Origin of the sequence: Paenibacillus sp. Root52 (genome assembly GCF_001426865.1) — a bacterium.
Lineage (GTDB): Bacteria > Bacillota > Bacilli > Paenibacillales > Paenibacillaceae > Paenibacillus.
Genome location: NZ_LMFO01000001.1, coordinates 923,280 through 1,153,965, shown reverse-complemented (window position 1 = coordinate 1,153,965; position 230,686 = coordinate 923,280). Strand labels below are relative to the sequence as shown.

Below are 230,686 nucleotides of genomic sequence, written 5' to 3'. Positions count from 1 at the left end.
CGTGTATGGCCTCAATGCCATCTTCCGTAACGGCACCTGTCGAGAGAAGGGTATGGGGATCAACCGTTGTGAAGCAATATGCATCATAAGGTATCCGAGTTTGGATATGTTGGAGAGCAGCCTCGCGGTAAGTACGAGAGGTCCAGGTTTCTTTTTCAAGATTGGTGATGGATTGCTCTTTACGTCCGATATGTACGTTCATTCTTGTTGCTCCTTTCCCCTAAGAATCCCAATGTTCTGGGATAGGAGTGCGTGGATCACGCTTCTATAATGAAAGTATATCAGTTAACACCATATTTAACACGGGAACGAAGAGAACAGGGATGACGGGAAGAGCTAAGCTAAGGATCTCTCAAGTGAGAAGGCTACTTCAAATGCATGCGTTTCTTCTAAACGTTTACTGTCATGAAGCAATGTCGGATGCAACGATCTTCCTCGTTTGTTAATTATAGATTCTCAACAAGGAGTGTAAAGCACATATGAGAGAAAAAGATGATTCACAACGAATGAGCTGGGATACAGCGGACGAGAATCGTTACGAACAATCAATAGCGATGAAAATCCCAGGTTATGCACACATGCATGACCTAATGGAACGGCTGCTTGCTGCTTCGCTAATGGATCAATCACAAGCTAGATTGCTTATTGTTGGAGCCGGTGGAGGGAAAGAGGTGACACTGCTTGGACGTCGTCATCCTGAATGGTCTTTTACAGGTATAGATCTATCAGAACCAATGCTTCAACTTGCTGCAAGACGGGTCGCCGAATTGAAGTTGGAATCTAGAGTAGACCTTCGCATGACTTCCATTGAAGCGATGTCGGAAGAGGCGATGTACGATGGCGCGACCTGTATGCTAATGCTTCATTTTGTTCAGAGCCTGGAAGCGAAAAAGAGGTTACTGCATAGTCTTGCAGCTAAACTCAAGCCTGGATCACCACTCCTTATTGCTGCAGTTAATGCCGACCTGCATTCACCTGCCTATGCAACGATAATGAACGCTTGGCGAGAACATATGCTTCTTGCCGGAATAACAGTGGATGAATGGGAACGATTCGCTGATTCCTTAGGTCAAGAGTCAGATCCTATATCATCTGAGGTGATGATTCAGTTGCTACAGGAATGCGGGTTTACCGATATTACACGATATTTCGGGTCGTTCTGGGTGGAGGGCTGTTATGCAAGACGCATCTAAGGTTGAAACGCTTAAGGATCAAATTTGGGTAGTAGGTGGGTATGGACAGGTTGGGCAAATGATATGTATTCAGCTAGGGCAAGCTTTCCCTGGAAAGGTATGGGCTGTGGGTCCGAGGTTGAATCGGGCTGAGGAATTCAGTCGATCTACGAATGGAGCTGTCCTTCCGCTCCAACTTGATGTAAGAGAGCATATCGATCCTGTGATGTTAGCTACGGTTAAGCTTGTGGTGATGTGTGTAGATCAGATGCATACTCATTTTGTCGAAGCATGTGCGGAGGCAGGAACAGATTATATGGATATTACAGCGAAATACGATTTTTTGGCTCAAGTAGAACGATTAGACGAACATATGCAGGCTAAACAAGCGACGGCGATGTTGAGTGTTGGGCTATCACCAGGAGTCACCAATCTACTCGTTCGTGAAGCTGTAGATGGCATGGATCAGACGGATGACGTAAATATTACGGTGATGTTAGGTCTTGGTGAAAAACATGGAAAAGCAGCCGTGGAGTGGACGGTGGATCAAATGAATACGACATATCAGGTTACCCAGAAGGGAGAGTATGCGGAGGTAGATAGTTTTGACGACGGCAGATGGGTTGATTTTGGAGAACAACTTGGACGTAGAAAAGCGTATCGATTTAATTTCTCCGACCAGCATGTCGTAGCTCGTACATTACAGATTCCAACGGTTTCTACCAGGCTGTGTCTGGACTCTCGATGGATTACAAGAGCGATGTCACTTGCCAAACGTGTAGGGATATTCCGATTGTTGCGTATTTCTTCGATTCGTAATGCTACGGTTAAGGCATTTGGTCTGATTCCAGGCGGCGAAGAAATGTATGCTGTTAAGGTCGACGCAAAAGGATGGACGAATGGAAAACCTATTGTAATGGAGCAGCTTATTGTTGGACAGCGCGAAGCGGATGTGACGGCAGCGGTTGCAGCAGCTACGGCGGAAAAGATGTATCAAGAGAAGCTTTCCCCCGGTGTATTTCATATCGAGCAGGTGCTCTCCATTCAGGATATACAGCGTGTGCTTCATACACCACTCCAGATTACAACGAGGATTAGTTAGTATATAGGCCGATTTTGCTCAACCCCTTCGACTTCTGTTATCATAACTTCAAGATGATGTGAGGACGGAGGGAGATCATGAGCACGATTGCTGTATTACCTTATTACAAAATACAGAGAGAATTGACGAGTCTCGCACAGGAAATCGTATCCAGTGACCGTTCGATGATCCTATACGAAGACAAGATTGTAACTCAGTATCGCGAGTTTAAGATTACAGAAGTGTTCGACATGTCCTTTCGCAGAATGGGGAATGAGGGTGGTTTCTTTTATCTGCATACAAGCACTGGGGTTTATCCATATATGGTCAAAATCGATCCCAAGCCCTTCATTCAGAAATTTCGGACAATAACATCTAAGCGATTAACCTAAGAACAATCTTATTGGCGTACTTTCACAAAAGACCGCAAAGTGAGGGATCGTCGATGATTGCTCGTATCCTATTTCTTTCTTGACCTTCACGTTACGTTAAGCCTTATCCTCAGTTTGGAAGATCAACACCAAACGAAGAGGAGCTGTAAATAGAATGAGTATCTTGATTAAGCAAGCGATGATTATGACGATGAACGATAACGATGCCCCCTTTATGGGGGATATTCGTGTTGAAGGAGATCGGATTGTTGAGATTGCGACTCATATCACGAGTCAACCGGGAGATGAAGTGATTCATGGAAAAGACATGCTCGCTATGCCTGGACTAATAAATGCACATCAACATTCTCCCATGAGTTTGTTGCGCGGTTTCTCGGATGATCTGAAGCTTATGGATTGGCTAGATCGCAAAATGCTGCCTGCAGAAGCAAATATGACTCCTGAAGATATATATTGGGGCGCGCAGTTGTCCCATGCTGAGATGATTAGGTCTGGCACAACAGCGTATGCCGATATGTACGTACACATGAATGAGATAGCAGAGGCTGTGACGTTAACCGGGATTCGAGCTTCGTTAACACGTGGCATGGTGTTTATGGAAGATGATGGTGGGCGCAGGCTGCAGGAAGCCATTGATCTTGTTAAGCGTTGGTCGGGTAAGGCGGAAGGACGAATCACAACCATGTACGGGCCGCACTCCCCTTATACCTGTGCACCGGAACCACTGCGGGATGTAATTACCATGGCAGAGAAAGAGAATGTCCCTATCCATATACATTTGGCTGAGACAAGAGAAGAAGTGATCAAGATACAGGAACGATACGGGGTAACACCAACCGAATATCTTAAGAATCTAGGGATGTTCGAACAGGCTCATGTGCTGCTAGCTCACGCTGTTCATTTGGATCGACAAGATGTTGAACGGTTAAAAGGAATGCGTGGAGGGGTATCTCATAACCCAGTGAGTAATCTGAAGCTCGGCTGCGGCATTGCCCCTATAACCGAAATGATGGCGCAAGGGATTCAAGTCGGACTTGGCACGGACGGGGCAGGAAGTGCGACAACGGTTGATATGTTCGAGGAAATCAAGGCAGCGACCTGGTTGCAAAAACTCGATTACGGTGATCCTACACGTTTACCGGCAGGCAAGGTGCTACAGATGGCTACCCGTGGGAGTGCAGGGTTGTTAAATCTGGAAGAGCAGGTGGGGGTATTGGAAGTAGGACGCAAAGCGGATATCATTTTAATAGATCTGTCAAAACCACATCTGCAACCTGTGCATAATCTGGAGTCCCTAGTGGCCTACAGTGTGAATGGTGCGGATGTAGATACAACCATTGTAAACGGTGAAATCTTGATGAGAGGCAGACAGCTACTTACGATTGATGAAGAAATACTATTTCACGAGGCTCGTACACGCGCTAAACGGATTGTTGAAGGAATCTAAAATATCTACTGGAAAAATAATTTAATGGAAATAAATGCCTTTTATAGAACCTGGATTATAAATTAAGCGTCTCGAACATACCGTTCGCGGCGCTTTTTGTCGTTATTGGTTGGAAAATGCAGAAATTTGATGTTCAGAATTGGTCCAGAATTGCTCACTATACTGAACATATAGTTGTTCAAATTTGAAGGTTAATCAAGGAGGAACATGAACGTGAAGGGGAAAACAGACAAAAAACAACTTGCTCCGTTGATGAAAAAAAGCATGTTAACTGTGCTCGGATTAAGTATAGCTTTACCGTTTGGTGGATCGCTTCCTCAGGCTACTGCTGATGCTGGGCCTGAGCAGGTTTTTATTAAGGGATCTGTTTTGAACGATAGAATTGTATGGTTGAACAATTCATCAGATAACTTTGATACGGGATTGACAGATATTTGGGTTAATCATTCAGAGGTTTCTATTGACCTAAGCCAACACTTCCCAATTAATTATTTTAAGGATTTCTCTGCGAGTTCAGATAATCCTCAAGTCGCACAGGCTTATGTATCAAATAATCGACTGTATGTAATCCCATCTAAGGCGGGAACTGTGAATATTAAGTTGACTGCAAGACATGCCGTGTCTGATGAAGAGGTTTCGGACTATATTAGACTTTATGTTAATAAGCAAGGCGATGTTAACAATGACGGAAAAGTAAATTCAACAGATGCAGTTGAAATTCTTCGTTACATCCGAAATGAAGTGGTACAACGCTCTAGTATCTCCAACCTAAGACTTAACAGGTTAGACGTGGATCGGGATGGAGAAGTGCAATGGTCAGACGCACGTATCCTGATGGAGAAATATACGATCAAGCAGTTAGGTGCGGAGAATAAAAATGTTGTGTTGACATTTGAACAGGCGACTGATGCTCCTTATGCACTAAATGGGAAAATCATGGGTGACATGAACATAGGAAGTGTATTGACGAGTAGGTTCGAGTATTATGATTTTGATAATCCTACCGATGCGCCAGGAAATACCATTTATCAATGGTACCGGTCATCCGATGCTGAAGGGTTGAATAAAACGGAAATTGCTCAAGCGACCACTAGGGATTATACAATTACGTCAGAGGACGAGAACAAGTATCTCTTTTTAGAGAGTACACCGTTTACTTCATTTGGTAGAAAAGGTAATAAACTGCTTATCCCAGCCTCGGGGTCTGTAACTAAGGACGGGTTGAATGATTTTATCCAAAGCCTTAGTCCGCCAAATGGTTCCGTTGGTGTGGAAGTGAATGGAACGATAGAGGTTACTTATAAGAAAACACTAAATCCATACGCTATGGATGAATTTATGATAAAAGAGTTATCTTCGGGTAATATAGTTGCAACATATAGCGGTTCCTAAGATTATGAAATAATAGGCAATAAATTAATAATAACCTTGAAAAACTTGTTACCTAATACCTCATACTCGGTTGAAATCCCACAACATGTAATATATGTTTTGAACGAAGACGATCTTCCTACTGGTGCAGTGAGTACAGGTTTCCAACCAGGCGAAGTTCCGTGGACATTTAAAACGAAAGAAGGGGAACAGTCACCTCCTTGATTAAGCATTTTAACGTGTTAAAAAAACTTAATTCTAAGATCTTAATTTTATATAAGTAGCTTAAGCATGTAATTGTTATATCAATATAATCACGGAGGTTATCACATGATTCAACCGAGTAAGAAGCGTGCAAAAGTCAAAAGAACGATGTCTGGCTTAATTGCTCTCTCGCTCTTTTCATCACTCGCATTGCCGAGTATCGCAGGAGCAGCACCATCCGAGTCGTTTAAGATTCAAATTGATAATGTCAGCGTACAAGTAGGACAGTCGGTTCATGTGCCTGTAACTTTGAAAAAACCAGAACGCAATGAGGTAACCAGTTACAATATGCAGGTTGACTATGATTCAACTGCTCTGGAAATTGTTCGCATCACCCCGAAATATGGAAATAATGAGTTTCCTGGCTGTGCAGAGGACACGGAAGGTTGCTTCCAGTATTTTTATGATAATCAATCCGGTTTTGTTCGGATCATCTGGGCAGATTTTACGGGTGGGGAACACAACATTTCCTCCGAACAGCAACTTTTTGATATCGAATTTAAGGCGAAGAGCAATGCCACCTCAGGTGTCAAACAGCTCACCATTCAAAATGACTCTGAACATTGGAACTTCAGTAATTCAATCTATCAACAACCTGCTGAATGGTCAGGCGGAGCGATTACGATTACAGGTGGAGGTTCATCTGGTGGTGGGAATTCGGGCACGCCTACACCGTCCAACCCGTCTACACCACCTACATCGTCTACAGGCGGAACACCTTCTACAAGTACAACATCGCCGGCAGCTACAACGACTCCTACAACGCCTGCAGTAACCAAAGGTGTAGATATTTATGTCAATGGACTGAAACAGGAGCAGTCGGCAACGGCTTCCACATCAACTATTGGTAATCAGGTGACGACTACTGTGAAGGTGGATAATGAGAAGGTTATTACTCAAATCGGCAGTGGCCTAAGATCGGTCATGCTCCCAATTACCGGTACAGGTGCTGACAAAGTAGTTGGTGAACTGAATGGTAAACTGGTGAAAGCGATGGATGGAAAAGATGCAGAGCTTATCCTCCAAACGGATTTTGGTACGTACACACTTCCGGCGAACCAGCTGGAAATTGATCGACTTGCGTCTGAACTAGGAGCAGGTTCATCACTAGACAATATCGTTATTCAGCTGACGGTTTCCAAAAGCTCTGAAACCACTAAAGCCATTGTGGAAGCAGCGGCAGCCAAACAAAGTAACACAAACATCGTTGGTTCACCTATCGATTTTGAAGTTAGAGCAACTGTAGGTGAGAAGCAAGTTCAAGTGAATCAGTTCGACACGTATGTAGAACGCACAATTACACTACCAGATGATATTGACCCTACCAAAATCACGACCGGAGTAGTGCTGCTATCTGATGGAAGTGTGTTACATGTACCTACCAAAGTAAGTAATACAGACGGTCACTATTCGGCTGTTATTAACAGTCTGACCAATAGCACGTACGCATTGGTGTATCATCAGGCCACATTTGACGATATCGCATCACATTGGAGTCGTAACGATGTGGAGGATCTCGCGTCCCGTATGATTATCCAGGGAACATCAGAAGGTACTTTTGCGCCAGATCGCAGCATTACACGTGCAGAGTTCACGGCAGTTCTTCTGCGTAGTCTTGGGTTGCATACTCCAAAAGGAACAGAAGCGATTGCATTCTCGGATGTTTCGGAGAGTAGTTGGTATGCGGATGAAGTGCAGACGGCGGTTTCCTATGGTCTAGTGAACGGTTATTCAGATGATAGCTTCCGTCCAAGTGGTGTTATTACACGCGCAGAAGCGTTAACGATCATATCTCGTGCCATGAATTTAGTGGAATTGGAACAAGCTTCCTCATCTGAGACGGCAGCGTTGTTAAGTTCCTATACCGATGGAAATAGCGTACAGACGTGGGCTGCAGATCCGGTGGCATCAGCCATTAAACAAGGCTTGGTAGAAGGCAGTGACGGCAAATTAATGGCGAGTTCATCCATTAGTCGTTCTCAAACTGTAGCTATTGTTAAACGTCTCTTGAGCAAGGCAGGGCTTATTTAAGTAAAAGAGTATGCTTAATATACTTGATAGAATTTAAAGAGAGTGCTCGTCCCGATAGGGGCGAGGATTTTTTTGTTCCGATGTAGTAAAGGGTCACAGTTACACGTTGCCCAATCATATTGCGTTTGTCGAAGCAGCAGGACATCTGATAATATAGAGTAGGTGAATCCGATTCGCAACTCTTATGAATTATTTGTATGTAAAGAGATAGATAGAATCATTCCGATGAATATCAATCCCTGATTAAATCAACTATAGAAACTGATAAATGGTTTAATATGGAGAGATTTGTAGTAAAGCTGCTCAAAGCACATCGTGCATTCAGGCTGTGCCAGGTACATGTCTGCTAATGTATGTGAATAGTTGAACATAACAATACTTATATAATCTTATCTCAGAATCTATTGAAGAATGGAGCCGTCCGATGAAATATCGCAATATGGAAGATTGTATTAACGATCTGGAGCAGCATGGACATCTGATTCGTGTGAAGGAAGAGGTTGATCCGGATCTAGAGATGGCAGCGATTCATATGAAAGTGTTTGAAGCTCAAGGGCCTGCGTTGTTATTTGAACAGGTAAAAGGTTCTAAGTTCCGGGCACTTTCCAACCTTTTTGGCAACATGGAACGCAGTAAATTTCTATTCCGTGAGACGCTTGAAGGTGTGCAACGTGTCATGGAGGTACGGGGAGACCCGATGAAAGCCTTGAAAAGGCCTTTTGCCCATATGGGGACAGCTCTCGCTGCTTGGCAAGCGTTGCCTAAGCAAAAATCGATTAGCTTGCCGGTGTCTGCTCAGGAGATTCAAATCTCTGATTTGCCATTGATTAAGCATTGGCCGATGGATGGAGGCGCATTTGTTACGTTGCCGCAAGTCTATTCGGAGGATCCAGACAAACCAGGCATTATGAACTCTAACTTAGGGATGTACCGTGTACAGCTTAGTGGCAATGAGTATGAAATGAACAAGGAGATCGGATTGCATTACCAGATTCATCGGGGAATCGGTGTGCATCAGGCGAAAGCGGTCAAAAAGGGAGAGCCATTAAAAGTTAGTATTTTCATCGGTGGACCACCTGCGCATACGTTATCTGCTGTAATGCCGCTGCCCGAAGGACTTAGTGAAATGACCTTTGCCGGACTGCTTGCCGGACGCCGTTTCCGCTATAGTTACAAGGATGGTTATTGCATCAGTAACGATGCTGATTTTGTTATTACAGGAGACATTTATCCTGGAGAAACGAAACCTGAGGGACCCTTCGGTGACCATCTTGGATACTATAGTCTCACACATGAGTTCCCACTAATGAGAGTGCACAAGGTGTATGCTAAACCGAATGCGATTTGGCCATTTACTGTCGTTGGTCGTCCACCTCAGGAGGATACGGCATTTGGTGACTTGATTCACGAAATAACAGGTGACGCAATCAAGCAGGAGATTCCAGGTGTTAAAGAAGTACATGCCGTCGATGCTGCGGGTGTACACCCGCTCTTGTTTGCAATCGGAAGTGAGCGCTATACACCGTACCAAGTGGTCAAACAACCAACAGAGCTACTGACCATCGCTAACCGTATTCTGGGCACAGGACAGCTTAGTTTAGCGAAGTATCTATTTATTACAGCTGAGGATCAACAACCGTTGAGCACCCATCGGGAGGTTGAATTCCTGACTTATATCTTAGAGCGGTTAAATCTGAAGAGAGATATCCATTTCTATACGAATACAACAATGGATACACTCGATTATTCGGGTACGGGCTTGAATAGCGGGAGCAAGGTTGTTTTTGCAGCTTATGGAGATCCAGTCAGAGAGTTGTGCAAGGAAGTGCCTGAGACATTGAAGGGAATCCGTGGCTATGAAAATCCTCAACTGGTCATGCCGGGAATTGTGTCCTTGCAGACATCGCCGTTCATTAGTTATGAAGATACTGTGAAGGAAATGGATGCATTTACGACATTGCTGAAGGAGAAGGGGGACATGTCTTCGTGTCCAATGATTATTTTGTGCGACGATAGCACATTCATCAGCGAGAACCTCAGTAATTTCTTATGGGCAACATTTACCCGCAGTAATCCATCCCATGATATGTACGGGGTTAACAGCGGATATGAGAACAAACATTGGGGTTGTGACCAGATCATTATTGACGCACGTGTGAAGCCACATCAAGCTCCGCCACTCATTGCTGATCCAGCGGTAGAGAAAAGAATAGAACGCTTATTTGCCAAAGGTGGAAGCCTCGCTTCCATTAAGATCTAATCAACTTAATTGAACTCGATGAGCAGTCCAAACACTTCATTTGGGCTGCTTCTCACATACATAAATGAAGGCGCTTAACATTATATAGCTAATTCGCGGTTAATTAGCATTTTTATCGTAATGCGCATGAGAATAAAGTCTTAGATATTCGTGTTTCCCGTTGTGATTAAGGTCATAAGAACTATGGATAAAATGGTCGAAAAACTCGATATAAAGAAGTAGAGGGATTTTTGGAACCCATGTTACGTGGGAGCCGTTGACTATAAATGAAACATTCAGGGGGAATACCGAGTTGAGAATCCATATTATGAACCTGCAAGACGGGGATCGTCTGACTGCTGACACGTTTAGCGATGCAGGATTACACGTTTTGGGTCAAGGGACTGTACTAAAAAGTGAGGATATTACCTTACTGATGCAGCACCGTGTGGACTATGTGGATATCGAACCACGCGAGGAAGAAATTACAGAAGCTGAATTTTTTGCAGCCGCTGCGGTACATTCGACTAGAATGAATGGAGATATACCTCCCGAAGAAGAAATGAAATCGCAATTTGTGCAAACCGTACATAATTATCAATCTGCTTTTCTTGAGGCGCTCACTGTGGGGAAATTTAACGCCACGATGGTAGACGATGCACTACAGCCAATGGTTGAAGGTTTGGATGAGCAAAAGGACGTTGTTCACTTGCTGATGATGCTGGAGCGGGACGATGTAAATAACTACACACATTCCATTCAAGTTGGATTGTTGTCCTTCTATATGGCTACTTGGTTGGGATACTCCCCAAAAGAATGTTACCAAATTAGCCGCGGGGGATACCTGCACGATATCGGGAAATGCAAAGTATCTCATCGCATCCGGAGTAAGACGGAACCTTTAACACCAGATGAGCAGTTAGAGTATCAGCGCCACACCATCTATGGGCATGACATTATTAAGAGCTCCATGAGAGATGAGGCAACAGCCCTTGTTGCACTCCAGCATCATGAACGTGAAGATGGCTCAGGATATCCAATGCAGATCAAGAAAGACGAGATACATCCATATACCCAAATCGTCTCAGTAGCGGATGTTTACATCAGTATGAGATCAGGGGATTTCGGAAGTAGTAATCCAAACTTGATCAACAATCTGCGCGATATTTATTCCATGGGCTTCGGTAAATTGAATGAAAAGCCAGTTCAGGCGTTAATGCAGCATTTATTACCTAACTTTATTGGTAAACAAGTGTTGCTTAGCAATGGAGAGAAGGGGGTTATTGTTATGAATAATCCATCTGATATCTTCAAGCCATTGATTAAAGTGGAATCAGAGCAGTACCGCGACCTGTCCAAGGAACGTAGTCTCTCGATCGACGACTTAATTATTAACAGCTAATTTCAGCAAATTAGGAATGATAGATAAGAAGTTGAAAGAGTCTCCTGTATAATCGGGAGGCTTTTTTTGCATCATTTAATTTTTCAGCTATTACATTGTTCTTCCAACCGAGGAACGGTATACTTTCCCTGAACCTTATGATTCTATCAACGAAGTTCACCCTCATTCAGCGTATTATTGTGAACATCCAAAAGGGGAGATCTACTTGATTCAAGTTGTAACGGAGATAACCATTAACGCGCCAATTGAGCGATGCTTCGATGCTGCTCGTGACATTGATTTACATACGCAGACCGTATGGGGACATACCCGTGAACAAGCAGTTTCGGGGGTGACTACAGGTCTTATTGGGGATGGAGATACGGTAACTTTCGAAGCGACACATTTAGGAGTACGTCAGAGATTGACCTCTGAGATTGCAGAGTATGAGCGTCCCTATCGTTTTGTTGACCAGATGCTGAACGGTGCTTTCAAAAGTATGCGTCATGAACATAGCTTCACCCAGCTGGATGACCAGACTACACGTATGATCGATACGCTTAAATTTGAGGCGCCTCTTGGTGTTCTGGGTTGGATTGCTGAACGAATTGTATTGAAACGATATATGACGGCATTCTTAGAGAGTCGAAATCGGAAGTTGAAGACCATTGTGGAGTCAGGTTATGTCATACCCGTCTATAATGACAATAGTCAAATATGAATATACGGACAAATAAAAGTAACTAAGGAGCGATCTCTTATGGAAAATGGATATTTTGTCGGCTGGGGAACACTTGCTTTGATTAATGCCGGACTTGCACAAGGGAAAAACAGAAGTGGTTTAAACTGGTTCCTGCTTTCCCTGTTGCTTGGTCCGTTAGCAACGCTATTTCTCGTTTTATCGAGTAAATATTAGACGCCGAGTAGTCAGTCAAGATGAAACGTATTACTTTTAACCATGAGTGGCTTGCCTTGTTGCGAAAAGATCCCAGATCCAAAATACGAGAGCAGCGGCGCTCACCCCTGCACCTAAACAGCATACACCGATCCAGCCTGTTAAGGCGTACATCTGCGTAGAAGCGATGGAACCGACGGCACTTCCGATGGAATAAAAGATCATATATGCAGCAGTTAAACGGCTCTGTGCCTCAGGACGTACTGCATAAATGAGACTTTGATTCGTTACATGTACGGCTTGCACGGATAGGTCAAGAAGAATTACACCTACGATCAGATACCCTAGCGAATGATGGATATAGCTAATAGGCAGCCAGGATGCAAGCAAAATAAGTAGCGAAATTCCAGTGGTCTTTTGCCCAAGACCTTGGTCTGCGAGCTTACCAGCCCGTGTAGCTGCAAGTGCACCGGCTACACCCGCAAGCCCGAATGCGCCAATCGCCGTGTGAGAAAGGTTGAACGGTGAATCGCTTAGAGGCAAAACCATGGAAGTCCACAATATACTAAAGGCTGTGAATACGAGCATGGCTAACACTCCGCGTACACGCAAGATGCGCATGTCACGATACAATTGAAGGACAGACAACAGTAACGTGCCATAGCGAAGTGTAGCTTTGGTGGATTGCTGTCTGGGCATGATCAGGCTCATAGCGACCACTCCCAGCAAGGTTAAACTGGCAGAGAAGAGATAGACCGATCGCCAGCCGAGCCAATCGTTTAACACGCCGGCAACCGTTCGAGCCAACAAAATACCAATAACAATTCCGCTCGTAACCAAACCTACAATATACCCGCGCTCCGAAGGGGAGGCAAGGGAAGCCGCAGAGGCAACGAGAGTTTGTGTAACGACAGCCAGCAGGCCAACGATGGCCATGCCAATAAATAAAACAGAGCTTGACCCAGCTGATCCAACAACAACTAAAGCGAGTATAGATAGGGACATTTGCACGATGATTAGTTTTCGTCGATTCAGAAGATCTCCTAAAGGAACCAGTAACAACAAACCTATGGCATAACAGATTTGCGTTACTGTTACTACAATGCCTATGGAAGAAGTGGTGATGTTAAACTCTTGAGCCATGGAATCGAGTAGAGGCTGAGCATAGTAGATGTTCGCGACCGCAAGACCGCTGCATAATGCAAATAATAAAGCGACCATTCGGGAGATACCGGGTTGTTTTTGTGAGGTGAGTTTTATCGGTTGAGCTGAGGTATTCATAATAGACTCCTTTTTGAGATAGTAAAATATGTATTCAATATAATGTACTGATCGGTACATAATATTTATGTAAAACATACTCCACATTTCAGAAGGAAGTCAATTGATTTATTATTTTACTGTAAATTGAACTAGATAAAATGATAACCTTGTTTGACATGTACTACAGTGAAAGATATATTTTTATTTATACCTATCGATATAAAAAAGAGGTGTTGAAATGGCAAGACAGCGGGAATTTGATCTCGATCGAGCGCTTGACGCTGCAATGCATATTTTTTGGGATAAAGGATACGAGGCTACGTCACTTAGTGACCTTACAACAGGCATGGGGATTCAGCGCCCCAGCTTATATGCTGCGTTTGGAGATAAGAAGGAATTGTTTGAAACGGCACTACGCAGGTATACAACCCAGCATGCAGCGAAAGTTCGGGCGATGCTCCAACAGGGAGAGAGTGTGATAGAGGCGTTTCGGAGAATCTTTGAGCATATTGGGTCTGAGGGGGATGTTACTGATCCTCGGCATGGTTGCTTTTGCATTAATACGATGGTTGAACTCGCACCTCATGATCCCAAGTTTGCGGTTCTGACACGTGAGCATCAGATGTATCTGGCTGTGCTTTTTCAGGAATTGATTGAGCGCGGTCAGCGTTCCGGGGAGATCTCCAGTCATCTACATGCCACTTCTATTGCACAGTCACTCGTTGTGTCGATGATTGGGTTGACCGTCATGATGAAATCAGCACCTGATCGTTCATTCGTCGAGCAAAGCATTGAGGCCACATTATTATGTTTGAAGAGTAACGGGGTCTAAACTCAGACTGCTTGTAGAAGGGATATTCCGATGTCTTATGCAGAAATGAACCAAAATAACACCCAAAAATGGAATAATATGAAACCATATGTATAATTAAACGTAAATACATATATAGACACTCGGTTTACTTGTCAAACGATTCAATAGATTAAATACATACCAGAAGGAGTGATAAGATGCAGGTGGTCTGGCAACGAAGTCTTCTTGTTGCGTATTATTTGATCTGGGTTCTAGCACTTGCTACAGGCAAAATAGGCTTACTATCATTTATTTTAACGACATTTTTCATACTTGCTTTGTATGCGATAGTTTTCTCATTATCTACTACTGACCAATTTAAGCTAGACCAGTTTGTATACAAATTACGTGCAGTGATCCAAGTGACGGTAGCCGTGATCCTGACGAGCCTTCTCGTTAAATTAATATTCCTGTTCGTGTGAGAGTCGGAAGCATATTCCGACTCTTTGTTCTGTGGTTATCTTTTATGAGGGTCGGTAGTACGAATCATGGCAAGACTGGATTCTCGCACGATTAGACGTGGTTCAAATTGAATATGTTCATAATCCTGAGTATGGCGGTCTCGAATTCGTTTTAATAGCAATTCAGTCGCTAGTCTAGCAACCTCCTCACCCATAATGGAAACAGAACTAATCTGCGGCGATGTGACTGTAGTCCATTGGTTATTATCTACACCTACAACAGCAACATCCTCTGGTACACGTACTCCGAGCTCTTTGAAGCGATTCACAAGCCCGATGGCAACCATGTCATTAATGGCGTACACCGCATCCGGCATATGAGTTAATCCATAGAAATAGTCTGCCGCATTGGCTCCTGTGTTCAATGAGAAGTCTTCCCCGAAGTATACGAGAGAGATATCGACTTGCCCAAGTGCCTGTTCGTAAGCTCGATAACGTTCCTCAATAATATCTTTGGGCGCTCCGGCATATGCGATTCGTGTCCGGCCGATCTTGATCAGATGCTCCATCACGAGCTTTCCTTCCGGCTTGGACAGTGAAACGATATCTGCTTTCATACCTGGTTCGAGTTTTTTGCCATAATTAATCAGAGAAATAGGCAGTGGAGCCTTATCGATAAGATTTGGCAAGGTTTTCGGATAGGCGAGTGGCATGAATATAAGTCCGTCAACATGCAGTTTTTTGATCGTGCGAATCGTTTCTAGCTCTGTGCGTGCATTACCGGCGGTGTTAATCTGAACAACATGGTAGCCGTGCTGCTTCGCTGTTTGTTCAACCGACCAAGATATTTCAGGAATGATTGCGTTGCGAATATCAGGCACAACTAGTGCAATCTGATTCGTCTGACGGATCTTCAGACTTTGTGCAGACGTATTCGGAACAAATCCTAATTCTTCGATAGCTTGCATGATCCGATCTCTCGTCTTGCTGCTAATGCCTTCGGAATTGTTGATGGCTCTGGATACCGTCGCGATGCCTACACCTGCGTGTTCGGCAACATCCTTAATCGTGACTTTTTGATCTTTACCCATGATGATATGACCTCACTTTAATTAACGGAAACGATTCCTGATATATGATCAATAAACGATTTTTTTTTGCCTACTTTATGATTATATCACTTGTACGTATGTTGCAATACATGCTTGCAGAGAAGCTATGCTGAAAAATGGCTTCCATCCTGGTATAGCTAGTGCTATAGCTGATTGAAAAACAGCCTAATAGTCACAGATAAGTTACCGATACCTGAGATGTGAGTTAAATTAAAACGCAAAAAAAATCATGAAATCGACATATTTCTGGGCAAATATGTTTGACAGCGTATTTAAACTATGACATATTTAACTACGGAAACGTTTCCGATTATAATATACACTTTATCATCTAGGAGATGAACAAAATGAAAGCATTACGTTGGCATGGTGTCAAAGATTTACGTCTCGAAAAAATTGAGGAACCCCGTCCTAACCAAGGACAGGTAAAAATAAAAGTAGAATGGTGCGGTATTTGTGGTAGTGATCTGCACGAATATACGGCAGGGCCTATTTTTATACCTGCTCAAGCACCGCATCCGCTAACAGGGGAACAAGCTCCTATCGTTATGGGGCATGAGTTCTCAGGACAAGTTGTTGAAGTGGGTGAAGGAGTAACTCGTTTCCAAGCTGGAGATCGGGTAGTGGTTGAACCAATCTATGCATGTGGTCATTGTGAAGCATGCAATCAGGGCAGATATAACCTTTGCGATCAAATGGGCTTCTTGGGTCTTGCAGGTGGGGGTGGAGGATTCTCCGAATATGTGACAGCGGCCGAGAACATGGTCCATTCCATTCCAGATGCGATCTCCTATGAGCAAGGGGCTTTAGTAGAACCTTCCGCTGTTGCTCTGCACGCGGTTCGTCAGAGTAAACTAAAAGTTGGGGATACTGCCGCTGTGTTCGGCGCGGGTCCGATTGGGCTATTGGTGATCGAAGCTCTCAAAGCATCGGGTGCCTCCGATATATATGTAGTGGAGTTGTCAGCTGAACGCAAGGCAAAAGCTGCAGAGCTTGGTGCGATTGTGATCGATCCTACCGAGTATGATGTGGTGACCGAGATTCATTCACGCACAGCAGGTGGAGTCCACGTAGCGTACGAAGTAACGGGAGTTCCGAAGGTACTTCAACAAGCTATGGACACGACTCGAATTGGCGGCGAATTGATGATCGTTAGCATTTTTGAACAGGAAGCACCGATTCAGCCTAACTCTATCGTAATGAAAGAACGCACAGTGAACGGGATTATTGGTTACCGTGATGTATTTCCAGCGGTAATTAGTCTGATGGAGAAGGGCTTCTTCCCAGCAGATAAACTGGTTACCAAACGAATTTCACTTGATGATGTCGTCGATCATGGTTTTGAAGCATTGTTAAAAGAGAAGAATCAGGTGAAAATTCTAGTCAAGGCTGAATAAAAAAAGAAACAATACCATTCTCCAGCAGCGATTTGTATTAATCGATAAGCAACTTTCGGTTAGTGCAATATTGCTCCCGCTCAATGCTCCGGTTAAACGACGTATGGACAACCCATCTCAGCATGTGGTTGTCTATTTTTTTGCACAAAACGGGCGAAATTTGTTGCGTAGGTGTATACTTCAACATAATATACAAAGATACATTTTGTATCATCACAAATTGAAGATATTTAAAATGAAGGAGGAAGAGGGTATGCAGAGTGGAACGAAATGGACAGCTCTGATTCTGTCTGTCGTCGCAGGTGTAGGTGGAATGATTATCGGCAGCACAAAATTGAAAAATAATACTTCTGCAAGTGTACAGCCAAGAGCTGAACGTGCCGTTACCAATGCAACGAGCAGAACTGCAGCAGCTGTAATGTCGACGGATGTAACTGCTGTGGTTGAATCCCTGGGTAAGCCGTTCAAGAAAGCTCCATATGCTAACAATGTCTGGGATCTGCAGCTCTACAGGGGAAAGATTTATATGGGACATGGAAACAGCAGTAACGTAGGGGTAGCCCCTAATGCTGGCCCAATCCCTGTGATCTATTATGATACGATAACTTCAACCTTTCAGACTCAGACGGTGAGTAGTAGTAATCCAGGCATTCTACCCACGACGAAGATGTTCGTAGACGAAGAACAGATTGATATATACAAAGTGCTCGATGGTAAGTTGTTCATCCCAGGTAATGATTCGGACGGAGAGAGCTGGGGGCTAGGTAACTTCTATCGATTGGACGGCGAGATCTGGACTAAATATCGTAATTTACCACTTGGCGTACATGTGTATGATCTAGCCTCGTATAGAGGTAAGCTGTTTGCTGCCTTGGGTACAGAAGATAAACCGACGGTTCTCATTTCACATGACCAAGGAGAGAGTTGGCAGCATTACGGAACAATTAATACGTATGGGTATAGAGCGTATACGTTGTTTCAAATCGGTGGCAAGTTATATGCATCGGGCATGATGTATCCGGCGAACAATATTTGGGGAGATAGAACCTATATTCTAGAGATTAATACAAATCTTCAAAAGAGAGATGTTGTTATCTATGGAAGTAGAATGTTGCCTGGTCTAACGTATCAACTTGGAACAACCCCCTACAATCGAATAGGGAAGAATGTAAACTTCGATAACAAATTGTTGTATATCGCAGGTCAGGTCTTTAATGACGGACAATTGACGCCAAGATCATTAAATGTCATGACAGCGATCAATCAAGCACGACGTGTTATTTTGCCGGATACTGCTGCACTGCCAACTGACGTACTCGCGCGTGAGGGTAAGGCATATGTGCTGACGTATACTAGACAAAATTTGAACTATATTAATCGTGTATATGAGACGACGGATCTAGTGACGTGGACTGAAATTCTTTCTTTTGAACAGGATACGTATGCAAGGTCGTTTGAGGAGAGTGAAGGAGACTTTTACTTTGGCCTCGGAACTGATCCGGACGTACTCTCTGCTTCTTCGGGTAAATTGCTTAGAGTGAGACGCGACAATATTGCTATCAATTCTAATTAAATCATTAACAGGGATATTATGGATTATATAATATGCTTCATCCACATTATTGGTTACGGGAGAACAGCCGATAATCCAAACAGCGAGCAGGTATATTACAGCAGATCTACGTAAGATGGACAAATTGCTGTGAAGTCTGCTCTATTTTTTATTTCAAAAAATAACAATCAACAACCTTAAAAGCGTGAACGAAAGATCAAGATCCCAGAAGAATTCTAATAAAACCAATGAACAAAATAAAAATGTAAAATCTAAAAAACTAAATAAACCACAAAAAGACCAATTCATCCAATAAATCAAAAAACAAGCAACCTAAAAAACAAACCAACGAACCAACGAACCAAAAGAAAATGGGTTAATATCTCTCTATACTAATTATTTCAACATATGAAAAATTCAGAATAGAAAATGATAATCGCTCCTCACTTTCTTATCCTCATCACCTTCCATCGCACACGCGCATTGAAAAAATACAAAAAAGTACCATACCGCACCTAGTTATGCAAAGCTTTTTTTGTGGCAACTTGTTCTTGGACAACCTATTTGAATCGTTGGTGCGATTTCTGTCCACGGTATTTTGAAAATAGTACACCTTATGATAAGGTTATGCCTGAAAAGCAATGCAGTACATACCACTTATCTAGGGAGGATGAACATCCTTGAATCACAGCAAATCACACTCCAACACCATACTCACACATCTAGCCAAACGATATATGTTATTGCTAATCCTCAGCTTATGTGTGCTATTAACCGCTTGCGGACAAACGAATACATCGGCTACATCACCAGAATCGAATTCGGGAACTAGCGATAGCGCATCACCTTCGCCTGAATCAAATAACAATCCGACTAATGGAGAAGGAAATGGAGCCGACTCGGACACAGACGAGGATACGCAGACTGAATCTGATCAAGTGACTCCACCGCAGGAGGAACAAGACCCGGTGAAAGAACAGCTTAGCCAACTGTCATTAGAAGAGAAGATTGGGCAGATGATTCTCGCTGGAGTACAGGGTACGGAGCTTGATGATCAAGGCAAGAAAATGATCTCCGATCAAAAGGTAGGCGGCATTATCTTCTATGCCAATAACGTTACAACTCTTGATGCCACAGCTAAGTTTATACAGTCCATTAAGCAGGCCAATCGTTCCAATCCAGTACCAATCTTCATGAGTGTGGATCAGGAGGGTGGCAAAGTGAGCCGTATGCCCGATTCTGTGGAGTCCATTCCTTCGAATCGTACAGTTGGAGACACCAATCAGGCCAAACTGGCAGAAACGATGGGTCAATTATTAGCTAGACAAGTAAAACTCGTTGGCTTTAATCTTGATTTTGCTCCAGTGCTTGATGTGAACAGTAATCCGAAGAACCCGGTTATCGGTGATCGTAGCTTCGGTAGTTCTGCAGATCTTGTCGCTAAGATGGGTGTGGCGGAGATGAAGGGGCTGCGCAGTGAAGGCGTCATTCCCGTCGTGAAACATTTTCCTGGTCATGGGGATACGTCCGTAGATTCTCATCTGGATCTGCCGGTGGTGAACAAAACGTTGAAACAACTTGCAGAGCTTGAATGGATTCCATTCCAAGCGGCCGTGAAAGAACAAGCAGAAGCCGTTATGGTAGCACATATTCTGTTCCCTAAGCTTGATCCAGATCATCCAGCTTCCTTGTCAGATGTCATTATCGGTGAACACTTACGAGGCAAATTCGGCTATGATGGAGTAGTAATTACGGACGATCTAAGTATGGGAGCGATTGCTAAGAACTATAAGCTGAATGAAGCTGCAATAACGACAGTACAAGCCGGAAGTGATATTCTGCTTGTAGCTCATAGCTATGAAAGTGCCAAGACGATCTTTGATACACTTTTGAATGCAGTACGAAGTGGTAAAATTGCAGAGTCCCGAATTGATGAGAGTGTATATCGGATTCTATCACTGAAGCAACACTACAAACTTTCGGATGAACAGCAAGCTTCTGGCAACCTGAAGCAATTGAATGCAGACATCAAGGATTGGCGTAATGAGGTCAATATGCAGAAGTGAAGCTAAGCATTAGATAAGGAAAGGGCAGTGATCGCAATAAGCCCTTTCCTATTTATAATTTGATTACTGGTTAGAGGTGATGCCCAATATGTACACGGTATTAATTATTGAAGATGATCCCAAAATCGCTGGTCTGTTGAAATCTCATATTGAGCGATATGGAGATAGAGCAGTCATTGTTGAGGATTTTGAACTGGTTCTACAGCAGTTTGAGCTGCTTCAACCTCATGTTGTTCTAATGGATATTAACTTACCGAGTTATGACGGATATTACTGGTGTCGTCAGCTCCGTTCACTCTCGACTTGTCCAATCCTGTTCATCTCGGCGCGGAGCGGCAAGATGGATCAAGTGATGGCACTAGAGAATGGTGCTGACGATTATATTACGAAGCCGTTCGAGCATGAGATTGTAATGGCTAAGATTCGAAGCCAGCTTCGACGGGTGTATGGGGATTATGCTACTCGCCATGAGGAACGCAAAGTGGAGTTGCATGGTTTAACGATTTTCTTGGAGAGTATGGAAATGCAGTTGGGTGAACAGAAGGTACAATTGACGAAGAAGGAGACGATATTGCTCGAAACGTTATTGCGTCGTAGTCCGAAATTAGTCAGTCGAGAGACAATATTAGAAAAGTTATGGGACGACTCCTTCGTAGATGATAACACGCTTAGCGTCAATGTCACTCGTGTGCGGAAGCGATTGAATGAGCTTGGCATTACGGATGCGTTGGAAACTGTACGTGGGTCGGGTTATCGGCTGAATAGTAATTGGAAAGACATCGCACAACCATGAAATTATTCATTAAAGAACATATTGCGTTAACCTGTTGGGTAGTTGGGATGTTATTCACTGTGGTGGCGGTATTCTGGTACGATGGTTATGATCATGGGTTAACCGCAACTTATGCCGTATTTCTTGGTCTCATTGTGTATATTGGTTATTTAACGTATCGCTATATGTCTCATCGTGCATTTTACACTCGGCTGTCTCAACCGATGGATTCATTAAAAGAGTTCGTTCCGCTTTCTGCATCGGTGCCTTTGTCAGCCGCATTGGCCAAATTACTAGATTCGCAATATAGTCATTATCATACGGATTTGCACCGAATGGAGAAGCGTAAGCAGGAATACGTAACGTTCATGAACCAATGGATTCATCAGATGAAAACTCCGCTGTCTGTCATCGAATTAACAATTCAGGATCATGAGGATGATGACCCGCGTCTCAGAAGTATTCGGGAGGAAGCGGATCAGATGAGACGCAGTCTGGAAAATGTTCTATATGTTGCTCGTCTCGAAACATTTGAACAGGATTTTACGGTAGAACCTGTATCGCTTAAAGCGGCGGGGGAAGCTGCGATTCACGAGTTAAAGCGCTTCTTTATTCGCAATCATGTCTATCCGGAGATGCAGATAGATCCATCTATTGTGGTGCAATCTGATGCCAAATGGATACGGTTCGTTCTCGTCCAGCTATTATCCAATGCGATTCAGTATTCAACGGGCAATGGGCAGAAAATATATGTACGAGCTTACGAGCTCGAAAGTTCAATCATGCTTGAAGTGCAAGATCATGGGGTGGGCATTCCCACATCAGATCTCAAACGGGTGTTCCAGCCTTTCTTTACAGGAGAGAATGGCCGACATTTCAAAGAATCTACGGGTATGGGGCTATATATCGTAAAAGAAGTGTTGACCCAGATGAATCATCAGATTGAATTGCAATCCGTTCAAGGAGAAGGCACAACCGTGAAGATTATATTTAATACATGAAGCTATGGAGCTCAATATACTGGATTTCATATCAGAACTAAAAACCATGTGTGAAATGAAAAGACGTCCGAAACTCTGTGAGAGGAAACGGCGTCTTTCTTTTTATTTTCTGAATGAGACGGTATTGAACCGTAACCTTACATTATTGTCATGTAGATGAAAGGTTAAGCCATAGGAGAAAAACAGCGGTTCGGATAGACTGAATGTATAAGTTGAAGGAAAGAGCTATGGAATGGAATGAACATTCAACATGCTTAATCCAACGTAATGAGATACAGGTTAAGAGGAGTGGTTATCTGATGGAAATATGTTCAGTGCAACAGATTAGCAAAATTTATAAAGGTATTGTCTCACATGAAGCATTATCAGGTATCGATTTAAGTATTCAAGAAGGAGAGTTTGTAGGTATCATGGGACCATCGGGTAGCGGGAAAACAACGCTGCTGAACATGATCTCCACAATTGATCATCCAACATCAGGGGAGCTTCGGATCGCAGGGCAGAATCCGTTCCAACTAGGGCACGACGAGCTCGCATTGTTCAGGCGTAGACAGTTGGGATTTGTCTTTCAATCCTTCAATTTGTTGAACACACTGACCGTGAAGGAGAATATTGTATTGCCTCTTACCTTGGATGGAGTTGCCCTTCATGAGATGAATGAACGTGTTGCCCAACTTGCAGAGAAGCTGGGAATCACGGCAATTCTGGATAAGCGCACATATGAAATCTCTGGTGGTCAAGCTCAGCGTACGGCAATTGCACGAGCACTAATCCATACACCCAAGCTGATTCTGGCTGATGAACCGACAGGGAATTTAGATTCTAAGGCTGCCCGAGACGTCATGGAAATGTTAGAACAGCGCAATCGGGAGGATCAAGCGACGATGTTACTGGTTACCCATGATGCTGTGGCGGCGAGTTACTGCAGTCGGGTTGTATTTATCAAAGATGGCAAGTTGTACAACGAGATACATTACGGCGATAATCGAGCGGCTTTTTACCAAAAGATTATTAATGTTTTATCCCTAATGGGAGGGTCAGGACATGAATTTTCGCCAGTTCGCTATTAATAATGTCGTTCGGAACAAAAGAATCTATCTGGCTCATTTCCTGAGCAGTACATTCTCTGTCATGATCTTTTTTATCTATGCCTTGTTATTATTTCACCCCGATCTAAGCGAGGGGTTGAAGGGCTCAAGTGAAACGGTCACATCGCTTGCTAATCAAGGATTTATTATTGCTGAGTTCATTATATTTATCTTCTCGTTTCTTTTCTTGTTGTACTCCGTGGGTTCATTTCTCAAGACACGCAAAAAGGAATTTGGTATTTTCCTGATCCTAGGCATGACGCGCAAGCAGATGAATCGGCTTTTATTTATGGAAAACATGTGTATCGGTCTTGCCGCCATCATCACAGGAATTGGGCTGGGCCTAATATTCGGCAAGTTGATTTTACTGATCTGTAGCTCTATGTTAGCTGTGGAAAATGGTTTGCGTTTCTATTTACCCTTGAAGGGTATGGCACTTACGATGGGCGCATTTCTATTGCTGTTCGTGGTCATCGCCTTATCTTCATCGCTGCTCATTCGCAAAGGGACACTGATTGACCTTGTCAAATCAGAGGAAAAACCAAAACCAGAGCCAAAGGCTTCTCGCTTGCTGGCATGGTTGTCCGTGGCTTTGATCGGTGGAGGATATGCGGGCGTGTTCACTTTTGTATGGGGATCGTATTCGTTTCCGATACTGTTCGGAAGTGTACTGTTGGTCATCGTAGGTACGTACCTGCTATTCACCCAACTGAGTGTGTATATCATCCGAGCACTTAAGCGTAATCAACGACTATTTTTTCGCAAAACGAATTTGCTGTTTCTATCTGAGCTTACCTATCGGATGAAAGATAATGCCATTATGTTCTTTATGGTGAGTGTCATCTCAGCTTCGTCCTTCACAGGCATTGGAACGATGTTAGCTATTGCTGATCCGGGTCTGTCCTCCATGACGAATCCATATGCATTCACGTATATGAATTCATGGAATACCGATGTGGCTGAGAAGCAACTTAATCAGATTGAGGAGTCATTAATTGAACATGAAGTACCTTATGTTCGAGGTAGTTATGAAACCCTTTATGAGAACAATAACGGTAATCTAATCAAGTTAAGTCAATACAATTATTTAGCGAAGGCACTTGGTTACGAAGAGAGAGAACTGAAGCAGGATGAAGTATTTCTCACGCCAGGCAATCTAACGGAGCGTAAAAAGTTGCGTGCACAGATTGATTCAGGCTTCTCACCAACGGAAATGAATCTGGAGGTGGAAGAGCAGCATGAACAGGTTCGATTAACTGCTCCAGGTACCGAGATCGTTATTCCTGTAGAATATGAAATGAATCTGTATGTCGTTTCCGATGAGTTGTTTGACAAGATTAAGCGGGCTTACTTTGAAGAAGCCAATTTGGACGAAACGTTCTACTCTAACCGAACAACCCAATTTGTCGTTACCGATTGGATGGGAACACGCAGCTTCGCTCCTGAACTCATCGAATCCCTTAGATCAGAGCCGCTGGATCACGGTTACTTCTCGGTTAGCGCTCTTGTTGTAGATTGGCTGAATTCGAAGCAGACGAATGGGATCATTCTTATTCTGAGCGGATTGATTGGCATCGTATTCTTTACTTTTGCTGCAAGCTTCACGTATTTCCGGCTATATGCAGATCTGGAGCGGGATGAAGAGCAGCACCGTATGATTGGCAAAATGGGATTAAGTCGCCCAGAGCTTCGCCGAATGGTCACACGTCAACTATTACTGATGTTTTTCCTGCCCATTCTGGTTGCGATCATTCACAGCTCCGTCGCTTTTATCGCATTGCAACAATTGGTCGATTTCTCCGTAGTGGGGTATACACTTCGAATTTTCTTGGTGTTCTCCTCCATGCAAGCTCTATATTTTGTACTTGTACGCTGGCGTTATCTACGCAACATGTATACGAAGTTGTCCTAGGGCTAGTTATAAACTTTACTTAAGGACATCTTTTATTGCTTAACGTATACGCACACATATGTAACATCTTCACAACCAACACCAGACCTGCGTTTGGTGTTGGTTGACTTTCATAAGCAATGCGAAGTACTATTTTCTTAGATACATATTGTATCATTCAAAAAGGGATGCGAACAGTTCCTTTGAAGGAGGATTTAGTTTGAGCATAACCATGTCTCGGGGACAAGCTTACATACACCGATTGAATGATGGACGTAGCGTATGGCTAGATGGTGATCGAATTCATGTAACCAATCATTCTGCGTTCCAAGGCACATTACAGACGATTGAAGGCCTCTTCAATCTGGTGGATGAACCAGAATCAAGAGATACCGTAGCATATTGGGACGAGAACATCGGTGGGTATGTGCATCGAGCCTTTCAAGTACCACGGTGTGGGGAAGATCTTCGCCAACGTGCCGGTGCATTTCGGTTGTGGTCTGAACGTACGTATGGCGTCATGAGTCGATTATCCGATTATGCTCGCTCACGTCTGACGGGGTGGTATGCAACTCGGGATGCCATGGCTATTCATGACACCTATTATGCGGACAAAATATCCAAGTATTACGAAGAAGCGAAACGCCATGATCTGTTCCTGACGATTGTGCAGCGTGATCCACAGATGAATCGTTCTTTACCGATAGGTGAAGATGAGGATGCGATGCTACGCATTGTACGAAAGAACGAAGAGGGCGTTGTGATCCGGGGTGCTAAGATGATTGCGACTGCGGCTCCGTATGCCGACGATATTCTTATTTATCCTGTACAACGTATTCCTGGGGATAAACCGGAGCTGGCTCACATGATGATTGTGCCTTTGAACAGCCCGGGCTTGCACGTCTTATGCAGAGAATCGTTCGCTGCAACGGATAAGCAGTCTTCTCACCCATTAAGTCATCAATATGATGAGATGGATGCCGTCTTATTTTTTGAAGATGTATTGGTTCCTTGGGAACGTGTGTTACTTCATCAAAATCCAGAAGCGGTATGGCAGATCCGTTGCAATGAAGCCTCATCAAGTCTAGCCTACCACCAAAGTGTCATTCGTCTGTATTCCAAACTAGAGTTCGTTACAGCCATCACCTCTTCCATTGCCCAAGAAATTGGCGTGGACTCCTTCCTCAATGTGCAAGAGCAGTTGGGAGAGATGATCAGCCAGATGCAGACGATTGAGGGATTAATTATTGCTGCGGAAGCAAAAGCCAAGCCGGATGAGTACGGAAATTGGCTCCCTGAATTCAAGTACATTGAAACTGCGCGGAACTTGGGCAACCGATATTATCCACGTTCCATCGAAATTTTGAAAACAATCGCCGCAGGTGGACTTATTCAGATTCCATCCGGAATGCCGGGTACGAACAAGCCCTTGGAGCATATGATCCATCAGTATTTAGGTGGTGTGACGATATCGGCACAGGAGAAAACAAGACTCTTTCAACTGGCTTGGGAGCTTACGGGAAGTCCGCTGGGTGCCAGACATGATCTATATGAGCGCTTCTATGCAGGTGACCCACTCCGCAACCGTGCGAATCAGTATATACAATATGACAAACAGCACTTGGTTGATCGAGTCAAGCCTTGGCTGAAAGCATAATATAACGTCCTAAGCTGTGACTTTACTAACGATTTCGTTTGAAGCAGTCACATCGTAGAGCAAGATTCAACCGCCTGGGTTTACGAACCTGGGCGTTTTATTTAGATTATCTTTAGAAAGGGTTTAGGTTGTATTAAGAGACGTAGGTTATAGTAGGTATATGAACATTCTAACTTAATACTGAAATGAGAGGGAACGTATGAGATACACATTGTTGATTGCAGATGACGAACCCGAAATTGTGGAACTGCTTCAACTGTATTTGGAGAAGGACTACAACATTTTAACCGCTGCAAATGGAGAGGAAGCATTACAGTGCATACATTCGGGCCCAATTGACCTGGTTATCTTGGACATAATGATGCCTGTATTGGATGGTCTACAGTTGATCAAACAGATCCGGGCTACCTATCATATGCCAGTACTCTTTTTGTCTGCGAAGAGCCAGGATCATGACAAGATTTTGGGACTTGGACTAGGAGCTGATGACTACATATCCAAACCATTTAACCCACTTGAGATCGTGGCTAGAGTCGAGGCTTTGTTAAGACGGGTCAACCAGTTTGATGCAATGGAACTCTCGGCACCTCAAGAGGCGACCCGCACGCTTGGTGAGCTATCCCTTGATCGTTCCAAATGTATGTTGTATCGCTCGGGACGACCTGTGACGTTGACCTCAACAGAGTATAAAATTGTGGACCTGCTGTTAGAACAACCGGGCAGAGTATTTACCCGCAAAAAAATATACGAAGCTGTGTGGGGAGAGTACTATGCTCATGAAGACAGTACCATCATGGTACATATCAGCAACATTCGCGAGAAGATCGAGCGTGATTCCAGGCAACCCGAATATTTGAAGACGATAAGGGGATTAGGATACAAAATTGAAGCGCCTATGGAAAACTAGAGAAAAGAGACCGCTGCATACGTCCCTGACACTGGACTTTCTGTTATTTAACTTCTTTTTGCTATTACTCGTACTGGTTGTATACATTATCGTATCCCTTGATGTCGTTGATTTTCGCATCTCTGATCATATCGTTGATCCCGATCTGAATGTAGAAGCACATGTGTATGTGGCTGAATTGGAGAAGGTGAGCAATCAAGATGGGTCCGACATAACATCCAGTATTGAGACGCAGCGGCTGGAGGATAGCGGTGGATGGTTAGAAATTTTGAATGCAGACCGCTCCGTAATCCGTTCGGTAGGCAATAAGAAGGACACAATTAACCAGTACGCAGAATCCGAGTTATTCGCCAAGTTAGAAAACCGCAGCGACCAGCCCTATTATTATTCCATTTCCCCATTCATGGCTGAGGGAGAAGCAACATACCTTTTGCTCAAACTTCCACGCGATCTGGTAAGCATTCGAATGAATGATAACCAACTGATTACGAATCTGAAGCATCCCTTGCCCTTTTACATCTTGGTGGGTATTGGACTTCTGCTCGTGCTGACGATTGTATACAGCTACTGGGTTGCCAAGCGAATTAAGAAACCACTTCGAGTGTTATCGCTGGGGCTTACCCAAATGATTCGGGGGAATTACAGTACACGCATGTCCATTTCTGCTGAGAAGGAGTTTGTACAGATTGGTGAGACCTTTAACTTTATGGCAGATGTGATTGAGAAGACGTCGGCAGAGAAACGTTACGCGGAAGAGAGCAAGCAGCGACTCATCGTGGATCTTTCGCATGATCTCAAGACACCGATTACCTCTATTCAAGGTTATGCTCAGGCGCTGGTCGAAGGTCGTGTTGGTGATGCAGAGAGACAACAACGCTATCTGGGCTACATTCACAATAAATCTGTACAAGTTGCACGAATGATCCAAAATATGCTGGAACTGCTCAAGGTGGATTCACCCGACTTCCATATGAACATCAAGCAGCGGGAGATTGGGGAATTTGTGCGTGAGATTATGGCCGATACGTATGGTGAAATCGAGCAAAATCAGTTCGTACTGCATGTCCTCGTACCAGATGAAGAGATCTATGCCCGGTATGATCCGGAGCTGTTATCTCGAGTCATCCAGAACTTGATTACGAATGCACTTGCATATAATCCAAGAGGTACAGAATTACGCGTAGAGTTGATCCCACAGGAAACGTATGTGTCCATTGAAGTCGCTGATACTGGGGTAGGTATACCTCAGGAATTATGGGCAACGATATTTGATCCGTTTGTCCGAGGGGATGCAGCGAGATCGGGAACGGGCGGAACTGGACTCGGGCTCGCTATTGCCAAACGTAATACAGAGAAAATGGGTGGACACCTAACGTTGTCACAGCGAGGACGGGAAACAACCATCTTCACCATTGTCATACCAAAATAAAAGAGATGTGGCCGATCTGTATACGATTTCCACATCATGTATAGAGGGCTCGCCATACACTCGCACATTAGAAATGGGAATTTGGAGGGGACATATTGTTAAAAGTGAAAAACTCATTTGTTCGATTCAGCATTGCATTAGCTCTTGTGCTGATCAACATCTATCTATTATCCAAAGTGAGCTTCATATTCCAGCCATTAGTTACGATGATTACGGTAATTACTGTGCCGATGATGCTTTCCGTGTTCTTTTATTATCTGCTCAGGCCCTTGGTCAATTATATGGAGAGAAAGAAGCTTAACCGAACGGCCAGTATCCTGCTGATCTATCTGATCTTTGGCATTCTGATTGTGCTGTTTGTCGTGGGGCTGTGGCCATCATTGCGTCAGCAATTGATTAATCTGGTAGAAAATGCGCCAAACCTGCTTAATTCACTAAGTGTTCAGCTCAAAGCATTAGAACAAAATGGTGTAATTACAACTTTGTTCCCGGATAATTCAACGCCGTTCTCTCAAATTACCGAATACATCAATAAAGGATTCAACTTCGTGACGGACTACGTTAGTGGTCTCATCTCGCTCCTTTCCAGTTTTGCAATTATCCTGTTCACCTTCCCGATCATTCTGTTCTACATGCTGAAACAAGGAGAGAAGTTTGGTCGTATCCTCGCATCAATTGCGCCCAAGCGTTTTCAGAAGGACAGTCGTGAAGTGGTACTGGAGATCGATCAGGCGCTCAGTGGATTTATCGTAGGACGAGTGCTTGTAAACCTGGCATTAGGTGTATTAATGTATATAGGTTTTCTTATCATCGGTTTACCTTACGCACTGCTGCTGACCGTCATTGCTGTCATTATGAACTTTGTTCCATTTATCGGTGCGATCGTATCGTCGATCCCCATTGTGATTATGGGACTGGTCGTATCGCCGTCTGTGGCGATCTGGTCACTCATTATCATTCTTGTTGCTCAGCAGATTCAAGATAATCTAGTTGCTCCGTATGTATTCGGCAAAAAGCTGGATATTCACCCGCTCACAACCATAATTTTGGTACTCGGTGCGGGGGACTTGGGCGGAATTATAGCTATTCTTATCATTATTCCGTTCTATATGATTCTCAAAATCTTGTTGGTACGTATCTACAATTTGTTCTTTAAGGAAAAGTGGCAAAATGCCTAGGGAGTTTCAGACACGACCTAATTCAAATTCATATGAATGGAGCGATCCGCATGACTGAAATCGTACCTGTAACCTATAATGAACCCGAATATATTGAACCTCAGCCAGCTCTGATCGGTGCAGTCCATATCGCTACAGATGTTGTATCCAAAATTGTAGGCATAGCTGCACAGACAACCGCGGGAATATCGTCTATGTCTGCTGGCATAACGGAAGGCATTGCCAAGAGCATTAGTGGCAAGAGCCTGCAAAAAGGAATTGATGTGGTTGTAAAAGAAGAGCGTGCATCGATTCAATTAAGAATTGTTTTGCAATATGGTTGTCGTATGCATGAGGTCTGCCGTGAATTGCAGCATAATGTGCAGCAGGCTGTAGAGAATTTCACCGGACTATTCGTTGACGAAATTAAGGTTCATGTAGTGGGAGTATCCATGCAGGAACAGCAGGTGTAAACGAGGTTTAATTGTGATTCGGTACCCGGTTAATACCATCTAAAGTTCAAATTTTAAAGTATTCGCTCGAATACGAGAAACAGCACATTCCCTTTAACTACGAAGTGGGGAAGGTGCTGTTTTTTGTTTGCGATATTGAGTTGGAGATTGTCCCATGACCTTTTTGAACATTTTGGAAAAGAGCAATTGATCCAGATACCCGACTGATCGAGAAATGTCACCAATACTTAGGCTGGGATCAAGCGTCAATTCAGCCGCTCTTCGCATGCGATAATTCACCAGGTAGGATTGAATGCTGCTTCCGATCAGATCTTTGAAGAGTGAGCAGAGGTAACTTCGTTGTAAGCCTACATGAGAAGCAATCGCTTGAACCGTAATCGCATTGGCATAGTTCATCTCAATAAAATCAATCACCTGCGTAACATACGTATCTTTCGTGTAATCCTGCACGACGGGATGACTTGTCTCACTAGCTTGATCAATCAGCACCGCGAAGAATTGATATAACAAGCCGGTCATACTAATTTCCCAGCCTTTATGTGTATTTCTAGAGCTGATCATGCGATGCAGACACGAGCGCAGTTCATCATCATTATGCAGCTCGAAGATTGGACGCTGTTCAGACAGGCAAGCTTGTTGTATTAGAGAAACTACATTGCTACCTTGAAAAGCCACCCAGCTATACTCCCATGGTTCGTTTTGGTCAGCTTCATAAGAAACGACGGAGTGAGGCACAATGAGAAATCCTTGTCCTTTGTGCAACTTGTAGGTTTGCCCTCCAACTTGGAAGGTGCCTTTGCCATTCAGAATATAATGAATTTTGTAGTAATCACGCATCGCTGGGCCAAAGCTGTGCCCAGGTGTGCAAGGTTCGGTGCCATAATGGAGCAGCTGCAGCTCCTCGAATTGATTGTTCTTGAACATATATGTAATCACTTTAGGTCACTCCTGTTCCGAAGGATATATCATGCATTTTAACATATATATATGAGCAATGTATGCTTAATTGTTTTATTCGGTATAGCATCGAATGATGATATAACAATCATTTTGCCATACGTAGGTAGTGAAATGCCATATGGTTTTCGGTGGGGATTGTCTAAGATAAAAAGGTGATCAACAATAACGCATAAGCAGAAATGAGAGATACGGATGACATACACTGCAAATAGTGAACGATATAATGAAATGAATTATGTCCGCTCCGGTAAATCCGGAATTAAGCTGCCTCAGATCGCACTAGGATTATGGCAAAATTTTGGCGACAATCGTACCATGGATGTTCAGACAGAAATGATCCTTCGTGCCTTCGATCTGGGCATTAATCATTTTGATCTAGCTAACAATTATGGACCACCTCCTGGATCGGCAGAGGAGAACTTTGGTGTTATCTATAAAAAGCATCTGCGTCCTTACCGGGATGAACTGCTGATCTCAAGCAAGGCGGGATATCATATGTGGGAAGGGCCATACGGCGAATGGGGTTCTCGCAAAAACTTGATTGCCAGCCTTGATCAGAGTCTCAGCAGAATGGGACTTGAGTATGTCGATATTTTCTACCACCACCGTCCAGACCCGGAGACACCAGTGGAAGAGACAATGGCTGCTCTTGATCATATAGTAAGACAAGGCAAAGCCCTATACGTGGGACTGTCCAACTATAATGCTGAGCAGACCCAAGAAGCGGTTACCATTCTTCGCCGTCTGGGCACACCATGTCTGGTTCACCAGCCGAACTACTCCATGCTGAATCGCTGGATTGAGGATGGTCTTCAGGATGTATTGGACGAACAGGGCGTTGGTTCGATTGCATTCTGCCCTCTTGGCCGTGGACAGTTAACGAATAAATATGTTGAGAAGATTACAGCGGAACGAGCGAATCCAACAGGCAATCTGAAAAAAGAAGCCTATACGGACGAACGCATTGCCAAGTTTGAGGCGCTTCAAGCGGTTGCTGAGCGTAGAGGTCAGACGATATCCCAGCTTGCGCTGAACTGGATTCTACGTGGCAACCGTGTAACCTCAGCTCTAATCGGTGCAAGTCGGGTGACACAGATCGAAGAGAATGTGGCAGCTCTCAAGGCACCGGAATTAACAACAGAAGAGCTGAATGAGATTGATCGCATCTTGGACGGAATTGGGAATTACCCTTGGTAATCTGATCGCAAAGTGAGATTGTAAAGAGTGAGATCGTAATTGGAGAGCGCCTTTCTATGGAGAGAAAGGCGCTTTTGGTTATAAACATTTGAATTTGGTGTAACATGTTAATAATGAGCTAATAACAGCCGACAAACAGGCTGTTATTTTTTTATTTTTGTAATGAGAATTCAGTTCATAGCACCTGGTCCTAGGATTTGAGGTATAATATATAGATGCTTTACATTTTGAAACATGAAGGAGAGGCTCCATTTGAACTTTGAACAGTGGATTTCGCCTGAAAGCTATAACCTGACATCCGAGATGGAGAATCACCCGTCAGATCGGATTGCACTTAGATGGCTCAGCGATCATCAAGAGTTGGAAGAGATCACATACGGTGATTTATTTAAGCAAGCCAACCGTCTTGCTGGTGGATTACGTGACTTAGGACTAGAGAAGGGTGATAGAGTACTGGTCATGGTACCACGTCGTATTATTGCCTATGTCATTTACATTGCTTGCCTGAAGCTGGGCATTGCAGTTATCCCTTCTTCCGAGATGCTGCGCGCTAAGGACTTGGAATATCGTCTGCGGCACTCTGAAGCCCGTGGAGTTATTGTGTGGTCTGAGACAACAGCAGAAGTGGAGAAGATGAACGCAGACCTGCCATCACTCGCACACCGGATCGTTGCATCACCTCATGGTGAAACTGACGTACCGGCTGAAGGCTGGCTGAATGTGGAGCAGTTAATGCAAGGTCAGTCGGATGAGATGGCTGCGGTAGAAACACACCGAGATGATATCGCCATCCTTGCTTATACCTCAGGAACAACTGGTAATCCCAAAGGAGTTGTACATAGCCATGGTTGGGGATATGCTCACCTGCGGATCGCTTCTTCATTATGGCTGGATATCCAACCATCAGATACAGTGTGGGCAACCGCAGCACCTGGATGGCAAAAATGGATCTGGAGTCCATTCCTGTCTGTTCTCGGAAGAGGTGCAACAGGTCTAGTCTACAACGGATCATTCCAGCCTAAGCGATACCTACATCTAATGCAGGAACATGAGATCAGTGTGCTCTGTTGTACACCGACGGAATATCGACTAATGGCAAAAACAGATGATCTGGGACATTATGACTTGTCCAAGCTCCGTAGTGCCGTATCTGCTGGTGAGCCGCTTAATCAGGAGGTTATTGAGATCTTCCAGCGTCATTTCAACCTCACGATTCGTGACGGATATGGACAGACTGAAAGCACGTTGCTTATTGGAAGCTTAAGCGGTGCGCCTACTCGAATTGGCTCCATGGGTCAATCCATCACACCAGGGCTGATTGAGATTATTGATGAAGATGGACAGCCACAGCCAACAGGACAAGTTGGAGATATTGCGGTGCACAAAGATATGCCTGCCTTGTTCCACGAGTATTATCAAGATGCAGGACGCAAGGAAGCCAGCCAACGGGGCGATTATTTTGTAACAGGAGATCGCGCACGTAAGGATGAAGAAGGCTACTTCTGGTTTGAAGGTCGTAGTGATGACATTATTATCAGCTCAGGGTATACGATTGGGCCATTTGAAGTCGAAGAAGCCCTTATGAAGCATGCCAGCGTGAAGGAATGTGCGGTGGTGGCGAGCCCAGATGAGATCCGAGGACATGTGGTGAAAGCTTTTGTCGTTCTTAGAGATAAATCATTGGCTTCATCAGAACTGGTGCGTGAGTTGCAAAACCATGTCAAAGAATGGACAGCACCTTACAAATACCCACGTAAAATTGAATTCGTCACTGATCTGCCGAAAACAAGCTCAGGTAAGATTCGCCGAATTGAACTGCGTGAGCAGGAAAAACGAAACGTATAACTGAGATCTAGGATACTTTAAAATCTTGAAACAGGAGTGAATAAATTCATGAGCGCATTTGAACAATCTTTTGAAAAATCGCTAGAACAATACGCCGAGTTGGTAGTCAAAGTCGGTGTGAATATTCAGAACGGACAAGACCTGTTGGTCACTGCACCAATCGAGACTTTAGAGTTTACCCGTTTGATCGTACAGAAGGCATATGCGGCCGGTGCGAAGTATGTGCAAGTAGACTTTGATGACGACAATATTACTCGCAGCCGTTTCGAGCACGGTTCGGATGATAGCTTTGATTACTATCCTGCTTGGAAAGGCGACATGATGGAACGATTCGCCGAAGCAGGTGGAGCGACATTAACGATTAAAGTACCTGACCCTGAGCTGTATAAAGGTATTGACTCAGACAAGGTTTCCCGTGCAACAAAGGCTGCTGCGGAGGCACGCAAAGGATATTCCAAATACACGCGTAACCATGAAATTAGCTGGTGTCTGATCAAAGCGCCAACGAAGGCGTGGGCTAACAAAGTATTTGCCGATATTCCAGAAGAAGATCGCATTAACGTGATGTGGGAAACGATCTTCAAAATGAATCGTGTGGATGGCGGCGATGCTGTACAGAACTGGAGAACACACCTGGATACACTCAATACCATGAGCGATTTGCTGAATAAAAAAAATTACAAGAGTTTGCACTACCGGGCACCAGGAACCGACTTGAAGATTGAACTCGTCGACAACCACATCTGGGGCGGTGGCGGCAGCGAAAATAAACAAGGGGTCTACACCGTGGCCAATATGCCGACGGAAGAGGTATTCACAATGCCTAAGCGCAGTGGTGTGAATGGTTATGTTAGCAGTACCATGCCGCTGAATCTGAACGGACAGCTTGTAGACCAGATGCGAATTACGTTTAAGGATGGACAGGTTGTTGCTTATACAGCAGCATCTGGTGAAGAGCATCTGAAAAACCTGTTTGCTACAGATGAAGGTGCACGCTATCTAGGTGAAGTAGCACTGGTGCCACATGATTCTCCAATTTCTAACCTGAATCGCATCTTCTACAACACCGGTATTGACGAGAATGCTTCCTGTCATTTGGCTGTCGGAAGTGCATACCCGTTCAACATGAAGAATGGCACGTCTATGTCCAATGAAGAATTGCTTCAACATGAATGCAATGTGAGTCTGACACATGTGGACTTCATGATCGGCTCTGCAGAGCTTGATATTGATGGTGAATTACAGGATGGAACGATAGAACCGGTATTCCGCAAGGGTAACTGGGCATTCTAATTGCTTCATGAATTAATTACATGATAGTACGAGAGTACTGATAAAAGATTATTAATATAAGAGATTTTGTATAAGGATATTGCTATAACCGTGTTAAGGGAGAAGTGACTTCGGTAAACGAAGTCACTTTTTCTATTTCTATTCATTTGTGAGCTTAACGAAAAAGCAATTAAATAGAGTTACCGTCCTGCTGACATACAAGAGTTTAGACCAGCTTTACAGGTACACAAATCTCACAGAAATGATTTTTCAGAAGCTGATAGCGATATCGTTCCATAACCGGTTTGGTATGATCGAGCGTGTGATGATTTTTTTGCAAATGGGGGATGATCTCATTCCATGCTTGCTGTATATCCTCTGCCGTATGTTTGACCTTACAGATCAGGTACTCACCGCCAGACAGCTCACTCATTTCGACAGCATCAGAATGCACAAGCTTAAGTTTAGTCATGACAATAGCCGCATCGTATCTACAATGCTGTGCAGGTGTGCTAGCCGGGTCATCCTGCGGAATGCCGAGTAGAATAGCTGATTCGGTAAGTAACTCCTGATCATTCGCCCAATGCTTTAACCTATCCATAGCCTCTACATTGGCTGCCCCGTAAGGGCCGACCTGACGGACATAAGCAATGCGATACGATTGCAGCGTTTCGAAATACATTTCCATTGGATAGCTTCCTCTCTATATTGATTTCTGTTACATGCTGGATGTTAACATGTTATAAAAAAAATTACATAACTATTTTTGGATAAATGAAGAGGATGCTCTAAAATGGAATTTAAGACTTCTCACGCATTGCTTCCTTTCAAAGGACATCATAGAATAGGGAAGATATGTTATTCAGGATTAATAGGATTATAGTTGAGGGGAGAATCCAGTTATGGATATTACCAAGGCGTTCACGGATGAACCGTTTAGACAGTACATATTGGAGCATTTTTGTGACCAGCGTGGATATATACAAGAAAGTGATGTTTCTGAGGTGAAAACGTTAAAGTTGTCCAAAATTAACGTGAGTAATCTTCATGGGATTGAATATTTTGTAGAGCTTCTAGAACTTGATTGTTCGTATAATCAACTAACCAGTCTGGATCTAAGTCATAACGACAAGTTGAATAGGTTAGATTGCAGAGAGAATCAGCTGCTCGCACTGGATCTCCACGCCAACACAGATTTGGAAGTACTCCATGTTAGTTTTAATCGACTTCGGAAGCTGGATTTATCTCATAATCACAAACTCGTCGCTGTCGAATGTCATTGGAATATGCTATCTAATTTAAACTTAGATGCTCTACATCAGTTAAAGGAGCTTAGTTGCAGCTATAATGCACTTTTTTCCCTTGAGCTTGCACACAACAAACAATTACAGCGGGTCGATTGTGCACATAATTATATGTTGGAGCTTGATCTAACTGCATGTACTAATCTGGTAGAGCTCCATTGTAATCATAATCATATTAAGAAGCTGAATCTTCGATCCAATCTATTCTTGGAGAGTGTTCGGTGCTTTAATAACCACATTGACGAGCTGGATCTTAGCCAGAATGAGCATTTGGTTGAACTATATTGTTCTGAAAATAAATTAAAACAGTTGGATTATCGTCATAATCTGAAGCTAGAGAGACTCCAATATGCAGATAATCTAATCGTGGAAGAAAATCATGAAATCCATGGTATGGGTGTATTCCAATATGACGCTACAATGGTTAACTATCAGATGCCTGTGCTTATTCAGGAAAATGAGCTTGTAGTTACGGTTCAAGTCTCTACCAAGGCCGAGATGCAAGAGTTATCGACTTATATTGAAGAAGTATGGAGACAGTGGGATCTGCTCTGTGCCCGTGCACTTGAGATGATTGCTGAGGCACATCCTGATGAAGATGTGAATGAATTAGTCTTGGCTGATGCTGAATTCCAGCCAGACCGTTTTTTACGTTTAGGTTATGACGCGGGAGAGACCCCAGCCGGGCAATTATATATCTATGTCGAGTTTAATGATGATCTGGAGATTGCAAACGATCTAGTCTATGAAACGTATTGAGGACATCCATGATTAAAATTGATAGATCATGTATGAAAGTAGAACACGATGTGATCTTTCTGTATCCAAAAAGGCTATTCCCAGATGTGTGCAATCTGGTGAATAGCCTTTTATTTGAATGAGTTAGAAAATCGGGTTAGCGTGCGGTGGTCAATTTGCCTTATTCGGCATTCATTTTGTTGAAGCTAACATATTCATGAATCGGTTTACGATACCCACGAGGGCGCTGCTTCGCTTCGGACTTTTTGCCCATGGTGATCAGCATCGCAGGTACGTAATGTGCGGGAATATCCAAGCTACGTTGCAGTTCTTCAGCATCAAAGCCAATCATAGGGCAGGTGTCCCAGCCACGATCCTGAGCGATCAGCATCAATTGCATGGCAGACAGGCTGGCATTACGAATCGCATCCTCACGTTGGAAGAACTTGCCACGTGATTCATAAAATTCGGTGACGCTCTGCGATTCCTGTTCATATTGGAACGGGGTGAGTGCCCCGAGATTCAGCAGACCTTCGTTGATTGTGCGAATATGGTGGTGTGCGTTGACATCGCCTAAGACAACAATAACAGCCGAGGCTGTTTTTACTTTATATTGCTGGGAAGCTTCATATACTTTCTCTTTCTGCGTTGCATCTGTAATCACCAAATAATGCGTATGCTGCAGGTTGAAGGCAGAGGGTGCGAATTTATTTAACGCGAACATTTCTTGCAATTCAGCTTCCGAAATCTCAACACCTTCTTCAAAAATAACGGCGGATCTACGTTCTTTGACCAATCTCTCCAGCTCACTCATGGTAGGTTACCTCGCTTATGTATGTTTTATAAACTGACTATAACACACTTAGTTACTTTATGTAAGTATTATTTTCGAATAAGACAAGGTGGGTTTGCCATATTGTAAAATAAAACAGTCTGAGGTGATTCATGAAAACCTTCATTACACGTCTAAAAACAATGAATGCTCATCCTGAATTCCGGGTGTATGTCATTGAATCCTCTGCTATAAAACGTTTTTTCGTCTTGGAAATTATCTTAGGAACCGTCGTATATAATCTCGCTCTGTACTTATCTCATAATGCATTGTTAGCTGGTGTTGGTTCCTGGGCAGGAACTGAAAGTGTGAAACGATTCCCCGTAGTGTTCAAAAGACTTGCTTTTGCATGATTTGCTGTGATGACAAGGGATGAACGAGGAGTGCGTGATTTGGTGTATGTATGAAAATGAATTAGAAGAGCAAGAAGAGCAAGAAGAGCAAGAAGAGCAAGAAGAGCAAGAAGAGTATACAACTCTTCTTGCTCCCATCATAGCCGATCTATATGAGATGATGAGGATGGGGAATGTCACACCATCATCATCTGGATAATCTTAATGAATGTGTCTGGTGTTGCTGAGCTTATTTGGCACGCTCTAAATATTGTTCAAGCGTCAGTTTCTGACTTGTAATTTCACCTGCGATATATACGCCGACATAGCGTACATGCCATGGCTCATACGAATAACCTGTTAATTTTTCCTGATCTTTGCCATAACGAATAATGAATCCGTATTTGTGCGCATTAGCTTTTAGCCACTTACCTTCTTTGGTATTGCCAAAGCTTTGCTGTAGATCGTAACCAGCAGAAGCGCTGGATATATCCATGGCAAGTCCAGTCTGATGCTCACTCTGACCTGGACGAGCGCTTGTTTTATTCGCAACGGCTTCACCTTTAATACTCGCATTACGGTCAAAGATAGACTTCTGAGTTGCATAGGAACGGTACCCTGACACAGCTTTGATATCTATGCCGTCTTTTTTTGCAGCAGCAAACAATTTCTCGATCGCAGTCGCGGCAACCTTACGCATTTGCTTCTTCGGGCTGGAACCAGAGAAACTAAAAGGAATATTAGGCACAACCAGATCTTGAGGTGTGTAAGTAGAAGGTAGATTTCTCTTTTTGTTAACAAGCACAACCGTGCTAGAAACATTCGTTACAGTTGCTACATTTTTAACGGTTTTGATCGTACGTCCTGGTGCATTATCATGCAGAAACTGTGTGAAGCTAGAGCTTGCAGCTGATGCTACTGGAGTCAGTGTATGATTTAGTGGAAACGTAGTAAATGCGGAGCCGGCTACTACAGAGCCAACAAGTATAGTAGAAATAATGGATTTGCGAGATAAAGATTTCATGATGTGTGTTCCTCCTCGGTTATATCAATCTATATACCGAGTATACTAGAGGATTATATCCATAGGTTCTCCAATTGTTTCCGAGTTGTAAACAAAGTTGATTAATCTTCTATTTTGTTCTGAGAGTAGAGATAGAATTGGATTTGATAGGATTGAAGTCTTCCCAGGTTGAGTAGAGGAAAAGAAAAGTGGATAAAGGAGATGCATAAAGATATAAAAAGACGTTGCAATAATTGCAACGTCTTTTGGGTGCGAATGCACATCATCGCACTTCACTTAATGGACTGAGTGGTTATTTCAATGAACAAGCGTCGGATGCGCTTGAACTGCCAGCGGCTACAGCACGGATATCTCTCACACGCACGTTGCTGCTAAGTACACCAGCATCACTGCTTAATGTGAATGAGGCGTAATTCTGCTCTGTGTCCAGTTTCATCTGCTGTTCAAGGTTCAATTGCTGTTTCGGATCAACATAGAATGGAACCAGGTTGGTCTCAATCTGTTCATCTAGTGCAGCGGGTTCATCGATAAGCAAAATAACAATGATTCCATTACAGCCGCATCCTTCGGTATCATAAAATACTTTGAAATATCCGGGCTGATCATTCAAGCTCTCAGTTAGCCGAGCAGCAGCAAGATCTGTAATTTGAATATGCATATCCTTACACTCCTTTATAGGTTGACCGCAGTCATGAATGTAAATGGTTGAAACTTACTTCTTCTTTCATTATACCACTTTGACAAAGAATCAACGCAATTTTTTGGTCATGAGCGTGAAAACGGAGGGTATTTAGTATTGAGCCTGATATTTATTAAAGGTTCAGCAAGCTTGCTTGCCGAAGTATGGAGTAAACGGATGTAGAGCATAGAAAGGATGAGAATTCATGACATTAAATTTACTTCAGCGTCAGGCAGGGACATGGACAACAGAACCGGTCGCTAGTCGGATGGAAGGTGAACGACTTATTGTAGAAGCGAAAGAAGGAAGTGACTTTTGGGAGAAAACCTATTATGGATTCGTTCATCAAAGTGGACATGCCTTACTTGAACCTTGGGAGGGCAACGAGGCGATTGAGGTTTCATTTGATTTGAACTCATTTACGGAGTTGTATGATCAAGCAGGGCTGATGCTCTGGCATGGTTCGAATCAATGGATCAAGGCGGGTGTGGAAGTAAACGACGGTGTGGTTCATGTTGGAGCGGTTGTCACCGATGGCTACTCGGATTGGTCGTTATCTCCTGTGCCCGAATGGGGTGGAAGGATTGTTACGATTCGCGCATCGTATCATAACGAAGCTGTGGTTATTCGTGCCCGCACGGATGAGCATGCATGGCGAACGATTCGGGTTGCAAGATTCGCGTACTCTGAGAACAAACAAGCAGGGCTATTTTTGTGCTCACCGAAGCGTGCAGGATTTGAGGTTGCATTTACGAAGTGGAGATCAACAGCACCTGATGAGGATTTGCACACCGACCCGCCTATTTTAGATTGAATGAATGGAATATGGATAAACTCAAAAAAAGACGGTGCTGGATAGCCCCGTCTTTGTGTTTGCATTTTGTATGCATGATCGTTACTTATCTATAACAATAGAACATGAAGAAGAGTGCACACAATCTGCACTACTTTTGATTCGAATCTTTAGCTTCGGAATGGGAGTCTGCGTTACCCTCATTGCTCTCCTCTGCTTCGTTCAACTCACGCATGCGCTCCTCATAATCGTCAAGGAACCATAGTGGATCCATATTGTCTTCTTCACCGTTATAATTAATCAGTACTTCGTCACCAGCTTGAATGTCCGTATACGCATAAAAATCAAATGTATGATTTTCGAAGTTGATCTCATAAGTCGCGTTTGGTTCGTAAGAGTGGTTAATCAAGCTTCCATATCCAAGCAAGATGGCTGTGTGATTAGCCCCATATTCGAATACGTAATCTTCAAGAATTGTTTTCTCAATATGTTCATGATCCTCGTTAGGATAAGGGACAACCGGTGCCTGATGGAACAACTGTCCTTTAGGAATATTAACGGTAGCAAAAACCCCGCGGTTGAATTCGCCATCACCTAATTTGGATTGTTTTACTTCAATCATTATGTTCACCTAATGCTCTGCCTAGAGCTCCGTTCTTATTAATAGTTTAAGGTCAAATTTTACCCCATCTCATCTTATATGGCAAATGCTAGCCTGTGTACGTTATGATCGGATGAATTCATAAGATGAAACTGTCCAATAGAAGACATCTAACTTAAAATTTTGAAAAGTTGACGTTGAGTTGTACAGGATAGAACGCTTATAATATACAAGAATAAGTCTATATAGAAAAGGTGTCATGAATGAGTATATTAAATGTGGAAAAATTAAGTCACGGTTTCGGTGACCGTGCTATCTTTACTGATGTCTCTTTCCGCCTCCTAAAAGGCGAACACATTGGTTTAATCGGAGCCAATGGTGAAGGTAAATCAACCTTCATGAACATTATTACGGGCAAACTCCAGCCAGACGAGGGCAAGGTGGAATGGTCCAAACGGATGCGTGTAGGTTATTTGGATCAGCATGCCGTATTAAGCAAAGGACAATCCATCCGTGACGTACTTCGCGGTGCGTTCCAGTATCTGTTTGATATGGAGCAGGAAATGAACGACATGTATGGCAAAATGGGAGATGTCACTCCAGAAGAACTTGAGCAACTGCTTGAGGATGTGGGTACAATCCAAGATACGTTGACAAATCAGGATTTCTATATGATCGATGCTAAAGTGGACGAGACAGCACGTGGTCTTGGTCTTACAGACATTGGCTTGGATAAAGACGTTAACGATCTAAGTGGTGGACAGCGCACAAAGGTATTGCTTGCTAAGCTGCTGCTTGAGAAACCAGACATTTTGCTCTTGGATGAGCCCACGAACTATTTGGATGAGCAACACATCGAATGGCTGAAACGTTACTTACAGGAATACGAGAATGCCTTCATTCTGATCTCGCATGATATTCCATTCCTGAATAGTGTAATTAACTTGATCTATCATATGGAAAATCAAGATCTGACTCGTTATGTCGGAGACTATGACCATTTCCAAGAAGTCTATGAGATGAAGAAACAACAACTGGAGTCTGCTTATAAGCGTCAACAACAGGAAATTGCTGACCTCAAAGACTTTGTTGCTCGCAACAAGGCAAGTGTGGCAACGCGGAATATGGCGATGTCCAGACAGAAGAAGCTTGATAAAATGGACGTAATTGAGTTGGCAAAGGAAAAACCGAAGCCGCAGTTTAACTTCCGTGATGCAAGAACTTCCGGCAAGCTTATTTTCGAGACGAAAGGGCTTGTGATTGGTTATAATGAACCCTTATCCAGACCGCTTGATTTGCGTATGGAACGTGGTCAGAAGATTGCACTTGTCGGCGCAAACGGAATCGGTAAAACGACACTGATGCGCAGCATTTTGGGAGAGATTCAAGCTCTGGAAGGTACTGTCCAACGTGGAGAACATCTGGAGATTGGATACTTCCAACAAGAAATGAAGGACGCAAACTACAATACCTGCATTGAAGAGATCTGGCAGGAGTTCCCTTCGTATACGCAGTTTGAAGTACGTGCTGCTCTAGCGAAATGCGGATTAACTACGAAGCATATCGAGAGTAAAGTTGCCGTACTTAGTGGTGGGGAAAAGGCTAAAGTTCGTTTGTGCAAGCTGATTAACAATGAAACCAATCTACTTGTACTCGATGAGCCGACGAACCATCTGGACGTTGATGCGAAGGAAGAATTGAAACGTGCACTCAAAGCATACAAAGGCAGTATTTTGCTGATCTCTCACGAACCTGAATTTTACCGTGACGTGGTTACCGAAACGTGGAACTGCGAATCATGGACTACAAAGGTATTCTAGAGTCCGAAACAGAAAAGTTGTCTGAGAAAATAACCGTTCAACTTGAATTAGAGTTGATGAACAACGTAAACCATCATTGGAATTGGATCAGTCCCATGCCAATGATGGTTTATTTTTTTACCAAAAAACAATGGAAAACAATAAGTGAAATGGTAGTACAGTTTCTCAAAGCATCCATTTCACTCAGTGAATAACGCATAAAACCATCCTTAGATCGAAAGGGTGGTTTTGTTGTTTTTTGTCCTTTATTAGAGAAACTGATAAATGGTATAAAATCATTGAAATTGACCCTCAACCATTGGGTGTGATAGGTTCAATGTAGTAGAAATTTATTAATATGATCATTTTAGTAGGAATTAAAATCGAAGCAATGCGTGAGGTGGACAATGGTGGAACTACAAGTGACAAACAGCCCTTTTAATCAGGAACAGGTGGAATTGCTCAATCGCCTTCTTCCGACTCTGACCGATGGTCAACGGGCTTGGCTGAGCGGATATATAGCTGCACAACAAGGAAACGTAGCAGGGGCGTCGGGTTCAATTGCAACTCAGGCTGTTCAGACGACAAGCCTTGTGACTGAAAATACACCTGTTGCGTCAAAAGAAGTAACGGTGCTCTTTGGCTCTCAAACAGGGAATTCCAGTGGACTATCCAAGAAATTGGTTAAAAAGCTCGAAGAACAGGGGCTGCAAGTTACCTTATCTTCTATGGGAGATTTCAAACCGAACGGACTGAAAAAAATCGAGAATCTCCTAATCGTGGTGAGTACGCATGGTGAAGGTGAGCCACCTGATAATGCGATCCCATTCCATGAATTCCTGAACAGCAAACGAGCGCCTAAGCTTGATAGCTTGCGTTACTCAGTTCTGGCTTTGGGAGATACGTCATATGAGTTCTTCTGCCAGACGGGCAAAGATTTCGATAAACGTTTGCAGGAGCTTGGCGCTACACCACTTGTCCCACGTGCTGATTGTGATGTTGATTTTGACGAACAGGCTGCAGAGTGGATGAACGATGTATTGGCTTCATTAAGTACTGCAGCGACTTCGGCCGGATCAGTGACGAGTGAAGCAGTCGTAGCTGCAGTTAGCGGCGGTGAATCTGAATTTAGTCGGACGAATCCTTTCCAAGCAGAAGTGCTGGAAAATCTTAATTTGAATGGCAGAGGATCGGATCGTGAAACACGCCATGTAGAATTGTCACTTGAAGGTTCGAATCTGAATTATGAGCCCGGCGACAGTCTAGGCGTATTCCCAGAGAACCACCCTCGCCTTGTTGATGAATTGATTGCTGCGATGGAATGGAACGCAGATGAGCGTGTTGCTGTGAACAAAGCAGGTGATCAGGTATCACTTCGTGAAGCAATATTGCGTCATTTCGAGATTACTGCAGTGACCAAACCGGTAGTTGAGCAATTAGCTAAATTAAAACCAGAGAGCGCTCTGTCTGCTCTGCTTGCAGATGATTCAGAGTTCCGCAAAGTGATGAACAGCTGTGATCTGCTCGATATCGTTCAGGATTATGGACTGCAAGGCATTCCGGCTGGGCAGTTTGTAGCGGTATTGCGGAAGATTCCAGCGCGATTGTATTCGATAGCTAGTAGTTCCAAGTCATTCCCGGATGAAGTGCACCTTACAGTGCGTGCAGTTCGTTATGAATCACGTGGAAGAGAACGCTACGGTGTATGTTCCGTACATCTGGCTGAGCGCATTGAAGCAGGCGACTCACTACCAATATATATTCAGCACAATCCTAACTTTAAACTGCCGGAGAATCCCGATACCCCAATTATTATGGTAGGCCCCGGTACAGGCGTGGCTCCATTCCGATCTTTCCTCGGGGAACGTGAAGAGACTGGAGCGGAGGGTAAATCGTGGTTGTTCTACGGTGATCAGCATTTCTCTACAGACTTCCTCTACCAGACGGAGTGGCAACGCTGGCTCAAAGACGGTGTTCTCACGAAGATGGATGTAGCCTTCTCGCGTGATACGGAGCAGAAAGTTTATGTACAGCATCGCATGTTGGAGCACAGCAAAGAGCTGTATCAGTGGCTTCAAGAAGGTGCGAGTGTGTATGTTTGCGGAGATGAGAAAAGGATGGCTCATGACGTTCACAGTGCACTTGCAACGATTCTGGAGCAAGAGGGCGGTCTAACTCCTGAGCAAGCAGCGGAATATCTGACAAGATTGCAACAGGAGAAACGTTATCAGCGGGACGTGTATTAATTCATACATTGTTACAAGGGCACCCCGTAGAAACGAGAGGAGAAAGCAGCATGGTTTATAATAATTTACTTAACCCACAGCGCACGAACAGTGATGTGGAAGATATAAAGATCAAAAGTGATTACTTGCGCGGAAGTCTTACTGAAACGCTTGCAGATCGCATTACCGGTGCGATTCCTGAGGACGACAACCGTTTGATGAAACATCACGGTAGTTATATGCAGGATGATCGTGACCTTCGTAATGAACGTAATAAGTCGAAGCTTGAGCCTGCTTATCAGTTCATGCTACGTGTCCGTGCTGCGGGCGGAATCGTAACACCTGAACAATGGCTTATGATGGATCGTGTTGCGCACAAATATGCGAATAACACAATTCGGTTGACCACACGTCAATCCTTCCAGCTGCATGGCGTATTGAAATGGGATCTCAAAAATACGATTCGCGAAGTAAATGACTCCTTGCTGAGCACACTTGCTGCATGTGGGGACGTTAACCGGAATGTGATGTGCAATCCGAATCCTAATCAGTCGGATGTTCATGCAGAAGTATACGAATGGGCTTGTCAGGTGAGTAATCATCTTGACCCTCGTACTCGTGCATATCACGAGTTGTGGTTGGATGGAGAGAAAATCATTGATTCCCAGGAGAACGACGAAGAAGTCGAGCCAATCTATGGAAAAGTATATTTGCCACGTAAGTTCAAAATTGGTATTGCCGTTCCACCATCTAATGATGTAGATGTATTCTCACAGGATCTTGGTTTTATCGCGATTGTGGAAAATGGAAAACTTCAAGGCTTCAACGTCTCTGTCGGCGGTGGCATGGGGATGTCTCATGGTGATTCCAAAACGTATCCGCAGGTGTCTAAGGTGATTGGATTTTGTACACCGGAGCAGATGATCGATGTTGCTGAGAAAACAGTGACGATTCAACGCGATTACGGGGATCGTGCCGTGCGTAAACATGCGCGATTCAAATACACGCTGGATGACCGCGGAGTAGAATGGTTTGTCGAGGAATTAAGAAGCCGTCTGGGCTGGAGTCTGGAAGCGGCACGTCCATTCCATTTTGATCATAATGGGGATCGTTATGGTTGGGTGAAGGGCAGCAACGGTAGATGGCACTTTACGCTATTCATTCAGAATGGTCGGGTGAAAGATATCGATGGATATCCTCTCATGACGGGTCTTCGCGAGATTGCTAAGATTCATACAGGAGATTTCCGCCTGACTGCCAATCAGAACCTGATTATCGGTAATATCAGCAGCCAGAAGAAGAAAAAGATCGAAGCATTGATTCAAGAGTACCATCTAACTGACGGAGCACACTACTCAGCGCTGCGGAGAAGTTCGATGGCTTGTGTGGCACTGCCAACCTGTGGTCTTGCTATGGCTGAATCCGAACGTTATCTTCCATCCTTGATCGATAAGCTGGAGCCGATTTTGGATGAAGCGGGTCTGCGAGACGAAGAGATTGTTGTTCGTATGACAGGTTGCCCGAATGGCTGTGCAAGACCCATGCTTGCAGAGATTTCGTTTATTGGTAAAGCGCCTGGTAAATACAACATGTATCTCGGTGGCAGCTTCACTGGACATCGTTTGAATAAATTGTATAAAGAAAACATCGGCGAAACCGAAATACTGGAGACGCTGACTCCGATGATTAATCAATATGCGACACAGCGTAATGAAGGCGAGCATTTCGGTGACTTTGTTATCCGTGCAGGTTATGTTAATGAGGTGCTGGATGGACGACAATTTCATGCTTAACTGCATCCGAAATATTGCACGATAGATCCGAGCGTTTTCTTGTCACTTGAAACGTAAGAAGCATTCCTTCACGGAGTGCTTCTTGTTGTGTTTAACCAAATCTAGAAAAATAAACAAAAATGATATGACCGCTATAAAGCGTGGAATCAGAGGAACAACCGGGGCTAAACTTTAAACTCAGATCAATAACAGTCGTCGTTTTTCCCATTATTTCGTGGGTATTAACTTGTTGAACTACGCTCAACAAGATATAATGACAAAGTAGAAAGCAGATTACATGTTGAAAGTGAGCGGAAACGATATGGGTCGTAAATGGAATAATATTAAGGAAAAAAAAGCTTCAAAAGATGCAAACACGAGCCGGGTCTACGCCAAATTCGGTGTTGAGATCTATGTAGCTGCCAAAAAAGGCGAACCAGATCCGGAAGCGAACCGTGCACTGAAAGTCGTGCTGGAACGTGCGAAGACGTATAATGTACCCAAAGCTATCATTGACCGTGCGATGGAAAAAGCAAAAGGCAGCGGGGATGAAAACTATGAAGAACTGCGTTATGAAGGTTTCGGTCCTAATGGTGCAATGGTAATTGTAGATGCACTGACCAACAACGTGAATCGTACAGCGCCAGAAGTGCGCTCTGCGTTTAACAAAAACGGCGGAAACATGGGTGTCAGCGGTTCTGTGGCATACATGTTTGATCCAACGGCTGTAATCGGTGTAGAAGGTAAGAATTCCGAGGAAGTGCTGGAGATCTTACTTGAAGCTGACGTAGATGTTCGTGACATCGTGGATGAAGACGATGCGGTAATCGTCTATGCAGAGCCAGATCAATTCCACGCTGTGCAAGAAGCATTCAAAGCTGCTGGCGTAACTGAATTCACGGTTGCCGAGCTGACGATGTTGGCGCAGAATCACCTTGAACTTCCAGAGGATGCACAAGTACAGTTCGAGAAGCTGATTGATGCCTTGGAAGACCTCGAAGATGTTCAGCAGGTCTACCATAACGTAGAGTTTGCAGAGTAAGCTGCAGATTCAAGTATAGCTGTATATTTGAAAGGACGGATCATTGATTACAATGATCCGTCCTTTTTCTGTCTACTCATGACTACTAATAGCTGTTATACATATATCGGTCGTCATCTAGTATTAGCTACAACATGGCAACTTGATGAAGTGAACGTTGAAGACGATCATCAATGACTTTGGTTGCTTGGTGCTGAAGTACGCGAGGACTTCATTGAACCGCCGAATTTAAACAGGATAATCCCACCCACAATGACAAGAACGCCGATTAATTGATTCCACGAGAATGGGATCTGCTCTAAGCCAAACCATCCCATGGCATCAAATAGAAGTGCGAAGCTTAACTGGGAAGTTAGTACAATTGAAATGGCATACGTTGGGCCTAAGAGCTTCATGCCTTGCACAAGACAAAATACCACACCAACGCCGATCGCTCCGCTAAGCCAGTACCAGGGCTGCATATGCTGGAGACTGAACGTATTTTTACCCTCCACTAGGATAGAGATTAGAAACGAAGCCAAAAAGCCGGTAAACAGTACCATAGTCGTTGTAGACCAGGAGCCAGTACGCTCATTGACTTTACTATTAAAGATGGTCTGTAAACTGACAAGTGCGCCTGCTAGCAGAGCAAGCAAAATACCTGTAATCATCATAGGTTGTAATGCTCCTTATTCATAAATGTTATGACCCGCCACTTCCCGTAGACCTGCCCGATCTTTGACGAGGATAAAGCCTTGGTTACGCTCAATGAGACCATCCGTACACAGTTTTTGAATAACACGATTCAAATGCCGATAACTTGTGCCGATCAGATTCGCGATATCCGTTAAATTGAAAGCATCCAATTCTTCATGAAATACGGTACCATCTTCCTCGGTAGAGATGGAGAGAAGGTAACTGGCTAACCGAACTTCCACAGGATACATCAGGTTAAAGTTAGAGAAGTTGGAGTCGATATAAAACTTGTGGGAGATGATTTTTAGCAGAAATTTGAGCATGGGTGCGTATTCGCCAGCATATCCAGCCAGATAACGATAATGGATACGCAGCATAACTACGGGTGAGACCGCTTGAACCGTGTTAACAATGTTACTCTCCCGAACATATTCGACATCACCAACAACTTCCAAGGGTGTCTTGAAACAGAGCACTAATGTTTTATCTTGAGCCGATGTAGTGAAGATTTTGATCTTGCCTTCAACCAGCACATATAAATATTCGGAGGCCTCTCCTTCACGACAGATGAGTTCGCATTTCTCAAAATGACATAACGTCATATGTTCACGCAGTGGCTCGTAAAATACCGTCTCCAGTTGATACTGTCTAAGATAATGAAGTAATTGTTCGTTATGTTGGATTTCTTCCATTAGGTATCACCCCCACCGACCTAAACTAGCTAACTATAGCTTCATGATAATGACTCCTGTGATCATAAGTACAATGCCCAGAAACTGTGGTAGTTTCATCTTTTGCTTCACCACACCAAACCATCCATTACTATCTACTAGAAACGTTAACGTCAATTGTGCAATCAACAGAGCAGAGATGGTGAAGGTCACACCCATTTGCTGAATCGCTGATACTTCACTGAATATAATGACAGCACCGAATGCGCCACCTGCGAGATATAACGGCTTCACTTGCTTGAGTCCCTGTACGTTAGCATCACGTACAACGATCAAAATAAGCGCAGCCAGAATGAATCCGGTGAGCTGGGTAATTGTAGCGGCTTGCCATGTACCAATGTCTGTACTAATCCGAGTATTCGCAACTCCTTGTAGCGTAATACAAGCGCCGCCTAATATTGCAAAAATAATTCCTCTCATGGTTGTACTCTCCTTATCCTGCATGTTACAACAGTTCCAGTTCAATGTAGACTGTCGATAAACTTCCGAATTCTATTAAATGACAAATCAGCTCTGTAAGCCAAGGACAAATGTCCTGAGCTTCAAAGTTACAGCATTTAGATTACACGAAGAGAAAACAAAAAGCCACTCACAAGGAGGGCTTTGGTTGACATTCCAGTTCAATTGAAGGTGAATTTATTTACATATAACAACTTGTTATAACACTTTAAATATGGGTTGATCCGCTACAAAATGAATCGGTACAGTAGGGAACACTGTAGATAATCTGTCAGCCAAAAGTTTCATACCAGACGTTTCACTCTCCGCATGTCCCATCATAATAAGTGCCTTCTCTTTCCCTTGTTGTACAGCGTCTCGTACATATTCTGGGGTCTCCCACTCGAAACCTTCGCCTGCAATGATAAGATCAAGCTCTTCATTCTGAAATAGAGGGATGGTCAGAGACCCATTACCGCGAAACCCGACAAGGACTGCTGCACGCTTACAATCCATGGTTGGGCTACCAGCAACGCGTACGTATTCAAGACCTAAGGTTTTCTTCATATGGTGAGCGATATCCTGAACCGTTGTACCACCCGGAAAAGAAAGAATGTCAGCTTCCGGTCTGTGTTGCTCTACATAAGCTGACCATCCCAACGCCTGAATCAATCCTTCCGTAATGCCGTCTGGCTGGTATCGATGAATAGCATCATGACAGCGATATATCGCAACATTTGCTTCCTGAATTAAAGTTCTTTTGGCTTCATAGACAGGGTCATTCTTGAGCCAATCCGTCTGGCTGTGATGGTTGTAGAAGGGAGGTTCATGGGCAATGATCAGATTGGCATTCAATCGAACGGCGTGTTCAATCACATGATGTGTTGGCATGAAGGTGACAAAAATGCCTTGTACGTCTTGATCAGCTGAACCAATTAATAGTTGATCAACTGTATTTTCCGGTAACGTTATGTCTGTCGTGAGATGTTGAATTACATCTTGAATGGTTAATTTCATATGTATAATTCCTCCAGTGACAGGTGATATGAACAGTGTATCATGCGAGGGTAGAGTCAACTACCCTCTAAGTGAGACGAACTGGAGATTGTTTGCTGGTTTACTTAGATGAGCGTGAGCATTCATAGTCCAGAATTCAGGAGGTTTGTTTCAATGCGGAGACCCTTGGATAATGAATGAGTTAAGGATGTTTTTTGCATTTGGAGATGCAGGTTGGATTCAAATTTAGTCTAAGCTTATGGTAACAACCGTAAATCGAATGTCAGCTGACATGCCGGGGATTGGTGTAGTTTTCTCACGCAAGAAAAAGTATACTAGCATAGTATCTTTGTCGGATAAAATGGAATATCTAATCCTATCTAAACTGATATTACTTGCAATAAGTCTTATTTATTGATGAAGAGAACTTATAAAAAAGGATGATGATTTTCATGACAACAAGCAATCTTATGGAACGTCTCAAAACAGAGACCGCTCATTATCATAGACAAATTGAACTTAACCCTTATGCCAAAGCGATAATGAATCAAACGATAAGCTTGGGAGAATATAAGCAATATCTGGAGAAATTCTACGGGTTTATTAAACAGATTGAAGAACAGGCTGTGAACATGCCTTTTTGGAATAATATAGGTCTTGATATCGAAGTCAGAGGTAAAACGGCTCTTCTGGAGAACGATTTGCGCAATTTAGGTTCAAGTGAAGAAGACATTCGCAATCTGCCTTTGTGTGAGCAATTGCCGGAGATTTCTTCTCCTGCTCAATTGTTCGGCTATTTCTATGTAATTGAAGGTTCTACGAATGGTGGTCAGATTATGACCAAGCGATTGTCGCAGTTTTTGCCCATTGAGGCTGACCGTGGTCTTGCTTATTTTAACGCTTATGGCGAAGACACCAGAACGAGATGGAAAGAGTTCATGGAGCTTCTGCTTCAATCTGTGTCGAAGACGGAAGAGCATGACGAGATGGTGCATACATCTTCTGAGACATTCCGCTTATTGGATCAGTGGATTAATACAGCAGATTAAGTGACAGTTATCGTAGAAGAATAACTGTAATGGAGGGGATTTATAATTCATGACCGAATCGAATTCTAGCAAAGAAAACAAACGGTTAAACCGTACGCTGCTGAGCCAGGGCACGTATACGAATGATCCTATAGATTTAAATAATTGCGATAAAGAGCCCATTCACATTCCGGGTTTTATCCAGCCGCATGGTGTGCTCTTGGCGGTGAATACCACTCATACACCTACTATTGTTCAATGTAGCCAGAATACCGAAGAATATCTTGGTCTAACTACAGATGAGATTTTGGGACTTCCACTTGAATCATTGGTTGGTAAGGAAAGCCTAAGAGATTTGATGAGCTGCACCTTCAATGCCGCGGTTACATCCGACCTACAGTACATGGACGTAACGGTGGATGTATCTGGAGAGCTACGAACTTTTTTGACAGTTATACATGAGAGTGAAGGTTTATTAATTCTGGAGATGGAACCATCCAATCCTGACGAGAAGGCTGATGTAGAGACCAGTGATTATTTGTGGATTTCACGTTTTTTTGGACGGATCAAGAGCACAAGTAACCGCACGCAGGCTAGTCAGATTGCAGCAGAGCAAGTGAAGGAAATGCTAGGGTACGATCGGGTTATGATTTACGAGTTTGATGAAAAATGGAACGGAAAAGTTATTGCTGAGGCACGCGAAGAACATCTGGAACCTTTCCTCGGACATCACTATCCTGCATCGGATATCCCTAAGCAAGCTAGGGAGCTGTACCTGCGTAACTGGTTGCGTACTATTGTAGACGTGAATTATCAACCGGTAGAGATTGTGCCATTGCTTCAACCTTTGACAGGTAAACCTCTTAACTTAAGCTTATCCGTGCTTCGAAGTGTATCACCTTTACACATTGAGTACTTGCAGAATATGGGTGTGGGTGCTACGGTGACGATCTCTCTCATCAATGACAACCAGTTATGGGGGTTGATTACGTGTCATCATTATTCACCAAGGTATGTACCGCATCGCATTCGTAACCTGTGTAATTTCCTGGGGGCATTTTTCTCCAGCGAATTGTTCCAACGTCATCAACTGGACGAGTATCAGGCTGAGATTCATACACGTGAGCAAGCTGCACGAATCTCGAATATTTTTATAGGCAATACAAGCCCAGCAAGAGTGGTGGAGGAATTACAAGGTGAGCAGCAAACCTTGCTTAATCTTATGGGAGCTTCGGGAGCAGCCGTTTGTTATCAGGACAAGTTACTGCTCTATGGGGATACACCAACTTGGGAGCAGGTGAGGGGACTCGCAGCATGGCTGGCGGGTGAGTCTGAGGACTATAGTTATCATACGTCCCAGCTTAGTTTAGAATATGAACCAGCTAAGGCGTATAAGGAAAAAGCATCCGGGATTGTATATGTCGCTATATCCCCAGGCCAGCATCACTACATCATCTGGTTCCGGCCAGAAGTCGTGCAGTTGGTCGATTGGGCAGGAGACCCGGCCAAAGCGGTGATCAAAACGGATGATGGGATTCGATTGTCTCCACGAAAATCGTTTGAGAAGTGGAGAGAAGTTGTGCAATCAACATCCTATCCTTGGACAGCTAAAGAACTTAATGTTCTGCCATTGCTCAAAACGATCGTACGACGTCAAACCGAGAATCAGTTGGTACAGGCTGAGGAACAGGCATTGCAGAATGCCCGTATTTTGCGTCAGAATGAGCAGCGATATTTGCAGTTGATGGATTTCTCGCCCGTGGCTTTCCTTACGTTAACAGATGGGAAAATAATATACTGTAATAGCCCTGCAGCCGAGCTACTTGGGTTTGAGACGACCAAAAGCCTCATTAGTATGGACTTTAAGAAACTGGTACCGGAGAAGACGCAAGGAACGCTGCAGAAAAGCATTGATGAGTTACAACTCAACAGCACACAGCTGTTCACGAACCAATTGTATTTCGTTACAGCCACGGGAACATCGCTGCTGCTTGAGATCACTCTTGCTTCGGTAACACATGGAGGGAAGCCATCATTAATGGTGCTCCTTAACAGTGGTGCTTCGCATCATGATCATGATCAGGATCATTATAATCAAACAACACATCAGCTACAGAATGTCCTCAATACGGATCCATTAACGGACATGCCGGTTCAAGCGATATTTAAATTGCAGCTCCAGGATGATTGGGATGAATGCTTGCGTGATGACTGTAGCTTAGGATTGCTGTTTATTGATATTGATGATTTTCGTTCATATAATGCGACGTATGGCTTACAAGGCGGGGATCTGTGTCTGCAATGGATAGGCGAAGTGCTCACCGTTGTATGCGAGCAATATGATGCCTTAATCTCTCGCTTACAAGGGGGAACCTTCATGTTGAAGCTGAAGGGAACGACTTCTGACCGTTCTGCTGAACTTGCAGAAGAGATTAGACAACATGTGCTAGCGCTGCAAATTCAGCGTGATTTATCGGATCCTAATGAAATCGTAACGGTTAGTGTTGGAGGAGCGGTATTGGTTCCTCAGGAGCAGTTAACGATATCTGATCTGATCGAGAGGGCTAGTCAGGCGCTGCTACAAGCCAAAAGGGAAGGCAAAAACCGTGCTGTAGTCGTTTAGAATCTTATGAGATATGGCGTTTGAACTGGCAACAGTTCAGGCGTCATTTTTTGTTCACCATTGGAATAGGACAAGTGTTATAATGAGCGGTATGGATACACTTGTTCGTATTATCTACAAGAGGATGGGGTGGAGCATGAAGCAATGGAAGACAATTCAAGACAATTGGAATTTACCGAGATTGATTTAAGTGAGGATGTTAGTACAACTGAAGTTCCTATACCTGATCGATCAACTTTGGCTCGCGCTTCTTTGGATAAACAAGTGACGAACGGGGGCGTTTTGTCCTCGGAGCGAAGGTTCGCTGAGGAAGCACGACAATATGTTGAATTGTGCGGAGAAGAGACCCCATTTGTACCTTTTATGAGTTACTGGCCAACCTATGGTGTGATGAGTGAGTCACAACGAAGCTGGTACTTCTACTGGCGAACTGAAGTACGTGCCGAACGATATCCGGATACGGACTTATCGTATCTTTTTGTACACATCTACGAGTTAATTAATGGTATTGGATGGCAAGATCCAGAGTGGGGATATGAGCAATTAAAACGATTATGGGTTAATTATCGGGAACGATTCCCTCAACTTGATGTATACATGCAGGATTGGCTTGTCGACTATGGGTTCGTGCATCAAGTGCATATGTCGTTAACTGAGATTATGGATATCACAAGTGGTTTTCTTCCAATGGAGATATCAGATATGGAGCTACATCGATTGCTGACGAGCGACATGTCGAAATTATCGTTACAATTACTTAGCAGATATTATGAGTATGACATCACACTCAGTAAATTTTATAGAGACCAAGGTCAGATTGCATTGGAACGATATATTCCACAAGTGATGGTTGTAATGGAATCCTATCTGCAACGAACGCGTGGAATAGGCTTGATTGATCATTTGCAGTTGACGAAGGAGAAGAGCATCCAACGTACGTTATTTCGCAAAGCCGTTTATGATGATACGTTATATGGGAAATCGATTGAACTTACTTTTGTTCCTATTGGTGAAAGTGCTCCGTTCTGTTCATTGGTTACGAGGGTTTTCCGTTGTACTGAGAATAAACTACGGGAATTACTCGGTTTCAGAGGCAGATTGCGTGGCAAGACCCTCGATACGGAGTTTGCTCAAGTCATTGAGCGATATTTAGAAAAGGTATTTGCTGCTGAGCAGGAAGAGCTTAAGGAAAAGCCAACGGTTCGGATTGATCTGGAGAAGCTTGCCGTTCTTCAGCAGGAGAGTGACTACGTTCGAGAAGCTCTTATGATAGACGAGCAAGCATATTCGGATGACAAGCTTGCGCTAGACAACCAACTTCTGAATCAACACCAAGGGATGCAAGTAATCGGGGAACAAGTAACATCTAAACTAGAGGAATTCAGTACATCTCCTCAGCCAGAGGATGTCAACGTACAGCGTACAACGGAAACTATGGCATCCTACGATGGTAGTACCGATATGGAGACACAAGAAGAAGACTTCACTTTAAAATGGGAGGATTCTTTCATCGCTGAATTGGATGATGAATGGATTCTTTTCGCAAATGAGATAGCTCCGCGACATGTGCAGGCGATATATGCATTATTAGGTGATGAACCTGACAGTGAACTGATGCAGGTGGCTGAGCGGAATGGTACCATGCCTGCGCTTATGCTTGATGAGATAAACGATGTAGCTATGGAAACGATCGGCGATCTACTCATTGATAACGACCGGATTGTTCCGGATTATATAATCGTGTTTGAACATGTGAAGAGGTGATATGTAATGACAGAACTTAAAATACCGAAACGAGTCACAACTGCTCTTGTCAATTCTTTAACGGCTGGTGTTGTGCCGCGGATTGGATTGGAGCAGATTGCGGTTGGTCGGAAGCCTGAAGTAGAGGCTATTTTGCGAGATATGGATAATATCGCAGAAGGCGGAGCTGCTTTTAAACTGATTACAGGTCGATATGGTAGTGGCAAAAGCTTTCTTCTGCAAATGATTCGCAATTATGCGATGGATCGTGAGTTTGTCGTGGCAGACGCCGACCTGTCTCCTGAGCGAAGACTTGTGGGAACCAAAGGTCAAGGACTGGCCACATATCGTGAGCTGATGACCCGCCTGTCTACGCGTACACGACCGGATGGCGGCGCATTGGAGCCAATTTTACAGAAATGGATTGCAGCATTACAACAACAAACGATGCAAAATAACGGATTAAGACCAGACGATCCAGCACTTGCTTTGCAAGTAGAGCAGCAGATCTATGCCGTAACGAATGAGATGCAGAATCTGGTTCATGGATTTGATTTTGCTAAAGTGTTGGCTTCGTACTGGAACGGCTATAAGCTCGGTGACGATGACCAGAAGCAAGCAGCTCTGCGCTGGTTAAGAGGGGAGTATGCAACCAAGACAGAAGCTAAGAAAGAACTGTCTGTTGGGGTGATCATTGACGATGATAACTGGTATGACTACTTCAAATTATGGTCTGAATTTATTGCCAAGATCGGATATAAAGGTTTGCTGCTGTTTATCGATGAGGCAGTTAATCTGTACAAAATTACAAATAGCGTATCGCGTCAGAGTAACTATGAGAAGCTGCTCACGATGTTTAATGATACGATGCAAGGTAAGGCCGAGCATCTGGGCATTTTTGTAGGAGGAACTCCACAGTTTGTGGAGGATGAACGTAGAGGATTATTTAGTTATGAGGCGCTTCGCTCCAGACTAATTGACGGCCGGTATGCAGCAAGAGATTATGCGAATTATACAGGGCCTATTTTGAAGCTATCCATGTTATCTCATGAGGAAATTCTAATTCTGCTACAGAAGCTTCGCCAGATTCATGCCTTACATTTTGGATATACTGCAAGTTTGCGCGATGAAGAATTAGTTGATTTTATGCAAATGGCAGTTAACCGACTTGGTGCCGATGAGATGCTCACGACCCGTGAAGTGGTGAGAGATTTTATGGATGTGTTGCACACGCTGCATCAGAATCCGGAAGTGACGTACACGCAATTGCTTGGAGAGCGAGCTGTTAAACCCGAAGGATCGGGTAAAGCTGGCGGTTCATCATCTACGGATGAGCTGGATGACTTTCTCGCGGAATTTGAGTTATGAGCGAAGCGAACCCTTTTTATCGATTGGCGCCGTTTGTACAGGAATTTATATATAAAAAAAGGTGGGAGTCTCTTCGTCCAGCCCAGATCGAAGCGTGCAATATTTGCTTTCATACTCCGCATCATATGTTGATTGCGGCGGGCACAGCCTCTGGCAAGACGGAAGCAGCTTTTTTTCCTGCGTTAACTGAATTGTATGAACGTCCATCCAAATCGGTTGGGATTTTGTATATTGGGCCTCTGAAAGCCTTGATTAATGATCAATTTGAGCGGCTGAAGGATTTGTTGTCTGAAGGTCATATTCCAGTGTGGCATTGGCATGGAGATGTTGCTCAAGCGGAGAAAACACGTTTGGTGCGAAATCCGTCGGGTGTACTCCAGATTACACCGGAATCACTAGAAGGTCTGTTGATGAATCGACCGAATGCGATCCCAGCTCTGTTTCATGACTTGAGATATATCATTATTGATGAAGTGCATGCCTTCATGGGAGCGGATCGGGGAATACAGGTACTGAGTGAGCTGGCTCGCATTGAACGTATGGCAGGGTGTAAGCCTCGCCGTGTTGGCTTGTCCGCAACTCTCAGCGATTACGATGCGGCGACTGCCTGGCTTGCTGCTGGAACAGATCAGGGCGTAGATGTTGTCTCTTCACCCGGTGGTCGAAAATTGCGCCTTCGAGTTGAACATTTCTCGTTCCCGGATGCACGTGATGAAGAGCAGGCAGAACATCTGCATAATGCTCGTAAAGCCTATTATGATTTTATTTACGAGAGTACCCATCGCAAGAAGGCGTTAGTCTTCACCAACAGCCGGACAGATGCGGAAGTTACCATTCTTGAGCTACGGCGAGTTGCAGCAAGAAGGCAGGAGCGTGATGTATTCCACGTACACCATGGCAGCATTTCAGCGATGCTAAGAGAAGAGACGGAGGCTGCGTTACGCACAGGAGCAGGACCGGCGGTAGCCGCTGCAACCGTAACACTGGAACTCGGCATAGATCTTGGAGAACTTGAGCGAGTTGTGCAGCTTGGTGCGCCTTACAGTGCGTCGAGTTTTGTTCAACGACTAGGACGATCGGGTCGCCGGGATGATATGGCTTCAGAGATGTTATTCGTGTGCCCAGAGGAAGAGGCGGAGGATGCTGAGCTTCCTGCATGTATGCCGTGGACGTTACTTCGTGCGATTGCAGTCATTGAATTATATGTGAAGACGAAGTGGGTTGAACCACTTGAGGCTCGTAAAATGCCGATGGGGGTACTCTACCACCAAACGATGAGTATGCTCAAAAGTATGGGGGAAGCCGAACCAAGAGAGCTGGCAGATGCTGTCCTCTCGCTTGCACCTTTTACACAAATCAACCGCAGTCAGTATGATGTATTTCTAAATTATCTGATTGATACCGATCATTTGCAGTGGACAGAAGAGCAGACGTTAATTATTGGATTAACGGGTGAGAAAACGGTAAATAATTATCGTTTCTACGCCGTCTTCAAGGATGATGAAGAGTATAAAGTGTTGAATGGTTCGGAAGAAATAGGCTCCATTACGACTGTGCCGCCACCAGGCTACTGCTTCTCTCTTGCAGGGAAGCTGTGGAAGGTCGAAGAGGTGGACCGCAAACATAAGTCGGTATATGTTAAGTCTGCGAAAGGCAAAGTGGATACATTATGGCTCGGCGCAGGCGGCGATATTCATACGATGGTGATTCAGAAAATGAGAGAAGTGTTGTCCAGTTCAGTCATCTATCCGTACCTGTCACCGCAGGCAGTGAATCGACTAGAGCGAGCGCGTAGGTTGGCTCGCGAGACTGGACTACTGAAGCAAGTCGTTATAGCGGCAGGCGGCGATTCTCATTATGTGTTGCCATGGGTGGGTAGCAAAGCATTCCGTACATTGGAGCGACTTATGAAGCATAATCTATCAACCAAGCTAGCGTTAAGGTCTGTGGTGCCTATGGAGCCTTATTATTTTGTAGTCTCTGGTCAAGTAGATGCACGCACATTGTTAGCTGAAATTATGAGTGAATGTCGTGCAGCTGAAGATGCATCTGCGTTGCTTGCTGAGGATGAATCGCCATACCTTGGTAAATACGATGAGTTTGTAGCTCCGCCATTAATTCGCGATGCCTTTGCGGTGGATGGTTTAGATCTGCGTGGACTACAAGCAGGCTTACAGCAAACGCTGGAGTGGAATATAACGGATGTATAACGTATATAAGGCGTAAGAGGTTACACAACTTCAGTATCCATTTCTAAATTTGTAAAACAGGGTTGACACCATCTCACCTCCCATGTAATATATGAAAAGTCGTCACAGAAGAACACATCACAAAAGCATATTCATTTCGTATAACCTCGCAGGCCAAAAGTGTACACAGGGCGAGGGTCTCTACGGGAAGCCTATACTTCCTAACTACGATGCCAAGGGATTCATGTATCCCTTGCACGTAGTTAGGATTTTTTGCATTTTGGATGTTTCTTTCTAAGCAGGGGTTCTTAGGGATCTGGAGAGAACAGGTGTCTTTCAAGATTGTTCTGTCCCAAGTGACAAGTAAAGAGACTTCATTCTTTTGAAATCGATATTGTTGGAACATCAGGAGGTTTGTTCATCAATGAAATATTATGTATCTGTTCTTGCGGGAGCAATGAGTTACGGCATATTATCCACGATCGTGGTTTTGGCTTATGGTGAAGGCTATAAGTTAGGTGAGGTTGTGGGTACACAACTGATTACAGGGTTCATTCTTTCGTGGATGCTGGCACTATACACAAGATTCAACATAAAACGTAAACAAAATAACGCAGGTAAATCACCAATTGCACCAGCTCATGTTTTTCAAAAATTAACGTGGAAACAGCGTCTAATGCTCATGGCGGCCGGCACACCGACCGTAATTACTGGATTGGTGTATTATCAATCACTACGATACATTCCGGCATCGCTTGCCATTATTCTATTGTTTCAATTCACATGGATTAGCGTATTGATTCAGGCCGTAAGCAAGCGGCAGCGTCCGAATAAAGTCACCCTATTCACACTAGTTATACTCTTTGGGGGGACATTGCTGGCTGCAGGTTTCCTCGAACAGGGACTTGCTGAATTTAATGGTCTAGGGATTGCGCTGGGACTTATGGCAGCTGTAAGTTACTCTTTATTTGTTCTATTCAGTGGAAAAGCAGTTCCGTCAGCGCATCCTGCATTTCGCAGCGCATGGATGGTGACTGGAGGTTTGGTTCTGCTATGCATCCTGTTCCCACCGACGTTCTTGTTTAATGGCTTGATCTGGAGCCAGCTGCTCGTCTTCGGTTTATTGCTCGGATTCTTCGGAGCTTTTATCCCACCAGTACTGTTCGCCATTGGCGTTCCGCATATTGGGGGGGATATGGCAGGCATACTAGGTGCGGTAGAACTTCCGGTTGCAGTGCTGCTCTCGGCGATTGTTCTTCATGAGCATGTTAGCGTGTTGCAATGGTTCGGGGTTATTGTGGTGTTACTTGGCGTTGCCTTGCCTGAGTTGCACAAGCTAAGGGTAAAACGAACCTCGCCATCATATTCATGAAATAGTCATTTTTATTAAAATGAAACGAGTTTTTCTTACGAAGCCTGAGAAATCAGGCTTTTTTTGATATATAAATTTAATATTTGATTGGAAATGTGTGACTGCTCCGGCATTGAAGCTGGCTATAGCCCACTGGAGTCATTTTAATTTTGAGATGAATCAGGTATGCTTAGAACGTATGCTTGAGCTATGAATGATGGAAAGAGGAGCGTTGATATGAATAGTTGGATCCGTAAAGCATGGCCAATGTTAACATTGGGTCTTGCTGTAGTTGTTTTACTTGGTTCGTTTCTAGTGTATTTTATGGGTAAAGATATGTCCCCGGGTTCGGAAAGTGCCAAAGCTGCGAGTGCAGCTAAAGTCGAGACAGCAGAAGATCTGCAGGGATTTGAAGTTATTGATGTGAGTGTAAGTAACGACGGTTTTGGCCCTGATGTCATTGAAGTAAAGGCGGGGGTTCCGACCAAAATTAATTTTATCCTTACTCGGCAAGTTACACATGTTAAGTCATTGCTATCCAGTGATCTTGGCATGGATCTATACATGCAAAAGGGTGATAATTACTACACGGTCGATCCTGATTTAAAACCAGGTGAATACCAGATTAATTGCGGAATGTATATGATTTACGGGAAAATTAAAGTTGTCTAGAATGAAGGAGCAGGGTTCGGGTAACCGAATCTTTGCTCCTCTTTTGCATGCATGATATCATGGTAGAGTCATATATTCCATCTGGAGGTGCAAATATGAAAGCGCTATTTATTGGAGGCACAGGAACAATCAGTACGGCCATTACAACTCAACTTGCTGAGCAGGGATGGGAGCTATATCTCATCAATCGAGGGAATCGCAATGCCAACCTTCCTGCGGAAGTGAAGGTATTGCAAGCAGATATTAATGACGAAGCACGAGTAGCAGAGCTGATTGCCGATCTGAATTTCGATGTGGTGGCAGACTTTATTGCATTTGTACCCGCGCAGTTGGAGCGAAATTATCGGCTGTTCAAGGATAAAACAAAACAATTTATATTTATTAGCTCCGCATCAGCATATCAGACCCCGCTTGCAGATTATCGGATTACGGAAGGCACGCCATTATCTAATCCGTATTGGGAATATTCTCGCAACAAGATTGCTTGTGAGGAATATCTATTGAAGCAATATCGGGAGCAAGGATTTCCTATAACGATTGTACGCCCAAGTCATACGTATAACGAGCAATCCGTACCTTTAGGTGTTCATGGTGCGCAAGGTAGCTGGCAGGTGCTTAAGCGTATGCTTGATAATAAACCGGTGATTATTCATGGCGATGGCACGTCACTGTGGACCATCACGCACAATAGCGATTTTGCAAAAGGCTTCATCGGTCTGATGGGCAACATCCATGCAATCGGAGAGTCGGTACATATTACGTCAGACGAATCCGTCACGTGGAATCAGATTTATGAGATCATTGCGAGTGCGCTGGGCGTTAAGCTTCATGTCGTTCATGTATCCTCTGAGTTCTTGGCTGCCTGCAGTGATCAGGATCTTCGAGGAGGACTACTTGGCGATAAGGCGAACACTGTTGTCTTTGATAACAGCAAGCTCAAAAGGTTGGTTCCAGAGTTCGTAGCAACCACGCGCGCGGATCAAGGCATTAGAGATACTGTTGAGTATATGCTGGCTCATCCTGAGCTCCAAACAGAAGATCCAGAGTTCGATGCATGGTGCGACAAGGTTGTCGGTGTGCTGGATGAAGCGTTACTGAAGATCAGAAACGAAGTATAAGGGGGATAGACATGACCCAGAATAGCCATCGATTAATCAAAGAAATTAAGAAGACTGTAATGCTGGATTATTTACTGCATGTTCCCAACTCTGTTACAGAGTCAAACGAGCTTTGGCCCGTCATTTTATTTCTCCATGGCTCCGGTGAGCGTGGAACGGATCTGAACAAGCTTCGGCAGCACAGCCTTCCTCACATTGTAGAAAAGGATGAAGGTTTCCCCTTTATCGTTATCTCGCCTCAATGTCCAGAGGACGAATTCTGGGCAAATGAAAAAGAAGCTGTGAAAGGCATTGTAGAATATGTGTTGGCCAATTATGCGGCCGATCCGAAGCGAGTATACCTTACCGGTTTAAGCATGGGAGGATATGGTGCATGGCATCTTCCTGCGGACTTTCCGGACGTTTTCGCGGCTGTAGCACCAATCTGTGGAGGCTGTAATCCGGCTAAGGCGGAGGTATTACAAGGATTGCCTATCTGGGCTTTTCATGGCGCCAAGGATGACGTGGTGCCGCTCTCGGAATCACAAGGAATTGTGGATGCACTTCTTGCTTTGAACGCTGATGTTAAACTTACCGTTTACCCTGAAGGTGACCACGATGCTTGGACTGAAACGTATAACAATCCTGATCTATACAAGTGGTTTCTTCAACATTCGTTGTAACCCATCTTAGTTATATATGAGTTGACTACCCAACGATTAAGTATTTACATTCGTTAAGTGAATCGTTATAATCAAGAAAAAAATGACACTGGTTAGGGGAGGCACCCCAGCAGAGGACTTAGTCCTTTGTTGGGGTGCCTCCTTTTTTTGGTGTACCCAAAGGAGAGCAGAAGCTTGGCTAAATCGAATAAACGTGTGAAGAAACAAGCAGAACAGCTTACCAAAGTCGTGCTTGCATTTGCTTTATTATCTCCTCATGCCTTGACCTGTGAGATCGGTTCAACCGTAGTGATGGCGGAAGCTGTAGAGACAATTAGTGTTGTATCAGATACGGCTAGTATGAAGGCTGTTCAGTCCTCCAAAGTAAAGGTGGAGATGAATAGTGATGGCAAATACAGGATTGTACTACTACCTAATACCAATGTTTTTTATGGCGGAGATACAGGCAATGTATCCACTATTATTGACCATAATGGCACAGCTATTAATTTCAAATCCTTACCGCTCAACTATTATCGAGTCCAGAACAATGTAATCGAGATGTCAAGGCAAAAGGATAACGTGGAGTATATTTTGCGGGTATCCATCGTTAATGCAACCTCGCAAGGGGGCTATATGAAGGTTGAGCTGGAAGCCGTTAATCGCAGTGGTTCGACGATGAATCTCGGAGGAACGTTTTATTGGGATACGATGGTGAATGGCAATGATGCTTCGCCGTTTGAGGTGATTGAGAACGGTTGGCGCAATTATAGTGGAGGCGTTCAGGTCACAGCCTTTTATGCGAATACGTACAATGTAGTGGATGCAGATCGAATCTTCATGGGTCAATACAGTAGTCCAGATAGTGCCCGGCTTACAGGAGGTCAGCACCCTTCGACGTTTGTCTCAGGACAAACCGTAACGGCGAGTGATACAGCTGCACAATTCTGGTGGGAAGGTAAGGCAGTAGCTAATCAAAGCTCACGCAAATTTTCAACCATTGTAGGCATTGGTCCCAAGAATGCCCCACCCTCGTTTGCCTTGACTGCACCTTCAACGGGTCAGACGTATTATAAGGGAGAACAGCTTCAGATTGTTGGTACAACCCGAGATACCGATGTTGGAGATCTGTTGACGGTCAAATGGTCGATAGACGGAGGAGAAGAGAATACGTTGACACAGATCCGAGCTACGGGAGCTAATCAGAGTTTTAATACAACGTATACTTTGCCTAATACACTGAGCGATGGGACACACACGTTGCAGGTATGGGTTATGGATGACAAAGGAGGCGTGTCTTCGGCAGGAACGGTACATTTTACGGTTCGGAGTTTCGTCGTTCCCGGGACACCGACGTTTAACTCGATCAACAATAACAGTCTACTTGCAAGTTGGGATAAAAAGACGAATGATTCATCGGTTACATACGAATTGAAGAATATAACAACCAATCAGAGCTACGACACAGGTTCACTACATAGTCGGCAGATCACAGGACTGACACCGAATACGAATTATAGTTTCGCGGTACGTGCCAAGAATTTAAGCGGTACCTACACAGGCTTTTCAAGCCCAACTAATGTATATACACATGCCAATATTCCAGCAGATGCAAATGTAGTCCAGTCAGGAAACTCCGTTACAGCGAGTTGGAGTGCCAATGGTAATCCTGCTGGGACGAAATACAAAACTGAAATTCGTACATCAAGTGGGCAAGTACTCGCTACAGGAGAGACGACCAACATACGAGCTGACCTTGCATTGACAGGATTAGCTGATGGTGAGTATGAGGTTTTTGTTGCCGCTGTCAACGGTGCTGGCATTCAGACAGCCTTTCAGTCAGCAGGTCAGATCATGAAGGATACGACAGGGCCAACAGCTCCAACGATTGTTATAGATCCTTCTTCATGGACTAAGGATGATGTACGGATCACGATTACGCCAGGAAGCGACACGTTAAGCGGTATTATGAAGACGCAGGTTAAGGTTGGTCTAGAAGAAGATTGGCGAGATTACGACGAGCCTTTTCGCGTTTCTTTTGAAGGAAAGTCGGTCATTACATCAAGAAGCATTGACACATTCGGTAATATCGGACAGGAGAGCTCGGTGTGGGCGAGAGTAGATCGTACTGCTCCAACACCTCCTGTTATCTCATTAAATCCTCCAGGGTGGACGAAGTCTGGGGTAACGGTAACTTTGACGGAAGGTAGAGATGAAGCAAGTGGTATTGCCGTCACGGAGTATAGATTAGGCAGTGAAGGAGCATGGATTGCTTATGATGAACCTTTTACGATTGATATAGAAGGTATTACCGAGGTTCAAGCGCGTAGTGTAGACCATGCTGCCAATATTAGCTCTCTATCATCATCTAATGTGAGGATTGACAAGACCGGACCGGAGGAACCCGAGATTGATTTGAGTGATGAGGGCTGGACGAACCATGACGTTACAATTGTGATTACTGGCGGTGAAGATCACGGAAGCGGGCTAATCAAGACTCAATATCGTTTAAACGAACAAGGACCATGGATCGACTATGTTGGCGAAGTTATGGTTTCTCATGAAGGAGAGACGACCATCTATGCACGTTCATTGGATCTAGTTGGTAACGTGAGTCGTGTCGCAAATGCAACTATTCGTATAGACAAAACTGCTCCCACGGAACCAACAATTACATTAGCACAAACCGGATGGAGCAAGAATCCTGTAGAATTCACACTTGGTGGAAGCATTGATAAACAAGACATAACGTATGAATATAGCCTTGATGAAGAGACATTTATTGCTGGAGATCGGGGTGTCATAAGTACCAATGGAATGACAACCTTAAGAGCCCGGGCGATAGATGCCGTTGGTAATATCGGTAAGGTCAGCACACGTGAGGTGTATATTGATCAGGTTGCTCCAACCGTTACATTCTCACCCAACGGACATCAATGGACGGATAATGATATCACGACGACGATCCGGTTTGAGGATGCGGATTCAGGCATTGATGAGTCAAAAAGATTGTATAAAATAACGGGTAGTGATACTCCGCCAGAGGACTGGATAGAGGCTCTATCAGATGAGCAAACCGTTCAGTTGGCGTCAGAAGGAGTCTGGTATATCCATGTAAGAGCGACGGATTATGCAGGAAATACATATCAGACCGTATCAGCACCATATCAGATTCAGCGTAAACCAGAGCAGCCTGGACGTGTACGTGCGGTACAAGTTGGCGAAACGTCAGCAGAACTTATGATCGATTTACCCACGGGAGATTCGTACACGGACGGCTATCAGTATCATATTTTGAATAAAACGACAGGTCAGTCGTGGACGTTGGATTATCCAAGTCATACCTTGATCGATACTGGTCTAAGTGGTGGTCATACGTATGAGTATGAAGTGGTATCCCGAAATCATACAGGCATAAGTGAGACAGTATCGTTACAGGTATTGACGCTTCCAGCAGCCCCTCAATCTGTACACATTCGCAAGGTTGAGTCCCAGCCAGACATGGCAGAGCTTTACTTCGAACCTGTGGACGGTGCAACAGCGTATCGGGTTACTGCTGAAAGCTTAGAAGGTCAACTCGTATATGATGAGTCCGTTTCCGATCCAACTCATGTTTCTTACCTAACGAATCTCATCCCGGGTACAGTGCATACCATTACGGTGACGGCTAGTAATGGAAGTGGTGCTGGGCGGAGTAGCGGGGTAGGATTTCTTACCTTACCTGGGATACCTGGCGAGTTGAGCGCTGTGCAGATCCGAGAGCATGAAATATCTCTATCTTGGGACAATGTGCTTTCTGCGACAGCTTACCTTCTCTCCCGTGAAGGAATGAACGTCTACGAAGGGATAGAGACAGAGTATGAAGATAAGGGGTTAGAGAGCGGCACAGCGTATAGTTACGAGTTAGTTGCTGAGAATGAAACTGGACTCGGGCCAGCAGCAACAACTCGCACATTAATGACGTTACCTGACGCAGTTACAGCGTTGAGAATTAGTGATCCGACAACGACTAGTTTACGTTTGAGTTGGGATGGTGTTAGAGGCGCCGATCAGTATGCAATCTTAGTGAATGGAGTTAAGCAAGATACAATTCCTTCTGGAACAGAGGAATGGGTTGTGACAGGACTTGTTGCTGGAACGGAATATGAACTGAAAGTGCAGGCAGTAAATATTAGTGGGCAGGGAGTGTCGACTTTCGTTACGGGCATGACACGCCCTGAAGTTCCTTCAGGTTTAAGTGCTGATCAACTAACGGAGACAGGTGCGGTTGTAAGCTGGAATGCTGTATCTGGGGCGACCAAATATCGAGTGACAATCGATGGTCAGAGCTACGAGATATCCGATACACGTCTGACCTTACGTCACCTCCAAGCTAGCAAGCACTATACATATCAGGTAGAGGCGGGAAATGCTGCTGGATATGGTGCAGATGCCGTGGGAGAACTGCTTACTCTACCAAGCAGACCTGGTGGACTTTCAGTTATACGTACAAATGAGACGAGCATAGCTATGAAGTGGGATTCTGTAGATACGGCTAACAACTACATTGTGAGTGTTGATGGCGCTGAGGTGGGAAGAACCTCTGAACCTGAATACACGGCAGCAAATCTACTTCCTGGGATGGAATACGTGTTAGAAGTGCAGGCAGTCAATGAATCAGGCTTGGGAGAGTCCGCACAGCTGATCCATCTATCCCAACCTACTCAGCCCGACGAACTTGTCATTAAACCTGAGGCACATCAGGCGGAAGTGATCTGGTCGGCAGTTAAGGGAGCATCCGTATATGTAATTGAAGGAGAGGGACAAGAAATATATCGTGGACGCGATACTCGGGTAATCATACCGGGGTTAGTGGAAGGAACGCAGTATACTTATACCCTGAGAGCCCTGAATAGACAAGGAACTAGCTCCGAAGTGGTGGACGTACCCATACTGACTTTACCTGCACAGCCGCTTGAAATAAAAACATTCGATGTGAATACAACCGGGTTGCATTTAGATTGGACCACGTCAGGTGTACGAGGAGCAGATGGATATATCCTCGAACGTGATGGGCAGGTTATTGCACAAATCGAATCTAGTACAACTGTTTTTGAGGATAAGGATTTATCTCCGGGTACTAAATACATCTATTCACTTCGGGCATTTAACAATAGCGGTGAGGGAAAACCACTCAACTACACGGTAACAACACAAACTGCGCCTATTCCTACCACGGCTATTACGACGAATAATGGAACACATGAGATGGGTTTGAAGTGGGAGCCAGTAAAGGGAGCAGCCGTGTATGAGGTTCGAAATCAGGTTACAGGTGAGACACAGACGGTGACTGAACCATTGGTGCAGCTCGTAAATCTGGAGAGTGGAACAGCTTATACACTAGAGCTTGTTGTATTGAATGAGGATGGTCAACGATCAGAAGCGGTTCAGATTGAGGTGTTAACCAAGCCACTATCTCCCCAGACGGTAGCAGTCTCCGACATTACGGATAAATCTGTAGTTCTTGATCTAACAGGTAGCTCTACGGTGGGAGCGAGTGAGTTAATCATTTTGCGTGATGGTATCGAGATAGGGAGAATTCAGGCAGGCACATCTTCGTATGAGGATTATGGTCTAACGCCAGGAGAGAAATACACATATACAATTAGAACCTCCAATGCATCAGGGGAGAGTGAATCCGGCTTTGACGTAGGAGTACAAACGCTGCCTGCCACGACACTCGATCCAGTGCTCCCGCAAAAGGTTGAAGAGACGGAATCCGTGCTTTTTTGGCAGAAGGTGCAAGGTGCGGAGGGGTATATTATTCGTATTGGAGATCAAGTGATCACCACAATAGATGATCGTGAGAAAACCGAGTTCAAACTTACACATCTTGCGAGCGCTGCATCATATACTGACGTTCAGATTGTTCCGTATAATGCGGCTGGTGAGGGTAGTCCAATTGTCGTTTCGCCGTTTTACACCAAGCCTCATGTGGAATCCGTTGAAATGAAATTGAGTCCTGAGACTACACAGGCGAGTCTGATGTGGGAATTTCCATATTCCAACGAAATCTTTGTACTGTTGGTAGATGGGATCGAGATGCATCGAGGCAAGCAGAAGGAGCTGGTGTTGGATCAACTCCATGCTGGAACGAAGTATATCGTTGAACTGTACACGGAAAATGAGCAAGGCGATGCTTCGCCGAAGCTATCATATGATCTACTGACGAAACCAGATACACTCTTGGAAGTGGGGTATCGTTCAACAAAGGAGAGCATTCGACTTTTGTTTGATCAGAGTCATGTACTGGGAGCAGATCAGTTCATCATTGAAAGGGATGGCGAAGAAATCAGTCGTGTAGCTGCAGATACGTTATTTTATGAGGATCAGAATCTGGAGCCTGGAACCGATTATAGCTATGCGATCCGTACATCGAACGAATCAGGGATAAGTGAAGCTGCCTATCAACTGAATGCAGTCACGTTGCCGGGAAATCCAACAACTCAGCCGATCGTTCAGGATCGTACACAGCATGGTGCAGATGTCCTATGGGACATCATTCCCGGTGCGTCTGGATACCGAATCTATCACGAAGATGAACTTCTTACAACAACAACCGAAACGTCCGTGCATCTGTCAGGGCTGAATACTGCTGAACGTTATAGCAGCTTTACAATCATTCCTTATAATGAGGCCGGAGATGGTTCACAGATCATTGTGCCAGAATTCGATACACTACCTTCAGACAAATTTTCGGTCTCAGCTGCAGCTCGCGGGACAAGTGATATTCTGCTTAGATGGAATTTGGATTCCCGTAATGAGACGATTGTTGTTGAGTATAACGGACGGGAACTTTATCGCGGGAAAGAACGAAGCTATACGTGGACGGGATTGACAGGTGGACAGCATTATGAAGTACACGTCTGGACTGAAAATGAGGCTGGTGAGCAAAGTGAGCGACAGATCGTATCTGCCACGACAGTATCGTATCCATCTTCAAACGTAGGTGAAACAAGTGCTTCTGGCATGTCATCGGACAAGTCAGCGAATACAGCACCTATAGTTATAGAAACAGACTACGAGAATAATCATGAACAGGACAACCAATCACCGCTACTCATCAAAAAGGAACCGAAATTCTTAGACATTGATCGCACCTTCAACAAGGAACAGATCACATTGCTTGCTGAACAGAACATCATTCAGGGTGTAAGTGAGACACGGTTTGAACCTCGGCGTCCGATTACACGGGCAGAATTCACAGCGCTCATTGTTCGTTTATTGAAACTGGATACGTCAGCACATTATGATCATGCTTTTCAGGATGTTAACGAAGAAGATTGGTTTGCTCCGGAGATTGAAGCTGCAATCAGACATGATATGGTTCATGGGATGGGTAACGGGAAATTTGCACCTCATGCACTTGTGACCCGTGAACAAGCATCGAAGATCTTTGCCAATGTAGTTCGCAGCCTGAATTCAGAATCGATTGCAGAAGCGATATCGGGTCGGAATGCCTTCACAGACCAAGTCAATGTATCCCACTGGGCGACAGAGGAAGTGAAGGAGCTCGCGGGACTATACTTACTAACGGGATATGAAGATGGCAGCTTCCGTCCCTTGCAGCATTTGAACAGAGCAGAAGCCGCTGCGTTAATTTATCGATTGCAGAAGCTATTAAGTACGCTTGAGATGAATGGATTCTTAACATAACCACTGACACGGGGGTAATATCAGGCAGCGCATGAAGAGCTTCAGTGCATAATCCTTCATTACCTTTGCTAACGAAAACGCTCATGCTATAATGAGTTGCTATATAAGTTAATAATAAGGGTAATGAACAGTGGTGATGACGAATGAATAATAAATTTATCCGGATTTATGAGGATATCGCAGCGGATATTCGGACAGGGGAAATTGAGGCAGGAACACTGCTCCCTTCTGAGCTGGATCTGTCTGAGCAATATCAAACGTCCAGAGAGACCATCCGCAAAGCATTGAAAATGCTATATGAAGAAGGATACATCCAGAAGATTCAGGGTAAAGGCTCTATTGTATTGGACATTCGCAAAATCGACTTTCCTATCTCGGGTCTTGTGAGCTTCAAAGAGTTAGCCCAAAAAATGGGCCATCGTGCGAAGACGTATGTGAACGTGTTCGAAGATCGAGAAGTAGATCAGAACTTATTCAAGCAGATTGGCTTCGCGTTGAACGAGAACGTATGGGAGATCGTGCGTGTACGTAATGTAGACGGGGAGCATGTCATTCTGGATAAGGATTATATTAGCCAGAAGCTTGTTCCAGGACTTAGTAAGGAGATCTGCAATAACTCGATCTACGAGTACATTGAAGGAGAGCTGGGTCTCGCCATCTCGTTTGCTAAGAAGGAAATATTGGTTGAAGAGCCTACGGAAGAGGATCGGAAATGGCTTGATCTGGATGGGTTCCATAACGTAGTTGTGGTGAGGAGCCAAGTGTATCTTGAGGATGCGAGTCCGTTCCAGTATACGGAATCTAGACATCGTCCTGATAAGTTTAAATTTGTTGATTTTGCCCGACGTCGTTGAGTAGGGTTGAGGTGTAAACCTGAAAAGTACCTGTTCGCATCTTTGGATGTGGATGGGTGCTTTTTTTGTGTTAAAGTACGAAACGAGGAACAGCATACTACGTTAGAGGTAAAAATGATCATCACTTCTCTGTTTTTTTTGAATTTTTCCGTTTATATTTAAAATCTTTTTGTTTTCAAAACAAAACAAAGATGTTAAACTCTGATTAGGAATAAAACAAACATTATCGGAGGGAAACGAATGGTACAGAGTTTATGGAATTCAGCGCAGGCTTCAGAGAAAACAACAGGACTAGATCAGTTGGTTTACCGCTCCAACCTCATTGGTGCTGATCGCAGTGTGTGCAATATTTTCGGCGGTAACACATCTACCAAAACGACAGTACAGGATTTCCGTGGTCGTGAGATCGAAGTTATGTACGTTAAAGGCAGTGGCTCTGACTTGGGCTCCATGCAAGCGAAGCATTTTACAGGACTTGCCCTTGAGGACATTCGTCCTTTAATTGAACGGGAATCGATGACAGATGAAGAGATGGTTGAGTACTTAGGACATTGCATGATTGATTCCAAGCACCCACGTGCTTCCATTGAGACACTACTGCATGCGTTCCTTCCATATAAACATGTTGACCATACACACCCAGATGCCATAATCAGTTTGTGTTGTGCAGATAACGGAAAAGAATTAGCAAGAGAAATTTACGGAGACCGATTCGTATGGGTACCGTATGTACGTCCTGGTTTTACATTATCTAAAATGATTGCTGAAAGCGTATTCGCGAATCCCAATGCAGAGCTCGTACTCATGGAGAAGCATGGATTGGTTACTTGGGGAGAAACGTCAGAAGCGTGTTACGCACAGACGATCAAAATCATTAACGAAGCAGAAGCATTCATTGAAGCACGGGTAGATGAAGCAAGCCTATTTGGTGGTGTGAAGCATCCAGCACTTGCGGCTGAGGTTCGTCGTGAGATCGTATCCCGCGTAATGCCAACGATTCGAGGAGCAGTATCGGATGGCAAAAAAATGATTTTGTCCTTTGACGATCAAGATGACGTTCTTGCCTTTGTAGGTGGAGCAGACTCACCGCAATTATCCCAAGTTGGAGCAGCGTGCCCGGATCATTTGGTACATACCAAAGTGGTTCCATTGTTTATTGATTGGACACCTAATGCAGACGATGTTGAAGGTCTTCAAGCGAAGCTGATCGATGGCGTAGCTGCGTATAAAGAGCAGTATCAACAATATTTTGAGAGCAATAAAAATGAAGGCGATGTTATGTTTGAAGCTGCACCACGGGTTATTTTGATTCCGGGTGTAGGTATGATTAACACAGGTAAGAGCTGGGCGCTTTCCCAAGTCAGTGGGGCGTTGTACCATAGAGCTATCGCCGTAATGCGTGGGGCAACCAGTCTCGGACAATTCGTATCTCTCAGTGCCAATGAGTCTTACAATGTAGAATACTGGCCACTTGAGCTGTACAAACTCTCGCTTGCACCAGCGGAAACGGAATTCTCTCGTAAAGTTGCCTTTATTACAGGAGGCGCAGGAGGCATTGGAAGTGAAACAGCACGCAGACTCGTATCCGAAGGAGCGCATGTTGTCCTTGCTGATCTGAATCTTGAGGGTGCACAGAAGGTTGCACAGGAGATTAATGATCAATATGGCGCCAATCGTGCTTATGCCCTTAAAATGGATGTAACCGATGAAGCGGCCGTTCAAGCGGCTTATGCGGAAGTTGCCATTCAATATGGCGGTGTAGATATCATTGTTAACAACGCGGGGCTAGCGACATCCAGTCCATTTGACGAGACATCGTTGAAGGAATGGAACTTGAACATGAACGTGCTAGGTACAGGGTACTTCCTCGTTGCACGTGAAGCCTTCAAGCTGATGAAGCAGCAAGGAATCGGGGGCAGCATGGTCTTCATTGGTTCCAAAAACTCGGTATATGCTGGGAAAAGCGCATCTGCATACAGTTCTGCTAAAGCACTTGAAGCGCATCTTGCTCGTTGTATTGCGGCTGAGGGCGGAGAGTATGGCATTCGTGTAAACACCATTCTACCAGATGCTATTCTGCAAGGCTCAGCGATCTGGAACGGTTCTTGGAGAAATGAACGTGCGGCAGCGTACGGCATTGAACCGGATCAATTAGAAGAGTACTACCGTAAGCGCACCACGCTACTTGTTAATATCTATCCAAGAGATATCGCAGAAGGTATTGCTTTCTTTGCTTCTTCCAAATCGGAGAAAACTACCGGATGCATGATGACTATTGATGGCGGCGTTCCAGCAGCATTTACACGTTAAATTGATAGAAATCATCTCATAGTTTCACTTTGAATAACCCGTATATCTTATGAACATGGACAAATAGTATAGGGAGGGTTCTTGATGGATAATCAAGTCAAACAAGCGTACGAAGCGGCTAAGTCTCTATATGCACAGCACGGGATTGATACCGATGAAGTTCTGAAGAAGCTCGCGGAGATCAAAGTTTCTGTGCACTGTTGGCAAGGCGATGACGTTAAAGGTTTCTTGAATCAAGAAGGCGAGTTAACTGGGGGAATTTCCGTAACAGGTCAATACCCTGGAGCTGCTACGACACCAACTGAACTTCGAACAGATCTGGAGCAAGCTTTTGCCCTCATTCCTGGTAAACATAAAGTGAATTTGCATGCAATCTATGCAGATACAGATGAACGCGTTGAGTTGGATCAAATTGAGCCAAAGCATTATGAGAATTGGGTTACATGGGCTAAAGAGCAAGGGCTCGGTTTAGACTTTAATCCAACATGCTTCTCCCATGAAAAATCAAGTGATGGATTCACGTTGAGTCACCCTGATTCGGAAATTCGTAAATTTTGGATTGATCATTGTAAGGCTTCCCGTCGCATCGGAGCCTATTTTGGAGAACAGTTAGGTCAGACCTGTGTGACCAATGTATGGGTTCCTGATGGCTTTAAGGATAACCCTGTAGATCGTATGGCTCCGCGCAAACGGTTGAAAGACGCTCTGGATGAGGTTTTTGCTGAGAAGCTTGATCCGAAGCATAATCTGGATGCAGTCGAGAGCAAATTGTTCGGTCTAGGCTCTGAGGCTTATGTGGTAGGTTCACATGAGTTTTACATGGGATACGGCTTGCAAAATGATACATTAATCTGTCTGGATGCTGGACATTTCCATCCAACAGAAGTCATTTCGAATAAATTGTCTTCGTTAGCTCTGTTCACGAGTGGCATTCTGCTTCATGTAAGCCGCCCTATGCGCTGGGACAGTGATCACGTCGTTATTATGGATGATGAGCTACTGGAGATTGCACGTGAACTTGTGCGTCATGATCTGTTATCTACAACACACATCGGTCTGGATTTCTTTGACGCAAGTATCAATCGGGTGGCTGCATGGGTGGTTGGAACGCGGAACACGATCAAAGCACTGCTTCGCGCGATGTTAGAACCGATTGAAGCATTGAAGGATGCTGAACTTAAAGGGGATTACACGCTGCGTCTGGCGTTAACAGAAGAATTCAAATCTTATCCATTCGGAGCGATCTGGGATTATTACTGTGCTCAGCAAGGTGTGCCGGTACGTGAACAATGGATTACTGAAATTAAAAATTATGAGCAAAATGTACTGCTTCAACGTCAAACCTTGCTTGTGTAGTTTGTTAGCATTAGCGAGTTAGATGTGAAAGAGCCTTTGTTGAACTTCAATGTTCATCAGGGGCTCTTTTCTATATTTAATTGTGACATCGAATTCAGCATCTCATGTATAAGAGAAGGGAGAACTTCCATAATAGGAAGAAGCGTAATGAATTCGATCTTATGTTTAGACCAACCACCACAGCTATTGTAGAGGAGGATCTGTCGATTTGAACCTTGCACACAACAAATTGTACGTTGCAGCGCTCGGCGGCGTGAACGAAATTGGAAAGAATATGTACATCATACAGTACGATCAGGATATCATCGTGATTGATTGTGGTTCTAAGTTTCCGGATGAGACACTATTAGGCATTGATCTGATTATCCCGGATGTATCGTATTTATTAGAGCATTTGGACAAGGTAAGAGGACTGGTCGTTACACATGGACATGAAGACCATATTGGGGGCATTCCCTATTTATTAAAACAACTGAATATTCCTGTGTATGCATCCCGTTTAACCCGAGGGCTAATCGAGTTAAAGCTTAAGGAACACGGACTGTTCCGCAATACGGATATGCATACGGTCGATGCACATTCAAGTATTAAGCTTGGGCAGATCGATGTTTCTTTTTTTGCAACAAGTCACAGTATCCCGGATTGCCTTGGTGTTTTCTTTCAAACGCCCGGAGGAAACGTCGTTCATACGGGGGATTTCAAGTTCGATATGTCACCGGTTAACGGTCCTTACCCGGATTTGCATCGCATGAGTGAGATCGGTAAACAAGGCGTAAACATCCTGTTATCTGAGAGTACCAATGCTGAGCGACCGGGATTCACACCTTCTGAACGTGTGGTTGGTGACCACATCTTAGATGCTTTTATCCGTGCAAAGCAAAAAATATTTATTTCTACTTTTGCTTCCAATGTGAGCCGAGTTCAGCAAATTGTAAATGCTACGTTTGAAACAGGTCGTAAACTGGCTTTATTGGGCAGGAGTATGGTGAATGTCGTGTCTGTAGCGACTGAACTTGGATACCTAGATGTCCCTGATGGATTATTAATTGAAGCGATTGACTCGGATCAATTCCCTCCTGAGCAAGTCGTTGTGTTATGTACGGGAAGCCAAGGCGAACCGATGGCGGCATTGTCTAGACTTGCAGCAGGCAAGCATCCTCATGTGAGGGTTGCGACTGGAGATACGGTGATTATTGCGGCTGGGGCAATCCCGGGTAACGAAAGAGATCTTGCCCATGTGATTGATAATCTGTATGTTCTGGGTGCACGGGTGATCTATGGCTCAAGCGGTGCTTCGGGCATGCATGTATCCGGACATGGAAGCCAGGAAGAGCTTAAGCTCATGCTGACATTGATGAAACCTGATTATTTAATCCCTGTCCATGGGGAGTTCCGTATGCTGTATCAGCATCGTTTGCTGGCAGAATCGGTCGGAATCGAGAATGATCATGTATTTATCGTTAACAACGGGGACATGATTCAGTACAAAGATGGCGTTGCTTCACGCGGACCTAAGATTGCTTCGGGCAACAGCCTTGTGGACGGTCTTATCATGGGCGATGTTGGTAATATTGTGCTGCGAGATCGGAGACAACTCTCTTCGGACGGAATGCTGGTTATTGTGACGACACTAAGTAAAACCGATAAAAATATGGTTGCTTCTCCTGAGATCATTTCCAGAGGGTTTGTCTTTGTGAAGGATTCGGAGGAGTTTATGAATGAGATTCATGAGCTGGTTCTTCGGAAAATGGAGGAGCTAACGGGTGCCGGTGTGAACCAGTGGAATGTAATCAAACGAAAGCTTAAAGACGAGATCGGTCATTACATCTATGCTCAGACCAAACGTAGACCGATGATCCTTCCCATCATTATCGAGGTATAGGAAGTAAACAACATTCACAAATCCTTTATAATGATGGGTTGGAGCGTGTTTCCCATCTGAATATTGATTGTTCGTAAAGCAACGCCCAATTGATGTGTAATCATACCAAGGTATGAATTCACATGGATTGGGCTTTTGGTGTTTAACCTGATGAAACAGCTGTGTAGCTAAAACAAGTTTAAAGGTGATTCTGTCATAGAAGAGATAAGTGTTATGCGCTCAGTTGAACAGTATAGAACAGATTCGCCATACGCGAAGCTTCGAAGTATAATATGAACAGATATTACTTTACATTTTAATGAATTCAAAGGGGTAAATATGAACAAAACCATTTCTGATATTGCTCAGATGGCAGGTGTTGCGAAGAGTACTGTCTCCCGGTTCCTTAACGGAGGGTCGGTTAGCGAGAACACAAGGCATAAGATTGAGCAGATCATCAAACAATATAACTATGTCCCCAATACGTTTGCACAGAGCTTGAAGGCGAAGAAAACTAGTATTATTGGAACAGTTGTGCCAAGGCTTGATTCGTTTGCAACTTCACAGACCTTAATCGGGATCGATGAAGAATTGCGCAACAATCAATATCAGATGTTAATTGCCAATACAAGTCAGGACATGAAACGAGAAATTGATGGCATATATGATTTTGCTAGACAGAAAGTATCAGGTATTATTCTTCTTGCTGCGGAAGTAACCGAAGCACATCTCAAAGCTATTGAAGAGATTGGTATTCCAGTTCTATTAGTTGGACAACAACATCCCAATATCCATAGTTTAGTTCATAATGATGATCAAGCAGGGTATGAGATGGGGAAATATATCGTTCAACAAGGCCATCGAAACATTGTATATATGGGCGTTACAGAGAGAGATCAGGCAGTAGGTATTCATCGTAAGCAAGGTTTCAAGCGTGCCATTGCTGAATGTGGTGAATGTCAAGTTACATATCATGAAACAAGCTTTAAAATGTCGGAGGCGGTTGCAACGGCGGAAGCTATTGTCCGAGAACGCAAAGCGACGATCATTGTAGGAGCAACGGATAACATTGCGCTTGGCGTGATGAAAACAGCCTTTTCCAACAAAATACGAATTCCACAGGAACTGTCCGTTACAGGGTTCGGTGGATATGATATTACGGAGATGATCCACCCAACACTGACAACAGTGAAATTTCACTATTTACAAGCGGGTAAATTGGCGGCAGATCACATTATTCGACTCGTTCAAGGCGGCGTTGTGGAGAAGCAGACTGTACTTGATGTAGAAATTATTCCACGAGAAAGCGTTGACAAACTATAAAAGGTTCCTTTATGATAATTCCATCGAACCGGTTCCATTTGATTCCTTCATAAGTACATCGAATCGATACCGGCGGAGAAACGCAGGTGGAATTATTTTTTTGTTAGTTTTGGAACCGGTTCCTATATGCAAAATAGTTCATGCACATTTTTTGTGGCGTGTAGCCACATATTGATTTACAACGCAAGGGTGGAATGGTTATGAAAATGAATAGAGAACAGCGTTATCGGCGGATAGAACAAGCAGAACCAGGTGAAATGGACAAGCTTAGAGCATTGATATCTGCGTGTCCGTGGAGACAGCAATATCATATTCAACCCATTACAGGACTACTGAATGATCCTAATGGATTTTCCTACTATGAAGGTCATTATCATTTGTTCTATCAGTGGTTCCCTCTAGGAACCGTGCATGGAATGAAATATTGGTACCATACCCGTTCAACGGATCTTGTGAATTGGGAAAATGTAGGCATCGGTATAAGCCCGGGGGAGCCATATGACTCACATGGAGCATACTCCGGCAGCGCCATTGAGAAGGACGGGAAGCTGCATATTCTCTACACCGGTAACTCAAGGGATGAAGAGTGGATCAGGCATCCGTCTCAATGCTTAGCCATTATGGATGAGAGCGGTTCAGTGGTGAAAATGCCTCTGCCTGTGATTGATTCAGTACCTTCAGGTTATACCGAACATTATAGAGACCCTAAGGTCTGGCAAGATGGGGAGCTATACTACTGTGTGATTGGAGCCCAACGGACGAATGAAACGGGATGTACTGTCATGTATCGTTCAGCAGATCTCAAGCATTGGGAATTTCTTGGTGAGGTTGAAACTAAACTCCCGAATTTCGGCTATATGTGGGAATGCCCTGACTACATGTCAATCGATGAGCAGGGGGTTCTGATCTTCTCACCTCAAGGAATTCAGCCCGAAGGGGATTTGTACAACAATATCTATCAGTCCGGATATCTTGTTGGTGAACCGCTAGATCTAGAGACAAGAGTGTTCAACCACGGTGCTTTTCAGGAGCTAGACCGAGGGTTTGATTTTTATGCACCTCAGACGATGAACGCACCAGACGGTAGACGGATTCTTGTGGGCTGGATGGGGCTTCCTGATCTAGAGTATCCCACAGATGATAGTGGATGGGCACACTGTTTGACGATTCCACGGCAATTGACGTTGAGGGATGGGAAGCTGATTCAGCAACCTATTGCTGAAATGGCTAAGCTGCGAGCGTCTGAAACAGTTGAACAGCTACATGTCATTATGGATGATGAGATCCGATCTTTTGCAGGTTTTGAAGGTATCGCGTATGAATTAGAGTGTGAAATCACAAATTTTGATGCGGAGCGCTTCGGTATTGAATTTCGAACCAATGAAGATGAGAAAACCGTGGTACAGTACGATCGACTGCAACAAAAATTGACGCTGGATCGCTCTTTATCTGGTGCTACATTAGATCCAAACAATGGAAATATTAGAAATTGCGCTTTATCTGGGGATATCATCAAAATTCATATGTTCGTTGATACATCTTCAGTGGAAATATTCGTGAATGATGGGGAAGAGGTATTCACTAGCCGCATTTTCCCAAGCCGAGATAGTGTGGGCATTCGCTTTTTTGCACATGCAGGCAAGGCAGAGTTCAAAGCGAGCAAATGGGATTATTAAAGAGTTTGTTCAAAAAGTACGCTTTTGATTACGAAGGATGCCTGTCGGCATCTCAGGCGGCGAATATGGATTTATTGAGAGGAATGAATAAGGATGTCGGAGAACAAAAAAATTGCCGAAGAAGTCATTCAGGCCATCGGAGGCAAGGAGAACATAGCTTCCTTTGCCCACTGTGCGACACGCTTACGTATCATGGTCAATGACAAAGAGAAGATCGATCAGAAGCAAATTGAGAATATTGATAAGGTTAAGGGTGCCTTTTTTAATTCAGGTCAATATCAGATCATCTTTGGTACAGGTACCGTCAATCGCATTTTCGAAGAAGTTGAGAAGCTCGGGATTGAAGGGTCTTCCAAAGAAGAAGTGAAGAGTCAGGGGAAAAAGGAAGGCAATGCGTTTCAACGTGGTATCCGTACGTTCGGTGACGTCTTCGTACCAATTATCCCAGTGCTTGTGGCGACAGGTCTGTTCATGGGTCTACGAGGCCTGCTTACGCAAAATGAAATTTTATCCTTGTTCGGTGCAACCCCAGAGGATATTTCACCGAATTTCCTGTTGTTCACTCAAATTCTGACGGATACTGCATTTGCATTTCTACCTGCACTGGTGGCATGGTCAGCATTCCGTGTATTCGGCGGAAGTCCAGTCCTGGGTATCGTCCTGGGTCTAATGTTGGTTAACCCAGCGTTGCCGAATGCCTACGCAGTAGCTGATGGATCAGCGCAACCGCTGCATATGTTTGGATTTATCCCGGTGGTAGGGTATCAAGGCTCCGTGCTTCCGGCATTCTTCGTGGGATTGATTGGAGCGAAGTTCGAGAAGGTACTGCGCAGACGTGTGCCTGAGGCGCTCGACTTGATCCTAACACCGTTCATTACGCTTACAATTATGATTACGCTAGGATTGTTTGCAATCGGGCCAGTATTCCACTCCCTTGAAGAATGGGTACTTCAGGGAACAACAGCTGTATTGGATCTGCCATTTGGTATTGCGGGAATCATCATTGGTTTCTTTCATCAAATTATCGTTGTTACCGGCGTGCATCATATCTTCAACTTTCTTGAAATTCAGTTGTTGGAGAAAACAGGCTTTAATGCGTTTAATGCGATTATTACCTGTGCTATGGCTGCTCAGGGTGCGGCTTGTCTAGCTGTAGGATTAAAAACGAAGAATATGAAGTTAAAAGCACTTGCATTACCTTCATCGCTGTCTGCATTTCTCGGTATTACAGAACCGGCCATTTTCGGTGTGAATCTACGCTACATGAAACCATTCATTATGGGTCTTGTGGGGGGAGCTGTTGGTGGCTTCATCGCTTCATTGTTCCACCTACAAGGCACAGGTATGGCTGTCACTGTAATTCCAGGAACATTGCTGTACCTGAATAGCCAACTCCCACTGTACATTCTGTCCAATCTGATTGCGATGGCTATCGCATTTGCACTGACATGGTTCTTTGGTTATAAGGATGCACCTGCTGTGGAAACGGCTACGTCTACGCATTCAGGCGGTGCCAATGGGATTAGCACGAATCCAGCAGTAGCAGTAGATCAATCAGAGGTTGATCGTACTCATACGAATGAGATGACAAGCAGCCGTCAAAAGGTAGAATCGCTAACCATTTTGTCACCTATGACTGGCACGGCGGTTGATCTTGAGCAGGTTCCTGATCCTGCTTTCTCAGAGAAGCATATGGGCGAAGGAATCGCTATTGAGCCATCCGAAGGTCGTGTAGTTGCTCCGTTTGATGGCACGATCGCCCATGTCATGATCAAGAGCAAACATGCAATCATTCTAGAACATGAAACTGGAGTACAAATGCTTGTGCATATTGGGATCAACACGGTTGGACTCAAAGGTGAAGGCTTTACCCTGCACGTCAACAATGGGGATGTGGTAAAAGCCGGACAATTATTGATTGAATTCGATATGGAATTCATTCAGAATGCCGGTCTACCGATTATTACACCTGTATTGATTCCAAATGGAAATGAAACGATTGAACGCGTGGAAACATCCATGACGGGTAGCGTGCAAGCAAATGGTGAAGCTATTATGGTTGTAACATTTACGGAACCACAATAAGGAAATATTCAGAAGGAACCTGGTGAGTCTATCAGGTTCCTTTTTGCATGTTTAGGGTGATGATTATTCCAACCTATAGACCCGCTTCTCGTTTTAGCCTTGAAGCAATCAGCAGAAGATCTTCTGCAGAGATGCCTGGAGCGAATTCTTCGGGTAGATCAGGCAGATCAGGAATGCTTCCACTATGACCAGGTAGGCCGGCATAGGCTTCCAATTTGCCTCCATCAATAGGATGCACACCTTTCCAGATCTGTGCGATGTTCTGATAATCCTTATCGCTAAATGTGTAAAGCCTGCGATGTTCACCCATCGCTTCCCATTTACGAGTGGTATCAAACACTTTATTGTCGAGTTTCGGAATCGGAAATAATTTAGTCACGTCAACCCCAGTGGCGATCTGTAGTGCTTTTGCATAAGCCAAGATATGTACGCCTCCGCGGACAAGCAAATAACCGGTCATCTCCCTAGCCGCAGGATGATCCGTCATTTCGTAGACTCTCATTTTATGCGTACGTGCACCGCATTCCAGAAAAAAGTTATGCAGCAGATCGAAGATCAGATTGCCACTGCTTACAACATATGAACCATTCCAAGGTCTACCCATGGAATCATATGGGAGTGCGGTTTGGGCAGATTCGATGAAATGGGAGGTCATACGTGCATCTTTACCGATGCGTAAAGGTGTGGAATCTGGATCGCCCGGAGATGTAGAACCCACTAACATGAGATTAATCGTATTGGCAACTAATTCAACATGCCCGAATTCTTCAGCCGTGATACTTGCGACAATGTCATAGAAGGCACGAAGCTTTGTTTTTCCCCGAAAATTAAAAGATTGAAACATATAATTGTTGAGCGTTGACATTTCCCCGAATCGTCCACCCAGTAGTTCCTGTACAGCACTCGCTCCGTTGGGATCAGGACTTCCTGAGAGGGGAAGCTCAATCGCCAAACGATCGACACGTTTAAACATGGTGTTACCTCCTCAAACCAAATTACAGTATAGGTATGAGTCGCTACTTGTACGTTATTCGGAACTACCGGAAACATCCAAAAATATATACAGATAAGGTCATCTACGGTAGGAGTGACACAAGTGTAAATATACACAAACGCCCTGTTAGAGCGAGATGCTCTGACAGGACGCCGTATTGAATGATTTTTAATTGAAGTGAGTTAGGTCATGTTCAAATCAGGAAGCTGTGCCAACAACGCTGTTCCCATTTTTCGTGATTTTGTAGGTGATGATATCTCCGCTCCAGAAATGGAACTTAAGAATGACTTGTCCATCATTGGTTTCGTTGAAGAAGTTTTGTTTCAACTCAATTACATTACTATTGTAATTCGGGCTGAACGTGTAGGAAAACTCTTTAAACGATGTCCAGTTCTGTGGCCCTGCATTACCGCCATTGACATAGGTTGCTTCCATAGTGGCAAGTTGGTTGCCATTGAATGTTGTTGGAATTGCGAATGAGCTTGTAGTACCCGTTGTACTGTTCAATTTAGGCGTATCATATTTGATCAGATTGAAATGCCAGTTAGCCCCTTTGTTGAATTTTGCTGTGAGCTTCGCGTTAACACCAAGGTTGCCTGAAGAGGTAAGTCTATTTAACAAGCTGGATTTCAATGTGAGGACATCACCGCTAATGGTGTAATCTGTCCCTTTAACAAGGGTTGTATTCCCATGAACAAGAGAGTTGAACGTATTGCCATTCAGGTTCAATTTTACAGTTTTATCTTGTACAGCAGCGCCTTTTTTCAGATAGACTTGATCTGATTCTGCTGTTGTAGAACGTCCAGTCCAGCTTGCTTTCATCGTATTATAGAGATCTTGGTCAGACCAAGTGAAGGACGTACGGCCAAAATGCTGACCATTATCCCATAACATCGTTGTCATTTGCTTTTGACGAAGGTACTGCCCAATGAATTCGAAGAATTTCAGCTTTTCACCTTGTTGGATGACGCCGGTATGCTGGTCAAATCCAAGCAAGCCATATTCGCCGACAATGACAGGGATGCCTTTAGCTACAAAAGCATTGTAGACGCGGTCAAATGTGTCCGTAATATCTTTTTGAACCTCAGCGTTATATTTGGTCACACCTGCAATGTTTACACTGAACGGCCAAAAACCATAATAGTGCACTGTAGCGATAATGTTCGGATCATTTAATTTGGAAATGGTCTGTGATAAGGCATCCAAATCAGCTTGGTTAGAAGCTGTATGTAACGTTGGGAGAACGAGAGGGCGAGTAGCGTTGTTACCACCAGATGTTCTCACAATGTTATGGAATGACGTATTTAGCTCGTCCAATAGACGGTATGAAGTTGCAGGATCTGTTGTTCCACCTTCAGTGAAACGAGGCTCGTTGACACTTTCGAACATCAGCTTGTTCGAGCTGTTCTTGAACTTATTGGCGATCTGAGTCCAAGCCGCATTGTATCGAGCAAGAACATTCGTGCGATCATTCTCCATGTAACTGATCCATTGCCATGAATCATGATGAATATTAATCATTACATAAAGATTGGCATCGAGCGCCCAGTTTACCACTTCTTGCACTCGGTTCATGTAAGCGGCATTAATTGTGTAGTTAGGTGCTCCTCCAATGTGAGCCTGCCAGGTCACAGGGATACGAATGCTTTTGTAGCCTTGGTTAGCAATATTCTGAATCAACTCTTTTGTGATGCGGGGATTACCCCAAGCGGTCTCATCTGCTCCAATGGCATCCAGTGAATTGCCGAGGTTCCATCCAGGTTCCATCGCTGACACATACGATTGAATGCTCGAAGGTGCAACAGTCACAGTAGGCTGAACTTGTTCGTTACTAGCCGCGGACACGATGGCCGAGGAGAACAGTGACACGATCATAGCCGTGACGAGGGTAAGAGAGAGAACAGATTTACGTTTAGTCATTAATCATAATCTCCTTTTCTAGAAAATGAGTGTGTACTACCGAATGAACCAACGAAATACGGTTTATCTAGGTTCAAGAAGTAACATTTTACTTAATGTCCAAAAAAGGAACCACCTCCAAATAAAGGATTGAAAGCGTTTTCTGAATTGAAATATATCATGATTACCAAAATCAAAGTACCCCAATATTTAGGTTAAAAATCATGTAGAAATTAGTGGTTTAGACACCAATTTTGTAAATAGAAGTAAGCTTAAAATTATGTTCTCTCCCGCTTCACATGGAAAACTTCAGTGGATAACAGCATCAGCTCCACAATTTGAGTACTCATATACTGCGGGGAAGTGGGGAATTCTTCTTCAATCCAACGAATCAAGAGACCCGCGACACCATGCGCACGATAGATGTACAGCCACTTAGGGTCAATTAAGGTTCCTTCCTCCAGTTCGTACTCATACTCCGATAGAAATAGATTCTCTATGGCTCGCGCGATTTGGTATCTAAAATCGACCTGGATATGATCGCTTAACAGCAATTTATATAGAGCGGCATGCTCTTTAAGATATGTAAATAACGTGATATCATCCGTCTGCATTTCTTTCAAATTCACTTTGCTAATCGACTGATAGGGATGCTGTATTTGTCTAATGAACTCATCCAATACATCCTGAATGACTTCGTGTAACAGTTCGTCTTTAGTGGCATAATGGGCGTAAAATGTTCCCCGGTTATAGTTAGCTTCTCGCACAATTTCGGATATGGATAGTTGCTGGAACGGCTTTTGGAATAACAAACGCACAAACGTCTCTTTCAATGCGGTTTTGGAGCGTAGAACACGCTTGTCCAATGAATCTGTCATCGTATGTTCACCTCAAATTCAGTATGGTCGAATATCACTATTCCTGCAACTTACTGTACAAATCATATGCATATGTACAGTAACGTACAAATGTTGGTAGATTACGGATTGATGGTGATTCAAATAGTTTATATATTGGGAGTTGAGAGGGTTAAAATACAATAAAATTGGAGGTATTCTAATGACATTTCCCGTACTAGAAGGCAAAGTAGCTATTGTAACAGGAGCAGCAATGGGCATGGGAGAGGCAACAGCGAAGCTGTTCGCAGAGGCCAAAGCCAAAGTGATTGTTGCAGATTTTAATGAAGAAAAGGGACGTGCCGTAGCTGAAGCGATTCAAGCATCTGGTGGCGAATCTGCTTTTTACAAAGTTGATATTTCAAAATCCGAAGAAGTGCAGGCGATGGTGAAATTCGCTGTAGATACTTATGGTAAACTCGATGTAGCTGTCAACAATGCGGCACTTACACCAGATGATAAACCAGCCGCAGAGTTTGACGAAGCGTACTGGCATCGTTTGATGTCCGTCGATCTAACAGGAACTGCTCTGTGTATGAAGTATGAATTGCAGCAAATGTTGAAACAAGGACAAGGTGGCTCAATTATTAATATTTCTTCCGTGAGTGGATTCCGTCCACAACCTAATAACATCGCGTATGTTGCTGCCAAACATGGAGTCGTAGGCATGACGAAGGTAGCCGCAATGGAAAATGGACCACACAACATTCGCGTGAATACAGTAGCGCCTGGTGCGATTGATACACCGATGCTTCGTGGGGCATTGGATCAATTCGGCTTTACTGCAGAGGAATACGCTCCTCAGCTTAGCTTGCTGAATCGTTTTGGACAACCTGATGAAATCGCTCAAGCGAGCCTCTGGTTGGCATCGGATGCATCGTCCTATGTAACGGGCACGACAATACATGCTGATGCTGGTTACACCTCGCGATAAGAGTAGATCACTGCATTGGTACTGAAGGTCAGCATTGGGGGATCCCAGCTGTGCAGCCGTGCAAGCAAGGTGAATCCGCTCTCATTATTATTATTTCTAAAAAAAGAATCTACATTAAAATTGACATTTCCTCTATTCCTTGCTAAAGTTTTATCCAATCCGCATAATTGTGATCTGGGAATGTTACCGATACGGGCATAACCTGAGCTGGCTTGCTTACACGTCAAAGTGTAACCAGGCTGGTTCGGGTTTTTTCTATTTATTTATCCTAGATTGCAGAATCGTGGTAGATGATGAATTACATAATTCGGAAGGAGCATGATGATGACTAACTTTAAATTTCCTGCAGATTTTCTATGGGGTGGAGCCATTGCTGCCAATCAAGCGGAAGGTGCTTACCTGGAAGATGGCAAAGGACTGAGTATTGTTGATCTCTTACCAACTGGTGAGAATCGCAGAAGCATTATGAAGGGGAATGTTCCAGGTTTTGAACCGCTGGAAGGCGAATTCTATCCTTCACATGGGGCGATTGATTTCTATCATCGTTATCCTGAGGATATTGCTTTGTTTGCTGAAATGGGCTTCAAAGCACTGCGTGTATCCATTGCCTGGGCACGCATTTTCCCATCGGGTGAAGATGCACAGCCGAATGAGGCTGGTCTGAAATTTTACGATGATCTCTTCGATGAATTGTTGAAGCATGGCATTCAGCCTGTCGTTACGCTCGCACATTTCGATGTGCCTGTGAACCTCATTCAGAAGTATGGCAGCTGGAGAAGTCGGAAGCTCGTAACCTTGTTCGAAACTTATGCAACAACCGTGTTTACACGTTATAAAGATAAAGTGAAATACTGGATGACTTTTAATGAAATCAATATGTTGCTGCATCTGCCATTCTTGGGAGCTGGCTTGGCCTTTGAAGAAGGCGATAACGTTAAGGAAATTCAATATCAGGCTGCTCACCATCAGCTGGTTGCAAGTGCGCTGGCTGTAAAGGCCTGTCATGAGATTATTCCAGATGCCATGATTGGTTGTATGCTTGCTGCCGGCAGCTTCTATCCATATACATGTAATCCAGAAGATGTGTTCCAAGGCATGGAAAAGGACAGAGAGTCTTATTTCTTCATTGATGTTCAATCACGTGGTGAATACCCTGGTTATGCCAAACGTTTCTTCAAGGATCACAATTTGAACATTGAAATGCAGCCAGGCGATGCCGAAATCCTGAAGAATCATACTGTGGATTACATTGGCTTCAGCTATTATTCAAGCCGTACAACGAGCACTGATCCAGAAGTGATCAAAAATATGACAAGTGGCAACGTATTTGGCTCTGTGGCGAACCCGTATCTGGCAAAATCCGAATGGGGCTGGACAATTGATCCAAAAGGATTCCGTATCACTGCGAATCAATTGCACGACCGTTATCAGAAACCACTGTTTGTCGTAGAAAATGGATTCGGTGCTCATGATGAAGTCACAGCAGAAGGTGAAGTAGACGATAGCTACCGGATTGATTATTTGAAACGTCATGTTGCCGAAATGGGTGAAGCCATTCAAGACGGTGTGAACATTATTGGTTACACGAGCTGGGGGCCAATTGATATCGTTAGTGCTTCATCAGGCGAGATGAGAAAACGCTACGGCTATATCTATGTTGATCGGGATAATGAAGGGAACGGAACTCTGCAACGTGTGAAGAAAAAGAGCTTTTATTGGTATCAAAATGTAATTCAATCTGACGGAACCAATCTTGGCGAAGAATAATACCTTAGCTTGGCAATCGGAAGAACCAGAACAGTGGGACTTCCGATTGTCCCCTCATTGAAAGCGTTGACATATGGACATGTTTCGCGCTATACTTGACGCAAATATATCGTTTATGGGATTGTTACTACACGAAGTAGGCAAAACCTGAGCAACAAAAAAAGAAGACATGTTGTCTTGTTTATTTTGTGTTGCTTCAGGTTTTTTTTGTGCCCAAAAATGATAAATTACAGATATACGTGGAACGTGACGGGGGGATTGAAGTGAAAATAGCTAAGGTTATCAATAATAACGTGATCAGCATATATCAAGCCGATGGAGCAGAGCTTGTGGTGATGGGACGTGGGATTGCCTTTAAGAAGAAACCGGGAGATATAGTAGATGAGACCCGTATTCAGAAAGTATTTGCACTAAAAAACAAGCAGACATCGGATAATTTCAAAATGCTGCTTCGTGAAGTACCATTGGAGCTTATTGAGATTGTTGAAGAAATTATTACTTACGCTAGAGATCAGTTAGGTAGAAATTTGAATGAAAATATCTATGTATCTCTAACCGACCATATCAATTTTGCGATTGAACGTTATCGCGAAGGAGTCGAGATAAAAAATGCTCTGATGTGGGAGATCAAACAACTGTATAAAGCGGAGTTCAGCTTAGGTTTAAGGACGTTAGAAAATATTAAAACCAAGATGAATCTTGATCTTCCGCAAGATGAAGCAGCGTTCATTGCCCTTCATATTGTGAATGCAGAGATGAATGAAGAAGTGATTACCACGATGAACATTACGAAGTTTATTCAGCAAATTATTAATATTGCCAAATACCATTTCAAAATGGAATTCGATGAAGAGTCACTCAGCTATTTTAGATTCATCACACATCTGAAGTTTTTCTCCCAAAGGGTACTGAGCGGTACGCATTATGATAATAACTACGACCATATTTATGACTTGATTAAGGTGAAACATCCTGAAGCGGCAGCTTGTACAGAAAAAATAGAGATGTTTGTGAACAAAGAATACAATCATCAGCTTACCAACGAGGAAAAACTGTATTTAACCGTGCATATTGAGCGGGTGGTTAATCGCTGAAGAACGAGAAGTAACATTACCTAATCTAACGCAAATAAATGTGAATAATAAATGTTGACAAATTTGGTTAAATTATAATATTATTATATTAACAGGAAATGAATACGATTTAACTGGGATTGTTACTGGTTATGCAGGCAAAACCTAAGTCATGAGAAGGCACGGATGAAAGTGTCCCCCTTCCTCAAGGCTTAGGTTTTTTGCGTGCAAAAAAATCGGTAGGAGGCCTGTGAGAGAACTTTGCACCAATGCAATGCGTGTTCTGTTATAGCATTAATGCAAGTGTGGGTTCAGAAAAAATGGGGGTGCAATCATGAGTCAACAAAAACTGGCTAAAGAGATCGTAGAGCTAGTCGGCGGCGAGAAAAATGTAGTGTCATTGGTTCATTGTGCAACACGACTACGGTTTGTATTAAAGGATGATAGTAAGGCTGACAAAGCGAAGCTGGAGAAAACCGATGGTGTTATTGCGGTTAAAGAAAATGGGGGACAGTTCCAGGTTGTCGTAGGTAACAAAGTGCCGGAGGTGTATAGTGCCATCGGTGAAATTAGCAACATTCTGAATGATTCATCGGACAAAGAAAAGCCGAAGAAATCAGCTAAAGGTCTTGGTGGCATCATTGATGTCATCTCCAGCATCTTTGCACCGCTACTAGGTGTTATGGCTGGTGCGGGTATACTTAAAGGTTTACTGCTTATCGCTAGTAATTTGGGTTGGTTAGAAACAACTGACACCACCTATATCATCTTATTTGCAGCAGCTGACAGTTTATTTTATTTCTTGCCCCTATTGTTAGCGGTTACAACGGCTCGTAAGTTTCAAGGTAATATTTTTGTAGCCATGACGATTGCGGGTGCCTTGATATATCCAACCATAATTGGGCTTAAAACAGAGGGAACTCCGACTGATTTCTTCGGAATCCCTGTCGTATTAATGACTTATTCATCTACCGTTATTCCTATTATCCTGTCTGTCATTGTCATGAGTAAGGTAGAGAAATTCTTCAATAGAACGCTACACGATAGCGTGAAAAACTTTGTTACACCGTTAATCCTACTCGTTATTATGGTACCACTTACATTAATTGTGTTCGGTCCATTTGGAGTTTATGTAGGTAATGCAATTGCATCCGCACTTGTTGCGGCCTTTGGATTCAGTCCATTGCTTGCAGGTGCAATCATGGGAGCTAGCTGGCAGTTACTCGTAATTTTCGGAGTACACTGGGGTCTGATTCCTGTATTTATTAACAACGTTGCTGTTTATGGACGAGATGGTGTTAAGCCGGCTGCAACTGCATCTGTCTTCGCTCAAACGGGAGCTGCCTTCGGCGTTATGTTGAAAACAAAAAATAAAAAGCTCAAAACGTTAGCAGGTTCATCGACATTAACCGCACTGTTCGGAATTACAGAGCCAGCGATCTACGGGGTTACGTTGCCACTTAAACGTCCATTCATTGCTGGTGTAATTGGGGGCGCAGTTGGTGGTGCTATTATCGGACAAGCAGGAACACAGGCGTTTGCATCTGGAGCACCAGGATTGTTAACTTTGCCTATTTTCTATGGACCAGGTGGTGAAGGTTTCCCAGGATTGATCCTTGGTATCACAGCTTCCTTTGTTGTCTCAGCAGTATTAACGTACATTATGGGCTTCAAAGACCCGGTTGAAGAAGAAACAACAGCAACGACCACTACGACTGCCACTGTTACTAAGGAAGCAGCGGTTCGTACGTCGGCCGTTTCTGATGAACAAGTGTTTAGCCCGATCGAAGGTACAATCGTTAGTTTGACAGAAGTTCCTGACCCGGCATTTTCCTCTGGAGCAATGGGTGACGGAATTGCGATTGAGCCAACAGTTGGTAGAGTGGTCGCTCCGTTTGACGGAACGGTAACGGTTGCCTTTAAGAAGAAACATGCACTTGCGGTTGTATCGGATACAGGAGCCGAAATTTTGGTTCACGTGGGTGTGGATACGGTTAAGCTGGATGGACAACATTTTACATCTCACATCCAAGAAGGTGACCGTGTCAAAGCTGGTGATCTGTTGCTAGAGTTCGACATCGCTCAGATCAAGGCTGCAGGGTATCACACGGTGACACCGATCATTGTAACGAATTCAGCTAATTATGAGAAAGTTGTACCCATGGCAACCGGTGAAGTCCGGACGCAGGAAGCATTGTTGACTTTGCATAGTGCTCAGCCTCAAACGTAACTTAGAGATAGAAGAGCGTGCTAAGGAACGTTCATAGATTACTTAATCTACATTGCCTAAACCACATTACTATTCTTATAGCCGTGCCTTCGTTAAGTATAGAAATCTTGCTTAATGGGGTGCGGCTTTTTGACTTTTAAAGGGTGGAAAATTATAATTAATCTTGTTAATTTATACTAGAACGGAAGGAGAATTGTTGAATATGATACATGCGATCAGATTGCGTTTCCTGACCTTGAACCGTTAACTAAATACGTTCAAAGGCTCTGTAACGTTCAGAGTAAACAGGAGCAGTCTGTCCATTTTTGACAATTCTCAGGTAGGCGCTATGCGCAAATCATATATTCCTGTTTATACTGAATCACAGGCCGTGGCTTGTGATTTTTTTGTTTTTTTACTTTGGAAATTGAAGGGCTCTTGTGAGTCTGGTGGGATAAGGAGGTTCGCGTATGTCCATGTTACTTTTCTATTGATACGAGCGAGGTTGACTTGCTCGTATCGATCAACGCTATCGATACGAAATCATTAAATTTCGGAGGTAGCGAATATGGAAAAATGTTGTTACGAACTTGAACAGGTTAAAATGACCTTTTTAGATAAAGAGATATTAAACATTGAGCGATTGGCTGTGCATCAGTTGGATCGGATCGGTATTGTGGGCGGAAATGGTCAGGGGAAAAGCACATTATTGAAGCTAATTGCCGGACAAATTCAGCCGAGCGCGGGTAGGATTAAACGATATGTTGATCATTCCTATTTCGAACAGATGGAGGCTCCGCATCTTGATGAACATATGGAGACGGATGGGGAATGGTTGGGCAGACTCAGTATTCCTGTCCATCATGAACGGTTAAGTGGAGGGGAGCAGACAAGGCTAAAATTAGCGGGCATGTTCGCGAACTACCATGAAGCGCTATTGTTCGATGAACCGACGACACATTTGGATCAAGAGGGAATTACTTTTTTGGTCAACGAATTGCGTTACTACTATGGTGCGCTGTTGATTGTCAGTCATGATCGGTCTGTTCTAGATGAGCTTGTCACGACGATATGGGAAGTGAATGATGGCGCCGTTAAGGTGTATTCGGGCAACTATAGTGATTACAAGGCTCAGCAGCGATTGGAGCGAGATCAACAGAATCAAGCCCATGAGCAATTCTTGAAAGAGAAGAGACGGCTTATGCATGCTGCACAAGACAAAATGAAAAAAGCTGAGAAAATAACGCAAGCAGGCAGTATGTCTAAACGAGAAACGAAGGCTAAGGCGAACCGAATGTTTGAAACCAAGTCTAAGGGAACGAGTCAGAAAGCTGTGCATCGGGCGGCTAAGGCCATAGAACAGCGAATGGAACAGCTTCATGAGGTTGAGGCAGTACAGGAGAATCGTCCTATTCATTTTCGACAATCCAAAGCGCTGGAGCTGCATAACAAATTTCCGATAATGGCGGATCGTTTAACTCTTCAAGTGCAGAGCAACGTATTACTAGATCAAGTCAGTTTTCAAATTCCTTTGAAACAGAAGGTAGCCATTACTGGATCTAATGGATGTGGGAAAAGCACGCTGCTTCGTCATATCCTAGATGCTAACACAGAGATTATTTTATCTCCCAAGGCCCAGATTGGTTATTTGGATCAAATGAGCTATCGGTTCCAAGGGAACGAAACTATACTGGAGTTTCTGATGAAACGTTCTGACTATAATGTCGCGGAGCTGCGAAGTTGTCTACATGCAATGCAATTTACCGGCACTGATCTCAATAAAGAGGTTAGATCGTTAAGTGGTGGGGAAGCCATTCGTCTTCAATTATGTCGGTTGTTTCTAGGGCAATATAACATTTTGCTGTTAGATGAACCGACAAACTTTCTAGATACCCAGGCGTTGGAGGCGTTGGAGCAATTTGTATTTGGTTATGAAGGAACGATCCTATATGTTAGTCATGACCAAACCTTTATCAGAAATACAGCAGATATGACACTGCATATAGAGCATCGGAAAATAACCATATCATAGTGTTTAGTGTGATGAATTACAATCTGTCTTATATGAAATAAAACCAAAGCTGTCCAGTTTATCTGGGCAGCTTTGACCTTGTTAAATAGTTAAATAGTTACATAGTTACATAGAAGGTAGACGGACAAGAACGTCGAACTTCCAAGTGTAAGTATGAAAGAGATACGGAGCAATTTACGCGTCTACTTTCACAACAGATGAATTCATCTGTCCCGTCAGGCGCTGTGGAGGAAAGACCATTCGAACAGGTGCAATGATGATGACCGCAAACAAAGCCTTGATCAGATCGCCGATAATGTAAGGGTAGAATCCTTGAATCATGGCCTCAGTAAAAGACATTTTATATTGATACGCGAGCCATGGCACACCAGAGGCGTAAATCAATAATGATCCGAACAATTCAAGTACAATGAACGCAAGGAAGTAACTGACGAATCCATTCAGCTTAATTCGCGCAAGAAATAGACCAATGAGCATTGCGGAGAAAGGCCACATCCATACATATCCGCCTGTTGGACCTAGAATAACCGCCATACCTCCTGTACCGTGAAGCAGAGGAAAGCCAATCGCTGTGAGTACAACGACAAGCGCGATACTCAAGAATCCATAGCGTGGACCGAGCAGCCCTCCAGCAAGCATCACTGCAAGGGTTTGCAGTGTAATGGGTACAGGTGAGAATCCGATGGGGATACTAATATAACCAAACAGAACAAGTATGGCTGCCATAAGGGCACTAAAAACAATTCCACGCAAAGATAATTTCATGTTTGAACAATCCTTTCAATTTTGCTAATCTTATTGTTAACCAACAATGGAGATCTGGTTAACAATTCGGATCGTATCACAAAAGAATCAAAAGGGGAAGGACAAAATATCAATGCAAGATGGAACAACTTTAATTACACTGGACAACGTCCGGGTTTATTATGCTTCATCGCCTGAGAAAGTTCGAAAAGCTGTTGATGGTGTATCATTGCATGTTCATAAGGGAGAATGGATCAGCATTGTAGGAGCCAATGGCAGCGGGAAAAGTACAATTGCTGGGCTGTTAATCGGTTTTACACCACTTTCCAGTGGATCAAGACTAGTTGAACCAGATGTTACTATTCGTGGGGTGCTGCAGCATCCAGATGCACAGGTACTTGGAGATACCATAGAAGAAGAGTTTCATTTTGCGCTATCCTCGCTCTCCGTGTCTGCCGAAGAAAAGCGTAGACGCAGAGAACAAGCTTTACATATCGTAGGACTTCAGATGTCACCCGATTCAGCCATTGCACGGCTATCTGGTGGTCAGAAGCAGCTCTTAAATATTGCAGTGGCGCTTGCGGCTAAGCCGGATATCTTAGTGCTAGATGAGCCAACGGCAATGCTTGATCCTGGTGCTCGTGAACGGATTGAAAGTATAGTTGAGCAGATTATCCAGCAAGGAACCGCTGTAATTTGGATTACGCATCATTTGGAAGAAGCGACCTTATGTGATCGAATTATTGCCATGGACAAAGGGGGCTGTGTCTATGATGGTGACCCGGTTGCGTTCTTCTATACACCTGAGGTTGAAGGGGATGCATCGAGGAAAGTAGAGACAACATCCGTTTGCCGCCAGTTAGGGCTCGACCCACCATTTACGGTGAAGACCGCACAGCTTCTTAAACAACAAGGAATGCTTTCCCAAGCGACACCTCTCCGACCTGAGCAGCTTGTAAGGGAGGTAAGTTCTTGAATATTGAGTTAGATCATGTGAGCGTCGAAGGTGTAGAACTTCATCAACGGAATTTAATTCATGATATATCTATCACGCTACGCAGTGGAGAAATTACGCTGCTATTAGGTCGGACTGGATCAGGTAAAACGACAATACTGCAGATGTTGGCTGGTCTGAAGCCTCCAGATCAAGGGGCAATTCGACTTGGAGATGAGCTGATCTGGCAGCAAGGTAAGGTTTCGCAGTCGATGTTGTTACGAATGGGGATGGTGTTTCAATTTCCAGAGCAACAGGTTTTTGCCCGGACAATTCAGCGAGAATTCGCTTATTCCATGCGTCCTTATCGGTATACCGAGAGTCAGCAGAAGCAATTAATCACACAAGCACTTGAACAGTGGGATACTGCAAAAGGTCAAACAGATTCACGGCAATTCGACCTGGATGGATCTCCGTTTGCGCTGAGTGGAGGAGAGCGTAGACGGCTGGGGCTTGCCTTGGGAACTGTAGTTGATCCTGAATGGTTATTGCTAGATGAACCGAGTGCTGGGCTAGAAGCAAGTAGCGTTGTATTACTATTGGATGCTCTTGCTCAACATCGACTGGATGAACGAGGAGCAGTGGTAGCAACGCATGATCTGGACACGTTTCTACCTATAGCAGACCGGGTTTTGATACTGCAAGATGGCCAGCTGATAGCGGATTTGACGCCAAGAGAGCTTCATGCGCAGCCTGAGCTTCTGATACAGGTCGGAATGGGTCTGCCGCCTTCTATGCAATTAACGCAGCAATTTGCGGCAGTGGGGGCAGCACTGCCATCGACGGCACTAACACCAGAGGCGATGGCAGCGAGTATAATCCAAATGAAGGCAGAAGGACAGGAAGTGAGGAATAACACTGGGAAGTCTGCTTCAACTGGTAATGAGTCTACTAAACACCAGATGTATACTCAATTGAATTCGGAGACTAATGAAGGTAATGAAGGCACAGCGAGTGTCCCTGTTCATTCAGCGACAAACAACTACAATCAATACATTCATTCGAATGGGCTGTATCGTGTCATGGATCCACGTTTGAAATGGATATTGTATATTTTGTTAGTGACGGCAACGATGCTACAGCATCGCTGGTGGGGGCTAACGCTAACGTTAGTGCCTGTCGTGTTTGCACTTGGAATCTTACCCCGTCAGGCACTTGTAAGTTGTATGAAGTTAATGAAACCGCTGCTGTTCTTTTTCATCATTTCTACCGCTTTATCAGGAACAACACTCTCCACAGCAAGTGGAAGTTTGCAACTGGGTTTCTCTCTTATTCAGGCAGAAGCTACACTGCTTAATGTGTATCGTTTGTTTATCGTGACTCTTGCGAGTCTATGGTTCTCACTAACAACACCTTATGGGCGGATGGTGGAAGGCTTGAATTGGGTGCTGGCAATCGGACAAAAGATCAAGTTGCCTGTTACTTCGTTTGCCCTGGCTGTGTCTTTGATCTTCCGTTTTATCCCGATGATCTGGAGTGAATGGCAGCGATTCTCGCTTATCGTACGCGCACGAGGCAAAGCTGCATTAAGACCTAACACAGTACGTGTACGTGACCTCGGACCAATGGTTATACCACTAATTATGTCCTTGTTCCAACGGGCAGAGGATATGACGATTGCAATGGAGATGCGAAAGGTTAGAGAGAATTATCGTGTTGGATCAACAACTTCCTTACTAAAGTGGTCTAAACAGGATACGTGGATTGGTGTAATCGGACTACTGATTTTTATAAGTTATATTTGGATTCGAGACCTCTAATGATTTTGTGACTTCCTTATAAAACATGCATAAATTTTGTACTGCTTGATCAATCTAATCATGCTTTGACTAGTTCGAAGCGGATAGGAGGTTGGACAATGAAGGACAAATTTTTGCAAGAGGATCGACAGGAATCAACGGATCTATCTACCGTAGAATCCCAACGAAATGATCTGTTTCTTGAAGAATTTCCGGAGGGGCCATACGGATCATCATTAATGTCAGAATCACTGGGGAAAAGCTCGCCTTGGCGTATGGATCAGAGAACGGCACATCGGTTTGACTATGAGAACCATGAGCTTCACGAAGGTGATATTAGAGATTACCCAGGTCAGGATGTATTTGATGAATCCGTACCTGATAAGGTTAGTAGACCTCAATATCCAGAGTAAATACGTTTAAGTTAGTCTAATTCGTTTATAAATGATAGGCCTCCGGCATGATGGTTGCTGGGGGCTATTTTTAGCCTATAGAGGTGGTTCAAAAAGTCCGTCTTCTTGGTACTGAAAACCGACCTTTTTGAACACGCACATATAGATAAATTCCACAAATTAGGTTAAAATTGCTGTAGTTAGGAGGGGCGTCATGAGAGAAATTGGCTAGTGTTATCTATACAGACTACATATATTTAATTTGTGAAATAGAGAGGAAATAACAATGCATCATAACGAAATGTTAAGTGAGTTAACGATTGAGTGTCAGGATATTTATTTGCGCGAGTATCGACTTGAAGATCTGGATAAATTACAAGAGATCACATGGCAGCCAGAAGTTTACGAATTTCTTCCAGGATGGAATGCTTCGGCCGAAGATCGGGCGCATTGGTTGGCTGAATACGAGATTCCAGAAAATCAGAAGTTTAAACAAGCCGTCAAGGCTGGGGGAGACATCGGCTCGCTCTATCTACGATTGGCTATCATTCATAAGGAAACGGATGAGTTTGTAGGCTGGTGTTGCTCAGGGATAAAAGAAAAGCTGCCCGAGCCTAATCGAGAGATTATGTACGGCATCTCCAAGAACTATAGAAACCGTGGCTATACAACACAGGCCGTTAATGGAATAACGCAATATTTGTTCACTCATACAAATGTGGAATTACTACATGCTATTGCATTATTAGAGAATGCTGCTTCCAATAAAGTCATACAGAAATGTAATTTCAACTATGTAGATATCATCGAAATAGACAACGAACAGTACAATCATTATCAGAAGGTAAAGGGTTCGTAAACGTTTATTTTGTACATTACTAATGTGTGTTGCTTATAAAATGATTGACCCCAAGAGGCTCTAATGGATTTAGGGCTCCTTGGGGTCTTACTTATTTCAGCAACCAATAACTAGCGATCGATATGTTATGACTTGGAAACAGCAGTAGGTTTGCTTTCTTTCCACAGGGGCAATGTAATTATGAAGCTTGTTCCAACGCTAACCTGGCTATAAACATTAATGTTCCCACCATGCGATTCTACGATGGAACGAGTAATGGCAAGACCGAGCCCTGCACCACCTTCTTTTCTGGAACGGGATGAACTGGTTCGGTAAAATCGCTCAAAAATATGATCAATGTGCTCTGGCTCAATGCCCGTACCGTTATCCTTCACGGTCAGCTCTGCCACATCCGCATTCGCAAAACATGTAATTGTGATGAAACCGTGCTGCGGATCGGTATGCTGTACAGCATTCTGAAACAGATTTAGGATGACTTGCTTCAGCTTGTGAGGGTCACCAACGATATATAACTTAGCTGTCAGCTCCAGATGTACCTTTCGATCCTGAGCCATCATGACGAGTTGCGGCTGCATTTCATATAAGAGACCATCCAGAGCAATGACCTCTTGAATTCGTTCAGGTGCTTGATCTAACTTGGTTAACAGCAGCAGGTCTTCAACTAATTTGTTAATTCGCACAGACTCACCATACATGCTGCTCAGAGCGCTATTCAACTGTTCACGATTGGTTGCTGCCCCGCGCTGGAGTACCTCAATGAACCCGTGAATAGACGTGAGGGGCGTACGCAGTTCATGAGAGGCATCGGACAGGAAACGCTGCATTTGTTGCTTGGATTCTCGTTCTGCTTCGAATGAATCCTCCAAACGTTCAAGCATGCCGTTAAAAGAAAAAGCTAATTGATCAATCTCCTGTTGTCCTTGGATGACAGGTAATCGTTCACCTAAACTGCCAGCATCGACACGCTGCACGGTCTCCACGATGTTGGATAATGGATGTAACGTCCGCCGAAGAACCTTGGCATACAGAATGAGACCTGTAATCATGGCAAGCAGAGATAACCCGACGAAAATAAGTAATTGTCTCATCACTAAGTCGTGTATAGGCTGAGTAGCTATGCCCATCTGAACCATAGGTGCCGCTCGATTACGCGGGCCGGGTGAGGCAAATACGATGAGCTGTTCATTGCCCTCGTTGTCTTTCACCAGTTGATAGGGCACATGTTCGTGAGCGTTTAACCGATCTGCGATGTCTTGATAAGCAGCTGCAGTTAGGCGAGGGGAGGCTAACCCATCCTCACCAAATACATCTTCATACGTTGCATTTTTATCAAAAAGAGCCAGTGAACGATCTGGAATATACAACAAACGGTTGTTAGACCCCCGTCCGTCGGATGAAGATTGTCCGCCAAAGGGCAGATTTGAAGCTCCGTTACGTGGTTGCACACCAAGCCAGACCGGCGGCATAGACATCAGTTGTTCTTCCATCGTCTTAGCCTGGTTACGATAGAGGAAGCTTTCCATAATCCAAAACTGAAGAATACCAATGAACAGCAACAGAGCGGCTAACACGAATAGAGAGCGAGTGAGTAACTGTGAGCGTAGAGAAGAGTTTTGCGAGAATCGTTGATGCAGCTGATGGAAATAACAGTAATTTGGTTGCGGTGATGAGGTTGGAGTCGCCATTATAGATCAACCCTATAGCCGACGCCTCGGAGTGTACGAATGAGCTTATGCTCTTTATCCCCGAGTTTCTCACGTAAGGAACGAATATAGACCTCTACGATGTTCTCTTCTCCGCCAAAATCGTAACCCCATACTCTGCTTAAAATAGTTGCTTTACTTAGGACAATGCCATGATTCGTCACAATAAATTTTAATAGTTCATATTCTGTCGGCGATAACTCGAGCACACGATGGTCATAGGTAATTTCTTTACGCAGATCATCAATGCGGAAGGCGCTGTATGTGACAGCCCCCATTAAGAGTGGAAATTGATTACGTAGCCTCGCTTGAATTCGAGCAAGCAGCTCATCGAACGCAAATGGTTTAATCATATAATCATCAGCGCCAAGCCATAAACCTTTGACTCGGCTCTCCACTTCATCCTTGGCAGTCAGCATAATGACCCCGACTTGAGTACCTGTCTTGCGAAGTCGCTCAACCACCTCGAATCCATCGATCTCTGGCATCATTACATCAAGAATGACCATATGCGGCTGGAATTCATGTGCAATCTCGAGCGCTTCTGCTCCGTGTTCTGCCGCACGCACCTCAAATCCTTCATTTCTCAAACCAAGCTCTAGAAACTGTAAAATATGTGGTTCATCATCAACGAGTAGTATTCTGATGCCTGTACTAATTTTCATAGGTGGACGATCTCCCCTTATTCACTCCTGTTTATATGCACTATTATGACTCACGAAACTGAAAATTAGCTGAAAGGTTGGTGGGTTATCCTCAGGCAACATTCAGCGGGCACTCATCCCAAATTTATTTTGGCATGTCACAATACTAGACATGAACAATCTAAAGGAGTGATTGAGTTTGAATATTGCTAAACGAAGGATTGATTTTGTCCTTCTACCGATTGTCATTCTTGCAGCAATCTTGAACGCATACGGCATCTGGAACGATCAATATGCCAATTCCTATTATACGACTGCAGTGGGGAGTATGCTGAGAAGCTTCCATAACTTCTTCTACGCATCCCTTGACTCGGCTGGTTCAGTAACAATCGATAAACCGCCAGTTGTTTTTTGGATTCAGACTGCATTTGCATATGTATTCGGTCTGCATGGATGGAGTGTGATCTTACCACAAGTCCTAGCAGGAATTGGGGCGGTACTGCTGATCTATTTCATGGTTAAGCCTTCATATGGGCTTGCGGCAGCGCGAATTGCTGCAATGGTCATGGCGACAGTACCGGTAGTTGCAGCGGTCAGTCGGACGAACAATATTGATAGTATGCTCGTGTTTACTTTGCTGCTCGGATCATGGTTTCTATTTAAAGGTGCAAAACAAGGCAGTGTATGGCGAATTCTAATGGCCTTTGCGCTGATCGGACTTGCTTTTAATATGAAAATGCTTCAAGCCTATATGGTTCTTCCGGCATTTTATCTGTTTTACTTGCTCGCTTTTCAAGCGAAATGGCGAAAGAAACTGCTCTTGCTCGTAGGCAGTACAGCTATAATGGCGGCTATTTCCTTATCGTGGGCGGTCACAGTAGATTCTATACCGGCTGATGAACGACCTTATATCGGCAGTAGTGAAACGAATTCGGTGCTCGAACTCGCTTTTGGTTATAACGGTCTATCCCGTCTAACCGGTCGGCAGAATACTACAGCTAATGCTGGAATGCCTGACGCATCCAACGTCACTAATTCCGGAAGAGACAGGGGTGATTCGGCATCGGTACAGACATCGAACCCGCGCGGCGGAACGGACGGTAACAGCGGAATGAATCTCCCACAAGGAAATGAGATGCCCAATGGCTTCACCATGCCGCAGGGAGGATTCGGTGGAGGAGGAGGAACAGGTGGCATGTTTGGTACAGGTCAGGCAGGGCCATTACGTCTGTTTCAAACCGAACTATCTGGTCAAGCTAGCTGGTTATTACCGTTGGCTCTATTGGGTTGTATTGCAATTTTGACAAGCTTAAGACGAAGAAACAGCTCGGATCAAATGAAAGAAGCGATATTCTGGCTGGCGTGGTTGTTACCGGTAGCGGCATTTTTCAGTGTCGCAGGATTCTTTCATCAATACTATCTGATCATGCTTGCGCCTCCAATAGCTGCATTAAGCGGTGCTGGGTTCGTAGCAATGTGGAAAGCGTACCAAGAACGAACCGGTTGGCGAGCTTGGCTGTTGCCGCTATCTGTGCTATTAACGACTATCTTCGGATGGTACATTATGCAGCCTTTTGATGAAACCATTGGTGCAGGATGGTCAATCAGCGAGCTGATCGCTGGAATTGTGGTGACAGTTGTTTTGACCGTCATGATGAATCGCACGCATCTTTGGAAACAGGCACTGGTTGTCGCAGGTTTCATGGTTACCCTGATCGGCCCTGTGTATTGGGCATTTACGCCAATTACATATGGTGGCAATAGTATGATCCCAGCCGCAGGTCCTACCGGTTCCAATGGCATGTTTGGAGGCATGACTATGGGTGGTAGACAGGGTGATCGCAACAATGCAATGACTCCACCGAGTGGGCAAGGAGATATAGAGCAACAGTCTCCATCTTCGACTGGTGATTCGAGCCCGAATAATTCAAATACCGGAACACCCTCATTTATGGAAGGTGGCATGAACGGTATGGGCAGTGCACAAGGTATACCTACTGGTGGTGGACGTGGCGGCTTTGGTAATCGTAATGAAGAGATAGACAGCACGACTCTTCAGTATTTGCGAGAACATAATACAGGTGAGACTTATCTGTTTGCAACGTCAGATTATAATCAAGCAGCCCCATACATTATTGACGAGAATGAAGCGGTCATCACATTAGGCGGTTTCTCTGGTTCCGATCCAGTGTATACAACAGAGCGATTAGAACAGCTTGTGAAGAGCGGACAAGTGAAATACTTCATGATTGGCGGAGGAATGGGCGGCCGTGGAGGTAACTCCGAGATTACGAACTGGATTATGGAGCATGGGACGGAAGTACCTACATCCGAGTGGAGATCCAATTCCGATGAAGGTGGCGGCTTCGGTAATCAGTCTACGTTATATGAAGTGAAATTGTGAGCTTACAAACGAAATGAACGTTAAGGAGCAAGCAGCGAGGGATCTGCCCTGGAGAATATAGACGTGTAATGATCAAAAGGAGGGAACGAACATGAGTAGAGCCATTCACTACAGTGTCATCATCCCGATGTACAACGAAGAAGCGGTCATAGAGGAAACATATCGCCGTCTGAAAAAGGTCATGAGCAGTACAGGTGAACCCTACGAGCTGTTATTTGTCAATGACGGTAGTGTGGATCGAAGCGCTCAGATGATTCGGGATTATGCGCGTTGGGACGAAAGTGTGAAATTGATTGATTTTGCCCGAAATTTTGGGCATCAGATCGCCATAACAGCAGGCATGGATTATGCAGCTGGATCAGCAGTGGTTATCATTGATGCTGATCTTCAGGATCCCCCTGAACTTATCATAGATATGATCGCTAAATGGAAAGAAGGCTATGAGGTCGTCTACGCCCGCCGTACGAGACGAAGCGGGGAGACTCGCTTTAAGAGGTGGTCGGCAAGCCTGTTTTATCGTGTACTGCGCGCTTCAACGGATACGGATATTCCCGTAGATACAGGAGATTTTAGGCTGATTGATCGCAAAGTATGTGATGAGATGAAGCGACTTCCAGAGAAAAATCGATTTGTGCGCGGCTTAGTGAGCTGGGTAGGATTTCGTCAGACCGCGATTGAGTACGAGCGGGATGAACGCCTAGCTGGAGAGACCAAATATCCACTGAAGCGAATGTTGAAGCTTAGCCTGGACGGTATTACGTCCTTCTCCTACAAACCACTTAAGATTGCGGGGTATGTGGGAGTGATTTTATCTATCGTTGGATTTATCTATATGGTTAGCGTCATTGGGTCTGCTATCTTTACAGATTCGACAATGAAGGGTTGGGCTTCCATTGTCAGCATCATGCTGATGTTTAATGGGTTCATTCTCATTATGTTGGGTATTCTTGGTGAGTACGTTGGGCGCATCTACGATGAAACGAAATCCCGTCCGTTATACATCGTGAGAGATGTGTATCAGATGGAGACAACGTCCAGACAAGGACATCTGACAGGCAGAATTGCACAGCATGATTAAGCGATTCACGACGATATTCAAATTCGGTATTGTTGGCATATTGAACACAGGAGTCGATGCTGGAGTATTTGCGATTCTTGCTTTTGTAGGTATGCCGGCGATGGTTGCCCAAGCGATATCATACAGTTGCGGGACAATGAACAGCTACTGGTGGAATAATCGGTGGACCTTCCGTGATGTGAAGAGTCAGGCTCAGCGTATACGAATCGTACGATTCGTGATTGCCAATCTGTTCGTTTTAATATGGTCATCCTTCATTATATATGTAGCCCATAGCTTGTGGAGCTGGAGTCTTGTGAGCAGTAAAGTGATAGCAACGCTACTTGGCATGTTGATCAACTATCTCATAAGTCGGTATTGGGTGTTCGGATCACCATCCGAGTCAGCAATCGACGTATCCATTGGAACAAATGAAAGGAGAGATCATTCCTATGAGAATTAAAAAGGCGGTCATTCCCGCAGCCGGTCTAGGTACACGATTTCTACCAGCGACGAAGGCTCAGCCGAAAGAAATGCTGCCGATTGTAGATAAACCAGCTATACAATATATCGTAGAAGAAGCGGTACAATCCGGCATTGAAAATATCATCATTGTCACGGGTCGCAACAAAAAATCCATTGAGGATCATTTTGATAAATCGGTTGAGCTTGAGCAATCATTATACGCCAAAGGTAAACAGGCCTTGTTAGATGAGGTGAGAGCGATAAGTGAGCTGGCAAGCATTCATTTTATCCGGCAAAAGGAACCGTTAGGGTTAGGCCATGCGATTGGATGTGCACGACAATTCGTTGGAGATGATCCATTTGCCGTGTTGCTAGGCGACGATATTATGGTGTCCGATCCGCCTGCATTGGCCCAAATGATTCGTCTATTCGAGAAAACGAATAACCAGATTATCGGTGTACGTTCTGTACAGACAGCAGATGTAGGTAAGTATGGGATCATAGCTTCGGAGGGGGCAGAGTATGGTGTTCATCGGGTTACAGATCTGGTCGAAAAGCCCTCCATTGCTGATGCGCCCTCTCGCACGGCTGTGATGGGACGTTATATCCTTAAGCCATCCATTTTCCCTATCCTAGATCGGATCGAGACTGGAGCAGGTGGGGAGTATCAACTAACAGACGCTCTAAAAGAAGTCAGCCAGGAGGAAGATCTGCTGGCATTGGAGCTTATTGGTCGTCGGTACGATATTGGAGATCAGTTCGGATACATTCAAGCTATACTGGAAATCGGCTTAATGCGCCAAGAGTTACAGCCCATGCTGGCTCCCTATCTACGCACCCTTGCAACGCAGTGGGCATGATCATTTGGGAGAAACTAGATGTAGAATCTGTCGTTTTTAGACAAATAATAAAAAAGGGTTTACTTCATAACCGATCTTTTGATATTATAGTCGCAATATCAAATGCATTGAAGAGACGAGTAGACTAAAGTATTCTTTTGGCAGAGAGCTCCGGTAGCTGAAAAGGGGTAAAGAATTTTTGGTTGAATAAAGACTCAGAGCAGCACATCGGAACTTTATGAATCTGTAAAGGGATGGTGTGACAGGAGCTCCTGTTACAGAGCTAGAGTATAAGTAGGCACAGCGTGCATTGCCGTTGTCGTTCTTAACTCAAAGAGGCTAGTATGGCGACATATTGGCGAATCTGGGTGGTACCACGAGTGATCCAATCTCGTCCCTGAGACTTCGGTCTTGGGGGTGGGATTTTTTTGGTTTTTTCCAGGGTGAAGTTTACACGCTTTGGTAATACCTGAATAGGTTTTAATAAGGGAAGAATCACGGCGTCCCAACAACCAATTAACGAATATCAGAGACCCAACATTCAACTTACACCGAAAGGAAATGATGATATTATGTCAGCAAAATTGAAAGTCGGCATTGTCGGAGGAACAGGAATGGTAGGTCAGCGTTTTGTGGATCTGCTTAATGGTCATCCATGGTTTGAAGTAACAGCAATCTCAGCAAGTGCAAACTCCGCAGGTAAAACCTATGAGGAATCGGTTCAAGGTAGATGGAAACTGACAGCACCGATCCCTGAAGGTGTTAAACATATTGTTGTTCAAGACGCTTCCCAAGTCGAAGCATTCGCTAGTCAGGTTGATTTTATCTTCTGTGCGGTTGATATGAAGAAAAATGAAATCCAAGCGCTTGAAGAAGCTTATGCCAAAACAGGCACACCTGTAGTATCTAACAACTCCGCTCATCGCTGGACAGCAGATGTACCGATGGTCATTCCTGAGATTAACCCAGGACATCTGGAAGTCATTGAAGCGCAAAGAAAACGGCTTGGTACTACTACTGGATTCATTGCAGTGAAACCGAACTGCTCTATTCAAAGTTATGTACCAGCACTGCATGCACTGCGTGAATTTGGCCCAACACAAGTCGTAGCTTCCACCTATCAGGCAATCTCGGGAGCAGGCAAAAACTTTACAGATTGGCCAGATATGCTGGACAATGTTATTCCTTACATCGGTGGCGAGGAAGAGAAAAGTGAGCAGGAGCCACTTCGCATCTGGGGCAGCGTTGAGAACAATCAGATCGTGAAAGCATCTGCACCACTGATTACAACGCAATGTATTCGTGTTCCGGTAACCGATGGACACTTGGCTACAGTCTTTGTTAACTTTGAGAATAAACCAAGCAAAGAGCAAATCTTGGAGCGTTGGTTACAATTCAAAGGTCGTCCGCAAGAACTGGCTCTGCCAAGTGCACCAAAACAGTTCATCACGTACTTTGAAGAAGAAAACAGACCACAAACGAAGCTGGATCGTGACATCGAGCGTGGAATGGGTGTATCCACAGGTAGATTGCGTGAGGATTCCCTCTACGATTACAAATTCGTTGGATTGTCCCACAATACCCTCCGCGGTGCGGCTGGTGGTGCGGTATTGATTGCAGAGTTGCTCAAAGCCGAAGGTTACATTCAGCCGAAATAATTCGGAAGCAACTTGTTATAGAAGAATGAAGAAAAACCATCACTTGGTGATGGTTTTTTTGTCGTTTACAGATCAACCTTTAGATTGCCCAGCATTTTGGCAACTTCAGGATTATCAACTGACATGAACAGACTTTCACGGGCATCAAGTGTAGAGATAGCTGCCATATCCTCCGTGGTTAATTCAAAATCGAAAATGTTAAAATTCTCGATTAGACGCTCTTTGCGGACTGATTTGGGGATAACAACAATTCCCTTCTGCACAAGCCAGCGTAGTACAACCTGAGCCACCGTTTTATTGTGTCTATTCGCAATTGTGGTCAGAAGCTCATTGCTAAACAAATTGTTGCGACCTTCGGCGAATGGTGCCCACGATTGATGCTGAACACCATGTTCTTTCATAAAAGCAGCATTTACGACCTGCTGTTGGAATGGATGGGTTTCAATCTGATTGACTGCAGGCACGATTTCGTTATGAAGGATAAGATCCATCAAACGGTCAGGCAGGAAGTTACTAACGCCGATTGCCTTAATTTTGCCTTCACGATACAGCTCTTCCATCGCACGCCATGCGCCGTAGTAATCACCGAAGGGCATGTGAATCAGATACAGATCAAGATAATCAAGCTGCAGCTTCTGCAGGGATTTGTGTAAGGCGAGCTTGGCACTTTCATAACCTGCATCCTGAATCCAAAGTTTCGTTGTGATAAATAATTCTTCCCGTGGCACACCGCTGCGCCGAATTGCCCGTCCAACAGCCTCTTCATTCATATAACCCGCAGCGGTATCAATTAGACGATAACCGGCAATCAATGCTTCATATACCGTGTTCTCGCATTCTTCAGCATCAGGGACTTGATACACACCGAAGCCGATGATTGGCATGTTCACGCCATTGTTCAAGGTTACAGTTTGCATATAGATTCCTCCTAAGGATATTGTGAATTAACTACAAATGATCAGATTACATCACCCGAGTATCAGGGCGCTGTAGAAGGGCTTTCACTACTGATCTGCTTGCGTTACAATAAGCCTATTACCTTCGTGTAACACGAAGTCAAGCGGGTATCCTAAATTTTTTGTGAGGAGGATTACATATGTATACGGTTCAAGATGCGGCATTAATTACGGGGCTTACTGAGCATGCTGTGCGCTTCTATACAGATAAAGGACTGGTGCCTAGCGTTCAACGGAATAAAAACAATGTCCGGCTGTTTGACGAGGAATCCATTAATTGGCTACACGGGGTTAGATGTTTGAAGCAGACGGGACTACCAATCGAGAACATCAAAATATATGTCGATCTCTGCCTGGAAGGTGATTCAACCGTTCCGCAGCGTCTCGCGCTTATGATGGAGTATAAGGAGGCCGCGTTAATTCAACTGGAAGAGGCGAAGCAGCGCGTTGCGCATCTGGAAGAGAAGACTCTCCACTATCAAGCCATCCTGGAGCGAGGTATTCCGGACATGACCAACCCTCGTACTTGGGAAACAAATCGGGAGGAGCCGGCTGATTGCCCAGCCTCTCGTTCGGCCAATAACAGTCTTTCAGCTGTTCAAGCATCGGGTCAATGCCCAGCAGCGATGCAGGAGCAGACCACCAGCGTTTCTTAAATTCAACCAATCCGATTACCTGATTCGCTAAAGTTTATAGACAGACCCATAAATATGCTTGCTTCAAAATAAATAAAAAACGCCGACATGTATTGTCGGCGTTTGGCATTATGATACATCGTCGTACGATGTTATTACGCAGCGGATGTCTTATCTGACTTCTGCAGCATTTGAGAACGGCGACCCAATAAGTAACCTGACAAGGAAGCGAGCATTTGCTGAAACACCATACCGAGGACAACGGGAACGGCAACGGGCGCTGGGAAATAAGTAACAGCCAGTACCGCGCCAGCACTAATGTTGCGCATGCCTCCATTAAATACCAGCGCCACCTGATCGGCCTCATCCCAGCCTAGTAATCGGGCAATGAAATAACTTAGGGCATAGCCAAATGATGCGAGAAAAACAATAATCACTGCAAGACCTGCTAATTTCCAGTTGAAATTAGCCAAGTAAGGTGCAACCACTGAGCCGTTAATCGCGACGACTGCTGCCATAAATAGTTTGGATAACGGATTCAATCTTGGCCCCCAGACGGGAACGATTTTGCCCTTAGTCCATTCATTTAACAGCATGCCGACCAGTGAAGGGACAACGATCATCCAGAACAGACTGCTCATCATGGCAGCTGTGTCCAATGATACACTTGTGCCGATCAACAGTGACAGCACCCCTGGAACTACAAAGGGAGCAAGCATTGTATCAATGAGAATAATAGAAAGAGTCAGTGCAATGTTGCCTCGATAGATACTGACCCAGATGAAACTGCTGATACCTGTTGGAATAACTGCGGCAAGAACAAGCCCGGTAATCGTATATGCATCTGTTGGGAAAACCAAATGTCCCATACCTAGAGCTATTAAAGGCATTGCTAAATGTAAAATAAACAAACAAACAAATAACGGAAAAGGTTTCTTCAGGACATTCAGAAAATCTCGTATCCCCAGACTGATACTTCCCGCAAAGGTCATGAAGGCAAACAACCATGGTGACAAAAAGGTATAAGAAGAAAGAAAACTACCGCATAGTACACCAATAACAATACTGACTGGAGTAATGAGTGGCATAATGCGGTTCAAGCGTTGATTCAAAGCTTGAAGCATATGCAAGACATCCCTTTATCGTATGATGATTATATTATACATCTTAAATGACATAAATGGAGGCTACATTTGCCATAGGGTGGGTTAAACAGCTATTATGGATGTGAAAATGACTTTAATTTTATTTTAAATTTTAGAAAAAAGGAGAGATTTCATGATCAAAATTAGAAAACGTAGCTGGATGTTGACAGGGCTTCTTGCTTCGAGTCTTTTTGTAATTTCCGCCTGCTCTGTCGTTGAACAAGCGAATGAAAGTTTGAATTACGTCAGTGGAGCTTCAGAATATATTGAACAAGTATCAAACGCGGGAGCAGAGCTTCAGCAACTTGCTTCCCAAGCGGTGAATAATACAGAGGTAACAACCCAAATTCAAGAGAAGATCGACCACATTCAAGCTGAAGCTAGTGAGTTTTCGCAATTAACTGCACCTGCAATTGGAGAGAGCATTCATGAAAATCTGGTGGGTTATAATAATCAACTTACGGAAGTCATCAACCAATGGGAAACGACAATTGCTGAGCAAGGCTTCACAACTGAAAATTGGGAGAAGACAGGGATACCTGAATTAATCTCCAACATCAATAGTTTGAGTGATCCGTTAAGTGGCCTTCAGAGTGAGTAAAAGGGAATGCTTCATCATTATATGCTCTAATTCAATACTCTTATGATCTAACTCTTTATTGGCTTATATGGGATACATGAATATTAATTTTGGGTAAAAGTTACACTAAGATGTAATTTGTATTCGAGATCATGTAACCAAAGGAGACCTATTTATGTCTGAACATCATGGAAAAGTTATTATTATTACTGGTGGAGCAAGTGGTATTGGTAGAGAAACGGCACTTCAACTTTCAGATCAGGGAGCAACGATTGTCGTAGCAGATTTCAACGAAGAGGGTGCGAAGCAGGTTGCCGCTTCGATTGAAGCAGGCGGTGGAACAGCGGCGGCATACAAAGTGGATGTATCCAAAGGCGATGAGATCAAGGCTCTTGTCGATTGGACAGTTGATAAATTCGGTACACTTAGTGGTATTTTCAATAATGCCGGAATTGGGCTTGTAAAACCTTTCCTAGAGATGGATCCAGAATCCTATCACAGAGTCATCGATGTAGACCAACATAGTGTGTACTATGGGATGTATTATGGTGCGAAGAAGATGGTTGAATTGAACGTGCAAGGAACCGTTGTTAATACAGCCTCCATCTATGGAAGCGTGGCAGCAGTAGGGAGTTTCAACTACAATGCGGCCAAAGCGGCTGTTGTGATGATGTCTAAATCCGGTGCGCTCGAACTCGCAGAGCATGGCATCCGTGTAGTTGGAGTTGCCCCAGGCTACATTGATACACCGATTCTTGGTGACAACCAAGAGGTTAAGGATGCTCTCGCTTCGCAACATATGAGTGGTAAACTCATTCAGCCTGAGAAGGTTGCAAGTGTCGTTACATTTTTGTTCAGTGATGCAGCGAGTGCGGTGAATGGATCTACAGTTGCAGTCGATGACGGATTCCTGAGCTTCAAAACGAGGTAAGGTGTAAGGTTTAATTTAAGAGGTTGTTCAATAAGTGAGCTTTTGCAAACGCAATTTACTAAAAAAAGAATCAAAAAACGGTGCTGAACGATTAATCGTTCGCACCGTTTTCTATTTATCTTAATCCTATACATATTGAAAGAAATGTTATGGAGTCATCATCGATCGTGATACAATAAACAGATATGTTTTATCATTTTGTGGTGTCATAAACAATGCGTACACCAAGAGAGCCATAGCTCTCTTCCTTGTATTGACATTTAGAGCAAGCTTTTATTGAGCAGACGGCATCGTGTTGAACTTGTAATTTTTCGTTGCAGTGCGGACAATTGTTATCAAAAAGAGTCTTCAACACGTTGAACATGCTTAATCACTCATTTCGGATTAATTTACTTGGGATTATTATATCCGATTTTGGGGCAGACGTATACTGTTTTCGTTATATTTTTTGCGGAATTTTGAAAGGGAGAAAAACCGATGGATGTTATGCTTTTTATCATCATGTTTATACTTGGTCTAACGGGTTCATTCTTCTCCGGGTTGTTAGGTATAGGCGGAGCAATCATAAATTACCCACTTTTGCTGTATGTTCCTTCACTCGTAGGCTTGCAGCCTTTCTCGGCACATGAAGTATCTTCGATTAGCATGTTTCAGGTGTTTTTTGCCTCATTGTCTGGAGTGGTTGCCTATCAGCGAAAACAAAATCGTACACCTCATCAGAAGACGTATATTCATCGAGGTCTAGTCGGATATATGGGAAGCAGCATTCTTGTGGGAAGTCTAATCGGAGGGTCGGTATCCGGTTATCTGAGCGAGCAAGTGATTAATCTGATCTATGGAATTTTGGCGGTTATTGCGATTGTCCTTATGCTGATCCCTAGCAGAGGAACGATAGATAGCTCTGATGATCTTGAATTTAACAAAGGCATTGCTTCAGTTACTGCTGGAGCAGTTGGTATCGTCTCAGGTATTGTAGGAGCAGGCGGGGCGTTCATTCTTATTCCAATTATGCTTACAGTACTCCGTATTCCAATCCGAATAACAATTGCCTCCTCGCTAGCGATCGTATTCATATCAGCTATTGGGGGCGTTCTCGGAAAATTATCAGGAGGGAATATACCGCTTGAGCCCATCATATATACTGTCATTGGTAGCTTGATTGGCGCTACCCTGGGTTCCAGAGTAAGTTCGATGATAAATGTGAAATTGCTAAGATATGGTTTAATTGTGCTCATCGCATTTACCGCGGTGAAGGTGTGGTCTACCATTTTATAAATGTTATCTGTAGTAGGTTGAACAATACGTATCAATTTCGTAACCAAAATGTGATTTCGCCGTATACCAATTAAGAACATGAGCTGACGAAATTAACACTAATAGAAGTTGAGGTATTTCATCCTATGAATAACGCATTGATTGAGCGAGTTGATGCAGAGTATGGGCAAGCCGAGCAAAAGGCAGCGCAGTACTTTGCTTCCCTCCATAAACAGCTTATGAATCATACGTATACGACTGAACTTACACAAGATATTCATTTATGGCAAAAGAAACACATTCATCGTTTTCCTTGGTTATCCTTCCTATCACGAAGTAAACGAAAACCAGACCCTCAAGACGTTCAGCGTTATATTCACTGGTTGAATGTGTCTGGGAAATTAGACGATTATCTAGATCGCAGTATTTCTTACATTTATATGAGAGATTTAGGAAAAGCACTGGATTCTCCAGATACACAGGCTCGCATTCAGCGAGTTGTTCAAGATACGAAACGGTACTTCTTATCATCTGCGTCCCAATCGAACAGAGAGCCGGATTATATCAGTTTGGCTGCCTTGTATCGGTGGTCTCAGAAGGAGAATGTAGAATCTGCAATCATCTGGGTAATGAACAAACTGAAGAGCGTGGCAGCTAACATTCCTGAGGAATTGGATGCAGAGAATGCACAGCGTAAGCTGATCAAAATCATTCTTGGTGTCGTACTGCACGTAACGGATGATATGAATGAAAAGACACCCTCTGATGAACGCGCTCAGCGATTAGATGCAGCAATTCGGTTGGGGTATTCTTACGGATTAACCTATCCCTTTATCGATGATTTGTTGGATTCGCAGGCACTCACTGTAGATGAGAAGGAACAGTATTCTCTTATGATCCGTGAAGCACTACTGACAGGTGTTGTCCCAGACATCGAAGAGTGGAAGGGGGAGCATCATTATGTCATTCAATATGTGCATGCGGAGTTACGCGAGGCATTTGAGTACATTCATAATTATCAGCGACCCGAGACGCAGCGAACCTTTTTACAGCAATCATATGTGTTTTTTCAATCCCAAGAGATAGATCGCGCCAAATCGTTATCTAACGGTCATTACTCGAATGAGGACTTATACATTCCAATCATTATCAAATCGTCTTCTTCACGACTAATCGTTCGTTCCGTTCTTAGTGCGCCAGAGGATGAAGGGTTTGATCTACGTACCTTCTATTATGGGATTTATAATCAACTTGCGGATGACTTTGCCGATATGTTCGACGATCTGGAGGAGGGGGCGGTCACCCCATACACATATTATCTGACGTATCGCGATCAGCGACCGGATCTTATTAACCCTTATGAGCTGTATTGGACTGTAATCTCGCACCTGATTCATGACGTATATCATTCAGATGATCAGACTCGTGAAGTCATACTCGACCGTGCCATCAATGGACTTAAGCGCTGTAGAGAACGTCTGGGTCAGCCTAAATATAATGAAATTATGGACATTCTGGCATCCGGCCAACCGGAGTTCAACCGACTTGTGCAGAAAATGGTACAGAAAGCCGATGATGTCGATTTCCTGGATAAATTACTTCGTGATCAGGTCGTCATTCATCTACGACAGGACAAGAAGGAGAAGCAAGAGTTTGTAGATACGATTCGCACGGTTCGTGAACAGATCAATAAGGAGCTACAGATTTCTAAGCCAAACGGACTTCATGAAATGAAAGAAACCCTTATTGATGCAGCGAACTACAGCCTTCAGGGGGATGGTAAGCGAATAAGGCCCATTCTGACTTGGGTAATGGGAGTACGTGAATACGGATTGCAGGAAGCAGCGATTGTACCACTCTTGCGATCTCTCGAATATATGCACACTGCCTCTCTTATTTTCGATGATCTGCCTACACAGGACAATGCACCGACACGCCGCGGCCGCTCCACATTGCATCACTTGCATAATAGTGCAACAGCTGAGCTAACGGGTCTGTACTTGATTCAAAGAGCCATTGGCGAGCAATCCTCACTGGATCGTTTCGATGCCCGAACGGTACTTTCACTCATTCGCTACTCTGCACAAAAAGCGGAGGACATGTGTATGGGACAGGCGATGGACTTGAATTCTAAAGGCAAAGTGCTGAATCTGGAGCAACTGAACCAGATTTGTTTTTACAAAACAGGCATTGCTTTTGAAGCGGCTCTCGTCATGCCTGCTATATTGGCACAGGTTCCGGAATCCGAGATCGACACACTGAAAAAATTCGCCTATCATGCAGGCATCGCTTTTCAGATTAAGGATGATCTGCTCGATCTGGTCGGAGATCATCTGGTGCTTGGCAAACCAGCAGGTCAGGATGTGCGAAACAATAACTCGACCTTTGTGTCCATTCTTGGTGAAGAAGGTGCGAAGAAGGAGATGTGGGAACACTACTGCCAGGCCACGGATGCATTGCATGAGATGCGTAAGACCATTCCTTTTCTCCGACATTTGTTAGATTATATCATTGGGCGAGAGCGGTGAGTTATAGAAGCAATAACAGTAGATTGAAGAACCGCCTTTAACTTAAAGGCGTTTTTTTTATTGGATTCAATTTAAGATGTGACTGTTGTGGTATAGATGTGATCATCGGACTACCTATTGATTCTTAATCCACAGCTTGGAAATGTCCATATAGCCAAAATCAGCTGTTTGCATGCCGAATAAACTTTGGTTCAGCTGAGCACTTTTGTTCATATGACATCCATGTAAAATCCAGTCATTGTCTCTCAGCATATCCTCAGCTTCATCTAAAAGCTGTACACGTGCATGGTTATCAAGCTGTCCAAACGAATCTAGTTTCTGTTCTAACTCGTTCAGCGAATGAGGTGACATGCAGATATGAAGGTGATTCGACCGATTCGTAAAAAAATGAATCATACCATATTGCCAATCCTCCTCCAAAATTTCTTCTGCCAAAATAAGATCGGCTTTCATCGCATTAGTAGGATACAGACATTCATTCGTCGGAGACAGTTCGATATTTAAGCCAATTTGCTGTGCTCGTTGTTGAAGCCAGTTGGCAGTTAAGGCATCCTTATTCTCCGAGTACGATAATATGAGCGTCTCACTCAGATATCCGCTGCTGTGTAGCAGATTACGTGCTTGCTCAAGTGAGGATGGAGTCCAATGATGCTCGGCGCTTTTCCAAGGCAAAAAGCTGTTTGCTGGCGTAATTCGATTGCCTCCCAGTTCTGCTACCAGTGAAACAGGATCATAGACCATTTTCATTGCTTGCCGAAACTTGGGGTGATGAAAGATACCAGGCTTATTAAAATTGAACAGCATATATTGACAGCCTAGAGCAGGATAATTGAAACTATTGGTTTGTGCGTAATGAGTAGATTGCTCCAACCGATCCGTTCCGGGTAGTTCATAGTGACGTTCATTGGACTCAAGATCGGGCACAAACCAAAAATGGACTTGATCAAGGTAAGGACGAATACCGTAATAGTTATCAAATGCGCTAAGTTTCAATAAATCCTCATTGATCTCACTAATCTGAAAAGGCCCAGTGCCAATGAGTTGTTTGGATACATCAACATCGTATGGGAGGATCGTCATTGGAATACAACTGAACAAATGCAAGAAGAATTGATTGGGACGGCTCAAATAAAAGCGAATGCAGTAATCTCCAGCAACTTCGATCCGTTCAATGTCACGATATAACCAAAAAACTGGACTATTTACTCTTCGTAAACGCTGTAATGTAAATTCAACGTCTTCAGATGTCAACATTCTATTGTGGTGGAAGCGCACACCCTTACGTAAATAGAAGGTCCATACTTGATGATCTTTACTACCTTCCCACATGTGGGCTAGATCAGGCAGGAACGTATCAGTTTTGGCATCATAGGTCACCAATGTACTGCACACCTGCCCAAGCAAGTAGGTTTCAAAAGCATTATATACAAATGCGGGATCCAGATCTGCCAATCTACGTGATCGCATCATACGCAGAACATCCTGACCCGAAGAGCTTTCCGAATGGCTGTGAAATCCCATTTGTTTATATAACGAATCTAGCAATTGTTCCCGAAGAGTCTCATTGTTCTCCATAGCTCCAATGAATTCAATGGCTTCTTTCATTTTTCCTTTGCCCATTAACTCCATGAAGCTGGATTCTATCGTTTCATTCTCACTGCGAAGTAACGTCAAGGTGGAATGATGACCTCTGCCAATCCCTGGTTGCCAGTGGATAAAGCCTTTCTCTTCCAACTTTCGCAAGGTGAATTTAACATTTCGAGGCGTGCAACATAAGACAGTGGATAGGGTATCGATCGTTACGGGAACCGGTGTATGTAGTTTAAATGTAACCTCATTCGCTGTTGTAAGTCGCATATAATGAGCGGTTGTTGTGTCCAAGAAAAGATAATCTCCTTTATAAAAAATGTTGTTCAAATTAGAGTTCAATAAAAGGTGAAATGTCTATTTGATTTCTTACACTTTTATTTCCCCCTTTGTTCTATACAATTATACATAATTCAACAGACGAAGGGCAGACCTTCTAGACGTTAACAACGAGAACAGGAGAACATACGAATGAAGCAACATTTAAGGCAGATTCACCCTTTAGCTTGGACAATCATTGTTGGGACGATGTTTGGACGTTTGGTAACCTCGATGAGCATTCCGTTTCTATCGATTTATCTAACGAGTGTGCTTGGAGCGACACCGACGGAAACTGGCTTCACAGTCGCTGTCAGTTCACTGGCTGGAGTGATGGTGAGCTTTTATGGCGGCTATATCTCAGATCGGATTGGTCGTAAACTGGTTATGTTGGTCTCCATTTTTTGCTGGGCAGGGGCCTTTTTCATCTTTTCCGAGGCAGAGTATTTATGGGTGTTCTTTGTGGCGAATACGCTCAATGGGTTATGTCGCGCTGTCTTTGAGCCAACGTCACGGGCACTGTTATCTGATATCACTCCACCGGAGAACAAACTGCTTGTATTCAATCTGAGGTATGCCGCTATTAATCTTGGGGTTGTATTTGGTCCAATCATTGGATTTCAATTGGGGTCATCGCAATCGACTTTTCCATTTCTGATCTCGGGACTTGTATACATCGCTTATGGTCTGGTGTTAATAGTACAATTCCAGCTTCAACATGCTAATCTACCACAGCCCTCGAAGGCGAAGGCACCACGCTTGCGCGATGCTTTGGCTACGGCTGGACGTGACCGTGTATTTTTGCCGGTACTGATTGGAACGACATTCTGTGTACTTGGTTATGGACATTTTGGTTCAACACTTGCCCAATATATGGAGCGTAGTACAATGTTTGAGAATGGAAGCCAGTTGTTCTCCTATATGTTATCGCTTAATGCTGTAACGGTGCTAATCGTGCAATATCCTATCGTGCGAGCATTTCGAAATGCGCCCCCACTCGTACCCCTCATCTGGGGTAATCTCTTGGTTGCAGCAAGTTTGTTACTGTTCGGTATGGCGAGTGGCGCAGCTCTACTGATGGTAAGTGTTGTATTATTCACCGTTGGAGAAGTGTTGTTATTTACGATGATGGATATGCTGATTGATCGAATTGCGAAGCCAGAATGGAAAGGCACGTACTTTGGCACGATTGGTTTTAACAATTTTGGTAACGTTATGGCGCCGATTATGGGTGGTTTATTACTGAGCCAATTCGGAGGACATGGAATAGCTGTATTTCTTCCGCTTGCGTTGATCACGGCGCTTGGACTTCCTTTTCTATGGATTGCTCACAAGCGGCTAATCACGAGGGAGAGGGAGGCTCACGCGGTACAGCAGAGTGCATAAACAAATATATTTCATAACGAATATATGTGTGGTCTGTTTGCAGTGATCCGAACTTTCTAAATGTGTTCACAGTAACTTCTATGGGGTATGAAGCGTTACTTAGGATAGAGAAAAGTGAAAAACGATCATCTATACCTAGGAGGTTGAATATGTTTAAGAAGATTACATCCGTATGTGTTGCATCCGTTCTCTTCGGCATAATAGCAGTACCTGGATTTGCTGAAACGAGCCGAGCGGAGATTCATACGGGGGTCATCGTGAATAATCGAGTGCTCATTCCACTGCGGGTGGTATCACAGCATTTGGGCGCAAAGGTACAATGGGACGCATATTCGAAGAGCATTCTTTTGACCAAAAATGATAAGAAAATTGCACTGGCCGTTAATTTCAAAAATGCTAATATTAATGATTATGTTGAATCTATGGATTCACCCGTTGAGTTGATCCGTGCAACAGCATATGTACCGCTCCGATTTGTCAGCCAAACGTTAGGAGCCGATCTACAATGGAACAAGGAAGCCAAGCAGGCAAATGTTAGTCTTGATAATCACCATATCATGATCAGTATGCAACCTGATCCCGTTCAGATTGCTGATGCTCAGAAACTAACTCAAACCCGATTGAATGAACTGTTAACCAAGTTAGATGCAACGTCTAATATGCCAGATATTAAACAAATAAGGGCGTATTTTAAGCCCTATTTTACGGAGCAATTGATTCAATCCATTCTGGATGGACTGCAGTTGCAGGGTGAAGGAGTGCTATTCGGTGCTCCAGAAACCGGCATTCATTATACGAGCAGTACAACAGCAACATTGTCTCAATCTTATGTTCTTGGGAATACATTAACCGGTGACTCCCATTATGTATATGATCGAAATGTTGAGCTATTGTACAGCAGAGGAATATGGAAGGTGCATAAGATAAAAGTCTACCTCAGAGATATTCCATATTTAGGTTATTAAGCGTGCGTAGCATACGTTCACATTATTAATCACATGAATTAAATAACAATTCAGTAAATATGTTCTTGACGTACTGACCTTTAAACGAATACAATAAACATCAAATATGTGAGACGGGTGGGTGTAGTGATCATGATCATGCCAAAATTGATGTCTAATCGATAACTGAATACGCATGAGCATGATGACACAACCATTTGCGTTAGAGTACATGTTCAAAGAGACGGGGTTTCCATACCGAGAAGATGGGATGAAACTAGAAAGTAATCGACTTTTTGAACGACCTCTTAAAGATAGCGTCTGGCAGTCCTGTTTATGCATCCTGTCATGGACGCTCATCCGTAGTGCGAATGTCAAGGAGAAGGCCAGTAACGTTACATAATCTAATGGTATTCTTCTTGTTATAGAAGCCATAGATGAACTTAGTTCATCTATGGCTTTTTGTCGTGCACTGCAGGCAAACGTTTCATAAGAAAGGGGGCGATCAAGGATGTGAATTAGGTATACGTCTGTTCGTGTTGGCTCGTGAAGAGATGTAGGGTCAAGTTATAGCGTTGGTTAGGCTTTGGCATTGTTGTAATCATTCAGAATCATCTTGAAACAAAATAAATGATAGGTAGGAGAATGTAAAATGGTACAACATCAATACAATCATAGAATTCATGTATGGTTTAGTGAAATTATTTATGATTCAGCCTAGTTAAGCAGAGTTTGAGATGATGTATTTGATATGTTCTAACAAAGTGATTTGTATGTTGGAGGTGGGGCAAGGTGCCCAAACAAGAGAAAAAATCGATGTCATGGCTATTACGGTATCTAAAGCCAGTCCGAATGAGACTGGTTCTGCTGTTAATTATTTTGCTGACTTCGACGGGATTACAGCTTCTGAATCCGCAGATTATCAAGCGGTTTATTGATACAGCAGCGAGTGGTGGTGTAGTTTCTAGTCTCATTCAGCTTGCAGGATTATTTCTGATTATTGCAATCTTCAATCAACTATTAACCGTAGCTGTAAGTTATTTAGGTAATGATGTTGCATGGCGGGCTACGAATCAACTAAGGGGTGATCTGCTGAAGCATTGCCTTGGACTTGATATGAGGTTCCATAATGTGAAAACGCCTGGAGAGATGATCGAACGGGTGGATGGCGATGTAACGAGCATTTCTAATTTCTTTGCGATGTTTATTGTGCAAGTTATTGGCAGCTTTGTACTTCTTGCTGGAATCCTTGGTTTCATGTTTACGATTAATACACCGATTGCACTGGTAATGACGGTATTCACACTGGTATCGATTCTGTTTATGGTTTTCATTCGAAATATGGGTGTTCAGTCATCCAAGAACGAGCGAGAAGCAAGTGCGTCCTTGTTCGGCATGATTGAAGAGCGTATTGCTGGTATTGAGGATGTGCAAGCAAACGGTCATGTGCCTTATGTAATGAATCGCTTCTATCGATTGATGCGAATCGTGTTTCTGAAAGGACGCAGAGCTTGGATGCTTCGCGTTATTCCGTGGAATACAACGGTGATTTTGTTTGCCATAGCTGTAACCGCGGTACTCATGCTTGGTGTTCACAATTACATGCAAGGGGCGATTAGCCTAGGAACGTTGTTCCTCATTTATCAATACACACAGATGTTGAATGATCCGATTGAGATGCTGGGAGATCAGGTGCAAGAATTTCAGAAAGCTAAATCCGGCATGCTTCGCTCACGAGAACTGCTCTCCCTAAGCAGTGAGATTAAAGACGGAAACCGTGATACACTTCCTGCAGGAGCATTGGGTCTGGAGTTCGAACATGTGCATTTTAGCTATAACGAGGATAAACCGGTATTGCGGGATATTTCTTTTAAAATTAAGCCTGGGGAACGTCTTGGTATTATCGGACGCACGGGTAGTGGGAAATCCAGTCTGAGTCGTGTTCTTCTTCGTTTGTATAATCTGAATCAGGGTGTAATCCGGGTCGGAGGCCAGGATATCACGGAGCTAACACTACCTGCATTATATCGCCGGGTTGGAATGGTTACGCAGGATGTGCAGTTGTTTGACGGTACGCTACGGGATAACTTGACGTTATTTAACTCGGAAGTTTCAGACAACATGATTATGGAAACGACAGAGCGACTGGGGCTGCGTCAATGGATTGATACACAACCGGAAGGATTAGACACTCACTTGAAAGCAGGAGGTTCTTCCCTTTCGGCTGGAGAAGCGCAGCTATTTGCACTAACACGTGTATTTCTGACAGAGCCAAGTCTAGTTATCCTAGATGAACCTTCTTCACGTCTGGATGCTGCCACAGAGATGTTACTGCAGCAAGCGGTTGATGAACTAATGAAACATTGCACAGGTATTATTATCGCACATCGATTAGCTACGCTGGATCAAGTAGATCAGATTATGGTGCTTAGTGATGGTGAGATTGTCGAATTTGGAGCGAGAGAAGAACTCGCGAATAATCCGGATTCACATTATGCGAGATTGCGCATGACGGGCAGAGAGGAGGAATTGGCTTGAATGTCGCAGGATTTATAGGTCGTTTATTTCGATTCAAATCATTATTATTTATAATCAATGGGTTGTTATGGTGTATATTTCATTCCCTTCCGCTTGCCATCGGAATCGGTATGCAATGGTTTTTTGACCGTGTGACCATTGGATCTACCGATTACTTATGGCTCGCTGTACCGTTAATCTTTCTTGCACTGGTTAGAGTGGCTAGGATCGGCACGTTCTTTGCTGCTTTCTATGCTTGGATTACCTATGTGTATCACATTCAAGCGATATTACGAACGAATATGCTTGCGGGTATTATGCGCTGGCCTGGTCGGAATCTACCGGCTTCACCTGGTGAGGCGATGAGTCGGTTTCGTGATGATGTCGATGAAGTGGTTGAGTACGTAGAGTCCTGGGTCGACTTCTGGGGTAGGCTGGTATTTGCCATCGTTTCGATCATCATTATGGCTAATATCAATTGGAAGATTACGTTGGTTGCTGTACTTCCACTGGTTATCGTTACAATGCTTAATAATCTGTCAGGCAATCGGGCTCGTAAGTATGCTCAAGTCAATCGTGAATCGACCGGTCGAATCACCAGTTTTATTGCCGAGACATTTGGAGCTGTGCAGGCACTGAAGCTCGGGCAAGCAGAAGAGCATGTCTCATCCCGCTTCAATACCTTGAATGAACAACGCCGTCAAGCAGCATTGCGGGATAATCTGTTCAAGCAGTGGATGAGATCATTGAATCAACACGTTCTTAGTATCTGTACTGGCTTAATTCTCCTGATGTGTGCAGCGGAGATGAGAGCAGGGCAGTTTACGGTGGGTGATTTTGCACTCTTCACGTCCTATCTTGCTAACATCGGATTTAGTATTTCCTTGTTTGGGTATATGGTATTCCAACATAAACGGCTAAAGGTGTCCTTTGATCGGATGCGCAAATTATTTCGCCCTGGCGAGGAAAACCGAATTATGGATTATCGGGAAATCTATCTGAATCAAGATCCTCCTGAGCTGACTGATATCGAGCGAAGTCCCGGAGATGAACTCCAAGAGTTAGAAGTGAGTAATCTGAGTTATCAGTACTCAGATTCCACGAACGGGATACAGAATGTTGAGTTTCGCTTGCAGAGAGGGCAATTCCTAGTCATTACAGGGCGTATTGGATCAGGGAAATCAACCTTGGTGCGCACGCTTTTGGGTCTTCTGCCGAAACAGGAGGGAACGATCCGCTGGAATGGAAAAGAAGTAGATCCAGCTACGTTCTTGATGCCTCCAAGAGCAGCATATACGCCGCAGGTTCCCCGCTTATTCAGCGATACGTTACGTGAGAATATTGTTCAAGGTAAACGAGAATCGGTAGATGAATCGCTGGAAAAAGCGATTCGATTAGCCGTAATGAAGAAGGATATCGAAAATCTCGATGAAGGACTTGAGACATCTGTGGGTCCTCGGGGCGTTATGCTGTCAGGCGGACAGATTCAACGGGCGTCTACCGCGCGTATGCTGATGACCGAAGCAGACCTGTTTATCTTCGATGACTTATCCAGCGCGCTAGATGTGGAAACAGAACAATTGGTTTGGGAAGGATTGGCCAGTGAGCGAGAGGTAACCTGTATTGCGGTATCCCATCGTAGAGCTGCATTATCTAGAGCCGATCATATCATTGTTATGAAGGATGGACGCATTGAAGCAGAAGGCAGTTTGAGTCACTTACTTGAAACGAGTGAAGAGATGCAGCTTCTCTGGCAAGGTGAACAAACACCTGCTAAGGTAGGATAAGGTAGAAGGAAAAGCAGAATTAGAAATGCAACAGGTGAAGGCTTGTTAAAGTAAGTGATTCAACTTAACTAACTTATCGTCACATGAAAGAGCCATATCGATCACTCGTCTTGAGTTGGTCGATATGGCTCTTTGCTTCTCTATCTATTATTATTTGATTAATTGTGCAATTAGAGAATAGGCAATGATAACAAGGAAAACGATCGTAATGTGATTAATGGAGAAGATGAACATTTTGTGTGACCATTTCTTCATTTCGTTTCTGTCAAAAGTAGCTACGCTCAAAATGAACCATGCCAAGCTTACAAGGAAAGCAACGATCGCAACAAAAGGGCTTAATGGCCAGAATAAGAAGCTGGAAGCCATCAGTAATACCAGATAAACATTGGTCTGGATGTAGGTACGTCTGATTCCTTTTACAACAGGAAGCATTGGAACATTTGCTGCTTTGTATTCGTCGAATCTGCGAATCGCAATACCGTAGAAGTGGGGCATTTGCCACAACAGCATCGTCACCACTAACGCCCAGATTTCAAAGTGACCAAGTTCTGGGGAGATGGCTGCCCAACCGATAAGCGGAGGTACTGCTCCAGATAAGCTTCCTACTTCAGTGTTATAAATCGTTGTACGTTTTGTCCACATTGTGTAAGGGAACACGTAGAGCAGTAGACCTAGAATACCAAAGACAGCAGCCGACGGGGAAGCAATGTAGAGAAATATTCCGCCGATAATCGTGATGGTAATACCTAGAATTAGTCCAGACTTAGTGTTGACTTGTCCAGTTACAGTTGGGCGTGTTCTGGTGCGCTCCATGATGGCGTCAATGTCACGATCGTACAAATTGTTGAATACGCCGGCAGCTCCTATAATGAGAGAAGAGCCAATGACCGAAAGAATGATCGGTACAATATTAGCTAAGAATGAAGCATCGAATACATACAGAGCCAAGCTTAAACCTGCAAACATGGCGATCAGGTTGGACTTGATAATTCCGACTTTAATTGTATCAAAGAAGACTTTGGGAATAGAGCTATACTCTAGTTCGATTTTGGGTTGAGACCCTTTATTCAATGTTTTCAAGTACTCACGTCCTATATCTATACTTATATATCTTGTGAACTTATTATAGCATTCCGTTTACTATGTGAAATAAGCAACTTTTTAGTATTAAAAATACTGTCAATTGATTGTGAACAATTTAAAAACAAGAGCTTTTTTAATTGTGAAAAATTAATTTATGTGTTACTGGGGAGAATCTTAAGAGGGTACTATGAAATTTAACTTGCCAAAGATTAATTGAATGTATATTATGGATATAAGGGGTCTTTAATAGTTTTGTTGAAGTAAGTGTTCACTATTGATCCTGTACCATTAAATAAGTTCATCGATGTCGCGATCGTATCTATCGCTGTACATACGGTTACCTGCACAGTTTTCTAAAGTTCGGTCTACATGGAAGAAATTAAGAAATAACGATTTATTGTATCACTGATTTTCTATTAAGTAGATTAACATCTGCTTAGGCAGTTATTTTTTTGATTAAATTAGAGACATAATATATCTGGAAAGGGTGTATTGATATGAAAGAAATTTTGGATGCGATAATTATTGGTGGAGGACCTGCGGGTCTGAATGCAGCTTTGGTATTAGGTCGGGCAAGAAGAACCGTTGCTGTAATTGATGCTGGGCAGGCAAGAAATCGGGTTACGCAAAAAGCTCATAATTTTCTGACAAGAGAGGGAGTTAGCCCTAGCGAATTTCGACGGATTGCCAAAGAACAGATTAGTGCTTTTCCTTCTGTACAATTTGTAGAAGATACGGCTGCTTCTGTGGAAGGAAGGGATGGTTCGTTTCAAGTTACGACTTCGGAGGGTTTAGTGCTTCAAGGTAAAAAGCTTCTGTTTGCAGTTGGTAAGAAGGATCTCCCACTTGATCTTGATGGATTGTCTGAAGTATATGGCAAGACGGCGTTTGTATGTCCTTATTGTGATGGATGGGAGCTGAGGGATCAACCTCTTGTATTAATCGTAAATGGAGCGAGAGCCTTACACTTAGCCCAAATCATCGCAGGCTGGACGAACCAATATACAATTTGTACGAATGGACCAGATGAAATGACGGATGAACAACGTGAGGAATTGCAGCAGCACGACGTTCCGATCTATGAATCACCAGTTCAACGTATTGAATCGCAGGATGGGATGGTTCAGCGTGTAGTTCTACAAGATGGCAACCAGATTGAGTGCAGTGGTATCTTCTTCGCACCGAAGCTGTCTATCGGATCAGATCTGCCCCAATCCTTAGGATGTGAGGTAAATGAGTTGGGTACAGTCGTTGTGGATGAACGAGCGAGAACCTCTATTCCAGGTGTATTCAGCGCCGGCGATGCTGCATCCGAATATCATCAAGCGATTGCGGCTGCATCCTTAGGGGCACTTTCGGCAGTGAGTATCAATAGTGAATTAGCTATGGAGGCTTGGAATAAACAAGGTATTGAATGACGAGTTAAACACGAGGAAGTACAGATAATGAAATAGTTAACATGCATGAAATGATGCAAAAGGTTAAACGAAATATGACTATTATATAAGTATATAAGCGTTCAACTCCGCTATGGGGGATGAACGCTTGCTTGTGTTCTGTGTTCTACTTAGAAACTAAAATGGATACGGCACTGAGGATAAGCATGACTCCCATCAACATATTGAAAATCCTATCATGTCTCAACAATAAGTTCTGGAATAACGAACCACAGAGTGCCCATGTCATATTGGCACTAATCCCAATCAATGTTAGTAGTAACGAGAATAAGATTAGATGGTGGTGTGATTGTCCTAATGGAATGACAAACATGGAGATAGCAGTCAGACCATATATGATGACCTTGGGGTTGATGAATTGCAGCACGCAACCAAAACTGAAGCTATAGGGAGAAGTGCGTAAAGCGTTGTTCTTTTTGGAATGACTTAACATGACTTTTACAGCTAAATATAGCATGTACATACATCCCAATAGATTAAGTATAGGACGGACGGTTGGAATGAATTGATGAAGCATAAGGCTGAAATAGCTGGAGAGTATCATAATGATCATACAACTTAATGCGACTCCTCCTATAAAAGGAAGTGTTTTGCTGAACCCGTGATCTCGTCCGCTTGTCATTGCGATAATGTTATTAGGTCCTGGGCTGAAGGAAGATACGATAGCATAGATCAGTAACGGAATAATAAACATATAGCCTCCATATCCTTTTTATGTGCCGTATAAAGTATTTTTGTGCTTTATAATGCACGATTTTATTTTATTGTACAATATGTGCTCTATAACGCACAATAGGTTTATAATAGAGTACAGAAGAAAAAGAATGGAGTGTGAGGCATGGTGAAGAACCAGGTTAATACGATCCTGGCGCAAAATTTGAAGTCAATCCGGGAAGAACGAAAGTTAAGTCTAGATAAGGTAGCTGAATTAACGGGGATCAGTAAGACAATGTTAGGACAGATTGAGCGTGGTGTATCTAATCCAACCATTGCAACCGTATGGAAGATTGCTAACGGATTGAAGACCTCTTTTACATCATTAATTCATGAACCGGCTTCAGATACTCTTCTTGTGACACGATCGGATGTCCAGCCATGGATTGAGGACAATGGAAAAATACGAATCTATCCCCATTTTCCATTTGAGGATGGACGTCACTTTGAGATGTATATGATGGAAATGGATCTGGAAGCTGATCTTCAAGCAGAGCCTCATATTGAAGGAAGTGAGGAATTTATTACGGTCTTCGAAGGAGAAGTTGTCATTCGCATAGAGGAAGAGGAATATATGGTTCGAGCGGGGGAATCCATTCGTTTCCGAGCGAATAGACCGCATGCATACCAACATTCTGGAGCGGTTACGACGAAAATGAGTATGGTAATTCACTATTCAAAATAAGGAAGTTAAAAATTAAAACAAATGATTGACATTGAATTCAAATGCGGTTTTAATTATATAGACCGATTGTTATAATTTTTTGAAGGAAGTGGCTCCATGAGTGAAAAGTCCAATGCTAGAGAGCTTATTGTCAGCACAGCAGCGAGACTGTTTTTTTCACAAGGATATCATGCGACAGGTCTGAATCAGATCATCAAGGAGAGCGGTACGCCGAAGGGATCGTTGTATCATTATTTCCCAAGCGGCAAGGAAGAGCTGGCACACGTATGCATTGAGAAAGCCAATCAGCATATCCTACAGGTGTTTGAAGAGACGTTTGCTGCACATGACAACACGGGAGACGCCATTCAGCAATTCATACATGACTTGGCTGACGAGACGGAAGCTGCAGGATTTACGGGATTTTTGCCGTTTAGTTTCTGGGCAGCCGTGGAGACCTCCTGTATCAGTCATCAATTGCGAATTGCGTGTCAGGGTGTATTCGCTGATTGGCAGCAGATCATCAAGAAACATCTGTTATTGGATGGCATGAATGAAGAAAAGGCACGTGATACAGCACTTCTGATCATCTCCATGATGGAGGGAGCACTGATTATCAGCCTGACGAATCAGGACAAACAGCCTCTGCTGACGGCTGCTGATTACTTGTCGGTAGCGGCGAAAAACGCCCTATAAGTAAAGCTATATAAATCGAACATTAGTTCATTTATATAGACAAAGAGAGAAATAGTTTGAAACGTTTGAGGAGGATGGGATCGTGGAGGCTTCCATGAAAGGCGGTTCTGTACAGAACCAGGAAGAAACAAAGCAATATAAGGTGTTTCCAATCTTATTTGCTATGTTATTAAGTGGATTTATCGGATTGTTCGGTGAGACAGCATTGAATGTGGCATTAACGCCACTGATGGGATTGCTAGAAGTTGGTCCAACGACGATCCAATGGTTGACTACAGGGTACTTGCTCGTTCTAGGTATTCTGGTGCCGGTATCTGGTATGTTGTTACAATGGTTTACAACGAGACAGTTGTTCACAACTTCTCTGATATTCTCAATAGCAGGAACATTTGTAGCTGCTCTTGCACCTAGCTTTGAGATTTTATTGGTGGCTAGGGTACTACAAGCGGTAGGTACAGCATTGCTTCTCCCGCTTATGTTTAACACCATTTTGGTTATTTTCCCGATTGAAAAGCGCGGTGCGGCTATGGGTCTGATCGGTCTCGTTATTATGTTTGCACCTGCCAGTGGTCCGAGTATCTCGGGTCTGATCTTGGCTAATCTGAGCTGGCACTGGATCTTCTGGATTTCGTTTCCATTCTTCGTGATCTCCTTAATTTGTGGTTTGCTGTTCTTGCCGAATATTTCGACTTTGACCAAGCCCAAAATTGATGTGCTTTCCATCGTTCTATCTACACTTGGATTCGGCGGTATTGTATATGGATTCAGTAGTGCAGGTGGTCATGGAGATACCGGCGGTGGATGGACAAGTCCAATCGTAGTGATTACGCTCGTTATTGGTGTGCTGTCCTTATTAATCTTCAGCATCCGCCAATTGAAAATGAAACAACCTATGATGGATCTGCGAGCTTTCAAATATCCGATGTTCACAATCGGTCTGATCTTGATCTTCATCTGTATGATGATGATGTTGTCCTCCATGTTGATTCTTCCGATGTATCTGCAGCAAGGTATGGCAGTTACAGCATTGACTGCGGGACTCGTATTATTGCCGGGTAGCTTGCTCAATGGATTCTTGTCTCCAGTGATGGGACGTCTGTTCGATAAATTCGGCCCGAAATGGCTCGTTAGAATTGGGCTTGCAGTTGTTGCGGTTGTTCTATTTATGTATTCTACTATTACAGCAACCACAGCGCTGGGTACGATCATTACATTACATGTATTTATGATGGTTGGAATCTCGATGATCATGATGCCTGCGCAAACAAACGGTTTGAACCAATTGCCACCAGCATATTATCCTCATGGTACAGCAATCATGAACACACTCCAACAAGTATCGGGTGCGATTGGTACGGCTGTAGCTGTAAGTATTCTGAGTGCTGGTCAGACTCGATTCTTAAGCGGAGTGGCAAACCCTGAAAGTCCTGAGAATCAGTTAGCAGCTTTCACATCTGGTGTACAAAATGCCTTTGTTTTTGCACTAGTGCTTGCGCTAATCGGACTGGTCACTTCCTTCTTCATTAAACGTGTTAAAGTAGGTAACCAACAGGGTCAGCAAGGTCCTATGCATTAATAAATATTAGATATTAAAGTTTAACAAGACGGTACACTTCCTGTTTATGCAGGGAGGTACCGTTTTTTTGTGTCTTGACGTGAAACGCGTTCCAACCTTTAAAGTGAATTTATAAACGACGTAAGTTGAATGGCTCCGAAATTTTCAGAGCAAATACTTCATGTTTTGACCATATTGTATATGTTCATACCAATTATTAAAGATAAAATAGTATGTACCAAGGTAATCTTGTTAATTTGAAAACGTTTTAGTATGAATAGAACAACAAGGAGATCTGATTATGAACATTGTAAATCCTATACCTTCGAATATGAAAGAGTTACTTGCTCACTATGATGCAAATGGACATCTAACCATGCAAGCTTCCTTAATCGGTCAGCGTTCTGTGGTATATAGAATTAAAGACTATAGCCTCAAAGTGTATAGTACGCGTGGGAAAATAGATGGAGAGGTGGAGTGTACGGCGATATCGGAAATGCAAAACTATGCATTCGTTCCTAAGCTATACGCATATTCTTCAGGGAAGTGTGTGCTCACCCAATGGGTTGAGGCGCTTAATTTGAGACAGTATCGAGATACGTATGGGCACATTCCACCTCAATTATTGAATGATATCCTCACAACAGAAATTCAGCAGATCCGGGCAGGCTATCAGGATTGGGATGTCATCCAGTATGAGAACTTGCTGTGGACGAAGTGCGGTGAAGTGAAAAGAAATGATTTCTGGTTATGTGAGCCTATAGGTTCTAAGCGAGAAGCTGTAGAAGAGAAGTTCAATCGCAAAATAGAGCAGATATACAATCAGGATTGGAGTGGGTTTGAGCATATTCACAACTACTTCAACCGACATGGACTTACATCCAAGGATATGCGGGAGGCTCTAGACCAATTTCTATCTCATCGAAATGGTTTATCCCTGATTGGGTAATGGGCAAAAGATATAAAACCCCCAACGGTTTACTTATCGTTGAGGGCGAATCGACACTTATAAATATTAAGTCATTATTCTTATATGAATATCTTTGAGATGAAACGTTACTTATTTGGCTGCTAATTCTAATATTTCATCAGCTACCTGCTCTGGATGATACTGATGAATATAATGCTCGGAATCCTTCACCGTCACGTGTTTGGCTTGTGTTGACCATGATGTGAAATCAGCTTGAGTTTGATCCCAGTCCGGTTCACTAGCTCCCAAATAATCTGCGGTTAGAATCGTTAGTGGTACAGATAAAGGCTTGATGTTATTCATCACGACTGTTGCATTGGCATTTATCTCACGTAATTCATCCACGGTGTTGGCATTCCCATAGTTAAGTAGCAGAGCCGTTGTATCGACTTGTTTTAACTCATCAGGTACAAATTTCAGGTTGTTACGATTAGCGCGGCTTGCTTCCAAGACAGGTTCGGATTGTAAAGACAATCGGAACAGCCCCGTTTGAATACGGAATTGATTCATAAAGCCACCAATCACATCGGCAAAATTATCTTCGTCTTTAGCGTAATACTCCGGACTACCCCCATCGATCATCACAATGCCTTTTACTTCATTCGGGTACTTCTGAGCATATCGCAGCGTTTCAAGCGACCCAAGGGAGTGCCCGACGAGTATATAAGGTGGTTGTTGTCCAGATGTCGTTAATAACTCATGTAATTCCTCCGCAATGGTATCCACGTCTCGCTTTTTGTCGGTTACATCGCTATAACCATAACCGAAGCGGTCATACACCGCGAACTTGGTATAGGGAGCTAATTTATCATATAGTGGATAATAATCTACATAGGGATTAGCTGTGCCCCAACCAGATGCCATGACAACTGTTACATCACCTTGACCACCTGCATAGAGGTGCATATTTTCTCCATGTACTTTGTAAAGCTTGCCAGGGGGTGTGAAATTATTTAAATCATTCCTTTTTCCTACCTGCTGATATACTACGCCTGATCCCAGTAGCACCAGAATGAACGCAAGTCCCGCAATGGCTGTAATTCGTAATCGTTTTCCCCATTTTTTCATGTAATCACATACTCTCTTGTTGTATTTTCCTCAGTATAACTGCCCAAGCTTATGTATATAAAAACACAGTCTTAATTCTATCTTAATTCATGTTTCCCTTTCCGAGACATCCTCAATATTAGCGTAATTAATCTAAATTGAAAAACGCGCTTAGTTATAGCCTTAAGCTATAGCTGGGTATAATTTTATGGAATTACATGGCGCAAGCCTTTCTGTGATAACTTTTGATATAACAAATAGAAGTGCAGAGGGGAAATATCATATGGTGAAAAGTAGTGTTCTTGGATATCCGCGTATTGGAGCAGATCGTGAATGGAAGAAAGCATTGGAAGCATATTGGGCAGGCAAAATTGACAACGAAGCTTTTGAAAGCCAGCTCCAAGAGATCCGTTTGAATCATTTGCGTAAACAGCAAGCAAAAGGCATTGATTATATTCCAGTCAACGACTTCAGCTATTATGATCATATATTGGATACAGCTACGATGTTTGGTTTGATCCCTGAGCGCTTTGCATATGAGGGTGGCAAAGTACCTTTGTCTGTGTATTATGGGATTGCGCGTGGAACGAAGGATGCCGCTGCCAGCGAGATGACGAAATGGTTCAACACCAATTATCATTACATCGTACCGGAATTGTCGGGCCTCACACCCGTACTTACGGAGAATAAACCTTTGGTGGCGTACCAAGAGGCGAAGGAGAAATTAGGGATTGAGGGGAAACCTGTTCTAGTTGGTCCACTTACGTTCGTGAAGTTATCAAAAGGGTATAGTGCCTCTGAGACGGGGACGTGGCTTAATCGACTCTTACCTCTGTATGTTCAAATTCTTCAAGAATTGCAGCAGGAAGGTGTGCAGTGGGTACAGATTGATGAACCAATCCTTGTTACGCAAGTGAGCGATGAAGATCTGCAACACCTGAGAACCATCTATGAAACATTACATGCATCAGCACCTGCAATCAACATTATGTTACAGACGTATTTTGAAGCTGTGGAGCGTTATCAAGATATTGTGGCATTGCCTGTTCAAGGTATTGGACTCGATTTTGTACATGGACGGCCTGGGAACCAACAATCGCTCCAATCGTTTGCTTTTCCTCAGGACAAGGTACTGGGAGCTGGTATTATCGATGGTCGTGGGATCTGGAGATCTTCTCTACAAGAAAACCTGGATCTTCTGAATGAACTGTCTGCCATTGTATCACCTGATCGCCTCATCATCCAATCCTCGTGCAGTCTACTGCATGTTCCGGTAACAACAGATCGTGAAACTAAGCTTACGTCTGAACTGAAAAATGCATTGGCATTTGCGGATGAAAAGCTAGATGAACTGGTTCTCTTAACCCAAGCGCTAACGTCAGGCATTGGAGCTATTGCTACACAACTGGATACGAGTGCACGTGCGATTCTGGCTCTTCATCAGTCCAATGAGCGCAATCGTAGTGATGTTCAGCAAGCGGTGGAGGAGCTTCGGGTACAAGAGCCGGTACGTTCTGTGCCATTTGCCAAGAGACATCTAGCACAACAGGATAAATGGCAGCTACCTTTGCTACCAACCACAACGATTGGAAGTTTCCCTCAATCTGCTGAAGTTCGGAAAGCGCGTCAGAGCTGGCGCAAAGGGGAGTGGAACCAGGAGCGTTACACGGATTTTATTCATCAACATATCGATACTTGGATCGGGCTTCAGGAAGAGATTGGTTTAGACGTGCTGGTGCATGGGGAATTCGAGCGCACGGATATGGTTGAATTCTTCGGTGAGAAGCTGGCTGGGTTCGCCTTCACGCAGAATGGTTGGGTGCAATCATATGGATCACGCTGTGTGAAGCCACCTGTCATCTTCGGAGATGTGGCATTTGACGGAAACATGACGGTGGAAGAGACGGTATATGCTCAATCTCAGACGAAGAAGCCGGTGAAAGGCATGTTGACTGGCCCGATTACCATCATGAACTGGTCATTTGTCCGTGACGATATCCCGCGAGAACATATTGCATACCAGCTGGCTTATGCCCTCAGACAAGAAGTCGAGGCACTGGAAGAAGCAGGAATCGGCATGATTCAGGTGGATGAACCTGCTGTTCGTGAAGGGTTGCCACTTAAGGTAAATGAGCAGGAGGCGTATCTTGCTTGGGCCGTGAAGGCATTCAAAATTACGACTTGCACGGTGCAGGAAACGACACAAATTCACACGCATATGTGTTATTGCGAATTCCATGACATGATTGGTTCGATTGAAGCAATGGATGCAGATGTCATTTCGATTGAAACCTCACGGAGTCATGGTGAATTAATTCATAGCTTTGAGCTGAACACATACAAGCTTGGCATTGGACTCGGCGTATATGATATTCATAGTCCACGTGTACCTAGTGTGAAGGAAATGACGGATATGATTCAGCGGGCTTTGCGTGTGTTACCGGCACAATTGTTCTGGATTAACCCAGATTGCGGACTCAAAACACGTGGTTATGACGAAACCGTTGCATCGTTGCAAAACATGGTTGAGGCAACAAGACTAGCTCGTGATACGTATGCTACACTTGTGTGAGTACTAAATCATACGGTTAGAAAAGAAAGACTGACGCATGATTACTCTACAACCATGCAATAAGAACAAAAGCAGGAACAAGAACAACTGTAGCTCTTACATTAAATAGGCTACAGTTGTTCTCTATTCAGGACAATAAAAGAGACCACATTCATGTACCTAACCATTGAATGAGGTCTCTTTCTATTTATTGAAATTACCGGTTCAATTATTCTGGCCGCTCACCAGCTAAGCGTTGGACCTCTTTCGCAGTCAGTGCTTTATTATAAATGTTGACCTGATCCATCTTACCCTTGAAATACGGATCGGCAGTATACCGGCTCTTGGCTAAGTATGCCTCAGTAACTTGTAAATCTTTGGGGTTATAGGTGATGTCGGTACCACTCGCTACAGATTGCCCATCCACATAGAGCGTTCCAGTGTCACCCTGGAGTGTAACAGCAACGTGAACCCATTGGTTAGTCGGCAACGCTTGGGATGCGATCAGACTTTGATCCTTACCCTCATTATGAATGGTGAATTGTAATGCTCCGTTATGTTGAGAAGGCGTTAGGAACATATGACGCGTCAAGCCATTACCGAAATCGAAAATCCGTTGCCATGGGTTACCACCATCCCAGTAGACCCAGCTGCTGAATGTGAAGTCTGTCGTATCTGTGATAAGTCCAGGTAGTTCAACCGAGCTGTCTTGTCCGTTAAAAGCAGCAGCGAGGTTTTTCTTGTTACCTACGACTGAACTCTCTACGTGAAAGGCTTGTCCATGATATCCATTTTTGCTGGAATCCTGTGCAATTTTGGCGAGCTTGTTACCATCAAATCTGTATTCACCCAGTAAAGGTCCTTTCGCTTGCTCGGGTACGGTGATGTTAAACTTTTGGGTAGTAGATGCGACCCCTTTTCTGATATTAGCAGTTAACGTTACTTTGGCATCGCCTTTGCCTGCGCGGGGGCGATTCACAACCCCGGTATTGGAGATCACAGCCACATTGGACGAACTCCATGTGATCTTACTATCCCGTGCACCTGATGTGGGAAGGGATACATTGAAGAATATATTTTTGGTGTCACCAATATTCAAATCCTTTTTAACCGCATCAATAACGGCTCGATCCGTAAGGTCAACTTCTTGACTTCCCCAGATCGCAATACCCGAAGAAGAAAGGGCACTGAAGGTTAGAACCTCGCGCTGAAGATTCGGTTCCCACTCATAGGTAAGTACGCCTTTGTAAGTTACACCGTCTGCGGTGATGTTGATCTGATTCCGATGATCATCTGGAACGCTCCATGTGCCAGTAACTGCACCACTGATCTGACCATTAGGAGAAAAGACAACATTTTGAGAAGTTTTGATAGCAGATGAGATATCTTTTCCATGATTAATCCATTTATACTGACCAGCCACCGAATGACTTGGAATGACATTAGAAGCTTCGTCCAATCCGGCATAACGATACGGAGACACTGTTGGCCATCCATCGGCATTCATGTGCATTTCATGTACACGGACTTCATGCTGTTCCCCGCGTCCTGGGAAGCGAGAATGGAAGATCAAGAAGTGCTTGCCACTCTCAGGGTCAACATAGGCAGAGTTGTGACCAGGTGATACGTAACCAATTCCCTGACCTGTACCCGGATCACCGATCTGTCTTTGGAACAGGTAATTACCCATCAGCTTAACGCCGAATGGCTCAATAGATGCGTCATCGAAGAGAGGTTTGTCCTTGTCTGCCTTGACTTGAATCATATCGTTCCCCGCAGCATCGTAAAATGGACCGTCTGGTGTCTTCGAGCGAGCTACCCGAATGTTGTATCCTCCAACAGCGTCAAGTCCACCATAGGAGAGGAATAGATAATAATAGTCCGTCTCAGGGCTATATTGCATATAAGGTGCTTCAATGCGGCTGTGATTACCACCCGTCAGTTTTTTGCCGTAACCTTGATTCGGCAGAGGTTTACCCGTCGTTTCGTCCATCTCCAGAATGAAAATTCCTCCGGAATATGAGCCATACACCATCCATAACTTGCCGTCTTTATCAAAAAACACATCGGGGTCAACAACGTTGGGATGCTTCGTTGCATCATATATGGTACCATCCTCGCTAATCTGATCCCACATACCCGATTTCAGCACAATCCCCTGATCCTTATAAGGTCCTTCAATGTTATCAGCGACAGCAACGCCTAGTGCGGAACGAGGAGAGTCGCCTTTGCACGCATTGTAGTACATATAAAATTTGCCGTCAGCCAATTGAATAACATCGGCCGCCCATAGTGTATCCGTCTGCGCCCATGCTAGGGCTTCTCCAAACTCCTTCGTCACATTAGGAACGACTGGATTATTATCCGTAACGCCTGATGCTACGGCCTCCCAGTTCATAAGATCTTTGGATTTAGCGACTTGTAAGTGTGAACCGAATACGTAATAGGTATCGCCAACCTTAATGACGGAAGGATCATGAACAGAAACATCCGTAAATCCAGGTATCGAGTTAAGCGTAGATTGAGTAGTCAATTGTGGTTGGATCACGTCTGAGGTAGAGCTGTTCGCCATAGCTGAGCCTGGCAATAAACTTGGTGAAGTGAGTAGAGCAGCACTAAGTGCGATAGCCATATAACGCTTCATAAAATTCCCCTTTCATCAAACGCCGAATGATAGTTTATTTGTTCATTACCTTATTGCCGAATACTTCAGCCACACCTCCTTGATAAAATTTAAAATTAACCGCTTTCATTTGTTATAGTATCAATCAATTCATATATTTGTAAACTATAATGTTTATGACATATTGTTTGAATGTCCATCAAGAATTTAATCCTGTTAATCGTTCAATCCTTCGCTGAATGCGATATATTTTCATTTTATTATTGAAAAATGGGTTACAACTAGGTAGTATAACGTGTATGTGTATTGTTTAAATGTTTATCAACTATTTTATATTTATATGAATTAAATTTCGGTTACATAGGAGGATTACCATGAGTACATTTAAGAATCAGATGATCGCACATTATACGTTTGATGAACCGACGAACATAGGTCAGGACGCCTCGGGCAATGGTCATGATGGAGTAGCTTTAGGAGATCAGAAGCCTAACATTTCTACCGTTCAAGGCAGAACTGCTGCTACGTTTGCAGGTGGAGCCAACGGATCTTCTTATCTTCAGCTACCTTCCAATCTACTCCAAGATGTAAGCGATAACACAGGGTTGACGGTTTCAACATGGGTTAACTTCGGCAAGGGTGCCAACGTGTGGGAACGAATTTTTGATTTTGGTAAAGGCGAGCAAGGCCCATATGTATTTCTAACACGTCAGTTACGAAGCTCTCTGTATGCGGCTGACGATCTCGTGGCCGATCCAGGTCGTGGCTTCGTCAGTGGGGAATGGATGCATATTGCATTATCTATCTCGGGAACAGACAATGGCAAGCAGAGTAGTGCGGGGCCAATCGTTTATGTGAATGGGGAGAAGGTTGCGGATGGCTCCATTAGCCAAACTTCTAGTGGGAATTATGCGAAGCTGCGTAAATGGTTTGATAGCTTCAGCGATATTTCCAACTACAGCCAGAACTATATCGGACGTTCTCAATATGCGGCAGATGTTGACTTTGCTGGCTCGCTCTCCGATCTGCGTATATATCGCGCAGGCTTAACCATGGATGAAGTGATTGAGGTGATGTGTGAGTCACTGACAGATGAGGAGATTATCAAGCTCGCAGGGGATAAATATCTTTCGTTCCCGACCAGAATTATTACGAAGGATATTTCATTGCCCTTGAATCTACTGGGTGGCAAGGTGGATGTACAATGGCAGTCTAACCAGCCTGAGTTTCTATCGCATGATGGGAAGATCCAGACGGTTACTTCGCCGCAAGAAGTCCGTTTAAGCGCTTTGTTAACGAAGGGCAGCAGTACAATCAGCAAGCATTATGATGTTTCCGTATTGCCTGAACATTTACCTCCATATTCCATCACCATTCATGGGGATCAGAAGGTCGCTGATATCAGTGAAGTGATGTATGGTTTGTTCTACGAGGACATCAACAATGCTGCCGATGGGGGCATTTACGCAGAACTGGTGCAGAATCGTTCGTTTGAATCGTTTGCCTTCGATACGTACTCACATGCATCAGGAGAGTGTGGTTGTTCGACGGGGCGGAATCGTGAGCCTTTGTTTGCTTGGTCCGGGGACACAGATCGCATGATTGTACAGCAGACGGGTGGATTGAATGAGCACTTTGGAGTAGATGATCCGGAGACGAATGCTTACTATGTGACTGTCCAAGATGGTGCAACCATTCGTAACCGTGGTTTCTCAGACTCCAATCAGCATTGCGCAATGTCGATCCAACAAGGGGAGCATTATAACTTCACAATATGGGCCAAAGCGGATGCTCCAGGTACGATAACCGTGCAGTTGCAGGATGCGAATCAATATTCCATCAGTGAACCCGTCGTTTTGCATGTAGATGGGGGAGGCACTTGGAAGAAGTATGGTGTAAGTACGCAACAGGCTTCAGCCAACCTCGTATTAACCGGAACGGCAACTGCAATGGGACAATTGGTACTGAGCTTTGCGGGTGAAATCTCCATCGATATGGTGTCATTAATGCCGCAGGATGTATGGGGAGCAGCACCGAACGAACAAGGTGATTCCAGTTCTGCACATGCGAACTATAAGGGGAATCCAAACTACCGGCTTCGGAAAGATCTCATTCAGGCGCTTGTAGATCTGCATCCGACATTTCTACGGTTTCCGGGAGGCTGTATCTCAGAAGGCTCATTTATATGGGAGAATGTCTATGATTGGAAGGACTCCGTAGGTGAGGTTGAGCTTCGCAAAGAGAACTACAATGTCTGGGGATATATGATGACTATGGGTCTCGGTTATATGGAATATTTCCAACTGGCGGAGGACTTAAATGCTTTGCCAGTGCCGGTAATGGCTTGTGGTGTCCTTTGTCAGGCGCGTTCGGATTATGCTCATCCAGCCGGTGGTGCGCTGCGGGAATATTATATCAAGAACTTTACGGATCTTATTGATTTTGCGCTAAGTGTTGATATGGAGAATAATGAATGGGCTTCGCTACGTGCGCAGATGGGACATCCTGAGCCTTTCGATCTTCGTTACCTGGGGGTAGGTAATGAGAACTGGGGAACCGAGTTTTTTGCTAACTTTGAAGTGTTCAAAACATCCATTGATGCGTACATGAAGCTTCACTATCCGGAACATGAGCTGCATATCATTTCAACGGTTGGTGCTCAGGCGGATGATGATGCGTATCAGGAGGGATGGAAATTCCTAAGTGGTAATCTCACCGGGTCGGCACAGGTTGCATTTGCAGATGGTTCGGAAGTAATTACAGAGACAGTGAATTGGTATGAACATCAGCAGGATTACATGGATACGATTGCAGATGAGCACTACTATCGTTCGAATGAATATTTGCTGAACAATGCGGATCGCTATAATTACTATGATCGAGCTTACCATGCGGATGGTAGTATCGACTGGAAACAGACGTCCAAGGTGTTTGTAGGTGAATATGCATCGACAGATAAAAATACACTTGCTGGCGCTGTTGCTGAAGCTGCAGTGATGACCGGATTCGAAAATAATGCGGATGTCGTGCGCTTGGCAGCCTATGCGCCGTTATTTAATAAAGTGTTAACCGATGGAACCTATCGCTGGACACCGGACTGCATTTGGTTTGATGACGAGACGGTATGGTTCACACCCAATTATTATGTGCAGCAGCTCTTTGCGAAGCATGTAGGAAAAGAAGTGCTGGGTACTTCATTCAGAACGTACAACAAAGGCAAACAGCTAGAGCTGATCCCGCGTGGAGGAATTGAGATTGCGACGGGTAATGCTGATATCGTAGTTAAGAGCATTAAAGTCACTTCCAATCAAGATGGCAGCGTTCTGCTTGAAGAGGACTTTAGAGAACAGAACGAGCTTAGCGAAATATGGTCACTTATTCCTGGTTCGGTAGGATATACGCTGGAACCAGGTAACGGATTACGATTAGAGGCGCAGGAAAGCGGCCTAAACGGAATTTATTTGCTTGATGAGGAATGGACCAATTACCAAGTACAGGTGCAGGCTCGGCGGGTATCGGGTGATGATGGTTTCTATGTTGGTGTAGGTCTAACCGATATCACACCTGAGAACAAAGATGTCACAGAGTATGCTATTGCGTATGACGGGCATGCAACCGGAGTTAAAGTGTACAAACAAGGTATTGAAGGATACACGCTGGGCGATTATTCTTCTAGCTCGGCAGCGGGCAATCTCAGAGCTGCGAACTATGAACCACTAACGGATGATACATTGTATACAATCACAGTCAATTATGGCGGTAATACTGGAGATCGACTCCTCTGCTCCTATACAGACGGACATACATCAAGTAAGAAGCTCTACTACAAGTTAGAGGCGTACAATCGCGAGGTGTTCCACTCCGTTACGAGAGATGATAAGCATGTGTATGTGAAAATGGTTAATGCTGATCCTGTAGAGAAAGCAACGCAGCTTCAGCTCGAACACCTGCAAGTAACATCAGAGGCAACATGGATTACAGTCAGTGGGGACGAGAGTTTAGTTCACATCCCGAATGTTAACCAAAAGAATGATGAGAAGGTCATCCCGGTCGAACAGAAGGTGAATCTACAGGGAGAGACAGCCATACTTCGTTTACCGGCGAATTCAGTGAACGTATTAGTTATGAAGCTCGTATAAACAGCTAAAAAGTAAAGCGATTCAACGGTAAATCATACCTCCATCGTGTAGAAAACAGGTTATTTTCTACGGATGGGGGTATTTTTTATTTGTAATTGATGAGTCAACAAAAGATACCTAAAGTCAATAGCCTACACTATGGCCCAATTCTGCCTACTCCTATAATTAAACTGAAGGAGGAGACAGCATATGCGTTCCAACTACAGACAATTTATACGAAACATTCCGCTTCATCTTATGATTCTACCGGGTCTGATCATTATTATTGTATTCGGTTACATTCCAATGGCAGGCCTGTCCATTGCATTCCAAAACTTCTCGCCGATCGGTGGCTTCAAAAACACGAGTTGGGTTGGACTGGACAATTTCAGATATTTATTTGATCTGCCAGGTTTCAGTCAAGTGGTATGGAACACGGTATTTATTTCAGTGATGAAGATTGTGTCTGGTCTTGTCATTCCCGTCCTGGTTGCTTTATTACTGAATGAAGTACGGAAAACGGGCTTCAAACGAACAATTCAAACGGTGATCTACATGCCTCACTTTTTTTCGTGGGTTATCTTAGCGGGAATCATTGTTGATGTGCTGTCACCCAGCAGTGGTATCGTAAACATGTTACTGCGAGCGATCGGTGTAGAACCGATCCAATTCTTGGCCAGCAACGAATGGTTTCCCTACATACTCGTCATCACGGATCAGTGGAAAGAATTCGGGTTTGGTACAATTATCTATTTAGCAGCACTCACCAATATAGATAAGTCGCTCTATGAGGCTTCTGTTATGGATGGCGCTGGGCGCTGGAAACAGACATGGCATATCACGCTGCCCGGGATTCGTCCAATTGTAATCTTGATGGTCACCCTTAGTCTTGGCAACGTGCTTAATGGTGGTTTCGACCAAGTGTTCAACCTGTACAATCCACTAGTTTATGAATCAGGGGATATCCTGGATACGATGATCTATCGAATCGGCTTACAAGATGCGCAATATTCAGTTTCCACCGCATTAGGACTCATTAAATCCGTTGTATCTTTCATTTTTATCGGGCTTGGTTATTTCTTGGCTTACCGCTTAGCTAATTATCGGATTTTCTAGAAAGGAGGCAAGAACATGCATCATGCATCGAGAGCTTATCGCTGGTTTCTGGGATTCAATTACGTCATTCTTACGATTCTTGCCTTGCTATGTCTATTTCCGATCGTGAATATACTAGCTATTTCGTTTAGCTCTAGCGATGCGGTAAAAGCAGGCAGTGTGACCTTCTGGCCCGTGGATTTCACGCTATCATCGTATAAATACATTTTGGAAAATCAACAATTTCTTAATTCCTTCGGTACAAGTCTACTTCGCGTCGTGTTGGGTGTTTCTGTCAACCTAATCTTTACGATTCTGGTAGCTTATCCACTCTCTAAGGAAGCAACTAAATTCAGAGCAAGAACAGCATATGCATGGATTTTTGTCTTCACGATGTTATTCAGTGGAGGGCTTATCCCAGGGTATCTCGTAGTGAAGGAAGCCGGGTTGCTCGATTCCATCTGGGCATTAATTTTGCCAGGAGCGGTACCGATCTTTAATGTACTGCTAATGCTGAATTTCTTCAGAGGTTTGCCGAAGGAATTGGAAGAAGCCTCATGGATGGATGGAGCGGGACATGCACGAACGCTATGGAGTATCTATCTGCCCATTTCACTGCCAAGCATTGCAACCATTACGTTGTTCGCGATGGTCGGCCACTGGAATGCATGGTTTGATGGCATGATCTATATGAAGAGCCCGGAACATTACCCATTAGCTACCTATCTACAATCTATGCTGCAGCAAGTGACCATGATACAGAGTGAGATGATGACTTTGGAAGATGCAACCTTGCTCAGTCAAGTATCGGATAGAACAACACAAGCATCACAGATCTTCTTGTCTGTCATTCCCATCTTGCTTGTGTACCCTTTTCTGCAGAGATATTTTGTTCATGGGCTTGTTGTTGGAAGTGTGAAGGGATAAGATTTGTGAAGAGGAACACTGATGTGGAGGAGCCGATTGTCGGCTCCTTTTTTTCCTTGGAGGAAAGGAGAGGAGAAACATGCGAATCTTCAGTGGCAGATGGAAAAACCAATCCATTGTTGTCAAACTTATCGTGGCATTTGTGCTTGTTATTCTTCCGTTGTACGGAATGAGCATCATGATTACACATTACAGCTCTACTCAGATGCAATCAGAAGTGGAACGTGCTCATGAATCCAAGTTACATTTTTACCACAATCACTTACAGTTTGAGTTAGAACGCATGAGTGGCTTAGTCAATGAATTTTCATTTGATGAATTGATGTCTACACTAAGCACCCGTGCAGCCATTATGAGCAGGTATGAAGTAACGTCTAGTTTGAACGACATTCATCAGAAGCTCAGTCAGATTATGGTGACAAGCCCATACATAAGCGATGTTGTCTATTATGTACCCACCTTACACAAGCGTGTAAGCGCGGTTGATGGTATTCGAAATGTAGAGGATCAGGAATGGCAGAACCTGCTGACAACGATGGGTAACCTGAATGGGGAGTTGTCCTATTCGGGCAGCGATCTTTTTTTTCTCAAAAGCAATCCATACAACATGAACTATGAGGAAGCTCCCAATTTCATATTAGGCATTCGTTTATCGTCTGGAGAACTGAAGCAGAGATTGCAGCAGCTTTCTGAAACGGGTGGCAGTGATATCACTCTGAGTTTTGGAGATAAGCAGCAGGTTGTGATTTCCTCTTCCGACCAAGCTGCATCCGTTCAGAAACGACCATCACAGATAGAGCCTACCTCTGAATCATCGCAGATTACGAGATATCATTCAGACGAATTCTTGCATTATGCTCTATATGACGCAGATCATTCGTTCACCCTAACGTCCAGCATTGCTGAAGATGTGCTTGAAGCACCGCTGGAACAATATAAGTTATGGTTGTGGATCTCAACCCTTATTTCCATTGTCATCATAATGATTTTCTCATTTTCCATTTATCGATCGATTCACAAGCCGCTATCTGCACTAGTGAAAGGGTTTCGAATGACAGAGCAGGGGCATACCCTGACGCGGATTCCGCATTCTAGAGGGGATGAATTTGGTTATTTGTACTCTCGCTTCAATCACATGATAGAACGCTTACATGTACTGATTGAAGAGAATTATGTTGCTCGTATTCGAACCAGTGAGGCTGAGTTGAAGCATCTTCAATCACAGATTCAGCCCCACTTTCTGTATAACAGCCTGTTTAGTATTAAACAGATGGCAGAGGTTGAACATGTCGAATTAATTCAGGAATTCACCGACTATCTAGGCCAGTATTTCAGATATATGACACGAGATTCGCAATCCGAGGTTTCTCTGGGTGCTGAGATTGAACATGCGATGATCTATGCATCTATTCAACAGATCCGATTCGGTTCAAGGATACAGTTAGAGGTGGAACCTATGAATGCAGCTTACAATGCGATTGCAATTCCGCGGGTGATTATCCAGCCAATTGTAGAAAATGCTTTTGAGTATGCGCTATCCAAGCGCAGCCGCGGGGGATTACTGAAGTTATCATATCATTCCGAGCAGGACAGGCTTGCTATCCGAATTGAAGACGATGGGGATCAGTTGACCGATGGCGCTCTGCACGATCTGCAACATTCCCTAGAGAGCACTTTTCAAGAATCCGTTCTACGCTATGAACATGAAGAGATTACGGGTCTGATTAACGTGCATCAACGATTACAAATTAAGTTTGGTGCAGACTATGGCCTCGTTGCCGAGCGCAGTCGTTTGGGTGGTCTATGCATCATTATAAATCTGCCGTGGAGAGGTGAATGAACATATGCAGCGGATGCTTATTGTGGATGATGAACCTGTTATTTTGGATGGATTATATGCATTCTTTCAGAAAACAAATATTCATGATATGGAGATCATTAAGGCCTATTCAGCTTATGAAGCAATCGAATGGTTGAATTCGGTCAAAATTGATCTTGTGCTGAGTGACATTTGCATGCCTGGTATGGATGGCATGGAGCTTATCGATAAAATTGTAGATCGCTGGCCGAGATGCAAGGTGTTACTGCTCACAGGTCACAATGAATTTGATTATGCGCACCAAGCCATTCGTAATCCTTGTGTGGTAGATTACCTACTGAAAACGGAAGGTATGAGTCATATTCGTGCTGCTGTAGACCGGGCTTTGCAGCAACTTGCAGAAGAAAATGACTTTCGCTACCAGAATGCTTGGTTCCGCAGTAAGTTGCCTAGAGCTTTACCTCAACTGCAACGCCAACTGTTACTTGATGTCATGAAACGAACGGAAAGGTACGAACTGGCTTCGCTTCAAGAAGAATTGGATGCCGTGCAGCTTCATTTCCGATCTGAAGAGCCTGTTATTCCTATCATTATACGTGTTGAAGAGTGGAACACTTATCAATCTCATGCGGATCGGAGCCTGATTCGTTATGCAGTGGCTAACGTCGCAGAGGAGTTGCTCCAGGACAAAACGATTGTGAAGTCGGTTGATCTCGATCTACAAGTGATTGCCTGCATCATTCAGCCATCCGCTCAGGATGCACACTTTGCGACCAACCAGCAAGAGAAACGAGAGCAGACGCTCCGTTTCGTATATGGAACCCTGGAATCTGTGCAACAATCTTGTGCGGATTGCCTGAATCTGTCGGTATCCATTATGGTCAGTGATCAGGTGGTGGACTGGATGGAACTGAATACGGCGATCGCTCAATTGCGCTTGTCGGTGCATGCAGGCCCTGGACTTGGTATGGAAAAATTATTACGTGTGCAGGTGCAGCATGCACTTAATTACACACCCAATGTCGTAAACCGTCAGGCAGTTGCAGCATTGCACATGGATCAGATCAAAGCTCGGATTGTAGCAGGGGAGCAGGAGTGGATGGATTCGTTCGAGAAGTGGACGGAGGTATCCATCGAGGGACTACAAGATCCGTTCTTCCGCATGAAGATTTATACCGGAGCAGCGAATGCATTAATCGAAGTGCTACAAGAGATAGGATTGTATGAATCCGCGATGGAGGAAATGGAGTTGACTCAAATGTTGCATTTTGATATCCAAACGCCGTGGCACGAATTAGTTATCTTCTATCGATCGGCATTTGAATGGATTATTTCCAAAAGGAGCAATACACGTCTACATGATCAGTCTCAGATTCTAACGACCATTCATCTATATATCAAGCATCATCTAGCAGACGATCTCTCCCTGACTCGAATCGCTCAAGAAGTTTCATTGAATCCTTCCTATCTATCGCGGTGGTACAAACGGGTTACAGGTAATGGGATATCGGACTATATCCATGAACGGCGAATTGAGCTTAGTAAGGAATTGCTGCTAGGTTCTGCGTGTAAAATGCATGAAATATCCGCCAAAGTGGGCTTCAGTGATCAGCATTATTTCTACCGGTTCTTCAAAAAAGCTACGGGTTGTACGCCTCAGGAGTTTCGAGACCAAAAAAACTAGTGTATCCCTATCAAGTGGTCAATTAAAGATACCAGATGTAAACGGCGTCCACTCGAAGTGGTAGCGCTTTCTTAATAAAATGAACATATACCTCACGGAGGAGAAAAAGGGGGATTCGCATGAAAGTGTCATTTAAAAGATTCTCATTACTTACTTTATCCATGGTTTTGGCGGCAACACTCGCTGCGTGCTCATCGGGCGCAGGTAGCGGGGAGGAGGAGGCCAAGCCAAGTAATCAGCAAGATGCTGGAGGGCCGCTTACCAAATATGATCCACCGATTAAGCTCACCTCTACCATGAATGAGACAGGCAAAGAATCATTAGCTTCTGGAGATACACATGCCAAGAACATCTGGACGAGAGGCTACATGGATGAACTAGGCATTGACGTATCGTACGAATGGATTGTTCCTGATGCTAACTACAATGATAAAATGAACGTTACGCTCGCTAGTGGTGATTTACCCGATGTGTTGAAAGTTAGTGCTGTGCAATTCGAGCAATTGTATGAAGCAGGTATGATTGAGGATCTCACAGAGGTGTATGATAAATATGCATCAGATCTAGTAAAAGAATTTATGTCCGCTGAGGATGGAGCGGGATTAAAGCCGGTAACCAAAGATGGCAAAATATACGCCATGGTCAGTTTCCCGGGTTCACTTGATTCTTCCGACATGATTTGGATTCGTCAAGACTGGCTCAAAAACGTAGGGTTGGAAGCCCCAAAATCGATGCAAGATGTCATTAAGATTGCAGAGGCATTTACGTTTGAAGATCCGGATGGCAATGGAAAGGACGATACTTTCGGGATCGCATTGAACAAGGATTTACCGATTAACGCGTTCTTGCTGGGTTACCATGGATATCTGGAAACGTGGATTAAGGATGCTTCAGGTCAAGTCGTGAATGGAACCATTCAACCTGAAGTGAAAGAAGGATTGCGAGAGCTGCAAAATCTATATCAGAAAGGTGTCATTGACCCTGAATTCGGGGTTAAGGATTTTGCGAAGATGATGGAGGATGTGAACGCAGGCAAGTCAGGCATGTTCTTCCTGCCTCAATGGGCTCCGTTCCAGGTCAGCAGTATGATCAAGAAGGATAAGAACGTAGATTGGCTGCCGTATCCAGTGCAATCCATTGATACAGAACCTGCAAAGACACAAAATCACCTGAGTCTTGGTGGAATCTTTGCTGTCCGCAAAGGATATGAGCATCCTGAGGCAGTCGTTAAGCTGTTGAATTTCCAAGCAGAGAAGATGTTTGGCGAGTCTGCCAAGACCGAGCGTGAAAAATACCTGAATGGTCTAACCGGACTTGGTTTCCATAATGCAACGGTATCTAATCTTCCGGCGAACAAAAATGTAAAAGCTCAAGATGAAGTAGCGCAAGCGCTAAAATCAGGCGATACATCCGGATTAGAGCTGGAAGCCAAACTCTTCTATGATGATATTATGGATTACCGTAACGGCAATCTGGATAAATGGCATATGGAACGAATCTTTGGTCCAGAGAGCTCCCAGGCAGTCATTAAACATTATCGTGACAACGATCTGATTGTCATGAATGAGTTCATTTACGCACCGACAAGAACGATGAACACGAAACAGGCAACCTTGGATAAATTAAGAGCAGAAACGTTCTTGAAGATTATTTATGGTAATCTGCCTATCGATGAGTTTGAAAATTTTGTTGCCAATTGGAAAAAGCTTGGTGGCGACCAAATTACACAGGAAGTTAATGAAATTATTAATGCGAATAAATAATACATGCGTTAGAAAAGGATCTCTAGACAGAGATCCTTTTTTGTTTTTTTGATATGGTAAACCGGATTGAATCTTCATGTGCAGTAGATCTAACCTGTTTATTTATTCGTGCTGTGTTGCTTATTAGGCAGTTTGTCACCCGGCGTACCTTTGCCATTGTTTTTATTATGACGCGCTTTCTCGGCATTCTCGTTCACTTTTTTAACAAATTCCTTCGTGCTTTCCATGAATCAGATCAGCTCCTTAGGTATAAGGGAAATGTGCAACCTGGTGTTTAATATAACCAATGAGCCTGCATAATATGAGGATTCTACTGGTACAATGCCATGGCAGGAACTGGACAGAGGAAGGTTGGGCGACTAAACTGAAAGTACGACTAAACTTGAGAAAGTGCTATCATTCATGCTGTACTTTGTCTTAAGAGAAAGGATGCGAGAGATCGGTCCATGTTACAAAAATTCGGATTTACCCAATACGAAAGCCAAGTCTACGAGGCAATATTTGCTCAAAATGAACCCCTTGATGCGACATCTATCGTGAACCACTCAAATGTACCTAAAGCGAAAATATATGAGGTATTGAATCGTTTGATTGATAAAGGGGCAGTTCTCACAACCATGAACGGCAAGAAAAAGTTGTATTTGGCTGTGGATCTCCAGTCGATCATTCTCAAGATCAGAGCAGATTTTGAGAAGGACATTGAAGAGCTGAAGAGTTATAAGATCAAGCGAACGTATTCGGATGAACACATCTGGACGTTAAAGGACGAAACCTCTATAGCCTCCAATATAGAGCAGCTGATTGAAGAGGCCGATTCATCTATTTTATTGCTTGCCTGGAGTGAACAGATGGAGAAGTATCGTCCAATATTAGAGCAAAAAGAGCAGCAGGGAGTATACGTAGAAGTGCTTGCGGTCGGTGGATTGGAGACGTCGCTTTCCCGCAGATATTCCTTAATTCCGATGCTGGAGGGAAACCATCTCGAACCTTCTCAGTTGCTGATTGTGGATCATGCGTATTTGCTGTTTGCAGGGATTGAGAATGAGGCATGGAAAGCAATTAAGACGACCTCTAAACCGATCGTTAAAGCGCTAACAGATTATTTCTATCATGATATTGCGCTCACGCAAATTACGAAAAAGTATGGCGATCAGCTCTTACAGGATGAAGAGATTTCCAAGTTACTTGCCCGACTGATTTATTAAAAATGAATGACTTAACGAAGACTAAAGATCAGTTTGCAAATTAACAACTGTGAACATGATTGTGAAATAACTCTTGAACCAAGCAAGTGATCAAGGCGTCAATGTCATTTCTAAACTATTCTATTGCAGAATAGTTTTTTTTATTGAAATCTTTTCTCTCATGGGTTACTATCGTAGTTGTAACTTTTTAGGAGGACTCGGAACATGAATAAAAAAGTATATGTTTTAGCGATTGCGGCCTTTGTTGTCGGAACCGTTGAACTTATTTTGGGTGGAATTCTAGATTTGATTGCAACAGATTTACACCTGAGCTACGCAAAAGCGGGATATTTGATCTCTATATTTTCATTAGTTTATGCGATATCTGCACCTATTCTGTTGAATGTAACAGCCCGATTTGAACGTAAAAAGGTGTATTTATGCACATTAGTTGTGTTTCTAATGAGTAATTTAATCTCCGCGTTCAGTGTGAACTTTTACATGCTGATGGCAGGCAGGGCACTTGGTGCTGCAACGGGTTCATTAATCTTTGTACTTTCTCTGACTCTTGCTGCTCGTATTGTGGAACCACAATATAAAGGGCGAGCCGTTGGAATCATTACAATGGGGGGAAGTGCATCACTCATTCTGGGTGTGCCGCTGGGCATATTCGTAGGTAATATGGCTGGATGGCGAGAAGTGTTTATCTTTATTGCTATTTTGACAGCTCTAGTGATTGTTGCCATTAGTATTGCGATGGATCGTGTTCAGCCGATCCCTGTTGTACCGCTCAAAAAGCAATTGTCTGCACTATGGAATCCGCGAATGTTGGCAATTCATGCTACGACCTTATTAGTGCTTGCGGGTCACTTAACGCTGTATGCGTATTTCACACCCTTCCTTCAGGCGACGATTGGAGCTAGTTCTACGATGGTGACATTCATCTATGTCATGTTTGGTATTGCTGCAGTTGCTGGAGGAGGTATTGGAGGTTTGTTATCCGATCGGCTACATCCAGCCAAAGCAATCATTATTGTATTAGTTCCGTTTATGATTACGATGGCACTGATTCCAGTCAGTGTGGGGTTGCCTCTAATAGCTTTCTTACTGCTGTTGAGTATATGGAGTGCTCTGAGCTGGACGGTTACACCTGTGCAGAATAGTCTAATCATCAAAACTTCGCCCGAGACAGCAGATACGTTGATCAGTACCAATTCTGGTATTGCCCATGCGGGTATTGCGCTAGGAACTTACATCGGTGGCATGGTGATTGATCATTCAGCCATTCAACACACAGGCTGGGTTGGATCAATTCTAATTCTTCTTGGACTTGTTACAGCAATATATGCGATCACTCGCAAAGAGCATAGCGCTCGGGCTGTAGCCTAATAAGCGATATAGGTATAGCCATGCAGCGCGGTATACAGCAGACGTTATGGTACAAAGCAAAATCAAATGTCAAAAGGGACAACACATCTCGTTACGGATGGTTGTCCCTTGTTTTTGTTTTATGATGATGTTGCTTAACTGCTAACTCTATGAGGCTCTGTTATTCTGTTATTCTTTAAGTGCACCGATCATAACTCCGTGTACGAAGTATTTTTGCAGAAACGGATAAAGAACCAAGATGGGTAACGTCGATACAATGATTGTTGCGTACTTAATCGTAATGCCTATATCCATCCGATCACCGGTAGCTGCACCTGTCATCATATTGTCTGTGCTGTTAGAGATGAGGATCTCTCTGAGTACGAGTTGCAGTGGGAACAGTTCACGGTCACGTAAGTAGATTAGAGCATTAAAATAAGAGTTCCAATGCCCTACAGCGTACCATAGAATCATGACGGCAATAACTGGCATCGAGAGCGGAATAATAATTCGGGTCATAATGACCCAGTCATTCGCTCCATCAATGCGTGCGGATTCCTCTAAGCTCGCAGGGATGGTCTGAAACGCGGTTCGCATAATAATTAAATTAAATGAATTAATCGCTCCCGGCAAGAGTAGAGCCCAAGGTGTATTTAACATGCCTAGATTATTAATGAGAAGGAAAGAGGGAATGAGTCCACCACTGAACACCATGGTAATCACAATATAGAGCATAATATGGTTTCTGAAATAAACGTTACGACGGGAAAGAGCATAAGCGCCGAGGGTGGTCATAATTAGATTGATGGCTGTACCCGCTATGACATAGAAGAGCGTATTCCGATATCCTGTGAGCACCATAGGATTTTGTAGTACGGCTGTGTAAGCATCCATGCTAAATCCCTTTGGATAGAGGAGCATCCCGCGAAACCTGGATATTTCGGTTGGGTCGCTTATGGAAGCTAAGAGGATATAAATAAAGGGATATAGCGTAGCAAAACATAGCAAAAGCATAAAGGAGATATTAAACCATGAGAATATAGTTTCACCCAGAGAACGTTTATATTGCATTCTTCACGACCTCCTTATCACCAAAGTCTATGTTCACTTACTCGCTTGCTGACGGTATTGGCGAGTATAAGTAGAATGAAGCTGACGACTGAATTGAACAGGCCTACTGCAGCGGAATACCCAAAATCGGCACCAAGAATACCTTTTCTATATACATAGGTAGAGATGACATCAGCTGTTTCGTAAGTGAGCGGGTTGTATAGCAAAATGATTTTTTCACTTCCGACAGCAAGCATCGCACCTACATTCAGAATGAACAGAATTACGATCGTAGGCATAATACCTGGAATCGTAATATGCAGCGTTTGCTTCCAGCGCCCTGCACCATCAATACGAGCTGCATCATACAGCGTTGGATCAATGGAAGACATCGCAGCGAGATAGATAATGGAACCCCATCCTATACCTTGCCAGATTCCAGAGGATACATAAATGGAGCGGAACCATTCCGACTCTTGTAGGAATGCCGTGGGTTCTAAACCAAAAAAGCCGAGGAAATTATTAATCAAGCCATCGCGGGCAAAAAAGTCGACCATCATACCACCCACAACCACAATGGATATAAAGTGTGGGAGATAACTAATCGTCTGCACAACCCGTTTGAAGATCATGACACGAATTTCATTCAGTAACAGCGCTAGAATGATTGGGGCAGGGAAGGCAAAAAGCAATTCATACAGACTGATCATTAATGTATTACGTAGAAGTCTCCAGAAGTAAGGGCTTTCAAAGAAGTTCTGAAAATGAGCCAGACCAACCCAAGGACTGTTCCATACTCCATCTGCTATACCGTAATCCTTGAACGCAATCAACAGACCATACATTGGACCGTAATGAAAAATGGCATAATAAATCAAGACAGGAACAAGCATCAAATAGATAAAACGATTGCGAACAAGATCCTTTTTAATGATGCTTTTTTTGCTTTCATTAGGTATTGTGCTTGTTTGCACAGGGTTACTGTTTAATTCAGGCATGAAATTATCCCTCCCGGATGCCCGAAATAGGGCAGACGATCGTCCGCCATATTCCGGATGGTTAGCCATACCTATCGATTGTTGTATCTTTCCAAAGCGGATTGCTGAATTTGAATCGCTTCTTCGATGCCCAAGCCTTTTAACATCTCGACGTAGTTATCAAAGTTGTCGAGCGACTCTGAACCCATGATGAATTTCAGTACCATTTCATCTTTGAACGTATTAATATCGGTCATGATGGAGGAGTAGCGGCTACTGTCTTCCACAGAGATGCTAACGGGAGGCATTCGTTTGACCTGTGTTGTGTCTGACCACAATGCCATTGCTTCTTTTTGTTGTGGTTTTGTAGTGTACTGCTCCGTGTGACGTACATCCTGTACGAATGGCCCGGAGGTAGCACCCATAATATGCTTTCGGAAGGCTTGGGAAATGGGAAGTCCGTCAGGATTTTTCAAAATAACATCCGTATACTTGGGCGTGCCATCCACCAGTGTATAGGTTTCACCTTCTTTACCAAAGTTCATGATGCGTTTGCCTTCCTCACTGTACAGGTAGTCCAGGAATTTCACAGTGCCAATCACATTTTGATTACTACCTGTGATGGCTGCAAAGATATCCGTGACGGGATTATCCATATGTCCGAATACAGGCTTTTCCCCTGGATTTAGCGTTGGGTAGGGGGTTCCGACGATTTGAAAATCAGGCTGGCTCTTCGCCATTAAGTCCATATATTTTCCGATTCCGCCATTGAGAAATAGCACCGCCGATCCCACCTGATCGCCTGTGATTTTAGCGTCTGTCATTTTGGCATCGTTGGTTGCAAAATCCTTGTCGAGTAAACCTTCTTTATACCATTGATTCATGGTGGTCAAGTATTCCTTGTAGCCAGGTTCAATCGGGCCGTATTTGACAGTCCCATTATCCTGGAAGAAATCATTAGGGGTGCCAAATGCACCTGCAAAAGCTAGCTCGCCTGCCGGCATAAGGATTGGAATTTCGTCGGCTTTGCCATTACCGTTAGGATCTTGTTCTTTGAACGCTTTCAAAACGGTATACCATTCGTCAATGGTCGTTGGCGTGTCGAGATTCAACTTATCCAGCCAATCTTGACGGATCGCAGGCCCAAGGAAAACTTGTTGGGTGACATCTTCACGGATGAAAGGGAAGCCAATGATGTCCCCGTTGTCAGTAGAAGCCATTTTTCTCCACTGAGGATTATCTTCAAGAAGTTTCTTCAGGTTTGGAGCATATTCCAAGTAGTCATTTAAAGGGACAAGCTTCTTATCTCTGATCGCCTTCTGCGCTCCACCAGGGTAAGCATTCCAACCATAATCAACAACATCAGGCAGCTTGTTTGATGCAACCATTAAGTTAAATTGCTCTCCGAGTTGGCCTTGCGCTGGGTGTTGGAATTCGACCTCTACGCCGGTTTTTGCTTGAATTTCCTTCCAAGCCGTCACTTCTCCATAACTTTTCATAATCGCAGCGGCATCGGGGAACAAGTCAACCCAATACGTAAGTTTGGTTAAGGGTTGGTCTGGATCTGTTTGCTTGGTTAAATCGGTTTGTTGACCACTACACGCGGCTAAAGTCGTTGTGAATAGTACTGTGATAATGAATACAGCAGTATACCTGTTGAACTTTTTTGTGTGCTTGATCATAAACCCATCGCCCTCCTGATTATCCTTAATGATGTTTATATCATTGGAATGACGGTATCTAGTTCAGTGTAGAACCCCAGTTGTACGGATCGTTATGGTCGGTGTAAATCCCCTTAACCACACGATAAGCAAGTTTGGGTTTTCGATATTCGTTAACCAGCCCCTTGTTATTGAAGGAGCGTGCCCTGTCTCTAAAGTGCGGTTGATGGCTTAGGAGTTGACCACGCGTATCAGCGAACTGCCACACATAAGTTCCACTAATCTTAGGATCGCTTCGGAAGAGCTTCAGCGACTTGCCGAGTAGATCAGCCTGATAGTCTTCGCTGAATAAGCGTGGTTCCCAGCCAGAATCTCCATAGACTCCCGCTCCGCCGAATTCAGTCATAAGCACCGGGGTATGTTCAGCTCCATATTCGTTGCAACGCTCATGAAAGACTTGGAGCATTTCTTCGAACTCAACATGACCGAAATACCATCCGCCATAATAGTTAATTCCAATAACATCGAATAGTCCAAGACAGATATCAGTCATAGGGTGCATCGTGGCAAAAGCGACAAGTCTAGATGAATCTTTTTTCCGAACGAGCTCAGTCATTTTGACGGATAGATCATAAGCCTGCTGAGAGCGTGTATCGATCTCGTTATGAACAGACCAGAACAGGATTGAAGGGTGGTGGAAATCTCGTTCGATCATCTCATCCATCATGGTTAACGCGCGTTCCACGAAGAGAGGATCATCCGTTTCCTTGGCGGGAAAAGCAGCACCCCATATCGGTATTTCACTCCAGAACAGGATGCCTTGCTCATCAAGCAGGTCAATCCAGTATTCACTCTGAGGATAATGTGACCCACGTACTGTGTTACATCCCATCTGGCGGATGATATCCAGTTCCTTGGTCATCAATTTGTTAGGAAAAGCGAACCCCCACTCGGGATGCTCTTCATGCCGGTTAACACCCTGTAAGTATAGCTCCTTGCCATTCAGTATAATCTTCTTGTCACGGGTCTCTATCGTGCGGAAACCCATGCGATCAGTCAGATCGTCCTGTCCAACGACTGCTCGAAATAGGTACAGGGTAGGGTCTTCGGGTTCCCAACGTTGAATGTCTGACCATTCTTGTTCCAGCAAAAGTTCCGTGCTTCCGTTTGCTGGTAAGAAAGCGTTCTCATTTTGAAAAAAATCATTGTTCCGATAGAGTGAAACAGGGACTTCGAGGGGTTTATCAGATAATGAATTAAGCTTAAGTAAAATTCGGACATTTGCGCTAGAATCGCCTGTCATTTCATAGGTAATCCGCATTCCCTCAACCCATACATCTGACAAACGTTGTATCTCTACTGGACGGATGATCCCCCCGTAATGAAACCAATCTACAATATGATAGGGCAACGTGTTCGTTCCAAGTGTACTGTCTGTGCGGACAATGAGTTCGTGTACACCGGAAGTAACGTTAGGAAGTGTAAAGTCAAACGGAGTGAATCCACCATAGTGATATCCTAAATGCTGGCCATTCCAATAGACATCGGCATGCCCCATTACAGCGTGAAACAGTAGACGCAGGTGACTAGGATTATCAAGGGTTACCCAGGTACGGTACCATGCCACACCTTCGTATTCGTATTTACCGAGCTCGTTATTCCAACAACCTGGTACAGGTACACGATCAGGATTGGCAGGGAAATTCGTATTCCACCCTTCGGTTATTCCGACATCGTCCTTGTCAAAAACGAAATCCCATAATCCATCAAGCTGTTGCGAATCCCTAAGTCGATGCTGCTGAAACGTTCGAATCATAATCATCATCTCCATTATATTTTTGCAATAGAACATCTTGGATGGTCTGTATGTTGGGAGTGTAGCATTCGAACCAAGGTAGCGACAATGGTAAAAACAATCTTCATCATTTGTCAAAAATGATACTATTATAGAAAGGGGGATTATGATATGGACTATGCTTTGGGAAATATGGTAGTGCACATCCATTGGGTACTTGCCAAGCCACCACTGCCAGGATGGGAAGATATTAGGCAGACGGTAACGGGGCATACCTTTTATTACATTTACAGTGGGAAGGGAACGTTTCGTTGTGAGGAGAGAGATATCGAGGTTGGCGGAGGAACATTAGTATACCTATGGCCGGGCTTGCCTCTATACATGAAATCGTCTGATGCACATCCACTTCGTATGACAATGATTCTGTTCGATTGTGCCTCGCTTATTAAAAATGAAAATGAATGGGATAAACCTACGCCGATTGAGCGGTTGAGGCTTCCATTTCTGATGCCTCTGCAAAGTGAGCGTACGAGCAGGATAGGGGAACAATTCCGGGAAGCAGAGAGGGAATGGGTGCCTGGAGATCTGGTGCGAGAGGCTAGAGTAAAGTCAGTCTGGTATCGATTGATACAAGAGATCCATGAAGCCGCTGAAGCAGGAGGAAGGCACAGTGATGAGGACGGAATAATAGAGGCACTACGAGATTTCAAAGGGAAGTTAGATACAGAATTTGCTACCGAGTTACGGATCACCGAATTGGCTGAGCAGACGGGATTCTCACCTGTTTATTTACGGAGAACTTTTGCAGCCCGGTACGGGTGCAGCCCCAAGGAGTATCTGAATCAGCTTCGTAATGAGCATGCAGTTCGCCGGCTCCGGTTCACCAGTGATTCCATCTCCGATATCGCTAGAGCATGCGGCTATTCGGACGTCTACCAGTTTAGTAAAACGTTCAAGAAACGCAACGGGTTGTCTCCTACCGAATACCGAAGCGTGCATGAAAACTAAGGTTGAACGACGAAGAATCTGAGGAAATTTTTATGGCTGAGTATGCGGCTCAGCCTCTAATAGGTACACATCGGCAGATTTCCGAGAGTGCAGCAGATGGAGGATATGAGCGGGACAAGCGCTAGGTTTTACTCACGAAATTGGCTTGTTATTTTTTATAAAGAATATTTTGAATGTATTCATATAATCCTTTATTAATTGGGGCTCTTCCAAAATTACATACAAGAATATAGTCCATTAACTACCGACTTTCGTTAATTGTTTATAGGCTAATATAGCATTAAATTAAAGCTATAAATAGTAAGGAGGATCACATATGAGTACAAATGATTCATCATCGGCTGTATCTAATCAGGTTCGTGTTTGGGAGGAAAAAGTTGAAATCCCTACCTACGGAACGGGTAAACCCGACAAAAATCCCATGTTTCTGGAGAAGCGAGTATACCAGGGTAGCTCTGGACGAGTATACCCACTTCCGGTTATTGATAAGATCCTGGATGAAAAAGTATCTCAAACCTATTCAATGGCTATTCTCGAAAATGAATATGTTCGAATCGAGATCATGCCGGAAATTGGCGGTCGAATCTACCGTGCATTAGATAAAACAAACAATTATGATTTCGTTTACTATAATCGTGTCATTAAACCGGCACTTGTTGGACTTGCTGGGCCATGGATTTCAGGAGGCATCGAGTTTAACTGGCCGCAGCATCACCGACCTAATACATTTGGAGCTGTACAACACACGGTTACGGAGAACCAAGATGGTAGCGCTACGGTGTGGGTTAGTGAGATCGATCGAATGTACGGTACCAAAGTGACGACAGGCTTCACATTGCATCCAGGCAAAGCCTATATCGAAATTACTGCACAGATGTACAATCGTACGTCTGAACCGCAAACGTTCTTATGGTGGGCAAATCCTGCCGTAGCAGTGAATGACCATACTCAAACGGTATTTCCTCCAGATGTGACAGCTGTATTTGATCACGGAAAACGAGATGTGTCGAAATTCCCTATTGCTACAGGTACGTATTACAAAATGGATTATTCTGAGGGTGTCGATATCTCTAGATACAAAAATATACCGGTTCCTACTTCATACATGGCGTACAAGTCTGACTATAATTTTGTGGGAGGTTATGACCATAGCGTCCAGGCAGGACTGCTGCATGTAGCCAATCATCATGTTTCACCAGGTAAGAAGCAATGGACATGGGGGAATGGCGAATTCGGTCAAGCTTGGGATCGAAGTTTAACGGATGAAGATGGACCTTACATTGAGTTGATGACTGGTGTATTCACCGACAACCAACCTGATTTTACATGGCTCCAGCCGTATGAAGAAAAGTCGTTTACCCAGTATTTCATGCCTTACAAAAATATCGGAGTTGTTAAGAACGCTTCCATCGATGCTGCAGTAAATTTGGAAGTGAATGAAGCGCTGCGAGTTGCGACAGTCATGGCCTATGCAACATCTGTATTTGAAGGCGCAACAGTCGAATTAAAAGGGCATAAGCGTACGTATGTAACGGAGAGTGTAACCCTTTCTCCAACGTCGACTTATAAAACGGTGATTACGTTGGATGAAGGAGATCAACCGCATGACTTAACTTTAACGGTGAGGGATTCTGAACAGAACTTACTCATCAGCTATAGACCAGCCAAGCCATCCATTGAACAGATTCCAGATGCCGCGAAGCCGTTGCCTCTTCCAGAAGAACTGAAAAGCACAGAACAATTGTATCTTGCCGGACTTCATTTGGAGCAATATCGACATGCTACCTTCGAACCGGAAGACTACTATCAGGAAGGCTTAAGAAGAGATCGTACTGACATCCGTCTGAATGTCGCTTATGGTACGCTGTTGCTTCGAAGAGGAGAACTGGAAGAGGCGGAAACCCATTTCCGTACGGCTATCCAATCATTGACCTGGCGCAACCCTAATCCATACGATAGTGAAGCTTACTACCAACTTGGCTTAACGCTTCGACTTCAAGAACGAAATGAAGAAGCCTTCAAGGCATTTTATAAGGCAGTGTGGTCTTCGGCTTATCAGGATAGTGGTTACTATGCATTAAGCCAGATTGCATCCGAGCGGGGAGCATATCTGGAAGCGCTAGATCTGGTAGAACGTTCACTGGTTCGTAATGCTAGAAACTACAAATCAAGATTGGTGAAAACGGCACTGCTTCGCAAATTAGGCCGTCACGAAGAGGCCATTGCTTTTGCCGATGAAACGCTAACGATGGACATTGCAGATTTCGGCGCGAGATACGAAAAATTCATGAATCTTGAAGCAAAAGCTAAAAGCGAGGAGGCTCATGCCGTACAAACTGAGCTACACCAGTTCATGCGAGATGATGCACATAACTTCTTGAATCTGGCTTGGGATTATGCAGGAAGTGGCTTTTTCGAGGAAGCAGCTCATGTGTTAGAAGAAATACGCTCGTTACAGGGTGGATCGACATATCCAATGGTTCATTACACACTGGCTTATGTCTATGACAAGTTGGGACAGAGCGATAAAGCAGGGCAAGTACGTAACCTTGGAGAGAAGGCTGCTCCGGATTATTGTTTCCCGAATAGCCTGTTCGATCTGAGCGTATTGCTGCATACGGTTAACCAAAATCCATCAGATAGTAAAGCGCATTATTATCTAGCAAACCTTTATTATGATAAAAAACGAGCAGAAGACGCCATTCATCATTGGGAAATCTCTATTCGTCTTGACAGTACATTCGCAACAGCACACCGCAATCTTGCGTTGGCTTATTACAATAAACAAAATGATGCAGATGCTTCATTGAAATCGCTTAACCAAGCATTTGAATGTGATCAACAAGATGCCCGCGTTTTTTATGAGCTAGATCAGTTATATAAAAAGACTGGCGTTTCTGCACAGGAACGGTTGACGAAACTTCAGAAACATATGCATCTTGTCGAACATCGTGACGACCTTTATCTCGAATATATTACGTTGCTGAATACTTTGGGCAACTATAATGAAGCCTTGTCATTGTTGTTAGGTCGACGTTTCCATCCTTGGGAAGGGGGAGAAGGGAAAACAACAGGACAATATACGCTTGCGCTAGTTGAGCTTGCGAAGCAGGAGAACAAACGAGAATCGTATCAAGATGCTATTTCACTTCTACAGCGGGCATTCCATTATCCTGAGAACCTTGGTGAAGGGAAGCTCGAAGGCGCACAAGAAAACAATGTGCACTATGAACTGGGTCTCGCCTATCAGGGACTTGGCAAGCAAGAAGAGGCCATCGTCCATTGGAAACTTGCCTCAGAGGGGTTAGAAGAACCTGCTAGTGCGATGTATTATAATGATCAGCCGCCAGAGATGATATTCTATCAAGGGCTAGCGTGGGATCAACTGAACAATTCAAAAGAAGCAAAGCGTCGCTTCAACAAGCTGATTGATTATGCAGAAAGACATCTGTTTGATGATGTTAAAATTGATTACTTTGCCGTATCGTTACCTGATTTTCTGGTATTTGAAGACGATCTGAACAAGCGTAATCAAACCCACTGCCTGTTCATGCTTGGTCTTGGATTACTGGGTCTCGGTAAAAAAGAAGAGGCCAAAAAACGATTCAATGAAGCGATACAGTTGGAACCTAACCACCAGGGAGCCAGAATTCACTTGGAATTATGCTAAAGCATTAATGTTCAAGGCAGCACAACGTGACTGAAAGCTATTGTAGCTAGAATCGTTAAAAGGAGTGAACTCCGGGACAACCAGTTCCGGAGTTTCATTTGTATTGCGGTTTTAGGAGGAATCGATGAAATCGTGATCAGATGAATGTGTAGACTAATACGTTATCAAAAGGAGAGATTTTATGCCGTTAATCGATATGCAATTAGAATAGCTGTACCAGTATCAAGGTAGGAATCCTCTTCCGACGATCATCAGCTTCCCGTCTATTTAAGGCGTATCGGCGTGCACTGGGGACGTACATTGGTGGCACGGTTATTAGGATTCATCTATCTACACACTGGTTGGGTTGGTTTTATGTAGATGTTCCGTTCAGCCAAACGTTCTTAAAGGTAGGGGGATCGTTGTACAAAAGTTCGGAGCGCTCCAGCTTCAACATCCAGAAGTTTGGCTGCCAACGCGTACAGTCTGGCTCCAGATCTATAAGATTTTGTAAACCAGTCTCAGCATCGAAAGGTATGAGATCAATTAACTCTTTCTTATGAAAAAGTGCGCTAAATCCATGCTCAATCGAAAGCCTATTTTGATTAAAAAAGTTGACGGAATAGTATGAAAATTGGTCTTTGATATAACTAGGATGAATCTGAAGGAGCGGAGAACCTAAGTAGTTATGAATTTCTTCTTTATGACTGAAATGGATAGGATCAAAGTTATGTGTTTCCTCATCATAGACTTCATAAGCCATTTTATTGCTATTTTGCCATGCGAGCATACTTTCCAAAAAGATATGATATATTTCCTCAAAATGTTCTTTTACATAATCGATACTGTTTAGAGCGGTTATACATAAAGGCTGTTCTGCTTCATCAATAAACGTATTCAGGGTATACAGATCTGTTTGAAATAAATCTTTTGAAGCTTGAACCTCTATCGTGCCTTCCCAACAATAGTGTTTTTCATCATACTGAAGCTGATCAATTGTCTCGTCCATAACTCACCTCTCATTGTTTTACATAGTTCTAGTTTACATCAGCGTCTGTAATATAGCACCCACTCCAATTTGTGATGGATTCGACGCAGATTAATATATGAGGTTATGGGAAACGTTATTGCGGTTAGAATAAAAAACGAATAAAAAACAGTCGATCTATGTGATCAGCTGCTTTATTCGTTTGGTGTTCCATATAGCCGAAACTTAAAAGGAGTAGCTATTTTACGATTTCAATGATTTTATCCTACATTTTTAGAAGATGGTTCGGTAAGTTTCCAACCTAAGAATATCACAATGAATCCAATACCAATTAACAAATACATCGTGGGGAGGAAGCTGCCTGTGTAGTCATATAGTAATCCAATGATAAAAGGACCAACTGCACCTATCATATACCCAATGGCTTGTGTCATGGCTGACCACGTACTTGCCTCAATGGGGGAGTTTGTTTTATCAATGGGTAATAATAAGGTTAATGAAACAAGACCACCGGCACCAATTCCTAAACAAATACTTGCTACAACAGGTGTAATATTTGTAAAACTCAGAAGAGCTAAACCTATAATTTCACTAAGTGTGAAAAATGTAATCCAGAATCTTCGACTCGGAACGGCTCTTAAGAGAAGAGGTAACAACAGCGTAGCTGGCAACTGTGCAATCATCGAAATGGTACCTGTAAGACCGGCATATGATGAAGCATATCCCTTATCTTCTACAATTGCTGGAAGCCAAGCTGCAAAACAATAGAACAAAAGAATGACAATTCCGACAAAAGAGGTTAATAACCACGCTTGTTTATTTTTTATTGGTAAGGAAGCTCTGTTTTGCTGAGCTGTTTTATATTTGAGCGTATGGGGATGCCTGATAACCCTAAACCAAAGCGGGACAGCCATGAGTGCAAATATAGACCAGAAGCCTAGTCCGATTTTCCACGAATCATTATACCAATGTTGTATAGGTGTTGTTAGCCCTATTGCAATCGATGCACCAACGACCATTGATGTAGAATACATACTGATCATAAGCGGCACTTTATCTGGAAAGTAACTTTTGATAAATCCAGACATTAATGGACTTACAATACCGATCCCTGCACCAATGAATAAAGCGGTAATTAATAGATATATGGGAGAATTCGTAAAGAACCTTAGAAATGTTGCAATACCAATGCAAGCAATGAAGATCGCAATAATCTTTTCAGATTGATAACGGTTGGCTAAGCGCCCAGCAAATAATGAGCACAACCCAATACATAATAAAGGGATTGAAGTCAGTAAACTGGCTGAAGTTGAACTCATGCCTAAGTCATCGGTTATACCGTGTAAGACTGGGCTGATTGAAGTGATCCCAGGTCTAAGATTGAAAGAAGCTAGTATGAGTGCGAAAAAGAATAACTTGTAACGAGTTGCCATGCACGAAATACCTCCTGTGAATTCTTGATGAAATATTTTCTTTTATGTTACATTGAATTTTACATATTATAAAATGCATATTTGTTATGAAGGAGATATCATAAATGGTATGGAATGAGACTCAAATTCAACTCTTAGTTAAGATATCGGAAACAGGGAGTTTTACAAAAGCAGGCGAAGAATTGCATATGACGCAACCAGCAGTAAGTCGCATTGTGGCAGCTGTTGAATCCGAATTAGGTACAAAGTTGATTGTGAGAAACAAGAGAAAGGGAGTGGTTTTTACTGATGTGGGAGAACGTATATTAATTCTTTTTAGAAATGTCCTGGGTGAATTGCAAAAAGTGGATGAATTAGTTGCAGCCGAGAAAGGGTTAGAAATTGGAAAAGTTCATATAGGAGCTTACCCTACAGCATGTACAAGGTTTATCCCCAAAATTATACGCACAATGGAAGAAAAGCATCCAGGTCTTGAAATCAAGCTTTCGGAAGGCAGTGTGGATCAAGTTAAAGAATGGTTACGAACTAGATCTGTTGATGTAGGAATAACGATATCTCCAGACCATGACTTTGATATTATTCCATTAGTGCAGGATGAGTTCATTGTAGTTATTCATTCAAACCACCCTTTAGTTCAGAACGAATTCATACAGATTCCTGAATTGGAAGGTGAGAATTTAATTCTTGGAAGAGGTGGATATGAGGCACCAGTACATGCGATATTTAATGAGTTTAAAATGAAACCTAAAGTACGGTTTGTAGTTGATCATCTCGATACAGCACTCAGTATGGTCAAAGAAGATTTAGGGATTATTATTACAACTCGAGGAGCGCTCTCATCTCTACCGGAACAAGTAATATTACGTGAATTAAAGCCCAATATGTTCAGAGATATTAATATAGCCGTGCCAGACATGAATGACATATCCAATGCTACAGATGTTTTCATCCAAACAGCATGTTCACTTTTTAGCGATAAAACGTCTAAACGAGGGATATAAAGTGGTAAAAATGAGAAGCAAAGAAAAACAAGAGGAAAACGTAGATAGAAGATATCAAAAGGTGACCATAAAATGTATACAAAAAAATTACAAGTCACTACTATAGTGACTTGTTTCATTTATTTAACACGAACATAATGAGCTCACTCTGCTTTTGAAACCGTCCATCTGCCAAAGATCGGCGTTTTTTTTGTTGTACATGAATTAGTGGTTATAGAAGTAAGGAGAGATATTGGTGGCTAGACGATCGTGCATATAAGGAAGTCTTCACCATAGCTGCAGCCTTGCTTCAAGAATCTTATTCATCTGTTCGACCATCTCTTCTGGTGTATACGGCATGGATTCGACCACCCACCACTCAATCAATCCTGTAATGGAAACGGATAAAAATTGGGCGAGTACATCCCTATGAATATCGCTTTCTAGTTTCATATGGTTCACCACCATAGTGACATTCCCCTTAATCATCTGTGTCATACGGTGTCTGAACGTGGGAATACCTTTGTTCGTAATCAGTACGCTATAGATCGCTGCATGCTCCTTCAGATACGTGAACGCACGAATGAACAGATCCCGGGACAGTTCGGTGGTGGTTCCTTCCTCCGGTATACAACTGTCAGCTAACATCATCAGATATGTATCCACGCTCTGCTCTAGTAAGTCGTATTTATCCGTAAAATGCAAATAGACTGTTCCCCGGTTGACATTGGCTCGATCCGCAATCCCCTGTATCGTAACTTTCTCAAAATCCTGCTCTCCTAACAGCTCAATAAACGCTTGCATAATCATTTGTCTTGATCGCATAATGCGTCGATCCATGGTTTTTCCCTTCTTTCTTGAACACATCCAGTGTTCAATGTTCAATTTTCAACAAAAGCGAATGTGATTAGCCATTGCGCGTGTATCGTTCTCAATGATACCTTGATTGTAGTACACAGGTGTTAGATATACAACAACTGTTAATTATGTGAGGGGGAATTCTATTGAAGATACTCGTGTACGGTGCGGGTGTGCAGGGAAGCTATCTAGCGCATGTCCTCGTTCAAGGGGGGCATGACGTGACTGTGTTAGCAAGAGGCAAGCGAGCGGAGGAATTGGAAAACGAGGGAGTCGTCATCCGACATTACCTTCAGCGTAAGACAACGGTTGATTCCGTTCAGGTGATTCGTACATTAGAACCGGAAGATGTGTATGACTTAATCTTCGTCATGATGAAATATTCCGACTTCGAGGCTGTGCTGCCGATCCTCGCGGATAACGATAGCCGCCATATCGTGCTAGTCGGTAACAATATGGATACATACGCGATGCAGGACTATTTAAGCAAATCTAAGAGATCACCTAAACAGGTTGCTTTTGGGTTCCAGACTACTGCTGGTACACGTGCTGACGGAAAAGTTATTTGTATCCGTGGCGGCCACGGGCAGATGGTCATCGGGGGATTGGATGGCACGATTCCTTTCCGTTCCCTACTGGAGCAGGCATTTATGCGAACCAAATACAAGCTTGATTTTCATGAACAAATCGATGCTTGGCTGAAAAATCACATGGTGTTGGTTGTGCCGATGAACATGGTCATTCTATTCCATGGCTTTCAGATGAAAGAGGTTGTGCGTGATGACAAGCGCATGCGTCAGATGGTGGCGGCGATGGGGGAGGGCTTCCGTGTATTAGATTCATTAGGGTATCCGCTAATTCCTGCGGGGCAAGCATCGTGGATTACCAAACATCCTCACTTCATCCGCTGGGCGCTAAAGCTTTTCTTAGCGCTTCCGGTTAGTCGATTGATTGATGGAACAGTAGTAGAGCTCAAGGCGTTGAATAACTCATTTGCAGGTTGGAGAACTTTATCCGATGTGTCCACACCGAACTGGGATGCGTTAGAAGCAGAGTTGCTTAGCCTATCATAATCCTGATCCAAACCATATAAATTTAGTGCAATAACAGGTGATTGATGACAGAAACGATAGATCAGCTTCAGTGTGTTCAATATGTTAGGTAGCTGTAGTTCAACTATAGCAAACGTAAGGTTGACAGATAAAGAAAAGCGCAAGCAACGGGGTTGATTTCACCGCGAAGCTTGCGCTTTAATACAATTTCTTGAAAATTCATGCACTTCTATACGCTGAATCAACAATCGTCCAGCGATGTAGTGTACATTAATTAACGTTTCAAGCTTTTTCCGTTAGTGCTAATGATATCTTTGTACCAGTGGAACGATTTCTTACGATAACGTTCAAGCGTACCTGATCCATCATCATGACGGTCAACATAAATGTAGCCATAACGTTTTTTCAGTTGAGCGCTAGAAGCACTCACAACATCGATACATCCCCATGAGGTATAACCCATGACTTCAACGCCATCTTCGATCGCTTCAGCAACCTGTACTAGGTGATCATTCAGATATTCGATACGGTAATCATCTTCAACCGTTTTCTCACCATCAGCGCCGGTAATAAGCTCGTCCACAGCACCAAGTCCATTTTCTACGATGAACAATGGTTTTTGGTAACGATCATAGAACATGTTCAATACATAGCGAAGTCCTTGCGGGTCAATCTGCCATCCCCATTCGCTTGCTGCGAGATATGGGTTCGGAACACCTCCGAGCAAGTTGCCTTCACCTGCTTTTTGTTTCTCCGGATCAGCTGTTTGGCAGATACTCATATAATAACTGAAGGAGATGAAATCAACCGTGTTGAGCAACATTTCCTCGTCGCCAGCTTCCATTTTAATCTCAATACCTTGTTCACGGAAATAACGTTTCATGTATCCTGGGTAACGACCTCTTACGTGTACATCACCGAAGAAATAGTTGCTATGCTCGAATTCCATCACTTTAATCATATCATCTGGATTTGGTGTTAATGGGTACGTAGGCATGCTAAGGATCATACAGCCAATCTGTGCACTTGGAATGATCTCATGACAGAGCTTCACAGCAGACGCACTCGCTACCAATTCGTGATGGATCGCTTGGAACAAGTCTTGCTTGCTCAATTTTTCTTTTGGTGTGTAGATACCGCCACTCATGAATGGAGCTTCAAGGATGGAATTGATTTCGTTGAATGTCAGCCAGTACTTAACTTTGTTTTTGTAACGTTTAAATACTGTAGTAGCATAACGCTCATAGAATCCAACCATTTTACGGTTAACCCAGCCATCATACTCTTTGGAGAGATGTAGTGGTGTTTCATAGTGGGACAGAGTTACCAACGGTTCAATTCCATATTTAAGACACTCGTCGAAGAGATCGTCGTAGAATTGCAGACCTTCTTCATTAGGCTCCAATTCATCACCTTTTGGGAAAATGCGTGACCATGCAATAGAGGTACGGAATACTTTGAAGCCCATTTCGGCAAAAAGCTTCACATCTTCTTTGTAGCGATGATATAGATCGATGCCGATCAGTTTCATATTATCTTCTGTTGGTTCTTCTGTGATTGGCCCCATGATACCTCTAGGAGCTACGTCCTGCGTGGACAAGCCTTTACCACCTTCATTGTATGCACCTTCAGCTTGGTTCGCGGCGATTGCGCCACCCCACAAGAAGTTTTCTGGGAAGTTAAATTGAGCATTACTCATTCTGTATCACTCCAGTAGTCAAATTGGTTAAACGAATAAAAAGTGATTATTGCCTGAAGCACTTGAAATGAAATCAAGCAACAGGCTGATAAAAAAAGCTTAAACGTTGTAACGGGTTACACGTCAAGTTTTACTTTTGACCTTTTGTTGAGGCATACTATATATAGCATCAGTGATATTATTAATCCCAATTCCTTAGGCGAACATTCTGCAACATGATGAGCGGGAAGAAAAGGAGTTCAGATGTCCAAGTTCGATGAAATTATGAAGCGATCTGGTTATTCGAAGGCAACCGTTTCACGAGTGATCAACAACTCACGTCACGTTAGTGACGAAGCGAGGCAGAAAATAACTGAGATTATGAAGCAATTAAATTATATTCCTAATCGAAATGCCATTTCGCTATCAACAGGGCAAACGAAGCAAATCGGCATCGTCACATCCACATCAAATGCCATTATTTTATCTTTTATGAATCAATTTATTGATACAGCGATGGACTTTGGATTTCAAACGCTGATTTATACAACGCGTGGAGATAAAGATATTGAATTAAAGGCTTTTGAAGATCTGCGGAGTAAACGTGTGGATGGGTTAGCGATCATCGCATGTGTGAACGATCCTGAGAAGTTGAAAGCTTATCTTGAATATGGCCCTATCGTTTCATGGCAACGCATGGGGAATAACGAGATTCCGTCAGTCGCAATGGATCAGGCTGAGGGGTATATTCTTGCATTAGAGCATCTGGTATCCAAAGGGTACACGCGAATCGCCAACGTATTCGGTCGGGCAGATAGCATAAATACGCAAAGTCGCAGAGCGGCTTATGAGACATTCATGGCAAGTAAAGGGTTACCTGTGTTGAAGGAGGCTTATCAATACTGGGTATTTACTTCGTCAGATGGGGAAGAAGCGATGCGCAAAATGGCAAAAGCACCCGAACTTCCGCAAGCTGTATTATGCTCCAATGATTATGCAGCAATCGGCATTTTAAGTGAAGCGCGCAAACTACATATTAGCGTACCGGATCAACTCGCAATCGTTGGTTTCGATGATGTAGAACTGGCTCGTGTACTCGGAATCACGACGATACATAATCCGATTGCGGAACAGGCAACCCAGGCATTTCATCAATTATGGGCTGTGCTCGGCAGACAGAAGGTGGAGCCTGAGCCACTCACATATCGATTAATTGAACGTGAGACTACATAATTAGTCTGAACATCTGATTATTCCAATCAGGTGTTCTTTTTGTTCTTTAATTATTCAAATTTGAAGTAATTCATTATTGAAGACATGCGTTATACTGAACAGGAGTTTCAACTGTATGGGGATGGGTAAACAGTGATGCTCAAGTAAGCGTGCGATGTTACAAGTTACATATTTCACAAACTGTAAACAAAAGAAAGGTGAGATTGGATGTTATGAAGACCATTACCGGCCGTTTTAGAATCGCAGGCATTTGGGAAGGGATTTCCTTCTTATTATTGCTTTTAGTTGCAATGCCATTGAAGTATTTTGCAGACATATCCTCAGCTGTAGCTGTGGTGGGCATGATTCATGGAATTCTCTTTCCGCTGTATCTCATTGCGCTAGTGCATATTGCGATCGTACATAAATGGAAGCCAGTGCGCTGGTTCATGGGTGTGCTTGCTGGATTTTTACCTTTTGGAACCTTTGTATTCGAATCGTATCTTCGTAAGAGAGATTGGAAGTAAATAAAAAAAGAACCTTGACATTCATCTGTATTTCGGCGGGGACTTGACAGGGGTATGGTATAGTTGAAAAGTTCAAGTGTTACTGAAATATGATAGATTGCAGGGGGATACCGTGTATCAATACAAGGATCAGGAATATGATGAAGTGCAATTTGATGGACGCGATTTACGTTACGGAGAGCTCATAAGCTGTGTGTTTATAAGATGTACATTTATGAACGCAGAAATGGAAGAAATTGAGACAAGTCATTGTCGTTTTATTGAATGCGACTTTCGAGGTGCGACACTGAATGGTTCATTTCATACCGAATCTGCCTTTGAGAATTGTAAGTTTAGTGGAGCGAATCTATTTGTCTCCAAATTCACTTCTTGCAAGATGACAGGCTCTGACTTCTCCGGAGCGCAGATCGATGGTGTTAGTATGCTTAAAGGAGATTGGTCGTATACGAATCTAAGGCATGCTAAGCTGGGGAAGCAGGATCTAAGAGGCATTCGTTTCTATGAAGCGGATCTCACGGATACCGACTTGGGGAAAGCTGATCTGAGAGATTGCGATATGTCCAGAGCGACATTAACCCGAACCAAGCTTGTAGGAGCCGACCTTCGAGGTGCTAATCTAGAAGGAATTGATCTGAAATCCATGGATGTAAAAGGTGCACGGATGGACAGAGAGCAAGCGGTTCTGTTTATGCGCTCATACGGGGCTAAGGTTGACTAGAAAGCCCAATGGATAAGGAGTAGCTCAGTCGCTAGTAATGGCGTACTGAGCTATATTTATTTTGAGGAAACTTAATTAGTTTGGGCCAAACTGTAGCACTCGTACAAAGAAGGAATATAAACACGAGTTAGCATTGGATACATACCACGTCTATTTTTATTTTATTAAACGCTTACAAGGCAACGCCCGTCTTTAATTTACGGTACTCCGTCGGTGTTAGTCCGGTGTGCTTTTTGAACTGCCTAGAGAAATAATACAGATCACTGAAGCCAAGATGCTCAGCAATGATGGTGACTGTACTTGGTGTGCAGCTTAATAGCTCCTTCGCTTTATCAATTTTTTTGCCCGTAATATAGTGGATAGGCGGGACACCAATCTGCTGTTTGAAGAATCGAATAAAGTAATTAGGATGCATGTATGCGAGCTGTGCCAGCTCCTGAACAGAAATATTCTCTTCAATATGCGAATCAATGTAAGCTAATACAGCCGTGATTTTCTCTATGGCAGGCACATTCAGATAAGCAATCTGTTCAATATCCATTCGCATCACATATTGTGATATGAGCTCCATCAGTTTACTTTTGGCCATCATATGCCCATAGACTTCACCTGATTTCAGATACATAAGAATATCGCGGAAGATTGTATTGATCTGTTCAGGCTGATCGATCGTACAGAAGTGAGGGAACTTCACAATCTGAAATAGGTTGATGCCTCCAACCTTCGCGCTGAAATGACACCAGTATTTGAGAAAAGGTTGATCACTTATGGAAGAGTAGGACTGTGTTACTCCCTCAGGCATCAAAACGAGCTGACCTGGCACAGGATAGTATTCCTGTTCTCCAATTTTGAGCCATCCTTCCCCCTCACAGATCCAATAAAATTTGCTGTAATCAGGCGTATAGTCCAAATCCCGCCAATCCGATCCGCAGCGATTGTAATCGCCCATGTATAACTCAACTTCAAGGTTGGATAAGTAGTGGGTAAGCAATGTATGTTGGTTCATACCTTCATCTCCCGACCATGTTAGTATTGTCCATCTATAGGTTAGTGATCTACATGTCTATTCCCGTCAGAAGCCACTACAATACAAGTGCAACCCATTAGTAGAAGGGATGAGGGCGACATGAAATTAGACAAAAACGAATATTTGAAACACATTGATACAACGATTGCGAATGGAAAGTACCAGGATAACTGGAGCTCGCTTCGTCAATTTAAAGTACCTGATTGGTACCAGAACGCGAAGTTTGGCATATTCATTCACTGGGGGCTATACTCCGTACCTGCTTATGATAGCGAATGGTATTCGCGAAATATGTATATTCAAGGCTCCAAAGCCTATGATCATCATCTAGAGGTATACGGTCCTCATAAAGATTTTGGATACAAAGACTTCATCCCCATGTTTCAGGCAGAGAAGTTTGATGCAGATGAATGGGCTACACTGTTCAAGCAATCTGGCGCAAGATACGTGATGCCTGTAGCGGAGCACCATGATGGTTTTCAAATGTATCGAAGCTCCATCTCTCACTATAACACATATGAAATGGGACCCAAACGTGATCTGCTGGCAGAGATGAAAGAGGCTTATGAGAAGCAAGGGCTCACATTATGTGTGTCATCACATCGCGCGGAGCATTGGTTCTTCATGTCCCATGGCAAAGAATTTGAATCGGATGTGCACGAGCCGTTAGAGCAGGGAGACTTCTACTGGCCTGCTATGCCTGAACCTAAGGATCATTTCGACCTATATGATTGTCCGCCGAGCCAAGCGTTTCTAGAGGACTGGTTGATCCGATGCTGTGAATTGGTTGATCAATATCAGCCACGTGTATTTTATTTTGACTGGTGGATTCAGAACGCCGCGTTCAAGCCTTATTTGAAAAAATTCTGTGCCTACTATTACAACAAAGGGGAAGAGTGGGGTACACCTGTTGCAATTAATTATAAGCATGATGCCTTGATGTTTGGCTCTGCGGTTCCAGACGTGGAGAGGGGGCAATTTGCTGAGCTTAAACCTTACTTCTGGCAAACAGATACAGCTGTCGCCAAAAATTCCTGGTGTTACACAGAAGGTAATGTGTATAAAACGGCAGGAGAGATTATAAGAGATTTTGTCGATATCGTGAGTAAGAATGGAAGTCTTCTGCTGAATGTGGGGCCTCGTGCCGATGGTACTATACCAGATGAGGATCGAAATCTGCTGCTATCGATCGGTAAATGGCTGGAGGTAAACGGTAAAGCGATCTATGATACCACGTACTGGCGCAAGTTTGGAGAAGGGCCAACGGAAATAAAGGAAGGACAATTTACGGATGGGCAGACCAAACTGTTTACCAGTGAAGATATCCGATTTACGGTAAGAGATCATTATCTCTATGCATCCGTTCTGGTCTATCCGGAAAATGGTGTAGTTCATATTCAATCCTTGAAGGAAAAATCACCTTATTTTGAAGGAATCATCAAGGGAATTGAAGTTCTTGGATTTGATGAACAACCTGAGTGGGTAAGAACGGGGGATGCTCTAACGATTACTACGACCAATGTACAAAGCGAATTGCCTGTCGTCTTTCGGATTGAATTGGATTGATAGTCAGATCACGATATCGTTACATGCATGATGTGAGGGAATAGAGAGACTCAGAGACCAGTGCGAATGAATCGCATTGGTTTTTTGATGTGTTTTAGTCCATTCAGCGCTGTAGGAATATGTCATACAAACAAGGATAAGCGCATTTGGCGCGAATTGACATTGTGAGTTAGCATCGATTGAACTATCTAATTAATAGAACTTTCATAATGACGAAATAACGTAGAGTATTTCAGCGTTGGTAGACATGATAAATACTTATAAAGGCTTAATTTCTATATTTTTCAATAAATATGCTTGATTATCTCATAATACGACTCTATACTAAATCATAAAAATCCAATATAAATATAAATTGTAATTTATATGAAATTCAAGATGTTTTTCTACTAGGTTTCATTTAGCATGTTGACGATATACATTCAACGCCTCAGACACGATGCATACTTCTACTAACGCTTGTGATCACCCTCCGACATAGAACTTACAAACGTTCGCTCACATCGATGATCTACGTTATCCCACTTCCAATGTTAACTCACTCATGATCAATCTATTGCAATGGCTATCCCAACAGAGTACCCCTACTTCATTCGATCTATTCTATCAATCCTATATAAAACAAATTCATTCTAATCACTATAGAAGTTGCCTGTTAGGGAGGTGAGGCTTAGCGTAGTCCAATAAGCTTCGTAATATATCAGTTGTGGAGATTTTTCAAACTGTTGTACCGTTTCATGACACGGCGATGAGCTACGTACTTCGCTAGATTCCAAAAACCGGGTAAAGGGAGTGGAAAAGTTTGATAAAAGCAAAACGGTTACGTAAGCCCCTCTCATTAGGGTTATCGCTTCTCCTTGCACTATCGATTGTTCAACCGGTTTCGGCTGACAACACCTCATCACAGAAGATTGACATGAAGTCTGGCGCAGCTAAGGTTACGACGTCCAAAGTTAATGCGAAGCTGAACACACAGTTTGAGAGCAAGGATTATGTTACTTATTTAGTCAAAATGAAAGAGCAGGTTGATACGACAAAAGTCTCTCAACAGGCCATGGAGCAGGCCACAATTCAGAAGATGACCGCTTCGGCGACGAAGCTATCGGTTCGAACTTCTGTAGTAGGTTCTTTGCGGGAGACCGCTTCACGCACACAATATAATCTGGAACGTTTACTAGAAGAAGAGCTTGAGCTAGGTAAAGTAAAAGAATACAAAAGCTATTTTATCGTTAACTCCCTTGTAGTCACGAGCACAAAGGACGTCATGGAGCAGATTGCCCTTCATTCAGAAGTGGATAAAATCCTTCCGAACGAGGAGCGTTTCCTCCAGAAAGTAGAAATCAACAAAGAGCAAGCAGATGAAGCAGCGAAAGCCACCGCAGCAACCGAAAATGTCGAATGGAATATCGATTATATCAATGCACCAGCAGTCTGGGAAAAGGGGATCGACGGGACAGGTATAGTTGTTGCGAACTTAGATAGCGGCGTTGATTACACCCATCCAGCGCTACGCAACCAGTGGAGAGGTATTGATGCTTCAGGTAATATTGTGAACCCTGAGCTTAGCTGGTATGACCCGCACAGCCGTGCATCCCTTCCTGCCGATGGCGACGGTCATGGAACCCACACGATGGGTACGATGGTCGGTGCGGAAGCAGATGGCTCCAATCAGATTGGTGTTGCTCCCGGTGCCAAATGGATTGGCGTTCGTATTTTCAATCCCAGCACAACGGATGCCATCATATTAGACGGCGGACAGTGGTTGCTTGCACCAGTCGATGCTGAAGGTAATCTTCATCCGGAGCTTGCGCCGGACGTAGTGAACAACTCATGGGGCGGCGGACCAGGACTAGACGAGTGGTTCCGTCCAATGGTACAAGCTTGGCGTGACGCTCAGATTTTCCCTGAGTTCTCTGCAGGTAACGTCACCTTAACGAATCCGGGTGGTCCTGGTTCGGTCGCGAACCCAGCCAACTATCCAGAGAGCTTTGCGACAGGGGCAACAGATATCAACGGTAATCTGGGCTCGTTCTCCCTTCTAGGTCCATCTCCATATGATGAGATTAAACCGGATGTTGCTGCACCCGGTGTTAACATTCGTTCCGCCATTCCTGGCGGGGGATATGAGGGAGGCTGGGACGGTACGTCCATGGCTGGGCCACACACGACAGCACTCGCAGCTCTGCTGCTCCAAGCCAATCATTCCCTAAACGTAGATCAGCTTGAGCAGATTATTATGGATACGGCGACACCCGCAACAGATCAACGATACCCAACCTCACCTAATAACGGGTATGGACACGGAATTATTAATGCTTTGGATGCAGTAGGTTCTGTGGTTGAAGGCATCGGTACAGTCTCTGGCAGAGTCGTTACTGCTGGAGATGATCTGGAAGAGCCTGTATTAGAGCATACGCCTGTCAACTCAGCTTTCTCAGGAATCGACGTTCCACTTACCGCGCACGTTACAGATAATGTGGCTGTGCTGTCGGTTGAGGCTTTTGCTAGAACGAAGGGAACTGACACCTATGTGTATTTGCCGATGCAACGAATTACTGGAGATAGTAAGGACGGCACATATTCCGCAACGATACCTTCATTTTTAGTGGAGTCACCTGGGCTAGAATATTATATTCGAGTTAACGATTATGGCAACAACGGTTTTGACAGTAAAGTGTATGACGTCGCTGTGTCAAATGGCGTTCAACCCGGATATATTCAGGATTTTGAGGAAAATGATCTCGGATTCACTTCCGGAGGGCCTGGAAATACGTGGGCATGGGGGGCACCAACCAGTGGTCCCAAACAGGCATACTCGGGTGATAAGCTGATCGCAACCAATTTGGAAGGTACTTATGCAGCGAACAGTAATGCTTATTTGCTCGCACCGCCTATTGATCTGACCGAAAGTCCAGAAGGGGCTATTCTATCCTTCAAGCATTGGTTCGATCTAGAGAATAACATCGATTTTGGTAAAGTATACATTGCAACAGAAGATCGTGATTTTGCTTTTGAAGAGATACTCAGTTTCACAGGAGCTGGGGGAGATTGGAAAACGCAATTTGTGGATCTAAGAGAGTATGCAGGACAACAGGTATTTATCAAGTTTAATCTAACAAGTGATAATTCAATTCAAAAAGCAGGCTGGTACATCGATGACTTCTCCGTCCAAGCACCAGATGATGTTGCTCCTGCAGCACCAAGCGCTTTGTCTGCAGCGAAAGACATTTTAGGCAATGTAACCTTGTCTTGGACGGGGCCAGAGGATGAAGATCTGAAGTCTTATGTGGTCTATCGTTCATCAAGCTCTGGTGAAGATTACGAGGCAATCGGCGATACAACGGCAACAACATTTATAGACACCGCGACAGTATCGGATACAACGTATTATTACACCGTTGCGGCGCTAGATTACAGTGGGAATGAAAGTGAGAAATCCAATGAAGCATCCGTGACTGTCGAAGTTCCGGAGGATATCTATACGGATTCGTTCGACGGTGATTCGGATAACGGATGGACACATGCAGGAACCAAGGATGAGTGGGAACGTGGAGTCCCAGTCAATGGACCTGCAAGTGCTGTATCAGCAACGAATGTTTGGGCAACCGATCTGGATAGTACGTATGAGAACGGTTCGAACTACTCTCTCGTATCTCCAGTTGTTGACCTGACAGAGCTTCCTGAAGCTACGCTGACATTTAACCACTGGTATGAGATTGAAGGTGGTTACGATTATGGTTACGTTGAAGCAACAACGGATGGTGGTGCAACATGGTCTGAGCTCGGGAAATTTTCACATAATACGATTGGGAAGCAATGGACTCCGGTATTTTATGACCTGAAGGCACTCACAGGTCATGAAGCTCAATTCCGATTCCGTTTAACCTCGGACAACAGCGTTGTGAAGCAAGGCTGGTACATTGATGATTTTCGTATTCTGGGTGTTGCTACCGCTACGGTAACGACTGACCATGCTGTTGTGCTCAGTGGCGACAAGCCAAAACCAGTTTACGACAATCCTTGGTACAAGATCACACGTACGGACAAATATGAGTTTAATAAAACAAAGCAAGAAGCACCTAAACAAGAACAGCCGCAAGATGGTTCCGTTTCACCACTAAGCTTGCCTGCGAGTGCTACGGTTACCGTGCTGGAGACGGGACGTTCTGTGAAGACAGATTCGGCGACTGGCAGATACAGCTTCACCCATGTCGCAGGTGAATACACCTTGAAAGCAGAGGCATATGGTTATTATCCACGCACTGAAAGAGTTACCATTACAGATGGTGGAGGCGCGAAAGCCAACTTTAATCTGGAAGCGATACCTCATGGAGAAATTCAAGGTATTGTGACGGATGAACGCTCAGGTAAACCGATTGCTGGAGCAACGGTTCTTGTTCTCGAAGACGCTCAGGTAGGGGCAATACGTACCGGTACAGACGGTAGCTTTGTGCTTGAAGTACTAGAGGGAACCTATACGCTGTCCGTAGTTGCAACGGATTATTACAGTAAAAAGGTGAACGTAACCGTGCCTGGCAATGGGTCAGTGCAATCCAATGTTACGCTGAAACCTTTTATCGGATTCCCTGGAGAAATTGCTTATGATGATGGAACAGCTGAGAATGCGAGAGCTTTTGTGGCAGCGAATAATGCTTGGGCTGTGCGCATGACACCAGACTTGGCTACGGCTCAACTTACAGGGGCTTCCTTCCGATTCTGGAATACTGAATGGCCGCAGCCAGGTGGCACAGCATTCCAGTATGCAGTGTACGACGCAAGCGGTGCAGCTGGTGCACCTGGACGATTGCTCGCAGGGCCTTTCGATGGTACAGCACTGCGCAATGATCAGTGGACAACCGTTGAATTCCCTGAATCCGTGGTTGTAGAAGGTGACTTCTACATCGTGTATGTTCAGACAACCGAAGGCACACAAGCGCCTGGACTGGCGACTGACGAAACAGGAGTAAATGCTGGTCGCAGTTGGCAGCGAGTGAATGGTAACTGGACTACAGCACCTGCCGAAGAAGGCAATTATATGATCCGTGCAATCGTTAAATATCCAGTCAATGCACCTGTTATCACGACTTCCGTGAAAGGAACATATACGAATAAAACCAAAATTACCGTGAACGGCACTTCCCCAGCTTCTGGAGCAGAGGCTCGCATCTACAATGGCGGAAAAGCTGTAGGTACGGCTCAGGTGGCGAATGGTAAATTCACGCATGAAGTGAACCTTCAGCCAGGAGTGAACGCACTCACGGCAGAGGTGATCGTGAACGGCAAAGCAACTGATCGCTCTCTTCCAGTTGTCGTTATCTTGGACAAGACAGCGCCAGTATTAAACATCCTTACACCTGAAGAGGGAAGTCGCACAAACGCTGAAGTCGTTCATGTTACAGGTAATGTGGTGGAAGCATTCCTGGATACGGTAACCGTGAATGGACAGAAGGTTGTCGTTGGCCAAGATCGAAGCTTCAGTCACCGGGTACTTGTGAATGAAGGCAAGAATACGATTACCATTACAGCCAAAGACCTTGCAGGAAATATAACCACGATTACTCGAATCGTACAAGTGGAGACTGAGTTGCCAGAAATAACGAATATAACGCCGGCTGAAGATGTTCGCATTACCTCTGGCGAGAGCGTCACTGTTTCGTTTGAGAGCGCACCGAATTTGCAGGCTTCATTCCGAATTGAATTGCCACTCGATCTGCAAGCAAGAGCAGGAATTCCATTGACGGAAAGCTCCCCGGGACATTATACAGGAACGTATACAACACCTGAATCCTTGGTTCTGGATGGTGGCGTTATCGTGATCAAAGTTCGTGATGCTGCAGGCAATGAAACTGAGATTGAAGCAGCTGGACGTTTGCACGTTTCAGCACCAAACGCTGTCGAGTCACCATCCGAAATTCCTGACACACCAGCAGCAGAGGACGTGGACTCGCCAACAGATGTCGAAAATGATGCTGAACCGACCACATAATACGAATGGAGTTTAAAGTGTAAACGCAATGGCATGCCCCAATCCTTTCTAAATAAGAAGGGAGCGGGGCTTTTCTTTTGTATTTAAGTGTATATGTTCCATGAACAACTTACGGTTGAATGTCAAGATAAGGTATATCGCCTAAAGAAGCGCCGGAGACGATCAGTTGGTTTGTATTTATCATCTAGCATTAATGTTGTTGACGGTATATAAGGTGAAGTATATATTGAAACAAATAAATGGTTTAAGGTTTATACCTTATAGGTTTGGTCATCGTGCAAAGTTATAACAGAATGGAGAGAGTAGATGAAGGATTCTTGGAAGTTTGATACGAAGGTGGTTCATGTAGGATATCAACCGGATAAGTGCACAGGTGCTGTCTCTCAACCGATCGTTCCTGCTGTTGCATATGCTTTTCCGAATGCGGATGCTGCCGCAGCCGTTGTATCGGGACAGATGGAAGGCACGTTCTATGGAAGATATGGTAATCCAACCACACGCACGTTGGAGCTAAAAATAGCGGAGTTGGAAAGTGGAGAGGATGCGATTGCTTTAAGCAGTGGGATGGCAGCGATCTCTTCAGCATTGTTGGCCTTTTTGCAACATGGAGATCATGTCGTTGTAACGAAAGATATTTATGGAGGCACATACAATTTTGTAACCCAGATGGGTAGTCGTTTTGGTATAAGTCACGACTTCGTGGATTGTACGAATCTGGAGGCTTTGGAGCTGTCTATACGAGAGAATACGAAGGCGATTTATGTCGAAACGCCTTCTAATCCACTGTTAACGATTCTGGATCTGAAGCAGATTGCCATGATCGCTAATGCCAGAGGCATTCCACTAATTGTGGACAACACATTTATGACACCGTATCTTCAACGCCCGCTTGAGCTTGGGGCTGATGTTGTTGTCCACAGTGCAACCAAGTATCTGAACGGTCATGGAGATGTCGTCGCAGGCGTTGTTGTCGCTTCCAGCAAAGTTATTGAATTTATCCGTAAAAGAATAGCGGGTGACCTTGGTCAAAATTTAAACGCCTGGGAGTCATTTCTGATTCTAAGGGGATTGAAAACGCTTGGTCTTCGCGTACGTGCGCATTGCGAGAATGCACGTGAGGTTGCAGCATTTCTAACTACACATCCACAGGTTCAAGCCTTGCATTATCCAGGGCTCATGTCCCATCCTCAGCATGAATTGGCGAAGCAACAGATGGATAACATGGGTGGAGTCGTTTCATTTGAGGTCAAGGGAGGGTTAGAGTCAGCTAAGGCATTTATGAATCAATTGAAACTCATACTAATTTCATTCAGCCTTGGTGATCCTGAGACATTGGTGCAGCACCCTGCTACGATGACGCATTTCTCCATACCCCCAGAGGAAAGACTACAGTTTGGAATTACGGATGGTTTAATCCGTTTGTCTGTTGGACTGGAGGATGCACAAGATATCATTGCAGATCTTCAACAAGCTTTAGCTGTCATTGGAGAGCAGATGGAACAGATGGAGCATCCCAAAATGAACGAAGTTGTGAATGCCTCTGTCGAATAAGAAATAAATATGCTGAATTTTGAAAAAAAATGATTGCATATCTGTTTACTCGGAATTATATTAAGAGTATAAGTTTAATGGTATAAGGTTTAGACAATAGATCAATCGGAGGGTGAATATGCTTAACCAACAGACTTTCCAATTTGAGAAAGTTTCCGCAATAAAGGTTAGTGAATTTATTAGGGAGCAGTTGGAGGAAGCCATAATACTCAAGGAAATGTTGAGTGAGGACCAGCTCCCTTCCGAAAGAGAGTTAGCTGAAATTTTCAATGCCAGCCGAATTACAGTACGTGAAGCGCTATCTGCCCTGGAAGCCAAAGGCTTAATCGAGAAGCGTGTGGGTGCCAAGGGAGGCACGTTTATCCTTCCGATCACGGCCAATGCACATAAGCGAACCAAGGAAGAGATTATGCGGGACTGGGATCAAATGTTACATGTGTTCGAATATCGTACGATTGTTGAGCCAGAAGGTGCTTTTCTGGCTGCTGAGCGGATCACCGCAGGCGAGCTGGAGTTGCTTGAAAGCTATATTGTGCAGAGCGTGCAACCGGATTGCTCGCGGGAATGGTTCAGGGCGCTTGATGTTAAGTTCCATCTGACCATCGCAAAAGCATCGGGGAATCCTTATCTGGAGTCAGCGGTAAGACAGATTCGAACCAAGATCAATCCAGCACTGGATCTCATGCCCTACAACGAACAAGTTCGCTCTCTTAATCAGGGTGTACATACAGAGATTTTGGAGGCTTTGAAGGCTCATGATCCTGCTAGATCACGCGATACGATGAAAAAGCATATCGCTTTCTCTGCGGATGCTATATACTCTCGTCTGGTTTCACCTGAACAACAAGAAGGGAATGAGCAATAATGCAACATACCGATTTATATCAGCTTGCACAAGAACTTCAGCCTCGTTTGGTAGATTGGCGGAGGGATTTTCATCGTCATCCGGAGATTGGTTACGAAGAGCATCGAACATCCGAGATCGTAGCTGCGCACTTAGAGAGTCTAGGACTTGAAGTGACGCGCCATGTAGGGAAGACCGGAGTAGTTGGCCTGCTGCGGGGTGAGAGCGATGGGCCAACTTTTGCACTTCGAGCGGATATGGATGCATTACCGATTCAGGATCAGAAAACAGTAGAGTACAGCTCACAGATTGAAGGCAAAGCTCATTTGTGTGGTCACGATGCCCATACAACGATTCTGATGGGAGCGGCTGAACTTCTGACCAAGTTGGGACGACCCCAATCGGGTAACATCAAATTTGTCTTTCAGCCTGCCGAAGAGGGACTTGCTGGCGCACGTGCAATGATTCAGGATGGTGTGCTGGAGAATCCGAAGGTCGATGCAATCGCAGGACTTCATGTGACTCCAGGTCAGGATACTGGAACGGTCGGTGTGAGCAGAGGAGTTGCATTTGCTTCGGCGGATCGTTTGGTCATTCGTGTTCTGGGCAAAGGCGGGCATGCTGCTAGACCACATGAAGGTATCGACGCGATTGCCGTATCTGCTCAAGTGATAACAGCCTTGCAGAATCTCGCGAGTCGTATGGTAGATCCGCTAGAACCTGTCGTGGTAACGATCGGCAAAATTACAGGTGGTTATATGGGAACAGCCATTGCAGATGAGGTTGAAATGATCGGAACGGTGAGAACACTTTCTCCTGCAGTGCGTGAGCGAATGCCTGCACTGATCGAACAGGTGGTCAGCGGTGTATGTAGCTCGTTTGGAGCAGGCCATGAAGTCATTTATGGGGATGGTTATCCGGTTGTAGTTAACGATTTGGGTATGGTGGATTTTCTTGGCGAGACGGTTGATGGACTCGATTGGGCTAAAGGCTGGAGCAGTATTCCACCTTCCACGGGAGGCGAGGATTTTGCATTCTACTGTGAACAAATTCCTGGTGTATTCTTCCGACTAGGATCAGGTAATGAAGAAGAACGAACTCGTTACGCACTCCATCATCCGATGTTCGACCTGGATGAGAACGTGATGCCGTATGGTGTAGCTATGCTTTCAGCAATCGCATTAGAATTTCTGAATAAGAACACAACTCAGGGGGAGCGTGCAAAATGAGAAAAAGACATTGGACAAGCATGTTGATTACACTACTGGCCGTAGTATTGGTGTTGAGCGCATGCGGCAGTAAAGCAACTGATTCTGGTACGAATTCCACATCAAGTGAAGCGAGCGGTGACACTGCACCAAGCACAACGCTTACGATTGCGGCAGCGACCGATATTGAAAGCTTTGATCCACACAATAACAACAACACTTCAAGTGAAGCTGTATTGGTTAACGTATTCGATTACTTGATCAAGAACGACAGTGAACAGAAGAAAGTTCCTGGGCTTGCTACTTCATGGGAGCAAGTTAATGATACAACGTGGAGATTCAATCTGCGTGAAGGCGTTACTTTCCATAACGGAGATCCGTTCACAGCAGACGATGTGAAATACACGCTGGAGCGTGTAGCGAAAGATAGCGCTTTGAAGCAAAATAGTTATTTCAAAAACATCGTTGAAGTGAAGGTTGTAGATGAACACACCGTTGACATCATTACTGACGGACCAGATCCATTGCTCTTGAACCGTCTGTCCAAGATGGGCGCAGGTATTCTCCCAGCTAAATATATTGAAGAAAACGGAATCGATGCATTCTTGAAGCAACCGGTAGGAACAGGGCCTTACAAGTTCAGCAAATGGAACAAAGATGATCGTGTTGAACTCGTGAAAAATGAGAATTACTTTGATGGAGAGCCAAAATGGAATGAAGTTGTGTTCCGCGTAATTCCAGAAGCGTCCACACGTGTATCTGAATTGCTCGCAGGCGGAGTGGATGTCGCTTCATCGATCCCATCTACAGATATCGCTCGTATTGAAGGCGAAGCTGACAAAAAAATCGTGAAGGCACCGATCCAACGTGTGCTTCAGTTGATCTTCCGTCAAACCGAAGGCAGCATCACGGCTGATCCTAAGGTTCGTGAAGCTATTGATCTTGCGATTGACAAACAAGGCATTGTAGACAGTATTGCTGGAGGCGCAGGTATCGTAACGCGCACATCTGTAACACCAGGTAACTTCGGTGCTGATCCATCACTCTACCAAACATCACTCTATGACCTAGACAAGGCTAAGCAGCTGTTGACCGATGCAGGTTATGCTGAAGGTGAAGCAGAGATGACGATCTCGGTGTCTTCTCAATACAAGGAACAGGCTGAGGTTGTAGCTGCAATGCTCGAACAGGCTGGATTCAAAATTAACCTTGATGTGCTTGAGCCAAGTGCGTTCAGCGAACGTTACAGCTCCAAGTCATTCAAAGAAATTTTCATGATTGGTATCGGTAACTCTCTATTTGACGCATCCAATAACTACAACCGTTACATGGCAGAAGAAGCCAAAGGCGAATCCGATTACAACAATCCGGAAGTGGAGAAGTTGCTCCAATCCGCATTGGTGAATATGGATCCTGAGGCTCGTGAGAAAGAGTATCAACAAGTACAGCAAATTTTTGCAGAAGAACGTCCGGCGGTATACCTCTACCAGATGGAAGGTGTCTACGGAACGAATGCAAACGTGAATTTTGCGCCTCGTAGTGATGAAATGTTCTATGCTGACGAGATCACTCCTGCTGCAAAATAACATCGGACAGAACAGTCTGTCATCGCAAGGATAAGCCGTGAACGGCAGGGACTGGATACCATGTTCCTGCCGTTCTTTTATTAACGCCAAAGTACGATTTCGTAAGTGAAGTTGTTGCTATGATTAATGGTTATGGAGGTGAACGAAGAATGGGGAAGTATGTACTTAAATCTTTACTTCAAGTTATTCCGGTGTTATTCATTGTTTCACTGATCGTATTCATCTTGGTCAGGGTTACCGGAGACCCTGTTGCACTAATGCTTCCAGAGACAGCCACTGCTGAGGATCGGGCTGTACTGACACAAGCGCTTGGACTGGATCAGCCGCTATACACGCAATACATCAAATTCCTGGGCAGCGCATTGCAGGGAGATTTTGGTCAATCTTTTCGGTACAATGAGCCGGCTCTGCAACTTGTCTTAGAGCGTTTGCCTGCCAGTTTTGAACTCGCTGTAGCTGCAATGTTTTTTGCGGTAATTATGGCGATTCCGTTAGGTGTGGCTTCAGCAGTTAAACGGAACACATTCACGGATCTGATCATTTCAGGTATCTCCGTTATAGGTAAAGCCATGCCAAACTTCTGGATGGGGATCATGCTCATTCTACTCTTTTCCGTCATGTGGGGAGTGCTGCCTGTATCCGGTCGGGGTGGAATAAGCCATTTAATCCTACCTGCATTTACGCTAGGTGTCGGATTGGCGGCTCAGATGACTCGTCTGATTCGTTCCAGCATGTTAGATATTTTGAGCCAAGACTATATTCGTACCGCTCGAAGTAAGGGACTTGGTCGTATGGTTGTCATCGGAAAGCACGCGTTCCGTAACGGATTGATTCCTGTGGTTACGATCATGAGTCTGCAATTTACGAGTTTGATCGGTGGGACTTTGATTACAGAGACCGTATTCTCCTGGCCAGGACTTGGTCAGTTACTAGTAGTTGCAGTGAACACACATGATATGGCGATTGTACAAGCAGCGGTATTTGTGATTGCATTCATTGTGGTTATTACCAATATCTTGACGGATGTAGTCTATCGACTGCTTGATCCGCGAATCAAATACGACTAGAGGGAGGTGCAACCTGATGACAGGAAGCAATGAATTACCACTTCCGGGTTCAGAGCCGGATCGTGAGCCTGGTGTACGAACTCCAACAGGATTACGCTACATCTGGAAACAACTGATTATTAGTAAAACAGGAATGTTTGGAGCAGTGCTCGTCTTGCTGGTTGTATTAACAGCCATATGTGCACCTCTGCTCGCAAGCCATGATCCTGCTGCGGTCAATCCGCTGAATCGCCTCAAACCGCCTGCATGGCTAGAGGGAGGAAGCTCGGAATATTGGCTAGGTACTGACAACCTAGGCAGGGACATGTGGAGTCGTATCGTGTATGGAGCCAGGGTCTCCTTAATTGTAGGTATGGGGGCGGTCATTGTTTCCGGAATCATTGGTGCGATTCTGGGGCTGCTGTCCGGATTCTATGGTAAATGGATCGATGCTGTCATCATGCGGGTGGGAGATGCGTTCATGGCGATCCCGACGATTCTATTTATGCTTGTCGTTATGGCGATTGTAGGCCCAGGGATCACAACGTTGATTTTCGTAATTGGGGTAACGAACTGGGTATCTTATACCCGTGTTGTTCGAAGTGAGGTTCTCAGTATCAAGGAGAGGGATTATGTTCAAGCCGCAAGATCTATTGGGGCGAAGAATGCCCGCTTAATCGTTAGACACATTGTACCCAACATTTTATCTTCCTTTATAGTTATCTCGGGTATGAACGTCGGTACAACGATTATTATGGAAGCTTCACTTAGTTTCCTCGGTCTTGGCATTAAGCCACCGGATGTATCTTGGGGCGGGATGTTAAGTGATGGTAGACAATATGTGGCGACAAGCTGGTGGGTAGCTACGTTTCCGGGTCTTGCCATTACGTTTACCGTGCTCGGTGTCATCTTCTTAGGGGACTGGCTGCGTGATGTGCTTGATCCACGTACAGATACAACACAAAAATAAATGGCTTGAGGAGGAGACAACCGAGATGAATCAACGACCTATTATCCCTGAGGATTTATATCGTTATCGTTGGATTAGTCAGCCAGTTGTTAATCAGAGTGGACAGGTAGTTTATGTGGAACAAACGATTGATCGTTTGAAAAATGAATATAACACCCAAATCCGAGGGATTGGGTTAGATGGCAGCCAAGATGTTGCAGTCACGGACGGTGTTAAAGACTCGGCTCCTTCTTGGTCGCCAGACGGTGATAAGCTCGCATTTCTGCGTGCTGGCGATGGTGGTGGTAAAGGGCTGTGGGTTCTGGCACCAGGTGATGAACAACCCGCTGTGCTGTTATCTTCTGAATATAAAATATTGAGTTATGTCTGGTCCCCTGATGGACGTTCTATTGCATTTACAAGCAAAGCAATTCTTAATCAAGAAGAATCGACCGAGGATAGATCGAGTGAACCAGCTCTTTTGCGAGGACGTGTATTCGAACGCACAACGCCAAAAGCGGAAGGCTCCGGTTGGTGGGATGGACTCTATAGTCACTTATTTATCTATGAGCTCGCTTCAGGCAAAGTAACACAGCTCACGTCTGGTGAGTGGAGTGTGTCTTCACCTGCCTGGTCTCCGGATAGTCAGTCGTTGTCTTATATGTCCAAACAGGTAGATGATCATGAACTCGATCCAGATCTATTGTATTTTACCGATGTATTTACAATACGAATTGCAGATCGTGTTTCCTTCAAAGTGACAACGTCTGATCTATTGGTTAGCCAGTTTTCATACACACCAGATAGTCAGCGGCTTGTATTGATTGCAAGTGACCGTGAATATGGCAGTGGCAGCCACAATAGGTTATACGAAGTGTTAGTGAGTGGAGGCACAGTGAAGCCAATCTCCTCACATCTGGATATGCAATTTGGCAACGCAGCATTAGGAGATATGAAATCGGCTCCTGCTTCTCCGGCACCACTTTTTGAACAGAATGATCCTGCGGGTAACACGATATATGTCTTAGGAACACATGGTGGCAGTGTTGATGTGTATCGCATCAGTGGAGATGGAGAGTGCCAATCCATTACTGGAACAAGCGAAAAGGATATTTACCAATACACGTTATCCCCCGATGGCAAAGCACTTATATATGCTGCTCTGACGGAAGATCGCCCTGGTGAGTTGTACTATGTGCATATGGATGACGGGCAAGTGCTCAGACTTACACATCGAAACGATGAGATGATGTCTGAATTAGAAGTACATCGCCCTGAATGCATTGAATTTACCTCGTCAGATGGATGGCCGATTCAAGGTTGGATCATTCGACCGGAGAAGCATGATCCAAGTGAACAAGCGAAAACACCAATGATCTTGCAAATTCATGGCGGACCACATGCGATGTACACAGGCACATTCAGCCATGAAATTCAATCGCTGGCGGCACAAGGATATGCAGTGTTGTGGGTGAATCCGCGCGGAAGTATGGGATATAGTCAGGCATTCGCTAGAGCGTGCCGTGGTGATTTTGCTGGAGGAGATTACCGGGATCTGATGGAAGCTGTTGAGTACGCACTCGCAACGTATGGCGAATTAGATGAGTCGCGTCTTGGTGTGGGTGGCGGTAGTTACGGTGGTGTCATGACGAACTGGATTGTCGCTCATAACCATCGATTCAAGGCCGCCGTAACTCAGCGTTGCATCTCTAATTGGTTGTCCATGTATGGAACAAGTGATATCGGCATTTCATATGTCGAGGGTGTGATCGGAGGCAATCCAGCACATCACGCAGAATGGTTGTGGTCACGATCACCACTTGCATATGCACACCAGATCGAGACGCCGCTCCTGATTATGCACGGGGAGCAGGACTATCGAACACCGATCGCACAAGCCGAAGAACTCTATACAACGCTCAAGCGGTACGGCAAAACGACCAAGCTGATTCGATATCCAGGTTCCAACCACTCTTTGCTCAAAATCGGTAAACCTTCACTGCGCGTAGATAGCTTCGAACAGGTGAATCGCTGGTTTAATCAATATCTACAAGAGGCAGGGGAAGAAGCATGAGTACGATCCAGCTCTCTATTCCGGTTGGACTGTTAGTCGAAAATGTGCTCACGAGCGGTGAAGCCGCGGATGATATCATCCAATGTTTACACCAGAGAGATTACGCGCAGTTACTGCCCAAACTGAAGGAACCCGCAATGAATCTGGATGAGAGATTACAGACGGCTGCTGAAGTGGGAGAAGATTGGGAGACGGCGATCCGTCTGGGATATGAATTCAAGTTTTTGCATATTAACGGGTTAAAAAGGCTGTTGGATTTTCGCTTTGATCAAAAGGTAGAACGAGATTATGTACAGGAGAATCTGTCATTGCACCAGGTTCAACTTCACACACATGAGGTTGAATTACTTCGTTCAATGATCAGCCGTCAATGGGATGTGGTTTTGGAAGAGAAAGATGAACAATCAGAACAATCTACTTCACCAATTATGGTGAGTATTCAATTGAAGTATCAGTAATGTTAAGAGCCACGGTATCGCGGCTCTTTTTTTGTGCTGTTTGTTATTCAAAAATAAGCATTGTATTAAATTGTAAAAGAAGATACATTAATCTGATGATTGGATATTTTGGATCATACGCGGATGAGCAATATAGTTTTTACATATACATGAACACCAATAGTTCGTTCTTAGAAACTCTAGAAGAATACGAATACACGAAACCTACAGAAATTAACGCTTTAAAATATAATCCAGGGGATTTCAGTTTTCAATATTGGGATGCTCATATGGGGGAATATGGAGAGGTTATCAAACAATTTGAACTCATTGGAGATCGAGCTTCTGGTGATCTGAGTGAATTCAATAGACCAGATGCTATAGAAGGTGCTCCAATTGTTGCATTTGAAATAGGAATTATTAAGGCTGGCTTCAATCTGCTCGCCGTAAATGCGATTCAGCAACTTATTGCTGAGAACGCGTTTAACGTATTAAACAAAACAGACCAGTTTATAGCATACGTAGCGACAGGTAACGATCTTCTTGACTATAGTATCACAATGCGCAAAACCATTGACTCTACAATGTTCTACGAGGTATTTCCTGATATCAGAGAAAGAGACCAGTCTTATCTTGAGGAATTAGAATCCTATCAAAAGCTAAATGTTAGTGAAAGTTTGGATTATTGGATGGAGGCTGTTCACGACTCGTATGCAAGCACATTTCCCTATTCACACTATAAATCGGAGTACGAAATATTCAAACAATTGGAGCGCTTTGGTAATCCACTAGCACAAGAGAGCATCAAGCGTCTTGAAAGTCTCGTGGGGAAAAAAGAGCTGGAATCTGAAAAGTACTATGAAATTGATTATTATATTGAATGTCTCTACTTCTCAGGTAATCTCTCTGAAGCTCAGAAGGAGAAGTGCGGAGAATTAGCTACCATAATCCAAAACAATAAAGGTTTGGACAATGCTTATGCTGCACCACTCTGGTTTCTCATCGCAAACGAACCATTGGTGAACATAACGGAATTGTAAGATAAGGAACTCGGATTCTTGAACAGAGATCTTATGAAAGGCGTGTACCATAACGTAAGGAATGAGGAGGCAGACAATTCATGGGAGAAACAAATGTATGGGATGCGGAGTGGGAGGTTAACGAAGAGCAGGCGCGGACGCTGATCGGCAGACAATTCACTCAGCTGTCATTGAAGCAAGTGAAGCGATTGGGCTGGGGCTGGGACAATACGGTTTTTCTCATCGGTGACGAGTACGTGTTCCGGTTTCCGAGAAGAACGATTGCAGTTGGCTCGATTCGTATGGAAGGGAATCTGCTGCCGAAGCTGGAGGCATATATGACCATCCCGTATCCGAAACCATTGTTTTACGGCGAAGCAAGTGACGAATACCCAGCACCATTTCTTGGCTATGCCTACGTACCAGGAGATTTCCCAATTGGTTTGAAGGAAGAGCGCCGGGCTTTATCGGCAGAGACGCTGGCGAAATTTTTGCGGAGATTGCATGAGTTTCCGGTGCAAGCGGCGCTGAAGTATGGAGTTCAGCAAGATCATCGAAACTTGACGGACATAGCATCGCGCAAATTGAAATTGGAGGGTTTTCTATCGAAGCTGGTTGAACACTTATCGCCGGAGGAGTCCGGTGTGATCGAAGCGTATATTGGCAGGCTGCAAAAGGACCGTGTCGAGGCAGTCTATACACTGCTACATGGCGATCTTCATTTCAAAAATATGCTTGTGAATGAGAACGGGATCGTTTCCGGCATCATTGATTGGGGCGATCTGAGCGTAGGTCATCCGGCATGCGATTTGAGCGTTGCTTATAGCTTTTTACCACCTTACGCTCGCGGCGTGTTTTTCGAAACGTATGGCGGAGCGAACGAGGAAACGAAGCTTTTGGCGCGTCTGATCGCGGTATATATCCCCATACTGATCTTAATGCAAGCGGTCGATGACGGGAATGAAGTGATTGCGGCAGAGGCGAAATCCAACATCATGCGGGCACTGTCGGATTAGGCTCATTATTTCGTTGCGGCCCACTCATTAAAAATCGGTTCACACCCTAGCGTTGAGGACTCCTGTCATGAAAATACGATGATATATCAACTAAAAAAGCGACGGAGTGAATGCATATGACATTCTGCCCCGTCGCTTTTACTATAACCTACTATTTAATGTTGTGGTTGTCATAAGTGTATGCATATGAATCTATAACTTAACTATCCATTAGTTCGGATTCACGGAAACTTTCTTCCCTACAGCACGTTGAGGTTCATCTTCTGTAGCGGGTTTGGTTCGTTTGATGAAGAAGGATAACAACAGTCCGATGACAGAGATACCAATAATGACAACATATGCGTCATTGATGCCATGAATCATGGATTGTGTCATTAACTGTTGCTGAGTTACACCCTGTGCTGCACCTGTAGCTAACGTGTCTTGCAGATGAGTTGCAGTGCGACTTGTCATGACACTTACGAGCACGGATGTACCAACAGCACCGGCTACCTGTCTTACTGTGTTGGAGATCGCCGTACCATGTGCACCCAGTTTAGCAGGCAGTTGATTCAAACCGGCAGTTTGGATCGGCATGAGTAGCAGCGCCATCCCAATCCGGCGTCCAGTGGACATCAATAACAAGTAGGTATAGCTTGTTGAGTCTGACAAATCAATAAATCCAATCGTAGTCACGATCGTTATGATCATACCGATGATTGCCAGCCATTTGGCACCGAATCGGTCGAACAATTTACCCGTTACTGGCATGAGGAACCCCATTACAAGCGCTCCGGGAAGCAACAACAATCCTGACTCCAGTGCCGTGTACCCACGGGCATTTTGCAGATAGAGCGGAAGCAGCATCATGTCCGCGTACATAACCATCGTAATTGCAATACTAATGATCGTGGTTAGAGAGAACATATTATACTTAAATGCGCGAAGATCAAGCAGTGGAGCTGCCGAGCTGAGCTGTCTCCATGTGAAGAGAGCAAGTGAAATAATGCCTACGATTATAAAAGTTATAACTTCCACGCTGGACCAGCCTGCACTTCCTGCACGGCTGAACCCATACAACAATGCACCGAATCCAACGGTGGATAGAATAACGCTGAGAATATCGAGCTTGGTCTCGACTCGCTCTGATACATTCTTGAGGTATATAAATCCACAGACAATTACAATTAAAGTCAATGGGATCATGCCGTAGAACATCGTTTCCCAGGTGTAGTTCTCTAGAATATAACCAGCGAGCGTAGGGCCGATTGCCGGAGCAAATATGATAGCAAAGCCGACCATTCCCATCGCCGCGCCTCGTTTATTAGGCGGAAATAGCGTTAAGATGACATTCATTAACAGTGGCATAATAATGCCTGCACCAGCAGCTTGTATCATTCGTCCGGTTAACAATGTACCAAAGTTCGTCGCAATAGCTGATACAATGGTACCTAACAGGAATATGAACATGGATGCTTGAAATAACTGCCTTGTGGAAAAGCGTTGCATAAAATAGGCTGTAATTGGGATGAGTACGCCATTCACCAACATATAACCTGTTGTTAACCATTGAGCTGTAGCAGCAGTGATATTAAAATCACCCATCAGCTCAGGTACAGCTACACTCATAACTGTCTGATTCAAGGTAGCGAGAAATGCTCCCAAGATCATTACGAACAGTATAGGACCCTTTCGCACGCCATCTTTTTCTCTAATCTGACTCAAACTATTCAATCCTTTCAATCAGCACATCGACTAAATTTACAATGTGTTGTATAGTTTACATTGTATTTATTGAATTATATACATATTCACACAGATTACAATTTACGAATTGGGGCATAACCGTTGCTTATTTTACACAATTCCCATATCTGTTGTGTATTTCGGACATAAACGACTCATTATTCAAAATTGTAATGTTAAAAATTGAAGGAGGTTTGATGATGATGAGACAGGACAAGAAGTTGTCTACACCTACAGATCCTCGTATTCTGAGAACGAGACAGCTCATACGCGATGCCTTTGTTGATTTGTTGCAAGAGATGGATATTGAGAAGTTATCTGTTAATCGCATAGCAGAACGAGCAACCATTAACCGGGTAACCTTTTATCTTCATTATCGTGATATCACAGATATGATGGAGAAGATGGCTGACGAGATGATTGAACAGATTGAAGGAATCGTTCAAGATCACGGTGCTCTATTTGAGAATGAAGCAAATGAGGATGAACCATGGCCGGTGCTCGTCAAATTGCTTGAGCATTTTGCTGAGAATTCAAAGTTTTATAAAGTTGTACTTGCTTCCAAGCGAACACCGATCTTTACTGAAGGGTTATTAAAGTTATTAAGCAAGCTGGTTACAGCCAAAATCGAAAAAATGGAAAGCCATAGCCCGCTTGCTAATGTAGGCATTCATAAGGAAATCGCTATCTGGTATGGGTCTTCTGCGTTAATTGGTACAATTGTCGCGTGGCTTCGTTCAGATATGCCATATTCGCCACATTTTCTAGCGAAGCAATTCTCGCTGATTCGGTCGCATAGCTACAAGGATTTAATATAGTTATAATGAGTGAAGTGATCTAGGAAGGGAATGTAATAATGAAGAAAGTTATCATAGTAGGTTCAGGCATACTTGGTGCAGCGACTGCTTATCAACTGGCTAAATTAGGAGCAGACGTACATATCGTTGACCGAAAGGATGCAGGGCAAGCAACGGATGCCGCTGCTGGTATCATCTGTCCTTGGTTATCTCAACGGCGTAATCAAGCCTGGTACCAGCTTGCCAAGGCTGGAGCTCGTTTTTATCCTGGCTTAATTGAAGATTTAGAACGTGAAGGGGAAACGGAAACGGGCTATGCGAGAGTTGGAGCTCTCAGCATCCATCGGGATATAGAGAAAATTCACAAGATGGAAGAACGGGCACAGCAGCGAAAGGTAGATGCACCAGAGATCGGAGATATCATTCGAATGGATGAGGCAGAGACTCTTGCGAACTTTCCGCTGCTCGAACAAGGCTATCACTCCCTTTATATTAGCGGAGCTGCGCGAATAGATGGACGTGCACTTCGGGATGCAATGATTCGATCTGCACAGAGACATGGTGCAGTTCTAATCGAAGGAGATGCTTCTCTCTTGTACGAGGGAACACGCGTAAGCGGCGTGCATGTGAATGGACAAGATCTAATAGCGGATACGGTCGTTGTCTGTGCAGGCGCATGGGCACAATCGATATTAAGACCATTGGGCATGGAATTCAAAGTCAGCTTCCAGAAGGCACAGATTATGCATTTACAGGCCGCTGATCATCATGATGCGGGCAAATGGCCTGTTGTCATGCCGCCTACGGATCAGTATTTGCTTACATTTGACCAACAGAAGGTTGTTATTGGTGCTACACATGAGAACGAAATTGTAGGATACGATACAAGAGTAACACCAGGTGGGATGCAGGAAATTTTGCACAAAGGGCTAGAGCTGGCACCTGGGTTAGCTGATAGTACCTTTGATGAAGTCCGTGTTGGCTTCAGACCGTTCACGCCGGGATTCCTTCCCGTGCTTGGTGAAGTCCCTGGATGGTCAGGCATTATCGCAGCCAATGGGCTTGGCGCATCGGGACTAACAATGGGGCCATTCATCGGCAATCAATTAGCCAAATTAGCACTGGATATGGAGCTGGACATCGATATTGAGCCTTATAGGCTTGATCATGCAGTGGAGCCTATTTCATCATAAGCTGAGATAACTCAACCGTAATGAACTGTGAAATGAGGTGAACTATGACGTATTCACAGCGATCCACTCACGCCGCTGCTTCGTCTGATATAACTTATTTGGAGTATCAGATCGGTCAGACGGAGGAGCATTTGAAGGAAGCCGAAGAAGTTATAGAGGTGAAAAAGCAACAGCTCGAACAACATCGTGCTTCAGCATCACAGGATCGAGAGGTATACGAAGAAGTGGAAATTCAGCTAATGGATGAGATTGCTCAGCAACAGACAGTGATTGAAACCATTCGTAAACGTTTGGCGGAGCTGGACGAGGAATTAGCGTTGCTGGGTGATTAATTTGTGAGACTGGGAAAGTCGCCAACAGGCGACTTTTTCTTGTAACATGCTGATTTAAATGATGAAGAGGTGACTGGATATGAAGAGGTATGATGGGCAGCGAATCTACATTCGATTATTAAGTGTGGAAGATGCGCGAGATATGTTGAATTTACAGATAAGAAACCGGGAGGTCTTTGAAAAGATAACGGCTAGTGAACGAACAGAGGCTTTCTATACGTTGGAAGGTCAAGTAGCGCTATTGGAGAAGTGGGTGCAGGCTAGGGAGGATGGAACAAGATATTCTTTTGGCATTTTCCTACGTTCCACGGATGAGCTCATTGGTGAAGTTTCCATGTTCGAAATAGAGCTGAACTTGGCCAAAAAATGGATTGTAGGTTATGTCCTAGACCAACATCATAATGGTCAAGGCTACATGAGCGAAGCGCTGCAGCTATTATTTGATTTTGCGTTGCACAAAGTAGGCATTGAGCGCCTGGAAGCAGGTGCCTTACCGGATAATATAGGCTCGATCAGGGTTCTTGAGAAAGCAGGATTCAGACAAATAGGGGTTCAATCCATCGTAGTCAACGGAATATTGAAAGAGCATGTGATGTATGCTATTACATTAAAGCTAAGTTAGTATTGAAAATATATGGAATAAATAGGTTGACAGTTCCTTGCTGTTTGTATACGATTGTATACATTGGCGTATGCGATTGTATACATACCTAGAGGAGTGTTGTGATATGAAAGATCGACGCAACGATGGACGAGGTAGAGAAGGGGTTCTAAATGAGCGTTCTGGTCGTAGCAGGGGCGAAGGAGAACGTCATGGTGAACGGCCTGGACGTGGTGGAGGACAAGGTAAGCCATTTGGTGGTCGAGGTGGTGGTGGTGCCCAAACGTTTCGCAGAGGCAGAGTCCTGCTGTTTCTTGAGCAAATGCAGAATCATCGGACTACACTGGCTAGACAACTGACACAAGAAGAGTTCGAGCATATTCGTCCTGTAATCAGCGGCGAGCTGAAGGCTATGGATCAGGTGATTGATGAGTATATTCATCTCTTCGAACTTGAAGAAGAACATGCTAGTAACACTAAGGATTTGGAGAGTGACTAAGAATGATTCGTCGTTTTTTCTCGTATTACCGCCCGTATAAGAAACTGTTTATGATCGACTTTGGTTGTGCGGTCGTTGCGGGTCTTCTCGAACTAGCTTTTCCGCTAGCCGTGAGTAAATTTATTAATGATCTGTTGCCAGGACAGGATTGGCCTTTGATCTTACTTGCATCAATCGCATTACTTGCGATTTACGCATTAAATACCGTCCTGAACTATGTTGTTACCTATTGGGGACATATGTTAGGAATTAATATTGAGACCAACATGCGTGCCAAAATGTTTGCTCATTTACAGAAGCTTTCCTTCCGGTTCTTCGATAATCGTAAGACAGGTCATCTCATTGGTCATCTCACGAACGATCTGAATGATATTGGGGAGGTTGCTCACCATGGTCCAGAAGATGTATTTATCGCAATTATGACCTTAATCGGCTCATTCTCACTTATGGCGTATATTAATCTGGAGCTTGCGCTATTAACGTTTATTATTATCCCGTTCATGGGATGGATTATCATTGTATTTGGTGGACGTATGACGAAGACCTATCGACGCCTATTCGGTGATGTAGGTAATTTTAATGCTCGTATTGAAGATAACGTTGGTGGCATTCGTGTTGTACAATCATTTGCCAATGAAGAGCATGAGAAGAAACTCTTTTCGGTAGATAACGAGAACTTCCGTAAGACCAAGCTGCTGGCGTACAAAACGATGGCAAAAAGCATTTCGGTGAGTTATATGCTGATGCGATTGGTTACAGTGTTTGTTATGGTGTGCGGTGCTTGGTTCTTCATTGAAGGCAAAATTAATATGGGTGAATTCATGGCATTCTTGTTGCTATCGAATATTTTCTTCCGTCCAATTGAGAAGATTAATGCTGTCATTGAGAGTTATCCGAAGGGTATTGCAGGATTCAAACGTTACCTGGAGATTATCGATACTGAACCCGAGATTGCAGACTCCAAAAATGCCGTCGAATTAACCGATGTCCGTGGTAATATTCGCTTCGAGCATGTTTCGTTTGGTTATGAGGACAGCCGCCGAATACTTAACGACATTAGCCTTACTGTCAAACCAGGGGAGACCGTTGCATTCGTTGGGCCTTCCGGTGCGGGGAAAACTACCATCTGTAGCTTGCTTCCACGCTTCTATGAGGTACAGGAAGGACGAATCACCGTAGATGGGACGGATATTCGAGAGGTGAAGTTGGAATCGTTACGTAGACAGATCGGGATTGTACAGCAAGATGTTTTCCTTTTCTCGGGTACCATTAAGGAAAATATTGCGTACGGTGATCTATCTGCAACGGATGATCAGATCTGGGATGCAGCGCGTCGTGCTTCCTTGGAAGAACTCATTCGAAGTCTTCCGGATGGCATGGACACCGTCATTGGTGAGCGAGGAGTCAAGCTGTCGGGAGGACAGAAACAACGCCTGTCCATCGCGCGTATGTTCCTGAAGAATCCACCGATTCTTATTCTGGACGAAGCAACCTCTGCACTAGATACGGAGACGGAAGCGTTGATTCAGAAATCTCTGGCTGAGCTGTCAGTAGGCAGAACAACCCTTGTTATTGCGCATCGATTAACTACGATTCAAAATGCGGATCGCATCATCGTTGTGAACGAAGATGGGATCGCGGAGCAGGGGAGTCATCAGGAGCTTGTTGCAGCCGGAGGCATTTACAGTCGGCTTCACCAAGTGCAATATAGCCAATCATAAGTTTGAGCATGAGTACAATTCATATGAGTACAAATGATATGAGTTTAAATGAATGTGTGAATAGATGCATAAATGATCATGTGATCAAATGACCAAACCGCGCATAATGCGCGGTTTTTTTCTTGTCTAAAGTTTTAACAATAGGACACGAACTAAGAACTGTGAGCTATAGATCGAACAATAGTCCGAATATAGACCCAATATAGTCTAAAGTTTGATCCTACACATCGTTCCCAATTAGATCGTATTTTTCTCTTAGCTTTTTGATATCCGCTCTCGGCGGTGAACCGAACATTCGGGAGTATTCGCGACTAAACTGCGAGGCGCTCTCGTAACCAACTCGATAGGCCACATCAGCAGCATCCGTCGATTCAGCTAACAGGATTCGACGTGCTTCCTGTAATCGCATTTGTTTCTGGAACTGAATGGGGCTCATCGCTGTAATTTCTTTGAAGTGGCGATGGAACGAAGAAACGCTCATGCGGGCTTTCTCTGCAAGGTCTTCGATTCGAAAAGATTGCTCCCAATGGCGAATTATATATTCAATGGACTCTCTGATCCGATAGGTACTGCTATCTTCAACGGCAATCTGCGCTAATTCGTTCCCATACGAACCCCGCAGAAGCCGATACAAGATCTCTTTCGTGTATAGCGGAGCGAGAAACGGAATTTCTTCCGGCGTATCCAGCAGACGAACCAGACGAATAACGGCATCATGAATGGAGGCTTCCATCTGACCTACAAACAAGGCACGTCTCGCGTTTTCAGTTGGTTTTACTTTCAGATCACATTCATTTAGTACTTCTAGAATTTGATTCGGTGTAAATTCCAATTTGAGACTGAGGTAAGGCATCTCAGGTGATGCTTTGATCACTTGACCCACGACGGGTAGATTCATGGAAGCTAAGAGATAATTAGAAGGACTGTATTCGAATCTCTCCTGTGCGAGCAAAATTTCCTTCTTTCCCTGGGCGATGATACAGAACGAAGGGTTGTACACGCGGTACTCAGGCTCCGTCAGTTTGGAATAGTGAAAGAAGAAAAGCGAAGGAATGATCGTTTTAACGGAACCCTTTAGAAGGGTGTGACGTTTAATCATCTCGGTCAGTTCTATGTGTTGCTGCTCTAGATTTCTTTCGGGCATTTGAATCCTCCTTGCACTTTTGTCAGGCTTTATTATATGTGATAATGGACTACAGTAATAGTAGCATTGATAGGATTAGGCAATGATTTAAGAGGAACAAGATACCTTTACTAACCCTTTGTTCGGCATACTAATGTTCAGGTTATTATTTTGTCGAAGAAGGAAAGTTGGGTGAAGGAATTGAAGAAAATAACAAGGCTGTTCAAGAGTATCGTTGCCGATCGGGTAGCTACGCAGATTAAACAGGAAACCAACATGATCTACAAAGAATCATATCTAGCGTTGTGGATCAAGTTAACTTCGTAAATCTTTAATAAATTCAATAGTCAGGGAGGTAATAATGACAATCGAAGTTCCCCATATTCAAGAGCATTTACTTGATGATGAGACGGTTCACTTTTTGACATCCAAATCAGAATATGACCACAAACGGTTTGAACATATGACACTCGCCAATCAGGAGGCGACAAAGGTTTCCTTCGAGAAGGTTTGGTTCAAAAACGTCATTATATCGGAATCCAGCTTAGAGCATTGTGAATTTACAGATGTGATCTTTGAGAATTGTGATTTCTCTAATGTTAATCTCGCGAATGCCTTCATTCACCGTGCGCATTGGAAAAATTGTAAACTCATCGGAACCGATTTCTCAGATAGTCGGTTGAAAAATGTTGGCTTCTCCAACAGCCTGATAGATTATGCGAATTTCCGATTTTCTAACATGAAGCACGTTGCATGGGAAGAGTGCTCGCTCATCAGTACAGACCTTAGCTATCTGGTCTCTGAGCAACTTGAACTTAGCCGTTGTAAGATGGATCAAGCAATGATGCATGGTACCAAGCTGAATGGTGTTAACCTGAGTACTTGTGATTTTGATTCAATAGGTGTGGATATCGAGAATCTGAAAGGCTGTGTGATCTCGCCATATCAGGCATCTACCTTTGTTGGTTTGTTAGGCATGATTATACAATAGTTGTTAAGTACTTGACTGCGTAGTCAAGAATTGATAAATTAGACACATGAGTAGACCAAGAGAATTTGATGCTGATGTGGTATTACAGCAGTCTATGGAAGTGTTTTGGCGCCAAGGGTACCGAGCGACCTCCTATGAGGACCTCACTCGTACGACAGGTGTCAAGAAACAGAGCTTGTACTGTGTGTTCAGCGACAAACGTTCTTTATTTTTGAAGGCGCTAGCGCTATACCGCGAACAGGCTATTGCCAAGTTGAAAGAGATTGAGTCTTCGCACTCGTCTCCTCTTGACCAGCTAGATGCGATTCGTCATTCTTTATTAGAGCATGAAGTGAGCTGCCAAGGCTGCCTGATGATGAATGCTTCACTTGAATTCGGAGTAGAGGATGAACAGGTTGCGCAACAGATTGAACTCATGTTTGAAGAGAGCCGAGAGCTTCTAGAGAAGATTATCCTAAAGGGTCAAGAGCAGCAATTAATATCTAGTCGTTTCACCAGTCATGAGCTTGCTGCTTATCTTAACAACACCATAGCCGGTGTGAGGGTTATGGGTAAATCGGGTTCATCCCGTGAAGAGATCGAGACGGTTCTGCGGACGTCATTTGGCATGATCGTTGCTTGATCTTTTTTTTACTTCATTCTTGACTGTGTAGTCAAAATAAAAACGAATATGTGGAGGTAATCATGAATCATTCTCAAACCGTAGAAGCGTTGTTCCAACCTATTGAGATCGGAACGTTGAAGTTATCCAATCGAATTGTAATGGCACCGATGACTCGCCAATTTTCCCCGGATGGAATTCCAGGTGAGAACGTTGCAGGATATTACCGCCGTAGAGCAGAGAATGCAGTAGGGTTGATCGTGACCGAAGGAACGATTATTAATCACCCGGATGCATCCAACCAGGCGAATGTACCTCACTTCTATGGGGAAGATGCATTGAAAGGTTGGGCTCAGGTTGTATCTGAGGTACACGAAGCGGGTGGTCGAATTATTCCTCAGATCTGGCACATGGGAGCCAAAGGTCATGTGAACGACTATACAGAAGCAGACATTGCTACAATTGTTCATGAATTCGCAGAGGCTGCTACTGAAGCCAAACGTCTTGGATTTGATGGCATCGAGCTTCATGGAGCACATGGCTACCTGATTGACCAGTTCTTATATGAGAAAACTAATTCACGCACAGACCGTTACGGTGGAGATATGATGTCCCGCACACGTTTTGCGGTTGAAGTCATTGAGGCTTGCCGCGAAGCTGTAGGACCAGAATTCCCGATCGTGCTTCGTTTATCCCAGTGGAAGTCAGATGATTATCAAGCCAAGCTTGCTGAAACTCCCGCATTGCTGGAACAGCTTCTAGCACCGCTAGTTCAAGCTGGTGTTGATATTTTCCACTGCTCTACACGTCGTTTCTGGGAGCCAGAATTCGAAGGTTCTGAACTGAATTTTGCTGGATGGACGAAAAAGCTCACTGGAAAACCAACCATTACCGTGGGATCGATTGGTCTTGACGGGGATTTCACAAGTTTGTTCACAGAAGGTAAAGGAGCTGGCAACGTCGGTATCGATGGTTTGGTTCAACGCCTTCAGAACAATGAGTTCGACTTGGTTGCTGTTGGACGTGCGCTTCTGGTTGATCCTGCATGGGCTAAGAAAATCCAAGAAGGCCGTATAGATGATCTAATCCCCTTCACAAGAGAATCTTTGACTGAGCTGTCTTAATTGGAATTTTGTAATTATAACTTTCTAATTGACTAATCTAATTACTATCTTCTGTACGAAAAGATATTCTTATCAAGCAGTGGCAAACCACAGATGTGGTTCCCACTGCTTTTTTTATTTTTACGAAAGAAGTTCAATATCCAGGATCAACATTGCGTTAAAAGTTGACCTCGTCCAATTTATTTTGACCTCTATCACAATTTTTCGGCAGTCAGATTAAGTTTCACTCGATTCAAAACGTTTCTCTAGACCCACACAATATGCGAGTGATAAGATCATACAGCGAACGAGAAGATGCGGAATCAGGAGGATTCAAAAAAAGATGGATCAGGTGAAGTATGACAATTTAAAATTGGGAGAAAAGGGCGCAATCATCAGTATTATTGCTTACATATGTCTGACTGCAATCAAGATGGTTATTGGATATACATCTAACTCTGAGGCTCTAAAAGCCGATGGTTTAAATAATGCCACAGATATTGTTGCCTCTATAGCCGTGTTGGTCGGATTGAGACTGGCTCAACGGCCGGCAGATAATGATCATACGTATGGTCACTGGAAAGCTGAGACCGTAGCCTCGCTAGTGGCCTCATTTATCATGATGGTTGTAGGTCTTCAGGTGTTGTACGAAGCAGCATCCTCCATATTCGAAGGGAAAAGTGAATCTCCTGATCTCATTGCAGCTTGGACAGGCATCATATGTGCTGCGGTGATGTATTTTGTCTACAGGTACAATAAGAGACTAGCCCTGAAAATCAAGAGTCAGGCTGTCATGGCGGCAGCGAAGGATAATATTTCGGATGCTTGGGTCAGTGTTGGAACGGTGATCGGTATTGTTGGTTCTCAGTTTGGCTTGCCATGGCTTGATCCTTTGACGGCTGTGCTTGTAGGCCTGCTTATCTGCAAAACGGCATGGGGAATCTTCCGTGAAGCCACACATCATCTGACAGATGGATTCGACGAAGCGTTGATTGTTGCTTATCGAGATACGATTTCGAATGTAGACGGTGTAGACGAAGTTAGAGATCTACGAGCACGTAGTTATGGAAACAATGCGGTGGTGGATGTGGTTATCGTCGTTCGTGCGGACATGGATATTCAGACAGCGCATGACATCTCAACGAATGTAGAGGATGAAATGTTTAGAGAATACGATGTGTACACTGTACATGTTCATGTTGAGCCAGGACTAGATGACTCTGGTAAAGAGAATACGGAATATCATTATTCAAAAGAAGCAAACGGATAGTAAGGATACGGCTTCACCTAAGCTTTTATGAAACGGAGTATCATTCTTCAGCATGTAGTTAGAGAGTCGCCTTATGGCGACTTTTTTTCATTTATAGTGAGCATGTCCTAAGAACTTCTAATTGAAATTATGGATATGTCCTAGTTGATGGTTTGATGGGGAAACGATAGTATGAGATGTGAAGTGGATTAATGAATCAGATTCAAGAAACAGAGAAATGAAAGCGTTATTACGAAATGTTATTCATTCTATACTGGAGGGTACTTATGTTTATTTTATCGTCGGATACCAAGATTCATTCAGAGTTAGATACGAAACCCATTCAGCTTGCAATTCAGAGGTTCTATCGTGATCTTGAAATTACATTAAGTACAACCCGGGATATAGAAGTTACGACGGGTGACATCTATTTGAAAAAGAACAGCAACGTACAAGAGGAAGCTTATATGATTGATATTGATCACGACACGCTCACCATTCAAGCCTCTGATAGCTTAGGCTGCATCTATGCACTGAATGAATTGAGCTATACATTCCTTGGAATTCAGCCGTTCTGGTTTTGGAATGATCAAGTGTTGCAACAGGTGCCTTACATAGAGATCGAGACGTCCACCATGGAATCGACCCCAGCTGCTTATCGTTACCGTGGGTGGTTTGTTAACGATGAGGTGTTGATTAATCATTGGACGTTGAATGGAAGCACAGAGGAACCGTGGTTCATGGTCATGGAAGCATTGTTACGCCTAGGTGGTAACATGGTTATTCCGGGTACGGATCATAATTCGAAGAAATACAGTGAACTGGCCACAGATATGGGACTGTGGATTACACATCATCACGCAGAACCCCTGGGCGCAGATATGTTCCTGAGAGCTTACCCGGATCTGAATCCTTCATTTGATGAACATCCCGATCTGTTCCGAGCGCTGTGGGAGCAAGGGGTACAGAAGCAGGCTGACAAGAAGGTGATCTGGAACATTGGTTTCCGGGGGCAGGGAGATCGACCATTTTGGTTAGATGACGAACGTTACGAGACGGATGAGAGCAGAGGACGATTGATTGCTTCAATTATGGAAGAACAGCGCACTATAGTGAGGAAATCGGTGGACAATCCTGTGTTTTGTACGAATTTATATGGCGAAATGGTTGATTTATACCAGAAGGGCTACCTAACCATTCCTGAGGACACCATCAAAATATGGGGCGACAATGGGTACGGTAAAATGGTTGCCAGAAGACAACATGCGGTTGACTCACGAACTGAGGCACTTCCCGCTGAAGATAAGAAGCACGATTCTCACGGTGTGTATTATCATGCCTCATTCTATGATCTACAGGCAGCAAGCCATATGACGATGTTACCGAATTCATTAACAATGGTTAGGGATGAGCTTGTTCATGCACGAGAACGAGGTGTCAATGACTTCCTGATCGTGAATTGTTCCAACGTTAAGCCACATGTATATGTCTTGCAAGCGATCGCTGAGATATGGTCTAACGGGGACTTAGATCATTCAACCTATCCAGAGCGTTATGTAAGAGCCTATTATGAGGGAGAGCATCGTGGAATTGCAGAACTATATCGCAAGTATGCTGATTGTGCCCCAAGGTATGGGAAACATGCGGATGAGGGTTGTGGAGATCAGTTTTACAATTACAGCACACGCCAGTTCGTGTCACAATGGTTGAAGGCTGATACCTTATCTCCCGTGCAAGGCATGAATTGGGCGTGTGATAAGGACAACTTTGCGCAGCAAATTCAGTGGTATGCGGGAAAATGTAGAGAAGCGCTTGAGAGCTATCGTCGTATGTTGAGTAAGACTGCTGATGTCAGAAACGAAATTACGGCAAAAGTCCTTCTAGATGACAGCATTGGTTTGCAGTACCAGATGTATGCTGACTTTGCTGAGGGTGGGCTCGCGTTATGTGAAGCTTACACTCACTATGAGCAACAAGATTACATGAATGCATTTTATCAACTAGGTAGAGCCAAGGAAGCTTATGAATCTGCACACCAGAGCATGATCGACCGAGAACATGGCAAGTGGAGAGGATTCTATCAGAATGACTGCCTGACGGATGTAAAGCAAACCGCCTACTGGTTAGGTATACTGATGGGTGTTGTGAGAAATATCGGTGACGGTCCACATTTCTTCATGTGGCAGCGAGAAGTGTTATATGCGCCTGAGGACAAAAAGGTCATATTGATCACGAATTTTGAGAATCACCTGACTAATGAGGAGTTATATGAGGCAATGAAGAAGAAACAATCTAAGATATAGGTTAATATCTGCTAAAGCAAGCAAAGACTCTCGGATGTGTTCTGAAGGAAGTAGAATCAGATCTCTTCCAGAAGTCTTTGTTTGCTTTTTTTGTTTTTTTCGACAAATAGTGTACAGCTAGATTTAATATGAATATACTGGAATATATCCATAATGATTCCTATGGGTTTTAGCGTCGAAGCATTAATGAAGCTAGAGAGATATACCCGTATGAGGAGGTGAAATTGTGTGCGTCTTTACCTGTGTCAATCATAGTCCACCATGTGAAGAATAAAATGAATTATGTTATTCATTACACAATATGGGGAGGATTAATAGAGTGATTACGAATAGAAGTATAGCTTTATCCATTGTATTTACGATTATCACGTGCGGGTTGTATGGGATTTATTGGTTCTATACGATAACAGAAGATGTGAGCAAACTTAGTGGAGATCGAGATTTCGTTGGATTGAAACATCTGTTATTAACACTCGTGACTTGTGGAATCTGGAGTTACATATGGTCATATCAATTAGGTAAACATTTAGAAGTTGTTCATTACCAACGGAAACAATACAGTCAGGATCACTCGGTTCTGTACCTGGTTCTGATGCTTTTTGGTATGGGCATTATTACTTACGCTTTGGCTCAGTCTGAGATTAACAAATATGCGCATGCGCCTCATCACTACTAATTCTTCTGTTTGTAAAAAGGTGCTTGGGACGATATTGATCGGTGGAGCCGGATATCTATATTTAAAAGTATGGCTGCCTCTAACAGGAATTGGCATTCCATGTGTATTCCATGAAGTTACGGGACTTTACTGCCCAGGGTGTGGTATTACTCGTTCACTCGGGGCTATATTAAGACTCGATATTCACGAAGCCTTTCGATACAATATGCTTATTTTTATATTAGTTCCGCTATATCTGTTGTATATGCTGGCTGTGAAGAAAGATTGGGTCAACCTGAAAAATGGGCTTTTGTACAGTATGTTAGGTCTAACCATCTCATTTGGAATCCTTCGTAATATCCCGATATTCAGTTGGATGGAGCCGACCAGTTTCACATAGATAAAGCGAATAAGCAATCGTTTATCTTGATCATTTCTTTATGAATCACGCTTGTAGAACAAGGCTGCCGCTCCCGGCAGTCTTGTTTTTTTATTTATGTCGAGTCAAGAATCCTACAACATAGGTCATGTGAGTTGAAATTTTTGATGTACTTAGTACAAATGTTATTAATTAACATTTGTACTTTTGTCCTATATACGATTCCATGTTTTGGTAATAGTATTATATAAGTAATTTGAGCACAAATACATACTACCTTAGAGGAGGAATTACTTTTTGTTATTCAATAAAATGATAGGTGTTGGTGTAGCGTTGGCTGTGATACTATCTACCAATTCAGTTACTCCTGGTGCATTAGATGATCGTGTAAAAGAGACGTATACCAATCCTCCAACCAGTTTGGAGAATCTTGACGATTCGGTTATTACTCCTATGGAGTTACATATTATCGAACCAGATACCTTCAGTGGTTACAGTGCATACGAGAGATCGTTTACATTTAATCCTGAAAACGGAGAAGATGCTGATCTATGGATTCATAACACTAGCTCGGATACTATTTATGCAAAAGTTACTGTGGGTAGTCTTTCACCACTTGTCGTTCCTTTTGAGAAAGGGAAACAAAATATAATAAGAATCGGTGTTATAGGTACAACAAGCGTCAAAGTTAATACCTACAGTTCAACAGGACATAAAATTGATATGTCGATCAGTGCTCGACAATTTTAATATTATGGTGCTTAGAGGATATCTCTTATGAGGTATCTTCTTTTTATTTGTGTCGAGAGAAGCCTACAACATAGGCCATGTGAGTTGAGCTAAAAGTACGATCCGAAAAACAAAGAAAATAAAAGCTTTACAACAACAATTCAATTGTGTACAATTCAATTGTAAACAAAAAGATAATCAATAATTAAAAAACTAAAACATTTGCAGAGGAGCTTATTACAATGAAAACTTTATATGAAACTTCAGTGATTAATACCGGTGGACGTCAAGGTGTCGTTCAATCTCCAGATACTGTGTTTATGCTTGATGTGGCTGCACCACCTGAGCTTGGCGGTAAAGTAACTACAGCTACGAATCCGGAGCAATTGTTTGCTGCTGGGTATAGTGCATGCTTCAATTCAGCCTTGGAATATCAACTGAAGAAGCACAATGTAAGCATTGAAAAAAGCACAGTAACTGCAACTGTAATGCTTCAGACCGATCCTTCAGATAACGGCGTTAAGCTGGAAGTTGAGCTTGAAGTGAGAATTGACGGATTGGATGAGGAGCAAGCACAAAAATTCGTAAAACTTGCCCATGACTACTGTCCATATTCCAAAGCCATCAAAGGCAATGTGAATGTAACTGTCAACCTGGACTAAGCCTTAGTCAGATTCGGTGATTGAGAGTAATACCATTGTCAAAAATACGATACAAGAGTTATACCTGAACCAAGGTACTAACCTTTAACTATAGCGTGAGAACACATAACACCTTCAGTAGAATGAATCCTTGTCGTAAGATAAGGGAATCATCTTGAAGGTGTTTTGTTATTGTAATTAATCCTTATAAGAGGATTAGGCAATCATTTGATATAAATGAGGTAACGTTCAACTTCACTTTTGGTACATAATAAAAGACATGAACGGGTAACACATCCAATTGAAGGAGTGAATGAACAATGGAATACGTGAAACTTGGGAATACGGGAATGGATGTTTCGAGATTGTGCCTTGGTTGTATGGGATTTGGGGATGCAAACAAATGGATACATTCCTGGGTGCTTGATGAAGCCAATAGCCGTCCAATCATTCAGAAGGCCGTCGAGATGGGGATTAACTTTTTTGACACGGCCAATATATATTCCATTGGGGCAAGCGAAGAGATTCTTGGACGAGCACTCCATGATTTTGCTAATCGAGATGAGATTGTTATTGCTACGAAAGTCCATGGACGTATGCATGAAGGACCTAACGGTGGGGGACTATCACGTAAGGCCATTATCAGTGAATTAGATAAAAGTCTTAAACGATTGGGCACGGATTACGTCGACCTGTACCAGATTCATCGCTGGGACTACAATACTCCCATTGAAGAAACGATGGAGGCACTGCATGATGTGGTGAAGGCTGGAAAAGTTAGATATATTGGCGCTTCCGCAATGTACGCGTGGCAGTTCTTGAAAGCATTGCATGTGGCTGAAATACATGGATGGACTCGTTTTGTTTCCATGCAAAATCATCTCAACCTTCTATATCGCGAAGAAGAAAGAGAGATGCTCCCTCTATGTAGGGAGGAGAAGATTGGTGTAATTCCTTACAGCCCGCTTGCATCGGGGAGACTGACTAGAGATCCTGAGACAACAACTGAACGATCCGAGTCAGATCACATTCAGAAATCCAAATATGACGCAACCATTGAAACGGATCGTGTTATTGTGGAACGTGTTGCAGAACTTGCAAACAGGTATGAAGTTCCTCGGGCACAGATTGCGCTTGCGTGGTTACTACAGAAACAACCAGTCGCGGCTCCGATTATTGGTGCCACTAAAATTTCGCATCTAGATAATGCCGTTGGGGCATTGTCAGTGAAACTGACCTCTGAAGAAATTTCATTCTTGGAAGAACCGTATGTACCCCATGCCGTCGTAGGTGCTGTATAAATTTTAACATAGAATCAATATGCTATATCACATGAAAGGGTCGCCAACATGGCGACCTTTTCTATTTCAGGGATGGAAGACTTGATTTATTCCATATTCAGCCTATAATTAAAATACATTTAAAAAGTATTATAAATATAAAATTTTACGCAAGTGAAGGAGCTATTATAACTATGGAATCCATCTCTAAGACAGAAAAACAGAAAATGCTGGCTGGCGAGCTTTACAATGCTGCTGATCCTCAACTAAGCCAAGAAAGAGAACAGATCCGGAGAATGACGCGGTTGTACAATCAAACGACAGAGTCTGATGGAGAAATTCGTGTTAAGATGTTAAAAGAAATGTTGGGGTCAACGGGAGACTTTCTGTATATGGAGCCAAATATTCATTTTGATTATGGCTATAACATCCATGTTGGCAACCACTTCTATACCAATTTTAACTGCACCATTCTCGATGTCTGTGAAGTGCGAATCGGAGATCATTGCTTAATGGGACCAGATGTACATATCTATACGGCAACACACCCACTGGATCCTATTCAACGTGCAGCCGGACCGGAGTATGGTAAACCTGTTACCATCGGCAACAATGTCTGGATTGGGGGTAGAGCTATTATCAACCCTGGCGTGAACATTGGTCATAATGTCGTTATCGCTTCAGGTGCGGTTGTGACGAAGGATGTTCCAGATAACGTAGTCGTTGGCGGCAATCCGGCTCGGATCATTAAGGAAATCGAAGTGCAGACTGATTCAGAGTGATTAACCCCATGAATAATGAATGGAGTGAAGACGATGAATGAAGAACAGCAAGAAATGATAACTCAAATACGTGAGAATCCGGTTGATACTGATTCAGGGCTGAAACCAAGCTCCAGTTTCTCTGTACAACGTCAAGAAGTATTCATTCCTACCTCTGTTGGTGAAACTCGTGTCTTGATTTATACTCCTGAGCCCGATCCAGGCGAACCCTTACCTGCATTTATTAATATGCATGGGGGTGGTTTTATCGCTGGGGATGCTGAAGGAGATGATCCTTGGTGCCCGCTCATTGCACATGAAGCTCGTTGTGTCGTTATCAACATTGATTACCGATTGGCTCCTGAGCATAAGTTTCCTACAGCAGTTCATGAATGTTATGACGTAGCTGTGTGGGTGCATGAGCATCCAGAAGAATTCGGAATCCATGCAGAGAAGTTGGCCATCGGAGGACATAGTGCAGGAGGGAACCTAGCAGCGGCTGTGTGTTTGTTGAACAAGCAGCGTGGGGATCAACTGCCAATTGTATTGCAGATACTGGACTATCCACCACTTGATTTGCACACCGATCCTGCACTTAAACCAAGCTTTCCGGAAGCGATTCCTGCAGAAGTGGCTAGAATGTTTAACGCAATGTATTTGGATAATCCAGCCGATGCTCAGAATCCTTTGGCTTCACCAGTGTTCGCCGAGTCTCTTGAGGGCTTGCCGGAGGCTCTAATTATTACTGCGAGCAAGGATTCACTCGCTGCTGAAGCAAGAGACTATGCAGATAAACTTGAACAGCAAGGTGTGAAGGTACATTTCAAACCGTATGAAGACGTGCCACATGGATTCACACATCATGGAGATATAGCCATCGCAGAAGATGCTTGGTATCTGATGTGTGATAAGCTGAAAGATGCATTTTCAAGTGTCGACCCAGAATAGGCCAAAATATATTGATTCGAAGTTAACAGACGTGAAGCCATTCACGTCTGTTTTTTTCTGTTTTGGCTACGTCATTGTAATAATTGACCAACTTAGCCGTGCCCTTCGATATGGCGGTCAACGAGTGAGTGGGATATCCTCAAATGGAGCGTATCGGTTAGGTTCAACTTCTTGGTACACTCGAACGTGCGTTACCATAAAGGTTGGAAAAGGGGCTAATGCATGTTTTGATGTGAGCTTCATTTCTTCAACTTCTGATTCTTGCATCCCCCAGTGGGTTTGACCCAACGTTAAATGAGGATGGAACTCATCCAATTCGAAATATTGTTTGATAAGTTCAGACGGAGGGGCTACGGTTCCTACGAGTAATCTGTGGAATTCATATATTTCTTTGGAACGTACGCCAAGAAAAACAACCTCTTTTCCGAACGCTGATGGCTCTATAAATGTTAACTGGAAACGTTGTACGGACGAGCAAAGCACTTTTACTTTATCAAGCCAGGTTAGATCCGCTGTAAGCCCACCTTGTGCCTTCACTGTGATGTGAGGTTCGGCAACTTCGTTAAGCCGATGATGTTCCCAACGATTACGAAACGAAGTGATCTGATCTTTGTAATCGTCAGGCGGAACGATCGCGATAAAATACTGCACGTTGGCACCGTCTTTCTAGTTTTTATATGGGTATGATGCAATCATACCATCTCATCATCCTCAAAAGGCTCTAGTATTTCTTAAAGGAAGTTGACTTCATATACATAAATGAAATATCATATAATCAAATGATAGTAATAACTATCAAAAGTTTAAAAAAGTTCAAGCATCACCTCTAAAATGCATGTAGTACGAAAAGTTTTATAAAGGGGATGGAGACGATGTTGATTCAAAACGTACTGGGTAAAACGACTTTTTCTAAAGAGGTTGTATCCAAAATTATTGGTAAAACAGTAAGTATGACCGAGGGTATTGGATCGTTGTCTACCGGAATTGTGGAGTCACTTGCACAAAGATTGACTGGCAACCGTATATATAACGGCATCGAGCTACGAGAACAGGACACAGGGTTAGATATTCAATTAAGTGTGATTGTGCGATATGGGATCCGAATGCAGGAAGTGTGCAGAGATCTGCAGGAGAATGTGAGAGCAGCTGTAGAGAATTTCACAGGATTACCGATTAGTACAATTCATATCAAAATTGAAGGTATAGATCTTAGTACTAAATAGATGGTGAATAGCACATAGCATAGCAGCGCGAGCGTTCGCAACCGAATGAATCCTTATCATTAATGATCATAGGAGTGATTAATATGACCAACATTTCCATCGTACAAGCCAACCCGCACTCACTTGCCGGAGCTAAGCTTAATTTAATGGCTGTGGGGGATATTGCCCATACCATAGCGGGGTCGAGCAGCCAGAGCGTCGTTGATGCTACCTTCCGTAAGTTATGGAAGTCTAGAAATAATCGATTCAGTCATGAATATGCCTATGAAGCGAAGATGGGTGATTCAACACTCGGAATGATTACCTGTTTACCAATAACGGTTCTGGATAATCTGGTCAGTTCTACGGTAAAACAACTGTTTTCTCATCGAAAACTAGCTCTAATTGGTTATAGCTTGTTACATCCAAGAGCGTTATTATCTACGATTACTTTAAAGGAAGGATTCGCAGGAGAGTTCCATATTGCCACACTTGCTGCTATGCCCGAGAGCAGAGGGATGGGGATCGGATCACAGCTTATTCATCATGCGGAAGCACAAGCAATCAAGCAGGGATTCAGCCTATGTTCTCTCACTGTAAAAAAAGAAAATCATCTAGCGGCCAAACTTTATGCCAGACTCGGTTATGAGATCACATCCGAAGTGAATAAACCCGCGGTATCCTTATACAGAATGGTGAAAAAGCTGAAATAATGCATAGCTCTAGATTATGGTATACTGGGCAATGAGATGCGAACACATTAAATAGCCATATTTCCCCTGAGGTGTACGAACATGAAAAAAGAAATGTCATCCATGAAACAAACACGGCTGAACGCCATACTTGATGAAGCAACCAAGCTGCTTATTGAGAAGCCTAACGCCTCCATGAATGATATTGCCGATGCAGCTGGCATCGGAATTGCAACATTGCATCGGTATGTGGAGAGCAGGGAACAGCTCATGATTCATCTGGGATTCCGTGCCATTGAAGTTGTTAGTGAGAAGATTCGGGAGTTCCCGCTGACTGAAGAGAACTGTGAGGATTATTTCCCGAACTTAATTGAAGCCCTTATTCCACTTGGAGATAAGATTTATTTCCTGGGACATGATTCTTCTGTAAACTATAATCCAGACATTGAAGGTGCTGATCAGAAGCTAAGAGAGCCTGTCTTGGAAGCGGTTAGTATGCTGCAACAAAGAGGATATTTCCGTCAGGATGTGAATCGTAATTGGATTATTGATGTGTTATATTCGATTCTTTTTCTTACCTGGCAGCAAGTTGTTGATGGACATATCGCTAGAAAATCGGCTGCAGCGCTCGTGGTGGATACGTTCTACAATGGCTTTAAAGCTCGTTGAAGCAAACTCTCATTCGATGTAATATAGCAGAGCAATACGTCAGTGATTCCAAGCCAAATAACCTCTGAAGATGAACAATCATCAATCAGAGGTTATTTTTGATATTATGAATTGAATAAATCGACGAAGAGTTGGGTGTTGATCTTGTTTACCATGTGGTAAGTTCCTGTAACTTCATCCCGACTATTATGGTTATTGTGCGACATATCACTGAGTACCTGGATCACATCATTCGGAAATATTACAACATTCATGAGGCTATCCGTATCACTTTTTATATGAATGCGGAGATAATCTTCCATGTCAGGTGCAACTGTGTTAGGTTCTTCTACTTTCTTATCCTTAAACTCGTGAAGTAGGGTATTGATCTGGTTTTGATTCGTCACAGTGACTTTGGATGATTGATCTAGGACGTAATGCGTTACCTCGATGGAGGTGATCGGTGTACTGGCGATCTGATTCAGAACTAACTGATCCAGGGTTGTGACAATAGTCCTGTTATCATTCATCGATTTCCACATACTCCCACCGAGTATAAGGGCGAGCAGGATGACAAATGCAAGATTACTTTTCTTCATTTCATAGTTTCTCCTTGTCTTGACTATAGTTTTATATAAAACTAAAATAGAGAAATGAATGAAAATGTTATACTGTCGCTGGTTGGTCGGATACATCGTCATGGTAATCGTTTTATTGAGAGTGAATTAAGGAAAAGGAGTATTAACGATATTGCACCATCTCATGGTGACATTCTGTTTCGTTTATATCAGCAGGATAGCCTTACGATGCAAGAGCTGTCCAAGTTAATTGATCGAGACAAGTCAACCGTAACGGTTCTGGTCGATAAACTGGTGAAAAGAGGATACATTCATAAAGAGAAGGATCTGAAGGATACGCGGATCTATCGTTTATCTCTTACAGCGAAAGGACATGACCTGCGGGAAGAGTTTGAAGAGATATCCCATCATCTTATTGAGAAGATCTATGAGAAGTTCTCATTAGATGAAAAGAAGACCGTGATGAGCTTACTTCAGAAGATTGAATTTTAATGGGTTGAACTATTTTTGCTAAATTTGTTTTATATAAAACTATAAATGGTGTGTGCTAGAAGAGCGTACGACAGACTTGATAGAGGGAGAACCTATAATGAACACGGATTATCAACAACGGATAGATCGTGCTAAAGCGATTATTCAAGAGGCAGATTATATTTTGCTGGGAGGAGGGGCGGGTCTATCAGCTGCTGCTGGCATAACATTTAGCGGGAAGAGATTTACAGATCACTTCGGTGACTTTATTGATAAGTACGGATTCACGGATCTGTATAGCTCCGGGTTTTATCCTTTTGAGACGCAGGAAGACAAGTGGGCTTACTGGGCGCGACATATCCAACTGAATCGTTACGACACAGGCACAACACAACTCTATCTGGATTTGTATGAGCTAGTGAAGAATAAAAAGCATTTTGTGATTTCGACCAATGTTGAGAGTCAATTCGAGAAGGCAGGGTTTGCTTCCAGCTCCATATTTGAGATTCAGGGTAATTATGGGTATCTGCAATGCGAAAAGGGATGCCATGATACACTGTATGATAATGAAGAGCTAGTGAAGAAGATGGTAGAGCAGACGGTCGATTGTAAGATACCAACAAACCTTGTGCCTAAATGTCCTGTTTGTGGGGGAACTATGGATGTGAACCTGCGAATTAACGAATATTTTGTTCAAGATGAGCAATGGCATATGTCTGAGAGAATGTATCGTAGTTTTCTACAAGACTCTGAAAACCAGAACGTAGTTTACATGGAACTTGGTGTTGGGTTTAATACGCCAGGTATTATCCGGTATCCGTTTGAACGAATGACGTATCATAATGAGCATGCCACATTGCTTCGTTTTAACCAAGATGAGCCAGCAGGATTAGCAGAGAACCAACATAAGACTATCGCCTTTACGGAGGATATGAATCAAGCATTTCAATTGATCCGTACGTAAATGTGTGTTTTTCCCCATGAAAGGGATATAGGAAGAAGGAATATAGATGAATCAATTGCCTTTGAGCGCATATGCACATGAAATTCAGTTAGAAAGCACATATGTACCCTATTCTCCAACCGAAGCGTCAAAAGAGGAAATCATAGATACGTTATTAACGCATCTTCTTGAGGAATTCAGTAATCTTCAGCATGTGTCTATTCCATCCGAATATGCAGAGAAGAGGGAACTGCTCAGAGGACTTATGAACTTAAGAAAACCAGCGCCGGTTCCAGTTGCATTCCAGAGAGAAATGGATTCCCTTTTGCAAAAGGAGCTGGGAGAGAAAGTGATTGTTCGGAGCGATCAGCTTAACCCGATATCGTATCTGTTTCCCGAGTCTTCTATCGAACATGCGGATCAACTCTTTGTTTGGCAAGGGGACATCACGCAGCTCCAGGTAGACGCTATTGTGAATGCAGCAAATGAATATATGCTGGGCTGCTTTCAGCCGTTACATGCTTGTATCGATAATGCCATTCATTCCGCAGCAGGTCCTTTGCTAAGAGAGGACTGCAATCGAATCATGAACATCCAGAATGAGACGGAAGCAACGGGTGGAGCTAAAATTACGCGAGCGTATCATTTGCCTGCAACGTACATTCTGCACACGGTGGGCCCTATCGTTCCTCAAGGAACAACGCTGACCAGACAGCAACAGGAGGAACTTGCTTCCTGTTACCTGTCCTGTCTGGAGCTTGCGCATGAAATTGACGATATCAGAACGGTAGCGTTATGCTCGATATCTACGGGTGTATTTGGATTTCCCAAAGCCGAGGCTTCCAATATAGCCGTAACAACTGTACAGCAGTGGTTAGATGCTCATCCGGATCATCACTTTAAGCAGATCATTTTTAACGTGTTTAGTCAGGAAGATCATGAACAGTACATGCGGGTATTCCAAGCCCAATAAGGGGGTAACAGATACGTGAAAACCACGGAAATCTTAGCTAAACAGATATTGACGGAAGCAAAAGGCTACTTAAACGTGGGATTCACGCATTCACTTAATCCATATAGTGGTTGTGCCTTCTCATGTCAATATTGTTATGTTCGAGAGATGCCCATTCAGAGGTTTAAGGACATTCCTTGGGGTGAATGGGTCGATGTGAAAATAAATGCAGCTGAGAACTATGCAAAAGAATGGAAGAAGCTTCGTGCCAAGAACAAACCAATTCATTTGTTTATGTCTTCAGCAACAGATCCTTACCAGCCGATTGAACGCCAAGCCGAGATTACACGTGGTGTGTTGGAAGCGATGATGGAATGTCCCCCGGATCACCTTCAGATCCAGACACGCAGTCCATTGGTTACACGTGATATTAATCTGATTAAGGAACTAACTAAGCGAAGCAATGTTATCGTTTCGATGACCGTAGAGACCGACCGAGAGGATGTAAAACAAATATTTGCACCCTATGCACCCGGGATTCGATTACGAATGAAGGCTTTGCAGGAGATGCATCAGGCAGGGATACCTACGCAGGCTTCCATCTCGCCTGTATTACCGTTCACGCCAGATTTCCCTAAGAAGCTACTAGGTATCGTTGATCATATCTGGATTGATACGTTGAACATTGGCGATGGTGCAAGCGGTAGACGTTCCAAGTCGCTCGGTATGCCTGAACTTTTTAAAGAACACGATCTGGAGAAATGGTATCGTCCGAACATTCATCGGAGTGTGGAGAAGTATTTCAAGACCGTTTTCCCAGAAGAAATGGTTCGTGTTTCGAAGGAAGAATCCTTCTTGGGTTAGTTGTGTTTTATAGATTGAACAGCCGCCATAGGGCGGCTTTTTTCTGTTATGCATATGGAAAAACGTATAGCAATTATCAACATCTCACTCGACAAAGAGAGCGCAGTGAGGAGAGATAGAAGCGTATAAATGTGTTTTCAGAAGGACATGCTGTCGTTAACTATGAATATTTGAATCACGTCACGCATCTGGAGGACACACCATGAGCACGTTAGAGAAAACATTACTGACCGGTAAATTAATAGAAGATGAAGCTACTCTGCGCACCACATTTGCAGGTTGTTCCGATGTTCTATTTCATTCGTTCCGTACGGCCTGTCAGACTACTGCGCTCTGCGTGTACTGTGTCGGGCTGTGTGATACGGATCGGCTAGAACGTCATGTGTTAGGGCCACTTATGGAAATGAAAAGAAATGCAGAGCCTACGCAAGTTCCGATGGCTTCATCTAAGACCATTCTTGCCTTAAGCCAAGCAGTCCAAGCGGTGATGGAAGGACAAGCGCTAATCCTGATCGATGGCGAAGTACCGGGCACACTTTATCCCTTGTACCAAGTTCCCAGCCGAACGCCGGAGGAGCCAGCAGCGGAATCTACAGTGCGAGGTTCACGGGATGGTTTTACCGAATCTTTGAGTACGAATCTATCTTTGCTTCGAATGAGAATCAAAACACCAGCGCTTAAGCTACAGATGCGAACCATGGGGGAGTATACAGGCACGCAGGTTACGCTTGCTTATCTGGAAGGCATCATAGATCCCAAATTGTTGCAAGAAATAGAAGCTCGTTTGGCAGAGTTGAAAGTGCAAGACGTGTTAGAAAGCCAATACATAGAGGAGGGAATCATCGATCAGCGCTTCTCGCCCTTTCCACAGATGATTGCAACGGAGCGGCCGGATGTGGTCACTGCTAATCTGTTAGAAGGAAAGTTTGCACTGCTTATCGATGGCACTCCATTTAGTTTAATAGCCCCGGTCACTTTGTTTTCCATGCTGCAGTCCCCTGAGGACTATTATCAAAATATGTTCATGAGTGTATTTGTTCGCTGGCTGCGCTACATCTTCTATGCGCTGTCTCTGCTGCTTCCTTCGGCTTATGTAGCAATAACCACATTTCATCAGGAAATGGTTCCAACCGTTCTGCTGCTTAGTATTGCAAAAGCAAGAGAAGAGATTCCTTTTCCCGCACTTGTCGAAGCACTCATTATGGAAATATCGTTCGAAGCATTACGGGAGGCTGGTATCCGGCTGCCTAAACAGGTGGGTGCGGCTGTGAGTATCGTTGGGGCGTTAATTATCGGCCAAGCGGCTACAACTGCGGGTATTGTCTCAGCTCCAATGATCATTATCGTCGCGATTACAGGAATTGCGTCGTTTATGATCCCTAGATATGCTGCCAGTATTGCGGCACGTCTATTGCGCTTTCCGATTATGCTGATGGCGGGCACACTTGGCTTAATCGGTGTAATGCTTGGGGTGATCCTAATTGTAATTCACTTAAGCAGTTTACGCTCCTTTGGTACACCGTATCTATCTCCTGCAACACCAACGTCAGCCCAGAAGCTCAAGGATGTATGGTGGCGACCAACGCAAGAGAACAAATCCCGGTAGACTGGAATGGATTACATAACAGGTGGAGGCGACGTTCAATGTTGACCGAGAAGGGGAAAATATCTGTCACTCAATTAGCATTCATGATTTTCCCCGCCATTCTGGCCACATCCATCTTATCCGTCCCTGGTATAACGATGCATTATGCAGGACATGACATGTGGATCTCGCCCATCTGGGGCTCACTTGTTGGCCTTGCGACCATAGGTATATCACTAGGACTTGAACGGCTATATCCCGGTAAAACAATCATGCAGTCTTCTACGTTCATCATAGGATGGTTCCCAGGTAAATTATTCGGGCTGATGTATCTTGGTTTTCTGCCACATTTAACAGGCTTAATTATTCGTGAATATGGTGAGTTTATTGCAAGTAACGCTCTGCCTAAGACACCCTTGTTCGTGATTATGGGTACGATGGTTGTGGTCTGTATGATCAATGTTAGATTGGGTATCGAAGTGGTGGGTCGCACCTCTCAAGTGTTTGTTACGTTGGTGGTTGTACTTCTATGCCTGATCTTTGTCTTGCTTACCAAGGAACTGAGGCCGGAAGAAATGCTGCCATTTATGGAAAGAGGAATAGTGCCAAGTCTAAAAGGAGCTGTTGCGCCTGCTGCTTGGTTCAGTGAATATATTGTATTGGCGTTTATGTTACCTTACGTGAATCGTAAAAAGGGTTTAACCAGAACGATGCTGTTCTCGCTTCTATTTACAACGGTTGCTATGACGGTGACCAATCTCATCTGCTTATTTCTGATCGGAGACTTAACCGATAGTTTTGCTTATCCTGTCATGGTTGCTGCACGATATATTACGATTGCTGACTTTCTCCAGCATATTGAGTCCATTATTATTGCGATATGGATCTTTGGGATTTTCGTCAAAATCTCTGTCTTTCTCTATATTTTTGCGACATCCACTGCAGAGTGGTTTGGGTTGAATGACTATAAACCTGTTGTAGCACCACTCGCATTTTTATGTATGGTTTTTGCATATTGGATTGTATCCGACAGTGCAAGTGCTGCCAATCTTGTCAGCTCTTCAGCGAATGTATATACCTTGGTGCTATTATTGGTTTTTCCAGCGATCTTGTATGGTATAGCCTTGCTTAAAAAGCTGTGGAAACGCAACCGCGGAGATGGAGCTAAGACAGATTCGGGGGGAAGAGAATGAGGAAAGTGATCTCTATAATCACGATACTACTTAGCAGTATCGTGCTGTCCGGATGCTGGGATCGGATTGAAGTTAACGATTTGGCGATTGTGCTCGCGACAGGCATCGACTATGAGGATGAGCGATATCAACTAACTTCCCAGATATTTATTCCACGAAAGGCGGGCGGGGGATCATCGGGAGGCAGTGAGGCAAGCCCAAGTGGAGTGACGATGATTCGAACAGCGGAAGGACGTACAGTGGCCGAAGCTCTAAATCGATTACAAAGGAAAGTGCCTCGTAATATGTTCTGGGGACATTGCGAGGTCATTGTTATTAGTGAACATGCTGGCAAACAGGGCTTACGCCAATACATCGATTTTCTACTTCGATATCCTCAATTCCGCGAACATGCCTATGTCTTTTCCACTAGCGATTCTGCTAAGGATATTCTAGCTTTGCTTGATCCCCTCGAAAGAAGCTCGGCAGAATCCTTGCGTGAAATGGCCAATATGAAGCTGGGTACACGGGTGACGGTACTTGAACTCGCCCAGTCCATTGAAGGCCCAAGCCGTTCTGCTACACTGTCGCGAATGTTAATGTTACCACCAGATCCGGGGAAAGATCGATATGATTCTACTCCGTATATCAAAGGGTTAAGCCTATATAAAAATGATCATTATATTAAAACCGTTACGGAACCGATGAGTGTGGGCATTCTGTTACTTGCAAACGAGCTGGAGAACATTATTATTCCAGTCCAGCTAAAGAATATGGAGGGTTCCTTCTCCATCATGCCGATTGAAATGCATACGGCCTTAACCCCTCAAATTATCAACAATGAATGGCGTATGCAGGTTCAAGTGAAGTCCAAAGGGGAAGTCGTACTTAATACTACCGATGCGAACTTAACTGATCCGACAATGTTAAAAGAACTGGATCGAGCTTGGTCAGAGCATTTGAAAGAGCTTGCGGAGAAAGCTTTAGTGATGGCACAGAAACAGCTAAAGACGGATTTTTTCCAGTTTGCTACTGAATTCCGCAGACATTATCCCAAGCAATGGAACGCGCAGCAAAAGAACTGGGACGAGCTTTTTTCTATCATGGATGTTCAGGTGAAGGTGGAGGCACTCGTGACGCGTACAGGAAAGTCCGTAGGTCCTCAAGGTATACCGGAGCAGGGCACAGACTAGCCGTGGATGAACTGTTTATACTGATAAGAAGTGTAGGGAGGAATAGAGCGCATGAAGTTCGTATCTGTCGTAGGAGTCTGTCTACTGACAGCAGCTATGGTGTATGGGGAGTGGCGCAGTAGCGCACAGAAAAAAGCAAGAATCGTCGCAGGAGGCATTACACTACTGTCAGCGATGCTTGCTCTAACTTTGTTGTTTTTACCCAGTCTGCCTGGCCCAACGCAGTGGATCAAACTTTTATTCGGGAAGGTAGACAAATTCATGAAATGAACTTCGCAGAGAGGACTAAATCCTCATCATGATCGCTTCTCGAGTACTTTTGGGAAGTTTACCGAAGACCAGATCATAAGAATGATCAATCATAGGAAGCACATCAGACTCATCCAAAGATTCATTGATCAGAACGGTGTTCCAGTGTTTTTTGTTCATATGATATCCAGGCTGCACATTCTCATGCTGTTCTCTCAAATTTTCCGCAATAACCGGATCACATTTGAGGTTTATCGTATGTCTGCTTTCAAAAATGAGTGCAAACATTTTCCCAGCAACCTTGATCACAAGGATGTCTGGCCCAAAAGGAAAGTCCTTCACCGCACCCTTCTTCGTAAGGCAGTATTCAATGATATTGTTCATGCAAAAGTAGATCTCCTTTATAGGCATCGTATATTAGGTTCAAGCTAAAACTGATTATCCATAGTATAACAGATGCTCATCTACTATGAATTAATGGGTGTGAAGACTGGGATAAAAGTGCTAAGTAAGCTGGTTAAAAACGAAAATGATTAAATGGGCAAGAAGAAGGGGCAGTAGTGATACTGCTTCATTTTTGTGCGCGGATACGAATACATCATATGTATATAAAGTCTTATTTTATCATTTTTAACGAAAATTAACAAAATTCATTAAATATTTTACTTATAAAGTCGATAAATAGAAAATTAATACATCTAAGAAAATAGGTGGTGAGTGAGGAATATGTCTCTAGTAACAGTTAGTTATGAACAATTGCAGATTCAGCCGTTTGATATCCGAATCCATGAAGTAACTTTACTCATGAAAGTTCATGATCATGGCAAGCTTACTTTCACTGGAGTGATTCCGGAAGAGAAGGAAGAACAGTACGTACGAATGGCGGACGAGAGTACACCAGTTGAATTGTTTTATACGGACGAGCAGGGTCAAAAGCAACGTTTATTTCACGGAATTATTTTGAAGCTACATGTGAAGGTGGAGAACAAGGTGTACTGGCTTGAAGCGGAAGCTGTGTCCCATTCGCATGCTATGGATCTTCGGCGCAAAACACGTTCTTATCAAAATATAAGTATGTTGATTCCTGACGTTATGCAGAAGATTAGTGGGTCCTATCCGGATGGACAAGTCTTCAACACCTTCATTGAGAAAAAAAAGCTGGGTGCGTATACACTTCAATATCAAGAAACGGATTGGGAATTCCTGAAGCGACTTGCGTCACATTATCATACGGTTCTTGTTCCCGTATCAACGGAGGAACGCATTCGTATCTATCTTGGGCTGCCTGAACAACGGGATGCCGGCAAGCTAGAAGCAACACACTACCGAATGTATAAAGATATGCTCGCTTATCAGAAAGAAGCCAAGTTAGAGACGGGCGATATCAACGAAAAGGATTATATCCGTTATGAAGTACAGGTACGTGATCGTGTGCTCCAGCTTGGCGATCAAGTGCAGTTCAAAGGACAGTCACTATATGTGTTCGAAATTCGGACTGAGATGAAAAAGGGGTTGCTTTTACATCATTATGTGCTTGGCCACAAAGCATCTGCATATCGCCGCAAGCGTTACAACTCCCGTTTGGTGGGTGCGTCTATCTCCGGAAATATCATGGGGGTGGTGAGAGACGAGGTTCAGGTTCATCTAGATAGCGATCAGGAGTGGAGCCTGGCGACAGCCTATCTGTTCCCATACTCCACTATGTATGCATCGGATGATCAGACTGGCTGGTATTGCATGCCTGAGAAAGGTGATAGTATCCGGCTCTATTTTCCCAATGCGAGAGAAAACGAAGGCATTGCATTAAGTTCTGTTCGTCAAAAACTACCTGCGGAGGAAGATACGGCAAGTGCGGTGTCCTCAGGATCGGGGGCATCCTCGCATACAGGTGGGAGCAGAAGCGGAAATAGCAGTGGGGCAGGTGGTGGAACGACAACGGTTGTACAGCAGCAACAGCTGCAGCCGGTTGTGAATTTTGATAAGGATCTGAAAGAAGATCTGATGGCCAATCCCAATACGAAGTTCCTTCTAACACCGACGGGTCAGAAGATTACTTTTGAAGAGGACCGCATCACGATTACCGGCTCGACCGGAGGGGCAACGCTGACCTTGACCAGTGCTGGAACCATTATTCTTAATTGCGAGAACAAGATCACGCTACAGGCCAGTAAACAAGTGGAATTAGTAGCAGAGACAGTGACCCTTCAGGCGAATCAGATTGATATGTCTACCAAAGACGGTAATGGCGGTTTAACCATCGATCAAGGACAGGTCGTGATCAAAGGGATCGAAATATTAATGAATCAGTAAAAATGCGGAGGTTGGACCCATGCATCAGTTGGAACTATGGCAGCAGTTTCTGGAACAAGAGGCATTGCCGCTGCGAAACGCCAAAGTACATAAGCTTCATGAATATTACATTGCGAATAAATCAGAGATCGTGCAAGGGTTCGTTCCGTTATTCGGGGCGCTGTGCGAACAAATCTTGCTGCAGCAAGAGCGCGGGGAGCTTCAGTCGTGCAGCACCATACACGTATCGTTGATGCGGACAAGGCTCATTCAAGGCGATCCTGCCTACATGCTGCACGCAAGTGACAGACGTCAAGAAGATGAAGTGCCTGTCAGTGGATTTTTATATGATGCGAGCTGGATCTACAGCTTTATGGATCAATGGATTGAGGAATGCGAGGATGGTCGCAGACGTTATATGAATCGGATTGATCAGGCCGCATTAGAGGCATGGCAAGCAGGTCAGCTCTATCCTTTTCACGTTTATATGGTTCTTGCTGTTCGTCATGCTATGGATACGATCCGTACAATGGATTCTTTTGAAGCGATCAGAAAAGAGGTACAGTTCGAAGTTCGTGTGGGAGAGTATCAGGATCACGAAGTAACGGAATCGGTATATCGTATCAACGGATTACAGAGAAGCTCTATTGCGTGCAAAGGTTGGCTAGAAAGCAGGCTACCGAATGAATATATCTATGAACATATCGCTGGTGTCAATCTGTGTAACGGAAATTATGCAGAACTAGATTTCAATCATGCGAGATTCGAGGAAGTGGATTTGAGCGGAAGCAGCTTTGAAGGTGCACGCTTACTCGGCACACGATTTGAACGTTGTCAATGTACACAGTCCAACTACGGGCAAACACTACTTCTTGATACAGACTTTCGAGATTGTAACCTCACAGGTGCCAGCTTCGATGGCGCATGGAGTGAACGGGATACATTCATAGAGACGCATGGACTGATCTATGGTATTCATGGACTTCGGTTTCAGGGAGCGAATCTAAGCCATGCCACATTTAGGTACGCTAGGATCGCTGGTGATTTTACGGGCGCAGAACTAGAGCAAGTGAATTTCACAGGAGCAGATCTCTCGGGCAGCCGGATGCTTGCACAGGATCGGTTTCGGGTTGAACTGACCTCTGAGCAACGAGCTTCCGTAGAATGGGTTGAGGCTTAGGAGGCTAGCGTTATGGAGTACTATATCATCGAATATGACCGCCGTCTCCCGCAGCAAGGGGCTATTCAATGGCCGGAACGGATGCTTCGGGGGTATGAACAGACAGCAGATGAAGAAATGGTGTATGTAAAACAAGGTGAAGTGTTTACATCCCCATGTATCGTTAACCATTATCCTATACAACTGTATGTGGAAGAGCTATCTCGCATCATGCTCAAAATGGAATCAGATCTTCATCACAAACGCATAGTGGTCATGAATCTGGAGCAGCAGAACCAGACGTTCTATGAATGGATCGAGTTGCCTCAAGTGAGCTGGATGGCACCCGAGGCAGTTCAGGTTCAAGCCGGACAAGTGAACGGTATAGCTCTTGGACATCAAGGGTTGAGCGAAAGCTCCATATGGTGCGTCCCGTATTACCGTTCATATCTGACAATCGTAGGACTTGAAGTAGCCGAGAAGTTATTAAAAGCCGGAATATACGGGTTAATCGTGAGACCGATTCAGATAACAGGAGGAGAACTAAATGGGGATTATAGATACGGTACTAGATAAAGGTACGCTAGGTGAGTTGCTAAGCTCACCTTGGAGAAGTGAGGATACCTATGTAACCGCAGGTGCTTATATGTATTGTACATTCGGAACACATGAAGATGTGCTTAACAAGCTGGAGCCTAATGGTGTGTATATCAATGGGAGTCCAATGCTAACAGTGGACGACTGCGTGACGTCCACATCGGAGCCAAGAGTTATGCACGGCGTGCCTTGTACCAAGATGGGAGAAAACATTGATGGGAATCTGTATTCGTTCGGATACTGTAGAAGTGAGCTACATCCCATGAAGACAGCGGAAAAGCTAATTGGAGATTACGCTGCCCTTCCACATATCATTGATCCAGATCCACTAGAACCAACATTCGGTAAGGCTGTATTTCCATGTGCACCAGGTTTGATGCCTACAGCTTCAGCATCTGCACCAGCACAAGCCCCGTTTACCGCTCAAGCTACAGCCCAACTTAGCGCTTTGGTCTCACTACCCATGTCTAATTCATTATTGGATGCATTGACTGGAGCAACGACAAAGTGGACAAATGGTAGTTCCAATGTATCTATTCAAGGGGTACCCGCGTTAACGAGCAAGTCTTGCTTGTATTGCAAATGCGGTGGGAAAATCAGCTTACTTACCAATGGCATGGATCCAGCTCCCCCTCAATTTTCAGCTAGGTAGTTTCTAAAGGGGGAGATGAGATATGGAAGTAACTTATCAAGGAGATGGCTATGAGTTAACGTGGCCATATAACATCAAGGAGCTGCGTAGTTTTCGAATTGAAAGAGCTTTTAACACGCATGCCAAATGTGTATTTATAGCTCGCATGAGCGAAGAGGAAGCAGAGCAATGCTTGATACATAGCAGCTTTGAGGATAGTTTGGTTATACAAAAGATTACGGATGCAAGACCGGAAAGCTGGTTTGCTGGAGGGATTATCAAAGTAGACATCCAGATGGAGGATGGCATCCCGCTTGTTGAGGTACATGCACTCTCGCGTAGCTACGTGATGGATATGACACCCCAGAGCCGTTCCTATCAGAACAAACGTCTGACGTATACTGATGCTGTGCGCCAGTTGGCTGGAAAGTACCATGGAGGAGATGCCCAGAACATGGCGACCAGTGATCAGGCATCGATCGGAGCCTTGCTTGTGCAATATGAGGAGACGGACTGGCAATTCATGAAGCGACTCGCAGCCCGTGTGGGTACCGTCATCTTGCCGGATGTTACAATGGATGCCCCTCGTATATTCTTCGGAGTCCCGGACTTAACGTGGGGGCAGGAGATCAAGGCTATTCGGTACACGGCGATGAAAGATCGAGCACAGTATGAGCAACTGAAGGCACATGCGGAAGGTGACGATGCTAAGAAGGTAACTGAGTCTGACTTTGTCCGTTACCGCGTGACAAGTGAACAATTCTGCCAAGTAGGCGATGATGTCTCTTTCAAAGGTCAGATCTGGGTCGTGTCCGAATCCGTCATTAGCTATAACGCAGGCAGAGTTAGATATGAATACCTGTTCGTCCAAAGACGAAGCCTACGACGCAAATCCCGACGGAATGAGCAACTTCAGGGTAGATCGCTGGAAGGGCGTGTCGTGAAACGGGCGAATAACATGGTGAAAGTGCATCTGGACATCGACGACCAACATGATGAGCAAGGAAACTGGTGGTTTCCGTACTCGGGGGAAGGCAACAACATTTTTCACTGTTTGCCAGATGAAGGTGCACGCATCAAGGTATATTTCCCCAGCGGGACAGAGAAACAGTCTATGGCTATTAATTCTGTTCGCGGTGGTAGCGAGGATATGAAAAGCCGGACTGTATTCCATAAGCCAGCAACCAAAGTGTTCGAGATGCCAGGCGAAGCGCGTATGCAGCTTGGCGACGATGGCGTATTGTTCAAGAAAGGAAGCGTCAGTCTGCATCTGGATGCGGGAAACATCAGCTTGAACGCGACGGAAGATCTGCTCGTGGTGGCGAGTAGTCAGATTGAGGCGGGTTCAGGTAGCGACAAGGGCATGCTGGAATCATTCAAAATTCAAGCAGAGCAGCAGATTGTTTTGCAGACGAATGTGGATCAATATGTCGTCCTTAGTGGCAACCGGGTGGGCATTCAGAGTAAAAAGGTGGATTTCCAGAAGATCGAAGTCGATTTTGCGGAATTGTTGACCGATGAAGAACTGGAAGAGCTGTATCTGGATATGTTGGCAGATGGCGAAATCATGAAGAAGGAAATAGATCTGTCGATGAATTTGAAGACGGCAGTACAGTTAACCGATGCACAGCGCGCTGATATTCGCAGTCAGGTTGCACAGACAGCTCAGAGTGATCCGGGACTAGCGAATCAGGCGAAGGACTGGATGAGCAGTAAAACGCCGAAGATTTACAATTGGCAGCAACAATCGAAAGAGATTCGGGCAACAGGAGAAAGGGCAGGGAAAACGGAAGCGCAAATCCAAGCGATGCTACCCACACCTCCGGTACTAAGTGGACAGCGCTCTTCTGGGCAAGGATCTTCAAGTGGGAAAAAGAGTCTGGGTGAGCAGTTCATGGAGTCCACCGGTCTTGGAGATGCCTTTAAATCTATCCGTCCATGGCTCGATCAGATGGAGCTGGAACATGTCATTCCGCAAAAACCGGNTCATGGAGTCCACCGGTCTTGGAGATGCCTTTAAATCTATCCGTCCATGGCTCGATCAGATGGAGCTGGAACATGTCATTCCGCAAAAACCGGATTATTTGAGCAAACAAACGCAAAAAACGGTATACTTATCCAGGTATACGTTCCAAGTATTGATAGTAGATCCCCAGATGATGATTGCCCAATTCAATATTATTTTTGGCGTTGTGGCCATCATATCTGCGATCCCATCAGGCGGGCTCTCTCTGTATGTCCTAGCTGCTGCAGATGCAGCTATAGGTGCAACGATGATTGTCGTGAATGTCCAGAAACTGAATGACC

The 230,686-nt window shown here is 43.9% G+C and carries 186 protein-coding genes, 1 riboswitch and 1 other annotated feature (1 of these 188 running past the window's edge); of the genes, 145 read left to right on the top strand and 41 right to left on the bottom strand.

The genetic code is table 11. The features are described from left to right. Positions 1–202, bottom strand: the beginning of a protein-coding gene (locus ASD24_RS04935) for a helix-turn-helix transcriptional regulator (RefSeq protein ID WP_056692289.1). The gene continues 911 nt to the left of window position 1, outside the view; only the first 202 of its 1,113 coding nucleotides appear in the window; the start codon lies at positions 200–202; its stop codon lies beyond the left edge, outside the window. A 277-nt stretch (positions 203–479) separates the two neighbouring features. Between ASD24_RS04935 and ASD24_RS04930 the strand changes: the two genes are divergently transcribed. The 10 genes from ASD24_RS04930 (at position 480) to ASD24_RS30685 (ending at position 12,294) form a co-directional block, all read left to right on the top strand. Next, on the top strand, positions 480–1,193 hold the full coding sequence (locus ASD24_RS04930) for a class I SAM-dependent methyltransferase (RefSeq protein WP_235540351.1): 714 nt from the start codon (positions 480–482) through the stop codon (positions 1,191–1,193). Next, entirely contained in the window at positions 1,177–2,274 is a 1,098-nt protein-coding gene (locus ASD24_RS04925) for a saccharopine dehydrogenase family protein (RefSeq protein WP_056692287.1), read from the top strand. The genes ASD24_RS04930 and ASD24_RS04925 overlap by 17 nt, the downstream gene beginning before the upstream one ends. Positions 2,275–2,351: 77 nt before the next feature. Next, positions 2,352–2,645 carry a hypothetical protein gene (locus ASD24_RS04920; protein ID WP_056692285.1) on the top strand — a complete coding sequence of 98 codons (294 nt, stop codon included), beginning with the start codon at positions 2,352–2,354 and terminating at the stop codon, positions 2,643–2,645. Positions 2,646–2,799: 154 nt separating this feature from the next. Then, the gene (locus ASD24_RS04915; protein WP_056692282.1) at positions 2,800–4,092 is read left to right on the top strand and encodes an amidohydrolase; all 1,293 of its coding nucleotides are present in this window, start codon (positions 2,800–2,802) and stop codon (positions 4,090–4,092) included. A gap of 213 nt (positions 4,093–4,305) precedes the next feature. Then, positions 4,306–5,484, top strand: a complete 1,179-nt coding sequence (locus ASD24_RS04910) for a dockerin type I domain-containing protein (protein ID WP_056692279.1) — start codon at positions 4,306–4,308, stop codon at positions 5,482–5,484. A 309-nt stretch (positions 5,485–5,793) separates the two neighbouring features. Continuing rightward, entirely contained in the window at positions 5,794–7,758 is a 1,965-nt protein-coding gene (locus tag ASD24_RS04905) for an S-layer homology domain-containing protein (RefSeq protein WP_056692275.1), read from the top strand. Positions 7,759–8,182: 424 nt separating this feature from the next. Next, on the top strand, positions 8,183–10,018 hold the full coding sequence (locus ASD24_RS04900) for a UbiD family decarboxylase (protein WP_056692273.1): 1,836 nt from the start codon (positions 8,183–8,185) through the stop codon (positions 10,016–10,018). 292 nt (positions 10,019–10,310) lie between these two features. Continuing rightward, positions 10,311–11,399 (top strand): HD-GYP domain-containing protein, encoded by a 1,089-nt coding sequence (locus tag ASD24_RS04895; protein ID WP_056692270.1) that lies wholly within the window; start codon positions 10,311–10,313, stop codon positions 11,397–11,399. Between the two features lie 205 nt (positions 11,400–11,604). Then, positions 11,605–12,099, top strand: a complete 495-nt coding sequence (locus tag ASD24_RS04890) for an SRPBCC family protein (RefSeq protein ID WP_056692267.1) — start codon at positions 11,605–11,607, stop codon at positions 12,097–12,099. Positions 12,100–12,138: 39 nt separating this feature from the next. After that, positions 12,139–12,294 carry a hypothetical protein gene (locus ASD24_RS30685; RefSeq protein ID WP_186380949.1) on the top strand — a complete coding sequence of 52 codons (156 nt, stop codon included), beginning with the start codon at positions 12,139–12,141 and terminating at the stop codon, positions 12,292–12,294. 36 nt (positions 12,295–12,330) lie between these two features. Here the strand turns inward: ASD24_RS30685 and ASD24_RS04885 are convergent, their stop codons facing one another. Next, the gene (locus tag ASD24_RS04885; protein ID WP_056692264.1) at positions 12,331–13,554 is read right to left on the bottom strand and encodes an MFS transporter; all 1,224 of its coding nucleotides are present in this window, start codon (positions 13,552–13,554) and stop codon (positions 12,331–12,333) included. A 220-nt stretch (positions 13,555–13,774) separates the two neighbouring features. On the opposite strand from ASD24_RS04885, the gene ASD24_RS04880 reads away from it, so the two are divergent. Both ASD24_RS04880 and ASD24_RS04875 read left to right on the top strand, forming a co-directional pair. Further along, positions 13,775–14,368: a TetR/AcrR family transcriptional regulator gene (locus ASD24_RS04880; protein ID WP_056692261.1), complete on the top strand. Its 594-nt coding sequence runs from the start codon at positions 13,775–13,777 to the stop codon at positions 14,366–14,368. Between the two features lie 179 nt (positions 14,369–14,547). Further along, a complete protein-coding gene (locus tag ASD24_RS04875) occupies positions 14,548–14,811 on the top strand; it encodes a hypothetical protein (protein ID WP_056692258.1) in 264 nt (87 codons plus the stop codon). Positions 14,812–14,846: 35 nt separating this feature from the next. On the opposite strand, the gene ASD24_RS04870 is transcribed toward ASD24_RS04875, so the two are convergent. Next, positions 14,847–15,881, bottom strand: coding sequence for a LacI family DNA-binding transcriptional regulator (locus ASD24_RS04870; protein ID WP_056692256.1), 1,035 nt, complete (start codon positions 15,879–15,881; stop codon positions 14,847–14,849). Between the two features lie 368 nt (positions 15,882–16,249). On the opposite strand from ASD24_RS04870, the gene ASD24_RS04865 reads away from it, so the two are divergent. From ASD24_RS04865 to ASD24_RS04810, 12 genes are all read left to right on the top strand, one after another. Next, positions 16,250–17,299 carry a 2,3-butanediol dehydrogenase gene (locus ASD24_RS04865; protein WP_056692253.1) on the top strand — a complete coding sequence of 350 codons (1,050 nt, stop codon included), beginning with the start codon at positions 16,250–16,252 and terminating at the stop codon, positions 17,297–17,299. Between the two features lie 253 nt (positions 17,300–17,552). Continuing rightward, positions 17,553–18,872, top strand: coding sequence for a hypothetical protein (locus ASD24_RS04860; RefSeq protein ID WP_056692250.1), 1,320 nt, complete (start codon positions 17,553–17,555; stop codon positions 18,870–18,872). Between the two features lie 659 nt (positions 18,873–19,531). Next, positions 19,532–20,917 carry a beta-N-acetylhexosaminidase gene (gene nagZ / locus ASD24_RS04855; protein WP_235540349.1) on the top strand — a complete coding sequence of 462 codons (1,386 nt, stop codon included), beginning with the start codon at positions 19,532–19,534 and terminating at the stop codon, positions 20,915–20,917. 88 nt (positions 20,918–21,005) lie between these two features. Next, positions 21,006–21,710: a response regulator transcription factor gene (locus ASD24_RS04850; RefSeq protein ID WP_056692247.1), complete on the top strand. Its 705-nt coding sequence runs from the start codon at positions 21,006–21,008 to the stop codon at positions 21,708–21,710. After that, positions 21,707–22,690, top strand: a complete 984-nt coding sequence (locus ASD24_RS04845) for a sensor histidine kinase (RefSeq protein ID WP_056692244.1) — start codon at positions 21,707–21,709, stop codon at positions 22,688–22,690. Before ASD24_RS04850 ends, ASD24_RS04845 begins: the two co-directional genes overlap by 4 nt. Positions 22,691–22,989: 299 nt before the next feature. Beyond that, positions 22,990–23,760, top strand: coding sequence for an ABC transporter ATP-binding protein (locus ASD24_RS04840; RefSeq protein ID WP_056692241.1), 771 nt, complete (start codon positions 22,990–22,992; stop codon positions 23,758–23,760). Further along, complete coding sequence (locus ASD24_RS04835; RefSeq protein ID WP_056692238.1) at positions 23,735–25,690, top strand: FtsX-like permease family protein; 1,956 nt, start codon at positions 23,735–23,737, stop codon at positions 25,688–25,690. Before ASD24_RS04840 ends, ASD24_RS04835 begins: the two co-directional genes overlap by 26 nt. 211 nt (positions 25,691–25,901) lie before the next feature. Then, a complete protein-coding gene (locus ASD24_RS04830; RefSeq protein WP_056692596.1) occupies positions 25,902–27,326 on the top strand; it encodes a 4-hydroxyphenylacetate 3-hydroxylase family protein in 1,425 nt (474 codons plus the stop codon). 199 nt (positions 27,327–27,525) lie between these two features. Then, entirely contained in the window at positions 27,526–28,233 is a 708-nt protein-coding gene (locus ASD24_RS04825; RefSeq protein ID WP_056692236.1) for a response regulator transcription factor, read from the top strand. Then, positions 28,211–29,662 carry a sensor histidine kinase gene (locus ASD24_RS04820; RefSeq protein WP_056692233.1) on the top strand — a complete coding sequence of 484 codons (1,452 nt, stop codon included), beginning with the start codon at positions 28,211–28,213 and terminating at the stop codon, positions 29,660–29,662. Before ASD24_RS04825 ends, ASD24_RS04820 begins: the two co-directional genes overlap by 23 nt. Positions 29,663–29,757: 95 nt before the next feature. Then, positions 29,758–30,840, top strand: coding sequence for an AI-2E family transporter (locus ASD24_RS04815; protein ID WP_056692231.1), 1,083 nt, complete (start codon positions 29,758–29,760; stop codon positions 30,838–30,840). A 32-nt stretch (positions 30,841–30,872) separates the two neighbouring features. Beyond that, positions 30,873–31,292, top strand: coding sequence for an Asp23/Gls24 family envelope stress response protein (locus ASD24_RS04810; protein ID WP_235540347.1), 420 nt, complete (start codon positions 30,873–30,875; stop codon positions 31,290–31,292). Positions 31,293–31,385: 93 nt separating this feature from the next. Here the strand turns inward: ASD24_RS04810 and ASD24_RS04805 are convergent, their stop codons facing one another. Continuing rightward, positions 31,386–32,228 carry an AraC family transcriptional regulator gene (locus ASD24_RS04805; RefSeq protein WP_056692228.1) on the bottom strand — a complete coding sequence of 281 codons (843 nt, stop codon included), beginning with the start codon at positions 32,226–32,228 and terminating at the stop codon, positions 31,386–31,388. 216 nt (positions 32,229–32,444) lie between these two features. Here ASD24_RS04805 and ASD24_RS04800 point away from each other — a divergent pair, with 216 nt between their 5' ends. The 3 genes from ASD24_RS04800 (at position 32,445) to ASD24_RS04790 (ending at position 36,587) form a co-directional block, all read left to right on the top strand. Then, entirely contained in the window at positions 32,445–33,449 is a 1,005-nt protein-coding gene (locus tag ASD24_RS04800) for an aldo/keto reductase (RefSeq protein WP_056692226.1), read from the top strand. A gap of 234 nt (positions 33,450–33,683) precedes the next feature. Next, entirely contained in the window at positions 33,684–35,294 is a 1,611-nt protein-coding gene (locus tag ASD24_RS04795; RefSeq protein WP_056692223.1) for an acyl-CoA synthetase, read from the top strand. A 48-nt stretch (positions 35,295–35,342) separates the two neighbouring features. Next, positions 35,343–36,587, top strand: a complete 1,245-nt coding sequence (locus ASD24_RS04790) for an aminopeptidase (protein ID WP_056692220.1) — start codon at positions 35,343–35,345, stop codon at positions 36,585–36,587. A gap of 205 nt (positions 36,588–36,792) precedes the next feature. Here ASD24_RS04790 and ASD24_RS04785 read toward each other — a convergent pair whose 3' ends face one another. After that, positions 36,793–37,254, bottom strand: a complete 462-nt coding sequence (locus ASD24_RS04785) for an AraC family transcriptional regulator (RefSeq protein WP_056692217.1) — start codon at positions 37,252–37,254, stop codon at positions 36,793–36,795. 214 nt (positions 37,255–37,468) lie between these two features. Between ASD24_RS04785 and ASD24_RS04780 the strand changes: the two genes are divergently transcribed. Further along, the gene (locus tag ASD24_RS04780; protein ID WP_056692214.1) at positions 37,469–38,629 is read left to right on the top strand and encodes a leucine-rich repeat domain-containing protein; all 1,161 of its coding nucleotides are present in this window, start codon (positions 37,469–37,471) and stop codon (positions 38,627–38,629) included. A gap of 160 nt (positions 38,630–38,789) precedes the next feature. On the opposite strand, the gene ASD24_RS04775 is transcribed toward ASD24_RS04780, so the two are convergent. After that, positions 38,790–39,422 (bottom strand): nitroreductase family protein, encoded by a 633-nt coding sequence (locus ASD24_RS04775; protein WP_056692211.1) that lies wholly within the window; start codon positions 39,420–39,422, stop codon positions 38,790–38,792. A gap of 131 nt (positions 39,423–39,553) precedes the next feature. On the opposite strand from ASD24_RS04775, the gene ASD24_RS04770 reads away from it, so the two are divergent. Further along, positions 39,554–39,793: a hypothetical protein gene (locus tag ASD24_RS04770; RefSeq protein ID WP_235540345.1), complete on the top strand. Its 240-nt coding sequence runs from the start codon at positions 39,554–39,556 to the stop codon at positions 39,791–39,793. 46 nt (positions 39,794–39,839) lie between these two features. Continuing rightward, on the top strand, positions 39,840–39,992 hold the full coding sequence (locus ASD24_RS30135; RefSeq protein WP_156395327.1) for a hypothetical protein: 153 nt from the start codon (positions 39,840–39,842) through the stop codon (positions 39,990–39,992). 30 nt (positions 39,993–40,022) lie between these two features. On the opposite strand, the gene ASD24_RS04765 is transcribed toward ASD24_RS30135, so the two are convergent. Next, a complete protein-coding gene (locus tag ASD24_RS04765) occupies positions 40,023–40,796 on the bottom strand; it encodes a M15 family metallopeptidase (RefSeq protein ID WP_056692208.1) in 774 nt (257 codons plus the stop codon). A 292-nt stretch (positions 40,797–41,088) separates the two neighbouring features. Continuing rightward, positions 41,089–41,454 (bottom strand): iron-sulfur cluster biosynthesis family protein, encoded by a 366-nt coding sequence (locus tag ASD24_RS04760; RefSeq protein WP_056692205.1) that lies wholly within the window; start codon positions 41,452–41,454, stop codon positions 41,089–41,091. 226 nt (positions 41,455–41,680) lie between these two features. On the opposite strand from ASD24_RS04760, the gene ASD24_RS04755 reads away from it, so the two are divergent. Then, positions 41,681–42,289 (top strand): DUF1349 domain-containing protein, encoded by a 609-nt coding sequence (locus tag ASD24_RS04755; protein ID WP_056692202.1) that lies wholly within the window; start codon positions 41,681–41,683, stop codon positions 42,287–42,289. A 130-nt stretch (positions 42,290–42,419) separates the two neighbouring features. Here the strand turns inward: ASD24_RS04755 and ASD24_RS04750 are convergent, their stop codons facing one another. Next, the gene (locus ASD24_RS04750; RefSeq protein ID WP_056692199.1) at positions 42,420–42,890 is read right to left on the bottom strand and encodes an SET domain-containing protein; all 471 of its coding nucleotides are present in this window, start codon (positions 42,888–42,890) and stop codon (positions 42,420–42,422) included. 242 nt (positions 42,891–43,132) lie between these two features. Between ASD24_RS04750 and ASD24_RS04745 the strand changes: the two genes are divergently transcribed. The 5 genes from ASD24_RS04745 to ASD24_RS04725 all read left to right on the top strand — a co-directional run bounded on the left by ASD24_RS04745 (position 43,133) and on the right by ASD24_RS04725 (position 49,707). Beyond that, the gene (locus ASD24_RS04745; RefSeq protein WP_056692196.1) at positions 43,133–44,689 is read left to right on the top strand and encodes an ABC-F family ATP-binding cassette domain-containing protein; all 1,557 of its coding nucleotides are present in this window, start codon (positions 43,133–43,135) and stop codon (positions 44,687–44,689) included. Next, on the top strand, positions 44,668–44,883 hold the full coding sequence (locus tag ASD24_RS04740; protein WP_056692193.1) for a hypothetical protein: 216 nt from the start codon (positions 44,668–44,670) through the stop codon (positions 44,881–44,883). Before ASD24_RS04745 ends, ASD24_RS04740 begins: the two co-directional genes overlap by 22 nt. Before the next feature lie 195 nt (positions 44,884–45,078). Beyond that, complete coding sequence (locus tag ASD24_RS04735) at positions 45,079–46,914, top strand: assimilatory sulfite reductase (NADPH) flavoprotein subunit (RefSeq protein WP_056692190.1); 1,836 nt, start codon at positions 45,079–45,081, stop codon at positions 46,912–46,914. A 50-nt stretch (positions 46,915–46,964) separates the two neighbouring features. Next, on the top strand, positions 46,965–48,686 hold the full coding sequence (gene cysI / locus ASD24_RS04730) for an assimilatory sulfite reductase (NADPH) hemoprotein subunit (protein ID WP_056692188.1): 1,722 nt from the start codon (positions 46,965–46,967) through the stop codon (positions 48,684–48,686). Between the two features lie 301 nt (positions 48,687–48,987). Then, on the top strand, positions 48,988–49,707 hold the full coding sequence (locus ASD24_RS04725) for a YebC/PmpR family DNA-binding transcriptional regulator (protein ID WP_056692583.1): 720 nt from the start codon (positions 48,988–48,990) through the stop codon (positions 49,705–49,707). A gap of 170 nt (positions 49,708–49,877) precedes the next feature. Here the strand turns inward: ASD24_RS04725 and ASD24_RS04720 are convergent, their stop codons facing one another. The 4 genes from ASD24_RS04720 to ASD24_RS04705 form a co-directional block, all read right to left on the bottom strand. Continuing rightward, a complete protein-coding gene (locus ASD24_RS04720) occupies positions 49,878–50,357 on the bottom strand; it encodes a DMT family transporter (protein ID WP_056692580.1) in 480 nt (159 codons plus the stop codon). An 18-nt stretch (positions 50,358–50,375) separates the two neighbouring features. Further along, positions 50,376–51,074 (bottom strand): Crp/Fnr family transcriptional regulator, encoded by a 699-nt coding sequence (locus ASD24_RS04715; RefSeq protein WP_056692185.1) that lies wholly within the window; start codon positions 51,072–51,074, stop codon positions 50,376–50,378. 33 nt (positions 51,075–51,107) lie between these two features. Beyond that, positions 51,108–51,533 carry a DMT family transporter gene (locus ASD24_RS04710; protein WP_056692182.1) on the bottom strand — a complete coding sequence of 142 codons (426 nt, stop codon included), beginning with the start codon at positions 51,531–51,533 and terminating at the stop codon, positions 51,108–51,110. A gap of 237 nt (positions 51,534–51,770) precedes the next feature. Continuing rightward, complete coding sequence (locus ASD24_RS04705; protein WP_056692179.1) at positions 51,771–52,568, bottom strand: Nif3-like dinuclear metal center hexameric protein; 798 nt, start codon at positions 52,566–52,568, stop codon at positions 51,771–51,773. A 431-nt stretch (positions 52,569–52,999) separates the two neighbouring features. Between ASD24_RS04705 and ASD24_RS04700 the strand changes: the two genes are divergently transcribed. The 17 genes from ASD24_RS04700 (at position 53,000) to ASD24_RS04620 (ending at position 84,440) form a co-directional block, all read left to right on the top strand. Then, complete coding sequence (locus tag ASD24_RS04700) at positions 53,000–53,596, top strand: biliverdin-producing heme oxygenase (RefSeq protein WP_056692176.1); 597 nt, start codon at positions 53,000–53,002, stop codon at positions 53,594–53,596. A gap of 49 nt (positions 53,597–53,645) precedes the next feature. Continuing rightward, on the top strand, positions 53,646–56,198 hold the full coding sequence (locus ASD24_RS04695; RefSeq protein WP_056692173.1) for a diguanylate cyclase domain-containing protein: 2,553 nt from the start codon (positions 53,646–53,648) through the stop codon (positions 56,196–56,198). A 144-nt stretch (positions 56,199–56,342) separates the two neighbouring features. After that, on the top strand, positions 56,343–57,962 hold the full coding sequence (locus ASD24_RS04690) for a TerB N-terminal domain-containing protein (RefSeq protein WP_156395325.1): 1,620 nt from the start codon (positions 56,343–56,345) through the stop codon (positions 57,960–57,962). Between the two features lie 6 nt (positions 57,963–57,968). After that, the gene (locus ASD24_RS04685) at positions 57,969–59,309 is read left to right on the top strand and encodes an ATP-binding protein (protein WP_056692168.1); all 1,341 of its coding nucleotides are present in this window, start codon (positions 57,969–57,971) and stop codon (positions 59,307–59,309) included. Then, entirely contained in the window at positions 59,306–61,519 is a 2,214-nt protein-coding gene (locus tag ASD24_RS04680) for a DEAD/DEAH box helicase (protein ID WP_056692165.1), read from the top strand. The genes ASD24_RS04685 and ASD24_RS04680 overlap by 4 nt, the downstream gene beginning before the upstream one ends. A gap of 116 nt (positions 61,520–61,635) precedes the next feature. After that, positions 61,636–61,746: riboswitch (purine riboswitch) on the top strand. Between the two features lie 176 nt (positions 61,747–61,922). Beyond that, on the top strand, positions 61,923–62,870 hold the full coding sequence (locus tag ASD24_RS04675) for an EamA family transporter (protein WP_056692162.1): 948 nt from the start codon (positions 61,923–61,925) through the stop codon (positions 62,868–62,870). A 216-nt stretch (positions 62,871–63,086) separates the two neighbouring features. Further along, complete coding sequence (locus tag ASD24_RS04670; RefSeq protein ID WP_056692159.1) at positions 63,087–63,521, top strand: cupredoxin domain-containing protein; 435 nt, start codon at positions 63,087–63,089, stop codon at positions 63,519–63,521. A gap of 95 nt (positions 63,522–63,616) precedes the next feature. Continuing rightward, the gene (locus ASD24_RS04665) at positions 63,617–64,639 is read left to right on the top strand and encodes an SDR family oxidoreductase (protein WP_056692156.1); all 1,023 of its coding nucleotides are present in this window, start codon (positions 63,617–63,619) and stop codon (positions 64,637–64,639) included. Positions 64,640–64,650: 11 nt separating this feature from the next. After that, on the top strand, positions 64,651–65,301 hold the full coding sequence (locus ASD24_RS04660) for a dienelactone hydrolase family protein (protein WP_056692153.1): 651 nt from the start codon (positions 64,651–64,653) through the stop codon (positions 65,299–65,301). A 174-nt stretch (positions 65,302–65,475) separates the two neighbouring features. Continuing rightward, positions 65,476–72,975 (top strand): fibronectin type III domain-containing protein, encoded by a 7,500-nt coding sequence (locus tag ASD24_RS04655; protein ID WP_056692151.1) that lies wholly within the window; start codon positions 65,476–65,478, stop codon positions 72,973–72,975. Between the two features lie 143 nt (positions 72,976–73,118). Next, complete coding sequence (treR, locus tag ASD24_RS04650; RefSeq protein WP_056692148.1) at positions 73,119–73,829, top strand: trehalose operon repressor; 711 nt, start codon at positions 73,119–73,121, stop codon at positions 73,827–73,829. A 240-nt stretch (positions 73,830–74,069) separates the two neighbouring features. Continuing rightward, a complete protein-coding gene (locus ASD24_RS04645; RefSeq protein WP_056692145.1) occupies positions 74,070–76,139 on the top strand; it encodes a bifunctional rhamnulose-1-phosphate aldolase/short-chain dehydrogenase in 2,070 nt (689 codons plus the stop codon). Positions 76,140–76,223: 84 nt separating this feature from the next. After that, a complete protein-coding gene (gene rhaA, locus ASD24_RS04640; RefSeq protein WP_056692142.1) occupies positions 76,224–77,495 on the top strand; it encodes an L-rhamnose isomerase in 1,272 nt (423 codons plus the stop codon). Between the two features lie 208 nt (positions 77,496–77,703). Beyond that, complete coding sequence (locus ASD24_RS04635; RefSeq protein ID WP_056692140.1) at positions 77,704–79,377, top strand: ribonuclease J; 1,674 nt, start codon at positions 77,704–77,706, stop codon at positions 79,375–79,377. 318 nt (positions 79,378–79,695) lie between these two features. Further along, positions 79,696–80,679 carry a LacI family DNA-binding transcriptional regulator gene (locus ASD24_RS04630; RefSeq protein ID WP_056692137.1) on the top strand — a complete coding sequence of 328 codons (984 nt, stop codon included), beginning with the start codon at positions 79,696–79,698 and terminating at the stop codon, positions 80,677–80,679. Between the two features lie 200 nt (positions 80,680–80,879). Continuing rightward, positions 80,880–82,355 carry a glycoside hydrolase family 32 protein gene (locus ASD24_RS04625; protein WP_056692136.1) on the top strand — a complete coding sequence of 492 codons (1,476 nt, stop codon included), beginning with the start codon at positions 80,880–80,882 and terminating at the stop codon, positions 82,353–82,355. Positions 82,356–82,448: 93 nt separating this feature from the next. Then, positions 82,449–84,440, top strand: coding sequence for a sucrose-specific PTS transporter subunit IIBC (locus ASD24_RS04620; RefSeq protein WP_056692133.1), 1,992 nt, complete (start codon positions 82,449–82,451; stop codon positions 84,438–84,440). A gap of 73 nt (positions 84,441–84,513) precedes the next feature. Here the strand turns inward: ASD24_RS04620 and ASD24_RS04615 are convergent, their stop codons facing one another. The 3 genes from ASD24_RS04615 to ASD24_RS04605 form a co-directional block, all read right to left on the bottom strand. Next, positions 84,514–85,413, bottom strand: coding sequence for a manganese catalase family protein (locus tag ASD24_RS04615; RefSeq protein ID WP_056692131.1), 900 nt, complete (start codon positions 85,411–85,413; stop codon positions 84,514–84,516). A 219-nt stretch (positions 85,414–85,632) separates the two neighbouring features. Beyond that, a complete protein-coding gene (locus ASD24_RS04610) occupies positions 85,633–87,354 on the bottom strand; it encodes a cellulase family glycosylhydrolase (protein WP_056692128.1) in 1,722 nt (573 codons plus the stop codon). Between the two features lie 257 nt (positions 87,355–87,611). Beyond that, a complete protein-coding gene (locus ASD24_RS04605) occupies positions 87,612–88,211 on the bottom strand; it encodes a TetR/AcrR family transcriptional regulator (protein WP_056692125.1) in 600 nt (199 codons plus the stop codon). Between the two features lie 181 nt (positions 88,212–88,392). On the opposite strand from ASD24_RS04605, the gene ASD24_RS04600 reads away from it, so the two are divergent. The 5 genes from ASD24_RS04600 (at position 88,393) to ASD24_RS04580 (ending at position 96,244) form a co-directional block, all read left to right on the top strand. Continuing rightward, a complete protein-coding gene (locus ASD24_RS04600; protein ID WP_056692122.1) occupies positions 88,393–89,163 on the top strand; it encodes an SDR family NAD(P)-dependent oxidoreductase in 771 nt (256 codons plus the stop codon). Positions 89,164–89,487: 324 nt separating this feature from the next. Further along, positions 89,488–90,930, top strand: a complete 1,443-nt coding sequence (locus ASD24_RS04595; protein WP_056692119.1) for a 6-phospho-beta-glucosidase — start codon at positions 89,488–89,490, stop codon at positions 90,928–90,930. A 263-nt stretch (positions 90,931–91,193) separates the two neighbouring features. Continuing rightward, positions 91,194–92,024 carry a BglG family transcription antiterminator LicT gene (licT, locus tag ASD24_RS04590; protein WP_056692118.1) on the top strand — a complete coding sequence of 277 codons (831 nt, stop codon included), beginning with the start codon at positions 91,194–91,196 and terminating at the stop codon, positions 92,022–92,024. A gap of 313 nt (positions 92,025–92,337) precedes the next feature. Continuing rightward, the gene (locus ASD24_RS04585; protein ID WP_056692115.1) at positions 92,338–94,233 is read left to right on the top strand and encodes a beta-glucoside-specific PTS transporter subunit IIABC; all 1,896 of its coding nucleotides are present in this window, start codon (positions 92,338–92,340) and stop codon (positions 94,231–94,233) included. 547 nt (positions 94,234–94,780) lie between these two features. Beyond that, positions 94,781–96,244 carry an Msr family ABC-F type ribosomal protection protein gene (locus ASD24_RS04580; protein ID WP_056692113.1) on the top strand — a complete coding sequence of 488 codons (1,464 nt, stop codon included), beginning with the start codon at positions 94,781–94,783 and terminating at the stop codon, positions 96,242–96,244. A 174-nt stretch (positions 96,245–96,418) separates the two neighbouring features. On the opposite strand, the gene ASD24_RS04575 is transcribed toward ASD24_RS04580, so the two are convergent. Continuing rightward, positions 96,419–97,009 carry a biotin transporter BioY gene (locus tag ASD24_RS04575; RefSeq protein WP_056692111.1) on the bottom strand — a complete coding sequence of 197 codons (591 nt, stop codon included), beginning with the start codon at positions 97,007–97,009 and terminating at the stop codon, positions 96,419–96,421. A 46-nt stretch (positions 97,010–97,055) separates the two neighbouring features. Here ASD24_RS04575 and ASD24_RS04570 point away from each other — a divergent pair, with 46 nt between their 5' ends. The 4 genes from ASD24_RS04570 (at position 97,056) to ASD24_RS04555 (ending at position 100,972) form a co-directional block, all read left to right on the top strand. After that, entirely contained in the window at positions 97,056–97,964 is a 909-nt protein-coding gene (locus ASD24_RS04570; RefSeq protein ID WP_082560266.1) for an ATP-binding cassette domain-containing protein, read from the top strand. Further along, the gene (locus ASD24_RS04565; protein WP_056692105.1) at positions 97,961–99,742 is read left to right on the top strand and encodes an ATP-binding cassette domain-containing protein; all 1,782 of its coding nucleotides are present in this window, start codon (positions 97,961–97,963) and stop codon (positions 99,740–99,742) included. The genes ASD24_RS04570 and ASD24_RS04565 overlap by 4 nt, the downstream gene beginning before the upstream one ends. Positions 99,743–99,840: 98 nt before the next feature. After that, positions 99,841–100,134 carry a hypothetical protein gene (locus tag ASD24_RS04560; RefSeq protein WP_056692103.1) on the top strand — a complete coding sequence of 98 codons (294 nt, stop codon included), beginning with the start codon at positions 99,841–99,843 and terminating at the stop codon, positions 100,132–100,134. A gap of 265 nt (positions 100,135–100,399) precedes the next feature. Continuing rightward, positions 100,400–100,972, top strand: coding sequence for a GNAT family N-acetyltransferase (locus ASD24_RS04555; RefSeq protein ID WP_056692100.1), 573 nt, complete (start codon positions 100,400–100,402; stop codon positions 100,970–100,972). A 125-nt stretch (positions 100,973–101,097) separates the two neighbouring features. Here ASD24_RS04555 and ASD24_RS04550 read toward each other — a convergent pair whose 3' ends face one another. After that, positions 101,098–102,657, bottom strand: coding sequence for a sensor histidine kinase (locus tag ASD24_RS04550; protein ID WP_056692099.1), 1,560 nt, complete (start codon positions 102,655–102,657; stop codon positions 101,098–101,100). Then, positions 102,657–103,340: a response regulator transcription factor gene (locus ASD24_RS04545; protein ID WP_056692096.1), complete on the bottom strand. Its 684-nt coding sequence runs from the start codon at positions 103,338–103,340 to the stop codon at positions 102,657–102,659. Before ASD24_RS04545 ends, ASD24_RS04550 begins: the two co-directional genes overlap by 1 nt. 178 nt (positions 103,341–103,518) lie before the next feature. Here ASD24_RS04545 and ASD24_RS04540 point away from each other — a divergent pair, with 178 nt between their 5' ends. The 5 genes from ASD24_RS04540 (at position 103,519) to asd (ending at position 109,742) form a co-directional block, all read left to right on the top strand. Then, positions 103,519–105,723 (top strand): ArnT family glycosyltransferase, encoded by a 2,205-nt coding sequence (locus ASD24_RS04540; RefSeq protein WP_056692093.1) that lies wholly within the window; start codon positions 103,519–103,521, stop codon positions 105,721–105,723. 91 nt (positions 105,724–105,814) lie between these two features. Continuing rightward, complete coding sequence (locus tag ASD24_RS04535; protein WP_056692090.1) at positions 105,815–106,801, top strand: glycosyltransferase family 2 protein; 987 nt, start codon at positions 105,815–105,817, stop codon at positions 106,799–106,801. Further along, complete coding sequence (locus tag ASD24_RS04530) at positions 106,794–107,243, top strand: GtrA family protein (protein ID WP_082560265.1); 450 nt, start codon at positions 106,794–106,796, stop codon at positions 107,241–107,243. Before ASD24_RS04535 ends, ASD24_RS04530 begins: the two co-directional genes overlap by 8 nt. Further along, complete coding sequence (galU, locus tag ASD24_RS04525; RefSeq protein WP_056692088.1) at positions 107,233–108,105, top strand: UTP--glucose-1-phosphate uridylyltransferase GalU; 873 nt, start codon at positions 107,233–107,235, stop codon at positions 108,103–108,105. Before ASD24_RS04530 ends, galU begins: the two co-directional genes overlap by 11 nt. Before the next feature lie 98 nt (positions 108,106–108,203). Further along, positions 108,204–108,486 (top strand) — a binding site (T-box leader). 170 nt (positions 108,487–108,656) lie between these two features. Continuing rightward, positions 108,657–109,742 carry an aspartate-semialdehyde dehydrogenase gene (asd, locus tag ASD24_RS04520; protein WP_082560264.1) on the top strand — a complete coding sequence of 362 codons (1,086 nt, stop codon included), beginning with the start codon at positions 108,657–108,659 and terminating at the stop codon, positions 109,740–109,742. Between the two features lie 65 nt (positions 109,743–109,807). Here asd and ASD24_RS04515 read toward each other — a convergent pair whose 3' ends face one another. After that, positions 109,808–110,659, bottom strand: a complete 852-nt coding sequence (locus ASD24_RS04515; RefSeq protein WP_056692085.1) for an aldo/keto reductase — start codon at positions 110,657–110,659, stop codon at positions 109,808–109,810. A 179-nt stretch (positions 110,660–110,838) separates the two neighbouring features. On the opposite strand from ASD24_RS04515, the gene ASD24_RS04510 reads away from it, so the two are divergent. Then, positions 110,839–111,354 carry a MerR family transcriptional regulator gene (locus ASD24_RS04510; protein WP_056692081.1) on the top strand — a complete coding sequence of 172 codons (516 nt, stop codon included), beginning with the start codon at positions 110,839–110,841 and terminating at the stop codon, positions 111,352–111,354. A gap of 134 nt (positions 111,355–111,488) precedes the next feature. Here the strand turns inward: ASD24_RS04510 and ASD24_RS04505 are convergent, their stop codons facing one another. Then, on the bottom strand, positions 111,489–112,457 hold the full coding sequence (locus ASD24_RS04505) for a bile acid:sodium symporter family protein (protein WP_056692078.1): 969 nt from the start codon (positions 112,455–112,457) through the stop codon (positions 111,489–111,491). 154 nt (positions 112,458–112,611) lie between these two features. Between ASD24_RS04505 and ASD24_RS04500 the strand changes: the two genes are divergently transcribed. The 4 genes from ASD24_RS04500 (at position 112,612) to ASD24_RS04485 (ending at position 117,771) form a co-directional block, all read left to right on the top strand. Further along, a complete protein-coding gene (locus ASD24_RS04500) occupies positions 112,612–113,079 on the top strand; it encodes a DUF6376 family protein (RefSeq protein ID WP_056692075.1) in 468 nt (155 codons plus the stop codon). A gap of 154 nt (positions 113,080–113,233) precedes the next feature. Further along, a complete protein-coding gene (locus ASD24_RS04495; protein WP_056692071.1) occupies positions 113,234–113,989 on the top strand; it encodes an SDR family NAD(P)-dependent oxidoreductase in 756 nt (251 codons plus the stop codon). Positions 113,990–114,466: 477 nt separating this feature from the next. Then, the gene (locus tag ASD24_RS04490; protein WP_056692068.1) at positions 114,467–115,264 is read left to right on the top strand and encodes a sulfite exporter TauE/SafE family protein; all 798 of its coding nucleotides are present in this window, start codon (positions 114,467–114,469) and stop codon (positions 115,262–115,264) included. Positions 115,265–115,389: 125 nt separating this feature from the next. After that, positions 115,390–117,771: a polyprenyl synthetase family protein gene (locus ASD24_RS04485; protein WP_056692065.1), complete on the top strand. Its 2,382-nt coding sequence runs from the start codon at positions 115,390–115,392 to the stop codon at positions 117,769–117,771. Positions 117,772–117,885: 114 nt separating this feature from the next. Here the strand turns inward: ASD24_RS04485 and ASD24_RS04480 are convergent, their stop codons facing one another. Further along, a complete protein-coding gene (locus tag ASD24_RS04480; protein WP_056692062.1) occupies positions 117,886–119,652 on the bottom strand; it encodes an ABC transporter substrate-binding protein in 1,767 nt (588 codons plus the stop codon). Between the two features lie 177 nt (positions 119,653–119,829). Here ASD24_RS04480 and ASD24_RS04475 point away from each other — a divergent pair, with 177 nt between their 5' ends. The 4 genes from ASD24_RS04475 (at position 119,830) to ASD24_RS04460 (ending at position 126,310) form a co-directional block, all read left to right on the top strand. Then, positions 119,830–121,062, top strand: coding sequence for an MDR family MFS transporter (locus ASD24_RS04475; protein ID WP_056692059.1), 1,233 nt, complete (start codon positions 119,830–119,832; stop codon positions 121,060–121,062). Positions 121,063–121,211: 149 nt separating this feature from the next. Further along, positions 121,212–122,027 (top strand): copper amine oxidase N-terminal domain-containing protein, encoded by an 816-nt coding sequence (locus ASD24_RS04470; protein ID WP_056692057.1) that lies wholly within the window; start codon positions 121,212–121,214, stop codon positions 122,025–122,027. Between the two features lie 771 nt (positions 122,028–122,798). Next, complete coding sequence (locus tag ASD24_RS04465; RefSeq protein WP_056692054.1) at positions 122,799–124,544, top strand: ABC transporter ATP-binding protein; 1,746 nt, start codon at positions 122,799–122,801, stop codon at positions 124,542–124,544. Beyond that, positions 124,541–126,310 (top strand): ABC transporter ATP-binding protein, encoded by a 1,770-nt coding sequence (locus ASD24_RS04460; RefSeq protein ID WP_056692051.1) that lies wholly within the window; start codon positions 124,541–124,543, stop codon positions 126,308–126,310. The genes ASD24_RS04465 and ASD24_RS04460 overlap by 4 nt, the downstream gene beginning before the upstream one ends. Before the next feature lie 150 nt (positions 126,311–126,460). On the opposite strand, the gene cyoE is transcribed toward ASD24_RS04460, so the two are convergent. Then, positions 126,461–127,390 (bottom strand): heme o synthase, encoded by a 930-nt coding sequence (gene cyoE, locus ASD24_RS04455; protein WP_056692048.1) that lies wholly within the window; start codon positions 127,388–127,390, stop codon positions 126,461–126,463. 500 nt (positions 127,391–127,890) lie between these two features. Here cyoE and ASD24_RS04450 point away from each other — a divergent pair, with 500 nt between their 5' ends. Continuing rightward, positions 127,891–128,811 (top strand): NAD(P)/FAD-dependent oxidoreductase, encoded by a 921-nt coding sequence (locus ASD24_RS04450; protein ID WP_056692046.1) that lies wholly within the window; start codon positions 127,891–127,893, stop codon positions 128,809–128,811. 145 nt (positions 128,812–128,956) lie between these two features. Here ASD24_RS04450 and ASD24_RS04445 read toward each other — a convergent pair whose 3' ends face one another. Then, positions 128,957–129,544, bottom strand: a complete 588-nt coding sequence (locus ASD24_RS04445) for a LysE family transporter (protein ID WP_056692043.1) — start codon at positions 129,542–129,544, stop codon at positions 128,957–128,959. Positions 129,545–129,688: 144 nt separating this feature from the next. Between ASD24_RS04445 and ASD24_RS04440 the strand changes: the two genes are divergently transcribed. From ASD24_RS04440 to ASD24_RS04425, 4 genes are all read left to right on the top strand, one after another. Continuing rightward, positions 129,689–130,249 (top strand): helix-turn-helix domain-containing protein, encoded by a 561-nt coding sequence (locus tag ASD24_RS04440; protein ID WP_056692040.1) that lies wholly within the window; start codon positions 129,689–129,691, stop codon positions 130,247–130,249. 96 nt (positions 130,250–130,345) lie between these two features. After that, positions 130,346–130,924 carry a TetR/AcrR family transcriptional regulator gene (locus ASD24_RS04435; RefSeq protein WP_056692037.1) on the top strand — a complete coding sequence of 193 codons (579 nt, stop codon included), beginning with the start codon at positions 130,346–130,348 and terminating at the stop codon, positions 130,922–130,924. Positions 130,925–131,018: 94 nt separating this feature from the next. Then, the gene (locus ASD24_RS04430; RefSeq protein ID WP_056692575.1) at positions 131,019–132,500 is read left to right on the top strand and encodes a DHA2 family efflux MFS transporter permease subunit; all 1,482 of its coding nucleotides are present in this window, start codon (positions 131,019–131,021) and stop codon (positions 132,498–132,500) included. Between the two features lie 280 nt (positions 132,501–132,780). Then, positions 132,781–133,428, top strand: a complete 648-nt coding sequence (locus ASD24_RS04425) for a hypothetical protein (RefSeq protein ID WP_056692034.1) — start codon at positions 132,781–132,783, stop codon at positions 133,426–133,428. A 111-nt stretch (positions 133,429–133,539) separates the two neighbouring features. Here ASD24_RS04425 and ASD24_RS04420 read toward each other — a convergent pair whose 3' ends face one another. Further along, the gene (locus ASD24_RS04420) at positions 133,540–134,517 is read right to left on the bottom strand and encodes an alpha/beta fold hydrolase (protein ID WP_056692031.1); all 978 of its coding nucleotides are present in this window, start codon (positions 134,515–134,517) and stop codon (positions 133,540–133,542) included. 262 nt (positions 134,518–134,779) lie between these two features. On the opposite strand from ASD24_RS04420, the gene metE reads away from it, so the two are divergent. Then, positions 134,780–137,068, top strand: coding sequence for a 5-methyltetrahydropteroyltriglutamate--homocysteine S-methyltransferase (gene metE / locus ASD24_RS04415; RefSeq protein ID WP_056692028.1), 2,289 nt, complete (start codon positions 134,780–134,782; stop codon positions 137,066–137,068). 208 nt (positions 137,069–137,276) lie between these two features. Here metE and ASD24_RS04410 read toward each other — a convergent pair whose 3' ends face one another. Then, positions 137,277–139,691 (bottom strand): family 43 glycosylhydrolase, encoded by a 2,415-nt coding sequence (locus ASD24_RS04410; RefSeq protein ID WP_056692025.1) that lies wholly within the window; start codon positions 139,689–139,691, stop codon positions 137,277–137,279. A gap of 353 nt (positions 139,692–140,044) precedes the next feature. On the opposite strand from ASD24_RS04410, the gene ASD24_RS04405 reads away from it, so the two are divergent. The 6 genes from ASD24_RS04405 to ASD24_RS04380 all read left to right on the top strand — a co-directional run bounded on the left by ASD24_RS04405 (position 140,045) and on the right by ASD24_RS04380 (position 151,076). After that, positions 140,045–143,809 carry an alpha-L-arabinofuranosidase C-terminal domain-containing protein gene (locus tag ASD24_RS04405; protein WP_056692022.1) on the top strand — a complete coding sequence of 1,255 codons (3,765 nt, stop codon included), beginning with the start codon at positions 140,045–140,047 and terminating at the stop codon, positions 143,807–143,809. Positions 143,810–143,998: 189 nt separating this feature from the next. Continuing rightward, positions 143,999–144,904, top strand: coding sequence for an ABC transporter permease (locus ASD24_RS04400; protein WP_056692019.1), 906 nt, complete (start codon positions 143,999–144,001; stop codon positions 144,902–144,904). Between the two features lie 15 nt (positions 144,905–144,919). Continuing rightward, positions 144,920–145,810 (top strand): carbohydrate ABC transporter permease, encoded by an 891-nt coding sequence (locus ASD24_RS04395; protein ID WP_056692017.1) that lies wholly within the window; start codon positions 144,920–144,922, stop codon positions 145,808–145,810. A gap of 79 nt (positions 145,811–145,889) precedes the next feature. Beyond that, a complete protein-coding gene (locus ASD24_RS04390) occupies positions 145,890–147,650 on the top strand; it encodes a sensor histidine kinase (RefSeq protein WP_056692014.1) in 1,761 nt (586 codons plus the stop codon). 4 nt (positions 147,651–147,654) lie between these two features. After that, a complete protein-coding gene (locus ASD24_RS04385) occupies positions 147,655–149,313 on the top strand; it encodes a response regulator transcription factor (protein ID WP_056692011.1) in 1,659 nt (552 codons plus the stop codon). Positions 149,314–149,432: 119 nt separating this feature from the next. Next, positions 149,433–151,076 (top strand): extracellular solute-binding protein, encoded by a 1,644-nt coding sequence (locus ASD24_RS04380; RefSeq protein WP_056692007.1) that lies wholly within the window; start codon positions 149,433–149,435, stop codon positions 151,074–151,076. A 98-nt stretch (positions 151,077–151,174) separates the two neighbouring features. On the opposite strand, the gene ASD24_RS29850 is transcribed toward ASD24_RS04380, so the two are convergent. Continuing rightward, positions 151,175–151,303 carry a DUF4023 family protein gene (locus ASD24_RS29850; protein ID WP_082560262.1) on the bottom strand — a complete coding sequence of 43 codons (129 nt, stop codon included), beginning with the start codon at positions 151,301–151,303 and terminating at the stop codon, positions 151,175–151,177. Positions 151,304–151,522: 219 nt separating this feature from the next. Here ASD24_RS29850 and ASD24_RS04375 point away from each other — a divergent pair, with 219 nt between their 5' ends. Then, entirely contained in the window at positions 151,523–152,281 is a 759-nt protein-coding gene (locus ASD24_RS04375; RefSeq protein ID WP_056692005.1) for a TrmB family transcriptional regulator, read from the top strand. A gap of 204 nt (positions 152,282–152,485) precedes the next feature. Further along, positions 152,486–153,649, top strand: coding sequence for an MFS transporter (locus ASD24_RS04370; protein ID WP_056692003.1), 1,164 nt, complete (start codon positions 152,486–152,488; stop codon positions 153,647–153,649). A gap of 168 nt (positions 153,650–153,817) precedes the next feature. Here ASD24_RS04370 and ASD24_RS04365 read toward each other — a convergent pair whose 3' ends face one another. The 4 genes from ASD24_RS04365 to ASD24_RS04350 all read right to left on the bottom strand — a co-directional run bounded on the left by ASD24_RS04365 (position 153,818) and on the right by ASD24_RS04350 (position 159,147). Beyond that, positions 153,818–154,699, bottom strand: a complete 882-nt coding sequence (locus ASD24_RS04365; protein WP_056692000.1) for a carbohydrate ABC transporter permease — start codon at positions 154,697–154,699, stop codon at positions 153,818–153,820. A 17-nt stretch (positions 154,700–154,716) separates the two neighbouring features. Continuing rightward, positions 154,717–155,676: an ABC transporter permease gene (locus ASD24_RS04360; RefSeq protein WP_056691997.1), complete on the bottom strand. Its 960-nt coding sequence runs from the start codon at positions 155,674–155,676 to the stop codon at positions 154,717–154,719. Positions 155,677–155,747: 71 nt separating this feature from the next. Further along, positions 155,748–157,337, bottom strand: coding sequence for an extracellular solute-binding protein (locus ASD24_RS04355; RefSeq protein ID WP_056691995.1), 1,590 nt, complete (start codon positions 157,335–157,337; stop codon positions 155,748–155,750). Between the two features lie 58 nt (positions 157,338–157,395). Next, the gene (locus ASD24_RS04350; protein WP_235540343.1) at positions 157,396–159,147 is read right to left on the bottom strand and encodes a glycoside hydrolase family 2 protein; all 1,752 of its coding nucleotides are present in this window, start codon (positions 159,145–159,147) and stop codon (positions 157,396–157,398) included. A 135-nt stretch (positions 159,148–159,282) separates the two neighbouring features. On the opposite strand from ASD24_RS04350, the gene ASD24_RS29845 reads away from it, so the two are divergent. The 3 genes from ASD24_RS29845 (at position 159,283) to ASD24_RS04340 (ending at position 163,789) form a co-directional block, all read left to right on the top strand. Next, positions 159,283–160,119: an AraC family transcriptional regulator gene (locus ASD24_RS29845; protein ID WP_082560261.1), complete on the top strand. Its 837-nt coding sequence runs from the start codon at positions 159,283–159,285 to the stop codon at positions 160,117–160,119. 2 nt (positions 160,120–160,121) lie between these two features. Next, entirely contained in the window at positions 160,122–160,244 is a 123-nt protein-coding gene (locus ASD24_RS31285) for a hypothetical protein (protein WP_268795308.1), read from the top strand. Positions 160,245–160,435: 191 nt separating this feature from the next. Further along, a complete protein-coding gene (locus ASD24_RS04340; RefSeq protein WP_056691992.1) occupies positions 160,436–163,789 on the top strand; it encodes a DUF5107 domain-containing protein in 3,354 nt (1,117 codons plus the stop codon). Between the two features lie 352 nt (positions 163,790–164,141). Here ASD24_RS04340 and ASD24_RS04335 read toward each other — a convergent pair whose 3' ends face one another. Then, a complete protein-coding gene (locus tag ASD24_RS04335; RefSeq protein WP_056691990.1) occupies positions 164,142–164,777 on the bottom strand; it encodes a hypothetical protein in 636 nt (211 codons plus the stop codon). 239 nt (positions 164,778–165,016) lie between these two features. Further along, positions 165,017–166,189, bottom strand: coding sequence for an MFS transporter (locus ASD24_RS04330; protein ID WP_056691988.1), 1,173 nt, complete (start codon positions 166,187–166,189; stop codon positions 165,017–165,019). A 104-nt stretch (positions 166,190–166,293) separates the two neighbouring features. Between ASD24_RS04330 and ASD24_RS04325 the strand changes: the two genes are divergently transcribed. Continuing rightward, the gene (locus ASD24_RS04325) at positions 166,294–167,190 is read left to right on the top strand and encodes a LysR family transcriptional regulator (protein ID WP_056691986.1); all 897 of its coding nucleotides are present in this window, start codon (positions 166,294–166,296) and stop codon (positions 167,188–167,190) included. Between the two features lie 267 nt (positions 167,191–167,457). Here ASD24_RS04325 and ASD24_RS04320 read toward each other — a convergent pair whose 3' ends face one another. Further along, positions 167,458–168,009, bottom strand: a complete 552-nt coding sequence (locus ASD24_RS04320; protein ID WP_056691983.1) for a TetR/AcrR family transcriptional regulator — start codon at positions 168,007–168,009, stop codon at positions 167,458–167,460. 164 nt (positions 168,010–168,173) lie between these two features. On the opposite strand from ASD24_RS04320, the gene ASD24_RS04315 reads away from it, so the two are divergent. Beyond that, complete coding sequence (locus ASD24_RS04315) at positions 168,174–169,100, top strand: ketopantoate reductase family protein (protein ID WP_056691982.1); 927 nt, start codon at positions 168,174–168,176, stop codon at positions 169,098–169,100. A gap of 253 nt (positions 169,101–169,353) precedes the next feature. Here ASD24_RS04315 and ASD24_RS04310 read toward each other — a convergent pair whose 3' ends face one another. Beyond that, the gene (locus ASD24_RS04310; RefSeq protein WP_056691981.1) at positions 169,354–170,778 is read right to left on the bottom strand and encodes a glycoside hydrolase family 1 protein; all 1,425 of its coding nucleotides are present in this window, start codon (positions 170,776–170,778) and stop codon (positions 169,354–169,356) included. Between the two features lie 243 nt (positions 170,779–171,021). On the opposite strand from ASD24_RS04310, the gene ASD24_RS04305 reads away from it, so the two are divergent. The 3 genes from ASD24_RS04305 (at position 171,022) to ASD24_RS04295 (ending at position 173,214) form a co-directional block, all read left to right on the top strand. Next, positions 171,022–171,990: a LacI family DNA-binding transcriptional regulator gene (locus tag ASD24_RS04305; protein WP_056691980.1), complete on the top strand. Its 969-nt coding sequence runs from the start codon at positions 171,022–171,024 to the stop codon at positions 171,988–171,990. Between the two features lie 212 nt (positions 171,991–172,202). Further along, a complete protein-coding gene (locus ASD24_RS04300; RefSeq protein ID WP_056691979.1) occupies positions 172,203–172,496 on the top strand; it encodes a DUF3817 domain-containing protein in 294 nt (97 codons plus the stop codon). Positions 172,497–172,608: 112 nt separating this feature from the next. After that, complete coding sequence (locus tag ASD24_RS04295; RefSeq protein WP_082560260.1) at positions 172,609–173,214, top strand: pentapeptide repeat-containing protein; 606 nt, start codon at positions 172,609–172,611, stop codon at positions 173,212–173,214. A gap of 172 nt (positions 173,215–173,386) precedes the next feature. On the opposite strand, the gene ASD24_RS04290 is transcribed toward ASD24_RS04295, so the two are convergent. Beyond that, positions 173,387–174,220 (bottom strand): AraC family transcriptional regulator, encoded by an 834-nt coding sequence (locus ASD24_RS04290; protein WP_056691974.1) that lies wholly within the window; start codon positions 174,218–174,220, stop codon positions 173,387–173,389. Between the two features lie 120 nt (positions 174,221–174,340). Here ASD24_RS04290 and ASD24_RS04285 point away from each other — a divergent pair, with 120 nt between their 5' ends. The 12 genes from ASD24_RS04285 (at position 174,341) to ASD24_RS04230 (ending at position 193,523) form a co-directional block, all read left to right on the top strand. Then, positions 174,341–175,807 (top strand): alpha-L-fucosidase, encoded by a 1,467-nt coding sequence (locus ASD24_RS04285; RefSeq protein WP_056691971.1) that lies wholly within the window; start codon positions 174,341–174,343, stop codon positions 175,805–175,807. 802 nt (positions 175,808–176,609) lie between these two features. Beyond that, positions 176,610–181,793, top strand: a complete 5,184-nt coding sequence (locus ASD24_RS04280) for a S8 family serine peptidase (protein ID WP_056691968.1) — start codon at positions 176,610–176,612, stop codon at positions 181,791–181,793. Positions 181,794–182,099: 306 nt separating this feature from the next. Further along, on the top strand, positions 182,100–183,344 hold the full coding sequence (locus ASD24_RS04275; protein ID WP_056691964.1) for a trans-sulfuration enzyme family protein: 1,245 nt from the start codon (positions 182,100–182,102) through the stop codon (positions 183,342–183,344). Between the two features lie 118 nt (positions 183,345–183,462). Then, on the top strand, positions 183,463–184,209 hold the full coding sequence (locus ASD24_RS04270) for a FadR/GntR family transcriptional regulator (RefSeq protein WP_056691961.1): 747 nt from the start codon (positions 183,463–183,465) through the stop codon (positions 184,207–184,209). Continuing rightward, the gene (locus tag ASD24_RS04265; protein WP_056691959.1) at positions 184,209–185,417 is read left to right on the top strand and encodes a M20 metallopeptidase family protein; all 1,209 of its coding nucleotides are present in this window, start codon (positions 184,209–184,211) and stop codon (positions 185,415–185,417) included. Before ASD24_RS04270 ends, ASD24_RS04265 begins: the two co-directional genes overlap by 1 nt. Continuing rightward, entirely contained in the window at positions 185,414–186,982 is a 1,569-nt protein-coding gene (locus ASD24_RS04260; RefSeq protein ID WP_056691955.1) for an ABC transporter substrate-binding protein, read from the top strand. The genes ASD24_RS04265 and ASD24_RS04260 overlap by 4 nt, the downstream gene beginning before the upstream one ends. Positions 186,983–187,131: 149 nt before the next feature. Beyond that, positions 187,132–188,049 carry an ABC transporter permease gene (locus ASD24_RS04255; protein WP_056691952.1) on the top strand — a complete coding sequence of 306 codons (918 nt, stop codon included), beginning with the start codon at positions 187,132–187,134 and terminating at the stop codon, positions 188,047–188,049. Between the two features lie 16 nt (positions 188,050–188,065). Continuing rightward, positions 188,066–188,998 carry an ABC transporter permease gene (locus tag ASD24_RS04250; protein ID WP_056691949.1) on the top strand — a complete coding sequence of 311 codons (933 nt, stop codon included), beginning with the start codon at positions 188,066–188,068 and terminating at the stop codon, positions 188,996–188,998. A 25-nt stretch (positions 188,999–189,023) separates the two neighbouring features. Beyond that, entirely contained in the window at positions 189,024–191,051 is a 2,028-nt protein-coding gene (locus ASD24_RS04245) for a S9 family peptidase (RefSeq protein WP_056691946.1), read from the top strand. Further along, on the top strand, positions 191,048–191,509 hold the full coding sequence (locus ASD24_RS04240) for a hypothetical protein (RefSeq protein ID WP_056691943.1): 462 nt from the start codon (positions 191,048–191,050) through the stop codon (positions 191,507–191,509). The genes ASD24_RS04245 and ASD24_RS04240 overlap by 4 nt, the downstream gene beginning before the upstream one ends. 149 nt (positions 191,510–191,658) lie before the next feature. Then, a complete protein-coding gene (locus tag ASD24_RS04235; protein WP_156395321.1) occupies positions 191,659–192,528 on the top strand; it encodes a hypothetical protein in 870 nt (289 codons plus the stop codon). Between the two features lie 80 nt (positions 192,529–192,608). Continuing rightward, the gene (locus tag ASD24_RS04230; protein WP_056691937.1) at positions 192,609–193,523 is read left to right on the top strand and encodes a phosphotransferase; all 915 of its coding nucleotides are present in this window, start codon (positions 192,609–192,611) and stop codon (positions 193,521–193,523) included. 210 nt (positions 193,524–193,733) lie between these two features. On the opposite strand, the gene ASD24_RS04225 is transcribed toward ASD24_RS04230, so the two are convergent. Next, positions 193,734–195,173, bottom strand: coding sequence for a DHA2 family efflux MFS transporter permease subunit (locus ASD24_RS04225; protein ID WP_056692570.1), 1,440 nt, complete (start codon positions 195,171–195,173; stop codon positions 193,734–193,736). Positions 195,174–195,421: 248 nt separating this feature from the next. Here ASD24_RS04225 and ASD24_RS04220 point away from each other — a divergent pair, with 248 nt between their 5' ends. The 6 genes from ASD24_RS04220 (at position 195,422) to ASD24_RS04195 (ending at position 200,391) form a co-directional block, all read left to right on the top strand. Beyond that, positions 195,422–196,066, top strand: coding sequence for a TetR/AcrR family transcriptional regulator (locus ASD24_RS04220; RefSeq protein WP_442952577.1), 645 nt, complete (start codon positions 195,422–195,424; stop codon positions 196,064–196,066). A 38-nt stretch (positions 196,067–196,104) separates the two neighbouring features. Beyond that, complete coding sequence (locus ASD24_RS04215) at positions 196,105–197,238, top strand: NAD(P)/FAD-dependent oxidoreductase (RefSeq protein WP_056691934.1); 1,134 nt, start codon at positions 196,105–196,107, stop codon at positions 197,236–197,238. Positions 197,239–197,282: 44 nt separating this feature from the next. After that, positions 197,283–197,570, top strand: a complete 288-nt coding sequence (locus ASD24_RS04210) for a hypothetical protein (RefSeq protein ID WP_056691930.1) — start codon at positions 197,283–197,285, stop codon at positions 197,568–197,570. A 79-nt stretch (positions 197,571–197,649) separates the two neighbouring features. After that, positions 197,650–198,192, top strand: a complete 543-nt coding sequence (locus ASD24_RS04205; protein ID WP_056691926.1) for a GNAT family N-acetyltransferase — start codon at positions 197,650–197,652, stop codon at positions 198,190–198,192. Between the two features lie 106 nt (positions 198,193–198,298). Beyond that, positions 198,299–198,670 (top strand): hypothetical protein, encoded by a 372-nt coding sequence (locus ASD24_RS29840; protein WP_082560259.1) that lies wholly within the window; start codon positions 198,299–198,301, stop codon positions 198,668–198,670. A 2-nt stretch (positions 198,671–198,672) separates the two neighbouring features. After that, positions 198,673–200,391: an ABC transporter ATP-binding protein gene (locus tag ASD24_RS04195; RefSeq protein WP_056691922.1), complete on the top strand. Its 1,719-nt coding sequence runs from the start codon at positions 198,673–198,675 to the stop codon at positions 200,389–200,391. Between the two features lie 220 nt (positions 200,392–200,611). Here the strand turns inward: ASD24_RS04195 and ASD24_RS04190 are convergent, their stop codons facing one another. Then, positions 200,612–201,535 (bottom strand): AraC family transcriptional regulator, encoded by a 924-nt coding sequence (locus tag ASD24_RS04190; RefSeq protein WP_056691919.1) that lies wholly within the window; start codon positions 201,533–201,535, stop codon positions 200,612–200,614. Positions 201,536–201,685: 150 nt separating this feature from the next. Between ASD24_RS04190 and ASD24_RS30905 the strand changes: the two genes are divergently transcribed. From ASD24_RS30905 to ASD24_RS04130, 13 genes are all read left to right on the top strand, one after another. Continuing rightward, positions 201,686–201,841: a hypothetical protein gene (locus ASD24_RS30905; protein WP_235540340.1), complete on the top strand. Its 156-nt coding sequence runs from the start codon at positions 201,686–201,688 to the stop codon at positions 201,839–201,841. Between the two features lie 34 nt (positions 201,842–201,875). Continuing rightward, on the top strand, positions 201,876–202,505 hold the full coding sequence (locus tag ASD24_RS04185) for a pentapeptide repeat-containing protein (protein WP_056691916.1): 630 nt from the start codon (positions 201,876–201,878) through the stop codon (positions 202,503–202,505). A gap of 46 nt (positions 202,506–202,551) precedes the next feature. Further along, a complete protein-coding gene (locus ASD24_RS04180) occupies positions 202,552–203,127 on the top strand; it encodes a TetR/AcrR family transcriptional regulator (RefSeq protein ID WP_056691913.1) in 576 nt (191 codons plus the stop codon). Positions 203,128–203,189: 62 nt separating this feature from the next. Then, on the top strand, positions 203,190–204,230 hold the full coding sequence (locus ASD24_RS04175; protein ID WP_200956124.1) for an NADH:flavin oxidoreductase: 1,041 nt from the start codon (positions 203,190–203,192) through the stop codon (positions 204,228–204,230). 322 nt (positions 204,231–204,552) lie between these two features. Then, a complete protein-coding gene (locus tag ASD24_RS04170) occupies positions 204,553–205,479 on the top strand; it encodes a cation diffusion facilitator family transporter (RefSeq protein ID WP_056691910.1) in 927 nt (308 codons plus the stop codon). 266 nt (positions 205,480–205,745) lie between these two features. Then, positions 205,746–207,761 carry a glycosyl hydrolase 115 family protein gene (locus ASD24_RS04165; RefSeq protein WP_056691907.1) on the top strand — a complete coding sequence of 672 codons (2,016 nt, stop codon included), beginning with the start codon at positions 205,746–205,748 and terminating at the stop codon, positions 207,759–207,761. 319 nt (positions 207,762–208,080) lie between these two features. Further along, on the top strand, positions 208,081–208,437 hold the full coding sequence (locus ASD24_RS04160) for a DUF4234 domain-containing protein (RefSeq protein ID WP_056691904.1): 357 nt from the start codon (positions 208,081–208,083) through the stop codon (positions 208,435–208,437). Next, positions 208,412–208,816: a DUF2752 domain-containing protein gene (locus tag ASD24_RS04155; protein ID WP_235540338.1), complete on the top strand. Its 405-nt coding sequence runs from the start codon at positions 208,412–208,414 to the stop codon at positions 208,814–208,816. Before ASD24_RS04160 ends, ASD24_RS04155 begins: the two co-directional genes overlap by 26 nt. Before the next feature lie 276 nt (positions 208,817–209,092). Beyond that, a complete protein-coding gene (locus tag ASD24_RS04150; protein WP_056691901.1) occupies positions 209,093–209,545 on the top strand; it encodes a hypothetical protein in 453 nt (150 codons plus the stop codon). A 221-nt stretch (positions 209,546–209,766) separates the two neighbouring features. After that, on the top strand, positions 209,767–210,186 hold the full coding sequence (locus ASD24_RS04145) for an organic hydroperoxide resistance protein (RefSeq protein ID WP_056691897.1): 420 nt from the start codon (positions 209,767–209,769) through the stop codon (positions 210,184–210,186). A gap of 299 nt (positions 210,187–210,485) precedes the next feature. Then, positions 210,486–211,466 (top strand): aldo/keto reductase, encoded by a 981-nt coding sequence (locus tag ASD24_RS04140; RefSeq protein WP_056691895.1) that lies wholly within the window; start codon positions 210,486–210,488, stop codon positions 211,464–211,466. Between the two features lie 173 nt (positions 211,467–211,639). Then, positions 211,640–212,227: a sugar O-acetyltransferase gene (locus tag ASD24_RS04135; RefSeq protein ID WP_056691891.1), complete on the top strand. Its 588-nt coding sequence runs from the start codon at positions 211,640–211,642 to the stop codon at positions 212,225–212,227. Positions 212,228–212,260: 33 nt separating this feature from the next. Continuing rightward, a complete protein-coding gene (locus tag ASD24_RS04130; RefSeq protein ID WP_056691888.1) occupies positions 212,261–213,154 on the top strand; it encodes an alpha/beta hydrolase in 894 nt (297 codons plus the stop codon). A gap of 117 nt (positions 213,155–213,271) precedes the next feature. On the opposite strand, the gene ASD24_RS04125 is transcribed toward ASD24_RS04130, so the two are convergent. Then, positions 213,272–213,805, bottom strand: a complete 534-nt coding sequence (locus tag ASD24_RS04125) for a 2'-5' RNA ligase family protein (RefSeq protein ID WP_056691886.1) — start codon at positions 213,803–213,805, stop codon at positions 213,272–213,274. A 221-nt stretch (positions 213,806–214,026) separates the two neighbouring features. Between ASD24_RS04125 and ASD24_RS04120 the strand changes: the two genes are divergently transcribed. The 3 genes from ASD24_RS04120 (at position 214,027) to ASD24_RS04110 (ending at position 215,717) form a co-directional block, all read left to right on the top strand. Next, positions 214,027–214,377 (top strand): Asp23/Gls24 family envelope stress response protein, encoded by a 351-nt coding sequence (locus ASD24_RS04120; protein ID WP_056691882.1) that lies wholly within the window; start codon positions 214,027–214,029, stop codon positions 214,375–214,377. An 83-nt stretch (positions 214,378–214,460) separates the two neighbouring features. Then, on the top strand, positions 214,461–215,069 hold the full coding sequence (locus tag ASD24_RS04115) for a GNAT family N-acetyltransferase (protein ID WP_056691879.1): 609 nt from the start codon (positions 214,461–214,463) through the stop codon (positions 215,067–215,069). A gap of 81 nt (positions 215,070–215,150) precedes the next feature. Beyond that, positions 215,151–215,717: a TetR/AcrR family transcriptional regulator gene (locus ASD24_RS04110; RefSeq protein ID WP_056691877.1), complete on the top strand. Its 567-nt coding sequence runs from the start codon at positions 215,151–215,153 to the stop codon at positions 215,715–215,717. Positions 215,718–215,821: 104 nt separating this feature from the next. Here ASD24_RS04110 and ASD24_RS04105 read toward each other — a convergent pair whose 3' ends face one another. Beyond that, the gene (locus ASD24_RS04105) at positions 215,822–216,295 is read right to left on the bottom strand and encodes a hypothetical protein (RefSeq protein WP_056691875.1); all 474 of its coding nucleotides are present in this window, start codon (positions 216,293–216,295) and stop codon (positions 215,822–215,824) included. A gap of 54 nt (positions 216,296–216,349) precedes the next feature. On the opposite strand from ASD24_RS04105, the gene ASD24_RS04100 reads away from it, so the two are divergent. From ASD24_RS04100 to ASD24_RS04065, 8 genes are all read left to right on the top strand, one after another. Next, a complete protein-coding gene (locus ASD24_RS04100) occupies positions 216,350–216,766 on the top strand; it encodes a MarR family winged helix-turn-helix transcriptional regulator (RefSeq protein WP_056691871.1) in 417 nt (138 codons plus the stop codon). Positions 216,767–216,863: 97 nt separating this feature from the next. Continuing rightward, complete coding sequence (locus ASD24_RS04095) at positions 216,864–217,709, top strand: Sir2 silent information regulator family NAD-dependent deacetylase (RefSeq protein ID WP_056691868.1); 846 nt, start codon at positions 216,864–216,866, stop codon at positions 217,707–217,709. Between the two features lie 46 nt (positions 217,710–217,755). Beyond that, on the top strand, positions 217,756–218,661 hold the full coding sequence (locus tag ASD24_RS04090) for a protein-ADP-ribose hydrolase (protein ID WP_056691865.1): 906 nt from the start codon (positions 217,756–217,758) through the stop codon (positions 218,659–218,661). 15 nt (positions 218,662–218,676) lie between these two features. Beyond that, entirely contained in the window at positions 218,677–219,504 is an 828-nt protein-coding gene (locus tag ASD24_RS04085) for an SPL family radical SAM protein (protein WP_056691862.1), read from the top strand. Positions 219,505–219,706: 202 nt separating this feature from the next. Next, positions 219,707–221,110: a spore germination protein gene (locus ASD24_RS04080; protein WP_056691858.1), complete on the top strand. Its 1,404-nt coding sequence runs from the start codon at positions 219,707–219,709 to the stop codon at positions 221,108–221,110. Positions 221,111–221,148: 38 nt separating this feature from the next. Beyond that, positions 221,149–222,282 carry a GerAB/ArcD/ProY family transporter gene (locus ASD24_RS04075; protein WP_056691855.1) on the top strand — a complete coding sequence of 378 codons (1,134 nt, stop codon included), beginning with the start codon at positions 221,149–221,151 and terminating at the stop codon, positions 222,280–222,282. Then, positions 222,279–223,454, top strand: a complete 1,176-nt coding sequence (locus tag ASD24_RS04070) for a Ger(x)C family spore germination protein (protein WP_056691851.1) — start codon at positions 222,279–222,281, stop codon at positions 223,452–223,454. Before ASD24_RS04075 ends, ASD24_RS04070 begins: the two co-directional genes overlap by 4 nt. Before the next feature lie 51 nt (positions 223,455–223,505). After that, positions 223,506–223,724, top strand: coding sequence for a hypothetical protein (locus ASD24_RS04065; RefSeq protein WP_056691849.1), 219 nt, complete (start codon positions 223,506–223,508; stop codon positions 223,722–223,724). 15 nt (positions 223,725–223,739) lie between these two features. On the opposite strand, the gene ASD24_RS04060 is transcribed toward ASD24_RS04065, so the two are convergent. Beyond that, positions 223,740–224,087 (bottom strand): MmcQ/YjbR family DNA-binding protein, encoded by a 348-nt coding sequence (locus ASD24_RS04060; protein ID WP_056691845.1) that lies wholly within the window; start codon positions 224,085–224,087, stop codon positions 223,740–223,742. A gap of 342 nt (positions 224,088–224,429) precedes the next feature. On the opposite strand from ASD24_RS04060, the gene ASD24_RS04055 reads away from it, so the two are divergent. From ASD24_RS04055 to ASD24_RS30550, 5 genes are all read left to right on the top strand, one after another. Next, positions 224,430–226,013, top strand: coding sequence for a contractile injection system protein, VgrG/Pvc8 family (locus ASD24_RS04055; RefSeq protein WP_056691842.1), 1,584 nt, complete (start codon positions 224,430–224,432; stop codon positions 226,011–226,013). Positions 226,014–226,032: 19 nt separating this feature from the next. Continuing rightward, positions 226,033–227,172, top strand: a complete 1,140-nt coding sequence (locus ASD24_RS04050) for a pentapeptide repeat-containing protein (protein WP_056691839.1) — start codon at positions 226,033–226,035, stop codon at positions 227,170–227,172. 12 nt (positions 227,173–227,184) lie between these two features. Beyond that, the gene (locus ASD24_RS04045; protein WP_056691837.1) at positions 227,185–227,727 is read left to right on the top strand and encodes a hypothetical protein; all 543 of its coding nucleotides are present in this window, start codon (positions 227,185–227,187) and stop codon (positions 227,725–227,727) included. Beyond that, positions 227,699–228,400, top strand: coding sequence for a PAAR-like protein (locus ASD24_RS04040; RefSeq protein WP_056691834.1), 702 nt, complete (start codon positions 227,699–227,701; stop codon positions 228,398–228,400). The genes ASD24_RS04045 and ASD24_RS04040 overlap by 29 nt, the downstream gene beginning before the upstream one ends. 1,967 nt (positions 228,401–230,367) lie before the next feature. Next, the coding region (locus tag ASD24_RS30550) for a hypothetical protein (RefSeq protein ID WP_235540336.1) at positions 230,368–230,686 on the top strand (319 nt) is incomplete at its 3' end.

What these genes read in the sequence shown, in the direction of transcription:
- ASD24_RS04930 (WP_235540351.1), top strand. Translation starts at nt 480, where the DNA reads ATGAGAGAAAAAGATGATTCACAACGAATGAGCTGGGATACAGCGGAC.
- ASD24_RS04925 (WP_056692287.1), top strand. Translation starts at nt 1,177, where the DNA reads ATGCAAGACGCATCTAAGGTTGAAACGCTTAAGGATCAAATTTGGGTA.
- ASD24_RS04920 (WP_056692285.1), top strand. Translation starts at nt 2,352, where the DNA reads ATGAGCACGATTGCTGTATTACCTTATTACAAAATACAGAGAGAATTG.
- ASD24_RS04915 (WP_056692282.1), top strand. Translation starts at nt 2,800, where the DNA reads ATGAGTATCTTGATTAAGCAAGCGATGATTATGACGATGAACGATAAC.
- ASD24_RS04905 (WP_056692275.1), top strand. Translation starts at nt 5,794, where the DNA reads ATGATTCAACCGAGTAAGAAGCGTGCAAAAGTCAAAAGAACGATGTCT.
- ASD24_RS04900 (WP_056692273.1), top strand. Translation starts at nt 8,183, where the DNA reads ATGAAATATCGCAATATGGAAGATTGTATTAACGATCTGGAGCAGCAT.
- ASD24_RS30685 (WP_186380949.1), top strand. Translation starts at nt 12,139, where the DNA reads ATGGAAAATGGATATTTTGTCGGCTGGGGAACACTTGCTTTGATTAAT.
- ASD24_RS04885 (WP_056692264.1), bottom strand. Translation starts at nt 13,554, where the DNA reads ATGAATACCTCAGCTCAACCGATAAAACTCACCTCACAAAAACAACCC.
- ASD24_RS04880 (WP_056692261.1), top strand. Translation starts at nt 13,775, where the DNA reads ATGGCAAGACAGCGGGAATTTGATCTCGATCGAGCGCTTGACGCTGCA.
- ASD24_RS04875 (WP_056692258.1), top strand. Translation starts at nt 14,548, where the DNA reads ATGCAGGTGGTCTGGCAACGAAGTCTTCTTGTTGCGTATTATTTGATC.
- ASD24_RS04870 (WP_056692256.1), bottom strand. Translation starts at nt 15,881, where the DNA reads ATGGGTAAAGATCAAAAAGTCACGATTAAGGATGTTGCCGAACACGCA.
- ASD24_RS04865 (WP_056692253.1), top strand. Translation starts at nt 16,250, where the DNA reads ATGAAAGCATTACGTTGGCATGGTGTCAAAGATTTACGTCTCGAAAAA.
- ASD24_RS04860 (WP_056692250.1), top strand. Translation starts at nt 17,553, where the DNA reads ATGCAGAGTGGAACGAAATGGACAGCTCTGATTCTGTCTGTCGTCGCA.
- ASD24_RS04850 (WP_056692247.1), top strand. Translation starts at nt 21,006, where the DNA reads ATGTACACGGTATTAATTATTGAAGATGATCCCAAAATCGCTGGTCTG.
- ASD24_RS04845 (WP_056692244.1), top strand. Translation starts at nt 21,707, where the DNA reads ATGAAATTATTCATTAAAGAACATATTGCGTTAACCTGTTGGGTAGTT.
- ASD24_RS04840 (WP_056692241.1), top strand. Translation starts at nt 22,990, where the DNA reads ATGGAAATATGTTCAGTGCAACAGATTAGCAAAATTTATAAAGGTATT.
- ASD24_RS04835 (WP_056692238.1), top strand. Translation starts at nt 23,735, where the DNA reads ATGAATTTTCGCCAGTTCGCTATTAATAATGTCGTTCGGAACAAAAGA.
- ASD24_RS04830 (WP_056692596.1), top strand. Translation starts at nt 25,902, where the DNA reads ATGTCTCGGGGACAAGCTTACATACACCGATTGAATGATGGACGTAGC.
- ASD24_RS04825 (WP_056692236.1), top strand. Translation starts at nt 27,526, where the DNA reads ATGAGATACACATTGTTGATTGCAGATGACGAACCCGAAATTGTGGAA.
- ASD24_RS04810 (WP_235540347.1), top strand. Translation starts at nt 30,873, where the DNA reads ATGAATGGAGCGATCCGCATGACTGAAATCGTACCTGTAACCTATAAT.
- ASD24_RS04800 (WP_056692226.1), top strand. Translation starts at nt 32,445, where the DNA reads ATGACATACACTGCAAATAGTGAACGATATAATGAAATGAATTATGTC.
- ASD24_RS04795 (WP_056692223.1), top strand. Translation starts at nt 33,684, where the DNA reads ATGAAGGAGAGGCTCCATTTGAACTTTGAACAGTGGATTTCGCCTGAA.
- ASD24_RS04790 (WP_056692220.1), top strand. Translation starts at nt 35,343, where the DNA reads ATGAGCGCATTTGAACAATCTTTTGAAAAATCGCTAGAACAATACGCC.
- ASD24_RS04785 (WP_056692217.1), bottom strand. Translation starts at nt 37,254, where the DNA reads ATGGAAATGTATTTCGAAACGCTGCAATCGTATCGCATTGCTTATGTC.
- ASD24_RS04780 (WP_056692214.1), top strand. Translation starts at nt 37,469, where the DNA reads ATGGATATTACCAAGGCGTTCACGGATGAACCGTTTAGACAGTACATA.
- ASD24_RS04775 (WP_056692211.1), bottom strand. Translation starts at nt 39,422, where the DNA reads ATGAGTGAGCTGGAGAGATTGGTCAAAGAACGTAGATCCGCCGTTATT.
- ASD24_RS04770 (WP_235540345.1), top strand. Translation starts at nt 39,554, where the DNA reads ATGAAAACCTTCATTACACGTCTAAAAACAATGAATGCTCATCCTGAA.
- ASD24_RS30135 (WP_156395327.1), top strand. Translation starts at nt 39,840, where the DNA reads ATGTATGAAAATGAATTAGAAGAGCAAGAAGAGCAAGAAGAGCAAGAA.
- ASD24_RS04765 (WP_056692208.1), bottom strand. Translation starts at nt 40,796, where the DNA reads ATGAAATCTTTATCTCGCAAATCCATTATTTCTACTATACTTGTTGGC.
- ASD24_RS04760 (WP_056692205.1), bottom strand. Translation starts at nt 41,454, where the DNA reads ATGCATATTCAAATTACAGATCTTGCTGCTGCTCGGCTAACTGAGAGC.
- ASD24_RS04755 (WP_056692202.1), top strand. Translation starts at nt 41,681, where the DNA reads ATGACATTAAATTTACTTCAGCGTCAGGCAGGGACATGGACAACAGAA.
- ASD24_RS04750 (WP_056692199.1), bottom strand. Translation starts at nt 42,890, where the DNA reads ATGATTGAAGTAAAACAATCCAAATTAGGTGATGGCGAATTCAACCGC.
- ASD24_RS04745 (WP_056692196.1), top strand. Translation starts at nt 43,133, where the DNA reads ATGAGTATATTAAATGTGGAAAAATTAAGTCACGGTTTCGGTGACCGT.
- ASD24_RS04740 (WP_056692193.1), top strand. Translation starts at nt 44,668, where the DNA reads ATGGACTACAAAGGTATTCTAGAGTCCGAAACAGAAAAGTTGTCTGAG.
- cysI (WP_056692188.1), top strand. Translation starts at nt 46,965, where the DNA reads ATGGTTTATAATAATTTACTTAACCCACAGCGCACGAACAGTGATGTG.
- ASD24_RS04725 (WP_056692583.1), top strand. Translation starts at nt 48,988, where the DNA reads ATGGGTCGTAAATGGAATAATATTAAGGAAAAAAAAGCTTCAAAAGAT.
- ASD24_RS04720 (WP_056692580.1), bottom strand. Translation starts at nt 50,357, where the DNA reads ATGATTACAGGTATTTTGCTTGCTCTGCTAGCAGGCGCACTTGTCAGT.
- ASD24_RS04715 (WP_056692185.1), bottom strand. Translation starts at nt 51,074, where the DNA reads ATGGAAGAAATCCAACATAACGAACAATTACTTCATTATCTTAGACAG.
- ASD24_RS04710 (WP_056692182.1), bottom strand. Translation starts at nt 51,533, where the DNA reads ATGAGAGGAATTATTTTTGCAATATTAGGCGGCGCTTGTATTACGCTA.
- ASD24_RS04705 (WP_056692179.1), bottom strand. Translation starts at nt 52,568, where the DNA reads ATGAAATTAACCATTCAAGATGTAATTCAACATCTCACGACAGACATA.
- ASD24_RS04700 (WP_056692176.1), top strand. Translation starts at nt 53,000, where the DNA reads ATGACAACAAGCAATCTTATGGAACGTCTCAAAACAGAGACCGCTCAT.
- ASD24_RS04695 (WP_056692173.1), top strand. Translation starts at nt 53,646, where the DNA reads ATGACCGAATCGAATTCTAGCAAAGAAAACAAACGGTTAAACCGTACG.
- ASD24_RS04690 (WP_156395325.1), top strand. Translation starts at nt 56,343, where the DNA reads ATGGAAGACAATTCAAGACAATTGGAATTTACCGAGATTGATTTAAGT.
- ASD24_RS04685 (WP_056692168.1), top strand. Translation starts at nt 57,969, where the DNA reads ATGACAGAACTTAAAATACCGAAACGAGTCACAACTGCTCTTGTCAAT.
- ASD24_RS04680 (WP_056692165.1), top strand. Translation starts at nt 59,306, where the DNA reads ATGAGCGAAGCGAACCCTTTTTATCGATTGGCGCCGTTTGTACAGGAA.
- ASD24_RS04675 (WP_056692162.1), top strand. Translation starts at nt 61,923, where the DNA reads ATGAAATATTATGTATCTGTTCTTGCGGGAGCAATGAGTTACGGCATA.
- ASD24_RS04670 (WP_056692159.1), top strand. Translation starts at nt 63,087, where the DNA reads ATGAATAGTTGGATCCGTAAAGCATGGCCAATGTTAACATTGGGTCTT.
- ASD24_RS04665 (WP_056692156.1), top strand. Translation starts at nt 63,617, where the DNA reads ATGAAAGCGCTATTTATTGGAGGCACAGGAACAATCAGTACGGCCATT.
- ASD24_RS04660 (WP_056692153.1), top strand. Translation starts at nt 64,651, where the DNA reads ATGACCCAGAATAGCCATCGATTAATCAAAGAAATTAAGAAGACTGTA.
- treR (WP_056692148.1), top strand. Translation starts at nt 73,119, where the DNA reads ATGAATAATAAATTTATCCGGATTTATGAGGATATCGCAGCGGATATT.
- ASD24_RS04645 (WP_056692145.1), top strand. Translation starts at nt 74,070, where the DNA reads ATGGTACAGAGTTTATGGAATTCAGCGCAGGCTTCAGAGAAAACAACA.
- rhaA (WP_056692142.1), top strand. Translation starts at nt 76,224, where the DNA reads ATGGATAATCAAGTCAAACAAGCGTACGAAGCGGCTAAGTCTCTATAT.
- ASD24_RS04630 (WP_056692137.1), top strand. Translation starts at nt 79,696, where the DNA reads ATGAACAAAACCATTTCTGATATTGCTCAGATGGCAGGTGTTGCGAAG.
- ASD24_RS04625 (WP_056692136.1), top strand. Translation starts at nt 80,880, where the DNA reads ATGAAAATGAATAGAGAACAGCGTTATCGGCGGATAGAACAAGCAGAA.
- ASD24_RS04620 (WP_056692133.1), top strand. Translation starts at nt 82,449, where the DNA reads ATGTCGGAGAACAAAAAAATTGCCGAAGAAGTCATTCAGGCCATCGGA.
- ASD24_RS04615 (WP_056692131.1), bottom strand. Translation starts at nt 85,413, where the DNA reads ATGTTTAAACGTGTCGATCGTTTGGCGATTGAGCTTCCCCTCTCAGGA.
- ASD24_RS04610 (WP_056692128.1), bottom strand. Translation starts at nt 87,354, where the DNA reads ATGACTAAACGTAAATCTGTTCTCTCTCTTACCCTCGTCACGGCTATG.
- ASD24_RS04605 (WP_056692125.1), bottom strand. Translation starts at nt 88,211, where the DNA reads ATGACAGATTCATTGGACAAGCGTGTTCTACGCTCCAAAACCGCATTG.
- ASD24_RS04600 (WP_056692122.1), top strand. Translation starts at nt 88,393, where the DNA reads ATGACATTTCCCGTACTAGAAGGCAAAGTAGCTATTGTAACAGGAGCA.
- ASD24_RS04595 (WP_056692119.1), top strand. Translation starts at nt 89,488, where the DNA reads ATGACTAACTTTAAATTTCCTGCAGATTTTCTATGGGGTGGAGCCATT.
- ASD24_RS04585 (WP_056692115.1), top strand. Translation starts at nt 92,338, where the DNA reads ATGAGTCAACAAAAACTGGCTAAAGAGATCGTAGAGCTAGTCGGCGGC.
- ASD24_RS04580 (WP_056692113.1), top strand. Translation starts at nt 94,781, where the DNA reads ATGGAAAAATGTTGTTACGAACTTGAACAGGTTAAAATGACCTTTTTA.
- ASD24_RS04575 (WP_056692111.1), bottom strand. Translation starts at nt 97,009, where the DNA reads ATGAAATTATCTTTGCGTGGAATTGTTTTTAGTGCCCTTATGGCAGCC.
- ASD24_RS04570 (WP_082560266.1), top strand. Translation starts at nt 97,056, where the DNA reads ATGGAGATCTGGTTAACAATTCGGATCGTATCACAAAAGAATCAAAAG.
- ASD24_RS04560 (WP_056692103.1), top strand. Translation starts at nt 99,841, where the DNA reads ATGAAGGACAAATTTTTGCAAGAGGATCGACAGGAATCAACGGATCTA.
- ASD24_RS04555 (WP_056692100.1), top strand. Translation starts at nt 100,400, where the DNA reads ATGCATCATAACGAAATGTTAAGTGAGTTAACGATTGAGTGTCAGGAT.
- ASD24_RS04550 (WP_056692099.1), bottom strand. Translation starts at nt 102,657, where the DNA reads ATGGCGACTCCAACCTCATCACCGCAACCAAATTACTGTTATTTCCAT.
- ASD24_RS04545 (WP_056692096.1), bottom strand. Translation starts at nt 103,340, where the DNA reads ATGAAAATTAGTACAGGCATCAGAATACTACTCGTTGATGATGAACCA.
- ASD24_RS04535 (WP_056692090.1), top strand. Translation starts at nt 105,815, where the DNA reads ATGAGTAGAGCCATTCACTACAGTGTCATCATCCCGATGTACAACGAA.
- ASD24_RS04530 (WP_082560265.1), top strand. Translation starts at nt 106,794, where the DNA reads ATGATTAAGCGATTCACGACGATATTCAAATTCGGTATTGTTGGCATA.
- galU (WP_056692088.1), top strand. Translation starts at nt 107,233, where the DNA reads ATGAGAATTAAAAAGGCGGTCATTCCCGCAGCCGGTCTAGGTACACGA.
- asd (WP_082560264.1), top strand. Translation starts at nt 108,657, where the DNA reads ATGTCAGCAAAATTGAAAGTCGGCATTGTCGGAGGAACAGGAATGGTA.
- ASD24_RS04515 (WP_056692085.1), bottom strand. Translation starts at nt 110,659, where the DNA reads ATGCAAACTGTAACCTTGAACAATGGCGTGAACATGCCAATCATCGGC.
- ASD24_RS04510 (WP_056692081.1), top strand. Translation starts at nt 110,839, where the DNA reads ATGTATACGGTTCAAGATGCGGCATTAATTACGGGGCTTACTGAGCAT.
- ASD24_RS04505 (WP_056692078.1), bottom strand. Translation starts at nt 112,457, where the DNA reads ATGCTTCAAGCTTTGAATCAACGCTTGAACCGCATTATGCCACTCATT.
- ASD24_RS04500 (WP_056692075.1), top strand. Translation starts at nt 112,612, where the DNA reads ATGATCAAAATTAGAAAACGTAGCTGGATGTTGACAGGGCTTCTTGCT.
- ASD24_RS04495 (WP_056692071.1), top strand. Translation starts at nt 113,234, where the DNA reads ATGTCTGAACATCATGGAAAAGTTATTATTATTACTGGTGGAGCAAGT.
- ASD24_RS04490 (WP_056692068.1), top strand. Translation starts at nt 114,467, where the DNA reads ATGGATGTTATGCTTTTTATCATCATGTTTATACTTGGTCTAACGGGT.
- ASD24_RS04485 (WP_056692065.1), top strand. Translation starts at nt 115,390, where the DNA reads ATGAATAACGCATTGATTGAGCGAGTTGATGCAGAGTATGGGCAAGCC.
- ASD24_RS04475 (WP_056692059.1), top strand. Translation starts at nt 119,830, where the DNA reads ATGAAGCAACATTTAAGGCAGATTCACCCTTTAGCTTGGACAATCATT.
- ASD24_RS04470 (WP_056692057.1), top strand. Translation starts at nt 121,212, where the DNA reads ATGTTTAAGAAGATTACATCCGTATGTGTTGCATCCGTTCTCTTCGGC.
- ASD24_RS04450 (WP_056692046.1), top strand. Translation starts at nt 127,891, where the DNA reads ATGAAAGAAATTTTGGATGCGATAATTATTGGTGGAGGACCTGCGGGT.
- ASD24_RS04445 (WP_056692043.1), bottom strand. Translation starts at nt 129,544, where the DNA reads ATGTTTATTATTCCGTTACTGATCTATGCTATCGTATCTTCCTTCAGC.
- ASD24_RS04440 (WP_056692040.1), top strand. Translation starts at nt 129,689, where the DNA reads ATGGTGAAGAACCAGGTTAATACGATCCTGGCGCAAAATTTGAAGTCA.
- ASD24_RS04435 (WP_056692037.1), top strand. Translation starts at nt 130,346, where the DNA reads ATGAGTGAAAAGTCCAATGCTAGAGAGCTTATTGTCAGCACAGCAGCG.
- ASD24_RS04430 (WP_056692575.1), top strand. Translation starts at nt 131,019, where the DNA reads ATGAAAGGCGGTTCTGTACAGAACCAGGAAGAAACAAAGCAATATAAG.
- ASD24_RS04425 (WP_056692034.1), top strand. Translation starts at nt 132,781, where the DNA reads ATGAACATTGTAAATCCTATACCTTCGAATATGAAAGAGTTACTTGCT.
- ASD24_RS04420 (WP_056692031.1), bottom strand. Translation starts at nt 134,517, where the DNA reads ATGAAAAAATGGGGAAAACGATTACGAATTACAGCCATTGCGGGACTT.
- metE (WP_056692028.1), top strand. Translation starts at nt 134,780, where the DNA reads ATGGTGAAAAGTAGTGTTCTTGGATATCCGCGTATTGGAGCAGATCGT.
- ASD24_RS04410 (WP_056692025.1), bottom strand. Translation starts at nt 139,691, where the DNA reads ATGAAGCGTTATATGGCTATCGCACTTAGTGCTGCTCTACTCACTTCA.
- ASD24_RS04405 (WP_056692022.1), top strand. Translation starts at nt 140,045, where the DNA reads ATGAGTACATTTAAGAATCAGATGATCGCACATTATACGTTTGATGAA.
- ASD24_RS04400 (WP_056692019.1), top strand. Translation starts at nt 143,999, where the DNA reads ATGCGTTCCAACTACAGACAATTTATACGAAACATTCCGCTTCATCTT.
- ASD24_RS04395 (WP_056692017.1), top strand. Translation starts at nt 144,920, where the DNA reads ATGCATCATGCATCGAGAGCTTATCGCTGGTTTCTGGGATTCAATTAC.
- ASD24_RS04390 (WP_056692014.1), top strand. Translation starts at nt 145,890, where the DNA reads ATGCGAATCTTCAGTGGCAGATGGAAAAACCAATCCATTGTTGTCAAA.
- ASD24_RS04385 (WP_056692011.1), top strand. Translation starts at nt 147,655, where the DNA reads ATGCAGCGGATGCTTATTGTGGATGATGAACCTGTTATTTTGGATGGA.
- ASD24_RS04380 (WP_056692007.1), top strand. Translation starts at nt 149,433, where the DNA reads ATGAAAGTGTCATTTAAAAGATTCTCATTACTTACTTTATCCATGGTT.
- ASD24_RS29850 (WP_082560262.1), bottom strand. Translation starts at nt 151,303, where the DNA reads ATGGAAAGCACGAAGGAATTTGTTAAAAAAGTGAACGAGAATGCCGAG.
- ASD24_RS04375 (WP_056692005.1), top strand. Translation starts at nt 151,523, where the DNA reads ATGTTACAAAAATTCGGATTTACCCAATACGAAAGCCAAGTCTACGAG.
- ASD24_RS04370 (WP_056692003.1), top strand. Translation starts at nt 152,486, where the DNA reads ATGAATAAAAAAGTATATGTTTTAGCGATTGCGGCCTTTGTTGTCGGA.
- ASD24_RS04365 (WP_056692000.1), bottom strand. Translation starts at nt 154,699, where the DNA reads ATGCAATATAAACGTTCTCTGGGTGAAACTATATTCTCATGGTTTAAT.
- ASD24_RS04360 (WP_056691997.1), bottom strand. Translation starts at nt 155,676, where the DNA reads ATGCCTGAATTAAACAGTAACCCTGTGCAAACAAGCACAATACCTAAT.
- ASD24_RS04355 (WP_056691995.1), bottom strand. Translation starts at nt 157,337, where the DNA reads ATGATCAAGCACACAAAAAAGTTCAACAGGTATACTGCTGTATTCATT.
- ASD24_RS04350 (WP_235540343.1), bottom strand. Translation starts at nt 159,147, where the DNA reads ATGGAGATGATGATTATGATTCGAACGTTTCAGCAGCATCGACTTAGG.
- ASD24_RS29845 (WP_082560261.1), top strand. Translation starts at nt 159,283, where the DNA reads ATGGACTATGCTTTGGGAAATATGGTAGTGCACATCCATTGGGTACTT.
- ASD24_RS04340 (WP_056691992.1), top strand. Translation starts at nt 160,436, where the DNA reads ATGAGTACAAATGATTCATCATCGGCTGTATCTAATCAGGTTCGTGTT.
- ASD24_RS04335 (WP_056691990.1), bottom strand. Translation starts at nt 164,777, where the DNA reads ATGGACGAGACAATTGATCAGCTTCAGTATGATGAAAAACACTATTGT.
- ASD24_RS04330 (WP_056691988.1), bottom strand. Translation starts at nt 166,189, where the DNA reads ATGGCAACTCGTTACAAGTTATTCTTTTTCGCACTCATACTAGCTTCT.
- ASD24_RS04325 (WP_056691986.1), top strand. Translation starts at nt 166,294, where the DNA reads ATGGTATGGAATGAGACTCAAATTCAACTCTTAGTTAAGATATCGGAA.
- ASD24_RS04320 (WP_056691983.1), bottom strand. Translation starts at nt 168,009, where the DNA reads ATGGATCGACGCATTATGCGATCAAGACAAATGATTATGCAAGCGTTT.
- ASD24_RS04310 (WP_056691981.1), bottom strand. Translation starts at nt 170,778, where the DNA reads ATGAGTAATGCTCAATTTAACTTCCCAGAAAACTTCTTGTGGGGTGGC.
- ASD24_RS04305 (WP_056691980.1), top strand. Translation starts at nt 171,022, where the DNA reads ATGTCCAAGTTCGATGAAATTATGAAGCGATCTGGTTATTCGAAGGCA.
- ASD24_RS04300 (WP_056691979.1), top strand. Translation starts at nt 172,203, where the DNA reads ATGAAGACCATTACCGGCCGTTTTAGAATCGCAGGCATTTGGGAAGGG.
- ASD24_RS04290 (WP_056691974.1), bottom strand. Translation starts at nt 174,220, where the DNA reads ATGAACCAACATACATTGCTTACCCACTACTTATCCAACCTTGAAGTT.
- ASD24_RS04285 (WP_056691971.1), top strand. Translation starts at nt 174,341, where the DNA reads ATGAAATTAGACAAAAACGAATATTTGAAACACATTGATACAACGATT.
- ASD24_RS04275 (WP_056691964.1), top strand. Translation starts at nt 182,100, where the DNA reads ATGAAGGATTCTTGGAAGTTTGATACGAAGGTGGTTCATGTAGGATAT.
- ASD24_RS04270 (WP_056691961.1), top strand. Translation starts at nt 183,463, where the DNA reads ATGCTTAACCAACAGACTTTCCAATTTGAGAAAGTTTCCGCAATAAAG.
- ASD24_RS04265 (WP_056691959.1), top strand. Translation starts at nt 184,209, where the DNA reads ATGCAACATACCGATTTATATCAGCTTGCACAAGAACTTCAGCCTCGT.
- ASD24_RS04260 (WP_056691955.1), top strand. Translation starts at nt 185,414, where the DNA reads ATGAGAAAAAGACATTGGACAAGCATGTTGATTACACTACTGGCCGTA.
- ASD24_RS04255 (WP_056691952.1), top strand. Translation starts at nt 187,132, where the DNA reads ATGGGGAAGTATGTACTTAAATCTTTACTTCAAGTTATTCCGGTGTTA.
- ASD24_RS04250 (WP_056691949.1), top strand. Translation starts at nt 188,066, where the DNA reads ATGACAGGAAGCAATGAATTACCACTTCCGGGTTCAGAGCCGGATCGT.
- ASD24_RS04245 (WP_056691946.1), top strand. Translation starts at nt 189,024, where the DNA reads ATGAATCAACGACCTATTATCCCTGAGGATTTATATCGTTATCGTTGG.
- ASD24_RS04240 (WP_056691943.1), top strand. Translation starts at nt 191,048, where the DNA reads ATGAGTACGATCCAGCTCTCTATTCCGGTTGGACTGTTAGTCGAAAAT.
- ASD24_RS04235 (WP_156395321.1), top strand. Translation starts at nt 191,659, where the DNA reads ATGAACACCAATAGTTCGTTCTTAGAAACTCTAGAAGAATACGAATAC.
- ASD24_RS04230 (WP_056691937.1), top strand. Translation starts at nt 192,609, where the DNA reads ATGGGAGAAACAAATGTATGGGATGCGGAGTGGGAGGTTAACGAAGAG.
- ASD24_RS04225 (WP_056692570.1), bottom strand. Translation starts at nt 195,173, where the DNA reads ATGATCTTGGGAGCATTTCTCGCTACCTTGAATCAGACAGTTATGAGT.
- ASD24_RS04220 (WP_442952577.1), top strand. Translation starts at nt 195,422, where the DNA reads ATGTTAAAAATTGAAGGAGGTTTGATGATGATGAGACAGGACAAGAAG.
- ASD24_RS04215 (WP_056691934.1), top strand. Translation starts at nt 196,105, where the DNA reads ATGAAGAAAGTTATCATAGTAGGTTCAGGCATACTTGGTGCAGCGACT.
- ASD24_RS04210 (WP_056691930.1), top strand. Translation starts at nt 197,283, where the DNA reads ATGACGTATTCACAGCGATCCACTCACGCCGCTGCTTCGTCTGATATA.
- ASD24_RS04205 (WP_056691926.1), top strand. Translation starts at nt 197,650, where the DNA reads ATGAAGAGGTATGATGGGCAGCGAATCTACATTCGATTATTAAGTGTG.
- ASD24_RS29840 (WP_082560259.1), top strand. Translation starts at nt 198,299, where the DNA reads ATGAAAGATCGACGCAACGATGGACGAGGTAGAGAAGGGGTTCTAAAT.
- ASD24_RS04195 (WP_056691922.1), top strand. Translation starts at nt 198,673, where the DNA reads ATGATTCGTCGTTTTTTCTCGTATTACCGCCCGTATAAGAAACTGTTT.
- ASD24_RS04190 (WP_056691919.1), bottom strand. Translation starts at nt 201,535, where the DNA reads ATGCCCGAAAGAAATCTAGAGCAGCAACACATAGAACTGACCGAGATG.
- ASD24_RS04185 (WP_056691916.1), top strand. Translation starts at nt 201,876, where the DNA reads ATGACAATCGAAGTTCCCCATATTCAAGAGCATTTACTTGATGATGAG.
- ASD24_RS04180 (WP_056691913.1), top strand. Translation starts at nt 202,552, where the DNA reads ATGAGTAGACCAAGAGAATTTGATGCTGATGTGGTATTACAGCAGTCT.
- ASD24_RS04175 (WP_200956124.1), top strand. Translation starts at nt 203,190, where the DNA reads ATGAATCATTCTCAAACCGTAGAAGCGTTGTTCCAACCTATTGAGATC.
- ASD24_RS04170 (WP_056691910.1), top strand. Translation starts at nt 204,553, where the DNA reads ATGGATCAGGTGAAGTATGACAATTTAAAATTGGGAGAAAAGGGCGCA.
- ASD24_RS04165 (WP_056691907.1), top strand. Translation starts at nt 205,746, where the DNA reads ATGTTTATTTTATCGTCGGATACCAAGATTCATTCAGAGTTAGATACG.
- ASD24_RS04155 (WP_235540338.1), top strand. Translation starts at nt 208,412, where the DNA reads ATGCGCATGCGCCTCATCACTACTAATTCTTCTGTTTGTAAAAAGGTG.
- ASD24_RS04145 (WP_056691897.1), top strand. Translation starts at nt 209,767, where the DNA reads ATGAAAACTTTATATGAAACTTCAGTGATTAATACCGGTGGACGTCAA.
- ASD24_RS04140 (WP_056691895.1), top strand. Translation starts at nt 210,486, where the DNA reads ATGGAATACGTGAAACTTGGGAATACGGGAATGGATGTTTCGAGATTG.
- ASD24_RS04135 (WP_056691891.1), top strand. Translation starts at nt 211,640, where the DNA reads ATGGAATCCATCTCTAAGACAGAAAAACAGAAAATGCTGGCTGGCGAG.
- ASD24_RS04130 (WP_056691888.1), top strand. Translation starts at nt 212,261, where the DNA reads ATGAATGAAGAACAGCAAGAAATGATAACTCAAATACGTGAGAATCCG.
- ASD24_RS04120 (WP_056691882.1), top strand. Translation starts at nt 214,027, where the DNA reads ATGTTGATTCAAAACGTACTGGGTAAAACGACTTTTTCTAAAGAGGTT.
- ASD24_RS04115 (WP_056691879.1), top strand. Translation starts at nt 214,461, where the DNA reads ATGACCAACATTTCCATCGTACAAGCCAACCCGCACTCACTTGCCGGA.
- ASD24_RS04110 (WP_056691877.1), top strand. Translation starts at nt 215,151, where the DNA reads ATGAAAAAAGAAATGTCATCCATGAAACAAACACGGCTGAACGCCATA.
- ASD24_RS04105 (WP_056691875.1), bottom strand. Translation starts at nt 216,295, where the DNA reads ATGAAGAAAAGTAATCTTGCATTTGTCATCCTGCTCGCCCTTATACTC.
- ASD24_RS04100 (WP_056691871.1), top strand. Translation starts at nt 216,350, where the DNA reads ATGAATGAAAATGTTATACTGTCGCTGGTTGGTCGGATACATCGTCAT.
- ASD24_RS04095 (WP_056691868.1), top strand. Translation starts at nt 216,864, where the DNA reads ATGAACACGGATTATCAACAACGGATAGATCGTGCTAAAGCGATTATT.
- ASD24_RS04090 (WP_056691865.1), top strand. Translation starts at nt 217,756, where the DNA reads ATGAATCAATTGCCTTTGAGCGCATATGCACATGAAATTCAGTTAGAA.
- ASD24_RS04080 (WP_056691858.1), top strand. Translation starts at nt 219,707, where the DNA reads ATGAGCACGTTAGAGAAAACATTACTGACCGGTAAATTAATAGAAGAT.
- ASD24_RS04075 (WP_056691855.1), top strand. Translation starts at nt 221,149, where the DNA reads ATGTTGACCGAGAAGGGGAAAATATCTGTCACTCAATTAGCATTCATG.
- ASD24_RS04070 (WP_056691851.1), top strand. Translation starts at nt 222,279, where the DNA reads ATGAGGAAAGTGATCTCTATAATCACGATACTACTTAGCAGTATCGTG.
- ASD24_RS04065 (WP_056691849.1), top strand. Translation starts at nt 223,506, where the DNA reads ATGAAGTTCGTATCTGTCGTAGGAGTCTGTCTACTGACAGCAGCTATG.
- ASD24_RS04060 (WP_056691845.1), bottom strand. Translation starts at nt 224,087, where the DNA reads ATGAACAATATCATTGAATACTGCCTTACGAAGAAGGGTGCGGTGAAG.
- ASD24_RS04055 (WP_056691842.1), top strand. Translation starts at nt 224,430, where the DNA reads ATGTCTCTAGTAACAGTTAGTTATGAACAATTGCAGATTCAGCCGTTT.
- ASD24_RS04050 (WP_056691839.1), top strand. Translation starts at nt 226,033, where the DNA reads ATGCATCAGTTGGAACTATGGCAGCAGTTTCTGGAACAAGAGGCATTG.
- ASD24_RS04045 (WP_056691837.1), top strand. Translation starts at nt 227,185, where the DNA reads ATGGAGTACTATATCATCGAATATGACCGCCGTCTCCCGCAGCAAGGG.
- ASD24_RS04040 (WP_056691834.1), top strand. Translation starts at nt 227,699, where the DNA reads ATGGGGATTATAGATACGGTACTAGATAAAGGTACGCTAGGTGAGTTG.